204 protein-coding genes, 7 tRNA genes, 6 pseudogenes and 1 riboswitch (1 of these 218 cut by a window edge) are annotated in these 230,686 nt (G+C 39.0%); of the genes and pseudogenes, 96 read left to right on the forward strand and 121 right to left on the reverse strand.

What is annotated here, in order from left to right:
* From ASF86_RS20115 to ASF86_RS14785, 5 genes and pseudogenes are all read right to left on the reverse strand, one after another.
* On the reverse strand, positions 1 to 577 hold a 577-nt coding region (locus ASF86_RS20115), incomplete at both ends, for an Ig-like domain-containing protein (RefSeq protein WP_227508801.1).
* A gap of 1 nt (position 578) precedes the next feature.
* A pseudogene (locus tag ASF86_RS14770) lies at positions 579 to 2,215 on the reverse strand (BapA/Bap/LapF family prefix-like domain-containing protein); the annotation flags it as partial.
* 457 nt (positions 2,216 to 2,672) lie between these two features.
* Positions 2,673 to 4,175 (reverse strand): cation:proton antiporter, encoded by a 1,503-nt coding sequence (locus ASF86_RS14775; protein WP_004639176.1) that lies wholly within the window; start codon positions 4,173 to 4,175, stop codon positions 2,673 to 2,675.
* Between the two features lie 242 nt (positions 4,176 to 4,417).
* Positions 4,418 to 5,317, reverse strand: coding sequence for a neutral zinc metallopeptidase (locus ASF86_RS14780; RefSeq protein WP_056483212.1), 900 nt, complete (start codon positions 5,315 to 5,317; stop codon positions 4,418 to 4,420).
* A gap of 26 nt (positions 5,318 to 5,343) precedes the next feature.
* A complete protein-coding gene (locus ASF86_RS14785; RefSeq protein WP_056483215.1) occupies positions 5,344 to 6,273 on the reverse strand; it encodes a DUF808 domain-containing protein in 930 nt (309 codons plus the stop codon).
* A gap of 207 nt (positions 6,274 to 6,480) precedes the next feature.
* Between ASF86_RS14785 and trpS the strand changes: the two genes are divergently transcribed.
* Positions 6,481 to 7,494: a tryptophan--tRNA ligase gene (gene trpS, locus ASF86_RS14790; protein ID WP_056483218.1), complete on the forward strand. Its 1,014-nt coding sequence runs from the start codon at positions 6,481 to 6,483 to the stop codon at positions 7,492 to 7,494.
* Between the two features lie 410 nt (positions 7,495 to 7,904).
* Here the strand turns inward: trpS and sucD are convergent, their stop codons facing one another.
* The 10 genes from sucD to sdhC all read right to left on the reverse strand — a co-directional run bounded on the left by sucD (position 7,905) and on the right by sdhC (position 19,557).
* Positions 7,905 to 8,795, reverse strand: coding sequence for a succinate--CoA ligase subunit alpha (sucD, locus tag ASF86_RS14795; protein ID WP_003655479.1), 891 nt, complete (start codon positions 8,793 to 8,795; stop codon positions 7,905 to 7,907).
* Positions 8,796 to 8,809: 14 nt separating this feature from the next.
* A complete protein-coding gene (sucC, locus tag ASF86_RS14800; RefSeq protein ID WP_003655470.1) occupies positions 8,810 to 9,976 on the reverse strand; it encodes an ADP-forming succinate--CoA ligase subunit beta in 1,167 nt (388 codons plus the stop codon).
* 147 nt (positions 9,977 to 10,123) lie between these two features.
* The gene (lpdA, locus tag ASF86_RS14805) at positions 10,124 to 11,557 is read right to left on the reverse strand and encodes a dihydrolipoyl dehydrogenase (RefSeq protein WP_005036509.1); all 1,434 of its coding nucleotides are present in this window, start codon (positions 11,555 to 11,557) and stop codon (positions 10,124 to 10,126) included.
* A 61-nt stretch (positions 11,558 to 11,618) separates the two neighbouring features.
* The gene (gene odhB / locus ASF86_RS14810) at positions 11,619 to 12,809 is read right to left on the reverse strand and encodes a 2-oxoglutarate dehydrogenase complex dihydrolipoyllysine-residue succinyltransferase (protein ID WP_003655463.1); all 1,191 of its coding nucleotides are present in this window, start codon (positions 12,807 to 12,809) and stop codon (positions 11,619 to 11,621) included.
* Positions 12,809 to 15,649, reverse strand: a complete 2,841-nt coding sequence (locus ASF86_RS14815) for a 2-oxoglutarate dehydrogenase E1 component (protein WP_005036506.1) — start codon at positions 15,647 to 15,649, stop codon at positions 12,809 to 12,811. The genes odhB and ASF86_RS14815 overlap by 1 nt, the downstream gene beginning before the upstream one ends.
* A gap of 156 nt (positions 15,650 to 15,805) precedes the next feature.
* Entirely contained in the window at positions 15,806 to 15,934 is a 129-nt protein-coding gene (locus ASF86_RS14820; protein ID WP_002116082.1) for a hypothetical protein, read from the reverse strand.
* A gap of 283 nt (positions 15,935 to 16,217) precedes the next feature.
* Positions 16,218 to 16,928 carry a succinate dehydrogenase iron-sulfur subunit gene (locus ASF86_RS14825; protein ID WP_005036504.1) on the reverse strand — a complete coding sequence of 237 codons (711 nt, stop codon included), beginning with the start codon at positions 16,926 to 16,928 and terminating at the stop codon, positions 16,218 to 16,220.
* Positions 16,929 to 16,942: 14 nt separating this feature from the next.
* A complete protein-coding gene (sdhA, locus tag ASF86_RS14830; protein WP_056483221.1) occupies positions 16,943 to 18,778 on the reverse strand; it encodes a succinate dehydrogenase flavoprotein subunit in 1,836 nt (611 codons plus the stop codon).
* A 12-nt stretch (positions 18,779 to 18,790) separates the two neighbouring features.
* Positions 18,791 to 19,156: a succinate dehydrogenase, hydrophobic membrane anchor protein gene (sdhD, locus tag ASF86_RS14835; RefSeq protein WP_005036501.1), complete on the reverse strand. Its 366-nt coding sequence runs from the start codon at positions 19,154 to 19,156 to the stop codon at positions 18,791 to 18,793.
* Positions 19,156 to 19,557 (reverse strand): succinate dehydrogenase, cytochrome b556 subunit, encoded by a 402-nt coding sequence (sdhC, locus tag ASF86_RS14840; protein WP_080027664.1) that lies wholly within the window; start codon positions 19,555 to 19,557, stop codon positions 19,156 to 19,158. Before sdhC ends, sdhD begins: the two co-directional genes overlap by 1 nt.
* A gap of 496 nt (positions 19,558 to 20,053) precedes the next feature.
* Between sdhC and ASF86_RS20285 the strand changes: the two are divergent.
* Positions 20,054 to 20,134, forward strand: a pseudogene (locus tag ASF86_RS20285) (hypothetical protein); the annotation flags it as partial.
* A 364-nt stretch (positions 20,135 to 20,498) separates the two neighbouring features.
* Entirely contained in the window at positions 20,499 to 21,773 is a 1,275-nt protein-coding gene (gene gltA, locus ASF86_RS14845) for a citrate synthase (RefSeq protein WP_004789414.1), read from the forward strand.
* Between the two features lie 80 nt (positions 21,774 to 21,853).
* On the opposite strand, the gene ASF86_RS14850 is transcribed toward gltA, so the two are convergent.
* Positions 21,854 to 22,339, reverse strand: coding sequence for a DUF1289 domain-containing protein (locus tag ASF86_RS14850; protein WP_003655450.1), 486 nt, complete (start codon positions 22,337 to 22,339; stop codon positions 21,854 to 21,856).
* A gap of 111 nt (positions 22,340 to 22,450) precedes the next feature.
* On the opposite strand from ASF86_RS14850, the gene ASF86_RS14855 reads away from it, so the two are divergent.
* Entirely contained in the window at positions 22,451 to 23,383 is a 933-nt protein-coding gene (locus tag ASF86_RS14855) for a rhodanese-related sulfurtransferase (protein WP_005036495.1), read from the forward strand.
* A 37-nt stretch (positions 23,384 to 23,420) separates the two neighbouring features.
* Here ASF86_RS14855 and ASF86_RS14860 read toward each other — a convergent pair whose 3' ends face one another.
* The 3 genes from ASF86_RS14860 to ASF86_RS14870 all read right to left on the reverse strand — a co-directional run bounded on the left by ASF86_RS14860 (position 23,421) and on the right by ASF86_RS14870 (position 25,569).
* Positions 23,421 to 24,542, reverse strand: coding sequence for a hypothetical protein (locus ASF86_RS14860; RefSeq protein ID WP_056483224.1), 1,122 nt, complete (start codon positions 24,540 to 24,542; stop codon positions 23,421 to 23,423).
* Positions 24,543 to 24,763: 221 nt separating this feature from the next.
* On the reverse strand, positions 24,764 to 25,288 hold the full coding sequence (locus tag ASF86_RS14865) for a YecA family protein (RefSeq protein ID WP_003655445.1): 525 nt from the start codon (positions 25,286 to 25,288) through the stop codon (positions 24,764 to 24,766).
* A gap of 74 nt (positions 25,289 to 25,362) precedes the next feature.
* Positions 25,363 to 25,569 carry a PA3496 family putative envelope integrity protein gene (locus ASF86_RS14870; RefSeq protein WP_002116495.1) on the reverse strand — a complete coding sequence of 69 codons (207 nt, stop codon included), beginning with the start codon at positions 25,567 to 25,569 and terminating at the stop codon, positions 25,363 to 25,365.
* Positions 25,570 to 25,927: 358 nt separating this feature from the next.
* On the opposite strand from ASF86_RS14870, the gene rpoD reads away from it, so the two are divergent.
* From rpoD to ASF86_RS14900, 6 genes are all read left to right on the forward strand, one after another.
* The gene (rpoD, locus tag ASF86_RS14875) at positions 25,928 to 27,811 is read left to right on the forward strand and encodes an RNA polymerase sigma factor RpoD (RefSeq protein WP_056483229.1); all 1,884 of its coding nucleotides are present in this window, start codon (positions 25,928 to 25,930) and stop codon (positions 27,809 to 27,811) included.
* 115 nt (positions 27,812 to 27,926) lie between these two features.
* Positions 27,927 to 28,214, forward strand: a complete 288-nt coding sequence (locus ASF86_RS14880) for a YbeD family protein (protein ID WP_017392563.1) — start codon at positions 27,927 to 27,929, stop codon at positions 28,212 to 28,214.
* A 198-nt stretch (positions 28,215 to 28,412) separates the two neighbouring features.
* Positions 28,413 to 29,066: a lipoyl(octanoyl) transferase LipB gene (lipB, locus tag ASF86_RS14885; protein ID WP_017389739.1), complete on the forward strand. Its 654-nt coding sequence runs from the start codon at positions 28,413 to 28,415 to the stop codon at positions 29,064 to 29,066.
* An 81-nt stretch (positions 29,067 to 29,147) separates the two neighbouring features.
* Positions 29,148 to 29,681, forward strand: coding sequence for a hypothetical protein (locus tag ASF86_RS14890; protein ID WP_003655436.1), 534 nt, complete (start codon positions 29,148 to 29,150; stop codon positions 29,679 to 29,681).
* A gap of 1 nt (position 29,682) precedes the next feature.
* Entirely contained in the window at positions 29,683 to 30,867 is a 1,185-nt protein-coding gene (locus ASF86_RS14895; protein WP_003655435.1) for an iron-containing alcohol dehydrogenase, read from the forward strand.
* A 266-nt stretch (positions 30,868 to 31,133) separates the two neighbouring features.
* On the forward strand, positions 31,134 to 32,519 hold the full coding sequence (locus tag ASF86_RS14900) for an APC family permease (RefSeq protein ID WP_017392561.1): 1,386 nt from the start codon (positions 31,134 to 31,136) through the stop codon (positions 32,517 to 32,519).
* A 37-nt stretch (positions 32,520 to 32,556) separates the two neighbouring features.
* Here the strand turns inward: ASF86_RS14900 and ASF86_RS14905 are convergent, their stop codons facing one another.
* Positions 32,557 to 33,117 carry a flavodoxin family protein gene (locus tag ASF86_RS14905; RefSeq protein ID WP_003655431.1) on the reverse strand — a complete coding sequence of 187 codons (561 nt, stop codon included), beginning with the start codon at positions 33,115 to 33,117 and terminating at the stop codon, positions 32,557 to 32,559.
* Between the two features lie 116 nt (positions 33,118 to 33,233).
* Here ASF86_RS14905 and ASF86_RS14910 point away from each other — a divergent pair, with 116 nt between their 5' ends.
* On the forward strand, positions 33,234 to 33,614 hold the full coding sequence (locus ASF86_RS14910; RefSeq protein ID WP_005036475.1) for a winged helix-turn-helix transcriptional regulator: 381 nt from the start codon (positions 33,234 to 33,236) through the stop codon (positions 33,612 to 33,614).
* A 71-nt stretch (positions 33,615 to 33,685) separates the two neighbouring features.
* On the opposite strand, the gene ASF86_RS14915 is transcribed toward ASF86_RS14910, so the two are convergent.
* The 3 genes from ASF86_RS14915 to ASF86_RS14925 all read right to left on the reverse strand — a co-directional run bounded on the left by ASF86_RS14915 (position 33,686) and on the right by ASF86_RS14925 (position 36,420).
* The gene (locus ASF86_RS14915) at positions 33,686 to 34,318 is read right to left on the reverse strand and encodes a hypothetical protein (RefSeq protein ID WP_081407726.1); all 633 of its coding nucleotides are present in this window, start codon (positions 34,316 to 34,318) and stop codon (positions 33,686 to 33,688) included.
* Between the two features lie 16 nt (positions 34,319 to 34,334).
* Positions 34,335 to 35,144, reverse strand: a complete 810-nt coding sequence (locus ASF86_RS14920; RefSeq protein WP_056483235.1) for a DUF6502 family protein — start codon at positions 35,142 to 35,144, stop codon at positions 34,335 to 34,337.
* A gap of 85 nt (positions 35,145 to 35,229) precedes the next feature.
* A complete protein-coding gene (locus ASF86_RS14925) occupies positions 35,230 to 36,420 on the reverse strand; it encodes a cupin-like domain-containing protein (protein WP_056483238.1) in 1,191 nt (396 codons plus the stop codon).
* 101 nt (positions 36,421 to 36,521) lie between these two features.
* Between ASF86_RS14925 and ASF86_RS14930 the strand changes: the two genes are divergently transcribed.
* Complete coding sequence (locus ASF86_RS14930) at positions 36,522 to 38,081, forward strand: PT dipeptide repeat lipoprotein (protein WP_056483241.1); 1,560 nt, start codon at positions 36,522 to 36,524, stop codon at positions 38,079 to 38,081.
* 60 nt (positions 38,082 to 38,141) lie between these two features.
* Here the strand turns inward: ASF86_RS14930 and ASF86_RS14935 are convergent, their stop codons facing one another.
* The 7 genes from ASF86_RS14935 to rplU all read right to left on the reverse strand — a co-directional run bounded on the left by ASF86_RS14935 (position 38,142) and on the right by rplU (position 43,929).
* Complete coding sequence (locus tag ASF86_RS14935) at positions 38,142 to 38,615, reverse strand: tRNA (cytidine(34)-2'-O)-methyltransferase (RefSeq protein ID WP_002116042.1); 474 nt, start codon at positions 38,613 to 38,615, stop codon at positions 38,142 to 38,144.
* A 43-nt stretch (positions 38,616 to 38,658) separates the two neighbouring features.
* Positions 38,659 to 40,032: a siroheme synthase CysG gene (gene cysG / locus ASF86_RS14940; protein WP_056483244.1), complete on the reverse strand. Its 1,374-nt coding sequence runs from the start codon at positions 40,030 to 40,032 to the stop codon at positions 38,659 to 38,661.
* 67 nt (positions 40,033 to 40,099) lie between these two features.
* Positions 40,100 to 41,371, reverse strand: coding sequence for a serine--tRNA ligase (gene serS / locus ASF86_RS14945; RefSeq protein ID WP_017392554.1), 1,272 nt, complete (start codon positions 41,369 to 41,371; stop codon positions 40,100 to 40,102).
* Positions 41,372 to 41,489: 118 nt separating this feature from the next.
* Complete coding sequence (locus ASF86_RS14950; RefSeq protein WP_056483248.1) at positions 41,490 to 42,290, reverse strand: RsiV family protein; 801 nt, start codon at positions 42,288 to 42,290, stop codon at positions 41,490 to 41,492.
* A 114-nt stretch (positions 42,291 to 42,404) separates the two neighbouring features.
* Positions 42,405 to 43,100, reverse strand: coding sequence for an outer membrane lipoprotein chaperone LolA (lolA, locus tag ASF86_RS14955; RefSeq protein ID WP_003655415.1), 696 nt, complete (start codon positions 43,098 to 43,100; stop codon positions 42,405 to 42,407).
* Positions 43,101 to 43,341: 241 nt separating this feature from the next.
* Complete coding sequence (rpmA, locus tag ASF86_RS14960) at positions 43,342 to 43,599, reverse strand: 50S ribosomal protein L27 (RefSeq protein ID WP_002116037.1); 258 nt, start codon at positions 43,597 to 43,599, stop codon at positions 43,342 to 43,344.
* Positions 43,600 to 43,617: 18 nt separating this feature from the next.
* Positions 43,618 to 43,929 (reverse strand): 50S ribosomal protein L21, encoded by a 312-nt coding sequence (rplU, locus tag ASF86_RS14965; protein WP_004639133.1) that lies wholly within the window; start codon positions 43,927 to 43,929, stop codon positions 43,618 to 43,620.
* A gap of 443 nt (positions 43,930 to 44,372) precedes the next feature.
* On the opposite strand from rplU, the gene sdsA reads away from it, so the two are divergent.
* The 8 genes from sdsA (at position 44,373) to ASF86_RS15005 (ending at position 55,051) form a co-directional block, all read left to right on the forward strand.
* Positions 44,373 to 45,350: an All-trans-nonaprenyl-diphosphate synthase gene (sdsA, locus tag ASF86_RS14970; RefSeq protein WP_003655412.1), complete on the forward strand. Its 978-nt coding sequence runs from the start codon at positions 44,373 to 44,375 to the stop codon at positions 45,348 to 45,350.
* Between the two features lie 14 nt (positions 45,351 to 45,364).
* Complete coding sequence (locus ASF86_RS14975) at positions 45,365 to 47,425, forward strand: site-specific recombinase (protein WP_017392552.1); 2,061 nt, start codon at positions 45,365 to 45,367, stop codon at positions 47,423 to 47,425.
* Positions 47,426 to 47,608: 183 nt separating this feature from the next.
* Positions 47,609 to 48,235: a phosphatase PAP2 family protein gene (locus ASF86_RS14980; protein ID WP_017392551.1), complete on the forward strand. Its 627-nt coding sequence runs from the start codon at positions 47,609 to 47,611 to the stop codon at positions 48,233 to 48,235.
* Positions 48,236 to 48,258: 23 nt separating this feature from the next.
* Positions 48,259 to 49,506: a multidrug efflux RND transporter periplasmic adaptor subunit AdeI gene (adeI, locus tag ASF86_RS14985; protein ID WP_056483250.1), complete on the forward strand. Its 1,248-nt coding sequence runs from the start codon at positions 48,259 to 48,261 to the stop codon at positions 49,504 to 49,506.
* Positions 49,507 to 49,518: 12 nt separating this feature from the next.
* Positions 49,519 to 52,695: a multidrug efflux RND transporter permease subunit AdeJ gene (adeJ, locus tag ASF86_RS14990; RefSeq protein WP_056483253.1), complete on the forward strand. Its 3,177-nt coding sequence runs from the start codon at positions 49,519 to 49,521 to the stop codon at positions 52,693 to 52,695.
* Complete coding sequence (gene adeK, locus ASF86_RS14995; RefSeq protein WP_056483256.1) at positions 52,695 to 54,149, forward strand: multidrug efflux RND transporter outer membrane channel subunit AdeK; 1,455 nt, start codon at positions 52,695 to 52,697, stop codon at positions 54,147 to 54,149. The genes adeJ and adeK overlap by 1 nt, the downstream gene beginning before the upstream one ends.
* A 109-nt stretch (positions 54,150 to 54,258) precedes the next feature.
* Positions 54,259 to 54,609: a YbjQ family protein gene (locus ASF86_RS15000; protein ID WP_003655405.1), complete on the forward strand. Its 351-nt coding sequence runs from the start codon at positions 54,259 to 54,261 to the stop codon at positions 54,607 to 54,609.
* Between the two features lie 7 nt (positions 54,610 to 54,616).
* On the forward strand, positions 54,617 to 55,051 hold the full coding sequence (locus ASF86_RS15005) for a YbjQ family protein (RefSeq protein WP_005036451.1): 435 nt from the start codon (positions 54,617 to 54,619) through the stop codon (positions 55,049 to 55,051).
* Positions 55,052 to 55,121: 70 nt separating this feature from the next.
* Here ASF86_RS15005 and ASF86_RS15010 read toward each other — a convergent pair whose 3' ends face one another.
* From ASF86_RS15010 to ASF86_RS15020, 3 genes are all read right to left on the reverse strand, one after another.
* Positions 55,122 to 56,753, reverse strand: coding sequence for an OFA family MFS transporter (locus tag ASF86_RS15010; RefSeq protein ID WP_056483259.1), 1,632 nt, complete (start codon positions 56,751 to 56,753; stop codon positions 55,122 to 55,124).
* Positions 56,754 to 57,036: 283 nt separating this feature from the next.
* Entirely contained in the window at positions 57,037 to 57,843 is an 807-nt protein-coding gene (locus ASF86_RS15015) for an SDR family NAD(P)-dependent oxidoreductase (protein WP_056483262.1), read from the reverse strand.
* A gap of 27 nt (positions 57,844 to 57,870) precedes the next feature.
* Positions 57,871 to 58,542, reverse strand: a complete 672-nt coding sequence (locus tag ASF86_RS15020; RefSeq protein ID WP_005036445.1) for a hypothetical protein — start codon at positions 58,540 to 58,542, stop codon at positions 57,871 to 57,873.
* A 196-nt stretch (positions 58,543 to 58,738) separates the two neighbouring features.
* On the opposite strand from ASF86_RS15020, the gene ASF86_RS15025 reads away from it, so the two are divergent.
* The 3 genes from ASF86_RS15025 (at position 58,739) to ASF86_RS15035 (ending at position 63,840) form a co-directional block, all read left to right on the forward strand.
* The gene (locus tag ASF86_RS15025; protein ID WP_056483264.1) at positions 58,739 to 61,636 is read left to right on the forward strand and encodes a valine--tRNA ligase; all 2,898 of its coding nucleotides are present in this window, start codon (positions 58,739 to 58,741) and stop codon (positions 61,634 to 61,636) included.
* A gap of 67 nt (positions 61,637 to 61,703) precedes the next feature.
* Positions 61,704 to 63,158, forward strand: coding sequence for an AAA family ATPase (locus tag ASF86_RS15030; RefSeq protein ID WP_056483267.1), 1,455 nt, complete (start codon positions 61,704 to 61,706; stop codon positions 63,156 to 63,158).
* Positions 63,151 to 63,840 carry an HNH endonuclease gene (locus ASF86_RS15035; RefSeq protein WP_056483270.1) on the forward strand — a complete coding sequence of 230 codons (690 nt, stop codon included), beginning with the start codon at positions 63,151 to 63,153 and terminating at the stop codon, positions 63,838 to 63,840. The genes ASF86_RS15030 and ASF86_RS15035 overlap by 8 nt, the downstream gene beginning before the upstream one ends.
* Positions 63,841 to 63,872: 32 nt before the next feature.
* On the opposite strand, the gene ASF86_RS15040 is transcribed toward ASF86_RS15035, so the two are convergent.
* Both ASF86_RS15040 and ASF86_RS15045 read right to left on the reverse strand, forming a co-directional pair.
* Positions 63,873 to 64,889: a molecular chaperone DnaJ gene (locus ASF86_RS15040; RefSeq protein ID WP_056483273.1), complete on the reverse strand. Its 1,017-nt coding sequence runs from the start codon at positions 64,887 to 64,889 to the stop codon at positions 63,873 to 63,875.
* Between the two features lie 129 nt (positions 64,890 to 65,018).
* Complete coding sequence (locus tag ASF86_RS15045) at positions 65,019 to 65,924, reverse strand: AEC family transporter (protein WP_056483276.1); 906 nt, start codon at positions 65,922 to 65,924, stop codon at positions 65,019 to 65,021.
* Between the two features lie 116 nt (positions 65,925 to 66,040).
* Between ASF86_RS15045 and ASF86_RS15050 the strand changes: the two genes are divergently transcribed.
* From ASF86_RS15050 to ASF86_RS15060, 3 genes are all read left to right on the forward strand, one after another.
* The gene (locus ASF86_RS15050) at positions 66,041 to 66,925 is read left to right on the forward strand and encodes a LysR family transcriptional regulator (protein WP_056483279.1); all 885 of its coding nucleotides are present in this window, start codon (positions 66,041 to 66,043) and stop codon (positions 66,923 to 66,925) included.
* Positions 66,926 to 67,229: 304 nt separating this feature from the next.
* Complete coding sequence (locus ASF86_RS15055) at positions 67,230 to 68,417, forward strand: ammonium transporter (RefSeq protein WP_016143347.1); 1,188 nt, start codon at positions 67,230 to 67,232, stop codon at positions 68,415 to 68,417.
* A 153-nt stretch (positions 68,418 to 68,570) separates the two neighbouring features.
* Positions 68,571 to 69,266 (forward strand): phosphatase PAP2 family protein, encoded by a 696-nt coding sequence (locus tag ASF86_RS15060; protein ID WP_056483281.1) that lies wholly within the window; start codon positions 68,571 to 68,573, stop codon positions 69,264 to 69,266.
* Position 69,267: 1 nt separating this feature from the next.
* On the opposite strand, the gene ASF86_RS15065 is transcribed toward ASF86_RS15060, so the two are convergent.
* The 6 genes from ASF86_RS15065 to ASF86_RS15085 form a co-directional block, all read right to left on the reverse strand.
* Positions 69,268 to 70,602 carry a two-component system sensor histidine kinase PmrB gene (locus tag ASF86_RS15065; RefSeq protein WP_056483283.1) on the reverse strand — a complete coding sequence of 445 codons (1,335 nt, stop codon included), beginning with the start codon at positions 70,600 to 70,602 and terminating at the stop codon, positions 69,268 to 69,270.
* 24 nt (positions 70,603 to 70,626) lie between these two features.
* Positions 70,627 to 71,301, reverse strand: coding sequence for a DNA-binding response regulator PmrA (locus ASF86_RS15070; protein WP_003655381.1), 675 nt, complete (start codon positions 71,299 to 71,301; stop codon positions 70,627 to 70,629).
* Between the two features lie 14 nt (positions 71,302 to 71,315).
* Positions 71,316 to 72,965, reverse strand: coding sequence for a phosphoethanolamine transferase (locus ASF86_RS15075; protein ID WP_056483286.1), 1,650 nt, complete (start codon positions 72,963 to 72,965; stop codon positions 71,316 to 71,318).
* Between the two features lie 185 nt (positions 72,966 to 73,150).
* Positions 73,151 to 74,440 carry a DcaP family trimeric outer membrane transporter gene (locus tag ASF86_RS15080; protein WP_056483289.1) on the reverse strand — a complete coding sequence of 430 codons (1,290 nt, stop codon included), beginning with the start codon at positions 74,438 to 74,440 and terminating at the stop codon, positions 73,151 to 73,153.
* 271 nt (positions 74,441 to 74,711) lie between these two features.
* Complete coding sequence (locus tag ASF86_RS19395; protein WP_045435295.1) at positions 74,712 to 74,903, reverse strand: hypothetical protein; 192 nt, start codon at positions 74,901 to 74,903, stop codon at positions 74,712 to 74,714.
* 73 nt (positions 74,904 to 74,976) lie between these two features.
* Complete coding sequence (locus ASF86_RS15085) at positions 74,977 to 76,236, reverse strand: MFS transporter (RefSeq protein ID WP_056483292.1); 1,260 nt, start codon at positions 76,234 to 76,236, stop codon at positions 74,977 to 74,979.
* Between the two features lie 127 nt (positions 76,237 to 76,363).
* Here ASF86_RS15085 and ASF86_RS15090 point away from each other — a divergent pair, with 127 nt between their 5' ends.
* The 4 genes from ASF86_RS15090 (at position 76,364) to ASF86_RS15105 (ending at position 79,422) form a co-directional block, all read left to right on the forward strand.
* Positions 76,364 to 76,990: a lysophospholipid acyltransferase family protein gene (locus ASF86_RS15090; protein WP_056483295.1), complete on the forward strand. Its 627-nt coding sequence runs from the start codon at positions 76,364 to 76,366 to the stop codon at positions 76,988 to 76,990.
* Positions 76,991 to 77,055: 65 nt separating this feature from the next.
* Entirely contained in the window at positions 77,056 to 77,973 is a 918-nt protein-coding gene (locus ASF86_RS15095) for a patatin-like phospholipase family protein (protein WP_056483298.1), read from the forward strand.
* A gap of 104 nt (positions 77,974 to 78,077) precedes the next feature.
* A complete protein-coding gene (locus tag ASF86_RS15100) occupies positions 78,078 to 78,539 on the forward strand; it encodes an NfeD family protein (RefSeq protein WP_005036414.1) in 462 nt (153 codons plus the stop codon).
* A 28-nt stretch (positions 78,540 to 78,567) separates the two neighbouring features.
* Positions 78,568 to 79,422 (forward strand): SPFH domain-containing protein, encoded by an 855-nt coding sequence (locus ASF86_RS15105; protein ID WP_005036413.1) that lies wholly within the window; start codon positions 78,568 to 78,570, stop codon positions 79,420 to 79,422.
* A gap of 64 nt (positions 79,423 to 79,486) precedes the next feature.
* Here ASF86_RS15105 and ASF86_RS15110 read toward each other — a convergent pair whose 3' ends face one another.
* The 3 genes from ASF86_RS15110 to prpF form a co-directional block, all read right to left on the reverse strand.
* The gene (locus ASF86_RS15110) at positions 79,487 to 79,855 is read right to left on the reverse strand and encodes an MmcQ/YjbR family DNA-binding protein (RefSeq protein WP_056483301.1); all 369 of its coding nucleotides are present in this window, start codon (positions 79,853 to 79,855) and stop codon (positions 79,487 to 79,489) included.
* A 58-nt stretch (positions 79,856 to 79,913) separates the two neighbouring features.
* Positions 79,914 to 80,825, reverse strand: a complete 912-nt coding sequence (locus ASF86_RS15115; protein ID WP_005036411.1) for a polyprenyl synthetase family protein — start codon at positions 80,823 to 80,825, stop codon at positions 79,914 to 79,916.
* A 159-nt stretch (positions 80,826 to 80,984) separates the two neighbouring features.
* Positions 80,985 to 82,172 carry a 2-methylaconitate cis-trans isomerase PrpF gene (gene prpF, locus ASF86_RS15120; protein WP_056483304.1) on the reverse strand — a complete coding sequence of 396 codons (1,188 nt, stop codon included), beginning with the start codon at positions 82,170 to 82,172 and terminating at the stop codon, positions 80,985 to 80,987.
* 378 nt (positions 82,173 to 82,550) lie between these two features.
* Here prpF and ASF86_RS15125 point away from each other — a divergent pair, with 378 nt between their 5' ends.
* A complete protein-coding gene (locus tag ASF86_RS15125; protein ID WP_081407723.1) occupies positions 82,551 to 83,930 on the forward strand; it encodes an amino acid permease in 1,380 nt (459 codons plus the stop codon).
* A 59-nt stretch (positions 83,931 to 83,989) separates the two neighbouring features.
* Positions 83,990 to 84,062: transfer RNA gene (locus ASF86_RS15130), tRNA-Arg, on the forward strand.
* Positions 84,063 to 84,086: 24 nt separating this feature from the next.
* Here ASF86_RS15130 and hchA read toward each other — a convergent pair.
* The 5 genes and pseudogenes from hchA to ASF86_RS15150 all read right to left on the reverse strand — a co-directional run bounded on the left by hchA (position 84,087) and on the right by ASF86_RS15150 (position 88,086).
* Positions 84,087 to 84,962, reverse strand: a complete 876-nt coding sequence (gene hchA / locus ASF86_RS15135; protein WP_056483310.1) for a glyoxalase III HchA — start codon at positions 84,960 to 84,962, stop codon at positions 84,087 to 84,089.
* 208 nt (positions 84,963 to 85,170) lie between these two features.
* The gene (locus tag ASF86_RS15140) at positions 85,171 to 86,169 is read right to left on the reverse strand and encodes an NAD(P)H-quinone oxidoreductase (protein ID WP_056483317.1); all 999 of its coding nucleotides are present in this window, start codon (positions 86,167 to 86,169) and stop codon (positions 85,171 to 85,173) included.
* Between the two features lie 46 nt (positions 86,170 to 86,215).
* Positions 86,216 to 86,536: a helix-turn-helix transcriptional regulator gene (locus ASF86_RS20120; RefSeq protein ID WP_227508802.1), complete on the reverse strand. Its 321-nt coding sequence runs from the start codon at positions 86,534 to 86,536 to the stop codon at positions 86,216 to 86,218.
* Between the two features lie 81 nt (positions 86,537 to 86,617).
* A pseudogene (locus ASF86_RS20290) lies at positions 86,618 to 87,111 on the reverse strand (AraC family transcriptional regulator); the annotation flags it as partial.
* 156 nt (positions 87,112 to 87,267) lie between these two features.
* Positions 87,268 to 88,086 (reverse strand): undecaprenyl-diphosphate phosphatase, encoded by an 819-nt coding sequence (locus ASF86_RS15150; protein ID WP_005036395.1) that lies wholly within the window; start codon positions 88,084 to 88,086, stop codon positions 87,268 to 87,270.
* Positions 88,087 to 88,440: 354 nt separating this feature from the next.
* Between ASF86_RS15150 and ASF86_RS15155 the strand changes: the two genes are divergently transcribed.
* Together ASF86_RS15155 and ASF86_RS15160 are read left to right on the forward strand one after the other, a co-directional pair.
* On the forward strand, positions 88,441 to 89,241 hold the full coding sequence (locus tag ASF86_RS15155) for a PaaX family transcriptional regulator C-terminal domain-containing protein (RefSeq protein ID WP_056483318.1): 801 nt from the start codon (positions 88,441 to 88,443) through the stop codon (positions 89,239 to 89,241).
* Between the two features lie 105 nt (positions 89,242 to 89,346).
* A complete protein-coding gene (locus ASF86_RS15160; protein WP_005036393.1) occupies positions 89,347 to 90,339 on the forward strand; it encodes a fatty acid desaturase family protein in 993 nt (330 codons plus the stop codon).
* 48 nt (positions 90,340 to 90,387) lie between these two features.
* Here the strand turns inward: ASF86_RS15160 and ASF86_RS15165 are convergent, their stop codons facing one another.
* Positions 90,388 to 91,425: an AraC family transcriptional regulator gene (locus ASF86_RS15165; RefSeq protein WP_056483319.1), complete on the reverse strand. Its 1,038-nt coding sequence runs from the start codon at positions 91,423 to 91,425 to the stop codon at positions 90,388 to 90,390.
* A gap of 153 nt (positions 91,426 to 91,578) precedes the next feature.
* Between ASF86_RS15165 and ASF86_RS15170 the strand changes: the two genes are divergently transcribed.
* Entirely contained in the window at positions 91,579 to 92,277 is a 699-nt protein-coding gene (locus tag ASF86_RS15170; protein ID WP_056483321.1) for an NAD(P)H-dependent oxidoreductase, read from the forward strand.
* 600 nt (positions 92,278 to 92,877) lie between these two features.
* Positions 92,878 to 94,350 (forward strand): outer membrane protein transport protein, encoded by a 1,473-nt coding sequence (locus tag ASF86_RS15175; RefSeq protein ID WP_056483325.1) that lies wholly within the window; start codon positions 92,878 to 92,880, stop codon positions 94,348 to 94,350.
* A gap of 58 nt (positions 94,351 to 94,408) precedes the next feature.
* On the opposite strand, the gene thrH is transcribed toward ASF86_RS15175, so the two are convergent.
* A complete protein-coding gene (gene thrH, locus ASF86_RS15180; RefSeq protein WP_003655338.1) occupies positions 94,409 to 95,026 on the reverse strand; it encodes a bifunctional phosphoserine phosphatase/homoserine phosphotransferase ThrH in 618 nt (205 codons plus the stop codon).
* A 184-nt stretch (positions 95,027 to 95,210) separates the two neighbouring features.
* On the opposite strand from thrH, the gene ASF86_RS15185 reads away from it, so the two are divergent.
* A complete protein-coding gene (locus ASF86_RS15185) occupies positions 95,211 to 95,945 on the forward strand; it encodes a phosphoadenylyl-sulfate reductase (RefSeq protein WP_004639063.1) in 735 nt (244 codons plus the stop codon).
* A 171-nt stretch (positions 95,946 to 96,116) separates the two neighbouring features.
* A complete protein-coding gene (locus tag ASF86_RS15190) occupies positions 96,117 to 97,502 on the forward strand; it encodes a WS/DGAT/MGAT family O-acyltransferase (protein ID WP_056483328.1) in 1,386 nt (461 codons plus the stop codon).
* A 28-nt stretch (positions 97,503 to 97,530) separates the two neighbouring features.
* Here the strand turns inward: ASF86_RS15190 and ASF86_RS19400 are convergent, their stop codons facing one another.
* From ASF86_RS19400 to ASF86_RS15215, 6 genes are all read right to left on the reverse strand, one after another.
* Positions 97,531 to 97,704, reverse strand: coding sequence for a PA1571 family protein (locus tag ASF86_RS19400; protein ID WP_002116397.1), 174 nt, complete (start codon positions 97,702 to 97,704; stop codon positions 97,531 to 97,533).
* A 139-nt stretch (positions 97,705 to 97,843) separates the two neighbouring features.
* Positions 97,844 to 99,298 carry a ribonuclease G gene (rng, locus tag ASF86_RS15195; RefSeq protein ID WP_004639058.1) on the reverse strand — a complete coding sequence of 485 codons (1,455 nt, stop codon included), beginning with the start codon at positions 99,296 to 99,298 and terminating at the stop codon, positions 97,844 to 97,846.
* 113 nt (positions 99,299 to 99,411) lie between these two features.
* The gene (locus ASF86_RS15200; protein WP_005049963.1) at positions 99,412 to 99,972 is read right to left on the reverse strand and encodes a Maf-like protein; all 561 of its coding nucleotides are present in this window, start codon (positions 99,970 to 99,972) and stop codon (positions 99,412 to 99,414) included.
* Entirely contained in the window at positions 99,960 to 100,451 is a 492-nt protein-coding gene (mreD, locus tag ASF86_RS15205) for a rod shape-determining protein MreD (RefSeq protein ID WP_003655328.1), read from the reverse strand. The genes ASF86_RS15200 and mreD overlap by 13 nt, the downstream gene beginning before the upstream one ends.
* On the reverse strand, positions 100,438 to 101,295 hold the full coding sequence (gene mreC / locus ASF86_RS15210; RefSeq protein ID WP_004639055.1) for a rod shape-determining protein MreC: 858 nt from the start codon (positions 101,293 to 101,295) through the stop codon (positions 100,438 to 100,440). Before mreC ends, mreD begins: the two co-directional genes overlap by 14 nt.
* Positions 101,296 to 101,311: 16 nt before the next feature.
* Positions 101,312 to 102,352: a rod shape-determining protein gene (locus tag ASF86_RS15215; RefSeq protein ID WP_004789315.1), complete on the reverse strand. Its 1,041-nt coding sequence runs from the start codon at positions 102,350 to 102,352 to the stop codon at positions 101,312 to 101,314.
* 133 nt (positions 102,353 to 102,485) lie between these two features.
* Between ASF86_RS15215 and gatC the strand changes: the two genes are divergently transcribed.
* The 5 genes from gatC (at position 102,486) to ASF86_RS15240 (ending at position 107,122) form a co-directional block, all read left to right on the forward strand.
* Complete coding sequence (gene gatC, locus ASF86_RS15220) at positions 102,486 to 102,800, forward strand: Asp-tRNA(Asn)/Glu-tRNA(Gln) amidotransferase subunit GatC (protein ID WP_000107699.1); 315 nt, start codon at positions 102,486 to 102,488, stop codon at positions 102,798 to 102,800.
* 53 nt (positions 102,801 to 102,853) lie between these two features.
* Positions 102,854 to 104,332, forward strand: coding sequence for an Asp-tRNA(Asn)/Glu-tRNA(Gln) amidotransferase subunit GatA (gatA, locus tag ASF86_RS15225; RefSeq protein ID WP_017392508.1), 1,479 nt, complete (start codon positions 102,854 to 102,856; stop codon positions 104,330 to 104,332).
* A complete protein-coding gene (gatB, locus tag ASF86_RS15230; protein WP_056483329.1) occupies positions 104,332 to 105,801 on the forward strand; it encodes an Asp-tRNA(Asn)/Glu-tRNA(Gln) amidotransferase subunit GatB in 1,470 nt (489 codons plus the stop codon). The genes gatA and gatB overlap by 1 nt, the downstream gene beginning before the upstream one ends.
* A 108-nt stretch (positions 105,802 to 105,909) precedes the next feature.
* A complete protein-coding gene (locus ASF86_RS15235; RefSeq protein ID WP_056483330.1) occupies positions 105,910 to 106,374 on the forward strand; it encodes a hypothetical protein in 465 nt (154 codons plus the stop codon).
* A 169-nt stretch (positions 106,375 to 106,543) separates the two neighbouring features.
* Complete coding sequence (locus ASF86_RS15240; protein ID WP_056483333.1) at positions 106,544 to 107,122, forward strand: DJ-1/PfpI family protein; 579 nt, start codon at positions 106,544 to 106,546, stop codon at positions 107,120 to 107,122.
* A gap of 84 nt (positions 107,123 to 107,206) precedes the next feature.
* On the opposite strand, the gene ASF86_RS15245 is transcribed toward ASF86_RS15240, so the two are convergent.
* The 4 genes from ASF86_RS15245 to ASF86_RS15265 all read right to left on the reverse strand — a co-directional run bounded on the left by ASF86_RS15245 (position 107,207) and on the right by ASF86_RS15265 (position 110,428).
* On the reverse strand, positions 107,207 to 107,794 hold the full coding sequence (locus ASF86_RS15245; protein ID WP_171252348.1) for a hypothetical protein: 588 nt from the start codon (positions 107,792 to 107,794) through the stop codon (positions 107,207 to 107,209).
* 124 nt (positions 107,795 to 107,918) lie between these two features.
* Positions 107,919 to 108,443: a hypothetical protein gene (locus tag ASF86_RS15255; RefSeq protein ID WP_056483336.1), complete on the reverse strand. Its 525-nt coding sequence runs from the start codon at positions 108,441 to 108,443 to the stop codon at positions 107,919 to 107,921.
* Between the two features lie 110 nt (positions 108,444 to 108,553).
* Positions 108,554 to 109,324 carry a hypothetical protein gene (locus tag ASF86_RS15260; RefSeq protein ID WP_056483341.1) on the reverse strand — a complete coding sequence of 257 codons (771 nt, stop codon included), beginning with the start codon at positions 109,322 to 109,324 and terminating at the stop codon, positions 108,554 to 108,556.
* 39 nt (positions 109,325 to 109,363) lie between these two features.
* Positions 109,364 to 110,428 (reverse strand): DUF1176 domain-containing protein, encoded by a 1,065-nt coding sequence (locus ASF86_RS15265; protein ID WP_056483350.1) that lies wholly within the window; start codon positions 110,426 to 110,428, stop codon positions 109,364 to 109,366.
* Positions 110,429 to 110,552: 124 nt separating this feature from the next.
* On the opposite strand from ASF86_RS15265, the gene ASF86_RS15270 reads away from it, so the two are divergent.
* The gene (locus ASF86_RS15270) at positions 110,553 to 111,302 is read left to right on the forward strand and encodes a DUF4850 domain-containing protein (protein WP_056483353.1); all 750 of its coding nucleotides are present in this window, start codon (positions 110,553 to 110,555) and stop codon (positions 111,300 to 111,302) included.
* 38 nt (positions 111,303 to 111,340) lie between these two features.
* Here the strand turns inward: ASF86_RS15270 and sbmA are convergent, their stop codons facing one another.
* The 6 genes from sbmA to ASF86_RS15295 all read right to left on the reverse strand — a co-directional run bounded on the left by sbmA (position 111,341) and on the right by ASF86_RS15295 (position 117,462).
* Complete coding sequence (gene sbmA, locus ASF86_RS15275; protein ID WP_056483356.1) at positions 111,341 to 112,537, reverse strand: peptide antibiotic transporter SbmA; 1,197 nt, start codon at positions 112,535 to 112,537, stop codon at positions 111,341 to 111,343.
* A gap of 237 nt (positions 112,538 to 112,774) precedes the next feature.
* Positions 112,775 to 114,010 (reverse strand): threonine ammonia-lyase, encoded by a 1,236-nt coding sequence (locus ASF86_RS15280; RefSeq protein WP_045435365.1) that lies wholly within the window; start codon positions 114,008 to 114,010, stop codon positions 112,775 to 112,777.
* Positions 114,011 to 114,214: 204 nt separating this feature from the next.
* Positions 114,215 to 115,189 carry a patatin-like phospholipase family protein gene (locus ASF86_RS15285; protein WP_056483358.1) on the reverse strand — a complete coding sequence of 325 codons (975 nt, stop codon included), beginning with the start codon at positions 115,187 to 115,189 and terminating at the stop codon, positions 114,215 to 114,217.
* 169 nt (positions 115,190 to 115,358) lie between these two features.
* Positions 115,359 to 116,834, reverse strand: coding sequence for an alanine/glycine:cation symporter family protein (locus tag ASF86_RS15290; RefSeq protein WP_005036356.1), 1,476 nt, complete (start codon positions 116,832 to 116,834; stop codon positions 115,359 to 115,361).
* 99 nt (positions 116,835 to 116,933) lie between these two features.
* Positions 116,934 to 117,074 carry a hypothetical protein gene (locus ASF86_RS19685; protein WP_155860176.1) on the reverse strand — a complete coding sequence of 47 codons (141 nt, stop codon included), beginning with the start codon at positions 117,072 to 117,074 and terminating at the stop codon, positions 116,934 to 116,936.
* Positions 117,075 to 117,258: 184 nt separating this feature from the next.
* Positions 117,259 to 117,462, reverse strand: a complete 204-nt coding sequence (locus tag ASF86_RS15295) for a hypothetical protein (protein ID WP_017389799.1) — start codon at positions 117,460 to 117,462, stop codon at positions 117,259 to 117,261.
* Between the two features lie 508 nt (positions 117,463 to 117,970).
* Between ASF86_RS15295 and ASF86_RS15300 the strand changes: the two genes are divergently transcribed.
* On the forward strand, positions 117,971 to 118,678 hold the full coding sequence (locus ASF86_RS15300) for a nitroreductase (RefSeq protein ID WP_045125922.1): 708 nt from the start codon (positions 117,971 to 117,973) through the stop codon (positions 118,676 to 118,678).
* Positions 118,679 to 118,703: 25 nt separating this feature from the next.
* On the opposite strand, the gene ASF86_RS15305 is transcribed toward ASF86_RS15300, so the two are convergent.
* Complete coding sequence (locus tag ASF86_RS15305) at positions 118,704 to 119,918, reverse strand: multidrug effflux MFS transporter (RefSeq protein ID WP_004639023.1); 1,215 nt, start codon at positions 119,916 to 119,918, stop codon at positions 118,704 to 118,706.
* A gap of 126 nt (positions 119,919 to 120,044) precedes the next feature.
* On the opposite strand from ASF86_RS15305, the gene yccS reads away from it, so the two are divergent.
* The 4 genes from yccS to ASF86_RS15325 all read left to right on the forward strand — a co-directional run bounded on the left by yccS (position 120,045) and on the right by ASF86_RS15325 (position 126,533).
* A complete protein-coding gene (yccS, locus tag ASF86_RS15310; RefSeq protein ID WP_081407732.1) occupies positions 120,045 to 122,219 on the forward strand; it encodes a YccS family putative transporter in 2,175 nt (724 codons plus the stop codon).
* Between the two features lie 100 nt (positions 122,220 to 122,319).
* Entirely contained in the window at positions 122,320 to 122,895 is a 576-nt protein-coding gene (locus ASF86_RS15315; protein ID WP_005036343.1) for an SdpI family protein, read from the forward strand.
* A gap of 155 nt (positions 122,896 to 123,050) precedes the next feature.
* Complete coding sequence (locus ASF86_RS15320) at positions 123,051 to 125,633, forward strand: PepSY domain-containing protein (protein WP_056483363.1); 2,583 nt, start codon at positions 123,051 to 123,053, stop codon at positions 125,631 to 125,633.
* Positions 125,634 to 125,747: 114 nt separating this feature from the next.
* Positions 125,748 to 126,533, forward strand: coding sequence for a YdcF family protein (locus tag ASF86_RS15325; RefSeq protein ID WP_056483368.1), 786 nt, complete (start codon positions 125,748 to 125,750; stop codon positions 126,531 to 126,533).
* 481 nt (positions 126,534 to 127,014) lie between these two features.
* On the opposite strand, the gene ASF86_RS15330 is transcribed toward ASF86_RS15325, so the two are convergent.
* The 8 genes from ASF86_RS15330 to ASF86_RS15365 all read right to left on the reverse strand — a co-directional run bounded on the left by ASF86_RS15330 (position 127,015) and on the right by ASF86_RS15365 (position 129,086).
* Positions 127,015 to 127,090: transfer RNA gene (locus ASF86_RS15330), tRNA-Val, on the reverse strand.
* A 66-nt stretch (positions 127,091 to 127,156) separates the two neighbouring features.
* Positions 127,157 to 127,233 (reverse strand) — tRNA-Asp (locus ASF86_RS15335).
* A 36-nt stretch (positions 127,234 to 127,269) separates the two neighbouring features.
* A tRNA-Val gene (locus ASF86_RS15340) sits at positions 127,270 to 127,345 on the reverse strand.
* A gap of 89 nt (positions 127,346 to 127,434) precedes the next feature.
* Positions 127,435 to 127,511, reverse strand: a tRNA-Asp gene (locus ASF86_RS15345).
* Positions 127,512 to 127,559: 48 nt separating this feature from the next.
* A tRNA-Asp gene (locus tag ASF86_RS15350) sits at positions 127,560 to 127,636 on the reverse strand.
* A 24-nt stretch (positions 127,637 to 127,660) separates the two neighbouring features.
* Positions 127,661 to 127,736, reverse strand: a tRNA-Val gene (locus tag ASF86_RS15355).
* Positions 127,737 to 127,943: 207 nt separating this feature from the next.
* Positions 127,944 to 128,447: a cell wall-recycling L,D-carboxypeptidase ElsL gene (elsL, locus tag ASF86_RS15360; protein ID WP_056483369.1), complete on the reverse strand. Its 504-nt coding sequence runs from the start codon at positions 128,445 to 128,447 to the stop codon at positions 127,944 to 127,946.
* A gap of 279 nt (positions 128,448 to 128,726) precedes the next feature.
* On the reverse strand, positions 128,727 to 129,086 hold the full coding sequence (locus ASF86_RS15365; RefSeq protein WP_056483371.1) for a YbaN family protein: 360 nt from the start codon (positions 129,084 to 129,086) through the stop codon (positions 128,727 to 128,729).
* Between the two features lie 103 nt (positions 129,087 to 129,189).
* Between ASF86_RS15365 and ASF86_RS15370 the strand changes: the two genes are divergently transcribed.
* The 3 genes from ASF86_RS15370 (at position 129,190) to dapE (ending at position 131,599) form a co-directional block, all read left to right on the forward strand.
* On the forward strand, positions 129,190 to 130,071 hold the full coding sequence (locus tag ASF86_RS15370; protein ID WP_056483374.1) for a DUF1853 family protein: 882 nt from the start codon (positions 129,190 to 129,192) through the stop codon (positions 130,069 to 130,071).
* A gap of 122 nt (positions 130,072 to 130,193) precedes the next feature.
* The gene (locus tag ASF86_RS15375; RefSeq protein WP_003655297.1) at positions 130,194 to 130,337 is read left to right on the forward strand and encodes an entericidin A/B family lipoprotein; all 144 of its coding nucleotides are present in this window, start codon (positions 130,194 to 130,196) and stop codon (positions 130,335 to 130,337) included.
* A gap of 125 nt (positions 130,338 to 130,462) precedes the next feature.
* Entirely contained in the window at positions 130,463 to 131,599 is a 1,137-nt protein-coding gene (gene dapE, locus ASF86_RS15380) for a succinyl-diaminopimelate desuccinylase (RefSeq protein WP_056483376.1), read from the forward strand.
* Positions 131,600 to 131,636: 37 nt separating this feature from the next.
* Here dapE and ASF86_RS15385 read toward each other — a convergent pair whose 3' ends face one another.
* The 6 genes from ASF86_RS15385 to pilG form a co-directional block, all read right to left on the reverse strand.
* Positions 131,637 to 132,104, reverse strand: coding sequence for a hypothetical protein (locus tag ASF86_RS15385; protein WP_056483379.1), 468 nt, complete (start codon positions 132,102 to 132,104; stop codon positions 131,637 to 131,639).
* Positions 132,104 to 136,609, reverse strand: coding sequence for a hybrid sensor histidine kinase/response regulator (locus ASF86_RS15390; protein ID WP_056483381.1), 4,506 nt, complete (start codon positions 136,607 to 136,609; stop codon positions 132,104 to 132,106). Before ASF86_RS15390 ends, ASF86_RS15385 begins: the two co-directional genes overlap by 1 nt.
* A gap of 148 nt (positions 136,610 to 136,757) precedes the next feature.
* Positions 136,758 to 138,839, reverse strand: a complete 2,082-nt coding sequence (locus ASF86_RS15395) for a methyl-accepting chemotaxis protein (RefSeq protein WP_017392491.1) — start codon at positions 138,837 to 138,839, stop codon at positions 136,758 to 136,760.
* Between the two features lie 42 nt (positions 138,840 to 138,881).
* A complete protein-coding gene (locus ASF86_RS15400; protein WP_005309806.1) occupies positions 138,882 to 139,418 on the reverse strand; it encodes a chemotaxis protein CheW in 537 nt (178 codons plus the stop codon).
* 59 nt (positions 139,419 to 139,477) lie between these two features.
* Positions 139,478 to 139,840, reverse strand: coding sequence for a response regulator (locus tag ASF86_RS15405; protein WP_005036319.1), 363 nt, complete (start codon positions 139,838 to 139,840; stop codon positions 139,478 to 139,480).
* A gap of 23 nt (positions 139,841 to 139,863) precedes the next feature.
* Positions 139,864 to 140,247, reverse strand: coding sequence for a twitching motility response regulator PilG (gene pilG, locus ASF86_RS15410; protein ID WP_000389061.1), 384 nt, complete (start codon positions 140,245 to 140,247; stop codon positions 139,864 to 139,866).
* Between the two features lie 285 nt (positions 140,248 to 140,532).
* Between pilG and ASF86_RS15415 the strand changes: the two genes are divergently transcribed.
* The 4 genes from ASF86_RS15415 (at position 140,533) to ASF86_RS15430 (ending at position 147,237) form a co-directional block, all read left to right on the forward strand.
* On the forward strand, positions 140,533 to 141,171 hold the full coding sequence (locus ASF86_RS15415; RefSeq protein WP_056483384.1) for a hypothetical protein: 639 nt from the start codon (positions 140,533 to 140,535) through the stop codon (positions 141,169 to 141,171).
* A gap of 68 nt (positions 141,172 to 141,239) precedes the next feature.
* Positions 141,240 to 142,349 carry an efflux RND transporter periplasmic adaptor subunit gene (locus tag ASF86_RS15420; RefSeq protein WP_081407735.1) on the forward strand — a complete coding sequence of 370 codons (1,110 nt, stop codon included), beginning with the start codon at positions 141,240 to 141,242 and terminating at the stop codon, positions 142,347 to 142,349.
* Positions 142,350 to 142,364: 15 nt separating this feature from the next.
* Positions 142,365 to 145,463: an efflux RND transporter permease subunit gene (locus tag ASF86_RS15425; protein WP_056483389.1), complete on the forward strand. Its 3,099-nt coding sequence runs from the start codon at positions 142,365 to 142,367 to the stop codon at positions 145,461 to 145,463.
* Between the two features lie 58 nt (positions 145,464 to 145,521).
* Entirely contained in the window at positions 145,522 to 147,237 is a 1,716-nt protein-coding gene (locus tag ASF86_RS15430; protein WP_056483392.1) for a proline--tRNA ligase, read from the forward strand.
* A gap of 54 nt (positions 147,238 to 147,291) precedes the next feature.
* Here ASF86_RS15430 and ASF86_RS15435 read toward each other — a convergent pair whose 3' ends face one another.
* The 4 genes and pseudogenes from ASF86_RS15435 to ASF86_RS15450 all read right to left on the reverse strand — a co-directional run bounded on the left by ASF86_RS15435 (position 147,292) and on the right by ASF86_RS15450 (position 149,232).
* Positions 147,292 to 147,633: a YegP family protein gene (locus ASF86_RS15435; protein ID WP_004638995.1), complete on the reverse strand. Its 342-nt coding sequence runs from the start codon at positions 147,631 to 147,633 to the stop codon at positions 147,292 to 147,294.
* Between the two features lie 211 nt (positions 147,634 to 147,844).
* Complete coding sequence (locus tag ASF86_RS15440; RefSeq protein ID WP_005036305.1) at positions 147,845 to 148,189, reverse strand: zinc ribbon domain-containing protein YjdM; 345 nt, start codon at positions 148,187 to 148,189, stop codon at positions 147,845 to 147,847.
* A gap of 91 nt (positions 148,190 to 148,280) precedes the next feature.
* Positions 148,281 to 148,637 (reverse strand): annotated as a pseudogene (locus tag ASF86_RS15445) (DUF488 domain-containing protein).
* 142 nt (positions 148,638 to 148,779) lie between these two features.
* Positions 148,780 to 149,232: an SRPBCC family protein gene (locus ASF86_RS15450; RefSeq protein WP_005050025.1), complete on the reverse strand. Its 453-nt coding sequence runs from the start codon at positions 149,230 to 149,232 to the stop codon at positions 148,780 to 148,782.
* 39 nt (positions 149,233 to 149,271) lie between these two features.
* Here ASF86_RS15450 and ASF86_RS20130 point away from each other — a divergent pair.
* The 4 genes and pseudogenes from ASF86_RS20130 to ASF86_RS15465 all read left to right on the forward strand — a co-directional run.
* Positions 149,272 to 149,334: pseudogene (locus ASF86_RS20130) on the forward strand (hypothetical protein); the annotation flags it as partial.
* Between the two features lie 113 nt (positions 149,335 to 149,447).
* Positions 149,448 to 150,170, forward strand: coding sequence for a YgfZ/GcvT domain-containing protein (locus ASF86_RS15455; protein ID WP_056483394.1), 723 nt, complete (start codon positions 149,448 to 149,450; stop codon positions 150,168 to 150,170).
* Positions 150,171 to 150,319: 149 nt separating this feature from the next.
* The gene (locus ASF86_RS15460; RefSeq protein ID WP_056483397.1) at positions 150,320 to 151,030 is read left to right on the forward strand and encodes a DsbC family protein; all 711 of its coding nucleotides are present in this window, start codon (positions 150,320 to 150,322) and stop codon (positions 151,028 to 151,030) included.
* A gap of 185 nt (positions 151,031 to 151,215) precedes the next feature.
* Positions 151,216 to 152,034 carry a tetratricopeptide repeat protein gene (locus ASF86_RS15465; protein WP_056483399.1) on the forward strand — a complete coding sequence of 273 codons (819 nt, stop codon included), beginning with the start codon at positions 151,216 to 151,218 and terminating at the stop codon, positions 152,032 to 152,034.
* A gap of 34 nt (positions 152,035 to 152,068) precedes the next feature.
* Here ASF86_RS15465 and ASF86_RS15470 read toward each other — a convergent pair whose 3' ends face one another.
* The 4 genes from ASF86_RS15470 to ASF86_RS15485 all read right to left on the reverse strand — a co-directional run bounded on the left by ASF86_RS15470 (position 152,069) and on the right by ASF86_RS15485 (position 157,006).
* Positions 152,069 to 152,992, reverse strand: a complete 924-nt coding sequence (locus ASF86_RS15470) for an AEC family transporter (RefSeq protein ID WP_056483401.1) — start codon at positions 152,990 to 152,992, stop codon at positions 152,069 to 152,071.
* A 56-nt stretch (positions 152,993 to 153,048) separates the two neighbouring features.
* Positions 153,049 to 154,158, reverse strand: a complete 1,110-nt coding sequence (locus tag ASF86_RS15475) for an NADH:flavin oxidoreductase/NADH oxidase (protein WP_056483404.1) — start codon at positions 154,156 to 154,158, stop codon at positions 153,049 to 153,051.
* Positions 154,159 to 154,167: 9 nt separating this feature from the next.
* Entirely contained in the window at positions 154,168 to 156,306 is a 2,139-nt protein-coding gene (locus ASF86_RS15480; protein WP_056483407.1) for a TonB-dependent receptor, read from the reverse strand.
* A 133-nt stretch (positions 156,307 to 156,439) separates the two neighbouring features.
* Entirely contained in the window at positions 156,440 to 157,006 is a 567-nt protein-coding gene (locus ASF86_RS15485; RefSeq protein ID WP_056483410.1) for a DNA-3-methyladenine glycosylase, read from the reverse strand.
* Positions 157,007 to 157,082: 76 nt separating this feature from the next.
* Here ASF86_RS15485 and mutM point away from each other — a divergent pair, with 76 nt between their 5' ends.
* On the forward strand, positions 157,083 to 157,907 hold the full coding sequence (gene mutM / locus ASF86_RS15490) for a bifunctional DNA-formamidopyrimidine glycosylase/DNA-(apurinic or apyrimidinic site) lyase (protein WP_056483413.1): 825 nt from the start codon (positions 157,083 to 157,085) through the stop codon (positions 157,905 to 157,907).
* A gap of 18 nt (positions 157,908 to 157,925) precedes the next feature.
* Positions 157,926 to 158,216 carry a peptidylprolyl isomerase gene (locus ASF86_RS15495; RefSeq protein ID WP_003655265.1) on the forward strand — a complete coding sequence of 97 codons (291 nt, stop codon included), beginning with the start codon at positions 157,926 to 157,928 and terminating at the stop codon, positions 158,214 to 158,216.
* A 10-nt stretch (positions 158,217 to 158,226) separates the two neighbouring features.
* On the opposite strand, the gene ASF86_RS15500 is transcribed toward ASF86_RS15495, so the two are convergent.
* The 3 genes from ASF86_RS15500 to typA all read right to left on the reverse strand — a co-directional run bounded on the left by ASF86_RS15500 (position 158,227) and on the right by typA (position 161,244).
* On the reverse strand, positions 158,227 to 158,580 hold the full coding sequence (locus ASF86_RS15500; RefSeq protein ID WP_056483416.1) for a gamma-glutamylcyclotransferase family protein: 354 nt from the start codon (positions 158,578 to 158,580) through the stop codon (positions 158,227 to 158,229).
* A 141-nt stretch (positions 158,581 to 158,721) separates the two neighbouring features.
* On the reverse strand, positions 158,722 to 159,153 hold the full coding sequence (gene mscL / locus ASF86_RS15505) for a large conductance mechanosensitive channel protein MscL (RefSeq protein ID WP_005036267.1): 432 nt from the start codon (positions 159,151 to 159,153) through the stop codon (positions 158,722 to 158,724).
* A gap of 255 nt (positions 159,154 to 159,408) precedes the next feature.
* Positions 159,409 to 161,244 carry a translational GTPase TypA gene (typA, locus tag ASF86_RS15510; RefSeq protein WP_005036264.1) on the reverse strand — a complete coding sequence of 612 codons (1,836 nt, stop codon included), beginning with the start codon at positions 161,242 to 161,244 and terminating at the stop codon, positions 159,409 to 159,411.
* Between the two features lie 178 nt (positions 161,245 to 161,422).
* On the opposite strand from typA, the gene ASF86_RS15515 reads away from it, so the two are divergent.
* The 5 genes from ASF86_RS15515 (at position 161,423) to ASF86_RS19815 (ending at position 167,010) form a co-directional block, all read left to right on the forward strand.
* The gene (locus tag ASF86_RS15515) at positions 161,423 to 162,781 is read left to right on the forward strand and encodes a uracil-xanthine permease family protein (protein ID WP_056483419.1); all 1,359 of its coding nucleotides are present in this window, start codon (positions 161,423 to 161,425) and stop codon (positions 162,779 to 162,781) included.
* A gap of 63 nt (positions 162,782 to 162,844) precedes the next feature.
* The gene (locus tag ASF86_RS15520; protein WP_056483422.1) at positions 162,845 to 163,858 is read left to right on the forward strand and encodes a methyltransferase; all 1,014 of its coding nucleotides are present in this window, start codon (positions 162,845 to 162,847) and stop codon (positions 163,856 to 163,858) included.
* 21 nt (positions 163,859 to 163,879) lie between these two features.
* On the forward strand, positions 163,880 to 165,340 hold the full coding sequence (locus tag ASF86_RS15525) for an amino acid permease (RefSeq protein ID WP_005036258.1): 1,461 nt from the start codon (positions 163,880 to 163,882) through the stop codon (positions 165,338 to 165,340).
* A gap of 302 nt (positions 165,341 to 165,642) precedes the next feature.
* The gene (locus ASF86_RS15530) at positions 165,643 to 166,848 is read left to right on the forward strand and encodes an RtcB family protein (protein WP_056483424.1); all 1,206 of its coding nucleotides are present in this window, start codon (positions 165,643 to 165,645) and stop codon (positions 166,846 to 166,848) included.
* 3 nt (positions 166,849 to 166,851) lie between these two features.
* The gene (locus tag ASF86_RS19815; protein ID WP_005036254.1) at positions 166,852 to 167,010 is read left to right on the forward strand and encodes a hypothetical protein; all 159 of its coding nucleotides are present in this window, start codon (positions 166,852 to 166,854) and stop codon (positions 167,008 to 167,010) included.
* Positions 167,011 to 167,133: 123 nt separating this feature from the next.
* Here ASF86_RS19815 and omp38 read toward each other — a convergent pair whose 3' ends face one another.
* Positions 167,134 to 168,192, reverse strand: a complete 1,059-nt coding sequence (gene omp38 / locus ASF86_RS15535; protein ID WP_056483428.1) for an outer membrane protein Omp38 — start codon at positions 168,190 to 168,192, stop codon at positions 167,134 to 167,136.
* Between the two features lie 379 nt (positions 168,193 to 168,571).
* Between omp38 and ASF86_RS15540 the strand changes: the two genes are divergently transcribed.
* The 3 genes from ASF86_RS15540 to ASF86_RS15550 all read left to right on the forward strand — a co-directional run bounded on the left by ASF86_RS15540 (position 168,572) and on the right by ASF86_RS15550 (position 170,947).
* On the forward strand, positions 168,572 to 169,087 hold the full coding sequence (locus tag ASF86_RS15540) for a GspH/FimT family pseudopilin (RefSeq protein ID WP_056483431.1): 516 nt from the start codon (positions 168,572 to 168,574) through the stop codon (positions 169,085 to 169,087).
* Between the two features lie 108 nt (positions 169,088 to 169,195).
* Positions 169,196 to 170,371 carry a thiolase family protein gene (locus ASF86_RS15545; RefSeq protein ID WP_005036248.1) on the forward strand — a complete coding sequence of 392 codons (1,176 nt, stop codon included), beginning with the start codon at positions 169,196 to 169,198 and terminating at the stop codon, positions 170,369 to 170,371.
* A gap of 132 nt (positions 170,372 to 170,503) precedes the next feature.
* Positions 170,504 to 170,947 carry a VOC family protein gene (locus ASF86_RS15550; protein ID WP_056483434.1) on the forward strand — a complete coding sequence of 148 codons (444 nt, stop codon included), beginning with the start codon at positions 170,504 to 170,506 and terminating at the stop codon, positions 170,945 to 170,947.
* Between the two features lie 50 nt (positions 170,948 to 170,997).
* Here ASF86_RS15550 and ASF86_RS15555 read toward each other — a convergent pair whose 3' ends face one another.
* From ASF86_RS15555 to ASF86_RS15580, 6 genes are all read right to left on the reverse strand, one after another.
* Positions 170,998 to 171,351 (reverse strand): DMT family transporter, encoded by a 354-nt coding sequence (locus tag ASF86_RS15555; RefSeq protein WP_004638961.1) that lies wholly within the window; start codon positions 171,349 to 171,351, stop codon positions 170,998 to 171,000.
* An 81-nt stretch (positions 171,352 to 171,432) separates the two neighbouring features.
* A complete protein-coding gene (locus ASF86_RS15560; RefSeq protein WP_004638960.1) occupies positions 171,433 to 171,918 on the reverse strand; it encodes a DUF934 domain-containing protein in 486 nt (161 codons plus the stop codon).
* Entirely contained in the window at positions 171,911 to 173,554 is a 1,644-nt protein-coding gene (locus tag ASF86_RS15565) for a nitrite/sulfite reductase (RefSeq protein ID WP_003655249.1), read from the reverse strand. The genes ASF86_RS15560 and ASF86_RS15565 overlap by 8 nt, the downstream gene beginning before the upstream one ends.
* Before the next feature lie 166 nt (positions 173,555 to 173,720).
* On the reverse strand, positions 173,721 to 176,126 hold the full coding sequence (locus ASF86_RS15570) for a glucose/quinate/shikimate family membrane-bound PQQ-dependent dehydrogenase (protein ID WP_056483437.1): 2,406 nt from the start codon (positions 176,124 to 176,126) through the stop codon (positions 173,721 to 173,723).
* 175 nt (positions 176,127 to 176,301) lie between these two features.
* Positions 176,302 to 177,534, reverse strand: a complete 1,233-nt coding sequence (locus ASF86_RS15575) for a carbohydrate porin (protein WP_081407737.1) — start codon at positions 177,532 to 177,534, stop codon at positions 176,302 to 176,304.
* A gap of 155 nt (positions 177,535 to 177,689) precedes the next feature.
* Positions 177,690 to 178,808 carry a CaiB/BaiF CoA transferase family protein gene (locus tag ASF86_RS15580; protein ID WP_056483442.1) on the reverse strand — a complete coding sequence of 373 codons (1,119 nt, stop codon included), beginning with the start codon at positions 178,806 to 178,808 and terminating at the stop codon, positions 177,690 to 177,692.
* Positions 178,809 to 179,017: 209 nt separating this feature from the next.
* On the opposite strand from ASF86_RS15580, the gene ASF86_RS15585 reads away from it, so the two are divergent.
* The 5 genes from ASF86_RS15585 to ASF86_RS15605 all read left to right on the forward strand — a co-directional run bounded on the left by ASF86_RS15585 (position 179,018) and on the right by ASF86_RS15605 (position 184,852).
* Positions 179,018 to 180,028 (forward strand): AraC family transcriptional regulator, encoded by a 1,011-nt coding sequence (locus tag ASF86_RS15585; RefSeq protein ID WP_004638954.1) that lies wholly within the window; start codon positions 179,018 to 179,020, stop codon positions 180,026 to 180,028.
* A gap of 170 nt (positions 180,029 to 180,198) precedes the next feature.
* Positions 180,199 to 181,404: an acetyl-CoA C-acetyltransferase gene (locus tag ASF86_RS15590; protein WP_056483444.1), complete on the forward strand. Its 1,206-nt coding sequence runs from the start codon at positions 180,199 to 180,201 to the stop codon at positions 181,402 to 181,404.
* A gap of 18 nt (positions 181,405 to 181,422) precedes the next feature.
* A complete protein-coding gene (locus ASF86_RS15595; RefSeq protein WP_056483447.1) occupies positions 181,423 to 183,558 on the forward strand; it encodes a 3-hydroxyacyl-CoA dehydrogenase NAD-binding domain-containing protein in 2,136 nt (711 codons plus the stop codon).
* Positions 183,559 to 183,722: 164 nt separating this feature from the next.
* A complete protein-coding gene (locus ASF86_RS15600; protein ID WP_004638947.1) occupies positions 183,723 to 183,980 on the forward strand; it encodes a hypothetical protein in 258 nt (85 codons plus the stop codon).
* A gap of 11 nt (positions 183,981 to 183,991) precedes the next feature.
* Complete coding sequence (locus ASF86_RS15605) at positions 183,992 to 184,852, forward strand: patatin family protein (RefSeq protein ID WP_056483450.1); 861 nt, start codon at positions 183,992 to 183,994, stop codon at positions 184,850 to 184,852.
* 29 nt (positions 184,853 to 184,881) lie between these two features.
* Here the strand turns inward: ASF86_RS15605 and ASF86_RS15610 are convergent.
* Positions 184,882 to 185,301: pseudogene (locus ASF86_RS15610) on the reverse strand (GNAT family N-acetyltransferase).
* Positions 185,302 to 185,313: 12 nt separating this feature from the next.
* Positions 185,314 to 186,525 carry a class I SAM-dependent methyltransferase gene (locus ASF86_RS15615; RefSeq protein WP_081407724.1) on the reverse strand — a complete coding sequence of 404 codons (1,212 nt, stop codon included), beginning with the start codon at positions 186,523 to 186,525 and terminating at the stop codon, positions 185,314 to 185,316.
* A 127-nt stretch (positions 186,526 to 186,652) separates the two neighbouring features.
* Between ASF86_RS15615 and trhA the strand changes: the two genes are divergently transcribed.
* On the forward strand, positions 186,653 to 187,294 hold the full coding sequence (gene trhA, locus ASF86_RS15620; protein ID WP_056483456.1) for a PAQR family membrane homeostasis protein TrhA: 642 nt from the start codon (positions 186,653 to 186,655) through the stop codon (positions 187,292 to 187,294).
* Positions 187,295 to 187,427: 133 nt separating this feature from the next.
* On the forward strand, positions 187,428 to 188,738 hold the full coding sequence (locus tag ASF86_RS15625) for an MFS transporter (RefSeq protein ID WP_056483459.1): 1,311 nt from the start codon (positions 187,428 to 187,430) through the stop codon (positions 188,736 to 188,738).
* A 65-nt stretch (positions 188,739 to 188,803) separates the two neighbouring features.
* Here the strand turns inward: ASF86_RS15625 and ASF86_RS15630 are convergent, their stop codons facing one another.
* Both ASF86_RS15630 and secA read right to left on the reverse strand, forming a co-directional pair.
* Complete coding sequence (locus ASF86_RS15630; protein WP_056483463.1) at positions 188,804 to 189,223, reverse strand: hypothetical protein; 420 nt, start codon at positions 189,221 to 189,223, stop codon at positions 188,804 to 188,806.
* 130 nt (positions 189,224 to 189,353) lie between these two features.
* Positions 189,354 to 192,074 (reverse strand): preprotein translocase subunit SecA, encoded by a 2,721-nt coding sequence (gene secA, locus ASF86_RS15635; RefSeq protein ID WP_017392451.1) that lies wholly within the window; start codon positions 192,072 to 192,074, stop codon positions 189,354 to 189,356.
* Positions 192,075 to 192,481: 407 nt separating this feature from the next.
* Between secA and ASF86_RS15640 the strand changes: the two genes are divergently transcribed.
* The 3 genes from ASF86_RS15640 to ASF86_RS15650 all read left to right on the forward strand — a co-directional run bounded on the left by ASF86_RS15640 (position 192,482) and on the right by ASF86_RS15650 (position 194,829).
* Positions 192,482 to 193,132 (forward strand): peroxiredoxin, encoded by a 651-nt coding sequence (locus tag ASF86_RS15640; RefSeq protein ID WP_005036218.1) that lies wholly within the window; start codon positions 192,482 to 192,484, stop codon positions 193,130 to 193,132.
* 306 nt (positions 193,133 to 193,438) lie between these two features.
* Positions 193,439 to 194,251: an MBL fold metallo-hydrolase gene (locus tag ASF86_RS15645; RefSeq protein ID WP_201784120.1), complete on the forward strand. Its 813-nt coding sequence runs from the start codon at positions 193,439 to 193,441 to the stop codon at positions 194,249 to 194,251.
* Complete coding sequence (locus ASF86_RS15650; RefSeq protein ID WP_056483470.1) at positions 194,248 to 194,829, forward strand: dual specificity protein phosphatase family protein; 582 nt, start codon at positions 194,248 to 194,250, stop codon at positions 194,827 to 194,829. The genes ASF86_RS15645 and ASF86_RS15650 overlap by 4 nt, the downstream gene beginning before the upstream one ends.
* Before the next feature lie 145 nt (positions 194,830 to 194,974).
* On the opposite strand, the gene ASF86_RS15655 is transcribed toward ASF86_RS15650, so the two are convergent.
* The 6 genes from ASF86_RS15655 to ASF86_RS15680 form a co-directional block, all read right to left on the reverse strand.
* Positions 194,975 to 195,904, reverse strand: coding sequence for a DUF6929 family protein (locus ASF86_RS15655; RefSeq protein ID WP_056483473.1), 930 nt, complete (start codon positions 195,902 to 195,904; stop codon positions 194,975 to 194,977).
* Between the two features lie 87 nt (positions 195,905 to 195,991).
* Entirely contained in the window at positions 195,992 to 197,053 is a 1,062-nt protein-coding gene (locus ASF86_RS15660) for an SPOR domain-containing protein (RefSeq protein WP_056483476.1), read from the reverse strand.
* Positions 197,044 to 198,330 carry a bifunctional tetrahydrofolate synthase/dihydrofolate synthase gene (gene folC, locus ASF86_RS15665; protein WP_056483479.1) on the reverse strand — a complete coding sequence of 429 codons (1,287 nt, stop codon included), beginning with the start codon at positions 198,328 to 198,330 and terminating at the stop codon, positions 197,044 to 197,046. Before folC ends, ASF86_RS15660 begins: the two co-directional genes overlap by 10 nt.
* A complete protein-coding gene (gene accD / locus ASF86_RS15670) occupies positions 198,327 to 199,223 on the reverse strand; it encodes an acetyl-CoA carboxylase, carboxyltransferase subunit beta (protein WP_017392445.1) in 897 nt (298 codons plus the stop codon). The genes folC and accD overlap by 4 nt, the downstream gene beginning before the upstream one ends.
* Complete coding sequence (trpA, locus tag ASF86_RS15675) at positions 199,220 to 200,023, reverse strand: tryptophan synthase subunit alpha (protein WP_005036203.1); 804 nt, start codon at positions 200,021 to 200,023, stop codon at positions 199,220 to 199,222. The genes accD and trpA overlap by 4 nt, the downstream gene beginning before the upstream one ends.
* Positions 200,024 to 200,269: 246 nt before the next feature.
* On the reverse strand, positions 200,270 to 201,319 hold the full coding sequence (locus ASF86_RS15680) for an AraC family transcriptional regulator (RefSeq protein ID WP_004638919.1): 1,050 nt from the start codon (positions 201,317 to 201,319) through the stop codon (positions 200,270 to 200,272).
* A 121-nt stretch (positions 201,320 to 201,440) separates the two neighbouring features.
* Here ASF86_RS15680 and ASF86_RS15685 point away from each other — a divergent pair, with 121 nt between their 5' ends.
* Positions 201,441 to 202,316: a metal-dependent hydrolase gene (locus ASF86_RS15685; protein ID WP_056483481.1), complete on the forward strand. Its 876-nt coding sequence runs from the start codon at positions 201,441 to 201,443 to the stop codon at positions 202,314 to 202,316.
* An 8-nt stretch (positions 202,317 to 202,324) separates the two neighbouring features.
* Here the strand turns inward: ASF86_RS15685 and ASF86_RS15690 are convergent, their stop codons facing one another.
* Genes ASF86_RS15690 through ASF86_RS15705 form a run of 4 tightly spaced genes read right to left on the reverse strand, consistent with a single transcriptional unit; the run spans position 202,325 to position 205,755 of the window.
* Entirely contained in the window at positions 202,325 to 203,320 is a 996-nt protein-coding gene (locus tag ASF86_RS15690) for a DUF2804 domain-containing protein (RefSeq protein ID WP_056483484.1), read from the reverse strand.
* Positions 203,321 to 203,357: 37 nt separating this feature from the next.
* Positions 203,358 to 203,870, reverse strand: coding sequence for a DUF1543 domain-containing protein (locus ASF86_RS15695; protein ID WP_056483487.1), 513 nt, complete (start codon positions 203,868 to 203,870; stop codon positions 203,358 to 203,360).
* A 12-nt stretch (positions 203,871 to 203,882) separates the two neighbouring features.
* Positions 203,883 to 205,112, reverse strand: coding sequence for a tryptophan synthase subunit beta (trpB, locus tag ASF86_RS15700; RefSeq protein ID WP_003655197.1), 1,230 nt, complete (start codon positions 205,110 to 205,112; stop codon positions 203,883 to 203,885).
* Positions 205,087 to 205,755 carry a phosphoribosylanthranilate isomerase gene (locus ASF86_RS15705; protein ID WP_003655196.1) on the reverse strand — a complete coding sequence of 223 codons (669 nt, stop codon included), beginning with the start codon at positions 205,753 to 205,755 and terminating at the stop codon, positions 205,087 to 205,089. Before ASF86_RS15705 ends, trpB begins: the two co-directional genes overlap by 26 nt.
* Before the next feature lie 126 nt (positions 205,756 to 205,881).
* Positions 205,882 to 206,089, forward strand: a riboswitch (cobalamin riboswitch).
* Positions 206,090 to 206,124: 35 nt separating this feature from the next.
* Here ASF86_RS15705 and ASF86_RS15710 point away from each other — a divergent pair.
* The 3 genes from ASF86_RS15710 (at position 206,125) to ASF86_RS15720 (ending at position 209,403) form a co-directional block, all read left to right on the forward strand.
* Positions 206,125 to 207,942: a TonB-dependent receptor plug domain-containing protein gene (locus ASF86_RS15710; protein ID WP_056483490.1), complete on the forward strand. Its 1,818-nt coding sequence runs from the start codon at positions 206,125 to 206,127 to the stop codon at positions 207,940 to 207,942.
* Between the two features lie 94 nt (positions 207,943 to 208,036).
* The gene (locus ASF86_RS15715) at positions 208,037 to 208,615 is read left to right on the forward strand and encodes a cob(I)yrinic acid a,c-diamide adenosyltransferase (RefSeq protein WP_004638907.1); all 579 of its coding nucleotides are present in this window, start codon (positions 208,037 to 208,039) and stop codon (positions 208,613 to 208,615) included.
* A 74-nt stretch (positions 208,616 to 208,689) separates the two neighbouring features.
* Positions 208,690 to 209,403, forward strand: coding sequence for a glycerophosphodiester phosphodiesterase (locus ASF86_RS15720; RefSeq protein WP_056483492.1), 714 nt, complete (start codon positions 208,690 to 208,692; stop codon positions 209,401 to 209,403).
* Positions 209,404 to 209,430: 27 nt separating this feature from the next.
* On the opposite strand, the gene ASF86_RS15725 is transcribed toward ASF86_RS15720, so the two are convergent.
* The gene (locus ASF86_RS15725) at positions 209,431 to 209,970 is read right to left on the reverse strand and encodes an META domain-containing protein (protein WP_056483495.1); all 540 of its coding nucleotides are present in this window, start codon (positions 209,968 to 209,970) and stop codon (positions 209,431 to 209,433) included.
* 208 nt (positions 209,971 to 210,178) lie between these two features.
* On the opposite strand from ASF86_RS15725, the gene ASF86_RS15730 reads away from it, so the two are divergent.
* The 3 genes from ASF86_RS15730 (at position 210,179) to ASF86_RS15740 (ending at position 213,552) form a co-directional block, all read left to right on the forward strand.
* Positions 210,179 to 211,351, forward strand: a complete 1,173-nt coding sequence (locus ASF86_RS15730; protein WP_017392438.1) for an acyl-CoA desaturase — start codon at positions 210,179 to 210,181, stop codon at positions 211,349 to 211,351.
* 99 nt (positions 211,352 to 211,450) lie between these two features.
* A complete protein-coding gene (locus ASF86_RS15735) occupies positions 211,451 to 212,893 on the forward strand; it encodes a protein adenylyltransferase SelO (protein ID WP_056483498.1) in 1,443 nt (480 codons plus the stop codon).
* 77 nt (positions 212,894 to 212,970) lie between these two features.
* The gene (locus ASF86_RS15740) at positions 212,971 to 213,552 is read left to right on the forward strand and encodes a L,D-transpeptidase family protein (protein ID WP_056483501.1); all 582 of its coding nucleotides are present in this window, start codon (positions 212,971 to 212,973) and stop codon (positions 213,550 to 213,552) included.
* Positions 213,553 to 213,623: 71 nt separating this feature from the next.
* Here ASF86_RS15740 and ASF86_RS15745 read toward each other — a convergent pair whose 3' ends face one another.
* Entirely contained in the window at positions 213,624 to 214,310 is a 687-nt protein-coding gene (locus ASF86_RS15745; RefSeq protein ID WP_003655179.1) for a response regulator, read from the reverse strand.
* A 21-nt stretch (positions 214,311 to 214,331) separates the two neighbouring features.
* The gene (gene baeS, locus ASF86_RS15750; protein ID WP_056483601.1) at positions 214,332 to 215,990 is read right to left on the reverse strand and encodes a sensor histidine kinase efflux regulator BaeS; all 1,659 of its coding nucleotides are present in this window, start codon (positions 215,988 to 215,990) and stop codon (positions 214,332 to 214,334) included.
* Between the two features lie 400 nt (positions 215,991 to 216,390).
* Here baeS and ASF86_RS15755 point away from each other — a divergent pair, with 400 nt between their 5' ends.
* The 4 genes from ASF86_RS15755 to ASF86_RS15770 all read left to right on the forward strand — a co-directional run bounded on the left by ASF86_RS15755 (position 216,391) and on the right by ASF86_RS15770 (position 221,413).
* Positions 216,391 to 216,768 (forward strand): hypothetical protein, encoded by a 378-nt coding sequence (locus tag ASF86_RS15755; RefSeq protein WP_056483503.1) that lies wholly within the window; start codon positions 216,391 to 216,393, stop codon positions 216,766 to 216,768.
* A 289-nt stretch (positions 216,769 to 217,057) separates the two neighbouring features.
* Positions 217,058 to 218,860 (forward strand): acyl-CoA dehydrogenase C-terminal domain-containing protein, encoded by a 1,803-nt coding sequence (locus tag ASF86_RS15760; protein ID WP_004638893.1) that lies wholly within the window; start codon positions 217,058 to 217,060, stop codon positions 218,858 to 218,860.
* Positions 218,861 to 219,027: 167 nt separating this feature from the next.
* A complete protein-coding gene (locus ASF86_RS15765) occupies positions 219,028 to 220,809 on the forward strand; it encodes an acyl-CoA dehydrogenase C-terminal domain-containing protein (protein ID WP_056483506.1) in 1,782 nt (593 codons plus the stop codon).
* Positions 220,810 to 220,930: 121 nt separating this feature from the next.
* Positions 220,931 to 221,413, forward strand: coding sequence for a phosphate-starvation-inducible protein PsiE (locus tag ASF86_RS15770; protein ID WP_003655172.1), 483 nt, complete (start codon positions 220,931 to 220,933; stop codon positions 221,411 to 221,413).
* A gap of 48 nt (positions 221,414 to 221,461) precedes the next feature.
* Here the strand turns inward: ASF86_RS15770 and ASF86_RS15775 are convergent, their stop codons facing one another.
* Positions 221,462 to 221,851 (reverse strand): RcnB family protein, encoded by a 390-nt coding sequence (locus ASF86_RS15775; protein WP_056483510.1) that lies wholly within the window; start codon positions 221,849 to 221,851, stop codon positions 221,462 to 221,464.
* A 165-nt stretch (positions 221,852 to 222,016) separates the two neighbouring features.
* Between ASF86_RS15775 and ASF86_RS15780 the strand changes: the two genes are divergently transcribed.
* A complete protein-coding gene (locus tag ASF86_RS15780; protein WP_004638883.1) occupies positions 222,017 to 222,463 on the forward strand; it encodes a hypothetical protein in 447 nt (148 codons plus the stop codon).
* A 279-nt stretch (positions 222,464 to 222,742) separates the two neighbouring features.
* On the opposite strand, the gene ASF86_RS15785 is transcribed toward ASF86_RS15780, so the two are convergent.
* Together ASF86_RS15785 and znuD are read right to left on the reverse strand one after the other, a co-directional pair.
* Positions 222,743 to 224,206 carry a phospholipase D family protein gene (locus ASF86_RS15785; protein WP_056483513.1) on the reverse strand — a complete coding sequence of 488 codons (1,464 nt, stop codon included), beginning with the start codon at positions 224,204 to 224,206 and terminating at the stop codon, positions 222,743 to 222,745.
* Positions 224,207 to 224,281: 75 nt separating this feature from the next.
* Complete coding sequence (gene znuD, locus ASF86_RS15790; protein WP_056483516.1) at positions 224,282 to 226,357, reverse strand: zinc piracy TonB-dependent receptor ZnuD; 2,076 nt, start codon at positions 226,355 to 226,357, stop codon at positions 224,282 to 224,284.
* A gap of 137 nt (positions 226,358 to 226,494) precedes the next feature.
* Here znuD and ASF86_RS15795 point away from each other — a divergent pair, with 137 nt between their 5' ends.
* The 4 genes from ASF86_RS15795 to ASF86_RS15810 all read left to right on the forward strand — a co-directional run bounded on the left by ASF86_RS15795 (position 226,495) and on the right by ASF86_RS15810 (position 230,416).
* Positions 226,495 to 227,259: a DUF4184 family protein gene (locus tag ASF86_RS15795; protein WP_045125957.1), complete on the forward strand. Its 765-nt coding sequence runs from the start codon at positions 226,495 to 226,497 to the stop codon at positions 227,257 to 227,259.
* 171 nt (positions 227,260 to 227,430) lie between these two features.
* The gene (gene aspS, locus ASF86_RS15800; protein WP_005036159.1) at positions 227,431 to 229,215 is read left to right on the forward strand and encodes an aspartate--tRNA ligase; all 1,785 of its coding nucleotides are present in this window, start codon (positions 227,431 to 227,433) and stop codon (positions 229,213 to 229,215) included.
* Positions 229,216 to 229,361: 146 nt separating this feature from the next.
* Positions 229,362 to 229,577: a hypothetical protein gene (locus ASF86_RS15805; protein WP_056483520.1), complete on the forward strand. Its 216-nt coding sequence runs from the start codon at positions 229,362 to 229,364 to the stop codon at positions 229,575 to 229,577.
* 65 nt (positions 229,578 to 229,642) lie between these two features.
* The gene (locus ASF86_RS15810; RefSeq protein WP_056483523.1) at positions 229,643 to 230,416 is read left to right on the forward strand and encodes a glycosyltransferase family 32 protein; all 774 of its coding nucleotides are present in this window, start codon (positions 229,643 to 229,645) and stop codon (positions 230,414 to 230,416) included.
* A 1-nt stretch (position 230,417) separates the two neighbouring features.
* Here the strand turns inward: ASF86_RS15810 and wecB are convergent, their stop codons facing one another.
* Positions 230,418 to 230,686 carry the 3' end of a non-hydrolyzing UDP-N-acetylglucosamine 2-epimerase gene (gene wecB / locus ASF86_RS15815; protein WP_056483525.1) on the reverse strand. Its footprint extends 859 nt past the window's final position, so 269 of the gene's 1,128 nt are visible here — the last part of the coding sequence; the start codon falls outside the window, past its right edge — the gene reads right to left on this strand; the stop codon is at positions 230,418 to 230,420.

Here is a 230,686-nt window from a genome sequence, read left to right on the forward strand (position 1 = left end):
AATACAGGCAGTGTATTGTCTGCAAGCGTCCAGGTACCGTTGCCATTGTTTACTGCTGGATAGTCAACACCATCAATAGTGACTACAACAGTCGCTGTTGGGTCACTTACAGTACCCGTTAATGCGGGAGTGCTGTCATTAGTCGACAGATCTTCAAGTGCTACTGTCGGTACTGACGTATCCAGTGTATAAGTTTGCGTATCGTTAACAGTGCTGCTATTACCTGCTGCATCAGTAAAGGTTACTTTGGCATCAATTGTTTTATCTGCATCTGCCTCTAAGCCACTGCCAGGCACATTTACTGTCCACGTCCCTGCTGCGCTGTCTACAGTTGCAGTGTAAGTCWSMCCATTCACAACAACTGTTACTACAGTATTGGTYGCATCTGCTGGAACGTTTTTGAGAACACCTGTAACGGTGACATTACCTGCTGCTTCTGAAGCATTAATAACATTATCTGTGGTTACAGAATCGATTGCAAAATTTACTGATCCTGTATTTGGTGCAGTAGTATCAACTGTCACTACAGCTGTATCAGTACCTTTATTACCAGCTGCATCAGTAGCAGTCACAGTAANTCGATTGCAAAATTTACTGATCCTGTATTTGGTGCAGTAGTATCAACTGTCACTACAGCTGTATCAGTACCTTTATTACCAGCTGCATCAGTAGCAGTCACAGTAATGTTATGTGGACCATCGGTTAATACAGGCAGTGTATTGTCTGCAAGCGTCCAGGTACCGTTGCCATTGTTTACTGCTGGATAGTCAACACCATCAATAGTGACTACAACAGTCGCTGTTAATACAGGCAGTGTATTGTCTGCAAGCGTCCAGGTACCGTTGCCATTGTTTACTGCTGGATAGTCAACACCATCAATAGTGACTACAACAGTCGCTGTKGGGTCACTTACAGTACCCGTTAATGCRGGAGTGCTGTCATTAGTCGACAGATCTTCAAGTGCTACTGTCGGTACTGACGTATCAAGTGTATAAGTTTGTGTGTCATTAACGGTGCTGCTATTACCTGCTGCATCTGTAAACGTTACAGTCGCATCAATTGTTTTATCTGCATCTGCCTCTAAGCCACTACCAGGCACATTTACTGTCCACGTCCCTGCTGCACTATCTACAGTTGCAGTATAAGTCACCCCATTCACAACAACTGTTACTACAGTATTGGTTGCATCTGCTGGAATATTTTTCAGAACACCAGTAATCGCGACATCACCAGCTACTTCTGTTGCATTAACCACATTGTCAGCTGTTACCGAATTAACTGCAAAATCAACTTCATCTGCATCAGGAGCAGCAGTATCAATCGTATAAGTTTGTGTGTCGTTGACCGTACTGCTATTACCCGCTGTATCTTTAAAAGTTACAGTCGCATCAATTGTTTTATCTGCATCTGCAGTTAAGCCACTGCCCGGTACACTTACTGTCCATGTACCTGCAACCTTGTCTACAGTTGCGGTATAAGTCACCCCATTAATAACAACTGTAACGGCCGTAGTGGCCGCATCTGTTGGAATATTTTTAAGAACACCTGTAATCGTAACGTTACCAGATGCTTCTGATGAGTTGATTACATTATCTGAAGTAACAGGATTAACTGAGAAAGTTACCCCATCTGTATTTGGTGGTGTTGTATCGGTAGGTGTTGAAGAGTCGTCATTATCGCTATCACTGTTTGATGCTGCGGCAATGATACCACCCGCAACTAACGGGATAGCCCATAACCATGGGTTTATGCCCGCATCGTGATAAAGCAATGGTTCAATTGAAGAAATAGGCTGATAAATAACATCAGACACTAACTCTTGTGGTGCTTCTGCAGGTAAAGCAGCTGGTAAATCTTCAGCTACGAGTGCTTGTGGCTCAACGTCACTGTCGGCATCAGCATCGGCATCAGCATCGGCGTCTGCATCATTCTCAGCATCTTTGAATTTTGCCCAGATTAACTGTCCATTTTCGTCTTGAAAAACAAGGCTGTTATCTTTAGGCTCAGCTGTTCCACTAAAGAAGCCTTCAATAACAATAGTTTCGCCGTTTTTAAGGCGAATGACTGCATTGGTTCCCTCCCTATTCACTACCAATACATCACTGGCAGCCACTTTTACCAATACGACTGACGCTTCTGAAAGTTTCGCAGAAGTTCCCTTGATGGTTGACAAGGTGTCGTGACTATCCTTGGCAATTATTTGTATTTCAGGCATATCTGTATTCCTTTTATATTATTGATTTAAATGATTTTATGTATAATTCTTTTTACTTAATGTTTTCAAGTTTTTGACCTACAACTTAAAAACATTAAGTAATGTGATCATTTTTACATTAAACACTTTAAAATAAAAAAAACAAATACTAAAGTACCTATAGAAAAATTTTTAATTAATACAAATTATATATAAGTCTTTATTAGGTTTTTCTTATGTTAATTTAACTAAAAATTGCATTAAATGTTTTATATATAAAACAAATTTAATATTTTATTATTTACCATTTGTTGAAATGTCATTTAATTAAAATATTCATATAACAATTATTAATATCTTAATAAAATAAAATATATTATTAATGATATATATAGAAAAAAAAGGCTTTAGGTAATATTTTACTATTACACTAAAACCTAATTTTTAAATATCTTATAAAATTTAAAACTGCAAATATTTAGAAATTATCAGGACTCTCAAATCGTTTTACTTCTTGTAACTTATTTGGGTCATGCATTGTTGCAATTCCATCTTCAGTTTTTTGGTCTACCAGAATATCCGGATTAAAAACGGTAATCGTTTCTCTACCCAGTGCATCCTCCCCAACAATATATTGAAAGCCTCTCCGATTCATCTTATGACATAATCTTTGATATAGACCTTTTAAACCTTCGGTTTCTTCATTCGGATTGTAATAGAAAGCATTCATCACAGCAGGCAGACCCAGACCACATACGATGCCTGATAACAATACACTAATAAACGTATAGCCAATCAGAATACTGCTATAGGGACTTAATGCAGGAATATTGGCAACTGCCAAAATTAATGCAAGCGAAATTCCGCCTCGTACCCCACCCCAAGATAGAATCGTTAGACTACCATTATAACTTTTCATTTTCCGCATGTTCGGGAAAAAGGCAAAAGCCATAAAGTTGGCAGCAAAACGAGAGATATGAAGTATAAAGAATGCAACAATACCACCTAAAATTAGGCTAAAGTTTAAATCAAGTATAAATAACTCTAAGCCAATTAAAGTAAACAGGAATGAGTTGATGATTCCTTCTACGGTATGCCAAAAATGATTAACTTCTTGAATCTCTCGCTCTTCGCGTATTTCTTTCCATTTGTTTCCAACAATTAAACCGCCAATTACACAAGCGATTGGTGCTGATGCATGTGCAAACAAAGCAACTAAATATGCTCCACTCGCGAGCAAAGCTGTTGTGAGAATCAGAGACTCCATTTCGTGTTTACCACGTAATAGACGTAACACCCCTACCCCAAATGCCCAACCAATCCCGACCGCAACAACAATTTCATAGAGTAAAGCTTCTAGTGTCGCTATCAATGAGAAATGTTCACCTTGTAAAACATTGAGCAAGGTCATAAACAATGCAATACACATTGCATCATTAAATAGTGACTCGCCTTCTAGTTTAACAATTAGATGATGCGGCGCACGAATCGAACTCAGTACACCTTTAATACCAATAGGGTCTGTTGCTCCTAAAGCTGCACCTAAAAGTAAAAGCACCAGAATTGGCACATGATATCCAACCAGTAGTTGAAACCCATAGAGCAATCCACCAAATAAAACGGCGCAAATGACTAATGCAATGGTGGCCAAAATACTGATTTGCTTCCAGTAACTTCTTAAATCAGAAATTTTAAATTTAAGTGCTGAAGAAGTTAGAATAAAACAGATCACACCATTAATTAAAAAATCGTAGAAGTCGATATTGCGTACTACTTCCTCAATATGGTGGATATTGATGGTAATAAATTCGTTACCATTTAACAGACTAGCCCCCCATTGCAAAATAAAGACAAAAATTGCCGAAACCAGAGGTACACCAATAGCCTGTGGAAAGCCCAAAATACGCTTATTAAAAATCGTGGTGGCTATTGAGAGCGCAAAAACCACTGTAAGTGCTTGTAGTAGAAAAAAATTACCCATGAATACCCTTCTTCTGGGTCAACGACCAAATAAAAGAAACTTTGCTAGATCGACCAAACTGAACAAAAAAGCTGGCATTAACAATGCCATAATCTTAAAAACAAAAATTAGGACACAAGTTTAACGAATTGATTGAACAATCTATCACTCTGTTAAATTTCTTAACATTATTTATAGTTATGATCTAAAGAAAAATGGATGAGCTTCTTAAATATGTTTAACAAGACTCACCCTATAAAATCTTAAACTGGATTATTAAAAGTATCGCATTGGTTAATATCACCAGTTTTTAAACCAACCTGAAACCAGTGCATTCGCTGTTCACTACTACCATGAGTAAAGCTATCTGGAACAACCTGACCAGTAGAGCGCTTCTGCAAATAATCATCGCCAATTTTTTGAGCAGCATCCATCGCTTCTTCAATATCACCTTGCTCTAAAAATTGAGTACGTTGCTGATTATGACTCGCCCAAATACCAGCTAAACAATCGGCTTGCAATTCTTGGCGAACAGATAATTGATTACCTTCTCTTTGGCTTGCTTGTGCACGGGCTTGTTGTACTTGTGAAGAAATACCAAGCAAGGTTTGAACATGATGCCCTACCTCATGTGCGACAACATAAGCTTGAGCAAAATCACCTGCCTGATCTTGTCTGGAAAGTTCAGATTGGTTTTGCTCACCAGAAATTCCCATTTGCTGACGCATATCTTTAAAGAATTCTGTATCGATATAAACCTTCTGGTCTGCCGGACAATAAAATGGCCCCATTGCAGATTGGGCAGTACCACACCCTGACTGAATCATGCCACTAAACAACACCAATCTTGGCGGTGTATATGTTTTACCTAACTGTTTAAATATAGGAGTCCACGTATCCTCTGTATCAGCCAAAACAGTTCCAACAAAATCAGAGGCTTCTTTTTGCTCGGCTGTTAAACTTTCTGGTGCAGTTGCATTTGACTGTTGTGATGCAGTGACCTGCTGAGTTGCCTGATAAGCTTGTTGTGGATCAACCCCAAAAAACTTCCACGCAACAAATGCAACAACCAAACCAATAATGCTGATACCACCTGCTCTAACACCGCCACCACCTCGACGATCTTCAACATTGCTACTAATTCGACGACCTTTCCAGCGCATAATTTCCCTCTTATTTTAGAATGGCATCATGAACCCGATGCTTTTTTTGGCCACATTTTTTGTATTAAGCTCACAATTAATAAAACAATTGCACCAGCAACTAGTCCTATTACAAAGTTAACCAGCGTCGGTGTTAAAGCACCAATGATATTTCCTACCGCTGGGATAGTCTCAACATGGTCCACTGTATTTTCAGTTAAATGATGTAGTAAAGGAATAGTATGATTAATGATCCCTCCCCCTACCAAAAACATTGCAATAGTGCCGACAATAGAAAGTAACTTCATCAAAATAGGTGCAAATGCGAGCAAGCCACGACCTAAAGTCTGCTTAAAAGATGCCGTTTGATCTGTTAGATATAATCCAAGATCATCAATCTTAACAATCATGGCAACCAAGCCATAAACACCAATTGTCATCACAACTGCGATAATACTGAGTACACTTACTTTAGTCATTAAGGTAGCGGTAGCAACGGTACCCAAAGAGATCACAACAATTTCTGCAGATAAAATAAAGTCAGTGCGAACAGCACCTTTGATTTTATCTTTTTCAAATGTTGCTAAATCTAATTCTTCGTTTTCAAGCTCTGCTTTGGCCTCCTCAGGAGTAGAGGACTTTTTATGCATAATGGTATGAAGAACTTTTTCCACTCCCTCATAACATAAAAATAAGCCTCCCAACATTAATAGTGGATTAATGAGCCAAGGCGCAATCACACTAATTAATAGTGCTAAGGGAACTAAAATAAGTTTATTAACAAACGAGCCTTTAGCCACTTTCCAAACAATAGGAAGCTCACGATCTGCACGAACACCTGTGACTTGCTGAGCATTCAAGGCTAAATCATCACCTAAAACTCCAGCAGTTTTCTTTGCTGCCATTTTGCTCATTAAAGCAACGTCATCTAAAATTGTTGCAATATCATCTAGTAATAAAAGTAAGCCACTTGCCATTTCTTATCCAAGTTTGTATTTATTACGCTATTGTAAGATGATTTTTTTGAATTTCTGTAATTTTACTGAATAAATTCACAATATTATTTTAAGAAAAGTTTACCCAATCGCTGACGAATTTTTTTTATTTCCCGTACAATAATGCCAATCTTTTATATTGCAGGGCTTACTACCCCTGATTAAGCCAATAAGACAGTGGAATAAATAATGAGTAATGTTGATCAGCGTCCAATTATTTTGACAGGCGACCGCCCAACCGGACAACTTCATCTTGGGCATTTTGTCGGTTCTTTGCGTTCTCGTGTAGGTTTACAGGATAGCCATCATCAACATCTCTTATTAGCAGATGCTCAAGCATTAACAGACAATGCAGATAATCCAGATAAAGTCCGTCGCAATATTTTGGAAGTTGCTCTAGATTATTTAGCTGTAGGCATTGATCCAACAAAAACCACGATTTGCGTACAATCATGCTTGCCAGCACTGAATGAGCTCACCATGCTCTATCTTAACTTCGTGACGGTTGCACGCTTAGAACGTAACCCGACCATTAAGTCTGAAATTCAAATGCGCGGTTTCGAGCGTGACATTCCGGCTGGTTTCCTCTGCTACCCTGTTGCACAAGCTGCTGACATTACTGCTTTCAAAGCGACTGTGGTTCCAGTGGGTGAAGATCAGATTCCAATGATTGAACAAACCAATGAAATTGTACGTCGAATAAACCGTCAAATCGGCCAAGACCTTTTGCCTGAATGTAAAGCTTTGCTTTCAAATATGGCACGTTTACCTGGTTTTGATGGCAAGGCAAAAATGTCTAAATCATTAGGTAATACCATTGTTTTAAATGCTTCTGATAAAGACATCAAAAAAGCTGTAAATGCCATGTATACCGACCCAAATCATCTTCGTATTGAAGATCCAGGTCAGGTTGAAGGAAACATTGTATTTACTTACTTAGATGCATTTGATCCAAATAAAGAAGAAGTTGAAGAATTAAAGGCGCATTATCGTCGTGGCGGTCTAGGTGATGGAACTGTTAAAAAACGTCTTGAAAGTGTTTTGAAAGAATTGATCACCCCTATCCGTGAACGTCGTGAAGAACTTGCTAAAGATCCTGACTACATTATGGATGTTCTACGTCAAGGTACAGATAAGTGTCGTCTTATTACTCAACAGACCTTAGATGAAGTTAAAGACGGTTTAGGATTATTTAAATTCTAATTCTCTTAAAAACTAAAAGCCTTTCGGGGCTTTTTTTTATGCTTATTTAATCCATAGTATTAATTTTTTAGAATTACTAATGTATCTACTATCATTCACATGCTTTTACCCTATTAACGTGAAGTAACACTTATTAACGCTAATAGCGATGAAGAATTTCTTAACTATCTCTATTATTCGTTATGTAGGTTACATCATATGAACCTCACGACATTTCTCCTTAAACCGAAACTGTTTTTACAGATTCGTTGTTCTACGCAATGATCACCCCAATCATTGCGTATTTTTTTGCTTAAATATTTTGTCTTCTTTAGAAATCTTATTTTTGATTCATTATTTTTAATTTATAGATAAAAAAAACACCGCATCATTTTCAGATGCGGTGTTTTTTAAGATTCAGGGTAAAGCGATTAAGCTAAACCTTTCTCTTTTAAAACTTGCAACATTGTTGAACCAAGCTCAGCTGGGCTACGAGTGTAAGCCATTCCCGCGCGTTCAAATGCAGCGAATTTCTCTTCAGCAGTACCTTGACCACCAGAAATGATCGCACCAGCGTGACCCATACGCTTACCTTTAGGTGCAGTTACACCAGCAATGTAACCTACTACAGGCTTAGTCACGTTAGATTTGATGAATTCAGCAGCTTCTTCTTCCGCTGTACCACCGATCTCACCGATCATGATGATAGCATCAGTATCTGGATCGTCTTGGAACAATTGAAGAGCTTCGATTTGGTTCATACCTGGGATTGGGTCACCACCAATACCGATACAAGTAGACTGACCTAAACCAAGCTTAGTTGTTTGAGCAACAGCTTCATAAGTCAATGTACCTGAACGTGAAATGATACCAATACGACCTGGTTGGTGGATGTGACCAGGCATAATACCGATCTTACATTCACCCGGAGTGATCACGCCTGGGCAGTTAGGACCAACTAAACGAGTACCGTTACCGTTAGTTTCTAAGTAGCGTTTTGCTTTAAGCATGTCGATTGTTGGAACACCTTCAGTGATCACAACGATTAGGCCAACACCTGAATCAACCGCTTCAACGATAGAGTCTAAAACGAATGGAGCTGGTACATAGATTACAGATGCATCTGCATTTGTTTCACGTACAGCTTCTTTCATTGTGTTGAATACTGGCAAGTCAAGGTGAGTTGTACCACCTTTACCTGGAGTAACACCACCAACAACTTTTGTACCGTAGTCTAAAGCTTGTGCAGAGTGGAAAGTACCGTTTTTACCAGTAAAACCTTGTACCAATACTTTAGTGTCTTTATTAATTAATACGCTCATGATTGATACTCCCCTTACGCTTTAACTGCAGCTACAACTTTTTCTGCAGCATCAGACAAGCCGTTCGCAGAAATTAATTTCAAACCAGATTCATCAAGTAATTTAGCACCTAATTCAGCGTTGTTACCTTCTAAACGAACAACAACTGGAACAGTTACATTTACTTCTTGAACCGCTGCAATAATCGCTTCAGCGATCATGTCACAACGTACGATACCACCAAAGATGTTAATTAAAACACCTTGTACAGATGTATCAGCAAGGATGATTTTGAACGCTTCGATTACACGTTCTTTAGTTGCACCGCCACCAACGTCAAGGAAGTTTGCAGGCTGACCACCATAAAGTTTAATGATGTCCATAGTTGCCATTGCAAGACCAGCACCGTTAACCATACAACCGATGTTACCTTCTAAAGCAACATAGTTAAGATCAAATTCAGATGCTTTTAATTCACGCTCATTCTCTTGAGATTTGTCACGTAAAGCAGCAACTTTAGGTAAACGGTAAAGCGCGTTAGAGTCGATACCAACTTTTGCATCTACACATAAAATATCACCATTTTCACGAACTGAAAGTGGGTTAATTTCGAATAGTGCAAAGTCATTTTCTACAAATGCTTGGTAAGCAGCAGCCATAATTTTAACAAACTGGCTGATTTGCTTGTCTTTCAAACCTAAAGCAAACGCAACTTCACGCGCTTGGAATGGTTGTAAGCCAACTAATGGATCAACTTCAACTTTGATAATTTTTTCTGGAGTTTCTTCTGCAACTTTCTCGATTTCTACACCACCTTCTGTAGAAGCCATGAAAGTAATACGACGGCTAGAACGGTCTACAACCGCGCCCAAGTAAAGCTCACGCTCAACTGGGTATACGTCTTCAGCAACAATAATGCTGTTTACTGGTTGACCATTTGCATCAGTTTGATACGTTACAAGACGAGTACCAATAATGTTGTTTGCAAATTCGATAACATCTTCTTTAGATTTTGCAACTTTAACGCCACCAGCCTTACCGCGACCACCAGCATGAACTTGCGCTTTCATTACCGCGAATTTACCACCAAGCTGTTCGAATGCAGCAACTGCTTCGTCTGCATTGGTTGCCAAGATACCTTCTTGTACCGGCATACCATATTCTTTCAATAACGCTTTAGCTTGATACTCATGTAAGTTCATTTAGTTACCTACTTAACTTTGTTTGTTGTCTTCAATTTGCGCAACATTCTCATGTTGTATATGCAAATTGCTGTCTACCTCTATCACCTTGATGTTTTTTTAATCACACCATCAAATGTGAAAAAGAGCGGAGAACCGCTCTTTATTTTATTTACGCTTACGTTGAATCGCGTGAATTGCACGACCATCTACAGCAAGTGCAGCTTCATGAACAACTTCAGAGAATGTTGGATGACCAAATGTCATTAACTGAAGATCTTCAACAGAAGATACAAATTCAAGTGCGATCATACCTTGGTGTACGATATCAGATGCAGCAGGTCCAATGACATGCATACCTAATAAACGGTCAGTTTTTGCATCAGCAACAAACTTAACGAAACCAGCACCTTCACCCGCTGCTAAAGCACGACCATTTACAGCAAAACCGAATTGACCAGTTTTAACTTCATGACCTTTTTCTTTAGCTTGTTCTTCAGTTAAACCAACCCATGCCGCTTCCGGATGTGTATAGATAACAGAAATGATTGTGTCATAGTTCACTTGAGCTGCATGACCGTGGATACGCTCAACAGCCATTACACCTTCTTCCATTGCTTTATGAGCAAGCATTGGACCACGAACCAAGTCACCAATTGCATATACACCTTCTACAGAAGTTGCACAGTAATCGTTTACTTCAACTAAACCACGTTCAGTCAATTTAATGCCTGAATCATCTGCCAATAAACCTTCTGCATAAGCTTTACGACCTACACAAACGATTAATTTGTCAAAAGTTTGAGTTTTTTCTTCGCCACCTTGGGTGTATTTAACAGTCACTTCACGACCATTGATTTCAGTACCAGCAACTTTAGCGCCAATACGAATATCAAGACCTTGCTTAGTTAAAAGTTTTTGGTAGTCTTTTGCCAAAGCTTTATCAGCCATTGGTAAAAATGCATCCATTGCTTCAAATACAACAACTTCAGCACCAAGACGACGCCAAACAGAACCAAGCTCTAAACCGATTACACCAGCACCAATAACACCTAAACGTTTAGGTACTTCTTGGAAGTTTAATGCGCCAGTTGAATCAACAATAATATCTTGATCTACAGGAGCTACTGGAATATTTACAGGTACAGAACCAGACGCAAGAATCACATATTTAGGTTCTAAAACTTGAGTTTCACCTTCGTGCGAAACAAACTCAACTTTTTTACCAGCAAGTAATTTACCAGTACCTTTTAACCACTCAATACCATTGCCTTTAAGCAATTGATCGACACCGCCAGTTAATTGGTCAACAACTTTGTCTTTACGAGCAAGAAGCTTAGCAAGATCAAAATTCACTTCACCTGTAGTAATACCGTGATCAGCTAAATGATGCACTGTATCTTCATAACGATGTGAAGAGTCAAGTAATGCTTTAGAAGGAATACAACCTACGTTTAAGCATGTACCACCTAAAGATGGCTTACCGTTGTGAATACGTTTTTCGATACAAGCGACTTTAAAGCCTAGTTGAGCAGCACGAATTGCAGCTTCATAACCACCAGGACCACCGCCAATAACAACAAGATCAAATTGTTGAGACATTGTTTATCTCCATGGTCCGAGATAGAGGATCGCTCTATCTCGGTAATATTATTCGAAGAAATTAAAGATCAAGGATGAGTTTAGCTGGTTCTTCTAACAATTCTTTGATTGCTACCAAGAAACCTACTGCTTCTTTACCATCGATCATACGGTGGTCATAAGAAAGCGCTAAATACATCATTGGCAAGATTTCAACTTGACCATTTACAGCCATAGGACGCTCTTGGATTTTGTGCATACCCAAGATACCAGTTTGCGGCTGATTCAAAATTGGAGTTGAAAGTAATGAACCGAAAGTACCACCGTTAGTAATAGTGAAAGTACCACCAGTCATTTCTTCGATAGATAATTTACCATCGCGCGCTTTAGCAGCATAAGCACCAATACCTGCTTCAACTTCTGCATAGCTCATACGATCAGTATCACGTAATACTGGAACAACAAGACCACGATCAGAAGATACTGCAACACCGATGTCATAGTAACCGTGATAAACAATATCATCGCCATCAATTGAAGCATTTACCGCAGGATAGCGCTTAAGTGCTTCAGTTACAGCTTTAACAAAGAATGACATGAAGCCTAAACGAGCACCATGGCGTTTTTCAAACGCATCTTTATATTGCTTACGCAATTCCATGATTGGCTTCATGTTAACTTCGTTAAATGTAGTTAACATTGCAGTTTCTTGAGTTGCAGAAAGAAGACGCTCAGCTACACGTTTACGTAAACGAGTCATTGGAACGCGTTTTTCGATACGCTCACCAACAGCTACGCTTAACGGAGTAACGTTAGCAGCTGGTTTAGTTTGATGGTTTGCCACATCTTCTTTAGTGATACGACCACCGCGACCAGTACCTTGTACGTCAGCAGCAGCAATACCAGTTTCAGACAAAGCTTTACGAACTGCAGGAGCTTGACCAGATACAGCTTCAGTGCGCTCAACAACAGGAGCTGCACCAGCTTGAGTTTGAGCAACTGCTTGCTCTACTGCAGGAGCAGCCGCTGCACCAGCACCAGCTTCAAACTGAGCAATCACTTCGTCAGAAAGAACTGTATCGCCTTCACCTTTAATGATTGCAACTAAGCTACCATCTGCAGGAGCAACCACTTCTAAAACAACTTTGTCGGTTTCAATATCACAGATTACTTCATCACGTGATACAGGTTCACCCACCTTTTTGTGCCAAGTTGCGATGGTTCCATCTGCAACAGACTCTGGGAATACCGGTGCTTTAATTTCGGTTGCCATTATTGAGAATCTCCTGATTGTTCAGCTTCGATTGCCAATGCATCATTAATTAGCTGAGCTTGTTGTTTTGCATGCAAGTACGGTGAGCCACAAGCTGGTGCAGCAGAAGCTTCACGACCTGCAAAACTGATACGGATTTGTTTGCCAGATTTTAAGATATCGTCGTATAAACGAGGTGCGATAAATAACCAAGCGCCTTGGTTCTTCGGCTCTTCTTGTGTCCAAACAAGTTCTTTCACGTTTGGATATGCAGCCAAGATTTCCGCAAGACGTTGTTCTGGATATGGATATAACTGTTCAATACGTACGATTGCAACGTTAGTTAAGTTTTGTTCACGACGTTTTTCAAGTAAGTCGTAATAAACTTTACCACCACAAAGTACAAGACGAGTTACATCTGACTTGTTAATTTGATCGATTTCGTCAATTACAGTCTGGAATGAACCATTTGCAAGCTCTTCTAAAGTAGAAGTAGCAAGTTTATGACGAAGTAAAGATTTCGGTGACATTACGATCAATGGCTTACGAATTGGGCGTACAGCTTGACGACGTAATGCATGGAAAATCTGTGCAGGTGTCGTTGGAGTGATCACTTGCATGTTATCTTCAGCACATAACTGTAAGAAACGTTCTAAACGAGCTGATGAGTGCTCTGGACCTTGACCTTCGAAACCGTGTGGTAACAACATTGTTAAACCACAAACACGTTCCCACTTAGTCTCGCCAGAAGCAATAAACTGGTCAATTACAACCTGAGCACAGTTTACGAAGTCACCAAATTGTGCTTCCCAAATAATTAAGCTCTTAGGAATTGTAGTTGCATAACCATATTCAAATGCAAGAACAGCTTCTTCAGATAATAAAGAATCGTAAATTGCAAAACGTGGTTGGTTCTCTTTAACATGACAAAGAGGAATATACGTTGAACCATCAACTTGGTTATGCAATTTTGCATGACGGTGTGAGAATGTACCACGCCCAACGTCTTCACCAGTAATACGAACAAGGTAATCTTCATCGATCAAGGTTGCGTAAGCTAAAGTTTCAGCAGCGCCCCAGTTCAATGCAATTTCACCAGTTTGCATTTTCACACGATCTTCAATTACTTTTTGCACTTGACGCTGCATAACAAATCCTTCCGGAAGTTTGCTCATGCCCTCGCCTAATTCTTTTAAGCGATTTAAGTCAAATGAAGTATCCCAATCGTCTGTATAGTCATGGCCCAAATAAGGTGTCCAATCAACAAACATTTTTGTATTTGGTTCAAGTACTAAAGCGTTTGCCACATGGTTTCCGGCTTCTAAATCTGCACGGTAATCTTCAACCATTTGGTCTGCTTCAGCACGATCAATTACTTTTTGTTGAACAAGCTGATCTGAATAGAGTGTACGAGTTGTTGCTTTTTTAGCAATCACTTGATACATCAATGGTTGTGTACCAGATGGCTCATCTGCTTCGTTATGACCACGACGACGGTAACAGAACAAGTCAAGCACAACATCTTTACGGAATTCGTGACGGAAATCATGTGCTAATTGAGTAGCAAAGATTACTGCTTCAGGATCATCGCCATTCACATGGAAGATTGGCGTCTGAATCATTTTTGCAACGTCAGTACAATATTCAGTAGAACGCGCATCACGTGGATCAGAAGTTGTAAAACCAACTTGGTTGTTTACGATAATGTGTACAGTACCACCAACCGTATAGCCACGAGTTTGTGACATCTGGAAGGTTTCCATGTTCACACCTTGACCTGCAAATGCAGCATCACCATGAACAATTACTGGTAATACATCATCACCGCCGATGTCTCTACGACGCACTTGACGTGCACGCACAGAACCTTCAACTACAGGGCCAACGATTTCCAAGTGAGATGGGTTAAATGCTAATGCTAAGTGAACTTCGCCACCAGGAGTCATTACATTACTTGAGAAACCTTGATGGTATTTAACGTCGCCAGAACCTTTCTTATGAATAGCCTTACCTTCAAACTCGCCAAACAAGTCTGCAGGGTTTTTACCCATAATATTAACAAGAAGGTTTAAACGGCCACGGTGTGGCATACCAATAACAACTTCTTTACAACCAACAGCACCAGCACGTTGAATGATTTCATTCACCATAGGAATAAAAGATTCACCACCTTCTACACCAAAGCGTTTAGCACCAACGTATTTATTACCTAGGAATTTTTCAAGCCCTTCTGCAGCGGTTAAACGCTCCAAGAACCCTTTCTTTTGATCATTTGTAAAATTAAGCTGACCACGAACACTTTCAAGACGTTGTTGAATCCAACGCTTTTCTTTTGTGTCCACGATATGCATATATTCAACACCGATTGAACCACAATAGATTGCTTCCATTGCTTCAATCATTTCAGCAAGCGTTGCTTCGCTTTTGCCAATCTCAAGATTGCCTGTGTTGAATACTGTATCTAAATCTGATTTGGTTAAACCATGTGCTGAAAGATCTAAATCAGGAATATCTTCACGCTTAGCAAGACCTAATGGATCTAATTTAGCTTTTTGATGTCCGCGATTACGATAAGCAGCAATAAGTTGTAAAACGCCAATTTGACGACGTTCATGCTCAGTACTTACAGTACTTTGTACAACAGGTTGAACACGATTAGCATTACGTCCCAGTAATAGGAATTGCTCACGCACAGCGCCGTGTGGTTGGTCACCCTTTGGATATTTATCGAAATATTGGCGCCAGTCCTCAGCTACAGAGGTTGGGGAAGACAGGTACTGCTCGTAAAGTTCTTCAATATACGCTGCACTATCAGCGGAAAGTTCAGTGTCAAGACGCAATGCGTCAGCAACTTCTTGCATTTGTGGACCCATTTCCTATTGCAAAAAATATTACAGGCTGCCTTTTAAGCACACCCATGATGCATAATGCCAAATTGTAAAAAAGGCATTACTTACCCAACAGGTCTTTAAGACCATGGGGCGTCATACTACCTAGAGAGGAAACTCCATAGGTAATTAATGAATCACAACACCCTCAATGGCATCATCACTCACCTTATACTCGATTAAAACCGAGCAATTTTTTGCAAATCTTTTTAGAAAAATTAACTTTAAAATTAACTTTTCTAAAATGACTTTAACCATAAAAATTAAGCACAGATCCAAGATCGTGCTACTTAAATTAATTTCACTAGTATACGCTTTTTTCACCTATAACTTTGTGGCAAATCGTATCATGTTCTTAAAGAACGATTGATTTTTTTGACACATACCACCTATAAATTGGCGAAATACATATGCGATTTTATCTTTTAATATATGGTGCAATATATAAAAATCTCATCTTTTTCGACCAAAGTCTAAAGTTTACATTATAAAGTTAAAAAAAAACGCACATCAAGGATGCGCGTTTTCTATTTGTGCAGAATTAACCCGCTTGATCAAATATCATATTACGGATATGACCAATTGCTTTTGTAGGGTTTAGACCTTTAGGACACACTGACACACAGTTCATAATACCTTTACAGCGGAACAAACTGAACGGATCGTCTAAACGAGCCAAACGATCTGCTGTTGCAGTATCACGAGAGTCGATAATGAAACGGTATGCATTCAACAATGCTGAAGGACCCAAGAACTTGTCAGGGTTCCACCAGAATGATGGGCACGAAGTTGAACAACATGCACAAAGAATACATTCATATAGACCATTCAAGTGTTCGCGCTCTTCCGGAGATTGCAAACGCTCTTTAGGTGGCGCTGGCTGGTTATTGATCAAGAATGGCTGAATTTTGTCATATTGATCATAGAATTGGTTCATATCAACAACCAAATCTTTAATTACCGGCAAACCTGGTAATGGACGAATTACGATTTTCTCTGGTAAATCATTCAGGTTTTCTAAACAAGCCAAACCATTTTTACCATTGATATTCACACCATCCGAACCACAAATACCTTCACGGCAAGAACGACGGAATGTTAACGTTTCGTCTTGAACTTTTAATGCAAGTAATGCATCAAGCAACATACGGTGCTTATCAGTCAATTCAAGCTTAAAAGTTTGCATGTACGGCGCTTTATCCTTATCAGGATCATAGCGGTAGATTTCGAATGTACGAGTACCTCTACTCATCTTTATACTCCCGATTAGAATGTACGTGGTGCTGGTGGAATTGCATCAACAGTCAACGGTTTGAAGCGAACTGGCTTATATTCCAAACGGTTATCTGATGAATACCATAACGTATGTTTCATCCACTCATCATCACGGCGACCGTATGAATAAGTTGGGTGATCAGCTGGCAATTCATAATCAACTACCGTATGCGCACCACGACACTCTTTACGCGCAGCAGCTGAAATCAAAGTTGCTTTTGCAACTTCATACAAGTTTTCAACTTCAAGTGCTTCAACACGCGCAGTATTAAATACTCTAGATTTATCTTTCAAGTAAATATTACGAACACGTGGCTCAAGAGCAAGAATCTCTTTTACACCCTTATCAAGCAATGCTTGAGTACGGAATACACCAGCGTGGTCTTGAACGATATCACGAATCGTATCAGCAACTTCTTGAGCGTTTTCGCCAGAAGTTGAATCATCCAACTTACGTACACGAGCTAATGTTTGCTCTAATACATCTGTTGGAAGTGGCGCATATTCATCACCATGATGCTTAGTTACGTAATCGATAATGTGCTCACCAGCAGCTTTACCAAATACAACCAAGTCAAGAAGTGAGTTAGTACCTAAACGGTTTGCACCATGTACTGATACACAAGAACATTCGCCAATTGCATAGAACCCTTTTACAGGTTTAGTGTAGTTATCCGTACCCACTTCAGGTAAGCACACTTGACCATGCATATTCGTAGGAATACCACCCATTTGATAATGGATTGTTGGTACTACAGGAATCGCTTCTTTTGTGATATCAACGTTTGCGAATTTTTTACCAATCTCAAATACAGATGGTAAACGCTTCATGATCGTGTCAGCACCCAAGTGAGTCATATCAAGTAAGATATAATCACCTTTTGGACCACAACCACGACCTTCTTTAATTTCTTGGTCCATAGAACGTGAAACGAAGTCACGTGGAGCCAAGTCTTTTAAAGTCGGTGCATAACGTTCCATGAACGGTTCGCCGTCTTTATTACGAAGGATTGCACCTTCACCACGACAACCTTCGGTCAACAATACACCAGCGCCCGCAACACCCGTTGGGTGGAATTGCCAGAACTCCATATCTTGCAATGGAATACCAGCACGAGCAGCCATACCAAGACCGTCACCAGTGTTGATATAAGCATTTGTTGATGCACGGTAAACACGACCAGCACCACCAGTAGCAAATAATGTCGCTTTTGCTTGGAATACTGAAATGTTACCAGTTTCTTGGTCAATCGCTGTTACACCAAGAACATCACCAGCTTCGTTACGGATCAAATCAAGAGCAATCCACTCAACGAAGAATTGAGTACCCATTTTCACGTTGCTTTGATAAAGCGTGTGCAATAATGCATGACCTGTACGGTCTGCAGCTGCACAAGCACGTGGAACTGGTTTATCACCATAGTTAGCAGAGTGACCACCGAACGGACGTTGGTAAATTGTACCATCAGCGTTACGGTCAAACGGCATACCCATGTGTTCAAGTTCATACACAACTTTTGGTGCTTCACGACACATAAATTCAATTGCGTCTTGATCACCTAACCAGTCAGAACCTTTTACTGTATCGTAAAAATGGAAATGCCAGTTATCTTCTTGCATGTTACCCAACGACGCACCGATACCGCCTTGAGCAGCTACAGTGTGCGAACGTGTTGGGAAAACCTTAGTCAGTACAGCAACCTTCAAACCTGCTTGAGCAAGTTGGTAAGATGCACGCATACCAGAACCACCACCACCAACGATAACTGCATCGAAAGTGAGGTTTTGAATATTTGAATAATCTTCTTTAGGGGTTATCGCGCCCATGATCTCTTCCTATCAATTTGCCCAGAAAATCTGGAAACCCCAGATTGCGAACACGAATACTGAAATAATAACAGCAGACGTGAGAACAAGGCGTAAACCTAAGGCCGAAGGACCCATTTGACGAGTCGTTACATAGTCAGTAAAGACTTGCCACATCCCAATCCAAGCATGTGCAGCGAGAGACAATACAGCCAATAAAGAAAAAACCTTCATTGGTAAAGTCATCATAAATCCAGCCCATTGTTCATAGCCAAATCCACTATGACAAAGGATCCAACCGAACATCACCACAGTGTAAGCAGCTAACACTACAGCACTGACACGTTGGACATACCAATCACGCGAACCTGAACCTGTTAAACCTGTAGCACTATTCATCAGAACATAATCCATACAAAGGCTGCGAGAATACCGATCGCAGATAGGATCAATGCAACCGTAGATGCAATACGACCACTTTGCAGTTCCTCAGCGAAACCAAGATCAGCAAGTAAATGTTTAATTCCAGCAATAAAGTGGAAAATTAAACCTGCGGCAAATACCCAAACGACAAAACGAACAAGGATATTTCCAAAAACCACATTTTTAACGTAGTCAAATCCTTCTGGTGAAGATAATGATTTATCTAAAATCCATAAGAGAACTGGTACTAATAAGAAAACGATGACACCTGATAAACGGTGTAAAATTGATGCAATAGCCACGGGTGAGCGTAAATTTACCGCTAACACCTGACCCATGGACAAATTGACAGGTCTGTTGCTTTTCACAGCGGGCATCCTGTAGGTAGAAACTCCGACCGGAGTTTGTTGAATTAATTCCAAGGAAAGCTGGCATTGTTAGGCAAGCACAGCTCATGCCTAACCTATAAACGACATCGAATTATAAAACGCGAAGTATCAAAATACAAACAATCCACTTTGCCTTTTCAGCAAAAAACAATTAAATAAGAATCATTCACAATGATATCACCCCATTAACTCTATAAAAAAGGTATACATAGTTTCATCATGTTGTTGTTTAAAATAACTTTTTATTTAATTTCATTTTTTCTGAAATTTCTTTTAAATAAGTAAATTTTAGACTAAAGATAAAGTTATAAATTCATCATATAAATAGAAAAATGTTAGTAACTCCTCATATTTTCAATAAAAGCTACAATTCAAATAAGTGAACGTACTTATATTCAACCCAAATCAGTCAATCTAAATACGTTTGAGAAAGCAATTTTTAATGGGAATAAGAGTTTTTATTATTTTAATGCAGTTCAATTAGCTATTTTTTATACAATTAAACTTAAAAAAACACCAATATTCTTTGTTACAACTAAATAAAAATAGAGTTTTTTTTGATTAGCAATTTGAAATTACACCATGAGTTTTATGATTTTTTTAATTGGATTGGCATTTTCTACCGACTTGTCATTTTTAATCTTAATTTTAAAATTTGCTTACAATTGTACTCATACTTCATTTTTTTTCTGCACGTTCTTGTTGAATTGACTTATTATACCATCCCGATGCAGTGATTTTACTGACTTTTTTGCTCGGGTCTTGATGACTAACTCTCTGTGGGATCGTCATTTTTTATCCATAAGTATAATTGACAAAATTTCAGTACTCACTAATCTTATAGCAAATTTTGACACCGTCTGATTCGCACATGAGAACATTAGGATTTCGGGTCAGATCAACATTCACCAGGACAGGAGATCTATTGAATGTCTGAAGCAAATGGCAAAAAAGCCGTATTACATCTTGATGGCAAAGAAATTGGATTACCAATCTACAGTGGCACTTTAGGTCCAGATGTAATTGATGTCAGCAGCATATTGAAAGAAGGTCATTTTACTTTCGATCCTGGTTTTATGGCGACAGCTGCATGCGAGTCTAAAATTACGTTCATTGATGGTGACAAAGGTATTTTATTACACCGCGGCTACCCAATTGATCAGTTAGCAACTCAAGCAGACTATCTTGAAACTTGTTATTTATTATTAAATGGCGAGCTCCCAACTGCTGAACAAAAAACAGAGTTTGATGCCAAAGTTCGTGCTCATACTATGGTTCACGATCAAGTTAGCCGTTTCTTCAATGGTTTCCGTCGTGATGCTCACCCAATGGCAATCATGGTTGGTGTTGTTGGTGCATTATCTGCGTTCTATCACAACAATCTTGACATTGAAGACATCAATCACCGTGAAATCACTGCGATTCGTCTCATTGCAAAAATTCCAACACTTGCTGCTTGGAGTTACAAATACACAGTAGGTCAACCATTCATCTATCCACGTAATGACTTAAATTACGCGGAAAACTTCTTACACATGATGTTTGCTACCCCTGCTGACCGCGATTACAAAGTAAATCCTGTTCTTGCTCGTGCAATGGATCGTATCTTCACACTTCATGCTGATCACGAACAAAATGCTTCGACATCTACAGTACGTCTTGCTGGCTCTACTGGTGCAAACCCATACGCATGTATCTCTTCAGGTATTTCTGCGCTTTGGGGACCTGCTCACGGTGGTGCAAACGAAGCTGTACTTAAAATGCTTGATGAAATCGGTAGTGTAGAAAACGTTGCCGAGTTCATGGAAAAAGTAAAACGTAAAGAAGTTAAACTCATGGGCTTCGGTCACCGTGTGTACAAAAACTTCGACCCACGTGCAAAAGTCATGAAACAAACTTGTGACGAAGTTCTTGAAGCATTAAATATCAATGATCCTCAATTAGCGCTTGCTATGGAACTTGAGCGTATTGCATTGAACGACCCGTACTTCGTTGAACGTAAACTTTACCCTAACGTAGACTTCTACTCAGGTATCATCCTTAAAGCGATTGGTATCCCAACAGAAATGTTTACGGTAATCTTTGCACTTGCACGTACAGTTGGTTGGATCAGCCACTGGTTAGAAATGCACAGCGCACCATACAAAATCGGTCGTCCTCGTCAGCTTTACACTGGCCCGACTCAGCGCGACATCAAACGTTAATATTCGAAAGAAAATTAATGATAAAAAAGCTGCCTTCTGGCAGCTTTTTTATTTGGGTATTTTTAATTCAATTTAAAAACTTATTCTTCATCAAACACACTTAATAAATGATGACTAATTCCATCAGCTCTTAACCAAGCCAACTCATAACTCGCTTTAGCCAAAGCTAGAACACGTCTTTCAAATTCAACCCATATTGTTTTGACTTGAGGTTCTGAAATACCCAAACCACTTTCTGTTGCCAGATGCTTATTTTTTTCACATATTTTCAAAGCATGATAAAGCTTGCGACCTTTACTCGCCCCTTCCATCAACCGAACACGCTTACTTAAAATAAATCCCTCTACATGCTGCAAGTTCGCATGAGGCAACATAGGTACTAGGATTTGATTCAACTGATCATCTAAACGCCTCCATACAGCCAAACGTTGCTCTGCTGTATAAGTATTCCATTGAATCACTTCATGGTTAAAACGACGACAACCACGGCAAACCTGATCACCAAAAACTGTTGAACAACGCCCTGCACATGGGGTGAGAGAGAGCATTCGATGATCACTACTCAAAACCGACTCCTTAAATAAACCATATACTTTTTATGGTTTTCTCGCTTATTACAACTTTTCGCGCTAAAATATGCGCCTTAAATTTCTATCTTAATACATTTGGAGTTTTCCATGAACGCTACTGTAGAACAGCTTGCACCTGTAGAACAGCAAGCGACCGCGGGTTGGGTTGTTGCAGCACTATATCAATTTAAAGAAGTTCAAGATCCTGCCGATCTTCAACAACGTTTATTAGACTTAGTGAAAACAATCAACCTTTGCGGAACTCTGATTGTAGCAGGTGAAGGAATTAATGGTACTGTTGCCGGCGACCGTGTAGCAATTGATAGTCTCTATCAATTTTTACTCAATGAAGGTTTTGCCTCTATGGAATATAAGGAATCTCATAGCTCTGACAAACCTTTCCGTAAAATGAAAATTAAACTTAAAGAAGAAATTGTGACTTTAGGTGTTGAAGTTAAACCCCGTGACTTAGTGGGCCATTACCTTGATCCAAAAGAATGGAATGATTTAATTGCACGTGATGATGTAATTTTAATCGATACGCGTAATGATTATGAGTATAAGGCGGGTACTTTCAAAGGTGCTATCGACCCTAAAACTGAAACATTCCGCGAGTTCCCAGAATACGTTAAAAAAGAATTAGAACAGCATAAAGATAAAAAAATTGCGATGTTCTGTACAGGTGGTATTCGCTGTGAAAAATCAACCTCTCTACTTCTTCAAGAAGGATTTACAGAGGTTTATCACCTTAAAGGCGGTATTCTTAAATATTTAGAAGAAACCCCTGCCGATGAAAGTTTATGGGAAGGTGAATGTTTTGTTTTTGATGGCCGGACTGCTGTAACTCATGGCGTTGAAGAAGGCGTAAATGTTAAATGTCATGCTTGTGGCTGGCCGTTAACTCCAGAAGAGTCTGCTCTACCAAGCTATGAACATGGTGTTTCTTGCGTATATTGTATCGACAAGACAACTGAAAAACAAAAAGCTGGCTTCCGTATGCGCCAGTCACAAATTGCGGCTGCAAAACGTAAACGTTTATAATTTATAAAAAGGGCATCAAATGATGCCCTTTTTAATTTTATTTATAAAGTTCCATAAGTTTCTTGAACTCCAAGCTCACGCAATTCATTGAAGGCACTGTTGGAGATTTCCCAACAGCACCTCTCAACGTCCCATCATTAGAAAAATCTAATCCAATCTGACTATAGGTATTTATATCCGTATAAGGTCCTGTATTAATCACAAGATCTACAATCTCCAATTCGCCCTCATCAAAAGTAAAGTCCATGCCATCTTCTTTTTCTTTATCCAATAATGCTGATACTGTTTGATTCCCTTTAGTTAAACTCACTTTATTATCTTGTTTTACCAAAACACACTTTTCATCTGAGTCCACAGCTACCAAATTACTTTCAACAAAATTATTTATAACCTTATCTGAACATTTATTGTATTGCTGGATATTCTCTAATGCAGGGAGCATTTGACAGGCATTCGTATTAAAGTTAAAAACCATGGGTATTGAATTATCCAAAACCTCAACATTCTTAGGCAATTGAGATAAGTTTCCATCTTTAATTAAAGTTAATAATACTTCATAGTCTTTAATATTTTCATTATTTTTAATAACCTCCAACAACTCTTGAATAGTTTGATGAATAGCACTATTAGCTTTCACCTCAATACTAAAGAGATCCACATCATTATCAATACCATAGCCCTTTTTAATGAGCTCAGCTACCAAAGCAGAATTTGCTGATTTTAATTTTTCTGTAGTCATAATTCCAGATTGATACCACATTACAGGAATTTGGTTACTTGCATAAGCAATTACCATATCTGTCAGCGGATTAATATTTACATCTCCCTCTTGATCAATATAACTATGGTAGCTTTGCCCATTAGCTTTTACCTGTAAACGACAAGGAAGCTTACTACTGTCTACTTCACCTTGCCATTGCCCTTGTGCATTAACAACTACAGGACTTTTAAAACCAGCTCCGTCTTTACAAATTGCTGTTACATTTGCACCATTCAAAGCGGAATTCGAAAAAGCTGTACCGACAACTACTTTATAGGTAACTTCTGTTTGTTTAGATTCCACAATTTGCATTTCATTTACGCTATTACTATTTTCGCCTCCACAGGCAACTAGTAATATTATTGAGAATAATCCAGTAAGTTTAAAAATTATATTCATATTAAATCGCATTGTTATAGCATTAAAGATTTTCATATCGCTCATGAAATATACACATGAAGAAATAAATTAATTTTTGATTAAGAGAGAGCTTTCAAAATGTTGCGGGTAATTATATACAAATAAAATTAATGTAAAAATATTATATTTAATTATGTATTAAAAGACTAAAAGCATAAAAAACGCCCTAGAAAGGACGTTATTTACTTAATTTTTAAAGTTTAATTTGGCGTATGATACATCAAGTATAATTCATTCAAATTATCTGGGATTTCTTCTGCCAGTTCATCCATTAACTGTCCATTACGACGGAAAGATTCCATCTGTGGATCTTCTTCATCAATTCCACTAAATACCATCATTGGTAAAGTTAAATCAATTAATTGTTCTTCATATTCAGGTGCAAACCATGCATCTTCATTTAAGAACATTGCATCAACAAATCCCACACTCCAGTCACCTAAGCTAGATTCAACATCAGCTTCTTCAACTTCAAATGGAAATGCAATTCCATTTTCATTTGCTAAATCTTGTCGAATTGACTCTAACCACGCCTTGATTTGCTGAATAATTTCAGCAGGAACCTTTTTATGATTATTATCAAACAGCTCATCTAACCAACGGTCAAACTGAGGGCCTACTGCAATTGCACACAGAAAGCCATGAGTTGCAGCGAAATCTAAACCATACTCATTGTGGTCTCCATCTAGATATTCACTTAATTGGTCTAAATCTAACGCACTCATTGTGTTACCTGACTATAAAAAAGAAATCTACGATAGCATAGCATTTAAGCTGACGATGCCCTATTCAGATTTGATTAGTCTTCATCATCAAGATCATCATCGTCTAAATCATAATCAAAATCTTTCAACTCACGCTCTAAACGGCGTTGAGCTAATAGATCATCGATTAATCTACGTTTTTCTAATGATTCTTTCGCAGTGATTTTGCCTGATGACTCATCAAAACCGACATCATCATCATCACCGTAGTTATCATCTAGTTCAAAATCTGTAGAAGACACTAAAACTACCTCTAATGAAAAAATGTGAATGGGTCTAGGCGCTATTTATCTCTCTTACAGAACCATGTCAAGTTTTATTTATATTTTTTTCATTAAACTGCATATTTGTACTTTTTTTCACCCAAAAAATTGTGTATTTATAAAACTGAACTATTTTTTTGATCAAGAAAAAATTCTATGATCTTTTCCATGATTTAAGCTTGAAAAAAATGATTTTAGCCCAATATCCAAAAAACAGACGTGAATTCAAAGATATTTTTTATTTAACGGTTACCGATCAAATCCAAAATATTTCAAGCAAATTGTGCTATCATGCACGGTTTTTCACTGCCACAGATTCAACGAAGAGTAAGCAAAGATGAGCGATATGCATTCCCCTACTTCTCAAGTAGCGGCTCTGATTAGCCGAGGCAAAGAACAAGGTTACTTAACTTACGCTGAGGTTAACGATCATCTGCCGGACTCGATTACTGAAAGCGAACAGATTGAAGACATTATTCAAATGCTTCAAGACGTTGGTATTCCTGTACACGAGCGTGCACCTGAATCTGACGATACCATGTTCGGTGAGTCAACTGACACAGCCGATGAAGTTGCTGAAGAAGAAGCTGCTGCCGTACTTGCATCGGTTGAAAATGAGCCTGGACGTACGACAGACCCTGTACGTATGTACATGCGTGAAATGGGTACAGTTGAACTGTTAACCCGTGAAGGTGAAATCAGCATTGCAAAACGTATTGAAGAAGGGATTCGTGATGTCCTTAATTCAATTGCGTACTGGCCAAATGCTGTTGAAGTTGTATTAAAAGAATATAATGATTTCTTGACTGGCGAACGTCGCCTTGCCGATATTTTATCTGGCTATCTTGATCCAGAAACTGACGAAGATATTCCTGAAGTTCTAGAAGAAGAAACAGAACTTGAGGAAGAAGAAGCGCCAGCTACACCAGCAAAAGAAGTTAAGCTTGACGATGACGAAGAAGATGAAGAGTCAGAAAGCGACGATGATTCTGAAGGTGAGTCTGGCCCAGACCCTGAAGTTGCAAAAGTTCGTTTTAATGAACTTGAGGCTGCATGGACTAAAACAAAAGCTATTATTGAGAAACATGGCCGTAACAGCCCAGAAGCAGATGATGCTTTAGAAGCTTTAGCTACTGTGTTTATGATGTTTAAATTTACACCACGTTTATTTGACATCATCTCTGAAATGATTCGTGGTACACATGAGCAAATTCGCGCTAACGAACGTGAAGTTATGCGTTACGCAGTTCGTCGTGGCCGTATGGATCGCACTCAATTCCGTACATCTTTCCCTAAGCAAGAATCAAATCCAGCTTGGTTAGATGAACAGATTGCTAAAGCTCCTGCTGAGATCAAGGCGCATTTAGAAAAGGTTCGTCCGGATGTTTTAGCATTCCAGCAAAAGATTGCAGATATTGAGAAAGAACTTAATTTAAGCGTTGCTGAAATTAAAGATATTTCTAAGCGTATGGCGATTGGCGAAGCGAAAGCACGCCGTGCTAAGAAAGAAATGGTAGAAGCCAACCTTCGTTTGGTAATTTCGATTGCGAAAAAATATACCAACCGTGGTTTACAGTTCCTTGACTTGATTCAAGAAGGGAACATTGGTTTGATGAAAGCTGTAGACAAGTTTGAATATCGTCGTGGTTATAAATTCTCGACTTATGCAACTTGGTGGATTCGTCAGGCGATTACCCGTTCGATTGCCGATCAGGCTCGTACAATCCGTATTCCTGTGCATATGATTGAAACGATTAACAAGATCAACCGTGTATCTCGTCAATTGTTACAAGAAATGGGCCGTGAACCGACACCTGAAGAATTAGGTGAACGTTTAGAAATGGACGAAGTTAAGGTTCGTAAGGTACTTAAAATTGCCAAAGAACCAATTTCAATGGAAACTCCAATTGGTGATGATGAAGATTCGCATCTTGGTGATTTCATTGAAGACCAAAATATCACTTCTCCAATTGATGCTGCGACTTCAGAAGGCTTAAAAGAAGCAACGCGTGAAGTACTTGAAAACTTAACTGAACGTGAAGCAAAAGTATTGAAGATGCGTTTTGGTATTGATATGCCAACCGATCATACACTAGAAGAAGTGGGTAAGCAGTTTGACGTAACACGTGAACGTATTCGTCAGATTGAAGCGAAAGCGTTGCGTAAATTACGCCACCCTTCTCGTTCTGAACACTTACGTTCTTTCTTAGAAAATGACTAATACGAGAGATAATGAGGAGGACTTGAACTTCTAGAGTTCATCCCCATTTTATCAACAAGATCATAAAACGCCTGCGCTCATGCAGGCGTTTCAAATTAAAACTAAGAGGTTACTTATGACAGATCGTACCCCTTCTCGTGAGTTACAAGAACATCTTTGGGTTTTCCCGATGGATTATCCAATCAAATTGATCGGTAACGCGGGTGATGAACTGCGTGAAGCTGTTGTTGATATTTTGAAAAAGCATTTCCCAGAATTTGATGCTGCATCATTAAAAATCCAGCCATCAAGTAAAGGCACATACGATTCAATTACGGCTCAGTTGCGCTTTGATGAACTAGAGCAAGTACATGCCTTGTATGCAGATCTCGCGGCCTGCCCTCTTATTAAAACGGCACTTTAAAGTTAATGATGCCACGATATAAATTTATATCGTGGCATTTTTTGTTTTAACTCAACATTAAAAAATATTCTTCTTAGAAAATAACTACAAATATTTAAAATCACTCAAGTAAAATACTTTAAACTTATGAAGAGCATGCGTCTATTCCTCTAAAGTTCTGAGCCCCTTCTGTTTAATATTATATGCAGGAAATATTTAATGAGCCTTGATAAACCCAACTTGATCATTCGCCAATGGAACGATTTACAAGATTATCAAAGCAAATTTGAAACCATGAAACTCTTAACAAATGAGCGTGATCAAAATACGCCTGATGAGCTATGGTTACTTCAACATCATAATGTATTAACTCAAGGTCAAGCTGGTAAACCAGAACATATCCTAATTTCATCAGATATTCCTGTAGTACAAACTGACCGTGGTGGGCAAGTGACTTGGCATGGTCCAGGTCAACTCGTCGCTTACTTCATGTTTGATCTTAATCGTCTAAAATGGAACGTACGTACATTGGTCAGTTTTGCTGAACAATTTATGATAGATGTTTTGAAAAAGTATGGAATTGAAGCTTATGCCAAGCCTGATGCCCCTGGGGTATATGTAGATGGCCGCAAGATTGGTTCCTTAGGTTTTAAAATTCGTCGTGGCCGTAGTTATCATGGATTAGCTCTAAATCTGGACTGTGCCTTAACAGGATTCCAGACCATCAATCCTTGCGGCTATGCAGGCTTAGAAATGGTACGGATACAAGATTTAGTGACTCCTTATCCATCATTTGGTCAACTTTGTCAGGACTTTATTGAGTATATTAATAGCACTGGGTACTTTAATGACCCTAAAGTCAAATATGAATAAATCGCTTTGCGATGAAATAAAAATGGATTAGAGTAATTGCTCTAAATTTGCTTTCGCATAATTTTAACAAGGGATACGCGAGTGATTTCGACAAAAGCGGTAAAGCCGACTCTGCAACTTGCCTACGTTAAGCTCATGATGGATGTTATTGGTCGTGGCTTAGTCATGGCGAGTCAAGTGGACAATGAAATACAAGAGGAAGTATCTAAATTTCCTGTTCACTTTGTACTTTCAATGAATGTTTTCCCAAATGGACCAGCATTTTTTGCTCGAGTGACAGAAGACAAACAGTTAGAGCTACTTGAAAGAGCTGAAAAAAAACCAGACTTAACGATTACATTCAAACATGTCACTCATGCCTTTTTAGTGTTTTCTTTTCAAGAAAGTACTGCTCAAGCATTTGCCAATGACCGAATGATTGCCGATGGTGATGTATCTGCTGCTATCCGCTTGGTACGCTGCCTAAATAAAATGGAATCTCTTATTTTACCTAAATTGGTTGCTTCCTTAGCAGTCAAAGAATACCCAACCGAACTTACCCTAAAAGAAAAATTCAACGAGGCTGCAAATATTTACTTAAAAGTAGCCAAGTCCTATTTCAAGCGGAGCGCATAACATGGCCAAACCATATTACGAATTTTTTTGTCCTGTAAAAGTCATTGCTGGTAATGCTGCGCTAGAACATATTCCGTTTGAGCTTGCGACTTTAGGTGCAAAGCGTCCTCTTATCATTACTGATAAGGGTGTTCGAGCAAATGGGCTATTAAATCCGATTGAAGCTGCATTTAGTACGACTGATGCTGTCATTGGCCATGTTTTTGATGATGTACCACCTGACTCTAGTTTAGAAGTTGTTCGTCTTGCAGCAGAAGCTTATCGCACAAACAAATGTGATGCGATTATTGCTGTAGGTGGCGGTTCAGTTATAGACACATCTAAAGCAACCAACATTTTGGTGTCTGAAGGTGGAAATGACTTATTGCAATATGCAGGTGCTCATAACCTACCGAAACCATTAAAACCATTTTTTGTGATTCCAACAACTTCGGGTACTGGCTCAGAAGTAACGATGGTCGCTGTGGTTTCAGATACTCAAAAGAATGTTAAGTTAGCATTCGCTTCTTATTATTTAATGCCACATGCTGCAATTTTAGATCCACGCATGACGCTTACATTGCCTCCTCATTTAACTGCAATGACAGGTATGGATGCTTTAACCCATTGTGTTGAAGCATATACATGTATGGCTGCCAATCCATTGAGCGATGCTTATGCAAGCGCTGGAATTAAAAAGATCAGTGAAAATCTATTTAATGTCTTAGAAAACCCAAATGATGCTCAAGGCCGTTTAGAGCTAGCTCAAGCCTCTACAATGGCTGGTATTGCATTTTCTAATTCAATGGTCGGCCTAGTTCACTCTCTAGGGCATGCTTTAGGTGCTGTTGCTCACCTGCCCCACGGTTTATGCATGAATTTATTCTTACCATATGTGCTTGAATATAATAAACAAGTAAATGGTCAGAAAATTGGCGAGTTACTATTACCACTCGCTGGCGCAGATATTTATGCACAAACTCCAGCAAGCCAGCGTGCAGATAGAGCAATTACGACTATCTTAGCAATGCGTGATCGCCTATTTACTTTAACAAAGTTACCACGCACTTTACGTGAAACAGGTAAAGTAACTGAGGCACAGCTTGATGAAGTTGCAGAAAAAGCACTAAATGATGGCTCAATTATTTACAACCCGAAAGAAGCAAGCTTAAAAGATATCCGAGATATCTTAGAAAAAGCTTGGTAATTCGATAAGTTAAACTCCAAAAAGCACCATAAAGGTCTGATTTATATATTAAATCAGACCTTTTTTATGAATAAGAATTTTTATTCATTATTTTATTTGGAATATATGGCAAAAAATTTGCTAAAAAATAGATGAAAGTACTGACAATTTATATCAATTTAGGATAGATTGGCGCACTTTATCTTTTTCTGTAGGGGGGATCGTTCGTCTCAAACGATCCTTAACACCAAGCTGATCCTTGATCAACGATTATGAGGATAACGCCGTTGACAAATTTATCTGGGACTAAACCAACAGCTAAGCTTCAAAAGAATCTTGTGCTTTGGCATATTGTTATTATTGGTTTAGCTTACATTCAGCCATTAACGTTATTTGATACTTTTGGTCTAGTGTCAGAACGAAGTGGTGGTCATGTACCAACTTCCTACATTTTTGCATTAGTCGCAATCTTATTAACATCGATCAGTTATGGACATATGATTAAGCGCTACCCTTCTTCTGGGTCGGCCTATACATATGCTCAAAAATCAATTCATCCTAATGTTGGCTTTATGGTGGGTTGGTCTTCTTGGTTAGACTATCTACTGTCACCGCTTGTTAATATTATCTTGGCAGATATTTACCTAAGAGCTCTTTTTCCAGAAGTAAATAACTGGTTATGGGTGATTGGTTTAACAACTCTCATGACTGTTATTAACTTATTTGGTGCACGATTTGTCGCACGTTTTAACAGTACGATCGTTGTTATTCAGCTTGGCGTAATTTTTTATTTCGTTTATCAGGTATACATTCTACTTACTCAAGGTGTATATGCAGATGGAACTTTAAATCCAGATAAAGCGGCATTGTGGTCATTAACTCCTTTTTGGAACGACATGACATCTGTCAGTGCTTTAATTGCTGGTGCAACTGTACTCTGCTTCTCTTTCACAGGGTTTGATGCTTTATCTTCTCTTGCTGAAGAAACAAAAGATGCAGAAAAAACGCTCCCAAAAGCTATTTTTTCTACAGCATTACTTGCAGGTATTATTTTCATTGTAAGTACTTACTTCATCCAATTATATTTCCCAAGTAACCCAAACACTTACTTTAATCCTTTAGATGAATCACAACCTGTGATGGTCGCTGCGATTGGTAGTTTGATGTTTAAAACTTTGGTTTTATATTTTGCTGTAGTCGCTGTGATGGCATCAGGTATTTCTGCTCATGCGGGTGTGTCACGTTTAATGTATGTGATGGGGCGCGATGGGGTCATCAACAAGAAATTATTTGGTCATATCAGTCCAAAATTGCATACTCCAACTTACAACATTCTTATTGTTGGTGTAGTTGCGTTATCTGCTGGCTTTTTAGATCTTGAGCATATTGTTAACTTGATTAGTTTTGGTGCTTTAACTGCCTTTAGTTTTGTTAACTTCTCTGTGATTTCTCGTTATGCATTAAGAGATGGCAAGAATAAAACGCTTAAAGACATCATTAATTATATTGTTATACCAACGCTTGGTTTTGCCAGTGTGTTTATGATGTGGTTAGAGATTGATAAGCTTGCCTTACAAATTGGCTTAGCTTGGGCCGTAATTGGTGTAGGTTATCTTGCCTATAAAACCAAAGGCTTCAAATATAATGCTCCGCAACATAACGAGCATGAGTAATAAAAAAGGCGCTTTAAGCGCCTTTTTTATGGTCAAATTAACCGTAAATTTTATTCACAATGCTTTGTACACGTTGAGCATAAACTTTTGCTGTTTCCAGATCACCTGTCGGAATTTCTTCCACACTCGCATCTGAAGGTGATTGAACTAAAAGCCCTACTGAACCGCCTAAGTTGTTTACATCTTCACGTGTTGCGGTTTTTGTATTTGCTGGTAATAAACCAAGACTCACCCAAATCCCACCATGTTGTGCTGCTAAAGTTTGTAATTGGATAAGAGTTACTTGCTTATCCCCATTTAAGCTCGCGCTGTTTGTAAATCCTGCAAATACTTTATCTTGCCAGCCACGTGTAAACCATACTTTTGAAGTTGCATCAGCGAACTTTTTAAACTGCCATGGCGCTGTACCCATATAAGTCGGAGCACCAAAAACAATCCCCTTCGCATCATTTAATGTCTGCCAATCTTGATCAGTAATATTTCCTTCCTGATCAATCTGAATGAGCTGAGCATTAATCTCGTTTGCAAACGTTTCAGCTACAACTTTTGTGTGTCCGTAACCAGAGAAATATACAACCGCGATATTAGAGTTAGACATGGGAGCAAACCTTTGTTTTATTAAATTCCACTTTATGATATATTTTAGAAACTAGGTGTCAATTAGTTACTAGTTGGTAACTAGTGTAATTTTTCAAAAAATTATAGGTAAATGGTATGAATGAATGTCTAAAATATAATATTTTTCAACAACATTGCCCTGCTCGTCTATTTTTTGAAAAAATTGCAGATAAATGGGTTTTATTGATTTTAAACGTTCTTGAAGAAGAAACTCAACACTTCAATTTGCTCAAAAAGAATATTCAAGGCATTTCTCCTAAGGTCTTATCACAGAAGTTAAAAATGCTGGAAAGAGACGGTTTCATCGAGCGTAAAATCCAGAATACATCCCCAATTCGCGTTGATTACTCACTGACTTCTTTAGGGCAAAATGTAGCTTCAATGGCGTTCCAATTAAAGGAATGGGCCGAAACCAATATTGAGCAGGTTTTAGCAGCCCAAATAACTTATGATGAAAAAGTGCTAGAGCAAGCTTAACTCAAACTTTCTTTAAAATTTTATTGAACTTTATCGATTAGGCTTTGTTCTTATCTTAAAGGTGCCTCAACTTAATTGATTTTAATCGGATCAGGTGGCGCACTTATTTTAAATTGAATCGTTAAAGGTTCGCATTGTTTTAACTCCTGATTATTTTTCAAATAGGTACTTTCCAGACCATATTTCCAAGTACCATTCATGACTTCAAATGCGGGATAATTGACAATAAAAGTTTTTGTTTCAGCAGGTTGATACTCATATATTTGAGTCTCTTTACAATCATTTTCCGGATAAGAACGTTTGGTATTTCCAAGTAAATAGAGTTCTAAAGGTACATGACAAGCGGGTTGTCGTTCTTGTATTTTTTCTGGGCCCATATTCGTTTGAGTAATCTGTAAAGCAAGAGTACCGTTCAAAGTTAATTGCTGCGCGTATTTAAAAACCGTTTCTTTTTCAATTGGTTCTCTTGTTACATTATTAAGAAATTCTAATTTACGATGCAAGCCATTACAGTCATCTTCACTTGGTGCAGGTAACCAAATTTCATTATCTTTTGAGTCACCTTTATCTCCATCGGCCGGGGTTTCATAATCACCTGGTTTACCGGGTTTAGTTGGATATCCTGACCCACCCAAACTGGCACCACCTGCGAATAAATCCTCTCCGCAAGCAGTCAAAAGGCTGCCTATCATAATGAAGCTCATGGATATTATTAATTTTTTATAAGTTGTTTTGGTCATATTGATAAGCTCCGAAACGGAAAGTTTTGGTTGCACCCTCTTTTCCTTCATCGAGTGCACAACGTTCAATGGCTAACTTGAGTACTTGTAGTGATAGATCTTCCCATAAGCGTAAACTTGCTTCTTTGAGTAAAGTGATCGATTCATCTGTTAGTTCATCAGCAAAAATTGCTTGTTCTAAATAGGGTTCTTTTTCTGGCTGAAATAAATTATGAACCCCGGCAGCTAAATGTGCCTCTAAGTTATTCGTTAATAATTTTCGAACCTCGAATTGCTCTACATCAGGCATAAAACTTCGCTGCTGTAACGATACAATACCATCTTCTTCTTTCACTATATTTAAACGCTCAAGCTCATTCAAAATAGATCTTGGATGCTTTTCGGTTGAAACTTTCTTTACCAAACTTTCAAAGCTAACCTGATCTTGGCTAATAAAAGGAATTTTTTCTGCTAAGCCCTCTGCAAGCCATAAACCAATCACCCGAGCAGGAACACTCACTGGCTCTGCTACTTTTGCTTCAGTTAAAGGCTGCCCAGCCTGTGTCGCTTTTTTAAAAGCACTAACATCTTTACGATGTAAACCAGAAAGTAGACTAACTGCCGAATCAGTAGTTTTTTGATCTATACGTTCTAGCTCAGCTAAAGACTGCTGATAGAAAACGGGTTTTAAAGCAGTAACAAAGTCGTTATATCCAACTCCCGAACGAATTAACCATTGCGTCAGATATTCCATTAACTGCAATACCTGCTTTTGGTTAAGTTCTGCATTATTCGTTTGGAGTGTCGACATAAGTTAACAATTTTCCTTCATCTTTGAAAAACAGTATGAGCTGAGCAATTGTCACACTGAACGGTTTAAGATGCAATTTTCATTCTTAGGCCTCCTTTGGAAACCGATGAACAAAATGATTTGGCGCATTAAAATTGGTAAAAGAAATACTCATTGAAACATCCAGACTTTCTACACTATGCCACCAACCAATAGGGATAAACAAAGCTTCCCCTGCATTCAAAATACATTCCACTGGGGTAATCGATTTTGCTAAAGGATATTTTTTAAAATCAATTTCATTTGCATTACTCAGCTCACTAAACACCCAATGATCGTTATATAGATGAGGTACTTGCAAAGCCGGAATCAAAGTTACTTTTTTGCGCCCATAAATTTGAACTAACATATTATTCGTTAAATCGTGATGTAATGGCGTAAAGGTGCCCTTCGGCCCGAACCATAAAAAACTACGCTCATCTTTTAAAGCCAAGTTGCTGTAGCCGTCTGCAAAATCGCCTATATCTAAAAATAACTCCTGAAGCATCTGATGACTATTGGTCGCATTATTTGCAGTCATATAGAAATCGTTGCTTGCTTCGACAGACATAACTTTTGATACGAATTCCGACATTTTCATGGTCTGCTTTAACAAAGGAGAATGCCTTTCAAATTGCTCATCTTTATTTCTATTCATTTGAACTTCAACTAAATGCTGGCCAAATCGAGTTGCAAAATATTCAGGTGTCCACTTATGTAAAGCAGGCCAGTGCTCTACCCCTTTTTTCAAAATCACAGGACGATGTTGACTGTAATAATCTTTAATAAAATCTGAGAAGATTGGCGCAGGGATTGAAGGTATTTCTTTACAGTAATTAGAATCTAGCTGGGCCAGTTGGTCTAAAGTTTCTATTAGCCACTCACGTTTCTTAAATTGGTGGTGCTTTTTCTTAAGAATTTTATATAACTGATTATTTTCTAAATTACCTAAATATTCTTCTACTTGTTGCCGATGAAGCCCCTGCTCTACTAATCTTTTCACTATTTCCGCAGATGTTACCCCATTCAAAATTTGTTCGATGATCCATTCCTGATCTTGGTCAGATAAGCTTAGGAAATTCGGCTCACTCGTTTGAAAAGTTAATCCAAATCCATTTTCTTTTAAAACATCGACTAATTGCTCGATTGAACATCCTTTTTCTAAATTTTCTTCAAGCCATTTTTTCCATTCAAATGGCAACTGATCAAACCATTTCTGGCTTTGTTGGAATATTTCAATTTGATTATAAGCTGCCATGTTGAACCTTTTTTTCAAATTTGATCTTTACAACTGCATTATAATTGATCTATTTTAAAAATGTTAAATTTTCACATTTTTATAAAAAAAGGGCTTATGTGATGAATAACATAGTAAAAGGAAGCAGCATTGCTTTGATTTTTATAGCATTAAGTGGGTGTGGGTCTGACGATAATGATTCGACACCAACACCAACACCAACACCAACACCAACACCGACACCGACACCAACACCAACACCAACACCAACACCAACACCAACACCAACACCAACACCAACACCAACACCAACAACGGTAGCAGATCGCTTCGTTGGAAGTTGGTTAGCAGGAAAAGGAGCTTGTATTAATGGCTCTGCTCTAAAAATGAATGTTATTAAAGTTTCTGATAATAGTGTTCGATTTACGAGTGAAACTGTACGTTATGAGAATGAAGCGAACTGTACAGGTAACATTGTGGCAAGTTATCGCCAAGCTGAAGATTTTAGTCTGGTTTCAAATATTGGAGCACCGCAAACTGTACAAACTTCAAGTTATAACAAGGTAGATTGGCAACTTGTAGTAGCAGGAAAACTAACTCAGAAACAACCAGCCATTCTGGGCTTTAAAAACGCAAATCAATTCTGTTTAGTACCTACAGATCAGCCAAATGCAATACATAATTATCTACAGCAAGCAAACTTTGATCTCATAAATACATGCTTTACAAAAACAACTCCACCAGCAAGTATGCAAAAGCCGACCCAAGTATTGGCAACAGCAAGTTATAGATTAGGAGATAATAAAGAATCTTGGGCAGATGTATTAAATCAACTTAATGACCAAGGACGCCAAGGCTATGCCCTTCTTACTCCATCAGTCAGTTTAGATAACCCTGACGGTAGCTTTGCGCTGTATAAAAATTTATATGTAAAAAACAATAAATCCACGGACACATATACCTATAAAACGGTTGATGTAAAAACCACTTCAGTAGCCAACCGCTATTTACTATGGGTCAATGAATTAAACAAACAAGGTAGCTTAGGCTATATATATAAACTTTCATTTGGAGAAGTGGCATCAAACACAGACAAATATTTATTTGTGAAAAATGATAAAAAACCAGCAACTTATACTTACTCTAACCGATTCTTAACAAATACTTCTCGGACTAGCATCTTAAATGCTTTCAATGAATTGGGTGCTCAAGGGTGCAAATTACTCTACGCAAACTCGACATTTACCAATAACGGTACAACAAATGGCACATTCTACGTACCAACATGTGTAAATAGTAGTACGCATAACGGTACTTACGCTTATCGTTATTTTGAAGTTCCACAACATATTCCATTTAACAAAGATGATGCAATAAAACTTGAAAAACTCCTTAAAGAGCAAGCTGCAGAAGGTTATAGACTTGTTGATGCAAATAACAATCTTGGCTTCTTTAATGTTGATGGTTATCTATTTGAACGTGACAGTGAAAATACAGGACCTGTTGAATATAAAGTATTTATTGAAGATGCAGTATCTGAATTAGATGAGCCATATCTCGTTGAAAACCGTATTCAAGATCAAGGTAAATTAGGATGGTTCTTTGCTGTTCGACTTGGATCGGTCTATACCAACTCACCAACTAACTATGATTTAGCAAGTGGTGTCGTTTTCCCTAAATAAACCATCTAATAACAAATAAGGCCACAATAGTGGCCTTATTTTTATTTAAAACTTAGTTATTTATCCTAAGTTTTTAAAACCTTGCTGACGCCATGCTTCATAAACAATGACGGCTGTGGCATTAGACAAATTTAAGCTTCTTGAATTTTCAGCCATCGGCAATCGAATCCATTGTTCTTGCGGAAACATTAAGCGAACATGCTCGGGCAAACCACGCGTTTCCGGCCCCATCAATAAAGCCACAGGTCGATTTAAATCAACTGTATGCGGGGTTGCAGAACCTTTAGTAGTGAGGGGGAAAACATGCTCAACACCTTTAGCTTTTAAGTCTGCAAGACATAGTTCAATATTGTCCCAAATCTGCATACGCGCCCATTCATGATAGTCCAATCCTGCACGCTTGAGCTTTTTATCATCTAGCTCGAAACCCAAGGGTTTGACTAAATGCAACTGTGCGCCCGTATTAGCACATAAACGAATGATATTGCCTGTATTGGCAGGAATTTCAGGCTCGTATAGGACAACATGAATCACAAATTTTCTCGACTTTAATAACAAACAATAAATTCAGATGAACTTATTGCCATTTTAACTGTTCACGTAAACTCACTACTTCACCAATAATGGTTAAAGTCGGCGCTACGATATGATGTTCAGACACTTTAGTCGCAATATCGGCTAATGTGCCAACGATAACTTTCTGTTCTGGTGTAGTTCCTTTAGAGATTAAAGCCACTGGCATATCAGCACGTTGACCATGAGCAATAAGTTGCTCACAAATGCGCTCTAATCCAACCAATCCCATATATAAAACCAAAGTTTGATTTTCATAAACCAGTTCATTCCAAGGGAGTTCAGGTGAACCTTCCTTTAAATGCCCAGTTAAGAAACGGACACTTTGTGCATAGTCACGATGTGTTAGTGGAATACCCGCATAAGCGGAACAGCCTGAGGCTGCCGTAATACCTGGTACTACTTGGAAAGTGACATTTGCTTCAACCAGCTCTTGAATCTCTTCACCACCACGCCCAAAGATAAACGGATCACCACCTTTCAAACGACAAACACGTTTTCCCTGTTGAGCATATTCAACCAGTAAAGCATTAATACCGTCTTGTGGAACCGAGTGATTTGAACGGGCTTTACCGACATAAATCTTAGTCGCATCACGGCGACAAAGTTCTAAGATGGGTTCAGAGACCAAACGATCATAAATCACAACATCTGCTTGTTGCATAAGACGTAATGCTTTTAATGTCAGTAGCTCAGGGTCACCCGGCCCAGCACCTACCAAGTAAACCTCACCTTTGGGTGCAGTCCATTCTGTTAAGGCTTGCTGAATTAAATCATTTGCCACGTCCAGATTGTCATTAAAAACTTGTTCTTTTAATGGACTGGCATATAAGTTTTCCCAAAAGATTCGACGTTCATCGGGGTTTGTAATCTTTTCTTTTACCTGCTTACGCCATTGACCTGAAAACTCAGCGAGTTTCCCCATACCATGAGGAACTATTGTTTCTATTTGAGTACGAAGTTGTCTAGATAAGACTGGGGATGCGCCATTTGAGGCAACAGAAATGATCAACGGAGAACGGTCAATAATCGCTGGAACCATAAAACGGCAGTGTGGAATATCATCTACACTATTAACCAGCAAATTACGCGCTTCACATTGTTCAAAAACGGCTTTATTCACTTGCGCATCATTAGTCGCAGCAATCACTAAGCGATAAGGCGTATTTAATATTTTTTCGACAAAGGACTCGGCAAAATACTGTCCGTCTGTCGTTTTGACTAACTGTAAAAGCTGCTCTTCAATCGCAGGAGCAATAATATCAATTACTGCTCCTGCTTTTGCTAATAAGTTTGCTTTGCGCAACGCAATATGCCCACCACCCACAATCAGACAACGTTGCTCTTGCAACTTTAAAGAGATTGGAAAAATATCCACCTTAAACCTCTACATTAATCATCTGATTATGTTTAAGCAAAAACCGTGCACAATTTAGATGCAAAGCTTAATCAATAAATGTTAAACCACCCATATATGGGCGTAATACTTCTGGAACCTCGATAGAACCGTCTTCACGTTGGTAATTTTCCATTACAGCAAGCAAAGTACGTCCAACCGCAAGACCAGAACCATTTAAAGTATGCACCAATTCGATCTTCTTTTGATCCATTCTGTAGCGTGCTTTCATGCGGCGTGCCTGAAAATCACCCATATTAGAGCAGCTTGAGATTTCACGGTAAGTATTTTGACTTGGAACCCAAACTTCTAAGTCGTAAGTTTTAGTCGCACCGAAACCCATATCACCACCACAGAGCAAAATTTTGCGGTATGGCAAACCAAGTGCCTGTAAAATGCCCTCAGCATGTGCAGTGAGTTCTTCAAGTGCTTGCATAGAGGTTTCAGGTTTAACGATTTGCACCATTTCAACCTTGTCAAACTGGTGCTGACGAATCAAGCCACGCGTATCACGACCATAAGAACCTGCTTCACTACGGAAACAAGGCGTATGTGCAGCGTATTTTAGTGGCAAGCGCTCGGTATCAATAATCTCATCACGAACGAAGTTAGTAACAGGAACTTCTGCCGTAGGGATGAGGTAATATTCTTTTTCGCCTTGAAGTTTAAATAAATCTTCTTCAAATTTTGGTAACTGACCCGTACCACGTAGTGAATCAGCATTTACCAAATAAGGCACATAAGCTTCTGTATAACCATTTTTTAACGTATGGGTATCAAGCATGAATTGCGTTAACGCACGTTGTAAGCGCGCTAAAGAACCTTTCAATACGCTAAAACGTGAACCAGTCAATTTAGTAGCTGTTTCGAACTCTAAACCGCCCATCCACTCACCTAAATCAGTATGATCTTTGATTTCAAAATCAAACTGACGAGGCGTGCCCCATTTTGAGATTTCAACGTTATCATCTTCATTTTTACCAGCAGGAACAGATTCATCTGGTAAGTTAGGGATGCTAAGCGCTTTTTGCTCAATCTCGTTTTGTAGTTCTGACAAAGCAACTTCAGCAGCTTTGATTTCATCACCAATGGCTTGCATACGCGCCATGATTTCAGAAGCATCGCCACCGGATTTTTTAATCTGACCCACTTGTTTTGCACCGGCATTACGTTCTGCCTGCAATTTTTCAGTTTTTGATTGCAAGTCTTTACGGCGAGTTTCTAAAGAAGCCCATTCTTGAACATCTAATTGAACACCACGTTTTGCCAAAGCCGCATTAACGGCTTCAATATTATTTCTGAGTAACTTAGGGTCGATCATAATCAATCATAATATGGGTAAAAAACTGGCTATAGTGTAAGGCCTTCACACTAAAAAATATAGTGATCATCTTCATAACGAATAGCTTTCACACAATTGTTAGAATAGATCACTTATTTTACAAGTTATAGTTTGGCACACTTGGCAAATACTCAGGTTTAATGAACTTAGCTGCTTCAGAATATGGCAATGCTAATTCAGCCATCCCTTCTGCATAAGAAGCTAATTCATAGACTGGATAGACAAAAACAATACCATTAGCGCCATAGTAGAAATTATCACTTAATTGCAGTTTTTCACGGCTGATATTGTGCTCTTGAAGCCAATTGGTATTCGCATCAAAAAGCGCATCAACTAACTGTTTTTCAACATCTGGCTGAATGAGTTCGGCAACAGTAATGTGCTTTTTATTTAATAAATCAAAATTCACGAATTCTTGATGAGACATGCCATGTGCTGCACCAGCAGAATATGAATAGGTCTGGAATGCAAAAGTTGCAAGGTTATAATTTTGCCCTAAATAACGGACATAAATTGCACTTTGACTCGAACGAGGCTCACCTTCAGGTACATCGACTGGCTGATCAGCTAAATTTGCAAAAGCATTCGGATCTGCTTTCTTTATACGATTAGTAAAGTAATCATTAATCCACTTTTGATTGGTTTGTACTGTCTGAAAGTCATACTCAGTACAACCATCTTCTAAACAAACTTTTGATTTCGGCAATTTTACTGGGATTACTTTTGCCTGAATTACAGGAATTTCGGCCTCTTTTGTTTCTTTAACTTTTGCAGTCGAAGCGGCTTGCTCCTCTTTAGCTGCCGACTTGGGTTGGCAACCACTCACAATTGCCATTGCAGCCATTAATGGAAGAATACAAATAATTTTTTTATCGTAAAGTTGCATATTAATCCCCATGAATTTACCTCTATCACTATACAAAGCGTAAGAATAAGACGGGGTTAAAAAATGTATCTATCTCTCTAATATAAAAAAAGCTACCGTAAAAGGTAGCTTTTTGAGAAGGATTAATTATTGGTCAATAACATCTGTGCCTTTTGGTGGCGTAAAGTTAAAGACAGATGCTGGAATTGAAGCATTTACTTTCACATTTTTGAAACGAACATAGGTAGTTTGACCTAGTGAATCTTGTAACACCATAAGCGTAGGCGCTTTATTTGCTCCAAAACTAATCGTTAAGCTTTGGAAAGCACCATCTTCTTTTTTCGGAAATAACGTGAAATATAATTTAGATTTATCCGGCTGTGTTACACGATAAGACTTCATGATTTGATTGGTATTACCAGATAACAATAATGCTGGCGTATCTGCAACCTGATCATCTAAGCTTTGACGTACGGCTTGTTGTAAATCGGGGTCATAAATCCAAACTGTTTTCCCACTCGTTACAATCGTTTGTTTAGACGGACTCACCGTTTCCCAATAAAATTTCCCAGGGCGTTCAACTTTCATTGAGCCTTTGAATGTCTGGTTCATATGCTGTGCACTTAAACTCTTTTTCTGTGCCACAGTTTTTGTATTGGCTTTCGTTGTTTGTTCAAAATCGGCAGTTAAACGCTGTAATCCTGATAACTGATTAACCAGGTTCCCAATTGCCTGTTGCTCCGGTGCTGCTACAGGCGCAGCAAACACTGTAGTACTCATTACAGGAGCAAGCACTGACGCGCTGAGTGTAATAGCACACATAGTTTTACGAAGCATATTCATGTCATCACCTTTTTAGTTGCTGTAAGACAACTTGCCATCTTTCAAAGTTATAAAAAATTAGCAAGCTCTTAATTCAAGACTCATATTAACCGACAAACTCTGTGCTAATCATTGAGAAAATAAGATATTTTGTTATGTTATTCATGTTGTTTGTAGAATTTCATTCATCATGATGAAGATAAACCAGATTAGATTCCATAAAAAAAGCCCACAAAATGTGGGCTTTTTTTGAAGCTAAAACTTAAACAGTTTCAACTTTTACGTAGCGACGGCCAAATTGACCTTTCACTTCGAATTTTACTACGCCGTCAGCAGTAGCAAATAAAGTATGGTCACGGCCCATACCAACATTTGCACCAGCGTGGAACTCAGTACCACGTTGACGAACGATGATGTTACCAGCAGTTACAGCTTGACCGCCGTAAACTTTAACACCTAACATTTTTGGGTTTGAATCACGACCGTTCTTCGTCGATCCACCGGCTTTTTTAGTTGCCATGTCTCTTACTCCTCGTGATTAGCCTGAAATACCAGTAATTTTCAACTCAGTGAACCATTGACGGTGACCTTGTTGTTTACGGTAGTGTTTACGACGACGCATTTTGATAATGCGGATTTTGTCGTGACGACCATGACCAACCACTTCTGCAGTTACTTTAGCGCCAGCTACAACTGGAGCACCGATTTGAATGCTGTCACCGTTTACAACCATTAATACATCATCAAATGTAATAGTCGCACCAGATTCAGCTTTCAATAATTCAACTTTAAGGGTTTCACCCTCAACTACACGGTGCTGTTTACCACCGCTTTGGATTACTGCGTACATAATGTACTCCAATTAGCCCGTGTCGACGTGCCGATAAGGGATATATCGATCTTAAAACGCTCGCCACTGGGGTTATATAAGGCGACAGATTTTAAGTGAAATTTGATCAAACGACAAGTATTTTCTATTTATCAGTAAAGTCTATTGCCCTATTTTTACAAAATCAACAAACAGCTTAGATTGGAATTTAGCAGTTTTCATTGATTCTGAATGAAAATTAAAATACAGTTCCAGACACAAATTGCGACAAGAACAAGTTGTATTAATGCTGATGTCATTAAATTTATTGTTTTGCCGGAAATATCATGTTTTGCTCAAATAAAGAACAAAGAACGCATAAAGACAATAGAAATGATTAATATCAGCCACTTGTTAACCTGTGCAACACACCTTTACTTGATACACTAACGCCACTTATCTACCAATACGGGGTTTTTCTTCATATGGTCATCGATTTCAAGCAAGACATTCTTGCGCCTGTTGCCTCAGACTTTGCTGCGATGGATCACTTGATTAATGAAGGAATTAGCTCAAAAGTCGGTTTAGTCATGTCTGTCAGCAAACATGTTGTTGAAGCTGGCGGAAAACGTATGCGCCCAATCATGTGCTTACTCGCTGCTCGCGCATGTGGCCTAGATAACATGGCAAACGCACAGCGTCTGGCTGCAATCATTGAAATGTTGCATACCGCGACATTAGTCCATGATGATGTGGTAGATGAATCTGGGCTTCGTCGTGGTCGACCTACAGCAAATGCGACATGGAACAATCAGACAGCAGTATTAGTCGGTGACTTCCTCATTGCACGTGCTTTCGATTTACTGGTCGATTTAAACAACATGACTTTATTGAAAGACTTTTCAACAGGTACATGTGAAATTGCGGAAGGTGAAGTATTACAACTTCAATCGCAACATCAACCAGATACAACAGAAGAAACTTATTTAAAAATTATTCACGGTAAAACTTCTCGTCTGTTTGAACTGGCTACAGAAGGTGCTGCTATTTTGGCAGGACAAGAAGCGTATCGTGAACCTTTGAGATTATTTGCTGGCCATTTTGGTAATGCATTCCAAATTATTGATGATATTTTAGACTACACTTCAGATGCTGAAACATTAGGTAAAAATATTGGTGATGATTTAATGGAAGGTAAGCCAACTTTACCGTTAATTTCTGCATTAGCACACTCAACAGGTGATGAGCATGCGATTATTCGTCGCAGTATCGCAACTGGTGGAGTGGACCAATTATCTCAAGTTATAGAAATTGTACAGAAGTCTGGTGCTTTAGATTATTGTCACCAACGTGCCCAAGAAGAAACAGAAGCAGCACTGCAAGCTTTATCAAACCTACCCGATACACCATATCGTCAGGCTTTGATTAACTTAACTCAGCTTGCGTTACATCGAATACAATAGATATTATTTTGCCTATGCATATAAATTTTTCAGATCATTTTTTAAAAATACAGAAACAGCTTGAGGATACTCAAGCTGTCATTGACGAAAATCCAATCATTGAATTAGTCAATGCCATTCGTCCATCCGATCCTCATGATACGGATGAGATAAAGCAAAAAATACAGGCTTTAATTGAGAGCCTATTACGCACACCTACAGCCCCCTTCCTACTACAAACTTTTTTATTACGTCTAATTAATCGCTATAAACAAGTCAGCTTATATGCCGATAGCGGAATTTTATCTTTAGATGGTTTCTGGAACCAACTCGGGCAAAGACTCGGAGCACATTTTTTACCGTTAATCGAAGATGCAAGCCAACTCAAAATATTAATTGGTCGAATTTTTTATTTAGAAAGTGACAAAATCTGGCTCAATAATATTGATGATGAAGATTGGGCAAATTTATTCAGTCTTATTGGACAAAGCCAAAGTAATGTAGATGAAAAGCTTGTCATTCAAAGTGAAATGATTAAAGCAATTACCGTCTTAACCTATCGAATTAGTGGAATTGGCCTTTACCCTGAATTTATTAATGCTCAACCGGAATTAACTGAATATGAGTCACCATTTTTAGTTCAGAACCGTGAAATTATTGAGTTTATTGAAAAGTACAAAAAACAAGAACTTTCTGAACATGAAATTGCAGTTATTTCTCCTCCGGATGCATCACAAGCATTTGTTATGCTGGAACAATGTCGGGATGTGGTTTTAAAGATTCGCCGTGCCACCAAAAGAATTGGTGTCAGCTTAAGTTTGACTTATTTATTGTCGTTACTTGAGCAGTGCCTCGACCGAATTGAATTACTGCTTTATTTGGTTGTAGATAACAGTAAAGGGAAATATGTCTCTTTAGGACATCTTATTTCCGATTTAACCAAGGCGCACTACAGTGAAAAAAGTGTTCGCTCTTTATTAAGTACGACAAGTGAACTCATTGCCTTTCAAGTAACTGAAAATGCTAGCCGAACAGGCGAACATTATGTAAGTACCGATACAAAAGGTTTCTGGGGCATGTATAAAGCTGCCGCTGGAGCAGGTGTCATTATTGCCTGTATGGCATCTTTAAAAATTCTTGCAGCAAGAATGACCATGGCCCCGCTCATGCAAGCCTTTACTTTCAGTATGAATTATTCTCTAGGGTTCATTCTGATTCATGTTCTGCATTTCACAGTTGCAACCAAACAACCCGCAATGACGGCGGCGGCTCTTGCTGCAACGGTACAACAGCGCAAAGGCTCTAAAACAGCTCAAATTGCAGAGTTAGCAGCGCTTATTATTAATATTATTCGAACACAATTTATTGCTATTTTAGGCAATATTTCAATTGCGATTCCTACTGCCGCGCTCATTACTTTTGCTTGGCAGTTCTATCTTGATGAGCCTTTATTAACTCATACTAAAGCAACTTATTTGTTGCACAGCCTAAATCCCTTCACCTCTTTGGCAGTTCCACATGCAGCCATAGCTGGAGTTTGCTTATTTTTGTCAGGCCTTATTGCAGGATACTTCGACAATATGGCTGTTTACCGAAAAGTCGGTCCACGCCTTAGAGCACATCGCCGTTTAGCAAACTGGTTAGGGCAAGATCGCCTCAACCGTTTTGCTGAATATATTGAGCGCAACTTAGGAGCTTTAGCCGGTAACTTCTTATTCGGGATTATGTTAGGAAGTATGGGCACCATAGGTTTTATTCTAGGTTTACCTTTGGATATTCGCCATATTGCCTTTGCCTCGGCTAACTTTATTCAAGGTTTAATGACAATTAACGGCAGCCCAGATATCGGACTGATTATCGTATCCTTTTTAGGCGTGTTATGTATTGGTCTCACTAACTTATTCGTTAGTTTCACCTTAACCATTATTGTGGCACTACGGGCACGTCGAGTTCGCTTCGAACAATGGAAACCTTTAGCTAAACTGGTAATGACCCATTTTCTGACTCGCCCCAGCGATTTTTTCTGGCCACCAAAACAACCTCTAGAAGTTGAAGAAAATACGACAACAAATAGTGGAAAAAAGGCAGAGCACTAAGAATTTTGCTTTGTACACAAAATGTGAATTCCGTCAATTTTGTTGTTATTGTTTTTCCAAATGTTAAAAATTTTTCAAAATGAATTTACGATGATCTATCAGGCTTGAAAAAAAGTGTACTGGCAAGTACACTTTTAACGGCTTTCAGTAGTGGACACTGCTTGAATAAGCAAAGGTATATACATGCCCTATATGTTGCTTTTTATTGGTTGTATTTTTTTCGGATTAGGTGTGCTTGGTCTTTTTGTACCAAGACTTCAATCTATGGATCTCCTGAGCGTTCAAATATTGAGTGAACACCGATTAGATTATCTTAACTCTATTACGATCTTTCTAGCGCGAATAGGTGGTATGCCTTTTGTATGTTTTTTATCCTTTCTGGTATGTATATATCAGGCATGGTATAAAAAATATATTACTGTTATTTTCATTAGCGTGGGAGTTATTGGCAGTATCACCATGGGTTGGCTGCTCAAGTGGTGTGTTGACCGCCCAAGACCCCCACAGGTATATCATATTGTCGAAAGTTACGGTGCATCGTTCCCAAGTGCACACAGTGTTTATGCATCAACACTGGCCTGTCTGGCAATGATAATGTTATGCCATAAGCCCAACACTAACTCTCCTTATATCATTTTGATCTCCTGTCTTTGGTTTATCTGTATGGGGCTTTCAAGAATATATGCTGGAGTTCATTTTCCAACAGATGTACTCGCCGGTTGGGGCATAGGTTTTATTTGGATTGCACTGCTTTGGCTCTGGTTATTACAAACACAAAGTAGGTTAAGTAAAAAACAAATATATTTTTAGATTTTATCTAACGAGGTGGAACAATGATGTCGGCTAAGCTTTGGGCTCCTGCCCTTACTGCTTGCGCATTAGCAACAAGTATCGCACTTGTTGGTTGTGGCAAAGGCTCCGATGAGAAACAGCAAGCTGCTGCTGCTCAGAAAATGCCGCCTGCTGAAGTAGGTGTTATTGTTGCTCAACCACAAAGTGTTGAACAAAGCGTTGAACTTTCTGGTCGTACTTCAGCATATCAAATTTCTGAAGTCCGCCCTCAAACAAGTGGCGTAATTTTAAAACGCTTGTTTGCTGAAGGAAGTTATGTTCGTGAAGGTCAGGCTCTTTATCAACTTGACTCTCGAACTAACCATGCAACGCTCGAAAATGCAAAAGCAGCACTTTTACAACAACAGGCAAATCTAGCTTCCCTACGTACTAAGTTAAACCGTTATAAGCAACTTGTTTCGAGTAACGCTGTATCTAGACAAGAGTATGACGACTTACTTGGTCAAGTTAACGTTGCAGAAGCACAAGTTGCTGCAGCGAAAGCTCAAGTAACAAATGCAAACGTAGATCTAGGTTACTCTACAATTCGCTCACCAATTTCTGGTCAGTCTGGACGTTCTTCTGTAACAGCTGGTGCTTTAGTCACTGCAAACCAAACTGATCCTTTAGTGACGATTCAACAGTTAGATCCAATCTATGTTGACATTAACCAGTCTAGCGCCGAGTTATTACGTTTACGTCAACAATTGAGTAAAGGTAGTTTAGACAATAGTAACAACACGAAAGTAAAATTGAAGCTCGAAGATGGTTCAACCTATCCAATCGAAGGACAACTTGCTTTCTCTGATGCTTCTGTAAATCAGGATACAGGAACGATTACTTTACGTGCCGTATTCTCGAACCCGAATCATCTGTTACTTCCAGGCATGTACACAACTGCACAGATTGTTCAGGGTGTAGTTCCAAATGCTTATCTGATTCCTCAAGCTGCAATTACCCGTTTACCGACAGGTCAAGCCATGGCGATGACTGTTAATGCAAAAGGTGCTGTTGAGAGTCGTCCTGTTGAAACTTCTGGTGTTCAAGGACAAAACTGGATTGTGACCAATGGTCTCAAAGCTGGTGATAAAGTGATTGTTGATGGTGTTGCCAAAGTTAAAGAAGGGCAAGAAGTGTCAGCAAAACCTTACCAAGCTCAACCAGCAACCCCTCAAGGTGCAGCTCCAAATGCGACAAAACCGGCTCAATCAGGTAAACCTCAAGCAGAACAGAAAGCATCTAATGCATAAGGGGTAGATTGAATGGCACAATTTTTTATTCATCGCCCCATTTTTGCGTGGGTGATTGCACTAGTCATTATGTTAGCGGGTATTCTCACGCTCACAAAAATGCCTATTGCACAGTATCCGACGATTGCACCACCGACAGTTACAATTGCTGCAACTTACCCTGGTGCATCGGCTGAAACTGTTGAAAACACCGTAACCCAGATCATTGAACAACAAATGAATGGTCTAGATGGTTTACGTTATATTTCATCTAACAGTGCGGGTAACGGTCAGGCCTCTATTCAATTAAACTTTGAACAAGGTATTGATCCAGATATTGCACAGGTTCAGGTTCAAAACAAACTGCAATCTGCAACTGCTCTTTTACCTGAAGATGTTCAACGTCAAGGTGTGACAGTTACCAAATCTGGTGCAAGCTTCTTGCAAGTTATTGCATTCTATTCACCAGATAACAGCCTTTCAGACTCAGACATTAAAGACTACGTAAACTCGTCAATTAAAGAACCGCTTAGCCGTGTTGCTGGTGTTGGTGAGGTACAAGTTTTTGGTGGTTCATACGCTATGCGTATCTGGCTCGACCCTGCAAAATTGACTAATTACCAGTTAACACCAAGTGATATTGCGACTGCTTTACAAGCGCAAAACTCACAAGTTGCTGTAGGTCAGTTAGGCGGAGCGCCAGCGGTACAAGGTCAAGTGCTTAACGCGACAGTGAATGCACAAAGCTTGTTGCAAACACCTGAGCAATTTAAAAATATCTTCTTAAAGAACACAGCATCAGGTGCTGAGGTTCGTTTAAAAGATGTTGCTCGTGTTGAGTTAGGTTCTGATAACTATCAATTCGATTCGAAGTTTAATGGTAAACCTGCTGGTGGTCTTGCAATTAAAATTGCAACTGGTGCCAACGCACTTGATACCGCTGATGCTGTTGAACATCGTTTAACCGAATTACGTAAGAACTATCCAGCAGGCCTTGCAGATAAACTGGCTTATGACACTACTCCATTTATTCGTCTTTCAATTGAAAGTGTTGTACACACATTAATTGAAGCGGTAATTTTAGTATTCATTGTCATGTTCTTGTTCTTGCAGAACTGGCGTGCAACGATTATTCCAACACTTGCTGTACCTGTTGTTGTATTAGGTACATTTGCTGTCATCAATATCTTTGGTTTCTCAATTAACACCTTAACCATGTTCGCTATGGTATTGGCAATTGGTCTTCTGGTCGATGACGCCATTGTTGTAGTGGAAAACGTTGAACGTGTGATGAGTGAAGAACATACCGATCCGGTCACGGCGACTTCACGATCAATGGAACAGATTTCTGGTGCATTAATTGGTATTACAAGCGTATTGACAGCGGTATTCGTACCAATGGCATTCTTTGGTGGTACGACTGGTGTAATTTACCGCCAATTCTCGATTACCCTTGTAACAGCAATGGTCTTATCGTTAATTGTGGCGTTAACCTTCACGCCAGCACTTTGTGCAACAATTTTAAAACAGCATGATCCTAACAAAGAACCAAGCAATAATATTTTTGCTCGTTTCTTCAGAGGATTTAACAACGGTTTTGACCGCATGTCGCATAGCTACCAAAATGGTGTTAGCCGCATGCTTAAAGGCAAAATCTTCTCTGGCGTACTTTACGCTTTAGTGATTGGCCTATTGGTGTTCTTGTTCCAAAAACTCCCATCTTCATTCTTACCAGAAGAGGATCAGGGCGTGGTCATGACACTTGTACAATTACCACCGAATGCAACGCTTGATCGTACGAATAAAGTTGTTGATACCATGACAAACTTCTTCATGAATGAAAAAGATACAGTGGAATCTATTTTCACCGTTTCAGGTTTCTCATTCACGGGTGTTGGTCAAAATGCTGGTATTGGCTTCGTTAAATTGAAAGACTGGAGTGAACGTACTTCACCAGAATCTCAAATTGGTGCGTTAATTCAGCGCGGTATGGCATTAAACATGATCGTCAAAGACGCATCTTACATCATGCCATTACAGCTTCCAGCAATGCCTGAACTAGGTGTAACTGCTGGTTTTAACTTGCAGCTTAAAGATTCAAGTGGTCAAGGCCATGAGAAACTGATTGCCGCACGTAACACAATTTTAGGTTTGGCTTCACAAGATAAGCGTCTTGTAGGGGTACGTCCTAATGGTCAAGAAGATACACCTCAGTATCAAATTAATGTAGATCAGGCTCAAGCTGGTGCTATGGGCGTTAGCATTGCTGACATTAACAACACTATGCGTATTGCATGGGGTGGCTCATACATTAACGACTTCGTTGACCGCGGTCGTGTGAAAAAAGTTTATGTTCAAGGTGATTCGGGTAGCCGTATGATGCCTGAAGACTTAAACAAGTGGTATGTACGTAATAGTAAAGGCGAAATGGTACCGTTCTCTGCATTTGCTACAGGCGAATGGACATATGGTTCTCCTCGTCTTGAACGTTATAACGGCGTGTCATCGGTTAACATTCAAGGTACACCTGCACCTGGCGTAAGTTCTGGTGATTCCATGAAAGCCATGGAAGAAATTATTGCTAAGTTACCATCTATGGGCTTACAAGGTTTCGACTATGAATGGACAGGTTTATCACTTGAAGAACGTGAGTCTGGTGCTCAAGCTCCATTCCTTTATGCTCTTTCGTTATTAATCGTTTTCCTTTGCTTAGCTGCATTATATGAAAGCTGGTCTATTCCGTTCTCGGTTTTACTTGTAGTACCACTCGGTATTATTGGTGCAATCGTATTGACTTACTTAGGTATGATTATTAAAGGAGATCCAAATCTCTCAAATAACATTTACTTCCAGGTAGCGATGATCGCGGTAATTGGTCTTTCTGCAAAAAATGCGATCTTGATTGTTGAGTTCGCAAAAGAGTTGCAGGAAAAAGGCGAAGACCTACTTGATGCAACTTTACATGCTTCAAAAATGCGTTTACGTCCAATTATTATGACCACCCTTGCCTTCGGTTTTGGTGTACTTCCACTTGCCCTTTCAACAGGTGCTGGTGCAGGAAGTCAGCACTCAGTCGGCTTCGGTGTACTCGGTGGCGTACTCAGTGCAACGTTCTTAGGTATCTTCTTTATCCCTGTATTCTATGTGTGGATTCGTAGTATCTTTAAGTACAAACCAAAAACCATAAACACTCAGGAGCATAAATCGTGATGCAAAAAGTATGGTCTATTTCAGGTCGTAGCATTGCGGTATCTGCACTTGCGCTTGCTTTGGCAGCTTGTCAAAGCATGCGCGGCCCAGAACCAGTCGTGAAAACCGATATACCACAAAGCTATGGATATAACAGTGCTTCTGGTACGTCTATTGCAGAACAGGGTTATAAACAGTTCTTTTCTGACCCTCGTTTGCTCGAAGTGATTGATTTGGCTCTTGCCAACAACCGTGACTTACGTACAGCAACGCTCAATATTGAACGTGCTCAACAGCAATATCGAATTACTCAAAACAACCAGCTTCCAACCATCGGAGCAAGTGGCAGTGCAATTCGTCAGGTTTCTCAAAGCCGTGATCCGAATAACCCCTACTCTACCTATCAGGTGGGTTTGGGTGTAACTGCCTATGAGCTTGATTTTTGGGGCCGCGTTCGTAGCTTGAAAGATGCTGCATTAGATAGTTATCTTTCAACGCAAAGTGCACGTGATTCGACACAAATCAGTCTGATTAGTCAGGTTGCTCAAGCATGGTTGAACTATTCTTTTGCATCGGCGAATCTAAAGCTTGCAGAGCAAACGCTTAAAGCACAGCAAGACTCTTACAACCTCAACAAAAAACGTTTTGATGTGGGTATCGACAGTGAAGTTCCACTACGTCAGGCACAGATTTCTGTAGAAACTGCGCGTAACGATGTAGCGAACTACAAAACTCAGATGGCTCAAGCACAAAACTTGTTGAACTTGTTAGCAGGTCAATCAATTCCGCAAAATTTGTTGCCAAACCAACCTGTTAAACGCATTACTCAACAGAATGTATATACAGCTGGTTTACCAAGCGACTTGCTTAACAATCGTCCAGATATAAAAGCTGCCGAATATAACTTAAGCGCTGCTGGTGCGAATATTGGTGCTGCAAAAGCACGTTTATTCCCAACAATTAGCTTAACGGGTTCTGCAGGTTACGCATCGACTGACTTAAGTGATTTATTTAAGTCTGGTGGTTTTGCATGGTCAATTGGGCCAAGCCTAGACTTACCAATCTTTGACTGGGGCACACGTCGTGCGAATGTAAAAATTTCTGAAACCGATCAGAAAATCGCATTGTCTGATTATGAAAAATCAGTTCAGTCTGCATTCCGCGAAGTTAATGATGCGCTTGCCACTCGTGCCAATATTGGTGAACGTTTAACAGCTCAACAACGTCTAGTAGAAGCAACTAACCGCAACTACACATTATCAAATGCCCGCTTCCGTGCTGGTATTGATAGTTACTTAACTGTTCTTGATGCACAGCGTTCATCTTATTCAGCAGAACAAGGTTTATTGTTGCTTCAACAAGCTAACTTAAACAACCAAATCGAGTTATATAAAACTCTAGGTGGCGGTTTAAAAGCAAACTCTTCAGATACAGTGGTTAATCAACCATCAAGTGCTGAACTTAAAAAGCAATAAGTTTTAAATAACTTATCTATAAAAGCTCACTTCGGTGGGCTTTTTTATTGCATCTCATGTGAATATTTCTTATCTTGAAACCTTAAGAGATTTAGATTGATAAAAAATAATGTTACTGAGTAATTTAGAAAGTGTTCCGGGCCACCAGATTTTAAAACAGCTTGATGTTGTTTATGGAAGTACAGTCCGTAGTAAGCATGTTGGCCGTGACTTGATGGCGAGTTTAAAAAATATTGTGGGTGGTGAACTTACAGGTTATACCGAATTATTAGAAGAATCCCGCCAAGAAGCCATGAATCGTATGATTGCCAAAGCCCAGCAACTTGGTGCGAATGCAATTGTCGGCATTCGTTTTTCAACTTCAAATATTGCTCAAGGTGCTTCCGAACTATTTGTCTATGGCACCGCTGTGGTTGTGCAACCTCAAGCACCCCATCTACCAGATCCATTTAGTGCATAGGTAGAAAATGGAAAATCTTATTTTTCAGCTTGTTATTTTTCTAATTCTTTTCAGTATTGGTTGGGGTTTTGGGCGCCATATTGAACGAAAACATTTGAAAGAACTTCTAGAAAAAGAGCAACGACTGGCCCATATCAGAATTGATACCAACCGCTTTGCGACGAGTGATCAGCTTGGCCATTTCATTAGTAGTAATGTCGTGATTTCTCATGACTACTTTAAATATGTATTGGCATCCATTAAGAATGTTTTGGGTGGTCGCCTCACCAGTTATGAAAGTGTGGTTGAGCGTGCTCGCCGTGAAGCGATTGTCCGTTTAAAACAACAAGCACATACTGCAGGAGCTAACCATATTATGGGAGTTCGGCTGAGTACAACCGAACTTGGCATGCAAGGTGGAATGGTCGAAGTTTTTGCTTATGGTACAGCGGTCAAAAAATAAATAGCAGATGATTAATAAAAAGGCTGTCTCATGTGTTCGTGAGACAGCCTTTTCATAATGTAAGGCTTATTTAATGAAACAAGACAACAGCCTTTTGTAAAGTAAACCAGATGCCCGTCAACAAAGGAATACCAACTACCGCCCATGCCAGTATAACCATGACCATGCTAGATGGTGCATAGGCTGTATCATTCGCCATGCCTACACTTTGTGGTAGTTTTTCATGCGCCAACGCTTTTTCTGCGGCTAGTTCAGCATCAGTCATATATTTATCATCATCTACGGGTTTAATCAGCAAATTGAGCACAAAGCCAATTGCCAACATGCCTGCCAGAATGTACATGGTAATGTCATAAGATTGCGCCTGAGCTACCCCATGGGCCAACTGATAATCACGAATATTGGTGATCAACAACGTTCCCAACACACCTGCGACAGACCATGCTGTGAGCAAGCGCCCATGAATTGCGCCAACCATTTGCGTACCGAAAATGTCTGCCAGATAAGCAGGTACAGTAGAAAAACCACCGCCATACATGGACAGAATGACACAGAAGGCTAAAACAAATAACGGTAAATTTTCTGCATGAGCCAATTGCGGAACGGAAACATATAATAAAAAGCCCAATGCCAGAAAAATAAAATAAGTATTCTTACGACCAATGAAATCCGATGCTGATGCCCAAAAGAAACGTCCACCAATATTAAATAGCGACAGTAACCCTGTGAAACCGGCTGCAAAGGTTGCAATCTGCATTTTCTGGTCTGCTGTTAGTTCATTGATCCCCACTTCTAAACCAATTAAACGTCCACCAAACACTTCCTGCAACAGAGGTGATGCCATAGCCAGAATGCCAATACCTGCAGAAACGTTTAAACACAACACGCCCCAAATCAGCCAGAATTGCTTAGTTTTCCAAGCCTTATTCAAATGTACATGACGATTAGTAACTAACCCCTTAGATTTAGCAGTCGTAGGTTCCCAACCATTTGGTTTCCAGTTTGATGGTGGAATGCGATAGCCAAAAGCGCCACCAATCATGAAAATAAAATAAACACCGGCCAATACCAAAAAGGTTTGCCACACGCCCACCGAATCGGCAGTTGCAAAGAACTTCATCAATTTATCTGCGAGTGGTGCACCAATCATGGCACCGCCACCAAACCCCATAATCGCAAGGCCTGTTGCCAAACCGCGGCGATCTGGAAACCACTTGATGAGAGTCGAGACGGGCGAAATATAACCCAGCCCAAGCCCAATACCACCAACGCCACCACCCAACCACATCAACCATAACTGATGTGTATAAACACCCAGCGCAGATAATATAAGTCCTCCTGCCCAACAAAATGCAGCCACTACCCCTGCCTTACGCGGTCCTGCATGCTCAAGCCAACCACCAAACAAGAATGCGGAAGAACCTAAAAACACAAAAAACAGGGTGTACATGATACTTAATGTAGACACACTCCAGTCACAGGTCGTAGTGAATAGTTGTGCAAGCAGGCTCATATCTTTTGCACATTCTATTGGAGCATCAATTCCCAATGCTTTAGATAGCGGTAGCCAGAATACGGAAAATCCATATGCCATACCGATACTGAGATGAATCGCTAACGCAGCAGGAGGTAGTAGCCAGCGGTTATAACCTGAGTGGGCAATGGTTCGTTCCTTTGCCAACAGTGAAAATTGTTGTTTCATGTAGAATGCTCCGTGCCTTTATTGGTAAAGTGAAACTTCCATTTCATCTATTTTTTTGATTTGTAAATAAGTTTCTAGGCGATGACTGTGGCTTACGCCAGATCTTTGTATTAGGACGTTATAGTGACAGGTCAACTGAATGATTGTGCAAATAATGAATAGTTTTATCAAGTCACTTTTTAATGAATTGATTTTAATAATTTGAAAAAACTAAACCAATAACTACTTATTTGTGAATCATTGGCTTAGTTTTTTTATATAGGTGACGACAAATAAATAGGCCTTATTTTACTTTTGTTTTCCGAATCATTTTATAAAGAAGTTTTGGTGACATCCGAGAAACCATAACCCCTAGTTTTTCTTTTGCTCCACCAACAACAATATATTCTTGGCCTTGCATTAATGCTTTTACAGATTGCTCTGCAAATACATCTGCCTCTAAACCATTTTCAATTGCTTCATCTTGATGACCTTGAGGTTGCCCAGCACCATTTAACGCATTAAAAGAGACGTTAGTTTTTACAAATCCTGGGAAAATAACTGAAACTTCAACGCCTTGATCTGAGACCTCGGCACGTAAACTATTTGCCCACATATGAATTGCAGCTTTAGCAGCCGAGTAGCTTGCACGGTACTGCGTTCCTAATAAACCTGCCACACTCGACACAAATACAACTCGACCAGACTTTTGTTTTAGCATGGTCGGAAGCACAGTTTTGGTTAATGCCACTTGTGAGAAATAGTCGACTTCCATAATGGCCCGTTCAGTTGCCATCGTCGTATCTTCAATTAAAGCACGTTGGCTTAAACCTGCATTATTAATAAGCCAGTCAATTCGCCCTTTCGCTTTTAAAATCTGCTTATAAGCCTCGTCAACTTGTTTTTCATCAGTAATATCTGCAACCACAGACAAATGATGGTCTGGGTTTAACAAACCAACCCGAACTGCTTCTAATTCTTCAAAACGACGCGAGGTCAAAATCACCTCTGCACCTTGCAAGGCCAACTCTCCTGCCAAGGCCTTACCTAAACCAGAAGATGCTCCCGTAATCCATACCACTTTATTTTGCAAAGTATCAAGTTTGGCCATGCTTTATGTTCCTATTATCTTTTTAAATTATGCTGCTTGATGCATGAAGGCCAAAAAGTGGTTGATATAATGAGTTGCTGTGGTCTGATCGACCTGTGTACCTAACTTTTCCAAACGTTTATAGCCTAAATGCGTCGTCATGTTGATCACCCCATTCAGGGTTTTATCGACAACTAAATTAAATTTTAAACGCTTTTTAGGTTCACGTACTAGGCTTGTTACGCCTAAATCTACAATTTGAATGAGGGTATCAAAAGCAGCTGCAACACTCTGCATATTCCCATCACGAATTTGCTGCGTAAGAGTTTCAGCTTGTTGCACGAGTTGGAGGGTAACTGGATAGGTAATATAAACTTGCTGCCCCTGTTCTTTCATCAGAGATGTCATGTAGTCAACTAAAGGTAAAAGACGTTCATTTCCAAAGAATGAAACTGACCAAGGCATGTATTTTCGAAAAGTCTCTAAAACTTGCTGAACCACTTTTTCAGACTCAGCTTGCTGTTTTGGGGACATGGTTGTATTCCCTGACTGTAAAAGTACAGAAAAAACCTGCTCAATAATTTCACAAGAAAGGTCAGACAATACATCCCCTAAAGGTTTTGCCTGACTTTGGCTTACCCCATCATGCAGTTTCTGCCGAATGGTCTCGAATTGGGTATAAGTTGAATCGGAAATTTTCAAAAAAACTTCATAACTCATGAGCAACATCCTTTTTCAATTCTTTTGTAATTTTTGTGCCGTGTGTCTACACGATTAAATTGTGATCCATCTTTCATAAATCTACCGTTTTTTGAAAAAAATACAAAACCGTTTATCTGTTTTCAGCACATTAATTTCGAGGCATTTTTTTGCTACAATAGGTGCAATTTTTTATGCATATTCGATCTAAGCTACTATGACTGACGCTCAAACCGCTCAAAATATTGCGACCACATACGATCCAACCGAGATCGAAAAGAAGTGGTACCAAACGTGGGAAGAACAAGGTTACTTCAAACCTTCTGGTCACGGTGAATCATTCTGTATCATGATTCCGCCACCAAACGTCACTGGTAGTTTGCACATGGGCCATGGCTTTAACAATGCCATTATGGATGCCCTCACCCGTTATAACCGTATGATGGGTAAAAACACCTTGTGGCAACCAGGTACTGACCATGCGGGTATTGCAACTCAAATGGTTGTTGAGCGTCAACTTGGCTTACAAGGTGTGACTCGTCATGACTTGGGCCGTGATAAGTTCATCGAAAAAGTTTGGGAATGGAAAGAACAATCTGGCGGCACGATTACTAAACAAATTCGTCGCTTAGGTTCATCTGTAGACTGGTCACGTGAACGCTTCACGATGGACGAAGGTTTATCAAACGCAGTTAAAGAAGTATTCGTTCGTTTGCACGAAGATGGTTTAATTTACCGCGGTAAGCGCCTTGTAAACTGGGACCCTAAACTTCAAACTGCTCTTTCTGACCTTGAAGTTGAAAGCAAAGAAGAAAAAGGCTCGCTTTGGCACTTTAAATATTTCTTTGAAGACAAATCAGTTAAAACTCAAGATGGCAAAGACTATTTAGTCGTTGCAACGACTCGTCCTGAAACTTTACTGGGTGATACTGCTGTTGCTGTTCATCCTGAAGATGAGCGTTATGCACACCTTGTTGGTAAAAACATTGTATTGCCAATTACTGGTCGTTTAATTCCAATCGTTGCAGACGACTACGTTGAAAAAGACTTTGGTACTGGCTGTGTAAAAATCACGCCTGCTCATGACTTTAACGACTATGACCTAGGTAAACGCAATAGCTTACCAATCATTAATATCTTCAACAAAAATGCCGAAGTTTTAGGTGAGTTTGAATATATTGCCAAAGCTGGTGAACAAATTTCTAAAACCATTACTGCACCTGCGGAATATGCTGGTTTAGAACGTTTCGCAGCACGTAAAAAATTAGTTGCTGAAGCTGAAGCTGAAGGCTGGTTAGATCAAATCCAACCGTATGACTTAAAAGCGCCACGTGGCGACCGTTCAGGCGTGATCATTGAGCCATTATTGACTGACCAATGGTACGTAAAAATTGCTCCACTTGCTGAGCCTGCAATTGAAGCAGTTCAAGATGGCCGTATTAAGTTTGTTCCAGAGCAGTACAGCAACATGTACATGGCGTGGATGCGTGACATTCAAGACTGGTGTATTTCACGTCAGCTTTGGTGGGGTCACCGTATTCCAGCTTGGTACGATGCGAATGGCAACATCTATGTTGGTCGTAATGAACAAGAAGTTCGTGAGAAAAACAACATCGCTGCTGACGTTGAACTTAAACAAGACGAAGACGTTCTTGATACATGGTTCTCTTCTGCGCTTTGGACATTCTCAACGTTAGGTTGGACTGGCGATGCGAAGCAAGATGAAGTAAATGATTTCTTAAAAACTTTCCACCCAACAGATGTATTGGTGACTGGTTTTGACATCATTTTCTTCTGGGTTGCCCGTATGATCATGATGACCCTACACTTCATGAAAAATGAAGATGGTTCATCTCAGGTTCCATTTAAGACTGTTTACGTTCACGGCTTAGTACGTGATGGTGAAGGTCAAAAAATGTCGAAGTCTAAAGGTAACGTACTTGACCCATTAGACTTGATTGACGGTATTGATTTAGAAAGCTTAGTTGCAAAACGTACTACTGGCCTAATGAACCCGAAAGATGCAGCGAAGATTGAAAAATCAACGCGCAAAGAGTTCCCAGAAGGTATTAATGCGTATGGTACTGACGCAGTTCGTTTCACGTTCTGTGCACTTGCAAACACTGGTCGTGACATCAAGTTCGACTTAAAACGTGTTGAAGGCTATCGTAACTTCTGTAACAAAATCTGGAACGCGACTCGTTTCGTTCTGATGAATGTTGAAGGTCAAACTGTTGGTCAAGAAGCGCGCCCTGATCTTTGGGAACTTCCAGAACAATGGATTATGAGCCGTCTGCAAAAAGCAGAAGCTGCTGTACACCAAGCGTTTGCAACTTACCGTTTAGACCTTGCTGCTCAAGCGATTTATGACTTTATCTGGAATGAATACTGTGACTGGTATGTTGAGTTAACAAAACCAGTTCTGAACGATGCAGAAGTTGCAGAAGAGCGTAAAGCTGAAGTACGCCGTGTATTGCTTGCAGTGATGGAAGCTTCATTGCGTTTGGCTCATCCGTTAATGCCATATTTGACAGAAGAAATCTGGCAAACACTTGCACCAATGCTTGGTCAAGGTGGCCCAACGATTATGACTGCTCAATACCCTATTCCTGAGCAAGCAAAAATCAATGAACAAGCTGAAGCAGACATGCAATGGCTTCAAGGTTTAATTGGTGCGGTACGTAACATTCGTGGTGAGTTGGGCTTAGGTAATGCGCGCTTATTGCCAGTGCTACTTCAAAACACTTCTGACGCTGAACGTGAACAAATTATTCGTATTGAAGCATTGTTCAAAGCATTGGCTAAAGTTGAAAGCATTGAATTCTTGAATAAAGACCAAGAACCACCTTTGTCTTGCTCTAGCGTTGTAAGCCATGCATCGGTATTTGTACCAATGAAAGGCTTAATTGACCCTAAAGCTGAGCTTGCTCGTTTGCAAAAAGACTTGGATAAAATCCAAAAGCAACACGACCAAATTGCAGGCAAACTTGCAAATGAAGGCTTTGTATCTAAAGCACCAGCAGCAGTTGTTGAAGGTGAAAAAGCCAAGCTTGCTGAATTTGCTGCTCAGTTAGAGAAAGTTAAAGCGAATATGGAGCAGATTGCTGCGCTTTAATCTTTAAAGTTCACAATTTAATCTATAATATAAAGGGCTGATCATTCAGCCTTTTATACTTTTTAAAATGAAATATATCCAAGAAATTAGCGCAGAGCTAGAATTTATACAACATCCTATCAACATTAATTTAAATGGGCGGAATTTAATATTAACTGGAAAAAATGGAGTAGGTAAAACTAGATTCTTAAATCAATTAAACAATACAATATTAAATAAACTTATTCATGAAATCCCCCATATCTCCGAACATCATTACACGCAAAAAGTTAATATTATAAATATTTTAAAATTAGAATTATCTCATTTAATTAATGATATTGAATATACAAACTATACGAATAATAAATTAGATCACTTAAATCTCCTAATCTCACTAGAGCAATTATTAGGACAAACAGATTGTTATAATCCTCATGAAACAACAATATTTATAAAGAAAGCGACAGAATTAAAGGATATAATTTTAAAATATAAAGATTTCTCACAAAAGAAAGATCCTAATCTTTTATATACACATTCAGAAATATATCATATTGATCATCTTTTTAATGAAATAAGCTCTAATTATAATCAAGGAAATATTAATTTAGTTGTGACTGGTATAGGGAACTTAAACCAGAGTATTCAAGCCTCAAAGGTTACATTTAACTTCTTTCAGGCACACAGACAATCTCAAATTACATCTACTACAAATACTGCTGACTTAAATCAATATATTAATACAGCAAGACATGAATACTCATCAAAATTAGGTCAGCATTTAGAACAATATTTATTAAATATTAGAATTGAGAAATCTTTAGCACTTTCAGAAGAAAATGACCAAAAACATGCTGAACAAATTGATGCTTGGTTTAAAAAATTTGATGAAGATCTAAAATTTTTATTTGAAGATGAATCTACAGAGTTAAAATTTGAATACAAAGAAAGGAAGTTTAGTCTTAAACAATATCATCGTGAGTTTACTTTCCAATCATTATCATCTGGATTCACAGCAATATTTGATATTTACAGTGATTTATTAATGAGGTCTAGACTTTTAAATATTTTGCCTAATGAACTAAATGGTGTAGTTCTAATTGATGAAATAGATGCCCACTTACATATCTCTCTTCAAAAGAAGATTCTCCCATTTTTAACAAAATCCTTTCCTGAAGTTCAATTTATTGTAAGTACACACTCTCCTTTTGTAATTACCTCTACAAATAATGATACTGTTGTTTATGACATATCAACTGGTGAGTTTTTTGAAGAAGATTTAAGTCGTTATTCTTATGAATCTGTAATCAAAGGTTTGTTCCATGTAAACCCGATGAGTTCTGAAACAAAAGAATCTATTGACACCCTAAAACATCTTTTAAATGAAAAACCAACTAAGTATGACAATATAAGATCTACTGTAAAAGACCTAATTGAATTAGAAAGAAATGATCTATTAGATAAAAAGTTAAAAAATCTTTATTTACAAGCCATCAATCTACTTGCTGATCATAATCAGTTGGAGGATTTAGATGTTTAAAGTATCCAAATCTCCTAGGCCGATGGACTGGACTACTAAAGACTACAAAGATCCTGCTGTTGTTAGACTATTAAAAAAAGATTTTTATGCGAAATGTTATATCTGTGAACAAAAGCATTTTCCAAACCTGAATGTCGAACACTTTATTCCACATTTAGATGATGAAACACTTAAGCTTGATTGGAGTAACCTCTATTACGCTTGTTCTCGTTGTAATTCGATTAAAAACAAGTATTACGACAACATGCTTGATTGTTGCAATCAAGATCATTTAGTTGAAGAATGGATTAAAGTCTATTACAGAATGCCTGATGAAGACATTGAGGTAGTTAATACTTGTCCTAGTAATCATACATATCATGAGAAAGCTGAGACTTCTAAAGACCTTATTACTAGATGTTTTAATAACGCTAATAGCGGTATCCAAGAAGTAAGTAAAGAAGACCTCAGAGAAAAAATAATCGAAGTTCACAGTGAATTTTTAGACTTAAGACGAGAATTTTTTAAAAATTTAGATAATTGGCTTGAAGAAGAAAAAATTATTGAAGCTAAAAAAATAAGACACCGTTTGAAGTCGCATTATCCATTTTCTGCAATCTTACGTGGACATATGGAAAAAGATTCAAAATGGAGACGTGTACTAGAAGAAATTGAAAAACTCGAACTTCAGCAATCCACTTAATCTAAATATAATCCTCTCCCTTAAGGAGAGGGTTATAAAACCCCATGCCCCAATAACATCTCCACCCCACTCACCTTTTTCATATGCTTTAAACGCTCCTTTTCCCACTTCACCTGCTGCTTTAACTCAGTACAGTCCGCATCTACAGCTTTATAAACATCACTGATGTGCACATGCTCAGCTTTCACATTCTTGGCTAACTGAAAAGAGTCCAAAATCTCAGTAATTTGGCTTTCAAGCTGCTGACTTTGTGCATCTAAAGCGAGCTTATAAAACCTCAACTGCTCGGCAGATAATTCTTTAGCCCCTACTTCTTTATGCTGTTCAAGCTGTAACTGGAGTTTGAGTAAATAAAACAAATCCTGCTTTTCATAGGCCTGACTTGCTTGTTGGAACAACTCAGTTTTTTCTTCTTTTTTTGTTTCATCTTGCTCACGGTCTGGGTGAATCATCGCGGCAATTTTTAAATAAACCGTTTTAAGTGACTGGGCTGCCATTTGCTCAGCTTGTTCACGTTTCTGTTGCTGTCGTTGCTGTTTGGCTTGTTCACGCGCTTGTTGCTGCTCAGCAGCATACTGCTCAAAGTCTTCTTCAAGTTCTGCACTTTGATCAGCACTTTCTTCATATTCAAATTTTATTGACTGAGCTTTTTTATTCTTTTTTGCCGATTCCCCCGCATGTTGCTGATAAAAGGTATCAATCTGCTTCACTAACTCCAACTGCTCTTCAGATAGCTGTTTGGAGCGCTTCAACATGTGTGCAAGCTGGGCAATTTTTTCATCGAGTTGTTGCATATCCGCTTTGGAAAACTCGTGGCTATGCAACATATTCCAAAGTTGCTCTAACTGCTGAAATAGCACTTCATGCAAATCACTATACACAGGTATCAATTTTTGTCGTATGTGCTGTTGAATCTCAGCTTGTGCATTTTGCCATGTGCTAAGGCTAACTTTTTGCTGTTCTATTTTATCAATCAGGCGATTCAGTTTTTTCTGCTGTGCAGACGGCTCAGACCTTTGCTGCAAGCTCACTTTGAGATCAAAGGACATACTCATCCACCTGAAAAAGAAAAAAGTGTAGCAATAATCAGATGAGGAAGGTAGCAAAGCATTTTTTAAATAAGAATCAGCCTATTAATTTTTAGAAAATAGAACGTGTCTTACCTAAATGTTTATATCTTAAGAGATCCACCAAATCACCACTGGTAAAGTCACGGCAGCACATAAGGTTTGAAAGCTGATTACTGCTGCCATGAGTTGGCTGTCGCCACCCAAAACTTTGGTTAAAATGTATGATGCAGAAGCTGTCGGTAGCGCAAAGAAAATGACTAAAATTTGTGTTTGTAGACTTGGTAAACCAAACCACATGCAGACCACATAGGCTAAAGCAGGCACTGCTAAAAGTCGTGCAAAAGTGTCTGCTGCCAACACGACAATGTCTTTTTTAATTTGCATAAACTGTAAAGCAGCACCTACGCATAACAACCCCAGTGGCAAACTTGATGCTGAAAAAAGCTTAATAAAGCTAGAAAAGCCTTCCCAAATCGGGATGTGAAGTGCATTGACTGCCGCTCCCACCACACACGATGCAATTAACGGGTTTTTAAGGAGTGCAATCAAAACAGGTTTAATTGCCATGTGTTCTTTAGAGGTTAGAGCAAGCACCGAAATAACGTTCACAAGTGGAATGCAAAGCGCCAATAAAATTGCCAGTATTGCCATTCCTTCACTTTTAAAAAGCGAAGTCACTAACGCCAGACCAATATAAGTATTAAAGCGAACCATACTTTGTACGTGCACACCAAAACGTGCAGGTGGTATGTGCCAAAACACGCGAAGTATGTACAAGAAAATGGTGACTGCCAAAACTACAATCAACATCGCAATAATGGCTGTACTCAAACTTTGTAAGTCAATTTTCGCGGTCGATAGCGTACTAAAAAGCAAAGCGGGAAATAAAATATAGTAATTTAGCTTCTCTGCCCCAGCCCAAAACTCATCGCTAAAAAAACGATATTTTTTAAACAGGTATCCCGATGCAATTAATGCAACTAAAGGAAATAGAGATAAAACAATGCTATTCATTTCTTTACTCGAGTTTTGTTGAGGCTTGCTGGTTTGGCAATTCCCTTGGCTTACTCATATATTAAAGATAATGAAAACTCATGATAAAATGAGTTTTTACTCATAATAAGTACAACATGACATTTACCCAGCTTGAAATTTTCGCACTTATTGCTGAACTAAAAAGCTTTACTGCTACAGCAGAAAAGCTGGGAATTTCACAATCGGCAGTTTCTCATGCGCTTAAATCATTAGAACAACAATGGGGTATTAACCTCATTTCAAGAACTCAAAGTGATATTGAGCTGACTACAACAGGCCAGCAGTTACTCACTCATGTAAAAGAGCTATTGAGTATTTCCAATACATTAGAAAAAGAAGTGGCTGCGATCCATGGGTTAAATGAAGGCACATTACATATCGGATCTTTTGGGGCTTCATCATCCATTTATCTATTGCCTGAAATTTTAGAAAGCTTTCGGCAGCGCTATCCTAAAATCGAAATTTATATCGATGAAGGTGAGGATAAAGAAGTGGCTCAATGGTTATTGGAACGGCGTATAGAGGTCGGTTTTTTGATTATGCCAGATGAGCGGTTCGATACATTCCCCTTAATTGAAGACCGTTTTGTTGCCCTAATTCCGAATGGTTACCCACTGGCGCAACAACTCTATATTGATCCAGCACAACTAGAAAACTGCCCTTTTATTATGACAATGGCAGGCAGTAGACATCAGGTCGAATTAATTTTAAAAAACTTTAATGTGAAACCAGATATCAAATCTTATGTGTCACAAATTCTCAGTATCGTCAGCATGGTTCATAACCAGTTAGGGGTTTCCATTGTGTCTGATATGGTAATTACTAAAGAGTTACTCTCACTCTATCCAAATGTAGTTAAACGCCCTTTTAAACCGAACCTTAAACGTTCTATTGGACTCGCAGTGAAAAATAAAAAGCATATGAGTCCAGCTGTGAAAGCATTCATTGAAGTTGCTCAGGAAGTTTGGTCGGATCATTAGTTCAAATACAAACAACTCTTTTAAATTTTAATAACGAACTTTTTTAGGTCAATTTATAAGCGTATTAGATGATTTTTAACATAAAAGCATGAGTATCGCCCTTATCTCGAGCAATTCAACGCACCATTTGTCGTCAAAACCCCATTATCCAATCTAAATTGGTGCGCTTATTGCATATTCATTTTCATGCAATTGAGTTTGTTTCGACAAACTTAGGTTTTTAGATTCCTTAAATCTATTTTGGTGCAATTTACAGACCCAGATTTGTTCCAAAATGGAATTTAGCACTTTTTTCGAGCATGCTATGCAAAATGTAGATCTATTTTTCTTATTACTTGGTGCTGTTTTGGTTCTTGCCATGCACGCAGGTTTTGCATTCTTGGAACTTGGTACTGTTCGCCATAAAAATCAGGTGAACGCACTAAGTAAAATTCTGACTGACTTTGCCCTTTCAGCAATCGCATATTTCTTTGTTGGCTACTACATTTCTTATGGCCAGCATTTCTTCCATGATGGTACTGTTTTATCAAGTGATCATGGCTACAACCTTATGCGTTGTTTCTTTTTACTCACTTTTGCTGCGGCAATTCCTGCCATTATTTCGGGTGGTATTGCTGAACGTGCAAAAATGCGTTCACAAGCAATTGCGACACTCGCTTTAGTTGCGCTGGTTTATCCATTTTTCGAAGGCATGGTTTGGAACGGTAACTATGGTCTGCAAAAGTGGTTAGAAACTACCTTTGGTGCAGCTTTTCATGACTTTGCCGGTTCAGTTGTAGTGCATGCTATGGGTGGTTGGATTGCGCTTGCTGCGGTCATTTTATTGGGAGCACGTTCTGGTCGTTATAAGAAAGATGGTCGTGTAAGTGCTCACCCGCCGTCTTCTATTCCATTTTTGGCGCTTGGTTCATGGATTTTAATTGTCGGCTGGTTTGGCTTTAACGTGATGAGTGCTCAGCGTGTAGATGCTATTTCTGGTCTAGTTGCCATTAACTCACTCATGGCAATGGTTGGCGGAACAATTACAGCAAATGCGATTGGTAAAAATGACCCAGGTTTCTTACACAACGGTCCACTTGCAGGTTTAGTGGCAATCTGTGCAGGGTCTGACATTGTTCATCCAATTAGTGCGCTTGTCATTGGTGGTGCAGCTGGTGCGATGTTTGTATACCTATTTACCTACACACAAAACAAACTCAAAGTTGATGATGTGTTGGGTGTATGGCCGTTACATGGTGTATGTGGTGCATTTGGTGGTATTGCAGTAGGTCTATTTGGTCAACAATGGCTTGGTGGTTTAGGCGGTGTGTCTTTCATCTCGCAACTCATTGGTACAGCACTTGCGATTGCCATTGCGCTCGCTGGTGGCTTTATTGTCTATGGCTTACTCAAAGCAACCATTGGCATTCGTTTATCGCAAGAAGATGAGTTCCGTGGTGCAGATTTATCCATTCATAAGATTTCTGCAAACTCTGAAGAAGGTATGTTTTAATCCTTTCTAAAGTGCTCAAAGCGACGATACTTCTCGTCGCTTTTTTTATTTTTTAAGGGAAGTTGGGCCCCTTTCTTCTGTAGAGTTTAAGAGCAATTTAAGCTTAATTTTATGTAATTAGTCGCATCCATTGTCGATTGATATTTCATCAGAATGACTAAGCAAAACCGTTTTTTCCAAATTAATCTTATCTTGCTTTTTTTAAGCTTTTTTCTGCTTTTAATCGTTTTTCCAGTCGGCGGAAAAATTGATATGTACCTTATCCAGCCTTGGATGGATTCAACAGGTCATTTTTTCAATCGGGACAATTGGTATCTTGTACGGCTTAACCATGAAATCGTAAAACAAATCATCACCACCGTTTATGTCATCTTTTTAGGTCTATGGATTGCGTCATTCAAAGTAGAAAAATTGAAGCTTTATCGCTGGCAATATGGCTATATGTTTTTTGTGAGCATGATTGGTAGTGGTATTGTCGGCATATTAAAGTCACAATCTGCGCATGCTTGCCCTTGGAATATGGTTCATCCGACTTCTGTAAGTTATGTGTGGGATTTTACCGCCAAACACGGACACTGTTTTCCGGGCGGCCATGCAAGTGCTGGTTTCATCTTAATGACAGGTTATTTTGTTTATCGCCTTGAGCTGCCTAAGCGTGCCTATTTTTACTTAGCGGCGGGTCTTATCTTAGGCTTTATGATGGGTTGGGGGCAAATGATGCGTGGCGCGCATTTCCTGAGCCACAATTTATGGACAGGTTGGGTAGTTTGGGCAGTAAATATCTTATTTTATGCAGTGTGTATTCACCGCTTCGAATTTGAAAAACGAATCAAACAAGAACTTGTATAAATCAAGTTCTTGTTTCATGGATATGTAAAACTTTAGGCAGTTTAACCAGAACAGAAAGTCCACCAAGCTCTAAGCTTTTATCAAGTGTTAAAGTTCCACCTAAACGTTGAGTTGCACGGTCAACAATCGATAGACCTAAGCCACTGCCCACTTCAAGGTGGTGGTGTACCCGATAAAAACGTTTTAAAACTTTATCATAATGTTCAGGTTCAATCCCCGCACCACTATCTTCAATTTGAATACACGCGTAGCCATCTGTATCTGTAAAAACTGAAATATTAATCACGCCTTGGTGAGGTGTATATTTGATTGCATTATCAATTAAATTAAAAATAATAGAATGTACTGTCGGCTCAACACTATGCATTTCAATAGGTTCATTACGAAGCAGCCCTAAATCAATCTCTTTTTGCATGGCTAAATTAACAAGCTGTTCAACACAGTTTAAAGCGACATCATTAAGCTGAAAATATTTGGTGGGTTCAATCACACTCAAAGACACATCCTGCTTTGCCAAAGCTAAAAGCTGGGTGACCAGATGCTGAATACGCGCCAATCCTTTACTCAAGTTTTGCAATGACTCATGCTCAGGCAGTTGACTGATTAAAATTTTAGTTTGTAGATTCAAAGCTGTGACAGGAGTTCGGAGTTCATGTGCAGCATCGGCAATAAACTGTTTTTGTTCCATTTGAGCCTTCGATATACGTTCAAACAGACGGTTCATTTCATGAATAGTTGGCAATAATTCTTGAGGATAGTCTAAAGCTTCAATTGGCGTTAATTCTTCCGAATCACGATGAGTCAGTTCATTTTTAAAATCATCTATCGGCTTTAAACCTCGACGAATAATCGCTGCTAAAGCAAAAATGGCAAATGGCAAAATAATTAGATAAGGAATGAACATACTTCCTGCAAGTTCCCAAGCAAAAGCCTCACGGACCTTTTCTTGTTGGCTAATCTGGATCTGATAATCTTTTAAAGGCAGAACATAGGTACGGATTAAACCTTGGCTGGTTTTATGCGAATAAAAGCCAGCTTGTGCAACAGGTGGAACCAACAGGTGTAAATGATGAGATAAATGGGCCTGATCTTTATAGGCCCAAATGTCTACGAATAGATCTTCTTCATGATAAGTTTTGTGAAAATCGAACTCACTACTTACTGTTTTCAATGGATATTCAGCTGTTCGTTCTGCTAAATAACGCATTTGAGTATCTAAAATTTCGTCAACTTCTTGAAGTGCAACCTTATAGGCACTAAAAATTAATATACAACCTAAAATGACACTGAAAATTGAGGTGCCCCAAATCAGTCGTTTTTTTAATGAATAATGCACGTTTATAAAGTTCCACAACTAAAACTACGATTGTCCTAAACGGTAACCCAGACCTCGAATAGTTCGAATAAAGTCTTTCCCGAGTTTAGCCCTCAAGTGATGCACATATACTTCTATTGTATTACTGGTCACATCACTATCGAAATCATATAACTTATCTTCAAGATTTGCCTTAGAAAAGATTTTATTTGGATGGCTCATCAAAGGAATAAGAATCGCCCATTCACGATTCGATAAGTCGATCCGTTGACCTTTAAAGGTTGCGATATGTTGTTCAACGTTTAAAACCAGATCGCCACTTTGTAATAGCTGCTCATGGTTCGCAAGCTGAGCTTCTACCCCACTACGACGCAATAGCGCATGTATACGAGCAAGTAACTCATCAAATTCGTATGGTTTGATTAAGTAATCATCTGCCCCGTTGTTTAATCCATCCACGCGGTTTTGTAACTGATCTCGTGCCGAAATGATTAATACAGGAGTTGCTGCCCTTTGGCGAATTTGCTTTAAGACCTGCATGCCATCCATCATAGGCAGCCCTAAGTCCAAAAGAATTAAATCGAATTTATTTTTAGCCAACTGAGCCAGACCATCTAAGCCATTATTGACCCACTCCACCTCAAATTGATGATATTGCAGCAACGTTATTGTTGACTCTGCAATCATAAAATCATCTTCAATCATCAAGATTTTTGTCATGTTCTAGGCTCGCTTTAATTCACATGGGCACAAGAGTGCAGCATATCCAGTTGAGGGTTGATGACCTGAGTTTTTACATCTAACAAACTTAATAAGCTTGGGAATAAGTTATCCTGACTTAACTTTTCTTTAGTTTGTTGGCCTAAACAACTCACTTGTGCAAGGTTGTGTTGTTTCCAGCTATCGGAAAACCACATAATCATTGGTACATGTGTCTGTTGGCTCGGTGCGATTGCATACGGTGAACCATGTAAATATAAACCATGTTCACCAGTTGATTCACCATGATCAGATAAATACCATAAACCTGTTTGATATTTCGATAATTCTTTTAGTTTATTAATCATCTGACTTAACACATGATCTGTATACACAATCGTGTCATCATAACTATTTAATAACTCTGTTCGAGAGCAGCCCTGTATCGCATTAGTATCACAAGTCGGTTTGAAGGGTTGATATGCCGCAGGTGCACGCTTGTAATAAGCAGGGCCATGACTTCCGACTTGATGTAAAACAATTAAACGTGGACGCGTGTCTTCTTTAGGAATAGTGGCTAAATACTCATTTAAGCTATCAATTAAAATATCATCATAGCATTCGCCATCTTTACACCATTTTTGCTTTAACTTTTCTGATATTTGATATTGCTCAACACGATCACAAGCACCTTTACAACCAGAATTATTATCAATCCAAGTCACTTGGTAACCCGCACGCTTTGCAATGTCCAATAAACCTTCACGATGACTTGCTAATTGCTCATCATAGTCAACACGTGGCATACCCGAGAACATGCATGGAACTGAAACAGCGGTTGCTGTACCACATGAGCTGACTTGAGAAAAATTCAAAATATCTTGTTTAGAAAGCTCTTGGTTTGTATTTTTGGCATAACCATTGAGTGAAAAACTTTCCGCACGAGCTGTCTCACCAACAACCAGTACCATCAATTTAGGCAAGTTCTTTTGTACTGCCTGAACTTGATGAGCATCTTCACCATAATGTATTAATGGTAAGTTCTTCTTAGGTGCCATCTTGTGATAGTAAGACATTAAAGATGAAATACTATTTTGTGGTGAGACCATCCCTTTTAAATCACGATGTTCACGAAAGATAGATGCAAAATCAACATAGTATGTAAACAACAAAGTCCCTACAATTACAAAAGAAGCGACAATTGAACTGACTTTTTTCAACAATAAATGAGATGTTTTTTCTTTTTTAAGCTTTATTTGAAAAATCAAAATGATAGGTAAAACTACTAAAAAAACGGTCCAAAGTCCAAAACGCAATGAGATTAAATCAGAAATCTCTGCTGCATCGGTCTGTACCATATTTTGAATTTGATCTGGTGAAATTACTATTCCGAGTGTATTTACAAAATATGCGCTAAATCCCCCAACAATCACCAGAATAATGGCAACAACTTTAGCAGTCCATTTCCAATTTAAAATCTGTAAAATTGCATAATAAGCAGCAACAACAATAACTACTGTAGCAGCCAAGAACAAAATAGCCTTTACTCCAAAATATGGAGTTAAAAGATTAATGCTATGGAAGAAACCAATATTGAGAATGGCTCCTAACCAAATAGCTAAAATTAAATTAAACATAAACAGTGAAACCTGTTTATTCCTTAATTTAGAAAAAAAATTAAGCATCTTGGACAACTACAATCTTTTTATGATGCTTCACTGTAGAAATTAAAACTTAAAAATCACTTAAATAAAAAAGCAGCCCTAAATGGCTACTTTTCGAAATACTCATTGTTAAATTCTATATAAAAAGAAAAAAGTCGAGATTCACATGAACCTCGACTCTTCAAAACATAATGTTTTTGCTAGGTTTAGAAGCTGTATTTAGCCATTAAACCAACACGGTTATCTTTGTAGTCATCACCAGCAAAGGTTTCACGTTTACCATTGACATATTCAATACCTAAGTCAATTGGTTTAACTGGTGTGTAAATTACGTTAAGCCATGCTTGTTGAACTTTTTCATTACCAGCTGTATATGCTTTTGCATAATCAGTACCGTCATCAGCGAATTGTGCACCATACGCTAAAGTAGCGCGTAAGTTAGGTAAAATCTTATAAGTTCCACCTACTTGTACTGCTACAAATTCATTTTGTTCAATATTATCATTAACTAAAGTATAAGCAGAATTACTACCATATAAGTAGTTGCTGTTACCTACAACATAAGAAGCATCAGCAAATAATTTTAAAGGATCTGATACTTTAAAGTCGGTACCTGCAGCAACACCCCAACCAGTTTGATCATCTCCAGCTCCAGATTTGTAACTTTCAACGAAAGCACGAGCAGAAGCATTACCATTACCTGCAGCATAGCCTTGAGTGATTTTAGCAGTTAATACAGGTAATCTGTATTTAACTGAGTCACCTGTTGCTGAGCTATTACCTTCTTCTGCTGAAACAAATAGCTGAGTTGCAGGAGCTAATTTATAGTTATAACGTACTTGTGGAATACGTGTCGTACCACCACCAATGTTTGTCGAGAAGTCGATCATTTCTGGCGCATGGTTAGACAAGAAGTTAGACGTTGTTTGACCAAACAACCAGTTGTTATAAGTTAAGTAAGCATGACGAATACGTACGTTTTCAGATTTGCTATTGTCACTACTTGCAAAGTCTAATTCAATTTTACCACCAACTTTGGCATTGCTTACTGGAGCAGTAAAATCTAAACCAAGACGTGTCGTTTTAGCTGTTGCACGCAATTTATCTTTTGCTTCGCCAGTTGACTTACTTACATCACCAAAGTCGTTATCCGCACCTTCAATAATATAGTTAGCATCCCCACGAACATAACCATATAGGTTCACATCAGCGCCAGCTTTAGATTTTAATGATGCTAAAGGTGAAACTGGTGCAGCAACAGGTTGTGCCTTAACTTCAGCTAACTGTACTTGCTGTTGTTGCTGTACTTGCTGCTGTTGTTGCTGCACTTGGCTTTGTTGTTGAATTAAAGCTTTTAAAGCTTCAACTTCTTTACGAAGCTGTTGAATTTCCGCTTTGTCGGAAGTCGCAGCATGTGCCCCACTCATCATTAAAGCTGTAACTGTAAGAGCTAAACTTTTAACAACGAAAGATTTACGATTAAGGAATAGATCCATCAAAAACTCCAAAAATATATTTTATGTTGCCTATCCATGCCAAGTTGATTTACGCCATTAAATTAGGGGCTAAAAAATCAACTCTCCTCCACTTTGGTTACATTAATTTTATTACCGCAACCAAAACCAATTTCAACGTTATGCAAGACCAAAACCAATAACCAAAGACATAAAAAACATACTTTGACTTACAGATTTTTACCTTAACTTCATGTTGTAACGAATCCTACACAACTCTCTTATCTTATAGAATGATTAAATCGTTATTTCATTATTCTTTTTTAGACTTTAGGCTAATATCCAATCTACTTGAACATTTTTCTACCCATTTTGATTGATTCACATGATTTTTCTTGTTAACGAAATCCATTTTTACTCCAGTTAGCTTCCATTTGCTACCCAAACAAGATGGCACAATTAATAGAGCATTTAAATAGCTAAAAACATACATTTTTAAAAACATAGACAAAGGTATTAGATCAAGCTTAGATCACCGCTTAAGCAGTATTAAATTTCTTTATTTCATTTAGTTAACATTATTTTTCTTGTATTTTTGCGTGTTTCCAGAGGGAAATAGGGAGCAAAGTAACAGTGCTAATAATGACAATAGCTATCAAATAATGGAAATAACCGAAGGCATCTCCAAACACACCACTCAAACTATAAAGCCCCCCACTCACAGTCGCCATGACTGAAACCTGAAAGGTAAAATCTGTACCCGCATATTCTTTTCGACTGTAGTGCATGACTAAGGTCAACATAACAACCAACAACATTGCAGAGAATGCATCCTCTAAAGCATTGACTGTATAGATAGCCCAGACATTGAGTTGAATTTTCTGCTCATACACATATGCTAAATAGGTATAAGCCGCTAAGCTCATAATTTTAAATACTGAAAAAATAATTAAAGTGGTAGGTCTAGAGAAGTATTTAAGCATCCAACCTGCAATTGCCGCCCCTGCCAGTGCCGCTACAGCACCGAGCATCGTGATATAAACGCCAATTTGAGTAAAACTTAGTCCCATATCAACCATTAAAGGTTTAAGTAATGGTCCAGCTAAACCATCTGCTACTTTAAAAGTAATGAGTACAACCAACCAAGAGCGGAGCTCTTTATTTTGAGAGAAATAACTCAAGTAGGCCTTAATCTTTATGACTAAGTTTTGTTGGTTAAGTTGAGGTTCATTATTTGAATGAGAAGTGTGTCGAGGTTCTTTAAATAATAAAACGGGTAAAGTGTTTAAAAACACCAAAGCCGCTAATAGCAAAAAAGTGGGTTGCCACGTCAACCAGTCTAAGCACCAGAGTACGGCGCCTCCCCCGACAATAAAACCTAGTCGTGAACCAATCACCTGAAATGTATTTCCCCAATGTTGCTGGTCATGTTTCAACAAATTAACCGCCAAAGCATCGGTAGCAATATCTTGTGTTGCTCCTGTTAGGTTCATTAAAAGAAGTGAAATAAAAAAGGCAAATAGATAAATGGGCTGGTCTAAAGCTTGAATGGGGAAAAAAGACAAAATGCAAAGTACGACCACAGTCAAAAACTGAGTAGGTAAAATCCAGCTGCTGTAGTGCCCTAAATGTGAAAGCGCATGTCGATCAACCCACGGCGCCCAAAAAATCTTGATTGACCAAGGCAACATGAGTAAGCCAAAGCCACCAATATGGGCGAGTGACACATCTTGCGCCCTTAAAATAACGGGTAAGGCATGGGTCATAAACCCGACAGGCAACCCTTGTGCCCAATATAAGGAAAATAGCAGAAGATACAGATTTTGCTGCCGAAACATATATACCTACTTTTTATTTCTTTAATGAGGAATAACATCAAATGTCATGTTGTTCTTACATTTTGCCAATGAAGCATATATTTCAAAAGATTAAGATTAAACAAGGACAAGTTAAAATTTAAAAAATATGGATCAACATTTCCCTAATTTACCTCATTTGGTACCTCAACGCGGCACTGCATTAAGCCGTGCACTATTTAAAAAACTTTTTTTAGCGCAAGGTTGGACAATTGAAGGTGAAGTTCCTAATTTTCCAAAAGCAGTAGCAATTATTTCACCTCATACTTCCAATATTGATGGATGGTATGGCTTTCTTGCGATTTTCGGATTAGGTATCCAAATTACAGTATTAGGTAAAGATGCCCTTTTTAAACCACCTTTTAAACGGGTGTTAGATTGGGCTGGTGTTATTCCAGTTAAACGTGACACAGCCAATGGACTAACTGAACAAGTCATCGCCACGATTCAAAAATATGACAAGATCTGGATTGGGATGGCACCTGAAGGCACACGTAAAAAAGCAAAAAAAATGAAAAGTGGTTTTTACCATATTGCCGCAAAAGCCAATATTCCAATTGTGATGTTTTCTTTTGATTATGACCATAAAACGATTCACTGCTTAGGTCACTTAGACCCAAGTGGAAACTATGATGAAGATCTACAAAAGATTTTTGACCACTATGAAGGAAAAATTTCACCCAAAAATCGCAATTGGCTTGCCGAACCTTTACAAAATCTAGTGAAAAAAACCTAGCAAAAATTGAGCGAATCTGGTCTTATGGCCCTTCTTAATTTATCTCGACATAGATTGTTTTAAAGATGAAAATTGCTCAATTTGCCAGTATTGGATTTATCTCTCTAGCACTATTTGGCTGTGATAAATTTAGCAAAACACCAACGCCGACTACCTCAATTAAAGCCCGTGAACCTGTCATTGCGCTTGCTTTAGGTGGCGGTGGAGCAAAAGGATTTTCACATATTGGTGTGATCAAGGTTTTAGAGTCTCATGGAATTAAACCTAAAATTGTAACGGGTACCAGCGCTGGTAGCTTTGTTGGAAGTATCTACGCGAGTGGGCAAACACCTTATCAATTGCAAAGTCTGGCTCTGAAATTACAAGAGTCTGATATCCGTGATTTAACCCTTAATCGTCAGGGCATTATTCTCGGACAAAAGTTACAAGACTACGTGAACCGTAATGTTGGCAATAAACAGATTGAGAAGTTCCCAATCCGTTTTGCGGCTGTGGCAACTCGTCTTGATAATGGTCAAAAGGCAGACTTTATTAAAGGTAATGCTGGTCAAGCTGTACGTGCCTCTTGCAGTATTCCTAATGTGTTCGTGCCTGCTACAATCGGCAATCAAAAATACGTAGATGGCGGCCTAGTCAGCCCAATTCCTGTAAAAACAGCTCGTGATATGGGTGCAGATATTGTGATTGCAGTTGATATCTCCGCGCGTCCAGTAGGTAATCGCCCAGCCAATATGTGGGGATTGCTTGATCAGACGATTAATATCATGGGCCAACAAAGTATTAATGAAGAACTCAAGCAAGCGAATGTAGTAATTAAACCTAAAGTTGGTCATTTAGGTACACTAGACTTGAAATCCAGTAATGAAGCAATTTTAGAAGGTGAAAAAGCTGCTCAAGCTCAAATGCGTCAAATTGAAGGTGCAATTGCAAACTTCAAAAAATCTCCAGCAGCATTTAAGCCCGCGCCACGCTCTAAATTCTAATTGAAGTGGTTTTTTTCTATCCACATTTCCTATCATCTGCTACAGTGGTAAAAGTGATATTAGTCACTTTTACCCATCATAAAGATATATAAAAGAGCAGATTTATGGAATTTGTTGTACAACCTTGGCACTGGTTTGTATTGGGTATCTTACTTATTCTTTCTGAACTGATTCTACCTGCCTTTGCCGCACTCTGGTTTGGTATTGCCGCCATTATGGTGTGCATTCTCTATTGGTTATTTCCAGATATTAGCCTCACAACGCAAATTGTGTTGTGGATTGTATTATCAGTGCTATGCACCATTCTTTGGTTCAAGTTTATTAAACCCTTATCAATTGATAAAACGAAAGCGGGCTTACCCCGTGAAGCAACAATTGGTCAAATTGGAATGGTTATTCAAACTGGTCTAGACCATGATCAAATTATTGTTCGCTTTCCAATGCCTATTTTAGGGGCCGATGAGTGGAATTGTCGGAGCACCACTCCTGTTAAAGTGGGCGATCGTGTCAGAGTTATTGACATTTCGGGTAACGACTTAATTGTTCAAACCCATGGTACTTCATAAACATTAAAGATAAAGAGAGGGTATTTTCATGCCAGTCGGTACTATTATTGTTTTAGCCTTTTTGGCTTTTGTAGGTGTTACCATTTTTAAAGGGGTTCGTATTGTTCCTCAGGGCTACAAATGGATTGTCCAACGTTTAGGTAAATATCACACGACCCTTAATCCGGGACTTAATTTTGTGATTCCCTATATCGATGAAGTGGCTTATAAAATTACCACGAAAGATATTGTGCTAGATATTCCGTCGCAAGAAGTGATTACACGTGACAATGCTGTATTGCTCATGAATGCGGTAGCCTATATTAATTTAACCACACCAGAAAAAGCAGTTTACGGTATTGAAAACTATACATGGGCGATTCAGAACCTTGTACAAACATCATTACGTTCTATTGTCGGTGAAATGGATCTAGATGATGCATTGTCTTCACGAGATCACATTAAGGCTAAGTTAAAAGCTGCTATTTCTGACGATATTTCAGATTGGGGCATTACCTTAAAAACTGTTGAGATTCAAGACATTCAACCGTCTCATACCATGCAAGCTGCCATGGAAGAGCAAGCTGCCGCAGAACGTCAACGTCGTGCGGCTGTTACTAAAGCCGATGGTGAAAAACAGGCTGCTATTTTAAGTGCAGAAGGTCGTTTAGAAGCTTCTCGCCGTGATGCTGAAGCTCAAGTTGTTTTAGCTGAAGCCTCTCAACGTGCAATTGAAATGGTGACTAGTGCAGTTGGCGATAAAGAGATTCCTGTGGCATATCTGTTGGGTGAACAATATGTAAAAGCAATGCAGGATATGGCGAAATCTAATAATGCTAAAACTGTGGTTTTACCTGCCGATGTTTTAAATACCATTCGCGGTATTATGGGAAAACATAACTAATTCAATTACTTCAAATAAGTAATTAAAATTAAGACGGTGACTATCATGTCGCCGTTTTTTTATATTATTGGTTTTTTAATCTTTTCTGATCTTTCAAAGGTAATTTCTTTACGACTAAATCATAAGAATCATGAATTAAATCTTGCAGTAAATCGCTTGTTAAGTTCTTATGCGGTGTAATCGAAATCCAGTGTTTTTTATTCATGTGATAACCCGGAATAATAAATGAATAAAGCTCCTGATATTCCTGACTCTTATACGGATCACACTTCACATTAATCATTTTGACGCCTGCGACTTCCGCCGTCAGCATGAACATTTTCTCTAAAATTTTAAAAACTTCATAGTCTGGACCAAAAGGATGAGTCTGTTGACTAAAGGGAAGATTACGCGCAATTTCAATTGCTTTTTGATGGAGTTGTTCACCATTCATTTTTTTCTCCTTTATTCATTTCGCATGAATAGAAGTTATGAATATTGATTTAATATTATTAGTTCGTACGCGCTAAAAGAAATTGTGAGATATCAACTAATTCTTTTGCATTATCACCAAAATGAGCTAAGGCTTCGAAAGCTTGATCGTGCAATTCTTTTGCATAGATCTGTGCTTGTTCGAGACCCATTAAGGCTGGGTATGTCGATTTTTGCACTTGCTCATCCTTACCAGCGGTTTTACCCAAAGCTTCAGTACTCGACGTAATATCGAGAATATCGTCTAATACTTGAAAAGCCAGTCCAATCGTCTGCCCATATTGGCGCAATTTTGGAATTGCTTGATCCGTTCCAGAAAATATCGTGACTGCCCCCATCATAATTGCGGCCTGAATGAGCGCACCAGTTTTATTACGGTGGATATTTTCTAGTTCGTCTTGGGCAATTTGCTTGCCTTCAGCTTGTAAATCTAAAACCTGTCCAGAGACCATTTTAGAGCTGGCAGTTGCTAAAATCTGCATTTGTTTTAATACAATCGCGGCATCAGTACCCTGCCCTTGTTCATCAAACAAACGACTACCTAAAACCTCAAAAGCCATCGATTGTAAAATGTCACCTGCAAGCAAAGCAGTATCTTCACCAAACGCAACATGACAAGTCGGCTGACCACGACGCAGTAAATCATTGTCCATACAAGGCAAATCATCGTGCGCTAGTGAATAACAATGAATTAACTCTACAGCAACCGCCGCACGACGAGCCGCAGCAAAATTTGGATTTGGCTGTAAAGAAGCAGTGGCATAACATAAAGCCGGACGCACACGTTTTCCACCAAGCATAACTGCATGGTGTACTGCACTTTTTAAAGGCTCTGGAATTGAGAACGCGGCCAATGTCGTCAATAAATCTTGTTGAATACGTTGTTGAGCTTGTTTTAAAACATCCGCATTAACTTGAGAGAGTGATGACACAGTCGCCTCGATAAAATCAGTAGAGAAATTTTATTGAATGTAATGAAGCATTCATGCGCTACATCATACACGATTCACTGTGAAAAGTGGGTGCTGAGTTTTTAAAGGCAGCCGTAAAAAAGCCTCTACACATTGAGAGGCTTTTTATTTAGAGGAAGTTTAGAAACTGTCACCCGGAACACGCACCCAACCTTCCATTAACACACGTGCACTACGACTCATAATGGCTTTTTTAACCGCCCATTGGTCATTAACAAGTTCAGCTTGAGCGCCAACACGTAATGTTCCAGATGGATGCCCAAAACGTACCGCTTCACGTTCGCCACCACCAGCTGCTAAATTCACCAATGTACCCGGAATGGCAGCAGCAGTGCCAATCGCAACTGCTGCTGTTCCCATCATGGCATGGTGCAATTTACCCATCGACAAAGCACGTACCAGTAAATCAACATCACTCTCTGAAACAGGCTTGCCACTCGATGCTGTATAGTTTTTCGGTTTAGAAACAAAAGCAATTTTTGGTGTGTGCTGACGTGCAGCTGCTTCTGAAATATCTTTAATTAAACCCATCTGTACTGCGCCATATGCGCGAATTTTTTCAAAACGTGCCAGTGCTGCCGCATCACTATTGATATGATCTTGTAATTCAGTGCCTTGGTAACCCAAATCTTCTGCATTTAAGAAAATGGTTGGAATACCAGCGTTAATAAATGTCGCTTGGAAACGACCAATATCAGGAACGTCTAATTCGTCAACGACATTGCCTGTAGGAAACATATCGCCGCCTTCTTCGCCATCATCGGCTGGGTCTAAAAACTCAATTTGAACTTCAGCGGCAGGAAACGTCACCCCATCCAGCTCAAAATCACCAGTTTCTTGAACTTGACCATTGGTGATAGGCACGTGAGCAATAATGGTTTTTTGAATATTTTTTTGCCAGATTCGAACAGTACAAAGGCCATTTTCAGGAATACGTTCTGCATCAACCAACCCATTTGAAATAGCAAAAGAGCCAACCGCAGCAGTTAAGTTTCCGCAGTTACCACTCCAATCTACAAAAGGTTGATCTATTGAAACCTGACCAAATAAATAATCTACATCATGCTCTGGCTGAGTACTTTTCGCGAGAATAACAGTTTTGCTGGTACTAGAAGTGGCTCCCCCCATCCCATCAATTTGTTTTCCATAAGGGTCCGGGCTACCAATGACACGTAGTAAGAGTTGATCTCGTGCTTGTCCTGCAACTTGGGCTTTTTCTGGCAAATCATCAAGCTTAAAAAAGACACCTTTACTGGTTCCACCACGCATATAAGTTGCTGGAATTTTAATTTGCGGTACTGAGCTCATATCAACTGTTATCCTTACTATTATGTTCTTCTATATCAAAACAAGCATTCTTGTTTACCCTTCTCTTCATCTTAAATTGTTTTAAGGCCAAGAGATAGCACTCTGCTTTATACATCAATCGTATTGACGCGAGCATATTTTGAGAATTTAGCAATATGCTTGCAATGACTTAATCTAAGCAAAATCTAAGAAAAAAAGTCTATATGAAATTATATTTTTTAGAGCACTTTTCACTCTATATTGAAATATTAAAAGTAAACCAATGATTTTAAATATATTTTAACATTACTTTTCAGTCACAGCTTATTAATTTGTAGTCTAGGCTAAAATAACTCCATCTATTAGAATAATTTACTTATTCATTGTGAGTGAAGACCTTTGACCAACGAATCTTCTACACTGCAACGAGGACTAAAAAATCGACATATCCAATTAATTGCTATGGGTGGAGCAATTGGTACCGGATTATTTTTAGGCTCGGCGCAAGTGATTCAATCTGCGGGACCATCCATTATTTTAGGATATGCCATTGGCGGCTTAATCGCGTTTTTGATTATGCGTCACTTGGGAGAAATGATTGTTGAAGAACCTGTTGCAGGATCGTTCAGCCATTTTGCGTATAAATATTGGGGGAAATTTCCCGGATTTTTAACTGGATGGAACTATTGGATACTCTATGTTCTGGTTGCGATGAGTGAACTCACCGCGGTAGCCAAATATATTAATTATTGGTGGCCTCATATTCCAGCGTGGACTTCTGTCTTATTTTTCTTTGTAGTCATTACTGCAATTAACTTAACCAACGTCAAATTTTATGGGGAGTCCGAATTCTGGCTCGCTATTATTAAAGTTGCTGCGGTCATCTCAATGATTGTTTTTGGACTTTATTTGCTATTTACAGCAGATGTAGGTTCAAGCATTTCATTTAGTAACCTTTGGTCTCATGGTGGATTTTTTCCAAATGGCTTTAGCGGCCTCTTCTATATGTTGGCTTTCTTGATGTTCGCCTTTGGTGGTATTGAACTGATTGGTATGGCAGCAGCGGAAGCAAAAGATCCGAAAAAAACTATTCCAAAAGCAATTAACCAAGTCGTTTTCCGTATCTTGATTTTCTATATCGGTTCACTGGCAATCTTACTTTCATTAGTGCCATGGAACCAATTAGATCTTGGCGGTCTCGACAAAAGTCCATTTGTTATGATTTTTAGCCAAATGGGAATTGGTTGGGCTGCACATCTTCTTAACTTTATTATTTTAACTGCTGCCCTATCTGTTTATAACAGCGGGATGTTTGCAAATAGTCGTATGCTTTACAGTCTCGCTCAACAAGGGAATGCGCCAAAAGTTTTTGCGAAAACCAATAAACAAGGGGTTCCTATTCCCGCTGTTCTGCTTTCTGCTTTATTAATCTTTGGTTGTGTTCTTTTAAATTACTTTGTACCTGAAGATGCTCTTGGACATCTCATGTACGTTGTTGTTGGTGCACTTGTTCTAAACTGGGCAATGATATCAATTACACATTTGAAGTATAGACGCTTTGTTAAGCACGCGAACATTAAGACATCTTTTCCAGCGTTATGGTCGCCTTTTAGTAATTACTTAGTTTTAGCATTTATTGCTGTGGTTCTCTATATTATGTGGACTCAAGGCTTCAAAGAGTCAGTAATGATGATCCCTATTTGGATTACGGCAATGCTCGTACTTTTTGACTATTTAAATCCTAAAAACCTAGATTCTGTTCAGAAGTCTGAAGAATAAATAAATATAAAAAGCCATTGTCTAGACAGTGGCTTTTTTGTTTATAATCATAAAATTATGCGCCCTTAGCTTAACTGGATAGAGCAGTTGCCTCCTAAGCGACCGACGTGGGTTCGAGTCCCGCAGGGCGCACATATTTTCAATAAAGCAGTGTACTTAACCCTTCACTTCAGCCAACAATGTTTCAGCTGCAAGTTTGCCTAATTTATTAGAAGCAAGTGGACTATCGCCTGTTAACAATTTACGGTCTCTATGACATTGTCCTGTAATACCCTTATTTAAAATTTCCACACCAAGTTTTTCAAGCTTTTCACCGACTAACCAAGGTAAAGCACCCGGCATATAGCCAATATCGATATTCGCCCCTGCATCTAAAGCATCAGGGAATACACAAATTTGATACCCTTTGAAAATATAGTTTTCAGGCGCTTCGTCTACAGCCGCAGCCAATAACGCAGCAGGCCCATGACATAAGGTAATAATAAATTTATCTTGTTCAACTGCCCATTTAAGGACTTTTTTTACTTCAAGGCTATGTGGAATCTTAGCTAATACACCATGCCCACCCGGAATAAAGACAGCTGCATAAGGTGAGTTTTCCCCCACTACATTTTCTAAAATATCTGTGAGTTTCAGAGGATTCTTTAACTTGTCTGCATATTTTTGAAAAGTGTCTAATACAACTTGTTCTTGCTTTGGCATCGCCCACATTTCAAGCTTGACAGGATTACCTGAAAGTGTCGCAACATCAATTTCAAAGCCAGCATTATCTAAATGAAACATCGGTAAAAGCATTTCAACAGGATGATTCCCTGTAGAAAAAAACTTGCCGTTTTGCATTTGAATATAACGTTCATCGGTTGCAATCACTAAGATTTTTTTACTGCCCGTATACGGCGTTGAGTATGTAGTTCCATCGTAATCTGTTTTTGGAGCAGTATATTGACTCAGTGAATAAGGTGATGGGAAAAAGGCATTATCTTCAGCCAAATCTGGAGTAGGATTTTTATCATCAATATTTGCGGTATTCATTGTTACTATCCTTTTTCATCAGTATGGAAAGAAATAATAAGTTAAGAGCCAATTCTTATTTCTTACTCAATGTATAGGTGAAGTCATAGAACTAGTGCAATCTGCCAATAGAATTTGGCAATTTTTATAGAGAAATAGGCAGAGTTTAAAATTATAAAATTCAGTTTAGGCGAACCTGTCGTTCACCTAAGCTTTAGTGATTACAGCTTTATGCGTTCATTTCTAAAACGATCTTTCCGATGTGATCACCCTGCTCCATACACGCATGAGCACTTTGTACATCTGAAAAAGCATACGTTTTATAGATTTGAGGTAAACACTTACCTTGTGCCAGTAATGGCCATACATGCTCATGCAAAGATTGGGCAATTTGTGCTTTTTCTTCGCTAGTACGCGCTCGCATCGTTGAACCCGTAATCGTGGCACGCTTTAAAATCAATTTTTGTAAATCAAATTCTTTTGCGATTCGCCCCCCCATAAAACCAATAATGACAAGTCGACCATCACGTTTTAATAGATTTAAATTTTTCTGGAAATAAGAGCCACCCACAATATCCAAAATAACATCAACACCTTGATCTTGTGTTTGTTTTAAAATTTCCTGCTCAAAATCTTGGGTTTTATAGTTAATTGCTATGGTCAAATCAGAGAGTGCCTCAACTTTATCTTCGCTTCCAACCGTAGCAAAAGTTTTAATCCCTAAAGCATTGCAAATGGCTAAAGCAGTGGTGCCAATGCCACTAGCCCCTCCGTGAATCAATGCTGTTTCATTTGCCTTTAAACGACCAATATCAAACAGATTGGCCCAAACTGTGAAGAACGTTTCTGGAATAGCAGCGGCTTGAGTAAACGATAAATTTTCAGGTATTGGTAATACTTGTGTCGCAGCAACTGCACAGTACTCTGCATAGCCACCACCGTTTGTTAAAGCACAAACTTTATCTCCGACTTTGAACTGTTGCACTTGGTCACCTACCGCAACCACCACTCCAGCAACTTCTAGTCCCGGTATTTGAGTAACACCTTTAGGCATCGGATATAGCCCCATACGCTGTAACACGTCAGGGCGGTTAATTCCCGCAGCCTTTACCTCAATTAAGACTTCATCTGCTTGAGGGACTGGAATATTAGCCTCTTGAACTTTTAGAACCTCAGGTCCACCTGGAGCGGTAATTTCAATAATTTTCATAGTGGTTGGAAGGGTCATTTATATGCTCCATGTTTGATTTATATTTTAAAAACACTGATCTAAGTTAAATAATCGAAGACTTAGGTGGAATTCCAAACAGTCGTTTAAATTCTCGACTAAATTGTGAGGCACTGACATAACCAACTTCATAGGCTGCTTCTGCTACCCCCATTTTGTTGTTCATGATCAACTCACGTGCTTTATGCAGTCGAGTAATTTTGATGTACTGTAAAGGAGAATAATTTGTCACTTTTTTAAAAGTTTGGTGAAAAAGTGATATGCTCATTCCCGCTTGTTTCGCCAGCTCTTGAACCGTTAAATTACGATAATAATCACGCTGAATAATTTCACAGATTGTATAAATCACGCCGTTTCGACTTACCATAGCAGATAAATTTTTTATGAACTCTCCTTCAGAAGCCTGCAATACACGATAAACCAATTCTCTTTTTACTTGATCACCCAAGATAAAAGTATCTTGTTTAGAGCGAAGTAAATTAAGCAATCGTAGAGCAACTTCCGAAATAGTTGGGTTCATATCAATGACTCTAAGCCCACAGCTCAATTTTAAATCACCTGACTGAGAGTCTTCGATAACTACTTGTTGTTCTTTATCCAGTTTAGTTACTAAATCAACCATCATTTGAGATTCAAATTTTATTGCAATAGCCAACATTGGTTCATTATTTTCAACTACTGTATCGCAATCAAAGGGAATGGCAATTGAAATGAATAAGCACTGCCCTGACGAAATTGAAAAATATCTTTGCCGATATACCCTCGTTTTACTCCCTGTATGACTAAAACAATTGAAGGTTCTTGCAACACTGCAACAGGGGATGTGGAGTGATCAACACGCATCAAGGTGATGTTGGAGATAAAAGTAGGATAAAGACCTTCTGCTGGAGCCAAATGTAAAAATGCGTCGACCAAATTTTCCGAGAGATGATTTTGCGGCATAGTTTTATTGCGAGAGGTAATCTAATAATCAATATAACAATGAACCTAAAATGAAAACATGTGTCTTACGTTTACTTTGTATAAATAGGCAATTCAAATCAATTTTTAGGCATAAAAAAGCCTAGAATATTCTAGGCTTTTTCACTTCATCAGATTTTAAGCCGATAAATTAAAGAACATTGCTGCAATCAGAATAATTACACCCAATACAATTCGATACCATGCAAATACACGTAACGTATGGCGCTCTACAAATAGCACTAATGCTTTTACAACAAATAAAGCGGCAATAAAGGCTGCAACGAAACCAACTCCAATATTAATCATATTATCAGCGGTAAGTACGTCTGCATTTTTGATCAAGTCAAAAGTTGCTGCGCCCAACATGGTTGGCATTGCTAGGAAGAAAGAAAATTCTGTAGCAGCCTTACGCGATAAGCCCGCAAACATTCCGCCTACAATCGTTGCACCTGAACGTGAAGTCCCCGGAATCATGGCAACACATTGAGCAAGCCCGACTAAAAGTGCTTGTTTAAAAGTAATTTTGGTCGCATCGTCTGTCTTATGTTCAAACTGCTTAGATTCAACCCAGAAAATAATGAGAGCACCAACAATCAATGCAATAGCAACGACAATTGGGCTGAACAAAACACTTTTAATAAAGTCGACGGCCAAAACACCAATAATGACTGCAGGGAAAAATGCAATAAGTACACTGATGGCGAAATGACGAGACTCGACATCTCCACTAAAAAAACCTTTAATCAAATTAATAATTTTTTGTCGGTATAACCAGCACACTGCCAAAATAGCACCTAACTGGATTACGACCTCAAATACACGTCCACCGTCTGAATGGAAATCGATAATATGACCAAATAAAATCAGATGGCCTGTACTCGAGATGGGTAAAAACTCAGTTAAGCCTTCAACAAAGCCTAGAAACAGTGCTTTTATAACTTCAAAATTTTCCATAACTTGCTCAAAGAAAGTTAATCACTAGAACGATCTAAAATTTGTTTTATCGCAATTGGTAAGCCTCAAATTTGACTTAACACATGTTCAATATCAGATCATTTCTAACGTTTGTGGTTATTGCCCCTAGTTAAAGGCAGTTTATTTAAAGTGCGATAATGTATCACATCATGATGACAAACTTGGGTTAACTATCGTAAAAAGATAAAACTTGGTAAAGAACTGCCAAAATTTCTCTTGTTATAGATAAAACTTTTTTGCCGCCTCTTACTCTACAAAATCATCTTAAAAAGCTCTTAAAAAAACATGATATTATTGTGATTAAATGCAGCTCATATCAAAAATTCTATCTGAATGAAAAATACTAAAATTAATGCACGCCATCTTATTATCGATTTGTTTCTTTCCTCAGCCTATCCTCAACTCACCATCAAACAGATATTAATTGCCGCCAAACTCTTTAATATGAGTGAAAATGGAATTCGAGTTGCGACGACTCGGCTATTAAATGAAGGCATGATAGAAAGTGTCGAGCGCGGTATTTATCAACTTTCGCCATCAACCAAAGAATGGGCAAAAATCATTTTGAACCGCAAAAATGGCATTAAACAAACCAAAGAATGGCAACAGCATTATCTTGCAGTATTTACAGGCACATTAGGTCGCATAGATCGCACCGCTTTAAAAAAGAGAGAACGAGCATTACGTCAATTTGGCTTTAAAGAACTCGAAACTGGTATTTATATTCGACCTGACAATTTGGCCTATAGTTTCGAAAAAACATGTGAAGAACTTGTTTTAGCAGGCCTTGAAAGTGAAACAAAAATTTGTGTTATTCAACAGTTTGATTCAAAAAGCCTTCAGTTGATTGCTTCTTTATGGGATACCCAACAGCTCGAATTAAACTACAAAAACTATAGCCAAGATATTCAGCAATGGCTTTTAAAATATGAAAAATTATCGCTCAATGACGCTGCAGCTCAAGCATTGTTACTAGGGCGAGAAACCATTACTTTATTAATGAATGATCCTTTACTACCCTCTCCCTTTGTTAACGAACATGCCCGCAATCAGTTTGCTCAAAATGTACAACAGCTAGACTCGATTGGACAAAAGCTGTGGCAAAAACTTTATGAAAATGAATTAACACATTAAAGAACGATTTATTTTTTTACAAACAAATATTACAACTTTTAAAATTTTATGATTATATTGGTAATATAAAATATGAATACCAAAATCTGATTTGGGAGAATAAAAATGAATACACAGGTGAGTGTTACCGATCTATTTAGCAGAGAAGAAATACAAGAACTCACAGAGCCTTCAGATGCATACGGCGCTTGGGCTGTTGCAAGTACGTGGGCTGTTATTGGAGGAACATTTGCTAGCTTAATCATGATGTGGGATTACTTACCTAGCTGGGGCAAATTACTTGCTTGTATGCTTGCCTTGGCTATATTGGCGGGTCGCCAGTTATGCCTAGCAATTCTGATGCATGATGCATCCCATAAAAGCTTATTTAAAAATAAAAAAATAAATGACTTTGTAGGCGAATGGCTATGCGCCCGCCCAATCTGGAATGATCTACACAAGTACCGTCAACATCACGTTCGCCATCATGCAAAAACCTCTACCCCAGATGATCCTGATCTTTCGTTAGTGTCGGATTTTCCCGTAAGCAAAAAATCTCTTGCCCGTAAATTCTTACGGGACTTAACAGGTATGACTGGATTAAAGTTTAGCTTTGGTCGAGTGTTAATGGATCTCGATTTAATGAAATGGACTGTTGCAAATGATCAGATCTGGTTAGACCGCAGCAATAAACATCTTGTTGATTATGCAAAAAGTATTATAAAAAACAGTAGTGGAGCCATTGCAACCAATGTAGCACTCTATGCGGTTTTAAAAGCTTTTGGTCAACAACGGTTTTATTGGTTATGGCCTTTAGCTTATTTAACTCCATTTCCATTATTTTTAAGAATTCGCTCAATGGCCGAACATGCAGGAATGCAAACGAGCAATACCGCTTTAACCAATACCCGTACAACACGTGCAGGTTGGATTGCTAGAAGCTTTGTGGCCCCTATTCATGTCAATTACCACATGGAACACCATTTAATGGCTTCGGTGCCCTACTTCAAACTACCACGTATGCATCGTCTATTGAGAGACCGCGGACATGTCCCAGCACCACCTAGCTATTTTGAAGTGATTGAATCACTCTCATCTAAGCCAGAACGAACGGCTTAAAGCTCTCGAATCAGATTTAGAGGCCATGCAATTAAATCAGTGGCCTCTCTAACCCAAATGTGAACTCAGTTCATCCATTTTGCTGTGGGTCTGAAAAAACTTGGGTGTGACTCCCATCCAACGCTTAAACGCACGGGTAAAATGAGAAGTCTCGGCATAACCTAAAGTTAAAGCTACTTTTTCAATCGACATGTTATTTTGAGCTAAAAGTTTCTGGGCATGTTGCTTTTTAAGTGAGTCAACCAAGATGGTAAAACTTGTATTTTCAATGGCTAAATATCGTTGCAAAGTTCGTTCTGAAATATTCATGACTTGAGCCAGTTGCCCTATCTTTAATGTCTCAATCTCGCCATTTACAAGTAATTTTTCAGCAACTTGTTTGACTTGCCCTTTCCAACCACTGTGTAACTTTAATTTTTCTATATCTCGCTTGCATTGTGCGTTTAGCAAAGGCGCCAACATCGAGTCTGCCGTTAATACAGGCTGCGCTAAATAGTCTTTTGAAAATATCCAACTGTTGCGTTTTTGATTAAATAAACAAGTGACTGCCAGTTGACTACTTATTTTGGCAAAACCTGTCGGTTCTGGCATTTGTAATTCAACTTTCCCTAAATTGGATAAGCCTGTTAAATTTTTTGCAATTTGAACAAAGCCTACCAATAAAAAAATATTGGCATTTGGACTCAACTGAAATTCCTTTACAGGCTGATGAATGAACCAATATGCATAATTATTTTCTTGTTTTACTTCTGGTTTAAAAACCTCGCAACGTGACCCAATGAACTGTTCAAGTATTTTCAAGGCTTCCCCTAAATTTGGAGAAACTATGGCAGCCATTCCGACTGAACCATAACATGAAGCAGTCATTTCTAAAGCCAAATACCCCGCTAATGCAGGCTCTTTGCACAACTCGATGGCCCGCTCAATGAGCTGATTTAAGGTATTAAACTCAACATACCAATATGGTTTTTTTAATTGATCTACTGTTATGCCGCTTCCATCTAAAAGCTGCTCATAAGAGACACCCCACCGCTTAACAGTCTCGACGATTAAGTTAATATAAGTTCCGGGTAATTCTGGATTCATGAGTAACCCATTGAGCAAAATAAATGGCGCGAAATGGTAAAAACTGTCAGTTCATGAACTATGCCATGCTTTTAAATTCAGGCATAGTCATTCAAAGCAAAATCCGCTTAATTGCACTAAACAGTACAATTTCTGAAAAACACAGGTGCCCCTATGAATATCCTGATTGTCCATGCCCATCCAGAACCACAATCTTTTACCACCGCTCTAAAAAGTATAGCAAAGCAAACCTTAGAAAAATTGGGACATCGCGTAGAGGTTTCAGACTTATATGCCATGCAATTTAACCCCATTGCATCCAAAGAGGATTTTTTAGAGCTCAATCAGCCTGACTATTTTAACTATGCTCTAGAACAAAGGAATGCCAGTAAAAATCAACTTCTAGCTCCGGATATTCAGGTAGAAATTGAAAAGGTAAAAAAAGCTGATTTAGTCATTTTAAATTTCCCACTTTACTGGACCTCTGTACCAGCAATTTTAAAAGGCTGGATTGATCGTGTATTTGTTTCAGGGCTCTTTTACGGTGGAAAACGCTTTTATAACCACGGCGGAATGACTGGTAAAAAAGCTATGTTGTGTTTAACACTCGGTGGTAGAACACACATGTTTGGGGAAAACGCTATTCACGGTCCAATCGAACATTATCTATCCCCAATCCAACGCGGTACTTTGGCATATGCTGGTTTTGAAGTTCTACCGCCATTCACTGCCTACCATGTACCTTATATTAGCCAAGAAGCCAGAGAAACTCTCCTCGAAGACTATGTAACTTATCTCACTCACCTGGACCAACTAGAACCATTAAAGTTTACAAAACTTGAAGAGTTTGATGACAGACTGTATCCCCTCTAGTGGTATGTTTTAAATCTAAAAAATAGGACAACCGAAAGTTAGTTTTTATTTTCGGTTATTCTTTAAATTACAGACGCTCAAATGTAAAATTAAATCGCCTAAAAAATAGATCAAATGGTAAAAAAATAAAGGGAGATTTTTTCCTAAAAATTTAGAATATAAAACTGAATCAATAATATACAGATGTAGAGAAACTAGACTTATCAAGTAAAAATGACAACTAATACTCATTCCATAATCACTTAACTCATATTTTTACAAAAAAATCTTTGACCATTTTTCTTAGATTTGCGATAAAAATGTCACTAAAACAAACCACTTTACTAATAGATTAAAAATATAAATATCAATTAATTAAAATAATTTACCAATGAAAATATTCCTTCATATTTCATCCATTATTGACCTTATTTGTATAAAAAATGAGTACTGTTCAGTTCATATAACAGATTTACTCTTATTGTAATTATGCTATTTTTGTTACATGGAGTTATCAAAGCTTTTATAAGTTGTAATTAAAGGCTTTGAAGGCAACACAGTTTAAACGGTTTAACTCTGTTACTTTTAAAAAAATGTCTTGAAGTTCAAGGAAAGATTAAAATGAAATTAAAACATCTGAGCACTGCAATGATTTTAGCAACGCTGCCTGCAACTGGGGTTTTTGCAGCAGCATTGGATCGCTCTGGACAATCAATGTCTGCATTTTTGCAGCCAGGAAACTACTTTGAAGCTGGTATCACTGCTCTAGACCCAGATGTATCGGGTAAAGAAGCAGGATCAAGCGCAACTCGCCGTGATATTGCTGATATGGGTGAGGATTATTATTTCCCTAATGCAGCATTAAAACTACAAATCAACGATAAATTCTCATTTGGTTTACTTTATGATCAACCATTTGGTGCAGATGCAGAATATAAGGGTCAAAATGTATTCGTTTCAGACTCTTCTAATACAATTCTAGCTCCGGCTGCTTTAGCAGTTATTCGCCAGCAAACTATTACAAACGGAATTAACACTCAAGTTACAGATGCAGCACAAAAGCTGCTAGATTCTGGCGCTCTACCTGGGGCTAATATTGATCAAGCAAAAGCAGCTATTCAAGCGAATACTGCAGCGATGCAAAAAATCACAGAAGGTGTCACAAAAACAGTAGATGCTGGAATAAATAACATTAATGGTTTGCTTGGCAAGGGTGGCACAAAAGTTGAAGTTGATACCCAGAACCTAGCAATGGTATTTGGTTTCCAACCAAATAAAAACTGGAATCTTTATGCTGGTGGTGTATACCAGACAATTAAGGGGAACATCAGTCTTCGTGGACAAGCTTATAGTATTTATAATGGCTATGATGCAGATATTAAAGAAACTGGGGGTGTGGGTTGGTTAGCAGGTTTTGCTTATCAAATTCCAGAAATTGCATTAAAAGCCTCTTTAACGTATCGTTCTGAAGTTGACCATGATGTAAATATCCGTGAAAACTTGCCTACTCTTCCCGCTCTTTCATTATTAGGGCAAGGTGCAGCTGCCGATGCAATTAAAAATAGCTCAGCAGATACCACAATTACCACACCTCAATCAGTTAACTTTGATTTTCAAACAGGAATCATGGCTGACACTGTTGCCTTTGCTAACATACGTTGGGTGAACTGGAAAGATTTCTCTGTTCAACCATACAAATTTGGGCAACTATCAAAAGTTGTAGGGCAACTACCTATTGTTAACCGTCCAAATGGTTTCGATTTAGTTAGCTATGCAGATGACCAATGGACAGTGACTACAGGTGTTGGTCGAAAACTTAACGACAAATGGGCGGGTAACGTTTCTGTAGGTTGGGACTCTGGTGCTGGTGACCCAATCACAACTCTAGGCCCAACTGAAGGTTACTGGAACGTAGGTTTAGGTCTTCAATATAGCCCTACTCCACAAACCTTTATTGCTGGTGGCGTAAAATACTTCTGGTTAGGCGATGCTAAGGCTCAAACTGGTGCACAAGCTGGTAGTGACCAATATCTTGCAGAGTTCTCTGACAACAATGCAATCGCTTACGGTTTAAAACTTGGTTATAAATTCTAAGTTTCAAAACTATTCATATAAAAAAGGCGCTTTAAGCGCCTTTTTTATTATTTATTTCTTACGCTGGAATGCTACGCTTTGAAACTGAACGGATTGCTTCTTTTAAGGCATCATATCCGTGGATAGCTGGAAACTGTGGAAATTCAGCAATTACGTTTGCAGGTGCATCAAACAAGAAACCATGGTCAGCTTCGCCTAGCATCGTTGTATCGTTATATGAATCACCAGCAGCGATTACACGAAAATTTAAGCCATGTAGTGCCTTAACAGACTCACGTTTTTGATCTGGTTGACGTAGCTTATAAGCTGTAATCATTCCTTCTTCATCTGTCTCTAGCTTATGACAGAAAATTGTTGGCCAACCCAATTGCTTCATTAAAGGATGCGCAAACTCATAAAAAGTATCTGACAGAATCACTAGCTGAAAATGAGTACTCACCCATTCAACAAATTCTTTTGCACCTGGTAAAGGCCCCATCTCAGCAATGACTTCTTGAATATCATTTAAGCCTAGACCGTGTTGTTTTAAAATATTAAGACGCTGAGTCATTAAAACATCATAATCCGGAATATCACGAGTTGTAGCCTCGAGTTCTTTAATCCCTGTTTTTTTAGCGAAATTGATCCAGATTTCAGGAACTAAAACCCCTTCAAGATCTAGGCATACGATTTCCATGAATGCTTCCAACGTTGGTTAAAAATTGCTGTATCATACCATTAAGATTTTCAGTTTTGCGTTGTTATTGATCAAATCAATTTTATTCATAAGGATCGAAATTAAAGTGCTAAGCAGTTTATCAACTATCCTTTAGAATATTTTTCATAACTCAATGCGCCCAAGCCTTTTGCCAGGAACACACATGACCGTTATTCCGACTATTGATATCGTAGATGCTCTTGCTGCTGAATATGCAACCAAAAGCCCTCGGGAAATTTTAGAACTTGCCTTAAGCCAACAAGGTGAAATTGCGATTTCTTTTTCGGGAGCAGAAGACGTTGTCTTAATTGATATTGCTTCACGTTTGGGTAAGCCTTTTCGTGTCTTTAGTCTCGACACGGGCCGACTACATGCTGAAACGTATCAATTTATTGAAACTGTCCGTAAACACTACAATATTAATATCGAAATCTGCTTTCCTGAATCTGAAGCTGTTCAAAACATGGTAAATGAAAAAGGGTTATTCAGCTTTTTTACGGATGGCCATCAGGAATGTTGTGGTATCCGAAAAGTTCAGCCTTTACGTAAAAAACTTGCAACTTTAGATGGCTGGATTACTGGCCAACGTAAAGACCAAAGTCCTGGTACACGTACAGAAATTCCAGTAGTACAAGCTGATGCTGGCTTCTCTGGTCCAGATAAGCAACTTATTAAATATAATCCTCTAGCGAATTGGACAAGTGCCGAAGTATGGAGTTACATCCGTATGATGGAAATTCCATATAACCCTCTACACGAACGTGGTTTTGTTTCTATTGGCTGTGAACCATGTACACGAGCTGTATTACCAAATCAACATGAGCGTGAAGGACGCTGGTGGTGGGAAGAAGCGACTCAAAAAGAGTGCGGATTACATGCAGGCAACATGAAAAAGTAATTTGATATCAAAAAACCACTGGCAAATCAGTGGTTTTTTTTATGTCATGTTCCGTACACAAAGTCATATTTTCTCTACTCTAAACGCTATATACTTAATTTTACGGTTCTATAATTCTAATAAGAGCTCAGATAAGGGCTTCTTAGAAAAATGCATGAGGCACAATGATTTATGCGTCCATTACACCCAATTGATTTCATTTTTCTGTCACTTGAAAAAAGACAGCAACCCATGCATGTCGGTGGATTATTTTTATTTGAAATTCCTGAAAATGCACCTGAAACCTTTGTACATGATTTAGTAGTAGATATTAAACGCTCAAAAAGCATTCCTATTCCTCCCTTCAATAACCGTTTAAATGGTCTATTTTGGGATGAGGATGAAGAGTTCGATATCGATCATCACTTTCGCCACATTGCTTTGCCTCATCCTGGGCGCATCCGTGAACTTCTGGTTTATATCTCACAACAACACAGCTCATTAATTGACCGTGCCAAGCCGCTTTGGACCTGTGACATTATTGAAGGAATCGAAGGCAACCGTTTTGCCATGTATTTTAAAATCCATCATGCAATGGTTGATGGCGTTGCGGGTATGCGTTTGATCGAGAAATCACTTTCAAAGACACCAGAAGAGAAACACGTAGTTCCTTTATGGTGTGTTGAGAGCAAAAGAACTAAACGCCTAAAAGTGCCTACTCCAAGTACAAGTAAAATTAAGAGTATTTTAGGAGGCATTAAATCTCAACTTGATATAGCTCCTAAAGTCATGCAAGAGTTATCTCAGACTATATTTAAAGAAATGGGCAAAAATCCTGATTATGTTTCTACCTTTCAGGCGCCAGTTTCGATTTTGAACCAAAGAGTAAGTGCTTCACGTCGTTTTGCTGCCCAATCCTTTGAATTGAGCCGCCTTAGAAAAATTTCAAAAGCATTAGGTGTAACGATTAACGATGTTGTACTAGCAGTATGTTCTGGTGCTTTACGTGAATATTTGATTAGTCAAAATAGCTTACCTAAAAAGCCACTCATTGCCATGGTTCCAGCTTCATTGCGCACAGATGATTCTGATATGAGTAACCGGATTACTATGATTCTGGCAAATTTAGGGACTCATAAAGACCAACCGTTAGAACGTCTAGAAATTATTCGTCGCAGCATGCAAAACTCAAAGCAACGCTTTAGCCGTATGACTGCTAATGAAATTTTAAACTATAGCGCGGTTGTTTATGGTCCAGCAGGATTAAACATCATGTCAGGAATGCTTCCTAAGCGTCAGGCGTTCAATTTAGTGATTTCCAATGTACCAGGGCCACGTGAACCACTTTATTGGAATGGCGCGAAATTAGATGCTCTCTACCCTGCTTCAATTGTCATGGATGGACAAGCTTTAAATATTACCATGACCAGTTATTTAGATAAGCTTGAAGTGGGATTAACAGCTTGTCGAAATGCTTTACCAAAAATGCAAAACCTTTTGACTCATTTAGAAGATGAGATTCAACGTTTTGAAGAAATTATTGCAGAGAAACAACTGAAACATCATTCAGCAAGTTAGAAAAGTTAAGGGGCTTTGAATTGGCCCCTTATTTTTTGATTGTGCGGCACTGGTTAAGCAACTGATGACATACTGAACGAATCATTGCAGTTGTGATCGGTACTTCTTTACCTTGGTCATTCAACATATAGCAGCTATTTACTGGCGTGCTTTCTAAAACATGTTTAAGACCGTTGCTAATTAAGTTTTCACTTACATTCATGGGTTATACCTCTTATTGTTTGCTAAGACGTTAAATAGGGAGAACGTCTAGGGCTACTGTATGTAAGTAGTATTTAAAATTCATGAATGAAAGTAAAATTTCAGTTGTAACAAGGATTAAGCGATATCTTGTTACAACTTTAACTTAAAATGATATCGTATTGCTCTTGCGTATATAAATTTTCGACCTGAAATTTAATGACACGGTTAATAAAATGCTCTAAATCAGCCACTGCGGGTGCTTCTGCTGTTAATAATCGGTCAATCACAGAAGGGTGAGCAACAACAGTAAAGCCACTCGTTGACTCAAATGCGCGGGTATATCGTAATATCTCACGAAATATTTCGTAACACACTGTCTCTGCTGTTTTGACAAAACCACGTCCTTGGCACGTTGGACACGACTCACACAACAAATGTTCTAACGATTCCCGTGTTCGTTTACGCGTCATTTCGACCAGACCAAGTTCTGATACCTGAGTGATTTTGGTCTTGGCGTGATCACGCTCAAGCATTTTTTCAAACTGACGCATCACCTCTTCACGGTGAGTTGCCTCTTGCATGTCAATAAAATCAATAATGAGAATACCACCCAAATTACGCAGTCTAAGTTGACGTGCAATGACTTGAGTCGCTTCCATATTGGTTTTAAAAACGGTGTCTTCAAGACTACGACCGCCAACATATGAGCCAGTATTAACGTCAATTGTCGTCATGGCTTCAGTCTGGTCAATCATCAGATAACCACCCGATTTCAAAGCAACGCGTGTTTGAAGGGCTTTCTGGATATCTTCTTCAACGTTATAGAGATCAAATAGCGGTCGCTCACCCGGATAATGAATGAGTCGACTTTGCATATTCGGAACAAATTCTTCAACAAACTCAAGAAGCTTGGCATGAATTTCTCTCGAATCGACATAAATCTTTGCAGTCTCTTCGCTTGCTAAATCTCGAATAATACGCTGAGGTAATGGAAGCTCTTCAAAAATTAAGGAAGGAACTGCAACATCAATCTGCTTACGTTGGATGTATTCCCATAATTTACTCAGATAGCACATATCCCGTGCAATTTCTGCCTCATCCACACCTTCGGCAGCTGTACGTACAATCACGCTACCCGGCAGATTATGTTCAGATTGAATACTTTCGATAATATTACGTAGTCGATCTCGCTCTTCTTCGGACTCAATACGCTGCGATACACCAATATGGTTACCATATGGCATGAGAACCAGATAACGAGAAGGAATTGAAAGATCTGTACTCAGACGTGCCCCTTTCGTTCCTAACATATCTTTCATGACTTGAACGGTCAGGGTTTGACCGGGATGTAAGAGTTCAAAAACGTTTGGGGTGGGCTGTGAACGAGGCCAAACCATATCATTGATATGTAAAAAGGCTGTTCGGGATAAACCGATATCAACAAAAGCTGCTTGCATGCCCGGAAGCACTCGCACGACTTTACCCTTGTAAATATTGCCGACTAGACCGCGCTTGACTGTACGCTCGACATACAGCTCATTAACAGTTCCATTTTCGATTAATGCCACCCGACACTCCATAGGCGTGACATTAATAAGTAATTCTTCTGACATACATAAACTCAAAGCATTATAAAATTTTTATTAAAGAGTCAGAGAAGCTGTTAACTTTAACTTTGTCTAGTGTTCATCGACAATGCTATTCAATTAAGAATGATAACAACCCCTTATGTCTTTACTCTTTTTAATAACTGTGCAAATTCGTATAAAGGAAGTCCTACCACATTACTATAACTTCCTTGAATTTGGGGAATATATTGAGAAGCAATCCCTTGAATTGCATATCCACCGGCCTTCCCAACAGGCTCTCCTGTGGTCCAATAATCTTCCATATCTTGCGTAGTCAGATGTTGGAACTCAACTTGTGTCTGTACAACCTGACTCAACATTTGTTGTTGAGTAGCAACACATATTCCAGAAAACACGTCATGCCAACGCCCAGATAATTGTTTCCATATTTCAAAAGCATGGCTTTTCGATTCAGGCTTACCAATTATTTGGCCATCCAGCCCTAGACTTGTATCGGCAGCAATAACAATTGCTTCTGGAAAAAGTTTTAATACAGCTTGCGCTTTTTCTCTAGCTAAACGTTCAACATACTGATGAACGAGTTCATTCTCATGAACAGATTCGTCAATATCAGGGCTATAGATTTCAAAATCCAAACCCAGTTGTTGTAACAACTCCTTCCGACGAGGAGAGCTAGATGCTAAAACTATATTCGCCATTTTGCCAAACAATAATAGACGATTGGCCAAGTGATGATACTTGTCATTAATGGTTGCCAGTGCCTAGCAATCGAAAAATGAATTCCCCCCATGGTCTGGGTTACCCACATAAACGCTAAATGAGCAATAATGACCAGAGTTGCAATCGTCCATAAATTACCAAAGGTTAAGATACGGCGTTCACGAATTAAAAAACGGGTAAGAAAAGTCATAATTACAAAACTTAGGGCATTGAGGCCCAAAGGCGCATCAAGCAATAAGTCTGTAAAAATCCCCATTCCAAATGCAAACCAGACCCCACACCACGTTGGCTGACATACCACCCAAAACAGCATAATCATCAACATGAATAATGGGCGCCAACCTGAAATATCGTAGGACAGCGGGTAAACCATGAGCACAGAACCCACGATAACGGAGATAATAATCCCCCATAATGGATCTTTGCGCTTTTCTCGTTTCAGTTTAGCGATTGGCATATGGCTGCTCCTTTGCTAATGAATCCGAAAAAAGTACAACTACATGGTGTCCTGTTGCTAATTGCGCTGCTGGTGTTACATCAATTTCCGCAAACTCACCTGAGTTATGACGTTTGATTTTGGCAACCGTACCTACTGCGTACCCTGCTGGGAAATGTTCACCCAAACCTGAGCTAAACACTTTATCGCCCACTTGAATATTCGCACTAGTCGGCACATATTCCATTTTCAAACGACCCAAATCACCTGTACCAGAAACAATTGCCCGCATTCCAGTGCGTTCAAGACGTACCGAAAGTGAATGTTCTTTATCTGATAACAACATTACACGTGAGCTATGAGGATATACATTAATGATCTGCCCCATAATCCCCTTATCATCCAGAACAGTTTGACCGACCTTTAAATGGTCCATAGAGCCACGGTTAACAATGATGATATGACGCAATGGATCTGCATCTGTCCCGATCACTTCTGCAATCTCCATACGTCCATCAATAATTAATGGAGTATCAAGGAGACCTCGCAAACGGGTATTTTCAGCAGATAGTTCAGAAAGCTTCTGTAAACGGACTTGAGCTTGTAAAAGTTCAGCCTGCATCGCAGTATTTTCACGACGCAGTTGTGCTTCAGATTTTGTTTGCTGATTCAGCCATTCTCTCGACAGTACTGGATAACTGGCCAATGCATAAATTGGGTTATATGCAGCGTACAAGACATCCCTTGCTGGCTGAATCACATACGGCATGCGCCAATCAAAAAATAGCACAACCAAGCATGTAATGACCGCAATAATAAACGAGCGGAAAGATGGCGGCTGTCTTGAAAAAATATTCGGTTGCACCGCCTAATCCTTAAACTTAACCAACAAAAAGCATGTCATGGTTCGGATTGTCAAAGAACTCCAATACTTTACCACCACCACGGGTAACACAAGTAAGAGGATCTTCAGCAACCACAACTGGTAAACCAGTTTCTTGAGCTAACAATTTATCGAGGTTACGAAGTAACGCACCACCACCTGTCAACACAATACCACGCTCGGCGATATCAGAAGAAAGCTCTGGAGGAGTTTGCTCAAGTGCTGATTTTACTGCGCTTACAATGTTTTGTAACGGATCAGAGATTGCTTGAGTAATTTCGTCAGAAGTTACAGTAATCGCACGAGGTACACCTTCTGCAAGGTTACGGCCACGTACTTCGATTTCTAATGTTGTGCCATCAGAAACAGCCATACCTACTTCTTTTTTAATAATTTCTGCTGTGGTTTCACCAATCACGCAACCATGAGCTTTACGAACATAATTGATGATTTGCTCATCAAAAACATCACCACCGATGCGTAAAGAGTCAGCATAGACACAACCTTGCAATGAAATAATTGCAATTTCTGTTGTACCACCACCAACATCCACAACCATAGAACCACACGCTTGTTCAACTGGCATACCTGCGCCAATTGCAGCAGCCATAGGCTCTTCAATCAAACGAACATCACGTGCACCAGCATTAAATACTGCTTCACGAATCGCACGACGCTCGACCAAAGTTGATTTACATGGTACACATACAACCACACGAGGTGCAGGTGGGAACAAACGTTTTTCGTGAACTTTACCAATAAACTGATTTAACATGGTTTCAGTCACTTCAAAATCCGCAATTACACCGTCTTTCATTGGACGAATTGCAGAAATATTCGCAGGTGTACGGCCTAACATTTGTTTCGCGTCCAGCCCTACTGCAGCAACAATTTTTTGTGAACCACTGTGACGAATTGCCACAACTGTTGGTTCATTTAATATAATGCCGCGGCCTGGTGCATAAATAAGTGTATTTGCTGTACCTAAATCAATGGCTAGATCCGGCGAAAACAAGCCAATTAGTCGTTTTAGAATCACGGTTCGTTCTCAGTTAAACTTTCATGTGGATGCAAGGTGGCAACTTTAAACTAAATGTGATGATTTGAACAAGTCAATCGCTTATTATAACGCACGATATTTTGAAAATTTTTAATACTGATTAGGTGATGTTATGTCTACATCGGATGCACAGCATTCAGCAGATTTAAATGCACAAACAGTTTCAGCAATCGCCAATCTTGCTCGATTGTCGCTCAATGATACGCAATCTGCTGAATATGCTCAAAGTCTAAATAAAATTTTAGGCATGATGGAAACCTTAAAAGGCATTGATACTGAAGGCGTAGAACCTTTAAAAAGTCCTTTTGATAATCCTCAACCTTTACGTGCTGATGTGGTAACTGAAAGCAATCATCGAGATGAGTACCAAGCAGTTGCACCAGCAACTCAAGATGGTTTGTATCTTGTTCCTCGCGTGATTGAATAACTTTCACTCAATTAACCCATCTTCCCTATTTTGAATGTAAAGAAATTTTAATCATGACTGATTTACATCGCTTATCAATTCGTGAACTTGCTGAGGGCTTAAGCCAAGCGAAGTTTTCATCTCGCGAACTGACTGAACATTATTTGCAACGTATTGCGAAACTCGATTCACAAGTTAAAAGCTATGTGACGGTTACACCTGAACAGGCGCTCGCTGAAGCAGACGCTGCTGATGCCGCATTAAAAGCAGGCAATGCAACTGCTTTAACGGGTATTCCTCTTGCTCATAAAGATATTTTTTGTACCAAAGGCATTAAAACGACTGCTGGTTCAAAAATTCTTGATAACTTCATCTCTCCTTACGATGCAACTGTTGTGGAAAAAACTAAAGCAGCTGGTCTGGTCACTTTAGGTAAAGTGAACATGGACGAGTTTGCCATGGGTTCAACTTCAGAAAGCTCATATGTTGGTGCAACCAGCAACCCATGGGCGCTTGACCACGTTCCTGGTGGTTCATCAGGTGGTTCTGCTGCGGCTGTAGCGGCTGATCTTGCGCCATTTGCTACAGGTACGGACACTGGTGGTTCAATTCGCCAACCTGCCTCTTTCTGTGGCTTAACAGGCTTAAAACCAACATATGGTCGTGTGTCTCGTTTCGGTATTATTGCCTATGCATCATCACTTGACCAAGCAGGTCCAATGGCACGTTCTGCTGAAGACTGTGCTTACCTGATGAATGTAATTGCAGGTCATGATGCGAAAGACTCAACTTCGGTTAAAAAAGAAGTTGATGACTACGTTGCAAATTTAAATGGCACATCTGTAAAAGGCTTACGTATTGGTATTCCTAAACAGTACTTTAACGTTGCAGGCTTAGATGCAGACGTAAAAGCACGCGTTGAAGAGTCTTTGAAAAAGCTTGAAGAAATGGGCGCAACTCTTGTTGAGATTGATCTCAATATGACTGAAGCTTATGTACCAACGTATTACCTCATCGCACCAGCAGAAGCGTCTTCTAACTTGTCTCGTTACGATGGTGTTCGCTATGGCTACCGTTGTGAAAACCCAGCCGACCTGATGGATCTTTACAAGCGTTCACGTTCAGAAGGTTTTGGTCCAGAAGTACAACGTCGTATCTTAATTGGTACCTATGCGCTTTCTGCGGGTTATTACGATGCTTACTATGTAAAAGCTCAAAAAGTACGTCGTTTAATTCAACAAGACTTCTTAAAAGCATTTGAAAATGTAGACGTGATTGCTGCTCCTTCTGCACCAACAACTGCTTATAAAATTGGTGCAAATTTAAGTCCAACTGAAATGTATTTAGGCGATATCTATACACTTGCAGTGAACTTAGCAGGCTTACCAGCGATTAATGCTCCAGTTGGTTTTGATAAAGACAGCTTGCCTGTCGGCTTACAATTGATTGGCAACTACTGGTCAGAATCACAACTGTTGTCGATTGTTCATCAATACCAACAAAACACTGACTGGCATACCAAACGTGCGGCAATTGCTGAGGAGAATGCATAATGGCTGAAGCTCAAAAGTTGAAATTGATTGACGGTTGGGAAGTCGTTATTGGTATCGAGATTCACACTCAGCTTGCAACCAATTCTAAAATTTTCTCTGGTTCATCGACTGAATTTGGTCAAGACCCAAACACGCAAGCGAGCCTTGTAGACTTGGCAATGCCGGGTGTTTTACCTGTTCTCAATGAAAAAGTGGTTGATCTTGCAATTCGCTTTGGTTTAGGTATCGATGCATACATCGACCAAGCTTCTGTATTTGCACGTAAAAACTACTTCTACCCAGACTCGCCAAAAGGCTACCAAATTAGCCAGATGGACAATCCGATTGTTGGCTTAGGCCACATCGACATTCAACTTGAAGATGGCACGACTAAACGTATTGGTGTAACTCGTGCTCACCTTGAAGAAGATGCGGGTAAATCTGTACACGACCAATTTGAAGGCATGTCTGGCATTGACTTAAACCGTGCTGGTACACCCTTGCTTGAAATCGTGTCTGAACCAGATATGCGTTCAGTTGAAGAAGCTGTAGCATATATCAAATCAATTCACACACTTGTGCGTTGGTTAGGTATTTCCGACGGTAACATGGCTGAAGGTTCATTCCGTGCAGACTGTAACGTGTCTTTACGTCGTCCGGGACAGCCATTTGGTACACGCTGTGAGTTGAAAAACCTCAACTCATTCCGTTTCATCGAGCAAGCGATCAATGTTGAAATTGAACGCCAAATGGAAATTTTGGAATACGGCGGAAGCATCGACCAAGAAACACGTTTGTTCGATCCAAACAAAATGGAAACGCGTTCAATGCGTTCTAAAGAAGAAGCGAATGACTACCGTTACTTCCCAGATCCAGACTTGTTACCAGTAATTATTGCAGATGAGCAAATTGAAGCTGCTCGTGCTGCGCTTCCAGAGCTACCTGCTGCACGCCGCGCACGCTTTATGGCAGACTTTGGTGTAACTGAGTACGATGCACATGTACTTACGCTCTCACGCGAAATGGCGGACTTCTATGAGGCTGTTGTGGCTGCTGCGGGCGGTGCTGCACAAGGTAAAGTATCTGCAAACTGGGTAATGGGCGAATTCTCAGGCGCGTTAAACAAAGCAAATCTAGATTTGGCAGACTCTCCTGTTTCTGCTGAACAGCTTGGTGGCATGATTGCACGTATTATTGACAACACCATTAGCGGTAAGATTGCAAAACAAGTCTTTGGCTTTATGTGGGAATCGGAAGGTAAATCTGCCGATGACATTATTGCGGAAAAAGGCTTAAAGCAAGAAACTGACACTGGTGCAATTGAAGCAATCATTAAAGAAGTACTTGCAGCCAATGAAAAAATGGTTGAAGAATACAAGTCTGGTAAGGAAAAAGCCTTTAACGGTCTTGTAGGTCAAGTCATGAAAGCATCTAAGGGTAAAGCCAACCCTGCTCAAGTCAATGAATTAATGAAAAAATTGATTGGTTAAGCTAATTCAATTTTTAGAAAAACCCGCTTTAGAGCGGGTTTTTATCTATTTAAAAATGCAATCAATCCAAAATAATTTTTAAGCTAAAACCATGCTGATAGGTTCCCCATGATAAATAAATTACTTATTACGACTTCTTTATTATTAATAAACTCGACACTTTTTGCTCAAACTGTTCCAGTTCCAAAGAATGAAGTAGCATCTATTTTTAAAGCTGCAAATTTCAAAAAAACAAAAAATGGCTGGGCAGGAAATTGCAATCAGGGTGAAATTATCATTTATAACGATTTAAATGGTGATGGCCGTAATGATGCCGTTATTCAAGATAGTAGCAGTATGTGCTATGGGAATACTGGCGTTGGCTACCATATTATTTCACAACAAAAAAATGGTAAATGGAAACAACTATTTAGTAACTCTGGCATACCCACCTTTTTGAAAACTAAAGGCAAAGATGGTTGGCTTGATATTGAAAATGGGGGGCCAGGCTTCTGTTTTGCTATTTATCGATGGAATGGTAAAGAGTACATCGTCAACCGTTATGAATATGAAGGTAAAGCTTGCGAGTTATAAAAAACAGACCTGATAAAATTAAAAAGTCTCGATTTATCGGGGCTTTTTTACATCACTTATGAAATATCCTTCGACTAAAGAATGCACTTTTTCTAAAAAATGACACAGGGACTGTGCTAATTTAAATTAAGAATTTAGATAACTTATATTTTAAAAAGAGAGATAAATCATGTCTAAAAAGATTTTAATGTTGGTCGGTGACTACGCTGAAGACTATGAAACTATGGTTCCTTTTCAGTTTTTAACTGGTTTAGGTTATACCGTGCATGCTGTTTGCCCAAATAAAAAAAACGGCGACCATATTGCTACTGCTATTCATGACTTTGAAGGTGACCAAACCTATAGCGAAAAACGCGGTCACAATTTTGCCATTAACTATGATTTTAATGCAGTTAATACTGAAGACTATGTAGGCTTAGTCATTCCGGGTGGTCGTGCACCAGAATATTTACGCATGAATGAACGTGTTATCGAAATTGTGCGTGAGTTCGATAGAGTGAAAAAACCAATTGCAGCGGTATGTCATGGCGCTCAGTTACTTGCTGCGGCAGACGTACTAAAAGACCGCTTGTGTTCTGCTTACCCTGCATGTGCTGCCGAAGTAAAATTAGCAGGTGGGCAATACGCAGATATTGCCGTGACCGAAGCTGTTACAGATGGACATTTGGTGACTGCACCAGCTTGGCCTGCACATCCTGCCTGGTTAGCTCAGTTTGTGAAAGTTTTAGGTGCGACGATTAGTATTTAGAGAAGTAAAGCATCAAATGAAATCTGTACAAGATAGCTTGATCTTGTACAGACAAATTTTATTCTATATTCAGTGAACATATTCCTAGTTGAGCCCTTCAAGCTGCGCATCGCACCCAGCCCACTCATTTATATTACGTAAATACTTTAATGGTTTAAGCTCAATTCTTTCACCATTAGACAAAATTTCTTGAACCTCCAAGGAACATTGAGCACCACCTTTATGATCAAGTAGTTCATAGTTCTTGTTTGAAGCAAACTTATAAATGGCATCTACACTACAACCACGTAATTCTGCACCTGTGTGATAACTTTTATATGCACTTAAAGCAATAAAACGTTCTGCTGGTATTTTAAATTCAGCAAATTGTTCGTTTTTAGGTGGATAAGGCATATTTAACGTTTTAGGTTTGTAGCGAATGTCACCACCTAATGCGCCAATACTTTCAACTTCTGGTGACATCAAAAACTTGGGTTGCATCGAGGTCATACATCCATTTGGATATAATCTCACACTGAAATTTTGACCTTGTTGTATACGAATATTACTTGCTAAATTCGCTGTTGAATCTTGATATAATTTATGGCCTATTAGTTTTTTTGATTGGTTCACAACACCAGCAGTGCACCCTGCAAGCAGCGTAGCTAAAAGAATAATCAGTATTTTTTTCATAGGTTTATAAGAATGAACTAAAATTTGATGCAAATTTTAACAAACAGCATTACTTATACAAGGTATACGCACTGCTATTTTTTAATTTTCTCTATTTAAAGGACTCATAGAGGACAACTTCAAATTACTTCCCTCTTAACATCCCCAACTTATTCCAAATCTCTGGTGTTAAAAACGTTGTCACTAATTTATTTAAATCGATATAGCGTAATGTACCCTGCAACTGCTGTTTAACTGCGGGGTCTTTAACAATATCTTCGCCAGCACTTTGACCTAACTGCTGAAAAGCCTCTCCAACAGCCTTAACACCTTCTGCTTGAATCACAGCTTTGGTTTGGGCAGAACACTGCTCTACAATCACCCGCTGTAAAACCTGTGCCAGTTTTTGATCTAACTGATCTTTTTGCTCGGGTGTTACATTACTAAATGCTTTTAAGTCTGGATGGGCAGCTAAAGCCGTAAATGTCCATTGAAGTACAGTGGTCTTATCTGAAGTGGTTGTGGCCTTAACTAAACAGTCACTGAGCTGATCGACCGTTGGGCCAGCCATCGCAATTTGTGTTGTACCCAGTACAGCAACAGCCATACAAACTGAACGGCTCAAATGTGAAAACTTACGGCGGGCAATCGCATAAACATGACGTGACATAGGTCTAGCTCCAATAAACAATCTGTTCTTTGTATCACAGAGCGAGTGGAGTTACCTGTTATGACTCTGTAAATCGTCTACTTCTTCAAATTTATCAACTGATTTAATCCTTAACCCATTCCAGCATAATTCCATGTTTCAGGAATGCTCGGTTGTTCTGGTGCTTTATTTAAGTCAATATTTAAGTTTCTACTGCCCTTATATGATTTCTCACCTGAATCTGAGGCTGGTGATACATCTAAACTATAACGATAGCGGAATTGCCACAATAACGGTTTGATTGGACGAATATCCAGACTTAAAGAATCCTCATCATGACAGTTTCCTTTGGAACTTTCATAATCTTGCTCAGAAAAACAGGCTCTGATCATCCGACTAAAACTAAATGGATAATTTTTAATAAAGGGACGTTCATTGCCTGATTCCTGTAACTCATAAAAGCTAGCCCGTTCAATATTTGCACCACCTCCTGAATACATCTCAGAAAACTGATCAATTATTGCAATTGCATAACGCTGTTGAGTGAGTGGAAAAAGCTTGGGAAATATATATTGTTTATGAAGATCATCTTCGCTTGCTATTGTCACAATATTCCATTTCCTGACCAATTTAAAACCCGTAGATGTAGGTTTAAACTGTGCGATATCATTACGACTCGATAATATCCATAAATTCTGGTCTGGAGTTTTTAGGCTACGCCATTGCACGCCTTGCAGACATAAATCTCTTATTTGCTCACATAGTTGTTTCTGTTCAGTTTGGGGCAATTGATCTTTTTTAAACTCTAAAATATCTAAAGTTGCAGCAAAAGTAGGATTAGTAAAACAAGTAAACATTGCAGCTACGACTAAGAAAGCTATCTCTATTTTCCTTTTAATCATTTATTCTTTTCCTAAAAATATTTTTAGTCGACCACTCAGCTATTTGATAATAGACTCAATTTTATCAAGCTCCCACACGCCCCCTGCTGCCAAGCCTTTGCACATGCCTGTCCACATATCTTTCGTATGTACAAACTTTTGACCATCCCACACCCATTCCTCACTCGCCCAGCAATCTCCAACACCTCTTCCCTTTTGAGCACTGCTAATAATGCCACTATCAAAATCCGATGCTGTCTCAGTTACAAATGTTGCTTTACCAGTCAAAGACTCATCAAGTACCCAAGCACCATGCCCTTCGTTATAGGCACCTCTCCAACATAGAGTGGTCGCCAGAACTTTCTTATTGGTCAGTTTATACAACTCGATTTTTTGTAATTCAGCTCCATCACTACTACCATAGATTCCTTCACAAAATCCTTCTTCTTTTGGGTTCGTTTGAGCTGACATTAAACTATGATAAACAGATTGATACGACTTACTTTTTGGTTGCAACGTCAAATATGGCTTAGCCGCTGTTTTGACATGCTTTACAATTAATTTGGGTTGGGCTGCCAATACTTTTGATTCATTAGCAGGCCCTTTTTTGACCAAAGCACCAACAGTTCCGATACGCTTCTGAAAATCATCCATTTTTAGCAATACAGCAGTCATTCCTGCATCGGAAATCGTCCATTCATGCTGCGCATTTCTAAATATAATTTCAGTTTTCTGCTTTGACTGCTGGAGTAAAGCGTTGACCTGTGAGTTATTCAGTTTCCCCATTAATGGCAGCTCGACACCATCCACAATGACAGTGCCTAAATCTTTGCCATTCACATAAAAGTGGATATTTTTAAGCTGACTTGCAGGCAAGCTTTGCTCATAGTCTGATAAAGCAAATTCAGCCTGTACAGGTTGCTTTGGACCCGCTTTACGCACTAATAGCAGCGACGCTGGATTATCACCATTTTCTTCATTTTGATACCCTGCGGCCTTACATGCTCCCGTATTACTGCAAGAGATTTCCCACTCTTGATGTGAAAATGAAATGCCTTTTATGTCTTGAGCAAAACTATAAGAACTCATTACTGCTAAACAGCAGATTGAAAGCATTTTTTTCATTTTTTCATGTCTCTATAGATCTGTTTTTATTATTAAGTTAAAAACAGTATAAAATTTTGGGTTACCGTCTAGTTTAAAAGAATATGCTAGGTTGATAGAAAATTTAAATGATTACTTTTTAAAAATGAAAAAACTATATTTTTTACTATGTGTCGCGTTAGTGAGTACAGCTTCAATTACACATGCCGAAGTAAAAAGCTTTACTCCCTATTTCCCAAAGTTTTATAGCTCTGCTGCAACCCGCAAAGCAGATAATCAGTTCTACGCTCTCGGAGAAGCAAAATTTTTAAATGGTATTACCGTGCCATTTTATGGTGTTACTGCGCTGAGCCCAACAGATGATGGTTTGCTTAAAGATTTTGAAAAATGCACACTAAAAAATTGCCGCTTTAATTTTAAGCTTGATGCTCAACATGCCAAGCAGCTTAAGCTTCTTGCACTACCTGAAACAGGGTTAGTGCTTGTACCTAGAAATTGGCAAGATGTGCAAGCAAATGCAGGTGCCAACGGTAGTGGTTTTGCTCTAATAATGAGTCCAGATCAAAAACAAGCAATAGAACTTTATGACTCTTCATTTTGTGTTGGATGTGGATTGCCAAATGCAACGCTCTACTTTCCTGAACTGTTAAAAGAAAGTATTGAAAATGAGTTTGGTGGATATAAAGACCCTAAAAAACTGATCAATATTGTTCATCCCTCTAAAAAAATAGCTTTTTTTAGTTATCAAATTCCCCAACTCAATAATAAAACACATGGCATTGCGAAATATTACGACGAAGACACGTTTAACTATAAAGAGATTCAAGTGACCTTAGATAAATCTCAACAGTCTTTGGTTGGCCCTATTCTCAACTTTTATAACGCAACTCATTAAACCCAAGCTCATAAAAAACCCGCTTTCGCGGGCTTTTTTTACTTATGTAATATCGATTCAAAGGCTTTTAAACGCTTATAAATTGAAAGTAGTTCAATAATTGTTTTCCATGAACTAATTAAATATTGGAAAGATTCACGTACACGTCCAAATACATTTGCAATTTGTTGAATTAAACCTAATGTGAGCTTACCAGCAGCAATTGATGGGAAAAGGACAACCAAGTTATACAAAATATCAAGTTGCCCATACCAAATCGCCGTCATATTAAAATATGCATAGTGAAAATAAAGTCGGAAATAGTTTTTACGTACATTACTGAATAACTCACGTAAGGTAGCGGGTTTTGCCCGATCTTCATGGTCTTCACCGTAAACCAATTCCTTACGATATGCCGCCTCTACTTTCTGATTATTAAATTGAAGCCCTGGTAACTTTACACCTACTACCATTAATAGGACGGTCCCGAAAATTGACCAGACTATTGCCGCCCATACTAAAGAATGATCTAACTCTCCAATAATGGGTAATGTAGGAACGTATTTAGACAGTTGGAATAAAATAGGTAAAAACGCAATAAGTGTAATAATTGCCTTTACCAGCTCAACACCCAAATCTTCCAAAATAGTTGCAAAGCGCATCGTGTCTTCTTGTACACGCTGTGAGGCACCTTCAACATGGCGCAGTTGCTCCCAGTGCTCAGTGTAATATTCATTCATTGCCGTACGCCAACGAAATACATAATGGCTGGTAAAAAAAGCATTAATCACGGCCAGAGTTACAGCCACCATTGCAATATAAAGAAACACTAAGGTCTCGCTATAAAGTGCCGAAAGATTTCCCCCACCATTTGAAAGCATTTTTTGAATTAAATCCCAAAATGGCACATACCATGCATTAATCGCAACACTGACCTGAACAGCAAACCAGATATTAAACAAAATAAATGCCGAGCCCCATATAGACCAACGCTGCCATGGATTATTGGAAATAATTTTCCAAAAGCCAGCAAAGAGAGCGGTAGAGACTAAAAACCAAAGATAAAACCATAAAAAAGCAGGTGACCAAAAACGGTTTACACCAACTGGCAATTCAGCTTCAGCATAACCATGAGGAAAGCCTAGATACTCACCCCAGTGATCTCCGCCTGTGTACCAGAGCACCATATTTAACGCGAGCCAAATGACCGCAGATATAAAGAAATATCGTGGTGATGGAAAAAATGATTTGAACATTGAGCGCGGATATCCTTATATTTCTTCAAATTTACAATGAGAAGAATACTAAAACCTAAACCTTAAAATTGTGAAGGATAAAGTTTAGAGAATTGTCAGTTTTTCTCGTTTCATTGAAGGATTTAATCGTTTTTTTGTAAATTCATCCCTTTTGAGCAATTTAATCCATTTAAATTGCCTTGTATATGACCCTCGATAGAGCCATATACGGCTTTTATAACACAGCAATATCAGAGATTAAATCTCTTCTTTACGAACAATATAGCCTTCCAACTGCATTGCCTGAATGAGCAAATCTAGGTCTGAGGCACTTTTAAGCTCAACGTCGACACTTACTGCACTTTCTTTTGCACGGCTTGTTGCAGCAAAGCGCTCATGGCGAAGTTCATAAATATTACCGCCTTGCTCAGCAATAATTGCGGTTAAACGAGCTAAAGCACCAGGGTTATCCGGCAATTCAACACGAATACGCACCATACGACCTGTACGCGTTAAATGACGTTGTAATACAGATACCATAACGCGTGTATCAATATTGCCACCAGACAGCACCACACCCAATTTATGGCCTAAAAATAGATCAGGACGAGACATAATCGCAGCAATACCTGTCGCACCTGCCCCTTCACATACCGTTTTTTCAATATTGAGTAATAGCGCAATTGCCTCTTCAATCATGTCTTCAGTGACAACAACAATGTCATCAACATATTCTTTAGCAACTTGAGTCGTAAGCTCACCCGGAGTTTTTACCGCGATACCTTCAGCAACTGTAGAACCCATTGAAACTGCATGCTGATAATTGCACAGTAGTTTTGCCATACTTGGGTAAACGACTGACTGCACCCCAATAATTTTAATCTTTGGATTTATAGCTTTTGCAGCAATCGCAATACCTGAAATTAGGCCACCACCACCAATAGGTACAACTAAAATATCTAGATCAGGTACAGCTGCAAGCATTTCAAGCGCAATGGTTCCTTGACCTGCAATAATTTCTGCATCATCGAATGGGTGAATAATCGTTAAAGATTCTTCTTGTGCAACACGGTGCATTTCAGCAGCAGCTTCTGAGAAGTCTTGTCCATGTAAAATCACTCGTGCCCCATATTCACGCACTCGCTGTACTTTTACATTAGGTGTAGATTTCGGCATCACGATGGTCGCTGTTACACCTGTGCGCTGAGCATGATACGCTACCCCTTGTGCATGATTGCCTGCCGAAGCTGCAATAACACCATGTTGTTTTTCTTGGTCAGATAAACACAGCAGTTTATTCAGTGCACCCCGTTCTTTAAAAGAAGCTGTAAATTGTAAGTTTTCAAATTTCAGCCACATTTCAGCCCCTAAGGTTTTAGAAATGGTTTCTGAGAAAACAAAAGGAGTTTTTACGACTAAACCTTCCAAACGCTCTGCGGCAGCATGAACATCATCTAATGTTGGAAACCCATTTTTAACCTGTTGCTGTATCATTTATCTAGTCAGCCTCAATACATTACAAATCAATTATTTTTTAAAAATGACATCAATATTTTATATTGGTCATCAGAGTTTTCAGCATATCCAACATGTACCTAATATACAAAAATTTTTATTCCAAAAATTAAGGATTTAAACTCGCATAAAAAAAAGCCCTGCTCAGACTTTTTATTTAATTTTCAAAAGATTAACGTTAAATCATTGGGTTTGTGCGCTCAAGCCATCCGTAGATAGATTTTGTTCAGCTATTTTTTCATCAATTGCAAATTGAATATCAGAAAGTTTGGCATTAGCTGCATCGATGCCAGATTTCATGGTAGCTTCACGGCCTTTCACATCAAAAATATGCGCTTTTTCTCTTAAATCTGGCTGAATAACAACATCCGCATATTGCAATTCTTCTGCCGCTAGACGACCTTGCATAATATTAATATTCTGGTTGAACAGCCCCCAGACATTCGAGGTTTCTGTATAAATAGGCTGAGCTAAAATATCAACAGCAATAATGACATCAGCACCTAAATCACGAGCGACTTCAACAGGTACAGGGCTCACTAAACCGCCATCGACATATTCAGATTTACCGATTTTAGTCGGTACAAACATGCTTGGAATTGAAGCCGAGGCTCTTACGGCTTGACCAGTATTACCATAGTTAAACACAGTTTTAGTGCCATGTTTTAATTCGGTTGCAACCACATACATTGGGATTTTCATTTTTTCGAGTGGCATGTTGTTTACTTGCTCATTAACGTAGTTTTCTACTTTTTTGCCATCAAAAAAACCTTTTAGCCCGATACTAATATCACGCACATCGCCAGCTTTCATTTTTAATGCAGTATCACGTAATTCAGAAGGACTTTTACCACTTGCATAAAGTGCTCCAACAATACTACCAGCACTGGTACCTACAATAAAATCTGGTCGAATACCATGTTGTTCCAAAACCTCAATGACACCTATATGAGCATAACCTCGTGCTCCACCGCTACCCAGTACGAGCGCCACAACTGGACGTTTTTGCTGCTTTTTAATTCGTGCAAATGGCTGATCGACAGAGCGAGCATAAGCCTCCGCTGTTTGCGGTTTTAGAGAAGCAGACAAGTGTGTAGTGGTCTGGCATCCTGCCAACACCATAGAGAGTCCGAGAACCCACAATTTAAGCTGTTTCATGGCCTATCTTCGCACTATGAGGTTTAAGTTCGGATTGCAATTTTAGTTGCTAGTCTTGTGAAAAGCTGTATCGAATTTATTTAATTTGTCATGTTTAAAATTTAGACTCAAGTATTTTATCTATCCCCCTATGAAAAAGGCCCCTTATTTATAAGAGGCCTTTTTTAACTTACCAGATATCTGAATCAACTTTCTTTTTCAATTCCGGATACTTATCAATTTTAAACTCAGGCTCTTTAATGCCTTTTTTCAATTGTTCACGGTAATCTTTCAATAATGTGCGTGCCATCGGCGTTAACAGTAAGATTGCAATCAAGTTAATAGTTGCCATGATACCCATAAACAAGTCAGCCATAGACCAAACGAGTGGAACACTACCAATTGCACCGAAGTACACCATCACCAATACAAAAATACGGAAGATGAACATTACTTTCGGATTGTTATTAATAAACTGTACATTACCTTCTGCATAGGCATAGTTACCTAGTACAGCTGAATAACAGAATAAGAATAATAAAACTGCAAGGAAGTCTGAGCCCCAATGTCCAACTTGAGTTTCTAAGGCACGCTGTGTTAATTCAACACCGACAAAACCTGCATCTTGGTAAACGCCAGAAACCAAAATAATGATTGCAGTACTTGTACATACAATGAAAGTATCTACAAATACACCGAGCATTTGTACCAAACCTTGGTTTACAGGATGTTTTACATCAGACGCAGCCGCTGCGTTTGGTGCAGAACCCATACCGGCTTCGTTAGAGAATAAACCACGCTTAATCCCTTGCATCATTGCCATTGACACTGCCGCACCAAAGAAACCACCTGCTGCAGAATTAAAATTGAAAGCTTCAGTCACAATCAGCTTTAAAATATCAGGCAAAATTGCATAGTTACTGATTGCAATATATAGAGCAACAGCTAGGTAAAGACCTGCTTTTAAAGGTACAAACATCTCTGCAAATTTAGCGATACGCTTAATACCACCAAAAATTGCTAATGCCACTAAAACTACAAGAGCAAGGCCAACCCATGAAATTTCTAGATCAACGCCACCTAAATGAGCAATAAGATTAGCTTTGTCCCAACCCCAAGCATGTGAAGATGCATTAGCAATCGCATTGATTTGAACTGAGTTGAATACGAAACCGTAGGTAAAGATCAATGCAAGTGCGAAGACCACACCAAAGGTTTTACTGCGTAAACCTTGAGTAATATAGTAGGCTGGTCCACCGCGGAACTGTTTAGTCTTACTATCTCTAACTTTAAATAGCTGAGCAAGCGTAGACTCAATAAAAGCAGAGCTCATACCAAGAACAGCTGTTACCCACATCCAGAACACTGCACCAGGACCACCAATTGCGATGGCAATTGCTACACCAGCAATATTACCTACCCCAACACGGCTCGCAAGGCCTGTTACAAACGCCTGAAAAGGTGTAAGACCATGCTCATCTTCGCCTTCTGTACGACTGCTTTTCATCACTCGGATACTTTGCAAGAACATGCGAATTTGCACTGCTCCTGTTAAGACCGTATAAAAAACACCTACAGCCAGCAAGAAAATAACCAAAAAGTCCCATAAAGGATCATTAAAAAATTTTACCCACGACATCAGTGTGGCATTGAGTTGTTCATTCATACTCGGTCCGCTTACGTTCCTTGCTAATGTGCTAAAAGCACATGCCAAAATACTGCAATAAACAAAAAAGCCCCTAGAAACCGGGACTTTTCAGTAAATTCAAGAAAAAACTTTTAATGTCAATTGAATAGCAATTATCGTCACAAGTTTAAGCACCATCATGCCCAACACTAAGCCTTTGAAGGTTGCATGAGAGAAAGCGACCTTCAGACAAAATAATATCATTGCACTACTGAAAATTTCCGCTTTTGGAAAAACAGTATGCATCGACTCAGCTACAAACTTGGAAACTAACAAATGACCACCGCTAAATAAACTCGTCTAATGATTCCCATCAATTAAGCGAGTTATACAAAATCTGGATTTAAGCCAATAAGCATATTTACATATACTTTTGAGCAAATGTCTAAACTGGATATAAATTTCAAAGACTGTAACAAGCGATCGCCATAACGCGACTATCTGCGCCCTTTTCTCCATAATCAAAGAAGAGTGCGTTTAGATCTGTACTAAGCTGTTGTATTTTTTGTGGCTCAGTAGCTGCGTGAGTTACGTTCATTTTCATGGTTGCAATGGTAATCGCCAATCCTTGTTTCATGAACTGCTTGTTGATGAGTGGTAGACTCATGTAAAGCTCCTATACCTCGTGTATTTCTCCATTTCTGCACCTAAATCCTTTTTGTAAAGGGATTTTGTTTGCAGCCACTATTCCTAACGTGAGTATGGAGAAATCATACCTGCGTAAAAAAGTCGGTATTATGCAGAAATTTAAAGTTTTGTGTATATTTTTCATTAAAATTTTATATAAAAAATGGTCATATTTTATATAAAACTATCCGTTTTGTACTGTTTTTAAACATATTATACCTTTTTTTCAATTGAATATTTTTCACCCACTCACTGTTATGCTTTTATTTTTATAACCGACAAAATCATACTATTTTGTCTATTTAAATCTAAAGTGGCATATTCGAATTATGATTAATCAGACAATATGTCTAAACTAATTAAATTATCATACCTGTAAGAATATCTCTTTTCTAATATTTTTTGCTTATAAATGAAGTACTTTCAAAACATGAAATTAAGCTTCAAAAAGTATGAAAATATTTAAGACAAAGATATAGGAGTATCTCATGAATCTGGAACAAGTTCGTCTCGTTGATGAAGCTATCACTTCTCGACATTCTGTCCGCGCTTTTTTAAATACTCCAATTGAGTCAGGAGTTATTAAAGATATATTACAAGTCGCAAGTCGAGCACCTTCTGGAACAAATACTCAACCGTGGAAAGTCTATGTAATAACAGGCAACAAGCGTAATGAAATGGTTGAACGTGTTTGTGCAGCACAAATCGAAGTTTCAAAAAACCCGGAACTTGCAGAACAATATAAAGAAACTTTTGCCTATTATCCTGAAAAATGGATATCCCCTTTTATTGACCGCCGCCGCGAAAATGGTTGGGGGCTCTATGGTCTACTCGAAATTAAAAAGGGCGAAAAAGAAAAAATGGCTGAACAACAGTTACGTAACTTTAAACTGTTTGATGCACCAGCCGGCCTTTTCTTTACAGTAAATAAAACCATGGGAATCGGGTCTAAAATGGATATCGCAATGATGATCCAAAACGTGATGGTTGCTGCCAAGGCACGAGGTTTAGATACATGCCCACAAGCAGCTTGGAACCATTTTCACCCTATTGTTTTAGATATCTTGGGTGCATCAGATGATGAAGAGCTAGTTTGTGCAATTGCGTTAGGTCATGCTGACCCTAATCACATTGTAAATACCTTCATTACACCTAGAGAACCTGTCGAAAATTTCACAGTTTTTCTAGACGAATAAGATCTAAGTCGCCATTCTTTTAAAACTATGAGAATGGCTTGGTTTCTACTTGTTGCGCCGCTTTTAAAACGACAACGAACCCACTCAGCGTAAATAACACCATCATCACGCCCATGTTGAGCGATGCAGACCAAATGAGGAAGTTAAGCAGCACGCCACCCAAGAGGCCACAAGCGAATTGCATACTTCCCATAATTGCACTGGCTGTTCCTGCACGGGCACCTTGTTTGGACATTGCTAGTGCCATTGCATTTGGTCCTGTTAAACCAATGCCTGAAATAGCTAAAAATAACCCTAACATAACAAGCCATAAAGGCGCAGCAGGAATTAAACCCGCAATAAATACGATAATGGCTCCAGTCACTTGTACAAGTGAACCTGCCTTTAACCGTTTAGTGATTTCAACACGTGATGTTAAATGCTTATTTAAAGATGACATCAACATAATGCCAAAAGCATTTAGTCCAAAGGCATAAGCAAACTCTTGCTGATTCAGTCCGTATTGATCCATAAAAACTGCTGGTGCTGAGCTGATATAACAAAATAGCGCCGCCCCTGTTAAACAGCCTGCAAACATAGGTAAGCGGAAACTCGCATCTTTGAAAATAGCCCCATATAGAGTAACGACTTGATATGGTGACAGCTTGAGTCTTTTATCGATTGCCAAAGTTTCTTTAAAAAAGAAATGTACGCATAGCCAGCATATTGCTCCCACGATTGAAAGCGCAATAAAAATCGCTTGCCACGGAAACCAAATTAAAATCCATGCTCCAATCATCGGCGCCAAAATAGGTGCTAACCCCATGACAATCATCATGCTTGAAAAAGCTTGTGCCGAGCCTTGAACATCTAATCTATCGCGTATGGCTGCACGGGCCATCACCACACCAACACAGCCACCTAAAGCTTGCAAAATACGAGCAGCAATCAAGCCCCATTCATTTGTAGCCAATACACAAAATAAGCTTGCGACTGCATAAAGTGCGAGACCAAAATAAAGTGGTTTTTTTCTACCAATCCGGTCGCTTAGAGGACCATAAACCAACTGCCCAACAGCTAGACCAAAAAAGTAAGCTGGTAGTGTATTGGCCACCATTTGTGTACTTACCCCAAAATCATGCGCCATTTGTGGCAAAGCAGGTAAGTACATATCGATGGATAATGGCCCTAAAGCCGTAAGTAAAGCGAGCAACATAATCCAGCCAATAGAATATTGACGCTGGGCTGTTTGTTCAGACATAACGATATTTCATTTTTCAATCATTTGCATACAGACAAGCTTACACTGTCTATCGTATGATTTGTGCAACATTGGTGTAGAAATACACAAATCCTTTATCCTCAGGTTGATCAGCAAGGACTTCCTTTGAAATCTTGGTTTAAACGCCTAAAAAGAGCGACTTATAACACAACATTTATGTATAACGTGCGAATGCTGATAGCCTTTTCAGGAACTGCTTTCGTGCCTTATTTTCTGGGCTATCAATTAGCAACAATTCCACTTACTTTAGGTGTGGTTGCAGCCGGTTTAAGCGATATTGATGATCGCTTTTCAGTACGAATCATGAACCTGATTTATACTTATATTGGGTTCTTCATTACCGCAGCTTCCGTACAATTACTTTTCCCCTACCCAATAGCTTTTGCTTTGGGATTGATTGCTTCATGTATTGGCTGGATTTTACTAGGATCATTAGGACGTCGTTACGCAACCATCTCTTATGGTTGTTTAGTTGTTTCAGTCTATACCATGCTAGGTGTTCATCTCTTCGACCACTGGTATATCCAACCTGCCCTTTTAGTTGCAGGTGCTGCATGGTATGGCTTAATTGCAACTATTAGTTTTTTACTATTCCCAGTTCGACAACTACAAGACAAACTGGCCGCGTCTTATGCATCCCTAGGCGATTTTCTCTTTGCAAAATCAAATTTATTTGATGTAGATATGACTGCTGCCAGCTATCAGCAAAGTATGATCGAACTGTCATTAGAAAACGGTAAGTTAATTACGATTTTTAATGACTTAAAAACAGCTTTATTGACTCGTTTAAAAGGCGACCGTGGGCAAAAAGATACACGCCGTAGCTTACATTATTATTTTGTCGCTCAAGACATTCATGAGCGTGCTGACTCTGCTCATATCGACTATCAAAAGTTAGCCAAAATTTTTCAGCACAGTGATATTTTATTTAGATTCCAGCGAATTTTGGCGATTCAAGGCAAAGCTTGCCAAGAGTTAAATGAATGCATTTTACAACGCAAACCTTATAACCATAATAAAAGGTTTAAACAAAGCTTTGAAAACCTACGCCTCTCATTAGAAAAGTTACGTCGTGATCAGCATTATGACCTTTTATGGGTAAATGCGCTTTTCGCTTTATACCAAAACTTAAAATCTATCGATTCCCAGTTACTCAATCTGGAAACAGAACAACACATTCAATCTGATAAAGTGAAACAAGCCGAAAACCAGCTTAAAGATGATGATTTACAAGGCTGGAATGATATTGTTGTTCGAATAAAACAAAATTTAACTCCCGAATCTGTGCTGTTCCGCCACGCGATTCGTGTATCGATTGTTTTATTTATTGGATATGTGCTCATCCAAATGACCAATATTGAATATGGTTATTGGATTATGCTTACAGCTCTATTTGTAAGCCAACCTAATTTTAACGCGACCAAACGCCGCTTACGTCTACGAATTGTTGGAACGTTAGTTGGGATTATTGTAGGTCTTGCGATTATCTTCTTAATTCCTTCAACTGAAGGGCAACTATTTATGTTGATATTAAGTGGGGTCCTGTTTTTTGAATTACGCAGTAAGCAATATGCGCAAGCAACTGCCTTTATTACAATTTTGGCATTAATTAACTTTAATCTGGACGGTTCAGCAATGGCTGCGGCCATTCCAAGATTCTTAGATACCTTAATTGGTTGTGCTTTAGCGTGGTTTGGCGTGACATTTATTTGGCCCGACTGGAAGTTCCGTCGTTTACCTCGCAACATCAGACGTTCATTACAAGCTCAATGTAATTATTTAGCTGAAGTCGTCAAACAATATCATGAAGGCCGTAATCATGCGCTCAATTACCGAATTGTACGTCGAGCTGCACACAATACAGATGCTGAAGTAGCTTCACTTATTTCCACTTTAGCGACTGAGCCAGACTTTGACCCAACTCGTAAATCCGATATTTTTGAATTTTTATGTTTAAACCATACATTTTTAAGCTATATCGCGGCACTTGGGGCACATCGAGAAAGCCTTCAGGATCAAGCTGTTCTTAAATTATTAGACCAAGCGCTAGATGATATTCAAGGAGCTCTCTTAAGAGATGAGATGCCTGATCTTACAGCACAAAATATGCTCCAAACGATACGTCAGCGTCTAAGCCAAAATGATGAAAATGACCAAAAATCACTCATTATTTTACAGCAGCTCTCACTCATGCTTGGTGTGTTGAACCGATTTAGTATGTTAAAACAACGTCTAAGTCATGATCTTGATAATGATGCCAGTGAGCTTGCATCATTATAAATTTGCCTCGGAATTTAGTATTAAATTGGCATAATATCCTTTCCTGACTTATGCCAATTAGTGCTAAACTTAAAACAGTTTACAATTTGTTATTTGCACTATGACCGCGAAAACTTTATACGCTTATACGCTTCAGCCTGTTCCCTATGACGTGTCAGAAGCTGAACAACGTAATGCACAGCTTCTTATCTGGCGCAGCACCAATAAAATCAGCACAAAAATTTGGGCAATTATGGGTGTAGTTTTAGCCCTAGCTATATTAGGTCTTATTTTTATTAAGAACTACTCTACTGTTTTTTGCTGGGTTGCTATTGTCGCTGTAGTACTTTACTACCTAGGTCGTAAATACGGATTAGAATGGTACGTTAAACGCAAAATGAATGAATTTCCGGTACAGGAAATCAAAGGTATTCGTTTAGGCGTGCAGCCTCATGGCATCGTGATGCGCCAAAAAATGGGCCAACAAGAAGGCGTTGGTACAATTGGATGGAAAAATATCTACGAATGGTACAATGGACCTGATTTCATCTTGGTAAATTTCAAAGTAAAAGATCCAAAAGGCCAAGAACAACAAGGTGCTTATATTTTACCTAAACGTATGGATTCTAAAAACTTCTCGTTCAATACGATTCGCACGCATTTAAAAGAAGCAGTAGGCGAACCGAAAACTCTGTAAGTTTTGATTTCATAAAAAGCCTCCTTATGGAGGTTTTTTATTGCAGTAAAAACAAATGATAATGAAAATTAATATTATCTCCAAAATCCATATTATCTACTCAATCTTCGGCTATACTTCTTTACAAGATCTCCATCATATTCACATTTTCGACCATGTTTAAAAAAATTTTATTTCAAATTCATTGGTTTCTGGGTATTACTGCTGGCCTAATCTTATCCATTATGGGTGTAACAGGTGCAATTTATTCTTATGACCAACAAATTTTAAAATGGGTAAATTCTGATAGTTATGTTGTTCAAGCTGAAAGCACTCCAAAATTAACCCCTGCTCAGCTATATCAACATTTCAATACGACTCTGCCTGAAATTAAAATTAATAGCATTACGATTGCCAAGGATCCGACCGCCTCTTCTACTGTCAATATTGAAAAAGAAGGTGAACGCCGTGGCTATAATATGATGGTGAATCCTTATAACGCTCAGGTTCTGCCCGATGTTAAAGGCCGAAAACTGTTGTTATTAATACAACAAATTCATCGTAATTTAACCGCAGGCGAAGTTGGCAAGCAAATTACTGGTGCTTGTGCCTTAATGTTAATTTACTTTGTACTCAGTGGATTATATTTACGCTGGCCTAAAAAGCATTCTGCCCGTCAATGGCTCGCGGTTAAACCAAAATTGAAAGGCCGAAATTTTATCTGGGATCTACATGCTGTTGTCGGCACATGGGTCATTGTTTTTTATCTACTATTCGCATGTACAGGTCTATATTGGTCTTATGACTGGTGGCGTAGTGGCATGTTCAAAGTGATGGGTGTTGAACAACCCAAATCACAAGGTCATGGCCCTACCCCTCAAAATCGAGGAATGCAACAAAATAAACGATCTGAGCATAATACTGATAAAAAATCAGAGCCTCAATTAGATAATACTCAGCTCATTACAGCACTTAATCAAACATGGAGTGGATTCAATAGTCAGATCGGACGTGATTATTCGACACTAACATTAAGCCTACCTAAAAAAGATGATGGAAAAATTGAGTTAAGCTTTGTCGATGCTACCCCCCAACACGAACGTGCACGCAACCAAGCCATCTATAATTATCAAATTGGCACTATCGAAAAGATGGAGCTTTACGAAGATAAAAAGCTTAATCAAAAAATCATGAGCAGTATGTTACCCGTACACCGTGGTAGCTTCTTTGGACCAATTTATCAATTCGTAGCGATGCTTGCTTCATTGGCAATGCCTTTATTCTTTGTTACAGGGTTGATGCTTTATCTTAAACGCCGCAAACAAAAAAAGTTAACACAGGCAGCTCGTCAGTCTTTAGCTGGGCAATACATTGATCCAAATGCAAAGCCTTGGCTTATTACCTACGCAACTCAAACTGGTGTAGCCGAACAACTTGCTTGGAGTACGGCAACAAGTTTACAAGAAGCTCATCAACCAGTTCTGGTTAAACCTGTACAGCAGCTAACACAATCTGATTTAGAGCAGCATGAGCAGGTTTTATTTGTAATCAGTACATACGGTACTGGTGATGCTCCCGATCTCGCTACAAGCTTTGCTAAAAAGCTTTTAAAAGTGAATCTGGACCTTAAGCACATGAACTATGCTGTTTTAGCGCTAGGTTCTAAAGAATATCCTGATACGTATTGTAGTTTTGGTCATGCAGTAGATGCTTGGCTTAAAACTAATGGTGCTCATGCCCTCTTTAATACAATTGAAGTTGATAATGTAAACCTATCGGATATTCAAAATTGGAATCAATCACTTGCGAAAGCAACTAAATTAGATTTGCACGCTGTAAATTTAGAAAAAGTTTTTGATACATGGACATTACAACAACGTGACTTACTCAATCCAAATAGCTTAGGACAACCTGCTTATAATATTGAGCTTAACGCAAAGCACGAAGCAATATGGCAAGCGGGTGATATTGCTGAAATTCAGCCTGGTAATAGCCCTGAACGTATTCATGCATTCTTGCAGAAGCATCATATTCTTAAAAATGCAAAAGTTGACTCATTAGAGATTTCAATTGAGAAAGCGCTTTGGAATAAAGACTTAACTGGTGAAATTGAACCATTTGCTAATCTAGATCACTTATTGGAACAGCTCCCTACTCTACCAACGCGAGAGTACTCAATTGCGAGTATTCCTTCTCAGCAAGTACTTCGTTTAGTTGTTCGTCAACAGCATGATGAGTCTGGTAACTTAGGTTTAGGTTCTGGATGGCTGACTCAACATACTCAAGTCAATGATGACGTTGCTTTACGTATTCGTACCAATGAATCATTCCATCTTATTGATGACAACCGCCCTATTATTTGTATTGGTAACGGAACCGGTATTGCAGGCTTAATGAGCCTGTTACATACACGTACTCGTCATGACTACACTGAAAACTGGTTAATCTTTGGTGAACGTCAAAGAGGATGTGATTTCTTCTATGCATCAACAATTGAAGCATGGCAAACAACAGGAATGTTAAAACGCCTAGATTTAGCATTTTCCAGAGATCAAGAACAACGCGTGTATGTTCAAGATGTAATCCGTCAAAATGCAGAAGAACTAGTAAGCTGGATAGAGCGCGGCGCTGTTCTCTATGTCTGCGGTAGCATTGATGGTATGGCAAGTGGAGTCGACCAAGCACTGGTTGAAATTCTAGGTGATGAACAGGTAGATGAATTAAGACAACAAGGCCGTTATCGCCGTGATGTTTATTAAAGGCCAATAAATCAGAAAACCGAGTAATGACACAGATGCTTTACTCGGTTTTTTATTGCATTCAGAATGATTTTGCATAAACTGTCTGCAATTTAAATTGCAACTGTAAACACAATGCAAGTCAGTAAGTGGATCCGTATTTTCTTAGCAATCCTTGGTTCGATTTTATTTCTAGATGGATTAGTTCTAATTTGTCTCAATAAAATTAATGTTGGCACAATTATCCCTTTAATTTTAGGCGCCTTCTTCTGTCTCTATTCTTTATTCTATTATCATTTAGAGCGTTTCTTCTTCTATCATTACCGCTTACACACACTTTGGCGTTTTGGATGGTTATGCCTCTGGATATGGCTAATTAGCTTAGGCTATTTCTTTGATTTTATTAAAGAGAATAAAGAGACAAGTCAAAATTTGCCTCCAGTAAATACAATCATTGTATTAGGTAGTGGCGTTGAAAATGACCAGCCCTCTAAAACTCTTGCAAAACGTTTAGATACGGCCGCCCCTATTGCTCTAAAACAGCTCCAAGCAAAAGTTGTTGTAACGGGAGGTCTTGATTTTTCAGAAAAGGAAAGCGAAGCATTAGTGATGTCGCGTTATCTAGAACAACATTATCATTTAGCAAAAGAACGAATGATACTTGAAGATAAAAGTACAAGTACTGAACTCAATCTAATGAATAGTAAACCACTATTAGCACAGCACCACATTACCCTCGACCAACCGATTGCTATTGTGACAAGCGATTTTCACACTCCACGAGCAGCAGCTATTGCTAAAAAACAAGGTTATACGCAAGTTTATACAGTGGCGGCTGAAACACCATTAGCTACTCGCTACAATTCTTGGTTACGAGAATATTTCGCTTTTGCAAGTGGATGGTTTTTTAACGAATATTAAGAATGACTTATTTCAAAACTGCTATTAAAAAATAGCAGTTTTTTTACGCAAGAAAGTATCGTCACTGGTTAGAAATAGATTTATTAAGATTCAAAAATAGAGGGCAGAAATATATAAAACTCTATTTGAGTCATTACATGGCAAATTTAATATAAGAAAAGTCTATTCAGTAAAAATATAAAATAAATTTTTTAAGAAAATTTTAGGTGAAATAATTTTAGTCTATAACTCAAGCAATCACTTTTAAACACAGTTAGGTTTTAAACCTATAGCCCCAAATTAAATAACATAAAAGTCATTTATCCAAATAAGAAATAACTTAACTAATGATTTTCAGTCAATTGGAGATATAAACTTTGAGCTTTAGAATAGAACAACTAAATTTAGAGTGACTTAGATAAAGAATTCAAATAAAGATTAAGAATTACAAATAAATAAGCAATTTAAATATTGGAAAATTTTAACTTTCGGAATGAAATAATGGTGGGCGCTGACGGGATCGAACCGCCGACATTCTGCTTGTAAGGCAGACGCTCTACCAACTGAGCTAAGCGCCCTTAATGAGAAAAGATAACGAATGTATCTTTATACTCTACATTCTCTAGACAAGGGAATCAAGAGAATGGCGCAGCGGACGGGGCTCGAACCCGCGACCCCCGGCGTGACAGGCCGGTATTCTAACCAACTGAACTACCGCTGCACTACAATACTTTAAAATAAAGTATGGTCACATATATGGTGGGCGCTGACGGGATCGAACCGCCGACATTCTGCTTGTAAGGCAGACGCTCTACCAACTGAGCTAAGCGCCCCAAGAAGAAAAAATTAATTATTCATTAATTTTTTGATATAAGATTTTTACATCTCAAATCATCTTCCAAACACAACCCGAACTGAAAAGTGGCGCAGCGGACGGGGCTCGAACCCGCGACCCCCGGCGTGACAGGCCGGTATTCTAACCAACTGAACTACCGCTGCACTTTCACAATATCGAAATTGTGGGGTAAAACGATGTTAAGTCTTAAGTGGCGCAGCGGACGGGGCTCGAACCCGCGACCCCCGGCGTGACAGGCCGGTATTCTAACCAACTGAACTACCGCTGCACTTGAGAGCTTAACGTAAAGGCTTGGTGGGCGCTGACGGGATCGAACCGCCGACATTCTGCTTGTAAGGCAGACGCTCTACCAACTGAGCTAAGCGCCCTTTAACGTCTTCATCGTTTGTGAGGTGCATTATAGAGAATCTTTAACAGGTGTCAAACGCTTTTCGACTTCTTTTTAAAAAAATGCGAATGAATGATTAAAAATAAGTCATTATTAAGTAAAAAACAATTTTTTGTATTTTATTTAAACACTTATTTCAATATTTTCTGCATTTACACCGCTAATCAAGAATAGATAAAACTCGTACTCAGGTTAAAGGTTGTTCAGACAAATAAACTAATGCATCTTCGGCAACTAAATCAAATAGCTCAATGATTTCTTCATTACGCATTCGAACACACCCATGTGACATTGGCACCCCCATTGGTTGCGTGTCTGGAGTTCCATGAATGTAGATATAACGTTGCATAGTGTCGTGGCCTTCCCCTTTATTAAACCCAGTCTCTAGACCATCTAACCAGAGAATACGAGAAAGTATCCAGTCTCGCTCAGGATATCGCGCAGCTAACTCAGTGCTATAAACCTCCCCTGTTGGCTTACGTGCGATAAAAACTGCATTTTTGGGAGACTCTGCACCAATTTTCTTCGCCACTCTATGCCATCCACGTGGTGTTCTACCCGTGTTTTCCTGCTCACCAATTCCATTCTTTCCTGTAGAAATGACATAAAACTTATTATGTTTAGGCAAAGTTAATGTTTGGTTTGCTAAATCGATGAGAACATCAGCATCTTCGAACTTAAATTGAGACATTGAACTTATTCTCTTATATCAACTCAAATATTTTGAGTTTAGCTAAAAAATTATTGTAAGGGCTTCTGTTGCACTGAAAATAAAAGATTATCAATCTTGTTATATCTACGTGCAGTTTCACTGCTTGTCTTGCGCCAAAATAAAAGATTATCAATCTTCTTTTATCTACGCGCGGTTTGACCGCTTGTCTTGCGCCAAAATTAAAAGATTATCAATCTTCTTTTATCTACGCGCAGTTTCACTGCTTGTTTTGAGCCAAAATAAAAGATTATCAATCTTTTATTTTGGCTCAGGGCGTAGCCATAACCAAACTGCAACGATGAACATAGTAATATCAGTAAAAGCCTTGACCAAAAGTGGCGCTGAAGTAAATAGCATTATAATTCCGCTAATTGCCATCATTATGCTTGCAATCCACTTCGCTTTACGAGGTACTGTGCCATTGGCTCGCCAATTACGTAATGTTGGTCCATATTTAGGGTGATTTAACAACCAATCATCCATTTGTGGCCAGCCTTTTGAAGCAGCCCAAGCAGCCAGAATCAAAAACACTGTTGTCGGCATACCTGGTAAAATTGCTCCAATAATGCCTAGCGTGATAAAAAACACGACTAAAGAGCGCCAGAACAATGTTCGCATATATAAACCTTAACCTGCTGTTGGCGTTAGTATAAAGTGTTTTTCTAATGTTTTTTGTTGATCCGTTATGAAATTAGGATGAATTACTTCGAGTATTAAATGTATGAATATTGCCTCAGTTAAAACGTCCTATTTCGAACCATGGCTACAATTTCAACATCCTATAGTTCGACAGCTGGCATTTTGTATTGCTAGTCCAAATTTACTTTCCCAACTACCAAAAAGTCTATATATACAACATCATTTTAAGCTACATCCAACCGAAGTATGGGAAAGTCATTTTCAAAATTATTTGCCACGTTTAAAAAAACTCGATCAGTCCCCAGAACCTTTAATTCAGTTTTTATCTCAGCTTAAAAGTACACGTTTAGGTTTGCGCTTTGAGCATCTACTCTGGTTTTGGCTACAAGAGGATCAGTACCATCCCTACCAATTATTGGGACATAGTATTCAAAAAATTGAGGGGGCAAAAACATTAGGCGAGCTGGATTTTTTAATTTTAAATAAAGACACTCAAAAAATTGAACATTGGGAGGTCGCCTTAAAATATTATCTCGGTGAGTCAGATTTACATTTAGAACAATGGATTGGCCTGAACCGTCAGGATACTTTAAGCAAAAAGCTTTACCACTTTACCAACAAACAATTTCAATTTCTTGAAGCATTAAACTTTGAAATTCATCAACGCTTTGCAGTTTTAAAGGGACAACTTTATCTGCCTTTAGAGTTAAATTTACAGCAGCCTCTACCTGACTGGATCAATTTAAAGCGTCGTTTGGGCTATTGGGGCACCACAATTCCTCATTCTTCTTTTTATCGATTAGAAAGGCACGAATGGCTGTGTCCAAATAAAAAGCCTAGTTCCGCCCCAGCACACTGGTGGACAGACGGCTTATATTGTAAAAATGGTCAGGAAGTTCTGTTTTATATGTTTAGACACCCTTCACACTTAAAATTGAAGTCCAACATGCAGAAATTTAAATAATTAACAATAAATTTAAGATTCTAGACACATTTTATAACGTTTTTACTATTAAACAGTCATGTTTCTTTTTCCGTTTGTTTTTTAATCTAAATTTACTTCATTATTAAATTTAAACGGAGAAAATGATGAAAAAAGTTTTAGCTGCTTCTGTAATGATTGCTGTTGTTTTAACAGGCTGTAATACGTTTAAGGGTTTTGGTAAAGATGTTTCTAAAGCAGGTGATGCTGTAACGAATACTGCTGAAAAAACACAAGATAAAATGTAAGTTAGAGTTGTCACTACAAAACCTTATCATTCCGATAAGGTTTTTTTATTTTTACGTACCCATCACGTAGAGATTCGCCTATTATATCGGACTATATTTCACCTGATCAGCACGCAATTTCCGGTATGAACCATTCAGATACTCTCTCGCTTAGCCTAGAACTTTTACAACAACCTTCTGTTACTCCAATTGATCATACTTGCCAGACCATCATGGCAGACCGTTTAAGCCAAGTTGGTTTTCATATTGAACCAATGCGTTTTGGTGAGGTAGATAATCTCTGGGCACGTCGTGGAACTGAAGAACCTGTATTTTGTTTTGCAGGTCATACTGACGTAGTCCCGACAGGTAAATTAGAAGCATGGAATTCAGACCCATTTGCACCTGAAATCCGCGATGGAAAATTATATGGTCGCGGTTCGGCAGATATGAAGACAGCTTTGGCAGCCATGGTTGTCGCATCTGAGCGTTTTGTAGCAAAACATCCAGACCATAAAGGATCTATCGCATTTCTGATTACTTCTGATGAAGAAGGTCCTGCGGTTAACGGTACGGTCAAGGTTATTGAGACTCTTGAAGAACGTAATGAAAAAATTAAATGGTGTTTGGTAGGTGAACCCTCAAGTACTCATAAATTAGGTGATATTGTTAAAAATGGGCGTCGTGGCTCACTCAATGCAGTATTAAAGGTCCAAGGTAAACAAGGTCATGTGGCTTATCCACATTTAGCACTAAACCCAATTCATGAAGCATCACCTGCTTTAACAGAGCTATGCCAAAGCGTTTGGGATAATGGAAATGAATATTTCCCAGCAACATCATTTCAGATTTCAAATATTCATGCTGGAACTGGTGCAACCAACGTAATTCCAGGTACTTTAGAAGTTACTTTTAACTTCCGTTATTCAACAGAAGTGACTGCTGAACAACTTAAACAACGCGTTCATGAGATTTTAGATAAACACGGTTTACAATATGAAATCGTTTGGAATCTCTCTGGTTTGCCTTTCCTGACTCCAGTTGGTGAACTCGTTAATGCGGCTCAAACTGCTATTTTAAATGTAACTGGCACTGAAACTGAGCTTTCAACAAGTGGTGGTACTTCTGACGGACGTTTTATTGCTCCAACTGGCGCACAGGTATTGGAGTTAGGCGTTCTTAACGCAACAATTCATCAAATTAATGAACATGTTGACGTACATGACCTCGATCCATTGACTGATATTTATGAGCAAATTTTAGAAAATTTATTAGCTAAATAAAAATTAAAAAAGGAACTCAAAATGAGTTCCTTTTTTTTTATAGATGAAGCGAATTTTGAATATATTGCAAATTAGGAACGTGGTAGCGCTGATTCTCCATACGCACATATTTAAATACAGTTGGGTGCTGCAAAGAGTCCTGTATATCTTCGTTTTCATCTACGACTTCAGAAATACGCAGACGAACTGAAAGTGGCATCGATTTACATATGAGTGCAAAACGTTGGCTGATATCTTCACTTTCAATAACTAATGCCACCGCTCGCGAATCAATTTCATTATGCACTGTATAGACTGGAAGTTTTACATCATGCCATTCAATATGCTTAATACCATTTTTAACATCCATAGCTGATAACACTATGTTTTGAGGCAATAGCATCGGCACTTGCTGATCGCATTCAATAATATATGCATCAATAAAACCAGTTGAAACAGTAATTAAATGTTGAAGTTCTTGCTGATCCATTTCATTAATTAAAGATGTACTGATATGACTCTTCATTAGGCAAGTTCCTCTTCACGTGTCGTGAAAAAAGCATCAATATTGTGAAGTAAGTCTTCTTCTTGGAAAGGTTTACCCATGTATTGGTTAACCCCTAAAGTAAATGCTCGTTCACGGTGTTTTTCGCCAGTTCTAGATGTAATCATAATGACTGGCATATCTTGATGTAGATCATGATGTCGTACGAGGTTAAGTACCTCAAAGCCATCCATTCGCGGCATTTCGATATCAAGCAGCATCAGATCTGGTTTAATATTTTCCAACTGCTCAATTGCATCGATACCATCTTTAGCAGTGACTACGTCATAGCCCTGACGTTCGAGTAAACGAGTCGTTACCTTACGGACTGTGACAGAGTCATCTACAATCATAATGAGACGGCGTTCATCAGACTCACGTTGTCTATAGATAGCTTCATTAAGCTGCTTATGTCGGCGGGTAGACTGAATTTGGCGAGCAATATTTTGTCCATCTAAAATTAGACAAACTTGACCATCACCTAAAATAGTTGCACCTGCAATCGCACCAATACTAGAGAACTGCTGCCCGATTGGCTTGACCACAATCTGCGCACGTGAACCAATAAGCTGATCAACCAATAATGCAATTGTTTGTCCATTATTGGTTTTAATCATTAATACTGGTAGTGAATACATCATCCCGCTTAAACGTGGAATTGGTTGATTACCAACAAACTCAGATAAATAACGTAATGGATAGCGTTTATTTTCAAATTCAAAGAATTCTTGTGCACTTCCAAAATACTGTTCTAATGATGTTGGTGAAACTCGAACAATTCGATCAATTTGAGCCAAAGGAATTGCAAATTGTTGATCAGCCACTTTAACCATTAAGGCATCACTAACAGCTACTGTGGTTGGAACACGTATGGTAAAGATTGTTCCTTGCCCATACACAGAGTCCACACTCACATGTCCGCCCAAAGCTTTAATATCACTTTGTACAACATCTAGTCCTACACCACGACCTGAAATCTGAGTGACTTGATCGGCTGTACTTAACCCTGGATGGAAAATCAACTGTAAAATATCTTGATGTTCTAATACTTGTTCAGAATTGATTAAACCAGACAATAGGGCCTTTTGACGGACCTTCTCGATATCAATACCTCGGCCATCATCCTTAAATGTAACAACAACATCCGTACCTTGACGATGAATATTCAGTTCAATACGTCCAGTTTCTGGTTTTCGCACTTGTTCACGTTGCACACGATCTTCTAGACCATGGTCAATTGCATTTCGAAGCATGTGCTCAAGTGGCGTAACCAAACGTTCTAGCATTGTCCGGTCTAATTCACCTTCGGTATTATTAACAAAAAGCTCTGCTGGTCGATCCAACGCAGTAGAAGTCTGCCTCACAATTCTTTGTAAACGAGGTAGCAATCGAGAAAATGGTACTAATCGTGTTCGCATTAGCCCTTCTTGAATTTCGGCCTGAATACGTGACTGCTGTACCAGCAAACTTTCAGTGTCTCTGATTTTTTCAGATAATGTATTTTTAAAATCCACTAAATCCGATGCAGATTCGGCAAGTGATTTCGATAATTGATTCAATGAAGAATATTGGTCCATCTCTAGAGGATCAAATTCTGTATAACGAGAGTGCTCAATACCGTGTTTTGCAATAATCTGACTTTCTAATTCGCCTTCCATTCGACGTAACTGGTCTGCTAGTCGTTGAATGGCTAACTCCATTTCCACTAACGTATGACCAAATTGACTGAGATCCATTTCAATTCGTGAACGGTTAATCGAATTTTCACCAGACAAATCAATCATTTTCTCAATTAAATCTGCCGAAACCCGAATCATCTCATTATTTTGTTCAAGATGCCGCGTTTGTTCCCATGCCCCCATCATTGGCGGTGGTTCTGCCCCATCACCTTGCACAAAGCTCATTACAGGTTCAATGCTAAATAGATCAGTTCTGGTCAACTTACTTGGAATTTGTATTGCAGTTTCAATAAACTGAATATTTTCTAAACTTTGTTGTAAACCATCGAAATGTTGATAATTTTGCTTGAAAATTGCCTCTTTTAACCAAACAATCGCACTCTCTAGCAAGTTGTCATAAATATTTGAGCTAAAATGATAAAGCGCAAATTTTTCAAAAGCGTTTTCAAGTTGATAAGCAATCGCTTGTACGGTTTCAAGTCCCACCATACGGGAACCACCTTTCAAGCTGTGCACTGCCCTTTGTAGCTGAAGCAAGATACTACGATTGGTACGCTGCTCAAACCACTGCTTTAATAGGTGATCGGCCATCTCTAACAACTCGGCCGCTTCCTCCATAAAGGTCTGCTCGACAACAGAGTCAATATCCTGATCTTGGATACTGTCTGTATAGCCTTCTGCATCAAAAACTTGTAATTCTTTGTACTCAACAAGTCTATTATTAGGCTCAACAATCTGCTCAAAATTAGAAGTTAACTCATCGAGATTTAACGCAGTATTGTGTATAGCTTCTTGTTGTAATACTTCAAAACTTGATTCCGGTATAACATCTGTTTCAGACTCTGCTTGCATCTCTTTAGCAGCAGACCCGAGGGAATTATATACCTTACCTGCATTCTTAAGCGCTTGAATAGTATGAGAAGCAGCATAATCTAGGTGCTGTTCACGTACTATTTGTAGGCGATCAGCTAAATCATCTTGGACCAGACGGATAAAATCGATGAGAGCAGATGAAGTAATTAACTGTCTTTGAATTAAGCGCTCATAAATACTTTCTAATTCATGTGCAATTAAACCAATATAATTTGCCTGAATCATATTTGCCCCACCTTTTAAGGTATGCAAATAGCGCATCAGATTATTAAGAGCAGCAAAGTTCTCTTGATCATTAACCCAAATATTAAGATCTGTATCCATTCCTTCAAGCAACTCATCGGCTTCTTCAAGAAAAATATCTAACAGTTCTGGATCAAAATAACGGTTTACGTGCTCAGTAGACATGAACTGGCGATCTAAATGCACACTCTGACTCATGACTACATGATCAGTTAATACACTTTCGATAGATACTGAAGATTCATTTGCTGTTTGTTCTATATCAGCACTAAATAGTGACTCAACGACTTCCTGATGATTGTCTAATGGTTCAGAATTAAGGCTTGGAATATATTGAGTATATAGTTTTAGCTCTTCCAAAATATTTTGGTGTTGCTCAATAATACTAACTCTTTGACCTGCAGCTAATGCATCAAATAACTGAATTAATTGTTGATGTGCTTTCTGATAAATTTCAAAAACATAATCTGATTGTAATAAATCAGGTCGATCAAGCAATACGTCATAGCTATCTTTCAGCTGGTTCGTATATTCATATAAACCAACCATGGCCTGCGACTGAGTATGTTGCAATAACAAATCAGCTTGTTCACTTAAACGTTCAAGATAATGAGGAAACTCAGAACGAATTCCTTTCTCAAAATCTAACTCTGCATCAAGTAATTCTGAAACATCGAGCTGTAACAGCTGAGATACTAAACCATGTGGAGGCGTGAGCGGGCTCGCATGCTCCCCATGTTGTTCCATATAAGCATCCCAAACCTGATTGAACTGTTTCAGGTTAGAGTCTAATTGCTCATTAGAGCAATGTGCAGCCAACAGATCTAAACAATTTCGAATAAACTGACGGTAATCACGGAGTAGTAAAATTTCTTCTGAATGAGAAGAAAGCTCTTCTTGTAATAGAATTTTGAATAAATGCTCAACCTTGGTACTGGCATCAAAAATTGCTTCTACCTGAGCCATTGCCGAGCTGCCGCGCAACGTATGTAATGCACGGATTAGCGCATTGTAACTCTCGTGCTGATGTATTTCTTGTTCTAAGAACTGATCGATGGTCGCTAAGTGCTCCTCCGCTTCTTCCATAAATAAAACTAAGGTTTCAGCAAGGTTATGTTCACTTTCTACGGCGGTTTTTAGAGTTAAATTATCTGATTCCTGTTCTAAATCCCCCACCTCTAAACCAGTCTTAGTTTCAGCAGTGAGAGTATCCGACAATAATAAAAGTTTTTCTAAAGCAGGCTCTAAACTTTGCTGTTGTTGTAATTGTTGTCCCAATAAAATAAGAGGTCTAAAATCTACTGCATGTTCCTTTTTAGATTTAAAGTCATCTACTAATTTAAAGAAATAGAACTTAAATACCAACTGAACATATTGTTGGATGTTAGGAGTTAATGTGAGACTCTCATTGATTACCCGATTAAGCGTATCTTCTACAGTCCAAGCAAGCTCAGCAGAGGATTTCGCTGCAATCATTCGCCCTGAACCTTTCAAGGTATGAAAATGGCGACGGATCTCAGTCAGCGTAGCAACATTTTTAGATTGCATCCATTCATGAATCAAAGATTGCAATTCAACAAAAATTTCTTCAATTTCTTCAACGAAGATATCAAGAAATTCAGCATCTTGTTGAGAATAGCTATCTTCCGGTAGCATCATTGCTTCAGTTAAAGTTTTTAATATTTCTTTCATAGCAAAGGCTTCTTTTGCTTGTCCCCTAAATGGAGAAAAACGACAGAGTCAACACCAGATAAATAGCTGTGTCCCCAATACTTATCTGGTGTTGTTAATACTTTTTAGAAGAATAGCTAGTATAGAAACAGCTATCCTCGTCCCCAATTTAATCAGGTAATTTAAAGTCCGTTACCGATTCACGTAATGACTCTGCCATATTTGCTAATTCAGAAACAGAACGCGCTGTATCGAATGTCGCAGTTGTCGTTTGCGAAGTAATTTCTTGTACGACGGTCATGGTTGTAGCAATGTGACTCGCAGATGCAGACTGAAGTTTTGCTGCATCAGAAATGTTGGCCATCAAGTTTGCCAAGTCACCAGATACTTTTTGAATCTCGTCCAAGGCAATACCTGCATCTTTTGCCAAGTTCGCTCCGCGCACAACCTCGGTGGTTGTTTGTTCCATTGAAATAACAGCTTCATTCGTATCGGTCTGAATTGTTTTAACCAGAGTTTCGATCTGTTTAGTTGCCGATGCAGAACGTTCTGCAAGACGCTGTACTTCGTCTGCAACCACGGCAAAACCACGCCCTGCTTCACCTGCCATAGATGCTTGAATTGCTGCATTTAATGCAAGAATGTTTGTTTGGTCTGCAATGTCATTAATTAGCGATACGATGTTACCAATTTCTTGTGAAGACTCACCCAAACGTTTAATACGTTTAGAGGTTTCCTGAATCTGTTCACGAATCGTGTCCATACCTTCAATTGAACGGTTTACTACTTGTGCTCCATTAGAAGCAATTTGTACCGAACGTTCTGCTACTTCGGTAGATTCAGATGCATTTGAAGATACTTGGTCAATTGATTGCGCCATTTCATTCATTGCGGTTGAAGCGCCAGCAATTTCTTGTGCCTGATGCTCTGATGCTTCTGCCAACTGGTTAGTAATATTTTGTGTATCCTGCGTATAGCGGGCAACTTCCTGTGAAGTTTCATGAATTCGGGATACAAGATCACGTAATTGGTCAATCGCGAAGTTAATCGAGTCGGCAATCGCTCCAGTAAAGTCCTCAGATACCGTTGCATATGAACGCAAGTCACCATCTGCCAAGTCGGCAATTTCATCTAGTAAACGTAAAATCGCGTTTTGGTTACGGTCATATTCTTCTTGCAAGGTAGCTACACGTTGTTTATCTGCTTTACTACGAAGTGATAAAAGCTTTAAGACCGAGCTAATTAAGCCAAGAAGTGACAATGTAAGAAGTGCAACTAAAGTAAAGGCTTTCCAACCATAGTGTGTTTGCTCAGAAAGATTACCCAATGCAGATAACATCTCATCAGATTCTGAGAAGATCTCACCTGATGACTGACGTACGTTTACAATCTGATCCGTATGTTTAAGAACTGATGCCGCTGCAGATTTTAAAACTTGATCATACTCAGATTTAATCCCTTCCAAAGACTCACGCACTTCTGGGGACTCAACTCTAGCAACACCCAATTCAGCATTTCCATTTAACTGCGCATTTAAATACACACCAAAGGTCTCAATATCGACACCAAAATCATGTGCTGAGGTCTGAGAGTTTTCTGTACCAACCAAAACGGAGTTAATAGAGCGTAAAATACGTTCTGCAATAAATACCTGGTTTTTAGCAATAATCACCTGATTGCTCGCTACTTTTTCGCGAACCATCTTATCGACCATCAAGTTATATTCAGCCTGAATCTCAGGAATAGAGTCACTAATCGAGATATTCATGTTGTATAACTGATTAATTACGTCCTGATGTGACGAGATCAAGTTAATGTCATAAGACAAAGCTTTCCACAGAACCGCAACCTTTTTGTATTCTTTTGAAGATGTACCATAAATATTTTCAACATCTTTCATATTTTCTGCAAAAAGTTTATTTGATTCAGCCAAGTCTTTCATGGCTTTAGGTGATCCAGAAGCCGTTGCTTCTGTAGCCTGTCTAGAAATAGTTTGTGACAATAAGCGCAACTCACCCAAACTACGTGTTAATTGGTTATGTCGAGGTACGCTATAAAATAAATAAACGAGCGAAGTTAAAGCAAATACTAAACATAACAACGCTACATAAAGGATAGGCTTGGACTTTTTACTTTCCCCAAATAAACTGGCGTATTGATCAATTTCCGACTGGATTTTTGCAATAAAATTGAGACCCGATTTTTCGGACGCAACACGATTGCCGCCTTTCTTTTTAAGCTTAAAGCCCATAGCTTCTCCCCAGAAAATACTCTGTTTTTCACAGCGTAAAAATTAGTTTATAAATTTTGTCGATGCATTCATGTAATGTGGGTTTTGCAATAAACGACTAAATAAAAAGACATGCCAATGCTGGTTATGTTGGTGAAAATAACCTTGGCAATAATCTTTTAGATTTTCCTCCAAGTCTAAGCTTTGAGAAAAAAAACTTTTTTTATTAAAGTGCTGAATCCCCAAGACCTGATCCACAACCAACCCCACATACTGGTCGTGATGGCTAATACATAAAACTTTTTGGGCAGACGAAAATGTACTTCGTTGCCCTGAAATAAAATGAGCCAAATCAGAAACCGAAAGTAACCGTCCCCGAATGTTCGCCAAACCCTTCACCCAACTTTGAGCATTTGGAACTGGCGTATATTTCGGTGGATAGATAACTTCTGACACTTCCCCAAGTGGTGCGACGAAGTATTGCCCTCTCATTTCAAAAGCAATCCCTGACCATCGCTGTGCTTCATTTTGAACTGAAGCGTAATTCTTATTACCCCGTTTAGACAAACGAAGTAACTCGATAAATCCATTCGCTGCCATACTCGATCCTATAAAACGGGCATATCACCCCGTTATTTATGTTTTTATGGATGGATGAGTTACTTTAGAAATTGTTTAATTACATCAATCAATTGCTTTTCTTCGATAGGTTTAATCAGATAGTCGATTGCACCTTGACGCTTGCCCCATACTCGGTCAGTTGCCTGATCTTTAGTACTCACGATTACCACAGGAATATGCTTAGTGTCTTCATCACGGGTAATCTGACGGGTTGCCTGAAAGCCATTTACACCTGGCATGACAACATCCATTAACACTAAGTCAGGTTGTTCTGCTTTTGCCAAAGTTACACCATCTGCACCATTAGATGCTTCAAGTACGTCATAACCATGCTTGGTTAGAATTTCTTTAAAACGAAAAGTTTCTGTTGGTGAATCATCAACAATGAGAATACGTGTCATTTCTTTGCCCTTAAATTACTTAATTATGAACTTACGTGATTACGAATCGCGTTTAACAATTCATCTTTGCTAAAAGGTTTCGTCAAGTATTCATCTGAACCTACCACACGCCCTTTTGCCTGATCAAATAAACCATCTTTACTAGAGAGCATGATAACGGGAATGTTCTGATAATTTTGAGAGTTTTTAATCAAAGCGCAAGTTTGATAACCATCTAAACGAGGCATCATGATATCGACAAAAACAATATCTGGATTTGCTTCTGCAATTTTGGACAAAGCTTCAAATCCATCCACCGCAGTAATCACTTCACAGCCTTCTCGCTGTAATAAAGTTTCGGCTGTACGGCGAATGGTTTTTGAGTCATCAATTACCATTACTTTCAGATTTTGGAATGCATCTTCCATTTAATCTTCCATCCCCAATAAATATAAAATATAAATGCAATTTAACTTAAATTTGTTTTTACGCATTTATAAGCATTTTTAACATATCTCACGGTCTATTTTCAATGAGGCATTTTTGTCTACTTTCTCATTTATAAACAATAACTTTTAACCTCATCACACTTTAATTGAAATTATCATTTTTTTTATAATGACTATATTTTTATTCAGCTAAATAATAACTAATATAATAAAGATTAATTATTTAAAAATAAGCGATTTAGCTTTCTTTTCTGGGGATTTTCAATGAATGATTGGATGAAATATGCCTTTTATAGGAACTGCTTGTCTGTATCTATAGGCATTATTTCCTTCGGTTCACTCTTTTTCTGGGCTTCCACCCTTGCTATAGCCGATACTTCTAAAGTGGTCTGGTATCGTTATTATGATCAAAAGGGTACGGCCAATATCAGTACATCAGTCACACCTGCTCATATTCGTTATGGTTATGAAGTTCTAGATCAAAATATGCAAGTGATTAAAAGAAACCATTCTTATAATGCGCAGGCTGATTTAAATCAATCAAGTCAAAGAGCATTATCAGCACGACATAGAGAACTAGATATCAAATTAAAAAAAGCCTATAGCAATAGTAAGACAGCCACGATTAAAAGAGATCAAGCATTACTTGCTATAAAGAAGCAAATTAACTATCAACAGGAACAACTCGACCAGTTACAAGAAGACAAAATTTTATTTAAACGTCAAGAAATGGAATATTTCAGAAAGAGAGAAGTTATTCCTGAGCACCATAAGACGTTGATTGAGAACAATCTAAATAATATTTACAGGGTTAAACAAACACTTGAAACACTTTCCAAGACCTACAACCGTACCAACAGCGAGTATGAAAATATTATCGAACGTTTAAAAAAGCTTGAATAACTGTAAAGGTTTATCAAGAATAGGGGCAAAATAAAATTTGAATTATAGGATGATGCTGTATGCACAAAATGCATCTCACCCCTTCCACTATTTTTAAACTGAGTATTATTAGTTTATGTTTGATTTTAGCTGCATGTAATCAGCAAGAAACAACTAAAACAACAGCACCAGCTCCAGCAAAAATTGAACTCATTCCTCAAGACTTGATTGCAGTTAAAGAGGGAGCACTAGACTCTCAAACTGCTTTTACAGGAACGATTCGTGCGGTTCAGCAAAGTTCAATTCAGGCTCAAGTGAGCGCCACGGCGACAACTGTAACTACAAATGTTGGTCAACAGGTACAAAAAGGCCAAGTTTTAGTGAGATTGAATAATCAGGACAATGTTGCACGATTAGCCCAAGCGCGCGCCAACCTTGCATCAGCTCAATCACAAGCGGAACTTGCACGCAATTTAATGAACCGAAAGCAAAGACTGTTTAATCAAGGGTTTATTGCTCGTGTCGAGTTTGAACAGAGTCAGGTTGACTACAAAGGCCAACTTGAAAGTGTAAAAGCTCAACAAGCGAATGTTGATATTGCTCGAAAGGCTGATCAAGACGGAATTATTACCAGTCCAATTTCAGGTGTGATTACTAAACGGCAAGTAGAACCTGGTCAGACTGTATCGGTTGGACAAACGCTATTTGAAATCGTAAATCCAGACCAACTTGAAATACAGGCCAAGTTACCAATTGAACAGCAGTCTGCGCTTAAAATAGGTAACAGTATTCTATATCAGATTCAGGGAAATTCTAAACAATTAAACGCAACGCTTACTCGTATTTCACCTGTTGCAGATCAAGACAGTCGACAAATCGAATTTTTTGCAGTTCCTAAAGAAAAAATTGATTCGTTAAGCATAGGGGCTTTCATTAATGGAAATATTCTTCGTAGTGATACCAATCAAGGCCAAACGATTCCTTTAGACAGCATTCAAAATATGCAACATGATCCTTTTGTATGGGTGGTACGTAATCACACCATCCAAAAAGTTAAAATTCGAGTGATTGAACAGCGCTATAACGACAATATTGCTTTGATTGATAGTTTGCAAAGCACAGATCTGGTGAGCCGTATTCAATTTGAAGATTCCGACATTAATAAAAAAGTGACGGTTACAAACGACAAAAATAAATAAGGTAGCAAATAGCGTATGTGGTTTACTCGAATCAGTGTGAAATACCCCGTTTTTACTATTATGATGATGATCAGCTTAATGGTACTCGGGTTAGCTTCTTGGAAACGGATGACTGTTGAAGAGTTTCCAAATATAGATTTCCCATTCGTAGTAGTCACTACAGAATATGCTGGTGCTTCGCCTGAAGCTGTCGAATCAGATATTACTAAAAAACTCGAAGATCAAATCAATACGATTTCAGGCATTAAGCAAATTACCTCACGTTCAAGTGAAGGTTTTTCGATGGTCGTTGCAGAGTTTAACCTTGATACATCCTCAGCCATTGCAGCACAAGATGTTCGAGACAAAATTGCTCCCGTCGCAGCACAGTTCCGTGATGAAATTGATACACCAATTGTACAGCGCTACGACCCTTCCTCTAGTCCAATTATGTCAGTCGTATTTGAATCTACTAGCATGAATTTGGCTCAATTGAGTTCATATGTCGATAAACGGATCGTGCCTCAACTCAAAACCGTTTCAGGTGTCGGTAATGTGAATTTATTGGGGGATGCCAAACGACAAATACGAATAAAAATTCTTCCTGAGCAGTTGCAAAGTTACGGTATTGGCATCGATCAGGTCATTAATACGTTAAAAAATGAAAACATTGAAGTTCCTGCTGGAACCTTACAACAAAAGAACTCTGAACTGGTTGTACAGATTCAATCAAAGGTTATTCATCCCCTTGCATTTGGCGATTTGGTGATTGCCAATAAAAATGGTTCACCGATTTTTTTAAAGCAAGTCGCAACTGTTGAAGACACTCAAGCAGAACTACAATCAAGCGCTTTTTATAATGGTAAAACGGCTGTCTCTATTGATATTTTAAAAAGTTCCGATGCCAATGTAATTCAAGTCGTCGACAAAACTTATCAAACTTTAGAGAAGTTAAAAACTCAGATGCCTGCGGGTTTAAATTATAAAGTCGTAGCTGATAGCTCTAAAGGCATTCGTGCTTCAATTAAAGATGTTGCCCGCACTATTATTGAAGGTGCCGCCTTAGCAGTTTTAATTGTTTTATTATTTTTAGGCTCTTTCCGCTCTACCGTCATCACAGGTTTAACTTTACCCATTACCCTTCTTGGAACCCTAACTTTTATCTGGGCTTTTGGGTTTAGCATTAACATGATGACGCTGTTAGCCCTATCACTCAGTATTGGTCTATTAATTGATGATGCAATTGTAGTTCGGGAAAATATTGTAAGACATACAGAACTTGGCAAAGATCATGTCACAGCTGCCCTTGAAGGGACAAAAGAAATTGGTTTGGCTGTACTCGCAACTACGCTGACTATTGTGGCCGTCTTTTTACCGGTTGCCTTTATGGGCGGATTGATTGGACGTTTCTTTTATCAGTTTGGTGTAACAGTGAGTACCGCTGTTCTAATTTCAATGTTTATTAGCTTTACGCTCGATCCAATGCTTTCTGCTCACTGGAAAGATCCGGTCAAGAAAAAAGATAATTGGCTACAACGGTTTTTTGACCATATTTCTAATTTGCTAGATCGACTTAGTCATGTGTATGAAAAGCTATTAAAACTAGCTCTACGCTTCCGTTTCATTACGGTCATTATTGCAATCGCTTCATTATTTGCTGCATTAGGACTTTCTAAACTCATTGGAACCGAATTTGTACCTACCCCAGATAAAGGTGAAATTCGGATTCAGTTCGAAACTCCTGTAGACGCTTCTTTGGAATATACCCAAGCAAAACTCCATCAAGTTGACCAAATTATCAGACAATTTCCAGATGTCGTTTCAACTTATGGTGTTGTCAATAGTGGGGTTGATTCTGGTAAAAACCGCGCCGGTTTGGGGGTTACCTTAAAGCCGAAACAACAGCGAAAAAAGGATCTTAATACGCTCAATAATGAATTCCGCAATCGTTTGCAAACTGTAGCGGGCATTCGAGTTACATCTGTTGCAGCGGCACAAGATTCTGTCTCGGGCGGGCAAAAGCCAATCATGATTTCTATTAAAGGAACAGACTTAAATGAACTACAAAAAATTTCAGATCGTTTTATCGCTGAAATGGAAAAAATTAAAGGTGTAGTTGATTTAGAAAGCTCTTTGAAAGAACCAAAACCAACTTTGGGTGTTCATATTAATCGTGTACTGGCAAGTGATTTAGGCCTATCTGTTTCACAAATTGCCAATGCGATTCGTCCATTAATTGCTGGTGATAATGTAACAACATGGGAAGATCGGGATGGTGAAAACTATGACGTGAATGTCCGTTTAAACGAAAATAAACGTATGCTTCCGCAAGATGTTCAGAACCTATATCTCAACTCAAATAAAACCAATGCCAATGGGCAAAACATTTTAGTTCCACTTAGCGCAGTGGCAACAACTGAAGAGAAACTCGGTGCTTCACAAATTAATCGACGTGATCTTGAGCGTGAAGTGCTCATTGAGGCAAATACCTCGGGACGTCCTAGTGGCGATATTGGCCAAGACATCGATAAAATGCAAAAGGCGTTTAAGCTACCTGCGGGCTATACATTTGACACTCAAGGTGCCAATGCCGATATGGCAGAATCTGCCGGATATGCATTAACAGCAATTACCCTATCGATTGTATTTATCTATATTGTTTTAGGTTCTCAATTTAATAGCTTTATTCATCCAGCTGCGATTATGGCCTCTTTACCATTATCACTAATTGGCGTATTCCTTGCCCTCTTCTTGTTCCAAAGCACACTGAACCTGTTTTCGATTATTGGTATTATCATGCTTATGGGGCTTGTCACTAAAAACGCTATTTTGCTTATCGATTTTATTAAGAAAGCGATGGATCATGGTGTCAGCCGTTATGATGCTATTTTACAAGCTGGCAAAACCCGTTTACGCCCAATTTTAATGACCACAAGCGCCATGGTGATGGGTATGGTTCCATTAGCTTTAGGTCTTGGCGAAGGCGGTGAGCAAAGTGCACCAATGGCTCACGCTGTGATTGGGGGAGTGATTACCTCTACCCTATTGACTCTTGTGGTTGTACCCGTCATTTTCACTTATCTAGATGACTTGAAAAACTTTATGCTGCGTCAAACTCGACGATTCATGTCATAATGCAGCGATTATCGTATAATCTGCGTTTTTATAACGCTTAACTTTTAGGACTTTTTCCATGCGCGCAAGCCGCTTTTTATTTGCAACGTTGAGAGAAACCCCAAATGATGCTGAAGTGATTTCACACCAGCTCATGTTACGTGCGGGGATGATTCGTAAATTGGCATCTGGTTTATATACATGGCTGCCGATGGGAACACGTGTGCTTAAAAAAGTAGATGCAATTGTTCGTGAAGAAATGAACCGTTCAGGCGCGATGGAAGTATTCATGCCCGTGACTCAACCCGCAAGTCTTTGGGAAGAATCAGGTCGCTACGAACAATACGGTCCTGAGTTATTACGTTTTAAAGATCGCCATGCGAACCCATTTGTACTTGGACCAACGCATGAAGAAGTTATTACAGATATGGCGCGTAACGAATTAAAAAGTTATAAGCAGCTTCCTGTAAATTTCTATCAAATTCAAACCAAATTCCGTGATGAAATTCGTCCACGTTTTGGTGTAATGCGTTCACGTGAGTTCATCATGAAAGATGCTTATTCTTTCCATGCAACTCAAGAATCATTACAAGAAACTTATGACGTGATGTACGACACATACAGCCGTATTTTCACTCGCTTAGGCTTAGACTTCCGCCCAGTACAAGCAGATACAGGTTCAATTGGTGGTTCAGCTTCACATGAGTTTCACGTTTTGGCTTCAAGTGGTGAAGATGACATCGCATTTTCAACTGAATCTGATTATGCAGCAAACGTTGAAATGGCTGAGGCTGTTTTAGTGGGCGAACGTGCAGCCCCTACTCAAGAATTAAAATTGGTTGAAACACCAAACCAAAAAACAATTGACGATGTATGTCAGTTCTTAAATGCTGATCCAAAGCAATCTGTTAAAGCTTTATTGGTTCAAGGCGTTGCTGACGAAAAAGGTCAGGTTCCTGTCGTTGCTCTATTTGTACGTGGTGACCACGAACTTAATGAGATTAAAGCTGAGAAGCATCCTTTAGTGGCTACGCCTCTTACTTTTGCAACTGAAGAACAACTTCAAGCATTTGGTTTAACTGCTGGCTTTACAGGTCCACAAGGTTTAGTCGAAAAGGGCTTAACCGTGATTGTTGACCGTGCTGCATCTGTTCTTTCAGACTTCGTTGCTGGTGCAAATGAAGCTGACAAACATGCTGTAGGCGTAAACTGGGAGCGTGATGCACAAATTACCGAAGTTTTCGATTTGCGTAATGTGGTTGAAGGCGATCCATCTCCAGATGGTAAAGGCACACTACAAATTAAACGTGGTATTGAAGTAGGCCATATTTTCCAACTTGGGACTAAATACTCTGAAGCTTTAGGTTGTAAAGTTTTAGGTGAAGATGGCAAACCATTTACTGTAACCATGGGATGCTATGGTATAGGGGTAACACGTGTGGTTGCAGCTGCAATTGAACAAAATTACGATGACAAAGGCATTATGTGGCCACAAACCATTGCACCTTTTGAGATTGCAATTGTTCCAATGAATGCGCACAAATCTCCACGTACTCTTGAAGCAGCAGAATCTCTTTATGCAGAACTTCAGGCACAAGGTTTTGATGTATTACTTGATGATCGTAACGAACGTCCGGGCGTTAAATTCTCTGACCTTGAATTGATGGGTATTCCACACCGTATCGTGATCGGTGAAAAAGGTCTTGATGCAGGCACTTTTGAATATAAAGGCCGCCGAGATGCTGAAGCGAGCAATTTAACTAAAGAAGAACTTTTAGCTAAGTTAGCGCGTTAATAAATACATAAATAAAAAAGCAGCTTTTAGAAGCTGCTTTTTTTAACTGAGTTTTTATGCCTGAACTGTTAAATCCTTAATGGTTGTTGATGAACCATTGGTTTTAACAGACTCAATTCCTTTATCTCGTGAAGCTTCACTCGCATAGAACTGACTCGTTCCAATAATCTGATGATTTGCAGCTTTTAAATTGAAATAAGGCTTTCCATTTTTTGCAGTTAAACGCTCATATCGGGCGTCATCACCACTGTTTTTCTGAATTGATTCAATACCATTTACAGCAGAAGCTTTTGCCTTATATAGCTCACTATTTAAAATAGGTTCACCATTTCCTGCCTTCAAGATAAAGCGGTATTGTCCATCACTCGCTTGTGAAATTTCGTACCATCCTGCCATAAAAACCTCATTTTTTTGTTGGTGTGGGTATGACTTTCGTTATTATTCTGGACGAAAGTTATTTGTTATTTATGACAATATAAAGGGGCGATCATTCCTTGAATAGCCCATTTTTTATACTTTTTCGTAATAAAATTATAATGATGTTAGAAATTTAAAAGGTAGAGATATAAGTATATATCTCTACTGAAATGTAATGAAAATTAACAGTTTAAGCTTTTTTTACAAATTCAGACTTAAGCTTCATCTGCCCAATACCATCAATTTTACAATCAATATTGTGGCCATCACTTGCATCTGGAACTAAGCGAATCGTTTTTACTTTCGTGCCTACTTTCACCACTGAAGATGAGCCTTTAATTTTTAAGTCTTTAACTACAGTCACACTGTCGCCATCGGCTAAAATATTTCCATTAGCATCTTTAATAATTTCTTGTTCTTCAGTTGCTAAAGCATCTCCTTCTTTCCACTCATTTGAGCATTCAGGACAAATCAATAAGTCGCCATCTTGGTAAGTATATTCTGATTGGCATTTTGGGCAATTTGGCAAAGACATGAAAAAAATCTCAAAAATTATATTATGCGAGATATGACTCATTTTTTAAAGTTTTAAATAAAACACTTTTACCAAAAAAAAATTTATACATTTACTTTAATTTTTTCTTTAATAAATATTCTTTTAAAATAATTGCATGGTTATTTTCAACATCTTTTGCTGAATATAAGAGCGTGACTTTATGCTTCGATGCGATCTCGTGTAATTCTTTAACTGCTAAGTTGATCTCAAGTTCTTTTAAATAACGCTGTTTAAATTCTTCCCAATGATCCGGCGTTGCTGTATGAAACCATTTCCGAAGTTCAGTTGAAGGAGCCACTTCTTTTAGCCATAAATCTAAATGAGCATTTTCTTTGCTAATTCCCCTACTCCATAGACGGTCAACTAAAATACGCTTTCCATCACTAGGGTCAGCATTTTAATAAATTCTTTTAATGTGTATATCCATCGTCTTTCTCTATGTATGGTTTATATTTTAGCCTTATAAAATCATTCAATATTTTTTTAATTTTGGATAGATCTTATAAAAGAAAAGTGAGTAGATTTAGCTCCACTCACTTTTTAAATATTTCATTAAAATTTTAGAAGGTTTATTGATCTGGGATTTCAGCTTCAACTAATAAGGTAAGTAAAGATAAGGATTCTTGCCATCCCAAATAGCACGCTTCCACAGGAATAACTTCCGGTATTCCTTCTTGCGTAATATGCACTTCTGTACCCACCAATACCGTTTTTAATGTAATGGTGACCTGCATCGTACCGGGTAAATTAGGGTCATCAAATTGGTCGTTATAGCGAATTAGCTCATTTGGAACTAATTCAACATAGGTTCCACCAAAAGCATGTGTTGAACCTGTCGAAAAATTGGTAAAACTCATTTTGTATGAGCCACCCACACTTGAATCAAAACTATGAACCTTTGCGGTAAAACCATGAGGGGGTAACCACTTTACTAAAGCATCCGGATCTAAAAATGCACGATAAACTCGCTCGGCTGGTGCTTTAAACACTCGATGAAATTTCACTGTACCTGTTGCCATCATTATTCTCCTTATTCTAATTTCCTTTGAATTATCGAAATTATGTTTATTAGCTTAAACCTTCGGATTCATCCGAACGTATATTTTTGGTGTTTTTTTAAACAATAAAGCTATCTTTTATACAAAATCAAAATACGAAAACTATGGCTGATTTTTTAGTAAAAATGGAGCAAAATAGTCGGCAATCATAAAGAAACATATTGAATTTGAGATTAATCATGAGTCTGCTCGCTTTCTCCTCATATGCTTTAAACGGTGTAGATGCACAAAAGTTTTTACAAGGCCAAGTTACTGTAGATACTGAACGTTTAGCTGAAAATGAAACACGCTATACAGCCATCTGTGATCTTAAAGGTCGTATCCACTTTGGCTTGTGGTTAAAAAAGATTAATGCTGAAAGTTTTGAAATTGTAGTTGTTCAAGATCAAGCAGAAGAGTTTGCCAAACATATTAAAAAATTTGGTGCTTTTTCGAAAATGACCTTGAGTGAACAAGGTCCTGCTTTTCCAAAAATCTCTGGTCATCAAACTGAGTTTTCTGCACTAGAAACTGATATTTCTGAATGGCAGAAACAAGCAATTCTTTCTGGACAAGCTTGGATTACACAGGCAACTGAACATGAATTCCAACCACAAGAATTGCGTTTACATCAACGTGAAGGTGTCAATTACGATAAGGGCTGTTACCTAGGTCAAGAAATTGTGGCGCGCCTTTGGTTTAAAGCAAAACCAAAACACTGGTTACATCTAGTGCAAGGTACAGGTGAAGCACCTGCGGCGAAAGCTCAACTCCATAACGATATTGAAGTCGTCAATAGTGTTGCAAATGAGGAAGGTTATCTTGCTTTAGTTGTGGCTAAACCTGCTGCTCTAGAAGAGCTGGGCCTTCAAGTTCTTGATTTACCTGAAGCCTTAAGCGGTGATGTTGCCAGACCACAATAACTCATTATTTGCTTAATTTGGAAAGCCCACCTATAAACTTGTGGGCTTTTTTATAGATACAAAATACTAATGAATTCATTAAATTAGAACGTCAATTTTTTAAGTTTTATATGCCATCATTAACCCTGTTGAAATTAAAGAGAAAAAAGATGAAGACTAAACTTGCTACACTCATGTTGAGTTTGGCTATTTTCGGTTCTGCTCATGCTGATGTTAAAACACTTGAACAAAATCTTAAGACAAATTATCCCGATTTGCCTGTAAAGGGTGTTTATCAATCTCCTGTACAAGGCATTTATGAAGTGTATACAAGCGGTCGTATTGTCTATACCAATCAAGAAGCCAAGTATTTTTTTGTAGGTAATTTAGTCGATATTAAACAACAAAAAAATATGACTGAGGAACGCATTGCTGAATTGGGTAAGATTGATGTTAAAAGCTTACCGCTCAATCAAGCGATTAAATATGTAAAAGGAAAAGGCGAACGTACGATCTATATCTTTAGCGATCCTGACTGCCCATATTGCCAACACTTAGAACAAAATATGGTTGGAGTAGACAACGTAACGGTATATGTCTTCCTTTACCCTCTTACCAGTTTGCATCCGAACGCCGAAAAAGTTTCAAATCAAATCTGGTGTTCAAAGAATCCGGCAGAGGCATGGACCAACTATATGCTTAACCGCAAGCTACCTACGACCAGCAAAAACTGTTCGACACCAATCCAGAAAAACATAGCTTTAGGTAATAAATTAAATATTGATGGAACGCCTACCCTATTCTTACAAGATGGTCAAAGAATCGCGGGTGTACCGAGTGATGCTAAACAAATTGAAGCGTTACTCAAGTCAGCAAAATAACACAAACAGCCATTCTGAACTTTTGCTCAGAGTGGCTATTATTTTCTCCATAATTTGCCCAAAGTGCAGTGCTTTATATACAAATCGGCTGTTTACTTTCAGCGTTCAAGATTTATGATGAGAACTTGAAACTATTTAATGCATCAACGGAATGATGTAGCTACGAAGTAAAAGGTTAAAAAGAAATGAAGAAATTACTAATCGCAAGCCTAATCGCTCTTTCAAGTGCATCAATTTTTGCGGCAGATAACACTACGACTGCTGCTAAAACAGATGCTTTTAAACAAGCTGAACAACTCTATGCAGCAAAAAATTACCCAGCTGCATTTCAGGAAATGCAACGCCTAGCTCAAACGGGTAATACTCAAGCCATCTATAACTTAGGTTACATGACCCAAACAGGGCAAGGCACAGCAAAAGATTCTTCTAAAGCCCTTAAGTATTATGAAGATGCATCTAATAAAGGCTACGCCCAAGCCAGTTATACACTCGCTCAAATCTATGAGACAGGCGAACTAGGCGTTGCCAAAGATAGTAATAAATTCAGTCAATATATTCAAAAAGCATCGGCTCAAGGTTCTGATGATGCGACTGTAAAAATTGCTACGATTTTATTTGCTCAGAAAAAACCACAATCTCATCAAATTGCCCTGCAAAAGTTAGCACCTTTAATTAGAAAGGGTAACTACCCTGCGATTCAGGTAAAAGCGCTTTATGATATTAGCCAAGGTGTGGAAAATAAAAACCCACTCATGAAACGTCAAGGTATTGAGTCCTTACAATCAATTGCACAAAAAGGTTATGCACCGGCTTCTATGGCTTTAGCGACCATGATGGCCAATGGCAATATCATTCCGCAAAATTTGCCACAGGCTAAAAAGATTTTTACTGAGTTAGCTAACCAAAATGTTCCCAATGCTAGAGAATCTTTAGCTTCGGTTGATAAAATTATTGCAGAAAAAAGTAAACAACCTACTCCTGCACAGCCAGCCCCAAAAAAATAGTGAATGACTTAAGCCCCGCAAGGGGCTTTTTAATTTACCACCACAAAGCGATAAGTCCGCTCACCCCAATAAAACCAACAACTGTACTAATCATTAAAGGTGTTAAGGCCTTTTCATTTAAACCATATGCTTGTCCAAAAATTCCAAAAGCAATTGGCATCGGTAAAGCAGCAATTAATGTTCCTGCGTAAAGCATTTCACGGCTTACATCTGGAGTGATTAAAAAGAGTGCAAAAATAATAGATGGCATCAGGATAACTTTAAATGTCGCCAACAAAACACTTTGCATGTTTACTGTTGTAATTCCAATCCCAACTAAGCTTCCCCCAATTGCAAACAAAGCCAAAGGTGATGCCGTGCGTCCAAGTAACTCCAAAGACTGATCAAGAGTCGTAGGAAGGTTAACATCTAAAAGAATGCATCCCATCCCAACCAAAATAGCGATAATCACTGGATTCTTGAGTAAATTCAAAAAGGTTTGTTTTAAAAGCGGTAAAAGATTTTGTTGTTGATGTAAACCAGCTTCAGCCAAAATCAGCATGAGTGCCACAATCAATAAATTTTCAATGATTAAGGTTAAAGAAATATAGATTGCTGCATGGTTGCCAATCAACATAGTCAAAATAGCAGTTCCCATGAACCCAGTATTGGACATCGAAGCGCCCATCGCGATTACGGCGCTATGGGTTAAACTATTTTTAAAATATTTTCGATAGAGAATAAAAGCCAAGAAAAATAAAATTAAAGAGCCACCGCCATAAGCAACAAAATAAGCAGGGTGCCAAATGTCTTGTAAGTTTTTATTTGCCAAGGAATGAATTAAAAAAGCTGGCAAAGAAATTTTAATCACAAATGCGCTAAGTGCCCGGATCTGTTCAGGCGTTACCAATTTGATGAGAACACAAACATAGCCCATCAATAGCAATATCAAGATAGGCAAAATAACCTGAAAAACCACCGAACGACCTCACTCATCTAAAGAAAAACGGGCAAAGATGACTTTGCCCGATACAGTTAAAAAGAATTAAAAAGCTGTTTTACCCCGTGAGGTTGGCAACGTAAATACTGAGGCGCAATTTTAACTTCTGCACCTAAAGCCGCTGCTGCATGCCAAGGCCATCTTGGGTCATATAACATGGCACGAGCAAGACCAATTGCATCGGCCTGATGCGAAGTAAGGATACTTTCTGCTTGTTCAGGTTCGGTAATTAGCCCTACAGCAATGACTGGAATAGACACATGTTTTTTCACTTGTTCAGCAAATGGAACCTGATAACCAGCGCCAATCTTAATAGATTGATGTTCGTGTAAACCACCACTAGACACATGCACATAGGCTGCGCCCAACTGCTCTAAAGCTTTTGATAAACCAACTGTAGATTCGATATCCCAGTGTTCTACACCGTCCAACCAGTCGGTCGCAGACAATCTAACTCCAACTGGATAACCAGCAGGAACAGCGAGTTTAATCGCCTGAAGAACCTCAAGTGTCATGCGCATACGGTTTTCTAAAGAACCGCCATATTCATCTGTACGCTGGTTCGCAATTGGCGATAAAAATTGATGTAACAAGTAACCATGTGCAGCATGAACTTCAATTAACTCAAAGCCAGCTTCTACGGCACGTTTTGCAGCGGCAGCAAAATCTTGTTGAACTTGTTTAATTTCATCAATGGTTAAAGCATGAGGTGCTGCATCATGAACCGAAAAAGTACTTTCACTTGGAGCAACCGTTTGCCAACCATGTGGCTGATCTTTTGCAATTTGCCCTTTCCCTAACCATGGTTTTTCAGTAGAAGCTTTACGACCTGCATGCGCTAACTGAATTCCAAATGGCATGGGTGAAAGTGTTCTAACCTTACCCAATAACGTTTTGATTTGGTCACGTTGCTGATCATTCCATAGCCCAAGATCCGCATAACTAATACGTCCCTCAGCTTGAACAGCAGTCGCCTCTACAATACAAAGCCCTGCACCAGATAATGCATAATTTGCCCATTGCTGTTCATGCCAATAGGTCACTTCACCTTCATCTGTTGCCGAATATTGGCACATTGGGGCAATTACAATTCTATTGACCAGTTGTAGTGAACCAAAGTTAACCGTTTCAAATAATTTTGCCATTTTTAATTCCTAGAATTGCTTAATTACACGTAAACCTGCACTCCAGTTACGTCCATCCGCTGGTTCAAAATAGCGACCAGCTGGTTTAGTTGAATCATTTACGATCACTGAACCTGCATAGTTTTTATCAAATAGGTTATCAACACGGGCAAAGCTATTCACTTTCCAGTCACCCATTACCCATGCGTAACCAATATTAGCTGAGGTTACACTGTAGCTTGGCGCTGCATCACTGTTGGTATCATTCACGTATACTTTATCCATATACTGTACATCTATACCACCATATAGACCGTGCGATGGCTGCCAAGCCAAAGAAGCATAAGCTTGGTTTTTAGCAATTCCAGGAATGGCATTGCCCGATGGAATTTGAGCAATACTTCCTAAAGCTGGAATATCAGCATCAAAAGTTGCATCCAAATATGTATAGCTCGCAGTCGCTGTTAAATCTCGCCACAACTTTTTATTCCAAGCAAACTCAACACCTTCACGTAAGGTTTCATCTGCATTGCGGAAGGTTGATCGGCCACCCAAGCTTTCTGCTGAAACAATATCATTCTTAGTTTTTGTTTGAAAAACTGCCAACGTAAAATCACCTAATTGATTTTGTGACTTTAAACCAGTTTCATAAGTATCACTTGTCGATGGTTTTAAATCTAAAGTACTTGCACCACCTTGTACAGGATAGGCCATTTCAGTAAATGTTGGCGTTTCCAAACCTTTTGCGTAGCTTGCATAAACCAAAACTTCTGGAGTGATTTGCCAGCTTAAAGCAACTGAAGGTAACACCTCTTCATAAGATGTCTTACCGCTATTATCTCCATTCAAACCGACAATATAGTGGTCTTTCGTTTTGTAATGGACATTGCTATAACGTACACCCGTGTCGAGACGCCATGCGGGTAAAAACTGCCATGAAGCTTGTAAATAGGGATCAATGTTCCACAAAGTATTGTCTTCATCCCGGCGTAGAGTACCTTTTACACCTTTATCACCAGCATCATTAAAGTTTTGATAACCTTGTCTGTCTTCTTTCATTGCATCAAGTGCAACACCAACACTTAGAGTAGTATTTGGAAGTAACTCTTTGCCCGTCCAACGGAAATCAGCACCATAATAATCACGTTTAAAATCAATTACACCACCTGCCTGATATGGCGTATTTGGATTTTTCTGTACAGTATCAGGAATAGATTGGTATTGAGTGACTTGGCGATTACCTAAATATGCCATGGCATAGAGTTCATTTTTATCATTAACTGGTTTAGACCAAGTCACGCCCGTTTGAGTTTGTTCAATTTTTTTTCGGGCATTATAATCCAGAACATTTTGAGCAACGTGTTTCGGATTATTTTGCCAATCAGCACGAGTTAAACCGCCTGGATCATCTGCATGAATTTTGACATAGTTAGTCACCCAGTTGATTTTGCTTCCATCATCAAGATTCCAACTGAGCTTTGCATTGTTTAATACTTTCTCTGCACCGCTATGTTCTCGGTAACCATCGGTATCGAAATATGATGAACTAATAACATAACTTGGTTCATTCGTACCCTTCGCCCCACCTTGTAGCACGAGCCCAGCTCTGCTTTTATCATGGCTACCACCCGAATAACTCAGCTCAATCGAGTCTTTCCCCTGCCCTTCTTTTGTGGAAGTTAAAATCGTCCCGCCAGATGAGTTTCCGTAAAGCGAAGAAAAAGGTCCTGTTAGAACTTCAACATGGTCCAGACTACTTAAATCGATATTAGAGGTTTGACCTTGTCCATCTGGCATCGTTGCAGGAATACCATCCACATACAGGCGAATACCTCGAACACCAAAAGTTGAACGTGCACCAAAACCACGCATGGAGAGCTGTAAATCTTGTGCATAATTTTCGCGATTACGAATCTGTAAACTCGGTATTCCTTTCACAACTTCAGTTAAATTTACTTGTGAGGAATTATCAACTTGAGGCGCATCTATTCGAAAAACCGAAGCAGGTGTTTGCAAATAGGTTGTATCGGTACGCGTTGCTTCAACATGTAAAGTTGGCAATACCGTAATGTCTTGAGCTAAATCATCTGCCCAAACAAGTGGGCTAGAAATACAACCCATACTCATCAAAATACAGTAATGAAGTCGGTCTAAGCGTAATAAGGACATGCTTATTTCCTTTATTTATATTGTAGTTATGATAACAAAAAGCAGTGTCTTGTCTGGATATAGAATTTGCTCTGCATTGTTTTAAATCTGGAACACACTTAATCACTATCTAAGAACTTACTACCTACTTTAATTAACGACTTAAAGAGGGATGGTCTTTCCAGCAATATCGTTCAGGCCAATCTTTTGCTTCTTCGGCATAATCAATTCCGATACGCGGTGTCATCACCACTTCTGGCTGAGTGGGTGCCGATTCAACCCACAGTCCAGATTCTTCACCTAAAGTCTGACCTTTTAAACTTCGATCAATGCCTAAATATCGTGTGAGTTTGCCGGGTCCAGCTAAAAGCTTATATTCTTTTTTGGTTGAAGCACCATTCAAAAATGCAGAACGAATCATTACCCCTTCAGGGATGCCTTCTGTTTGAGTAATGAGGTTGAGCATTTCATACATGCCATAAATTAAATAGACATAAATCGTGCCACCTGAACCATACATCACCTCTGTTCGAGCTGTACGTTTATCATTGTAGCTATGGCAAGCTTTATCTCTAATTCCTAAATAAGCTTCTGTTTCGGTAATCGTACATCGAATGACATGTCCATCAGCTTGTCGCTTACATAGTACACATCCGACTAAATCATGAGCAACCTGTGAAGTTTCACGTTGAAACCAGCTTAATGGTAAAATATCTGACATAGTAATCTCTGAAATATTACATACCACACGATATACTTGATTATTCCAGTATATCTGTTAATTCTGCGAGTTGGCGATGCCTGAGTTACCCGAAGTCGAAACAACTAAAACCAGTTTATTTCCCTTATTGAATCAAAAAGTTCAAAGTGTAGAAGTACGCAATCCTAGCTTACGCTGGGCAATTCCCGATGATGTTCAAAAACTCGTTGGACAACGTCTTATAGGATTAAATCGACGCTCAAAATATATTTTGGCAGAGTTTGAGCAAGATCAAATGCTCTGGCATTTAGGAATGTCTGGCAGCTTCCGCTTGTGTCAGCCAAATGATGAGCTGAGAAAACACGATCACTTCATCATTCGCTTTGAAGAACATGAGTTACGTTATCATGACCCACGTCGCTTTGGCTGCATTCTCTGGCTAAACTCTGAAACACAAGGGAAATTAATTGATACTTTAGGGCCCGAGCCTTTAAGTACCGACTTTAATGCAGAATATTTAGCTTCAAAACTTAAAAACAAATCTGTCGGCACAAAAATTGCACTTATGGATAATCATGTTGTGGTTGGTGTTGGCAATATTTATGCAACTGAAAGTTTATTTAATGTCGGGATCCATCCCGCACAACCAGCTGCAGACCTAAGCCTTGAACAAATCGAGAAACTGGTGATCGAAATCAAACGGATTTTAAAATCTGCTATTGATTTAGGCGGTTCGACCTTACGTGATTACAGTAATGCCATGGGAGAAAATGGCTATTTCCAACAGACCCTTTTGGCGTATGGACGTGCCGGACAGATGTGTGTTAACTGTGAAACCACATTAGAAAACTTGAAACTTGGGCAACGTGCAAGTGTATTTTGCCCAGAGTGCCAACCCCTCAAAAAGTCCAATAAGCTCTAATTTTCAGAGGAAGTCATAATGCAAACAGCAATCGTCCGACATATTCTGGTCAAAGATAAAGACTTAGCTGAACAGTTAAAAAAGAAGCTACAAAGTGGTGCTGACTTTGCCAAACTTGCTAAGCAATATTCAACTTGTAATTCAGCAAAACGCGGTGGTGAATTAGGCGAAGTCAAAAAAGGACAGCTGGTGCCAGTGATTGATAAAGTAGTGTTTACAGCCGCCGAACGTGTACTACAAGGTCCAATAAAAAGCCAATTTGGTTATCATCTTTTAGAAGTTAAATTCAGAATGAGTAGCTTACGTTGACTCCATTATTTTAATTGTGGTTTTCAGAAGCTTGAGCCTGCGCATTCAGTTGATATGTCCAAGCTTTGATCTGCTCACCTGACTCAAGCTTCACATCAGCTATGACACGTTGATATTGAAAACCTTCAAAATCATCAAGCATCTGCCAGTTTTCTGCCAGTTTTTCTGTGCTAAACAGATAGCCCTCTACCCAATCAGCTTTTGAGTCTAAAACAATTGCTTTTAAGCCTTTGTCGGGTCCCCAATCTAAAATATGAATCACACCACGCACACTGGCTTTTATCCAGTTACCGCCAATCTGCTCTAAAATATGAGCATTTGCTTTATTTGGGCATAAGGTTCCATACACAAAAAGCTGATTCATTTATTTATACCCCTTTTACAATATGTGTAATTGAACTTATCGATAGCCTTTCAATTTTATCAATATCTTTAGCCCAACATAAAATACTTAATAATAAAAAACGGCACCTTAAGTACCGTTTTTTATTAATTCAAAATATTGTTAAGCTTGCTTTTTCAACTCATCACGAATTTCACGCAATAATTGAATATCTTCAGGAGTTGCAGCTGGAGCTTCTGGCTCGTTCTTATCACGGCGAAGTCTGTTTAATAATTTCACCATTAAGAACACAACCCAAGCCAAAATAATAAAGTTGATTAAAATGGTGAGGAAATTACCATAGGTTAAAACATTGATACCTGCTTTTTGCAAAGCATCTAAAGATTGCAGATTGGCAGGGTTTGCTCCTAGAACAATGAATTTCTGCGAAAAATCAACACCACCACCCGTAATTACAGTGATAAGCGGCATGATAATATCTTTTACTAAAGAGTCTACGATTTTGCCAAAAGCACCACCAATAATCACACCAATGGCTAAATCCATCATATTGCCTTTCACGGCAAATTCTTTAAATTCTTGAATAATACTCATCTAAACATCTCCAGATGTCGGGGGTTAAAACACGTTATATTTTTCTTTTTCATTGGCATCTTATCCATTTAGATAGTACTCGCCATGATATTGATAATTTAATATTTTTATCAAAAAAAGAAAGTTATTTCACACTTTAACAACATATTAACTGAGAAGAAAAATATGATTTTAAGCTTAGTTTAATTGCAAATATAACGATTAAAAAAACCGCTAAATTAATTTAGCGGTTTTTTCTTTTTCACTTAAGAAAAATTATTTATCACGGTTACGTTTACGTTCGTTTTCAGTTAAGTAACGCTTACGGATACGAATTGACTTTGGAGTAACTTCAACTAATTCATCATCTTCAATGAATTCAAGCGCTTGTTCAAGCGTGTATTCCATTGCAGGTGTTAAAGTTAATGCTTCATCAGTACCAGATGCACGAACGTTAGTTAACTGTTTCGCTTTAGTTGGGTTAACAACCATATCATCTGAACGAGAGTTAATACCGATGATCATGCCTTCATATACTTCTAACTGTGGCTTCGCGAATAAACGACCACGGTCTTGAAGTGTAAATAATGCATAGCCCAAGCAAGTACCTTGAACCATTGAAATCAATACACCATTTTGACGTTTCGCAACAGTACCTGCTTTTGCTGGACCATAATGCGAGAAGCTTGATGTCATGATCCCTGTACCAGAAGTCATGGTCAAGAATTCAGAACGGAAACCGATCAAACCACGTGAAGGCACAGTTGCTTCAATACGGATACGGCCTTTACCGTCAACTTCCATATTCGTCATTTCACCTTTACGGAAGCCCATTTGTTCCATAACAGAACCTTGGTGCTGTTCTTCAACGTCAAAAGTTACGTTTTCGTAAGGCTCTTGTTTTTCACCGTCGATTTCTTTCATGATTACTTGTGGACGTGACACGCCCATTTCGAAACCTTCACGACGCATGTTTTCAATTAAAACTGAAAGATGAAGTTCACCACGACCAGATACTTTGAAACGGTCTGGACTGTCAGTATCTTCAACACGTAAAGCTACGTTATGGATTAATTCGCGATCTAGACGTTCACGAATATTACGTGAAGTTACGAACTTACCTTCTTTACCAGCAAACGGAGAGTTGTTTACTTGGAATGTCATAGATACTGTAGGTTCATCTACAGATAAAGCTGGTAATGCTTCAACATTTTTCGGATCACAAATCGTGTCAGAAATGTTAAGCGCATCAATACCAGTAATACATACGATATCACCAGCAGATGCTGAATCAACATCAATACGCTCTAAACCATGGTAACCCATGATTTTTAAGATACGGCCGTTACGTGTATTGCCTTCTTTGTCAATTACAGTAACAGGAGTATTTAATTTTACTGAACCACGTTGAATACGACCAACACCGATAACACCTACGAAGCTGTTATAGTCAAGTGAAGAAATCTGCATTTGGAATGGACCGTCAGCATCAACTGCCGGTGGTTCAACGATGTCTACAATCGTTTCAAACAACGGTGTCATGTCTTCCGCAAGTTCTTCAGGTGCAGGACCTGCAACACCACGTAAACCTGATGCATAAACGATTGGGAAATCCAATTGTTCATCAGTTGCACCAAGGTTATCAAATAAATCAAATACTTGATCGATAACCCAGTCTGGACGCGCACTTGGCTTGTCAACTTTGTTAATAATAACGATTGGTTTTAAACCACGAGCAAACGCTTTTTGAGTTACAAAGCGAGTTTGTGGCATTGGACCTTCTTGAGCATCAACGAGTAGTAATACGCAGTCAACCATCGACAATACACGTTCTACTTCACCACCGAAGTCGGCGTGTCCCGGGGTGTCGACGATGTTGATACGGTAAGTTGTATCAGTACGTTTATCTAACCAAGTAATAGAAGTGTTCTTTGCAAGAATGGTAATACCACGTTCACTTTCAAGCGCGTTCGAGTCCATGACACGCTCAATCTCGCCTGCTCGGTCACCGAGAGCACCTGATTGCTGAAGAAGTTTATCGACAAGTGTGGTTTTCCCGTGGTCGACGTGCGCAATAATTGCGATATTACGGAGATTTTTGATATCTGACATGAAAATTCGAAACGCCTGAAATTTGAGGGCAAATTATACAGAAAAACACTACTCTTGAGTAGTGACAGTTTATTGACATTGACAAAAAAAATTTCTAATAGCCTGTATTTCGTTTTGTAAAGATAGTTATCTCGATTAGAATAGCGCCAATTTGCGAAATTGCGGCGTACCTACACCCATGTCCAGTCAACATTCCCAAGACCATTTAGACCTTGTTTATGGCTTAAATGATCGGCCAAAACCGTTGATAGCTTTTTTAGCAGCTTTTCAACATTTGCTTGCGATTATTGTACCAATTGTTACGCCCGGCCTTTTAATTTGTTTAGCTTTAGGTGTTTCACGCACTGAAACTAACATGATTTTATCGATGTCTTTGGTGATTTCAGGCATTGCTACATTCTTACAATGTAAAAAAGTTGGTCCATTTGGTGCTGGTCTTCTTATTGTTCAAGGCACAAGCTTTAACTTTATTGGTCCTATTATTGGGATTGGTAGTGCAATGGTTGCCGCAGGAACACCTGTAAACCAAGTCATGGCTGCAATATTTGGTGTGGTCATTGCAGGTTCCTTCATTGAAATGGGTGTTTCGCAAATTCTTCCATGGGTAAAAAGACTAATTACTCCTTTGGTGACCGGTATTGTTGTTCTATTAATTGGCTTAACACTTATTAAAGAAGGCTTGATTAGTATGGGTGGTGGCTACCAAGCCATGCAAGATCATACTTTTGCAAGTGCAGACAACCTTATTATGTCATGTACCGTACTTGCCATTATTGTTGTTCTAAATCGTATTCGAGTGGTTTGGATTAAAAGTTCAGCTATTTTAATCGCTTTAGTGAGTGGTTACATTCTTGCTGGATTTATGGGACATCTAGATTTCTCTGGTATTAAAGATGCACCACTCGTACAAATTCCAACACCAATGCACTTTGGTTTGAGCTTCTCTTGGGGTTTGTTCATTCCAATGGCATTCATTTATTTGGTGACCTCTTTAGAAGCAATTGGTGATGTGACAGCAACTAGTAAACTTTCCAACCAACCTGTTAATGGTCCAGTATGGATGCAACGTATTAAAGGTGGTGTGTTAGTTAATGGTGCAAACTCTTTATTGGCAGGATTATTTAACACTTTCCCTAGTTCTGTTTTCGCTCAAAACAATGGTGTAATTCAATTAACTGGGGTTGCTAGCCGCTATGTAGGTATCTGGATTGCCATTTTACTAATTTTATTAGGTCTATTTCCTGCGGTAGCTGGTGTGATACAAGCAGTTCCTCAAGCGGTTTTAGGTGGCGCTGTTATGGTAATGTTCGGTGCAGTGGCTGCATCAGGTATTAATATTCTGTCTTCAGTTCATCTTGATCGCCGAGCATTATTAATTATTGCCATCTCACTTGCATTAGGTTTAGGTGTTGCTCAAGTTCCTCAAATTTTAGAGCACCTTCCAGAATTATTTAAAAATATTTTTAGCTCTGGCGTGGCAACAGGTGGTATAGCAGCATTAATTTTAAATGTTGTGCTTCCTGAAACTCATAAATAACTAACTTTTAATTTTGATTACTGCCCAGCTCCCACTGGGCATTCTTCTTCATGAGAGATGTACATGGATCCTAGAAGTGAAGTGGTATTAAGACAGCAAGACTATTTAAAAGGTAGAATCCTGTTAATTAATGCACCGAATGATGCCTTAGTCAGTCAATTACCCGCTGGGACTGATGCGTCAGTCTGGACATGGAACCATGCCGACTATCAGGGATTTATAAATAGTGGAACAAAAGCGCACTTCTCAGTTGAGTTTCCATCACAAGAATTCGACCAAGCAATCATTTTTGTTCCAAAATCTAAAGAGCTCTTGAATTACATATTGCATGTAGTGATGAGTCATCTTAAAACCAATCAAGCTGTTTTTTTAGTGGGCGAAAAAAAGGGTGGCGTAGAAAGAGCCGCCAAACAATTACAAAACTTCGGCAAAGTACTAAAACTTGATAGTGCCCGCCACTGTCAACTGTGGCATTTAAAGATTGAGAAAACTGAAAAGATCAAACCTCTGGAAAGCTGGCTCAAAACCTATAGTGTTCAAATCAACGAACAAGAGCTTACGATTTGTGCCCTACCCGGTGTTTTTAGTCAAAATCACCTAGATGTCGGAACTGCTGTTTTACTCCCTTATCTTAATCAGGTGAAATCAGGTAGAATTGCCGACTTCGGGTGTGGTGCTGGAATTATCAGTTGCTATTTGGCAAAAATAAATTCAAGTAATATTATTCACGCCCTAGATATTGATGCTTTCGCTTTACGGTCAACGGAAATGACTTTTAGTCGAAATGGAATAGGTTCAGACCAGTTGAGATTGCAGCCTGTTATAGGTATTGCAGACGCTCCAACAGAACTCGATGCCATTGTCAGTAATCCTCCTTTTCATCAAGGTATTCATACCAACTATGATGCAAGTGAAGGACTCTGCCAGAACGCTAAAAAACATTTAAAGGCATCAGGTGAGCTATGGATTGTAGCAAACCGTTTTTTAAATTATCCGATCTTAATTGAGAAGCACTTTGGTCAGTGCCAGATTAAAACTGATCTTCAAGGCTTTAAGGTGTTATATGCCTGTGCATAACAAACTATGTAAGGAATCTCCATGAGCGAAACACATGCTCCTGAAAAACTCCAGCGTAAGCTTGGGGCTCGTCATCTGAATATGATCGCCATTGGTGGTTCCATTGGTACAGGCCTCTTCCTTGCTTCTGGATCAACCATTGCAAATGCTGGTCCGGGTGGAGCGCTACTCGCCTACTCTCTCATTGGCATTATGATTTACTTCTTAATGACCAGCTTAGGTGAGCTTGCAACCCACACCCCAACTTCTGGTGCTTTTTTTACATATGGCAGTCGCTATGTCGAAGAGGGCTTTGGTTTCGCTCTAGGCTGGAACTACTGGTACAACTGGGCAATTACGGTTGCATTCGAACTTGTTGCAGTTCAGTTTATTATGAAATTCTGGTTCCCTGATATACCTGGATTCTATTGGAGTGCCCTGTTCCTTGTCGTTATCTTTATGATTAATGCAATGACAGTAAAGGGGTTCGGCGAAAGCGAATTCTGGTTCTCAATGGTAAAAGTGATCGCCATCGTTGCCTTTATTATCATTGGTTTAGCCATGATCATTAAGATTATGCTAACTCCAGGTGTCGCAGCTTTTGGAAACTGGACCTATAAAGAAGCACCTTTTGTAGGTGGTTTACAGGCCATGATTGGTGTTGCAATGATTGCCGGATTCTCTTTCCAAGGAACTGAGATGGTTGGCGTTGCCGCTGGCGAATCAAAAGATCCAAAGAAAACGATTCCACTTGCAATCAAACAGATTTTCTGGCGAATCTTACTGTTTTATATCTTATGTATTTTCATTATCGGCACTCTCATTGCCTATGATGACCCAAATTTGTTGCAAGCTGCTACCACTGAAAATATTGCGCTTTCTCCGTTTACCTTACTCTATGAAAGAGTTGGCTTTGCTTTCGCGGCTGGTTTGATGAATGCTGTCATTCTTACCGCTATTTTGTCAGCAGGTAACTCGGGCATGTATTCTTCAACTCGCATGTTGTTTAAAATGGCTCAGGAAGGCCGTGCGCCAAGGTGGTTTGCAAAGCTTGATGGTCGTGGCGTTCCGATGAATGCACTATATGCCACAACATTTATCGCCGCATTTTGTTTCTTGACAACTTTTATTGGTGAAAAGCAAGTATTTAACTGGCTACTCAATATGTCAGGTATGTGTGGCTTTATTGTTTGGCTAGGAATTGCTATTTCGCACTATCGTTTCCGCAAAGGTTATATTGCTCAAGGCTATAAATTAGAAGATTTAGCATACCGTGCCAAATTTTTCCCATTTGCCCCTTGGTTTGCATTTATCCTATGTTCAATTATTATTTTGGGACAAAACTATCAGGCCATTTTAGGTGGAAAAATTGACTGGTTAGGCCTACTTTCAACCTATATTAGCTTGCCATTGTTCTTAATTATCTGGTTAGGCTATAAGTGGAAAAATAAAACCAAACTGATCCCTTATGATCAAATGAACGTCAAACCTGAACAAGATTAAAAATCGATTTCAATAGACAATTAAAAGTAAATCTTTCAATAGACAATTTAAAGTTAATCAAAGATCAAAAACTTGATCTTTGATTAAAAAGAGGTAAAATGCCGTTCAGATTTTCAACGGCACTTTTAAATAAGGAGGACATCATGCCAGCAGTACAAGGTAAAACAGACTAAATAATTTGGCACGATGTCAGCTCACGGACAAGTGTACAAATTCACTTCACTTGTCCGAATGCTCAAATTTAAGACCTAGCATTCGCTAGGTTTTTTTATGCCTGCTCGGACAAAAATAAGAGAAAAATTATGGGCATACAAAAAATATTAAACGAGGAAGCACTTTACGGTGTTCCCGTTAAAATTTTCACTCAAGATATAGATAGTGAAAGTATTGAACAACTCAAGAAAATGGCTCAACTGCAATTTATATACTCACATATTGCTGTTATGCCAGATGTTCACGTAGGAAAAGGTGCGACTGTAGGCAGTGTTATTCCGACGAAACATGCCATTATTCCTGCTGCTGTAGGCGTAGATATTGGCTGTGGAATGAATGCAATTCGTTTAAGTCTAAAGGCTTCTCAATTGCCAGATAGTTTAAGTCGTTTACGCGATGCAATCGAACGTAAAGTACCCGTCGGATTTGCTTTACACAAACAGGTTAAGGCAAAAGCTTCAAGCATTATTCCACTTGAGAAAAGCTTAGAGCCGATTATCAAAAAGCATCCTGGTCTTGTCCGGATGCTTCGACAATTTGATGCGACATGGCAAAAACAGCTAGGTACGTTAGGTGGCGGCAACCACTTTATCGAGCTCTGTATTGATGAAAATCAAGACGTATGGATCATGCTGCATTCGGGTAGTAGAGGGCTTGGTAACGTTATTGGCACTTATTTTATTGAGTTAGCCAAGAAAGAGGCTCAGCATCGTTTTGGTCATGTACCTGATAAAGATTTGAGTTATTTTGCCGAAGGCTCAAAAAGTTTTGATGACTATGTGCAAGCGGTAGAATGGGCTCAAGGATATGCTTTTGAAAATCGCAAAGAAATGATGCGATTAATATTAGAAGCAATTCGCCCTCTTCTACCTTCTTTTCAAATGACAAAAGAGGCTATTAATTGTCATCATAATTATGTAAGCCGTGAAACACATTTCGGTGAAAATCTATTGATTACCAGAAAAGGCGCAATTCGTGCTGGTTTAGATGAATTAGGCATTATCCCAGGTTCAATGGGAGCAAGATCTTATATCGTTAGAGGTAAAGCAAACCCTGAGTCATTTTGTTCTTGTTCTCATGGGGCCGGTCGTAAGATGAGTCGAAGCAGGGCAAAAAATCTTTTTAACCAGCAAGATCTTATTGAACAAACCCAAGGTATTGAATGCCGTAAAGACAGTGGGGTTGTCGATGAAATCCCAAGTGCTTATAAAGATATTGATGAAGTCATGGCAAATCAGGCCGACCTCATTGAAGTTGTCCACACACTTAAACAAGTTTTATGTATTAAGGGTTAAAATATGAAAATTAAAGAAATGTCAAAGATCAAAGTCCGTAATCAAGTAGCTCTTTCTCCTTTACTTCACAAAGGCGGGATGCATGAAACGGAAAAGCCGCGTGCCCAACATCGTAGAGATAGACAAGATACTAAACAACAATTGAGAAAAGGTGATTGGTAAATATTTTAGAAAGTAAACAAAAGAAATTATTATGAAGGAGACATCGAAATGATTAAATATTTTAAAAATCGCAATAAAAAAGCGACTCTAACGAGTCGCTTTTTTACTGTTCAAGAACTCAAATTATTGAGCTGCTGCAGGAGCTGCCGCTTCTTGACCAGGTTGAACAACTACAGTACGGCTACCAGTGATTGTCGCGAATACACGACGGTTCATAGCACGGCCTTCTTTAGTTTTGTTGTCAGCAATCGGTTGATCCCAAGCGAAACCTTGAGTAGACAAACGAGATGCATCAACGTTGTATTCGTTTACAAGAGCTGATTTAACAGAGTTAGCACGAGCTAAAGATAAACGTTCGTTTAACTTACGTGGACCAGTGTTATCTGTGTGACCTTCGATACGTGCAGTAGCGTTAGGGTATTCAGTTAACTTCTCAGCAACTTTAGCGATTTCTGGCTTGTATTGGTCTTTGATGTTTGATTTGTTAGTATCAAAGAACACACGAAGTTCCATGTTAAGGTCTTCAGTTAACTCTTGTGGTTGTGGAGCAACTGGAGTTGGTTCAACTGGAGCAACTTCTACTACAGGAGCAGCAGGCTTCAAGTGACCACCAAGAACTACGTTTAAACCAGCAAGAGCTGTATAGTTCCAGAATTTTTCGTCAAAGTTATAAGTACCACGAGCTTCTGTACGAAGAGATAAAGCATCGTTTAAGCGCCAGAAAGCACCAAAACCAGCATTACCTAAAGTACCTTCTTCATCATTATGGTACGCAAGATCAGGAATCTCGTATTTGTAGTGACCAGCACCTAACAATACGTATGGCTTGATTTTGCTGTCATAGTTTTTAGTGATCAAATCAGAAGTAACATAGAAGTTACCGTTGATTTGTTTTTGTTTGTATTCAGCGCCAGCTGCAAGGCCGTCTACATCACCTTTAACTTGGTTATATTCAGCTTCGAAACCTAACCATGGTGTTAACTCAATACCAAGAGCAGCACCAACGAATAAATCGTCTTGTAGTTCAGGTCCGTTAGTTAACTCGCCATCTTTACCGCCATTGTTGTGTTGAGTGTCTTGGAAAGTGTAACCAAGCAATAATGGTGTAACAGTTACGCCAGCATTAGCAGCAGCTAATGGAGCAGCGACAAGCATAGCAAGTGCAATACGACTCAATTTCATGGATATCCTCCAGAGATAACAATTGTTGTTCAAGCTCAGCCTAAATTTATTGGCCCCTGAGATATTTTTACCCCAGTATTATTTTTAAGCTATTCACATTTGAATCATACAAACACTTGATAGACTTTCCAAGTGCTTGATAATTTTAATCAAGTAAATTATTGACAAAATTACTTACAATTTCCGTTGTAATTCGGTAATTTTTTACTCAACTAGCAAATATGAACAACTTCTTTCTTTCGCTTAGGGTGATTTTACCAGTATTCTAGCGTCCTGATAACCTTTATTTAATTTTGTGTTTCCTCATTATAAAAAGCCATATAAATCATTGATAGAACGCACAATATCAAAATATTTCTTTATATATTAAGGAATTTTAATGTTTAAATCTCCTGGTTTCACACTGATGGAACTCATCATAACGCTCGCAATTCTTATGATTATGTTCACTATAGCTCTTCCGTTATACCATCAATTTATGGCTTCGGTAGAATTAAAAAACACTCCTCGACTACTGACAATTCATATACAAAAAGCCAAATATGACGCAATTCTACGACATAAGAGTGTCGTACTTTGCCCAAGTGTTGATTTAACGCTGTGTAATAGTAATTGGGATACAAGCCTTATAAGCTTTGTAGACACAAATCATAATCTACAGAGAGAAAGCGACGAAGAGATATTGACCAATGTTGAACTTAATCACCGTTATGGTTCTTTAAAATTTCAAAAATTTGGAAAAAAACTAAATAGTATTGTATTTCAGGGAGACACTGGACTGCCACGTGAGTCTAACGGCAGTTTTACATATTGTTCTTATGATCAGCTTAAAAACTTTAAATTGGTTCTCAGCAAAATGGGACATATTCGTTTAGAAGATTTAAAAAATTGTTAGAACTCTACAGTCTAATGCAGAAGATATTTCTCTCTGATTTTTGCAATATACTGCCTAGGTTTTAAACATTTCTTATTTTGAGATTAAGAACAACTGGAGATTAGAACAATGACTGACATCGTAATTGTTAATGGTGCTCGTACTGCCATGGGTGGTTTTCAAGGATCGTTATCGGGACTTACTGCGCCTGAACTAGGTGCTGTAACCATTAAAGAAGCAATCGCAAGAGCAGGTTTACAACCTACTGATGTCGAAGAAGTCATTATGGGTTGTGTTCTTCCTGCTGGTTTAAAACAAGGCCCTGCTCGTCAAGCAATGCGTAAAGCTGGCTTGCCGGATTCCACAGGTGCTGTAACGATTAATAAGCTTTGTGGCTCTGGCATGAAAGCAGTAATGCAAGCAACCGATATGATTAAAGCAGGCAGTGCTGAAATTGTTGTTGCTGGCGGTATGGAGTCCATGACAAATGCGCCTTATGTTTTACCAAAAGCACGCGCTGGCTATCGTATGGGTCACGGCGAAATTAAGGATCATATGTTTCTTGATGGACTTGAGGATGCTGAAACTGGTCGTTTAATGGGTTCTTTTGCTCAAGATATGGCAAACACACGTGGCTATACACGTGAGCAAATGGATGACTTTGCAATTCGTTCTTTGAAACGTGCTCAAACAGCGATTACTGAAGGCTATTTCAAAGATGAAATTGTTTCGGTTACCGTACCTAGTCGCAAAGGCGATGTTGTTGTTGATCAAGATGAACAACCTCTAAATGCAAAGATCGACAAAATTCCTTCACTTAAACCAGCTTTTGCAAAAGACGGAACAATCACCGCAGCAAACGCGAGTTCTATTTCGGATGGTGCATCTGCATTAGTACTGACATCAAGTGAAGTTGCTGCTCAACGTGGTTTACAGCCGCTTGCGAAAATTATCGCAACAGCATCAAACTCTCAGCATCCTTCAGAATTTACAATCGCTCCTGTTGGTGCTATCGAGAAAGTTCTGAAAAAAGCTGGCTGGAATGCTCAAGACGTTGACCTTTGGGAAATTAACGAAGCTTTTGCCATGGTCACCATGTGCCCAATTGATGATTTCAAACTTGATGCTGAAAAAGTAAATATCAATGGTGGTGCTTGCGCATTAGGTCACCCTGTTGGTTCTACAGGTTCTCGTATCATTCTTACGTTGATCCATGCTCTTAAACGCACTGGCGGTAAAAAAGGTATTGCTGCACTTTGTATTGGTGGTGGTGAGGCTACAGCCGTTGCAATTGAACTCATTTAATTAAAAAAACAATATTTCAAAATCCCGCTTCAGCGGGATTTTTTTTATGAAAAAACTACAAAAAATGACCCACAAAATCACTTTTACGTTTTAACTTATTCTTCTAAATGAAAACAACAATGGACTATAACAATGCAACTCAATCACTATCTCAACTTTCAAGGTCAGGCAGAGCAAGCATTTAATTTCTATAAGTCAGTTTTTGGCGGTGAGTTTGGCATGTTGAGCCGCTATGGCGATATGCCACCTACTGAAGGCGTGACTTTATCGGAAGCCGATAAGAATCTGGTTCTTCATGTTTCACTGCCAATTAATGAATACACCGTACTTATGGCATCAGATACAAATGATCAGTTCTGTGCCCCTAACAGCGTTTTTACCCAAGGTAATAATCACTACATTTCGATTAATCTTGAAAAAGATGAGCAAGAAAAAGCAAAACAACTTTTTGATGCTTTATCTGCAAATGGTCAAATTGAAATGCCTCTAGAAAAAACGTTCTGGGGTGCATTGTACGGCGCTTTTACCGATCAATTTGGTGTGAAATGGATGGTCAACTGCCAGCTTGATACTTAATATTTTCAACACTTAACCTCATAGAAGTACTCTGATATTTCTATGAGGTTCTAAATATCAATATTGGAATATTGAGCAATAATCATCAGCCCCACCGTAATGAATCCAATTCCAACCCACCCTGCCACATCAATATTTTGCCCAAGAAAAATCTTTGCTAGAAAAGCTGTCGCTAATACGCCAATCCCAGACCAAAGTACATACAAAATTCCAGCCTGCATATATTTCAAAGCAATGGCAGCACAAGCGAAAGAGATCATATATAAAATCAGAGCGATACCTTGAGCTGTCTTATTAACTAAGCCATTACCTCTAGCAGAATAAAATGTTGAGAGTACATCCGTCGCGATGGCAAATAATAACCACCAAGCACCGGGATTTATTTTTGAAATTAAGCCTAGCATTCTTGTTCTTCAGTTAAGTCATTTAAAAATTATTTATAAAAAAAGCTGAACCTAAGTTCAGCTTTCGTATTTGAAATCTATTTAAGCACCAGTTTGATAACTTGCTTGCGGTACAGCGGTTGAAGCTTGATATGGATTGGTAAAGTCTTGTAAACCTGCCGCCGCTTCTTGTACGTCTTTGCCTTCTTTTACGACAAAACTATCAAAGCCAGAACGTTTTAAGTAGTTTAAGACATCCTTAAATACATCACCCGTTGCCCGCAACTCACCTTGGAAACCTTGGCGACGTAATAGTGCAGCAAATGAGTAACCACGACCATCACCAAAACCTGCAAACTCAATGAAAATTGCATTAAGCTCGTTTAATGGGAATGTATGATCTTCAGGTGAATCATTCACAGTCACATACAAAGCTTTTTTGCCTTGAATGTTTGCTAATTGGTCTAGTTGAGCTGTTGTTACAACAACGTCACCCTGAGGAATAACACCATCTTCAGCAATGATTTGATAAGTATTGTCAGCGATCGTGCCATCTTTATAAAGCACTGGTAGAGCTGTATTAAGCATATGCACGCTCCTTAAATGGTTGAATTCCTACACGGCGATATGTGTCAACAAAACGCTCACCTTCAGTACGTAAATCAAGATAAGTATTTAATATTTCTTCAATTACGTCAGGCACAGCATCTGCTGCAAATGATGGCCCTAAGATATCACCGATTGATGCATCATGGTCCGAATTACCACCTAATGTAATTTGGTAGAATTCAGCACCTTTTTTATCTACACCTAAAATACCAATGTTACCTACGTGGTGGTGACCACAAGCATTCATACAACCAGAAATATTTAAGTCTAAATGACCAAGATCATAAACTTTGTCTAAGTCATCAAAACGACGCGTGATTGCTTCAGCAATTGGAATTGATTTCGCATTTGCAAGTGAACAGAAATCACCGCCAGGGCAACTAATAATATCGGTAATAAAACCAATATGTGCACGTGCCATATTTTGTTGTTCAAGCGCTTGCCATACATCGAACAAATCTTTTTGAGGTACATCTGCCAAAGCAATGTTTTGTTCGTGAGTTGTACGAAGTTCACCGAAAGTATATTTATCAGCAAGATCTGCAATAAAGTTCATTTCTTCGGTGGTCATATCACCCGGTGCGATACCTGCACGTTTCAAAGAAATCGTAACAATACGATAGCCCTTCACTTTATGTGCATGTGTGTTGATATTGAACCATTGCTTGAATTTTGGATGCTCAGCAAATAAAGCAGTGAAGTCTTCATCTGCCAAATCTTGATAGTCAAATGGGATGAACTCTTCATCCAATTTTTTCAAGATTTCTGGCTGAATTTTTAATGATTCACGTGTGTGTTCAAATTCAGCTTCAACTTTCTGAGCAAAAACTTCAGGAGTTAATGCTTTCACTAGAATTTTGATACGTGCTTTATATTTGTTATCACGACGGCCATGCAAGTTATAAACACGCAGAACGGCTTCTAAGTAAGAAATTAAATCTTCACGTGGTAAAAACTCACGAATGACGCTACCAATGATTGGGGTACGGCCTAAACCACCACCAGCCATAATTTTGTAGCCGATTTCACCCGCTTCATTACGCACGATATATACACCAATATCGTGGAATGCTGTTGCTGCACGGTCTTTTTCTTCAAGTGCAGAAACGGCAATTTTGAACTTACGTGGCAAGAATGCAAATTCAGGGTGGAACGTACTCCACTGACGGATCAATTCACATGTTGGACGTGGGTCTGCAATTTCACCTGCAACCACACCTGCATATTGGTCAGTCGTTGTATTACGAATACAGTTACCACTGGTTTGAATGGCATGCATTTGTACAGTTGCAAGTTCAGCTAAAATTTCTGGTACATCTTCAAGAGCTGGCCAGTTTAACTGAATATTCTGACGTGTAGATACGTGTGCATAACCACGATCATATTCAGTTGAAACTTCAGCAATTTTACGTAATTGTTTTGAACTCATTAAGCCATACGGCACAGCAATACGCAGCATAGGCGCATAGCGTTGCACATATAAACCATTTTGCAAACGTAATGGACGGTATTCATCTTCAGAAAGTTTGCCCGCTAAATAGCGCTCTGTCTGATCGCGGAACTGAGCAACTCGTTGATTAATCAGCTGCTGATCGAAATCGGTATATAAATACATGGCGTATGGCTAGTAGATTCATTATTAAGGCAGATAGCATAGCGAGCTTTTATTCATCAATAAAATGCTTTTTTTGCATATTTAATAACGGTTTTATTGATAAGCTTTAATATAAATAGATATAAAAAAAGCCTGGATAAATCCAGGCCCTTTTTATAGAAGCATTTTATTTGTTATCTGGTAAGGCATAAGCCACTAAATAGTCGCCCATTTTCGTACCAAATGAACCATGACCACCGGCCATAATCACAACATATTGCTTACCATTGATTTCATAAGTCATTGGTGTTGCTTGTCCACCCGCTGGTAAACGCGCTTCCCAAAGTTTCTTACCATTAGTAACGTTAAACGCACGTAAGTAGTTATCTTGAGTTGCACCAACAAACATGACATTACCCGCAGTAGAGATTGAACCACCTAAACCAGGAACACCAATTTTTACAGCTGGTAATTGGAACAAGTTCGGCAAGCTGTCACGAATTGTACCAATACGTTTTTTCCATACCACTTCATGGGTTTTCAAATCTACGCCTGCAACATATCCCCAAGCTGGTTGTTTACAAGGTAAACCAAGTGGAGATAAGAATGCGCTGATTTCTACGCCATAAGGTACGCCGTACATTGGTTGTACGCCCTGCTCAGTTCCCGCACCTTTTGCAGTTTGCGCACGGTTTGGATCAGCAGGAATCAAACGGCTCACAAATGGCAATCCGATTGGGTTCATTACAGCAACCTGACGGTCAGGGTTAACTGACATACCGCCCCACTCAAATACACCTAAGTTACCAGGGAAAACTAAAGTACCGTTTTCAGATGGTGGAGTATAAATACCATCGTAATTTAGACGTTTGAAAGATACACGACACATGAGCTGATCAAGCATTGTGGCACCCCACATGTCTTTATCTGTCAATTTGTCTTGTGGTGCCAAGTTCAAGTCAGAGAATGGCTGAGTTTTTGAATAATGCTCGCCTTTCGTTTGTGGTCCGCGTTTAACTGTTTGTGGAACTGGTTTCTCAGTCACAGGAACAATTGGTTGACCATTACGACGATCAAGAACAAAGGCATTACCTGTTTTCGTCAATACATAGATTGCAGGAACAGTTTGGCCAGCTTTGTTTTTAATATCAGCTAAAGATGGCTGAGATGGTACATCCATATCCCATAAATCGTGATGGGTTGTCTGGAAGTTCCATACTAATTTACCAGTAGAGGCATTAATCGCTAACATTGAGTTCGCATAACGCTCTTTAAGTTCAGTACGGTCACCACCCCAAATGTCTGGAGTACCTACACCTGTTGGCACATAAACGATATCAAGTTTTGAGTCGTATGCTAAAGGTGCCCATGCATTTGGTGAGTTATGAACGAAATTCGTACCTTCACCCGGCATTGCATTTGGATCTGCTGCGCCAGTATCAAATACCCAAAGAAGTTTACCAGTGTTAACGTCGTAACCACGAATTACACCTGATGGCTCTTTGTTTGAGTAGTTATCTGTTACCGAACCAGCAATAACGACAGTTGAACCAGTCACAACACCAGGAGATGTTGGGTTGTAACCACCTGGGTAAGCGTATGGCATAAACTCTTGCAAGTTCACTTCACCATTTTTACCAAAGTCAGTACATGCTTTACCAGTGTCAGCATTCACCGCAACTAAACGGCCGTCATTCACAGGAACAAAGACTTTACGCGGACATTGTGTAGAGTCAGATTTCTTGCTTTGAAGACTCGTTGCAAACTCAGTTGTGTTGTTTGCATCGTAATACATCACACCACGACAAGTTAAATGCTGGAATGATTTATCCGTTTTAAGCTTCGGATCAAAACGCCATTTTTCTTTACCTGTAGCAGGATCAATCGAGATTAATTGCTGGTGAGCTGTACAGATAAACATGTTATTACCGATTTTAATCGGAGTAACCTGATTGGTTGTTTCGCCAGAGTCATTACCCGTTTTAAGATCGCCAGTACGTAAAGTCCAAGCAACTTTCAAATCTTTTACGTTTTGGTCATTGATCTGTTTTAACGGAGAATAACGTACACCTGCCTGAGTACGACCATAAGCAGGCCAATCACTCTCGGCAACACCAGGTACTGCTTGAGCAGTTTCTGGTTGAGGTGTTTTGATTTCACCATTAATTTCTTGCGGATCATTGAAAATAGAGTAAACCATCAACAAGATAGCGATTGCTAACGTTGAAGATAACGCAACTTTACTTGATCCAAGGTTGTTGATTCCACGAGTCACAGCTGGAACCAATAACCATAAACCAAGAATACCTAAAATATCTAAACGAGGTGCAAGAGCCCAGAAGTCAGTTCCAACTTCCCAGACTCCCCAAATAATGGTACCTAGCATTAAAGCGGCATACACCCACAATGCTGTGGAAGCGCGCTTATAAAGTTGCCATGCAACAATCAGGAGTAATACACCAGCTATAATGTAGTAAATTGAACCGCCTAATGTAGCGAGCCAAATACCTCCAATTAACAGGAATAACGCTAATAACCCAATAATAATTACGGTAAAAGTCGTTAATCCTGATCTTGAAGTAGGTTGATTCATAAATCACCTCTTATCAATCATCATTTTTATCGGAAAGATACGCCGAGCTTTTGTTCAAAAACTGGCCTATCAATACATCTAAAATAAAACTCAGGCACAAAGAAAAAAACGGAAGGTCAAGTTATGTCAATCAATGATTTAACCCTCGACAATCCGCTTTTCGGAGTAATTACGCTTAGAATGCAGTTGAGAATTTAATACCGCCTACCCAAGTATTATCACCATTTTTTAATGCCCCAACATGACGAACATATTGCACATTTGGACGGATAGTCAGCCAATTCGTCGCATGAATACCGTAGTAAAGCTCGGTATTGTATTCAGTGTCGTATTCTTTATTTTGGACATCGTTCCAATCATCGTTGATATGGATACGTGCAACACCTAATGCCAACTCATCTTGAGGACGTTGATTCAGCAAACCTTTATAGACTAAGCCTACATTTTGCATGTTATCAATTTTGTTGGTGTCGGAATCGTGGAAGGTCAGGTTTACAAAACCAGTCAAACCGCGGTCTGTTTGATCAGCAGGCTGAAATAATTTTTGTTTTGCAGTTACCCAAACACCTTGCTTATGAGAATTTTTTGTTTCATCTGCAATTTCTTTAGCATCAGCAGTACTGTAGTAATAACCTAAACGATATTCACCAGCCATGCTTTGAGCACCTAATTTAGGTGACCACACCACTTCGGCAGGAATAATTGCACCGTGAGAACCATCCGTACTCAGGTTAAAACCTTTGCCTCGGTCCAGATTTTCTGGGTTATATTCATATACACCAACTTGCGTATATAAGTCAGGTTGCAAGTTATATTTAACACGCAGTGCCCATTGGCTCACTGGCCAGTTATACCACTGATCACCAACCCAGTTCCCTACTTGAGAACCGCAAAGCGCCAAGTTCTGGAAATCACAGTCAAAACTATTAAAGTCTTCACCTTCACCAAAACGACCCACTTTAACGTCTAACTTTTGATCCATGAATTTTTTCTTAATCCACAAATCTGTTAAACGCCAAGTTTGCTCACGCCCCCACACTTCTTGTGCCGAGCTTAAGTGCCCAGCTAAAGCTGGTGAATGTTCAGAAAGTGATTGACCATCACGATAAGTTAACGTGATTTGAGCTTCTGTATCTTGCCAACCTAAAATTTTATTTAGGTCAAAATGAGTTCCTAAAGCAAGTTGCCCCGTATAAGCACTACCATGGGTAGATGTCTGCTTTGAGTCTAAAATACCGGCATATTCACCGGTATATCCAAACGAAAAATCATAACCTTGTGCTTGTAACGCTGTGCGTTGACCGTTCCAATCACCCAACATCCACGGACTATTTGGGTCAAATGCAGCCGCAGCTTGTGCATGCTGAATAAAAAGGGTAATTGATAAAACGGATAAACAAGAAGCCATCAAGGATTTATGTGCTTTCATGTTTACATACCTTTTATGTCTTTGTTTATTAAGGGTACGCTAATTTTATGTAAAGAAATTATTCAAAATGTTAATTAATTGATTAATCAGATAATAATTTTCACCCGCCCTGACTAAAAAATAACATTAAGCCCTTACCATCGCCCTTCGCCAAGCTTTTGACCTATAAAGGAATATCTCATTTTAGATCGTGAAAACTTAATTGGACAAGCCAATTGTGGTTCTGTATCTGCTGTATTATTTTGCAAAGGTACATCCACAATCCATCCACGTTCTTGTGCTATGGGAGAATTTAAAGCCTCAGTTAGGTTTAAAACAGGTTCTACACATACATCAAGATTTGCGAATATTTCATGCCATTCTTTAAAAGTTTTAGTTTTAATTTTTTCTTGAATAGCTTGTTTAACTTCCTGTCGGTCCTCTACATCCAAGGAAGCGCCTTTTTGTAATAATAAAGGTAAATCAAGCGCGATTGATAAACCTGACATAAATTGTGGTTCAAGACTACCAATTGATAGATAGCGCCCATCTTGCGTTATATAATAATCATAGAAAATGCCACCATTGAGCATGCCATGTTCTGGAGCCTGCTCAACTTGTGCAGCAAGTGTGGCTGATGCAGCCATACTATTTAAGCTTGCCACACAATCGGTCATGGAAATATCAATATATTGCCCCATGCCACTACGCGCGCGCTCGACCACTGCGGCTAAAATAGCAATGACTGCATGAAGTGAACCACCTGCAATATCTGCAACTTGAATACCAAGCGGTGGCGGACCACTGTCTTGTCGGCCGCTATACCCAGCAATACCCGCTAAAGCTAAATAGTTAATGTCATGCCCTGCTCGGTCTTTATAGTTTCCAGTCTGTCCATATCCGGTAATTGAACAATAAATTAAACGGGGATTAATTTCTGCAAGCGTTGAATAGTCTAACCCTAGACGTTGCATCACCTCAGGTCGAAACTGCTCGATGACAATATCAAATTCGGAAATCTTGGTTTTAATCAGCTCAATACTCGCCGGATCTTTTAAATCAAGAACAATCGACTGTTTATTTCGATTTAAATAACTATGTGCCGTTGCTTGTCCATTTGCATAAGGCGGCATGATGCGAATTAAATCTGGACGTGATGGAGATTCAATATGGATGACTTCTGCGCCCATATCGGCTAAATACATTGTGGCAAAAGGTCCAGGTAAGAGTGTCGAGAAATCGAGAACTTTAAGTCCATTTAATGCTGTCGTCATCGTTTTTTAACCACTATTATTCATATTTTCTTTTATATTAGTTAAGCAAATATTCTAAAACAATGTCATGTTCAGCCATTTACCTTGATCATTTCGGCAATTTAACATGTAAAAAGTGCTTTTACTCTGTTGTAAATCGCCAATTTATTTTTTTAGACGGTCATTTAGGTCAATTTAAAGTGAACATCAAAGAGACTGAAGGATTCAATATGAGTCGCGATACGATTAGCATCCACTTCGTGAATGCGGCTTTGACAGGCGTAAAACGCCTTGGCATGGATGTCGAGACGTTACTTTCACATGTGGGTATCGAAGCGGAACTATTACGTCAACCTAAAGCTCGAATCTCGCCAGAACAATACACTCGTTTTATAAAAATGTTGTGGATGGTCACACAAGATGAACACGTCGGTTTTGATGTACAGCCACGTCGTTTGGGCACTTTTGCCATTATGTGTCAGTTGATTATTCATGCAAAAACCTTGGGCCAAGCCCTTGAACTATCATCTCAATTTTACAAATTATTTGGTGACGAATGGTCTGTAAGCCTAGAGCGTGACAAACATGAAGCACGTTTAGTTCCACTCATTCCAAAAACATTAGATCCGGACCATTTCATTACTGAAAGTATGTTAATGATTTGGCATGGTTTGGCATCGTGGCTAATTGAACGTCGCTTACCTTTAGAACGTGTTCATTTTAGCTATCCACGTCCTGCTCATGCAGATGAATATGATGCATTATTTTTTGCACCAGTCATGCAGTTTGATGCACCGCGTACTGAAATTACCTTTGCAGCTGATTATCTTGATTTGCCAATCCGTCAAGATGAAAAAACGCTAGAAGAGTTCTTAAAAGCAGCTCCTGCTCAGCTTTTAGTAAAATTCAAAAACACCAACTCGCTGACTTCTCGTATTCGTGACGTGCTCAAAAGCCAGATTGGTGAAGAAATGCCAACGCTTAATGACGTTGCATCAATGTTGTACTTGTCTCCTCAAACCTTACGCCGCCGCTTGGCTGCTGAAGGTAAAAGCTACCAAGGCGTGAAAGATGCCCTACGTCGAGATGCTGCTATTCACTTGTTACTCAACCCAGAATTAACACTTGAAGATGTTGCACAGCAAGTTGGCTTTAGTGAAACCAGTACTTTCCACCGCGCATTTAAAAAATGGACAGGGGTGACCCCTGGTTTATACCGTCAGCTACACGGTTACCACTAATTCTTAAATCTCTTTAGTTTCACATTTAGCCCAAGTTCAACTTGGGCTTTTTTGTATCTCTATTGGCAAAAATCATCACCTGACTGGTGCGCTTATCGTCATTGCACTCGCTATTAAAACCAGTACACTCAAAACACAAATAAATTTTAAGCAATAAAAAAGGAACTGTTATGAGCGAGGCTTATATTATTGATGCCATTCGCACACCACGCGGAAAAGGAAAAAAAGACGGCTCTCTTTACGAAGTAAAACCAATTACCTTACTCACCACTTTATTAAATGAATTACAGCAGCGTCATCAACTCGATACGTCTAAAGTCGACGATATTGTTCTGGGCTGTGTAACTCCTATTGGTGATCAAGGTGGTGATATTGCTAAAACAGCAGCGATTGCAGCGGGTTGGAATGATGATGTTGCTGGGGTGCAAATCAATCGTTTTTGTGCTTCAGGTTTAGAAGCAGTCAACATGGCAGCAATGAAAGTTCGCTCAGGCTGGGAAGATTTAGTGGTTGCTGGTGGCGTCGAGTCAATGTCACGTATTCCAATGGGCTCCGATGGCGGGCCGTGGGCGTTAGACCCTGAAACCAATCTAAAATCATCATTTGTTCCACAAGGTGTGGGGGCTGACCTCATTGCAACCTTAGATGGTTATACTCGCGAAGATGTAGACACATTTGCAGTAAACTCTCAGCAAAAAGCTGCAGCAGCTCAGGCAAATGGCTATTTCGATCAATCAGTGGTTCCAGTAAAAGATCATTCTGGTGTGGTTATTTTAGAAAAAGATGAATTTATTAAAGGAAATACGACAGTTGAAGGACTGACTAAACTCAACCCAAGTTTTGAAATGATGGGACAAATGGGTTTTGATGCCATCGCCTTACAAAAATATCCTGAAGCACAAAAAATCAATCATGTTCATCATGCAGGTAACTCATCTGGCATTGTCGATGGAGCTGCTGTAGTTTTATTGGCTTCTGAAAAAGCGGTGAAAGAACAAAACTTAAAACCACGCGCTAAAGTTTTGGCGACTGCACTAGTCGGGACAGACCCTACGATCATGCTGACTGGCCCTGCTCCAGCTGCACGTAAAGCCTTAGAAAAAGCTGGTCTTACCATTGATGATATTGACCTGTTTGAAGTCAATGAAGCCTTTGCAGCAGTTGTAATGCGTTTTATCAATGAACTCAATGTGCCTGCTGAAAAAGTTAACGTAAATGGCGGTGCAATTGCTTTAGGCCATCCATTAGGTGCAACGGGTGCCATGATTTTAGGCACGCTACTTGATGAGCTTGAACGTCAAAATAAAAAGCGCGGTTTAGCTACGCTCTGTGTCGGTGGTGGTATGGGTATTGCCACCATTATTGAACGCGTATAAAGATTAGGGATATAAAAGATGAGTGCAATCCAATACGAAAAAAATGCAGATAACATTGTCATTTTAACGCTTGATTCAACTGGCCAATCTGCAAACACCATGAATGCCGAGTTTCGTGACTCGCTTGATGAGGCAACGCAGAAACTTAAAGCAGAAACAGCACTTGCGGGCGTTATTTTCCGCTCAGCCAAAAAAACTTTCTTTGCTGGGGGCGATTTAGATGAGCTTATTCAAGTTCAGCCTGAACATGCCACTGATTTTTTCAACATGGTTGAAAAGTTAAAAGGCCATTTACGTACGATTGAAACTCTAGGTATTCCAGTCGTTGCAGCCTTGAATGGCACAGCCCTTGGTGGTGGTTGGGAAATTGCTTTAAGCTGCCATCATCGTATCGCAATCAATGACCAAAAAAGTAAGTTCGGCCTACCTGAAGTCACTTTAGGCCTGTTACCGGGTGGCGGTGGTATTGTCCGCATGGTACGCCTACTTGGCTTACAAAACGCGTTCCCATTTTTAATGGAAGGTAAGCAGTTCGGTGTCGATAAAGCAAAATCTTTAGGTTTAATCCATGACACTGCCGAAAACGAACAAGAGCTTTTAGATAAAGCGATCGCATGGATAAAAGCCAATCCGAAATCTCAACAACCTTTTGATGTGAAAGGCTATAAAATTCCGGGTGGCGATCCAAAGACTCCAGCTGTTGCTCAAGTTCTTGCTATTGCCCCAGCTATGTTAAGAGACAAAACCAAAGGTTGTTACCCTGCTCCTGAAGCAATTATGGCGGCAGCAGTCGAAGGCGCTCAGGTCGATGTCGATACAGCGTTACGCATCGAATCTCGTTACTTCACCGAACTCACCACAGGTCAAATCTCTAAAAATATGATCGGTACTTTCTGGCACGGTCTAAATGCAATTAAGTCTGGCGCTAGCCGCCCTGCTGATATTGCAAAATGGCAAGCCACTAAAGTTGGTGTGTTAGGTGCAGGCATGATGGGTGCTGGTATTGCATATTCAACCGCAATTAAAGGCATTCCTGTTGTACTAAAAGATGTATCTATTGAAAATGCTGAAAAAGGCAAAGCCTATTCACAGAAACTCCTTGATAAACGCGTTTCTCAAGGCCGTATGACCGCAGAAAAACGTGACCAAGTATTATCCCTCATTACAGCAACTGCCTCAGCACAAGACTTACAAGGCTGTGATCTGATTATTGAAGCTGTATTTGAAAACCAAGAGCTCAAAGCCAAAGTTACTCAAGAAGCTGAACAATATTTAGCTGAAAGTGGAATCTTTGCATCGAATACTTCCACCCTACCAATCACAGGTTTAGCAACGGCGAGTAAAGATGCCCAGAAGTTTATTGGACTACATTTCTTTAGCCCAGTCGACAAAATGCAGTTGGTTGAGATTATTAAAGGTAAAAACACTTCAAGCGACACACTTGCTAAAGCCTACGACTTTGTACAACAAATTGGAAAAACACCAATTGTTGTAAATGATAGCCGTGGCTTCTTTACCAGTCGTGTATTTGGTACTTTTATTCAAGAAGGTATGCGCTTACTTGCCGAAGGCGTTCATCCAGCCCGTATTGAAATGGCAGCGCTTAAAGCAGGCATGCCTGTAGGTCCCCTCGCTATTCAAGATGAAGTGTCTTTAACACTAACCGAACATGTTGCCAGTGAAGCACGTAAAGCTTTGCAAGCTGAAGGGAAAGATTTGCCTAAGACCTCTGTCGATGAGGTCGTTCATACCATGATTCATGAGTTAAACCGTAAAGGTAAGGCGGCTGGAGCAGGTTTCTATGAATATCCAGAAAATGGTAAAAAGCATCTATGGGAAGGTTTAAACCGCTGGCAAAAAGATCATGGTATTTCTGAACAAGATATGATCGATCGCATTCTGTTTGTACAGGCCTTAGATACATTACGCTGCTATGAAGAAGGCGTATTGGAGTCGGTTATTGATGCCAATGTTGGCTCTATCTTTGGTATTGGTTACGCTCCTTGGACGGGAGGTGCGATCCAGTTCCTCAACCAATATGGTACTGATAAAGCACAAAAACGAGCTGAAGAATTAGCTGCCAAATATGGTGAACGTTTTACACCTCCAACTTTGCTAAAAACCAAAGCTGAGCAGAAACAAAATATTCAATAACTTAGACTTATTGGATATTTAAAAACTGCATAAACCTTGCCCATATAAATATATTTTATTTATATGGGTTTTTCTTTATGACCTTTAAGATTTCAGCCTCCTGCCTAAATATGCTATAAATAGACTTCATTTTTGTGCTTCTAAAGCACATTCGAGAAATCCTTATGTCCGATAAAAATTCTTCCGAGTCAGCAATTTTAGGTTGGAAATTTGTTCTGATCGTTGGTGTTTTGAGTGCGATTTTCCTTGGCTTTTTCTATTTAGCGATGAGTAATGAACCTGACTATATGCCAGGGGCTCAGCGCAAAGCACAACAAGAGCAAATGCAGCAAAAAGCTGAAAATTCCACAGAGCAACACGCTCAACATAGTGACAACATGTCTGAAATGGATATGAAAGAACATCAGAACTCAACTCAGTAATTAGATATCAAATGACAGATTTTTCCCGTAATGCACTTGTTGTAGAGGGTGGAGGCATGCGTGGTGCCTTTACCAGTGGCGTACTTGATGCTTTTTTACAGCAGCAGTTCAACCCTTTCGATCTATACGTTGGCGTATCATCTGGTTCAACCAACGTTGCAAATTATTTAGCTGGTCAACAAGGCCGCACGTTAACGTTTTATATTGATCACTCACTCCGTCCTGAATTTATAGATTACAAACGCTTCTTTAAAGGCGGTGATTTACTTGATTTAAAATGGATGTGGGAGATTGGCGAGCAAGAGCATCCGCTTGATCAGCAAAGTCTGTTTGCTAAAAATCCTGATTTTTATATGGTATTGACGCATGCCAAAACAGGACAGGCAGAATATCTTCGTGCGGGTAAAGATAACTTGCTGAATGCACTTCGTGCTTCTAGCTCAATTCCAGTTTTAACGCGTCATCCCGTCGATATTATGGGTGAACCATACTTTGATGGTGGCGTTGCAGATGCCCTACCTGTACGCTGGACAGCTCAGCAAAGTGATGTCAAAAAACTGTTAGTTTTACGCACTCGCCCAAAAAATTACTTTAAAGCCAGCAGCAGAGGGGATCAATTCCTCGCGAAATATGCGTTTAAACATCATTATGGTTTTGCAAACAGCTTACGTAGCCGTTGTGCTCGATATAATGCTTCAGTAGATTTTGTCCGCGGTTCTAACCCAGACCAGCAAATTTTAGAAGTTTGCCCGCCGCCGCTTAAGAATATGGCAGGTCGTTTAAGTACTAATCCGAAAAAGCTTCGCTACAGCTATGAAGTCGGCTTAGAAACAGGTTTACAAGCCATTGAAAGCTGGAATGCAATGAAATAATGCCAAATTGAGATTTCTAAAAAGAAGTCTCAATTTAACTCTAAAGTCATATCAATATGTGGGATACTACAATCTAGATATTCCTCGCCTTGAACTACAAAGCCCAATGCTTCATAAAACGCGGTCACATACGTTTGTGCTGAAAGCTTTAGATAAGGTAAGTTCTGCTGGCGCGCATAATCAATAATGTGCTCCATTAAAATTTTGCCGATCCCTCGCTTGCGATAAGCTACTAAAACAGCTACCCGCCCTACACTATGCTGTGGTAACAATCGCGCTGTAGCAATTGGTTACTCACGGTCATACACAATAAAATGCAAAACTGTGGCATCCAAATCATCCCATTCATCTTCAGGGGCAATTCCCTGCTCTTGAATAAAAACTTGCTCACGAATGAGCTTGGCATCTTTCTCAAGCTGCTCCCACCCGCCCGTTATAATTTTATACATGGGTTAACCTGCTTAACACTTACAACCAATATTCTCGATAGGCAACTGGTCTTGTAATAACAGCTCAAGACTTTGTTTTTTAATACCATACATTTCTTTCAAGGCTTGAATTTGAGCCATGATCTTGGCATCAGGCTGAGTAACATCCTTACGCTTTGTTGCCAAAATCATTTTGTTTTTACTGGTATGTTCAAGCGATACAAACTCAAAAACTTTGGTTTCATAGCCATAAGCTTTTAAAAGTAAGGCACGTAATGTATCGGTTAACATTTCAGCTTGCTGACCAGCATGAATTCCAAATTGCAGCATTGGCTGTAAAACTTCGGGACTATGTAATTGTGGGCGCAACTCTTTGTGGCAACATGGGGCACACATAATCATTGATGCATTTAAACGAATGCCGGTATGAATCGCAAAATCGGTAGCAATGTCACAAGCATGCAAGGCAATCATGACGTCCAGCTTTTCCGGTTGATAACTACGTACATCACCTTCAAAAAAGTCTAAATGATTGAAATCAACTTTATCTGCAACTTTTTGGCAGAATTCAACCAGATTTGGGCGTAATTCAACGCCGGTAATTAGAGGTGTTTTTTGTTGTTCTTGCAAATAATCATATAAAGCAAAAGTTAAATAGCCTTTACCTGAACCGAAATCGACAATCCGTAACTCTTGCTGAGATGCGTCAATCTGTTCATAGGCACTCGCAAAAATTTCAATAAATTTATTTATCTGTTTCCATTTACGGGCCATGCTTGGAATGATTTGGCCTTTTTCATCGGTAATACCAAGCTCTTTTAGAAATGCATTGCCCTGCTGTACATAGCGTTGCTTTTCACGATCATGTGTCTGAATTGTCTGTACTGAATTTACGGCCTGCTTTTTACCTATATTTAATAGGGCTTTTTTCTTATTTTTTTTAAGTTGGATTTCTTGAGTAGTTGAAAATAAGTTCGCTTGCTTACACTGCACTAAAAGCGCTGCAATCTGTTCTAAGCCTTCTTCAAATGAATAATTTTTGGTCACATCTTGGGTCGTATAGTGATATAAAGCCGAAAGCTGTTTTTGTCCATGTAACTCTACAACACGGAAAGTGATTTTTTCCAGTTGTTCCAACTCTCCTTTATATTGGCTCAAAATCAAACGCTCAAAAGTCTGCTCATCAAGCATTTGTTTGATTTCATAAAAGAATTGCTGTTCTTGCTCAAAGGAGAAAACCGACACGGATATACCTAAAAAATGAAGACTCATATAAAATAGAAGTTTAAAGGGTCTAGGATTAAAAATAAAATAACTTTACGACTGTTTTGTATTTCTATACATTTGTATTTTTAATCAAAAAATTAAACTCATGAGTAAATTTGTGCTGGAAACTTACGATCCAAAAGAAGAACTACTTAACGCCTACAGCCATGGAGCTGGTGTCGTTATGGCAGTTATTGCTTCTATCTTTTTAATTATGAAGGGATCTTATCTTCCAACTGCTCAGTGGGTGGGTTTATGGGTATACTCATTTAGTCTGATTCTGGTTTTCACGAGTTCAACACTCTATCACTTTGCTCAAACACAAAATCTACGTTACTGGTATAAAAAACTAGACCACACTGCTATTTATTATTTAATTGCTGGGACATATACCCCTTTCTTAAGCATCGCGATTCCTACACAAAAAGCCCATATTCTGCTGATTGCACTCTGGAGCATTGCTGCAATTGGTACACTTTTCAAGTTAGTTTTTATCCATCGTTTTCAAAAAATTTCTTTGCTGGCCTATATTGTAATGGGATGGCTTGCCGTTTTTGTAATGGATGATATGCGTACTTATTTGAGTAAAGACGCATTGATTTTCTTGATTATTGGCGGGTTAGCTTATACGGTTGGAGCATTGTTTTACGCGTTAAAAAAGGTAAGATATACCCATGCGATCTGGCACATTTTTGTGCTTTTAGGTGCAGGAGCACACTTTCTTGCGATCTATTGGTACATTGTTTAGTTCATTTTTCACTCTTATTCAGTGATCCTGAAAGAGTCATGGATGATGTTCTTTCACGCTATTCTTTTAGAAAAATATGTCTTTAAAAAGAATAGTAAATTAAAAATAAATTTTAACTGATATAAGGTCTTATATGGAGTCAACCTCTGCGACTGCTGCTCCGGCAGTAGCCACTAATTCAAAAGCGCGGGTTTTGTTTGCAAGCTTAGTCGGTACAACCATTGAGTTCTTCGACTTTTATATCTATGCAACAGCTGCCGTTATTATTTTTCCTCACCTGTTTTTCCCTGCTAGTAGTGGCAGTGCCGCAGTCTTACAATCTTTAGCAACCTTCGCCATTGCCTTTATTGCTCGCCCTATCGGTGCAGCGTTATTCGGTCATTTAGGAGACCGTATCGGTCGTAAAGCCACTCTAGTTGCAGCTTTGCTCACCATGGGTATTTCAACAGTCTGTATTGGTTTACTTCCAACCTATGCACAAATTGGTCTTGCCGCGCCTTTACTATTGGCTCTATGCCGTCTAGGGCAAGGCTTAGGTTTAGGTGGTGAATGGAGTGGTGCTGTATTACTTGCGACAGAGAATGCACCTGAAGGTAAGCGTGCATGGTATGGCATGTTCCCACAACTAGGGGCTCCAATTGGCTTTATTTTAGCAACAGGTTCATTTTTATTATTGGGTGCAGCCATTCCTGAGCAGGCATTCATGCAATGGGGCTGGCGTATTCCCTTTATTGCAAGTGCTGTATTAGTGATTGTTGGCTTATATATCCGTTTAAAACTCCATGAGACTCCAGCATTTCAAAAGGTCTTGGATAAGCAAAAAGAAGTAAATATTCCATTTAAAGAAGTCTTAACCAAACATACAGGTAAACTTGTACTTGGTACGATTGCAGCAATCTGTACTTTTGTGGTGTTCTATCTTACGACAGTATTTGCCTTAAACTGGGCAACCACTAAATTAGGCTATGCACGCGGTGAGTTCTTGGAACTTCAACTCTTTGCCACATTGTGCTTTGCTGCGTTTATTCCCTTATCGGCTATTTTTGCAGAAAAATTTGGACGTAAAGCCACTTCGATTGGTGTTTGTATTGCTGCTGCGATTTTCGGTTTGTTCTTCTCTAGCATGTTAGAGTCTGGAAATACGTTAATCGTCTTTCTCTTCTTATGTACAGGCTTATCGATTATGGGCTTGACCTATGGTCCGATTGGTACCGTTCTTTCTGAACTTTTCCCAACTTCAGTTCGTTATACAGGTTCAGCATTAACGTTTAACTTGGCAGGTATTTTTGGTGCATCTTTTGCTCCACTCATTGCCACTAAACTTGCTGAAACCTATGGTTTATATGCAGTTGGTTATTATCTTACTGCAGCATCCCTTCTATCACTCATCGCTTTCTTATTCATTCGTGAAACAAAAAATGATGATGTGAATAATCAGATCTAAAAACTAGAAATTCTTATATAAAAAAGCCGGTTCATCATTGACCGGCTTTTTTTTACAGATACAGCTTAATTTATTGTTGTCGGATTTGCAGGAGCACTCATATTGCTTGCTGCAACTGCTGCTGGGCCTGCTACCGCCGCTTCTCCAATTAAAGCCACTTTTGCTTTTTCTTGGCTCTTCGTAGATAAAGCTGGGTTAGTCGCCACAATACGATTAATGTTTGCTGAGTTTGCCGGAGCAATCGCAGTGGTTTGTAAAATAATTGGGCGATTAGCTGTGTTACCCAACGTATAGCGAATACCTGTGCGAGGGCTAATCACTGTTGTATTTTCTTGCTTCACTACAGCTTGAGCCGAAGTTGGGCCTTTTGCTGCAAGTACTTTGTCAACCGTTGTCGTTTGAGGGGCTGAAGCTGCTTCTGCTGCGAAAACAAAACTAGGCACAGCAAGAACAGTTAAAAATAAAGGTTGTAATACTTTTTTCATTGTCTTTCCAACATACACTCTGGATGAGAAGTAAATAGCATTTAATGCTTAAAACTGCAAACATTATTCACAGGCTTACTACAAACGTAAAAAAAGCAGAACAATTGTTCTGCTTTTTTGTGAAGGCAGATTAGATCTTACCGTGACACTGCTTATATTTTAATCCAGAGCCACATGGGCATGGCGCATTGCGGCTTTCTGGAACAGGGAAAGTTTGCTGATCGGCAGACTCGTTCATGGTTTCTTGAGAAAGTGTAACTTCACCCGTTAAACCATCTACATCATCATGTTCAAAAGAAAGCTTCATCGATTCAGCTTGCTGCTGCTGTTGAGCTTCCATTTCTGCAAGTTCTTCTGGTGTTGGGATATGTACACGAGATAAATCAGTCACAACATCAGTTTTAATAATACCGAGCATATTTACAAACAGGTTGAAAGCTTCTTTCTTGTATTCCTGTTCAGGATTTTTTTGCGCATAGCCACGTAAGTGAATACCTTGACGCAAGTAATCCATTGCAGCTAAGTGATCTTTCCAATGACGATCAAGAGAGTTTAAAACGAAGTGACGTTCAAGCATTGCTGCTGATTCATCACCCATTTGAGCACGACGTTGGCGATAACGTTCAATCACTTCATCACTGATTCGCTCAACTAAACCTTCTTCATCCAAACGGCGATCTTGATCTAACCATTCCTGAATTGGTAGCTCAATGCCCAAATCAATACGTAAAGCATTTTCTAAACCTTCAACATCCCACTGGTCATGGATTGACTCAGGTGGAATAAAGTTCGCAATCACGCCTTTCATCACTTCGTGATGCATTTCTTCAACATATTCTTTTAAGGTATTTTCAGCTAACACTTCATCACGTTGTGAATAAATGATCTTACGTTGTTCATTATTCACATCATCGTATTTCAATAAGTTTTTACGAATATCAAAGTTACGAGCTTCAACTTTACGCTGAGCGTTCTCAATTGAACGACTCACCATTTTGTGTTCAATCGCTTCATTTTCTTGTAGACCCATCGCGCGCATCATTCCGACTACGCGGTCACCTGCGAAAATACGCATAAGGTCATCTTCAAGAGACAAATAGAAACGAGAAACCCCAGGGTCACCCTGACGGCCCGCACGACCACGTAACTGGTTATCAATACGACGTGATTCATGGCGTTCAGAACCAATGATATGCAAACCACCTGATTGCAATACATCTTCATGGTCTTGTTCCCATTGTGCTTTCAGACGTGCTTCATCTTCAGCAGTAGGGTTTTCAAGTTTGGCAAGTTTCGCTTTCCAGTTACCACCCAAGATAATGTCAGTACCACGACCCGCCATGTTCGTTGCAATCGTTACTGCATTCGGGCTACCCGCTTGAGCAATAATGTCAGCTTCACGCTCATGTTGTTTTGCATTCAACACTTCATGGTGAATGCCAGCTTGCATTAACTTAGAAGACAAAATTTCACTGGCTTCAATGGTTGCTGTACCAATAAGAATCGGTGCCACACCTTGCTCACGAATATTCGTAATTTCTTGAATAATCGCGTCATATTTACCATTACGGTTTAAATAAATTAAATCGTTTTGGTCATTACGTACCATTGGGCGGTGAGTTGGAATAATCACAACATCAAGGCCATAAATTTCTTTCATTTCCGCAGCTTCAGTATCAGCAGTACCTGTCATACCTGAAAGCTTTTTATATAAACGGAAATAGTTCTGGAATGTTGTGGTCGCTAAAGTCTGGTTTTCAGGCTGAATTTCCAAACCTTCTTTCGCTTCAACTGCTTGATGCAAACCTTCTGACCAACGACGGCCCGGCATTGTACGGCCAGTATGTTCATCAACAATCACGACTTCGCCATCGTGAATAATATAGTGAACATCGCGCTGGAATAAGAAATGTGCACGAATAGCGGCAGACACATGGTGAACAAGGCTTAGATTCGTTGCTGAATATAAGCTTTCACCTTCAGCCAACAAGCCCATCTGAATAAGTTCTTGCTCAACAGTTTCATAACCAATTTCAGTCATTTCAACTGAACGCTGCTTTTCATCAATCCAGAAATGCCCGCCATCTGCAACTTTTTCTTCTTTTTGCGGACGTAATCTAGGGGGAATCGTATTGATTGCAGCATAAAGATGTGAAGAGTCTTCACTTTGACCAGAAATAATTAATGGTGTACGTGCTTCATCAATCAAGATTGAGTCAACTTCATCGATAATGGCATAGTGCAAGCCACGTTGTTTCTTTTCTGCTAAAGAAAACACCATGTTGTCACGTAAGTAGTCAAAACCGAATTCGTTATTGGTACCATAAGTAATATCAGCAAGATAAGCTTCCGCTTTTTCAGACGGACCTTGCATTGAATAGATAGTACCAATAGATAAACCCAAAAATTCAAATAATGGGCGGTTCAACTCAGCATCACGCTGTGCCAAATAATCGTTTACAGTAATGACATGAACGCCTTCGCCACTTAATGCGTTTAAATAACACGCCAAAGTACCCATAAGGGTTTTACCTTCACCGGTACGCATTTCGGCAATCTTACCTTCATGTAAGGTAATACCACCAATAAGCTGAACGTCATAGTGACGCATGCCCATTACACGTTTGGCAGCTTCACGACACACTGCAAACGCTTCTGGAAGTAATTTATCTAAACTTTCGCCATTATTATAACGTTGTTTGAATTCTGGAGTTTTTGCAGATAAGTCTGCATCGCTTAAAGCTGATATCGTCGGCTCGAGCGCATTGATTTGCTCAACAATTTTGCGCATGCGTTTGAGTTCGCGCTCATTTTTTGTACCGAAGATACCTCCGATCAGACTTGCCAACATGGATAAACTCTCTAAATCTTGCTTGGTCAAATGAATAAACTTTTTCTCAGTCGTTTATTATGGTGCCAGAAATTTGAAGTACAAGGGTTTTGCACAAAACCCCTAAAAAAAATCTGATAGTTAGACGAATGGTTTTATCATTCGCCTAGTCCCCCGTAATGTGCCTTGCACCTAAAAACGTAACATTAACGCTCATCTATTAAGCATAACTTCCGAGAAATCTAATTTAGCAAATTTACCTTAAAGTTACATTGATTAAGCACATAAAATAGTGAGTTTTAGTCATATATATTTACACTTATATAAAAAACTCATAATAAAATACAAAAACAATAATTTTAATCATAAAGATAATGCTGCATATTCATTGGATCGAATAACAAATTATGAGCAATTGAGGAACGATCATGACACTACGATTAGGAGATACAGCCCCCGATTTTCAACAAGAATCGAGTGAAGGCACAATTAATTTTTATGATTTTCTAGGGGATAGTTGGGGAATTTTATTTTCACATCCAGCCGACTATACGCCCGTATGTACAACAGAGTTAGGTTATACAGCAAAATTAAAAGATGAATTTACGAAGCGTAATGTTAAAGCGATTGCTTTGTCAGTAGATGATGTAGAGTCTCATAAGGGATGGATCAATGACATTAACGAAACCCAAAACACGACTGTAAACTTTCCAATCATTGCTGATAAAGACCGTAAAGTATCGGAACTCTATGGTTTCATTCATCCAAATGCCAGTGAAACACTCACAGTACGTTCTTTAGTGATTATTGATCCGAATAAAAAAGTTCGCTTAATCATTACCTACCCTGCTTCAACAGGCCGAAATTTTAATGAAGTCTTACGTGTTGTTGACTCATTACAATTAACTGACAAGCATAAAGTAGCGACACCAGCGAACTGGCAGCAAGGTGAAGATGTCGTTATTGTGCCATCACTTAAAGATGAAGAAGAAATTAAACAGCGCTTCCCTAAGGGCTATACAGCGGTTAAACCTTATTTACGCTTAACACCACAGCCTGAAAGTAATAAAGCCGACTAAAGGCTTTATTACTTGCAAGACAAACGAAGTGCGTAGGCAAGCATTTGAAAAGTTCGCTACGAGACACGTAGGCAAACATTCGAAACTTTTCGAATAAAAACTGACAGCGGCACATATACAACCAGTTAAAAAATTGATAACAGAGCATCGGAAATAAGTACCAAATTTTTAGAAAGTCTTAAGTAAATATCACACCCTAAAAAGTCATCCAACGTGATGGCTTTTTATTTATGTATTGAATACACATGGTTTTTACTGCCCAGATCAGTTATAACTCGAAGCGATTCGGTATAAAAAATAAAAATCATGATCTATAAAATTCATCATTTAAAGTGCGGCAGCATGTGCCCTGTTTGTGCCCCACTCTTTGGACAAAAAGGCTTCCGGGCTGAAGTTGTCTGCCATTGCCTGTTGGTTGAAACCGATCGAGGTCTAGCGCTTATTGATACAGGCTTCGGGCTACAAGATTATTTACATATGAAGCAGCGACTAGGTTCATTAGTCCAACGTTTAGGCAAAATTGAGACTAACCTTGAGTTTAGTGCCATCCAGCAAATCCAAAAGCTCGGGTTTAATCCTAAGGATATTCAGCATATCTTTGTCACTCATCTTGATTTTGATCATGCGGGTGGAATTTCAGATTTTCCCCATGCCACAGTTCATGTTTTAGCAGCAGAATATAACGCGGCCCAACTTCCAAATCTTAAGGGCAAACTTCGCTATAGAACTAATCAATATAAAGACCATCGTTACTGGAACTTTGTTGAATATCAGCAAGGTGAAGCATGGTTTAACCTTGAAAAGGTAAAAGGTTTTCCTCTTTTTCAAGATGAAATTTTAATGGTGCCTTTATTGGGTCACTCAGCTGGTCATTGTGGCATTGCCATAAAGCAACAAAATCAATGGTTATTATTTTGTGGAGATGCGTACTACTCACACCTAGAGTTAAACCCTAAAAATAAATTAAGATCTCTTAGTTTGCTGGAAAAAACATTTGCAGAAGATAATGAGAAACGTCTTATTAATCTCAAACGCTTGCAGCATTTAGCTCAACATGAGCCAACGATTGAAATAATTTGTGCTCATGATCCTTATGAGCTTAACCGGTATCAAACATGAAAAAATTATCACTCATCACACTTGCCATCTGTATAAATTTACAGGGATGTATGCAGCATGAAAGTATTGCCCATGAGCATCGACCACAAGACTGGGGGACCTTAGTCTCTGAGACCCATAACTTTTATCAGATTAGTGATACTGTTTTTCGCAGTGAACAACCCGATGCAACGATGGTTCCCGAGCTAAAACGTCATCAAATAAGTACCATTATTAATTTAAGAGCTAGAGCTTCAGATGATTTAGTTTTTAAAAATGAAAATTTTAACCTTGCACATATTCCTATCAACACTTGGGCAATTGACCGACAAGATCTATTAGAAGTCATGCAACAAATTAAGATTGCCAAGCAGAATAATCAACGTGTTTTATTGCACTGCTACCATGGCTCAGACCGTACAGGTGCTAGTGTTGCCATGTATCGCATTATTTTTGAAAATTGGGCAATTGATGATGCGGTTAAAGAAATGAAGGAAGGCGGTTATGGCTATCATATTATCTGGAAGAACATTGACGGCCTATTTACACCTGAAAATGTAAAATGGACTCAACAGCAACTGTCGAATTCCAGCAGTTAAAGACTGGATTACTTTTGTATTCAAACACGATTATTAGACAAATAAGTTGGCTCAATCACCAACTTATTGATTGTTTTCATTATTATCAATTACATCGAAAAATATACATTTAAAGATAGATGATCATCAAAAATATGATTTAACTTTATGATTTTCCCAAAGCGGCGTTGCTAAGTAATACCTTCAAAATTTCAGAATCACCACCATCACTGTCTGTCACTAATAAAAAGACTTCGCCATCGGATCTCGACTCGAACCAAGTAATCCCTTCAACCTTGATTGGCAGCGTCTGTCCTTTCGCATCTCGAATCAAATGAGCTGCTAAACCTTTACCCTCAGGCGAAAACACCAAGATAAAACTTCCCAAGACAGCACCGTCATCATAGGTATTGAGTGTTTGTTCGACCGTAGCTGTAGCAACAATCAAATTTTTATCCGCTAAAAAACAAGCATCTGAAATGCCACTTGCTGAACCATCAAGCTCAGCTAAGCTCAGTTTGAGCGAATGTATAAGTGCATTTTCTAAGGATTTTCCTGCTTGAATTTTGATTAAATCAAAGACTAAAACCCCATGATGGAGATTTATGTTACCACGTTGAAAGATATAGAGATAACGATGGTCTGAACATATGGCTTCTATATTGAGATCAGCCCCACCTGTTAATTCAACCTGATGCTGCAAAAAATCATAATCAACCGCATCTAAGAAAGTTCTGACCTGATGATTGGCAGGGTTATAGAGTAATGCTCGTTTTCGATTTTCTGTAGAACCCGAGCCCATCACCAAAAGCTGTGATTGTCCGTTCCAACTTATGGAGGTTAAAGCTTCAAAATCAGGCTTCTGTTCTTTGCTTAATGCACTTAGCGGTATTTGCTCTGGAGGATCAAATAACGGAATTTTTTCAAAGGCCGTTGCATCAGCCATGTTCTGGGTTCGATTGATTCTTAATAAATAAGGGAGATTATCACCAACAAAATAAACATCATCCCCCACACAAGCGACTCCAGACAGTGCGCTAATCACGGACTCTTGTGCAAAAACAAATTGTTCTAGTATTTTGATCGTTGTATTCATCTTCAAGATCCCCTATTGAATGGAACACTCCTCACAAGAATAAAGCCTTTGAAGTGTTCCTGATTTGATTTAGGGGATGATCAGCCGTTATCGCTGATCAAGCGGTACCCAGTCAATTACCCAAGCCGATTTCATATTTAAACTTGAATCAGAAGTAATTTTCTTACGGGCTGCATCTGCTGTATCACGGTCTTTCGCTGGTCCAACCATAATACGGATTCCCTTGCTGGTTTGGCTCGTAGTTACCTTATAGCCTTTAGCTCGTAATTTAGAAACAACTGCATCTGCATTTGCTTGGTTAGCAGCCAATGCAACTTGCACCATCCACTTTTTATCACCATTTTCCAGCAGTTCACGCGCTTTTTCAGCATCAGCTTTTTTATCGGCTTCAGCTTTGCGTTTAGCATCTGATGCTTTCTTATCAGCTTCTGCCTGACGTTTTGCTTCAGCTGCTTTCTTATCTGCTTCTGCTTGACGTTTTGCTTCAGTTGCTTTCTTATCTGCTTCTGCTTGACGTTTTGCTTCAGCTGCTTTCTTATCAGCTTCTGCCTGACGTTTTGCTTCAGTTGCTTTTTTATCTGCTTCTGCTTGACGTTTTGCTTCAGCTACTTTCTTGTCAGCTTCTGCTTGGCGCTTGGCATCAGCCGCTTTTTTATCTGCTTCTGCTTTTGCACTATCTACAGATTTTTTCTTCACATCAGTTTGTGGACTTTTTACTTTACCATCGCTGCCGACAACTTCCGGCGGAATATTGTCTGAACTTTCTTGAGCAGCTGTACGACGTGCATTAATCGCAGCATATTCGGCAGCCGCTTTACGAGCAGCATCGGCTTCAGCTTGCTGTTGCATTGCTAAAAACTCAGCTGCACGTGCTTCTTGCTCTGCAACAGCCTTTTCACGTGAACGGCGCTGTTCTTCTAGCAACCGCTTTTCTGTTGCAACATCAACCGCTAGAGGTTGGAGTTGTACCATTTGTCCTTCAGTTGCTTGTTTTGGCTTAGTTTGAGTTTTTGGCGCTGTGGATGCATCTGGCTGAACTTCAACCTGCTTTATTTCTTCATTTCCTTTTAGAAGTAATGCTGCCAATAAAACACCACCACCCAGTAAAACAACACCACCCATCCAGCGTTGTTTGTTATTCATTGACATTCTTCCAAATACTCCCAAATCGCTTCTAAAGTATGAAACGAACCACAGGCCAAAATCAGCTGATTGTTATTTGTTTGCTCAAGCGCTGATTTAAATGCCTCTTTGATATTGCCATATTGTTGTACTGTCTGACCTTGCAAGGCATCATTGAGTTGCTGAATCGATGCAGCACGCGGCACATTCAACTCAGCAATTTTCCAATGTAAAACAGTAGGTTTCAATAATTCGACTACTGATTTTATATCTTTATCTGCCAGCATTGAAAATACTGCGACAACTTCTGTGTACTGTTTATTGTATTCTAAGAAATTTCGCAATTGCTTTAACAAAAATTCAACACCATGGGGATTGTGTCCAGCATCAAAAATTACCGTTTTCCCTTCCACTTGACGCTGTTCAAAACGCCCGGCTAAGCGTGCAGCTTGAATACCTTTTTCTAAAGCAGACTGAGAAATTTCAAGTCCGCTATTTAAAATGGCTGCAACCGCCCCCGCAATATTTTCGATGGCTAAATGGCCTAAAGGAAGCTTTAAAGTGGTTCCTTCTGAAGCAAAGTACCAGTTTTGCCCATCATCGGCGAGTTTATAAAAATAATCACGATTAACGGTATATAAAATTGCTTGTGTACTTTCTGTTTTATCTTGAATTGCTTGAGGTAGAAGTTGTTCGCCAGCAAAGACAACCGGAATTTGTGGACGAATAATACCTGCTTTTTCAAAAGCAATTTTTTCAATGGTATCGCCTAACCAATCGGTATGATCTAGGCCAATATTAGTAATAATCGCAACATTGGGATCAATTACATTAACCACATCTAAGCGCCCGCCCAAACCGACTTCGAGCACCCATACATCGCATTGCTGTTGTTTAAAAATGACAAAAGCAGCCAAAGTGGTTGCTTCAAAAAAAGATAAGCTTAAATCACAATCGCGACGAGCCTGATCGACTTGAACAAAAGTATTAATCAGACTTTGATCATCGACTTCGACTCCACCTAATTTGACTCGTTCATTAAAGCGATAGATATGGGGTGACTGATATAACCCAACTTTGTACCCCTGCTCATTTAATATAGCAGCTAGTGTAGTTGTAGTTGAGCCTTTACCATTCGTTCCGGCTACTGTAAAAACTTTAGCAGTAGGCTGAGTTACACCCAGCTTTTCTGCCACAGGAATTACACGTTCCAGACCAAGATCTATCCCTGTAACGTGAACATGGCTCCAATAATTGAGCCATGTATCTAAAGAGTCTATTGAAAGTGGAGCTTGTTGATTCAAGGTAAGTTCATCAATTTCGATACAAGTCGAGATACAGTATCACGTAAAGCATGACGATGAACAATCTGATCGATTACGCCATGATCAAGCAAATATTCAGCACGTTGGAATGGCTCTTCCAATGTTTCACGTACAGTTTGTTCAATTACACGTTTACCTGCAAAGCCGATCATCGCTTTCGGTTCAGCAATATGAATATCACCTAACATTGCTAAAGAAGCTGTTACACCGCCATATACCGGATGTGTTAACACCACAATATAAGGTAAACCTGCATCTTTTAATTTTTGGATCGCCGCTGAAGTACGTGCCATTTGCATAAGTGACAACATGCCTTCTTGCATACGTGCGCCACCAGAAGCTGCGAAACAGATTAATGGTTGACGTTTTGCAATAGCAAGTTCAGCAGCTTGAACAAAACGGTCACCCACTACAGTACCCATAGAGCCGCCCATAAAGTCGAACTCAAAAGCACATGCAATCATATCCACGCCATTTAAATTGCCTTGCATTGCAATTAAAGCTTCTGTTTCACCAGTTTTGCTTTGCGCTTCACGCATACGGTCTGGATATGGTTTAGTGTCGACAAACTTTAATGGATCTTTCGCGCTAAACTCTTGACCCAATTCAGTCACTACATTATCGAAGAACCAATTCAAACGATCACGAGCTTTCATTCGTAAGTGTTCATCACACTGCGGACAAACATACGCATTGAAAGAGATTGCTGTACGTGTCACTAGAGCATGACATTCAGGGCATTCAATCGTTGGCTCAGTAAATGTTGCTTTGAGAATTTGTTGCTCATTTGCGACTTCAATACCTGGAACCGGACGTTTTGTCCATGGTGTCGAAGGGCTAAGAACTTTCCCTGATTTCACTTCTTGATTCATACTAACTCATCGAGCGCTGCTCGAAGCTCCTTGACTTTATTCACCGTCTGTTCAACAGCGTCATCCGCTGCCAACGTTGCAAAATTTTTAACGAAAGCACTACCTACAATCACAGCATCAGCAACGCTACCCATTGCTTTTGCTGAAGCGGCATCACTAATACCAAAACCAACACCAACTGGAATATCAGTGGCATTTTTGATTTTCTGAATACGTGCAGCAGCTTCTGCCGTATCTAGTGTTGCTGCTCCTGTTACACCCTTGAGTGAAACATAGTAGATAAATCCACTTGCCTGATTTGCCACATGTTGAATGCGTTGGTCTGTAGAAGTTGGCGCGAGCAAGAAGATTTGATCCATGTCATGTTGCTTCAACAAAGCACCAAACTCTTTTGACTCTTCTGGCGGTAAATCCACCAGCAATAAGCCATCTACACCACACTGTTTCGCATGAGAAATAAACTTCTCGTAACCAATCACTTCAACCGGATTCAAATAACCCATTAAAACAACAGGTGTATCCTGATCCTGTTCACGGAACTCCTTTACCATATTAAGAGCATCTAATGTGTTAGTCCCTGCTGCAAGCGCACGTTCAGCTGCAAGCGCAATTACCGGACCATCAGCCATTGGATCTGAAAATGGTAAACCAAGCTCAATGACATCTACTCCTGCCGCAACCATTTTATGCAGTAACGGAACTGTTACTTGCGGTTGTGGATCACCCGCCATAACATAAGATACAAGCGCTTTACGTTGTTGGGACTTAAGCTTTTCAAAACGGGTGGCAAGACGTGACATAGGGTTGTGCTTTCCTTGAATTATTTAAAATTGAGGAGTTGTTTGTAGAAATACAAGAACATCGCATTTTAACGCTATTTTTTGTCCATTGAACAGGTCTAACGTTATGGCGATATTCGATTGTATGATTCATACAACCCATGGCGTACATTTATCAATATTTTGAAACTTTTCTCAATGATCAAAGCTTCCTATTTTCGAGCCATTATTAGATCCTCATCTGAATAGAAAACCATCCCAAAATGCCTATTTCACTGCATTTTTATTGGTTAGCTGTAATTGTCTTTTTCTTGTCAGCAAGGTTTGTCCTGTCAAATTTTTATGGGCCCGTGCAAGTGCTGACTGGTCCGAATATCCCAACTGTTCAGCAATTAAAGTGAGGCTTGCATTTTGGTTGAGTAATATCTCACAACGTCTCATGCGCTCTGCATCTAAAATTAATTTAAATGAAGTGTTTAATGACTGTAGCTGGCGCTGTAAGCTTCGTACTGAAATATTCAACTCGATGGCAATATCTTCTATTTTAGGCGCTTGCTGTCTTTGCTTAAAATATTCATGCACGATCCAATGTATTTGCTGAGCTAAATCTGTTTGTATTTTACGCTGAGCTAACGCCTCTTCTGCCTGTTTCACCAAAAGTTGCATTAAGGTCGGGTCTGCATGTTGAGGGCGAATACTTAGTCCCTCACTTGCAAAAGTTAATGCATAGTAAGGTTTTCCAAATGATAATTTGCATTGAAAGAAACGCTGATAGTGCACTAATGGACCACGTGCGCTGTGCACAAACTCAACTTGTTGCAAGAGAAAATCATGCAGTGGGGCTATTTGTTTAGCAAGTTGTACCATAGCTGCCAAGGTCAATTCACAAAGTATGATATTACTGTCATCAACCAACGGCCAATACAAACGAATTTTAGAAGCATCTTGCTCGATTTGCATAGGCACGACTTGCTCACCGTCGATCACCAGACGGTGAAACTTCATGATATATTCAAGAACCTCTGCAAAGCTACCACTTCGGGATGCCATATATCCCAATACACCAAAATTGGCAGGTGTAATACAAGTTGCCATTTCCAAAGCTAAATTGGAAACTTGTAGTCGAGATTCGGTCAGCTCTAAAAGCTCAAGAAAAAAAGTTAAAGGTGATTGAGCATCGATAGATGCAGATAAAATGTTTTGAACTTGGCGAACTTGAACATCTGTTAGATTTAATGCCTGCCAGTCCATCCCCTTTTCTTTTAAGTAAGTATTCCAAAGGTAAAAATAACCATTTGAAATCGTAAATTCCTGCATGGCGCATCCTTTTTTTACTGCCACCTTGTCGTAAACTGTATAAAAATTGGCAATAACTGTCAAAACAAAGCCGACCAGTCGCGACATACTAGTGAACAAGTTAGATGCGAGAAATAAAAATATGAACGCACATGTTTCTTATCAGGTCGATCCAGTGGTTCGTAAAAATCTAGATTTTCATTTAAACGAAGCACCTCGCTTTTGGTTTAATAATGATCCTTTTTTGACTCGTATGTTCGATGCACTCAGCTTAACCTTTCCAGATGGAGAGCGTTATTTTATTGAATGTGTTCGTATGTTCCGTGACAAAATTGATGATCCTGAACTACAAAGACGAGTTGTGGACTTTATTAAACAAGAAGCTCAACACGGTATTGCTCATGACAAAATGAATCAGATCATGAAAGAGCAAGGCATGCCTGTTGACCAGTTCACGACCACGCTAAAAAGGATTTTCCGTTTTGAACTGACAAAACGCTCACCTCAATACAACATTGCCATGACTGCTGCTGCTGAACATTTAACAGCTTTAATGGCAGAGACGTTTTATAGCCACAAAAAAACATTGGAAAATGCACATCCGTATGTTCGAGCACTGTTTGCATGGCATGCCATTGAAGAGATGGAGCATCGAGATGTTGCATTTGACGTAATGAAGCAGGTAGGTGAAGTGCCTGAGTCAACACGTCGCTTTGTATTAGTTGCTACAACAGTATTAATGTTTGGTTTTACGCTTTATCGCACCAATGTCATGTTGAAATGTGATGGTTTTAGTTCTAGAGAAAGACTCTCGATGAGCCTTAAGGGTCTACCTTGGTTCTTTGGCAAAAATGGCACATTAACAGCCATGAAAAGCCAATATTTGGACTGGTTTAAAAAAGACTTCCACCCAAGTCAGCATCCGGTAATTCGTCAATATCCTGTTTGGATTGAAACACTCGAAAAGACAAATGACCCAATTGCAGCTGGCGAAGCATTCTGGCAAGCAGGTTTATAACCTGCTTGTTACCATTTTGCGTAATGTTGTTCTAGTAAACCGTATTGCTCATTGCAAGTGATGACATCATTCGTCTCATGTTCAATCGTGCCACTAATTTTAGCTTGCCACTGATTGAACTGACTTCCAATCATTCTTAAATTAATATTTTCGTATCTACACCAACCAATATGGATTTGTAGATTAAGCTTTTGATCTAGAGAACTAATTTGCCAGAGTTCATCATTTACTTTTTCAAATAGAACATCTGTCAGGGGAAATAAAACCCCATTAATCCATAAACAGTTTTCATTACCAAAACTTTCATTAACACCAGAAGCTAAATTTAGGCCAATACGTCGGCCTTGTTCATCCCAAAAATTACATGAAAGCCAAAACCAAGCTGTTTCAGGTCGCAAAAAACCACAAGTATCGTCTAAAGATGCAAAAGTCTTTTCATCAAATTGTACAACTTGGTTTTGTTTATTAATAAACATCCCTTCTACACCCAGCGTCGTCTGCTTTTGAGTATAGGTCCAACCATTAATTCCTGTCGGTGTACACAAACTTAATATATCGGTGCCAGCACAAAAAATCCGAGCACTGAGTTTAATCTCACCATATTTAGTAACTCGAATGTACCGCACACCATTCGCATGCTGAATATCAAATTGATAAGGCGATTTAGAAAAATAGCTTTGATTAAACAACGGCTGTTCATCAAGATAGGTTTTATGCCCTAAAGGCTGAATCGCATTCCATTCAATTACCTGCTGGGTTTCATGATCATAAATATAGAAAAAACCATGACCGACCCAGCCGATATCTGCAATTGCTAGACCAATACTATAGTGTTTATGTTGAATACCACAGAATTTAAATTTCTTGTATTTTAATTGCTTACGCCAGCCTTTTAAGGCCTTACCATAAGGGGTTTTATAAATATAATGTTGTACATGAATGGTTGACGGTACAGATTCAAAACGCCCATAACGAGGCTGTCCATTTTCTTGAATTAAATCCATTTACCCACTTCCATATGAATATTAGATTTCAAATGACCTATACCACGGTCAAATACGTATTTTCCCAAATTGTTGCAGCAAAATCGCCTTTTATTAAATGAATATAGCGCCCTGCTACACAATCTATCGCTAAGCAGTCATCAATATCAATGACTCGATCTGTATGCGCTTTTTGCCACTGTTGATCTATAAATTGTTTACCCAATTGTTTTGCAATAACAGCATTGGGTGCAACAACAAACTCATAACGATGGAGCTCACCGAACTCATGAGCATTATATCCGCCCAGATTAATTAAATATAACTTTAAGTCATCTGGTTTTGGTGCTGCATCAGTGAAGTGAATTTGATAATTTTGCTCTTGAGATTTTACTCCCGAAAGCTTAGCCCAAGCATCAATGTGTAATCCTTGAGCATCACCAAACCAAGCCTGTTTAAGTTGAGGATAAACTTCTTCCAAAGTGTCTCCTACAGCCATGACAACATCATGAACTTCTGTATTTGCGCGTGCATGACGCCCACCCAACATTACCATAAACAGACTTGGCATTTTTATTCCCGCTTACATCTCAACCATTTCTACGCCATCAATGCGTGCAACAGTCATTAAATCTTTATCACCACGACCTGAAACGGTCGCAATAATAATCTGATCTTTAGACATCGTTGGTGCAAGCTTAGAGACATACGCCATGGCATGTGAGCTTTCAAGAGCAGGAATAATTCCTTCGATTTTGGTTAAATCACGGAAGCCTTGTAGAGCTTCTGTATCATTAATCGGCACATACTCAACACGCTTCATATCTTTCAAGAAGCTATGTTCAGGACCAACACCCGGATAATCTAACCCAGCAGAGATACTGTGTGTTTCGATAATCTGACCTTGTTCATCACTCATCAAGTAAGTACGGTTACCATGTAACACACCAACGTGACCCGCATTTAACGGCGCAGAGTGTTTCCCAGTCTCAATACCAAAACCAGCAGCTTCAACACCATACATTTTTACATTGGCATCATTTAAGAATGGGTAGAACAAGCCCATTGCATTTGAACCACCGCCCACACAAGCAACCAATGCATCTGGTAAGCGACCCGCTTGTTCCAAAATCTGTTTACGTGCTTCACGCCCAATAATTGACTGGAAATCACGTACAAGTTGTGGGTATGGGTGAGGACCTGCCACCGTACCAATCACATAGTAAGTACTATCAACATTGGTCACCCAGTCACGCATCGCTTCGTTCATGGCATCTTTAAGTGTTTTAGAGCCACTCTGTACAGGCACAACTGTTGCACCCAATAAACGCATACGATAAACGTTCATCGCTTGACGCTTAACGTCTTCAGCACCCATATAAACGACACATTCAAGGCCTAAACGCGCTGCTATCGTTGCTGTTGCCACACCATGTTGCCCAGCACCAGTTTCAGCAATAATACGTTTTTTACCAGAAAGCTTTGCCAATAACGCCTGACCAATCGTGTTATTTACCTTATGTGAGCCTGTATGGTTCAAGTCTTCACGTTTCAGGTAAATTTGCGCACCACCTAACTCTTTTGACCATCGCTCAGCATAATAAAGTGGACTAGGACGACCTACATAGTAGGCGAGATCGCGGTCGAATTCTGCCAGAAACTGTTCATCATTTTTCATGCGGGAATATAGATTTTCTAAATCTTCTAATGCCGCCATTAGAGTTTCTGACACAAAACGTCCGCCATGGATACCGAAATGCCCTGCAGCATCTGGGTACTGTGTATAGTCAATCACATTGTTTTGCTGATCCACGTTGGACTCCTTGCATAAATCGTTCAATGAGTTGTTGGTCTTTTATACCTTTTGCGGACTCTACGCCTCCGCTCACATCTACTGCAAAAGCACCGGTAGTATGAATAGCGTCAATGACATTGTCAGGGGTTAAACCACCTGCCAAGATTAATGGAATATCAAGTTTTGGGAATTTAGACCAGTCAAACTGATGTCCTGTGCCCCCTTTAAGCTCAGGATGCCACGCATCGAGCAAGACGGCACTGGCTCCAGCCGCCTGATATTTTTGAATTTCAGCAATAACATCAAGATCAGGCTTAACCTGAATCGCTTTATACCAGCGACGCTTACAATGGCGAGCTATCTCCTGACATTGTTCTGGAGTTTCGTCGCCATGTAGTTGTAATACATCTAGGGGAACACAATCAAGTACTGACTGAATCTCAGTAGCACTTGCATTCACAAACAAACCAACAAGTTGTACATAAGGAGGAATAAGTTTAACTAGTTCTTGTGCCTGCTCGAGTGTGACATGTCTTGGACTTGGTGGAAAAAATACAAAACCAATTGCATCAGCTCCAGCCGCAACTACTGACTGAACATCTTGAGGGCGAGTAATTCCACAGATTTTTGCTCGTGTACGTTTTTGGTTTGATGGGCTCATGATCTGCCTAAACTACAACCATTTCTTAAAATAAGCGCCATTGTAATGCAATTTTTGTCCCTTGCGTAAAAGTTCTCTGGGAATTGGGCTAAATGACATTGTATGAAATAAATCGCCACTTTATACTGCGTAAAATTGGAAGCAAGTGTAAGCAATTAATGCTTTAGGGAAGCTGGTGAAAGTCCGGCACTGCCCCCGCAACGGTAACAATGTAAAGCATATTTTTTAAGTCGTTCTCGACTTACACCACTGCAATGATGTGGGAAGGTGAATATGTCCATAACTTAAATATGGCGCTGAAGTCCGGAGACCTACTTGTTTCATCTATCTACCCGATCATTCACGTGGGGTGAATGTATGGAGCATGTTATGTCTAAGACTTTTCAACCTACTCGTCTGGTAGGGGCTATCGCTATTGCGATGGGGTTTTCACCTGTTATTTTTGCTGAAGATACAACCAACGCAACTCAGCTTGATCCAATTGTAGTGACTGCTTCAAAAAGTGCTGAAAAAGCGAGTGAAGTTCCGGCTCGAATCAATATTATTGAGCCAAAAGTTCTCGAACAATCACCTATCGCATCTTTACCACAATTATTACAAACAGATGCATCCATTAATATGGTGCAAAGTGGTGGTTATGGACAAATAGCTTCAATTTTCTTGCGTGGCGGCAAATCGGAACAAGCTCTTATATTAAGAGATGGTGTCCGTCTAAATTCAGCAACGTCCGGCACAGCATCACTCGCATTTATTGATACAACTGATATTAAGCAAATTGAAATACTTAAGGGTCCTGCATCTGTTTTGTACGGCACTGATGCAATTTCTGGTGTTGTACAGCTAATTTCAAAAACACCTGAAAAAACCTCAGCTTTTGTTACAGGTGAGATTGGTGAAGATAAAACTTATAAATCTGTTATCGGTGCTGATTTAGCAGAGGATGGTTTTTATGCACAAATTCGTGGCCAACGCCTAGAAACCGATGGGACACCTGTAAAAGATATAAAAAATGCTCCCAATGCCTCATTTGATCAAAAAGGTTATAGTGCAAAGGTAGGCGTTGATAAAGAGAATTATGCCGCTTCTGTTGATTATAGTGAAAATGAAGGCTATAGCGATTATGACAATAATGGCAACCTCATTTCTCAAGATTTTAAAAATGAAATCATTAACGTCAAAGGACGTGTAAATATTCTTGAGAATTTAGCGTTACACGCACGCGTCTCTCAATTTAAAGATGATATCGATCAAAATAATTCGCCAGATTATGTACATAGCAAAACCCAAGAAGCTGAAATTTATGGCCAATGGGGCTTTACACCAAATCAAAAATTATTATTAGGTGTAACACATCGAAATATTGATGGTGACGTTATCTCATACGGTACGCCATATCAGGAAGATATTGATTCAACAGGCTATTATATTCAACATAAATATGATCAGGCAGGATTAAATACACAGGTTGGTCTTCGTGTGGAAGACAATGAAAAATTCGGCACACACACCGTTGCTCAAGGCTCTGTCCGTTATCAAGTTCTACCATTAACTAGTATTTATGCAAATATTGGTTCAGCCTTTAAAGCACCGACACTTAATGACATGTATGCTTATGGTGGCAATCCGGACTTAAAACCAGAAGAAAGCTTTTCATATGAAATTGGTCTAGACCAGAAACTAGCCTATAATATTTCAACTGGTCTATCGCTATATACAACTGAAGTCGATAATCTCATTGATTTTGATGGTGTTCTTAATCAAATGAGAAATCTTGATAAAGCTAAAATGGAAGGCAGTGAACTTTATATAAAATGGCAAGGTGAAAACCTATTTACAAATTTAAGCTATAACTATGTCCGTGCTAAAAATAAGACTAATAATGATGATTTAAGCCGTCGTCCACGTCAAAATATTGCTCTAACAGCAGGTTGGACAGATGAACGTTATACCTTCTCAACTACGATGCTTGCAAATGGCGATTACGACAATAGTGCCTTTGACGATGTCCAAATTCCAGGACATTTCCGTGTAGATATGCATGGTCAATATAAGATCAATAAGAATATAAATGTTTTTGCTAATATTCAAAACATAAGTGACTCTAAATATCGCACCGCATATGGTAGTGGAAGCTATTATATTAACGGCGGCCGCCTTGCATCAGCTGGTGTGACCTTAAGCTACTAAGCAAAACTTTATTATAAAAATATTTTCTTAACTCCAGTTTCGGGGTAATGTTCTGACCGACATTATCCCCTTTTTTATGTTCAGGATATCCATCATGGGACACCGTTTAAGCAAAATCTATACACGCACAGGCGACTCAGGTACAACAGGTTTAGGCGATGGCTCTCGTGTTGCCAAAGATGATTTAAGGGTTGCAGCGCTTGGTGATGTCGATGAACTAAATGCCATCATTGGCGTTCTTCGAGCTCAAATCACAGCAAGTCAAGTAATAGACAAAGCAAATTGGGATAAGAGTTTGAGCTTAGTTCAACACTGGCTTTTTGACTTAGGCGGCGAGGTTTGTATTCCAAACTACAATTTACTTCAGCCTGTTTGCATTGAATTTCTTGAAAAAGAAATTGACCGTATGAATGAAGACTTACCCATGCTTAAAGAGTTTATTCTACCATCTGGCTCTTTAACTTGCAGTTATGCCCATCAGGCACGCGCTGTTTGCCGTCGTGCAGAAAGATCGCTAATGTCAGTACAAACACGCGACCAGAATATTCAAACCACGGCACTCCAACTTTTAAACCGTCTGTCTGACTGGTTGTTTGTTGCTTCTCGTGCTTTACAACGTGCTGAAGGTGGACAAGAAGTGCTTTGGCAAAAAAATATTAATGAGATTATTTAAAAGTAGATTAGATTAAACATGGTCTCTGCTCTTTTGAAGAGACCATCATTGAAAATAGTTGATAGAAGAAAATTATGCGCATTATTGGTCATCGTGGTGCACGCAAAGAAGCTCCTGAAAACACGCTAGGTGGTTTTCAGCACTTAAAAAATCTAGGTATTCGTGGTGTCGAATTTGATATTCGTCAGCTTCAAGATCAAGAATTAGTTGTTATCCATGATGACAACTTTTTACGTACTGCGGGAATAGATCAAATTGTTGAGCAATCTAATTTGTCTCAAGCATTATCATTTGATCATCGTCAAAACTGGCCCAATTGGCCAAACTCTGAACCAACACCTACACTTACAGGCGTTTTAAACTTACTTGATAACTTCGATCATATTGAAGTTGAAGTGAAAGCTGTAAGAGACATGGCTTTAGCAGAAAGACTCGTTCAAAAGCTTGAGACTGAATTGCAGGGTTATGAGAAAGTCGTGACCATCACAAGTTTTGACCTTCAGATCCTAACAGCTTTACGTGAGATGAATTCTCAATTTAAACGTGGGTTGTTAGTTGAACTTCCAGTGGGTGCAATCGCAATTGAACTCGCTCATCAATATGGTTGCTGTCATATTGGCTGGCATGATCAACTCGCAACAGATAAAATGATTCAGCTTTCACAACAAGCAAACCTAAATATTAGTGTTTGGACAGTGAATGATGTAGAAAGAGCAAAAAAGCTACGGGATTTAGATGTACAAGGGCTAATTACAGATATTCCAACTGCGATGTTACAAGCTCTGTAAATATAAAAAAGGTGGTAAAACCACCTTTTATTTCTTTTGTGCCTGAATCAATCGCTGACCACTTTGGTCAAGCAAATAGAGTGTATTCCCTACCAATTGAAATTTCTGAATACGCTGTAAAGAATCAATCAACTCTGCCTCTTGAGCCAACGCACCATCACAACTTGAATGTCCTGCATTAACCTGCATATCAAGTTTCTGTTGACTGAAATCAAAAGTATATCGACCAAAAATGCCATTACAGCCCGTATGACCTGAGACTGTTTTGACAGCAGAATTTAAAGAAAGAACTGGCCATTGATTAAAAAACTTGGCTTTATGACCATTAATCTGGGTAATTTGCCAATCAATATCTTGAATGCCATCAGGACTTACTCTCTTTTTTACTACAGGAGGTTGTACGCGATGGACTGGTTTTACTTGAGCTTTCTGGCCTTTCTGAATATTTTGTTGTGGGGTACTTTGACATGCGGCTAATACAAGACTGATTGTGACCAAGACACACTTCAATGATAATTTTCTTGCAATATCAATGCTGTTCTTTTTTTTCAATCGTTGTACGTTCATTAAACAACTTCTCCTACTTGAAAAACTCTGTGACATGGTTTAAATCTGTTACCGTTCTTTCAATACATCTGTACAATAATGTTAGTGATTCTCACTAAGCACGTGCTAATATGAAGGATAGAATAGCAATATATCTTGATGATTGGTTTTGCTATGTCGTTTTGTCTTTGTACCTTGTCTGACAAGGTTTCTAGGAGCGCTGCCGGATATGACTTCCGCCCCACTCAAAGCCCCAATTAACTGGACCGCTAGCATTACCTTAATTGGTTTACCAATTCTTGCTGCAATCATAATCCCGATTTATGCGTATTATTATGATTTTAGTGTAAGTGCATGGGTAAGCTTATTTTTTCTTTTAGCTCTAAGTAGTATGGGGATTACTGCTGGTTACCACCGCCTTTGGGCTCACCGAGCTTATGAAGCGTCATTACCACTTAAAATTCTTTTAATGATTGGTGGTACATTTGCCGTACAAAATAGTATTTTGTTCTGGGCATCTGGTCACCGTACACACCATCGACACGTTGATCATGTTGATGAAGATCCATATTCAATTAATCGTGGTTTTTGGTATGCCCATATGGGTTGGATGATCCGCGATCATTCACCATCTGAGCCAGATTTTAAAAATGCACCAGACTTATTGAACGATAAACTGGTCATGTTCCAGCATAAATACTATGGTTTACTCGTAGTTGCAGTTCATGTTGGAATTTTAGGCTTAATTGGTTGGGCAACTGGCGATTTGTGGGGTGTAGTCCTCATAGGTGGTCTATTGCGTTTAATCATTAGCCATCAAGTGACTTTCTTTATTAACTCGCTTTGCCACATGTGGGGTAAACGTCCTTATACAGACGAAAACACTGCACGTGATAATTTCTGGTTAGCCATTGCTACCTGGGGCGAGGGTTACCATAACTACCATCACATCTTCCAATACGATTATCGTAACGGTGTGAAATGGTGGCAATATGATCCAACAAAATGGTTGATCTGGTCATGTTCTAAACTTGGTTTAGCTAAAAATTTACGTCGTATTCCAAGCTTTAATATTAAAAAAGCAGAATTAGCGATGAAATTTAAATACGCTGAACAAGACCTTGCTATTTATGGTCACAATGTAAATGCTGATATGACTCAGATGAAACAACGTATTGCTCAGGAATACGAAGCTTTTACCCATACATTAAATGACTGGGCAAAGCTAAAAGAGCAAGAACTACAAGCGAAAAAAGCAGCAATGGCTGAAAAGATTCATAGAATGGATCACAAGCTTAAAGTTGATTTTCAATTGCTTGAACACCGCTTAAGTCATCATCGTGAGTGTTTAGAAACTTTAATGCGTAACATTAAAAAGAACACTAACGTAGTATCAGACTAGAATAAGTTCTTATCAAAAATAGCTCTTTCGGGAGCTATTTTTATGCTCGCTTTTTAACTATGGTATAGTGAAATCTGCTTTCTCTATTTTGCCAAGCCCATGCAATTTAATCCGCTTTACCCTTCACTTCCGTCTAAATTATTCCATGTTCAGCAACCATCACCTTTACGTGGTGCAAAAGCAGGCCATTTCAATACTGCTTTGGCAGATGAGCTGCAATGGTCAGAAGACGAAAAAAATGCATGGGTTGAAATCTGTAGCGGACAGCGTACTTTCTCTGAATTTCCTTCTCTTGCTATGGTCTATGCTGGTCACCAATTCGGACAATGGGCGGGACAACTCGGTGATGGTCGTGGCTTATTGATTGCGCAAATACTTAATACAAAGGGTCAAACCATAGATCTACATTTAAAAGGTGCAGGCCCGACACCCTACTCAAGAATGGGAGACGGACGCGCAGTGTTGCGTTCTGTGGTTCGTGAATATTTAGCTGGGCATGCTTTAAATGCTTTAGGAGTCGCTTCTAGTCACGCGGTAGGTTTTACAACCTCCACTCAAGGGGTACAGCGCGAAAAACTAGAATTGGGAGCAATGTTACTAAGAACATCTGAATGTCATATCCGTTTAGGGCATTTTGAATGGATTAATCAATACGCTCCTGAGTTGCTTTCAGAATTCACTCAAAAATGTATTGAGTGGCATTATCCTGAGTGTCTAGAAACCGAGAACCCTATTTTATCTTTTGCCAAAAAGGTCGTTGAGCGTACTGCAATCATGATTGCTAAATGGCAGTTGGTTGGATTTGCTCATGGTGTGATGAATACAGACAATCTTAACATTACTGGTTCTACACTTGATTTTGGTCCATATGGCTTCATGGAACGCTTCCGTCCGAACTGGATCAATAACCACTCGGATTATCAAGGCCGTTATACTTACCAAAATCAACCAAGTATAGGTCATTGGAATTTATGGACGTGGTTAAACAACTTAATCCCTCTCGCTGAGCCTGAACAAAAGGATCAGTTCAAAGAAGAGTTAGCGCGTTGCTTAGAACAATTTGAACCAACCTTCATGGAACATTACACAACTGGTTTATGTAAAAAAATGGGATTACCTCATTTTCATAAAGACAGCCTTGATTGTAGTTTTAGTTTTTTAAAAATCTTACAGACTGAACAACTCGACTACACTCAGAGCTTTATCCGACTTCAAAATAAAGAATATAAAACTCTACGAGATGATTGCCTTGATATTCGACAGTTTGATGAGTTTCTTAGCCAATATCAAAGCATTCGTGAACATCAAGATACAGATGAGCTTGATGCGAATATGCAAAAAGCTAATCCAGTTTATATATTACGGAATCACATGGCTCAACGTGCTATTGAAGCAGCTGAACGAGATGATTTTAGCGAAGTAGACCGTTTGTTTAAGCTGCTTGATCAGCCGTATACAAGACAACCAGAACTTGAACAGCCACAAGATTTAGGTCCTTTACCCAGTGACGTACCAGATGTAGCAGTAAGCTGTTCTTCTTAATATTTTAAAAGACTAAAACTCTCTTAAGCCGCTTTAGTGGTAGCTTAGAGAGTTTCTTAAACATTAAAGAATAATATATGAAAATTAGACCTATCATTATTTGTACACTTCTCATGATTCCATTGGGAATCGCTTTTTATAATTATGAAAAATATTTACCGACTTTTACATCATCCCATAAAGCTCTTTCAACCGAAGAGATCTTAGAACTAATTAAGACCAAGCCCATCACCTCAATTGAAGTATTTAAAAATCAACGCGTACTTCTACTCAAAAATAATAATGAGGTGATTCGTCGTTATCCTATTCGTCTAGGCTTTAATCCTAAAGGGCATAAACACTTTGAAAATGACGGTAAAACACCTGAAGGTGTTTATTCTATAGATTGGCGAAACTCACAAAGTGCGTACTATAAATCTTTGCATATCTCCTATCCCGATGCGAAAGATATTGCTTATGCCAAGCAACATAATCAACCAACTGGTGGAGATATCATGATTCATGGATCTGTTCCGAAATCCTTTTTATCTATACCTTTTAGCTCGACTTATATGCCCCATAAAGATTGGACTTTAGGATGTATCGCCGTTAGAAATGTAGATATAGACGAGATTTGGCAATTCGTGCCGAATCATACAAAGATTATAATTTATCCATAAAATCTTTAAAATTATCCACATTTTCTGTGGATAACATTGTGGTTATCCACAGAATAACTTTCGCTAGTGTTTTACTCTTCAGGATATTCGAAGCGGTAACCTACACCGTAAACTGCTTGAATCCACTCATGGCGGTTACCAGTTTCAGCCGCTTCACTAATTTTTCGACGCAAGTTTTTGATATGACTGTCAATCACACGATCGGCAACGTCAAAACTATCTGGATTAATATGATCCAATAATTGTGCTCGTGAATAGACTTGTCCAACATGCTCTAAAAATAGCTCAAGTAAACGAAATTCGGTTGGCGTTAAGCTCAACGATTTTTGTTGATACCAAATTCTTTGCTGTGCTTTATCAATTCGGAAAGAATCATTCTGTTCGGGCTCTGCCTTACGTTCTAAACGGCGTAAAACTGCCTGTACACGAGCAACCAACTCTTTTGGGCTAAACGGTTTACATACATAATCATCAGCGCCCATATTCAGACCCAAGACGCGGTCGATTTCTTCGGTACGAGCAGTCACCATAATAATCGGCAAATCTGACTGTTCACGAACCTTACGACAAATGGTCAAACCATCCATTCTTGGAACCATTAAGTCCAGAACCATCAAATTAGGTTTACGTTGCTGGAAACTCGCATAAGCGTCTTGACCATCATGAAACATACTTACTTCAAAACCGGCAGCTTCAAGATAATCACGCACCAAATGCGCCAATTCGACTTCATCTTCAACCAACATCACATGTTTCATGAGATATTTTTCCTTTTATATTTAACTCTGCTTTTTAAAAGTGAGTACACAACGTAAACCACCTAATGGTGAATGTTCAAAACTGAGTGTACCACCGAGCGCCTGCGCAATTTTACAAGACAAAGCCAAGCCTAGCCCTGTTCCACCTGTACTACGCGTACGCGAATCATCTACGCGATAGAAACGTTCACCTAAACGAGATAACTGCTCATCATTTAAACCAAATGGACTGTCATCAACATACAAAGTCCACTCCTGTGGAGTTTGGGCTGTATGAATATGAATTTTGCCACCTGTTTCTGTGTAACGAATACTATTACTAATTAAATTAACAATAATCTGTTTAAACCGATCACGATCTAATAATAGCGGAGAGCTTGTTCCTTCAACTTGAATTTCGAGACCAGCTTGCTCAAGTTTCGGTTTAAAGTTCTCAACTTCTTGTAATACCACTTCCCACGGATTTACAGAACTCAAATAACACTTGAGTTGTTGTGCATCTGCCTGCGCCAAGTCTGCAAGATCTTGTGTTAATTTTTTCAGGCTTGAAACCTGACGCATCATCGCATCAAGATGTTCAGGCGTTGCCTTTCGAATTCCATCTTGCATCGCTTCAATTTGTGCTTGCAATACAGCCAATGGCGTTTTTAATTCATGGGAAGTATCCGCTACCCATTGACGACGTGATTCTTCATGCCGATGTAAAATCTCTGCCAAATGGTTCAATTGGGTGGATAAATCACCTAATTCGTCATTTCGCTTAATAACAACTTGATGCTGATAATTTCCTTTAGTTAACTCATTTGTCGCATTTAATAAACGCTGAATCGGTTTCTTAAAATAAGTCGCCATCAATAGCGCCGCAACTAAACTTGAGAGCAAGGTTAAAGCATAAATTAAGAGTAAATAACGCTTTTGATTACTAAAGAAATTAATACTTAAAGCATCTTCTTTATCTAAAACGGGTTTTAAGCCCAAATATCCCACGACTTGATTGTTTAAGATAATTGGGCGAAATGACATCTGATCTGAAGAAGGCGGTTCACCAACCACAAACTGGTGATTTGCATCATATAAAGATAAACGAGAACTTAAACCCAAACGGTCAGGCAAAGCAATAAAACGCTTCTTACCATTTTGAGTTTCAATATCTTTTAAGCTCCCCTTCTTTGACTTATTTTTATCATCACTTGGGCGAAACTGGTTTGCACTTAAAGGGAAACGTAGCCCTTCAAACGGTTGATATTGAGAAGGTAAATTTTGCTCAAGCGTTTTTAACTCTTCATCGCTAAAAATAGTATTTTTATTTGTTGGCGTAACTTCGGGTGAAATATTGATGAGGGCATGTTCATCGAAAGAGTGCTGTTGTATGGCAATATCATATTGACGACGAAGCCACCACTGCGAGAGGCGATCATAATCATCGGGAGCCGCAGTCCCTTCTATTTGTAAAATTTGTGCCTGAATCGCATTTCCCCAATCATGGTACACCGTATAGACATTGCCAAGATTGGTAATGAGACGGTCGAGCTTTTGCATTTCAACGTCGGCCACATATTTGGCAAAGTTCTTTTGCATTGTCCAGTGCAAAACACTCAAGCTTGCAGTCGCAATAAGCAATGTGGTGAGCAAGACTGTCAAAAACAACCGTAATGCAATGGGAACACGTAGAACGTTCAAAAGCACTCTCTCATTTTTACGCTAAAGGGGGGTCTGCTGGTACTTCATTTGATAATTGTGACGAAGGCTATTTTTCTTGTATTTCTAGGCAAGAGATACGCAGCTTAGTGATCTAAGCAAGTAACTCTTAACGACGAAATGCTGAAAAATAGTCCCGTCCTGAAAGGTTATGGCTAAAACTGCCATAATCTTCGTTATGAAGCTTGCCAAGGACATATCATTGCCTGTGCTTCATGCCTCGTTTATGTGGTTTTAGCCTATAACACAATTCATAAAATGAACTACCAACAGACCCTAACATTGTAACCAACAACGAAAAGAAAAACTCTCCATTGTTTCTACATCTTTATTATCTAATCTTTAAGCCATCTTAAAACACAACATTAAAAGGCTTTTAAACATGAAAATGACGGCAAAAATTGCATTATTCAGTGCGGCAATTGTAACTATGGGAAGTTTAGCGGCTTGTCAATCAACGACTCAGCCACAAAAACCAGAACATCGCATGATGCAAGATGGCCCACGTGAAGGCCACCACCGTATGAAACATCGTGAGTTCACACCAGAACAAAAAGCAGCATGGGAACAGCACCGTGCAGAACGTCAAGCTCGCTTTGAACAAATCCAAAAAGCATGTGATGGCAAGGCCAACGGACAAGCAGTAAATATTCAAGTTGGAGATAAGACACTTGAAGGTACTTGTAACCTGCGTTTTGAACCCAAACGCCCTCAACCTCCTGTTAATGCTCCTGCTCCTGCATCAGCTCAAGCAAAATAATTCTAAAAATCATGAAACAAAAGGCGCCTATAGGCGCCTTTTGTTTATACATAACTATTTACGATTTTGACTATTTGTATCATATAAACATAACCAAAAGTGTTTACACTCAAAGCACTTAGCTAGTTTAAGCATTTTTTTCTTGACTTTGCAGTCACAAAGTAAAGGTCCTGAGGTGCTTGTGCAGTTATGCAAGTTGTTGCACGATGTAATAGTCCAAGGTGCCTCATGGCACATTCTCATAGATTAAGATTATAACTCTGGTTTCACCAGTATTGAGGAACCCGATATGCCACAATACAAAGCGCCCTTACGTGATATGCAATTCGTTTTGCATGAATTATTAAATGCTGAAGAACACTATGCAAAATTACCTGATTTCCAAGGTAACGTAAGCCGTGAATTGGTTGATCAATATTTAGAAGCTGCGGCAGACTTTTGTGAAAATGAACTTTCTCCTTTAAACCAAGTTGGCGACCGCGAAGGTTGTACTTGGAATGATGGCGTAGTTACCACTCCAACAGGCTTTAAAGAAGCTTATCAAAAATATATTGAACTTGGCTTCCCGTCTTTATCAGCAGAAGAGCAATACGGTGGTCAGGCTTTACCTAACTCTCTAGGTATTGCAATTTCTGAAATGGTTGGTACAGCAAACTGGTCTTGGGGTATGTACCCTGGCTTGTCTCACGGAGCTGTACGTACATTAGAACATCATGGTTCTGATGAACAGAAAGATACTTATTTACCAAACCTTGTTTCAGGTGTTTGGACAGGTACGATGTGCTTAACTGAATCTCATGCAGGTTCGGACTTAGGTATTATCCGCTCTAAAGCAGAACCAAATGCTGATGGTAGCTATGCAATCTCTGGCGAGAAAATCTTTATCTCTGCTGGTGAACACGACATGGCTGAAAACATCATCCATATCGTTCTTGCACGTTTACCAGGTGCACCGAAAGGTACTAAAGGTATCTCATTATTCATCGTTCCTAAATTCCATGTAAATGCAGATGGAACTATTGGCGAGCGTAATGCGGTACGTTGTGGTTCTATCGAACACAAAATGGGTATCCATGGTAACGCGACTTGTGTCATTAACTTTGACCAAGCTAAAGGTTACTTGATTGGACCTGAAAACCGTGGTTTGAACTGTATGTTCACCTTCATGAACACAGCACGTATTGGTACTGCTGTTCAAGGTTTAGCAGCTTCTGAATCATCTTTCCAAGGTGCGTTAACTTACGCGAAAGAACGTTTAGCAATGCGTTCACTTTCTGGTCCTAAAGCTCCAGAAAAAGATGCAGATCCGATTATCGTTCACCCTGCTGTACGTAATATGCTTTTAACTCAAAAAGCGTTTGCTGAAGGCGGCCGTGCACTTGTTTACTTACTTGCTCAATACGCTGACATCGTTGAAAAAGGCGAAACAGAAGAAGAGCGTAAGTTTGCTGACAACATCTTGTCTTTATTGACTCCAATTGCAAAAGCATTCTTAACTGAAACTGGTTCTGAGTCTGCGAAGCACGGTGTTCAAGTCTTCGGTGGTCATGGTTTCATTTCTGAGCATGGCATGGAACAAATCGTACGTGATACACGTATTTCATGTTTGTATGAAGGTACAACTGAAATTCAGGCACTTGATTTGTTAGGTCGTAAAGTATTGCAAACTCAAGGTGCAATGCTGAAAGACTTTACCAAAATGGTTCACAAATTTGTTGAAGCAAACAAAGACAACGCTGCCATGAAAGAATTTGTTGAGCCGCTTGCAGCGCTTAACAAAGAATGGGGCGATCTCACCATGCAAATCGGTATGCGCGCAATGCAAAACCCAGATGAAGTAGGTGCTGCTGCTGTAGACTACCTCTACTTCTCAGGTTATATCACTTTAGCGTACCTATGGGCTCGTATGGCACTTGTTGCACAAGAGAAATTAGCAGAAGGTACTAGCGAAGTTGACTTCTACAATGCAAAAGTAACAACTGCTCGATTCTACTTCAAAAAAATCTTGCCACGTGTTCGCTCACATGTAGATGTTATTGCTGGTGGCCTAGATCCATTAATGTCATTAGATGCTGAACATTTCGCTTTCTAACCATAGTTAGTTGCGATATGCAATGTTAAAAAACGAAAAAGGACTGCTCAGTTTTGACGGTCCTTTTTTTATAAAATCAATGATAAATTTACACTTTAAATTCCATATCCATTTCGTTTAACAGGATATCTAGCACAGGCCAATGTGCACAAAAAAGGTGAACGATTATGCCAATTTACAATGCTCCTTTAGCTGATATGAAATTCATCTTAAATGATGTATTCAAAGCAGAACAATTTTGGCAGTCTAATGAGAAACTCGCTCATGTAGATGCTGCAACTGCTGAAGCAATTTTAGAAGAAATGGCTAAATTTGCTCAGAACGTGACTCATCCATTAAACCGTACCGGTGATGAAGAAGGCGCTCGCTATGAAAACGGCGAGGTGTTCACTCCAGCAGGTTTTAAAGATGCATTCCGTCAATATGCAGAAGGCGGTTGGATTGGCTTAGGTGCCGACGAAGAATGGGGCGGTCAAGGCATGCCAAAAATGCTCACCGTTCTTTCTGATGAAATGTTATTTGCAACTAACCCATCATTTATGCTCTACCCGCTTCTTTCTGTGGGTGCAGGTATGGCTTTAAGCAGCTATGCATCTCAAGAACAAAAAGAAACTTACTTACCTAAGATTTATTCAGGCGAATGGTCGGGCACGATGTGTTTGACAGAACCACATGCAGGTACTGACTTAGGTATTATTAAAACTAAAGCTGAACCTAATAAAGATGGTACTTATAACATTACAGGTACTAAAATCTTCATCACTGGTGGTGACAACGACTTAGCAGAAAACATCATTCACTTGGTACTTGCTAAAACTCCAGATGCCCCTGCTGGTTCACGTGGTATCTCGCTCTTTATCGTACCTAAGTACTTTGTGAATGAAGATGGTTCATTAGGTGAACGCAACCTAGTTGGTCCAGGTTCTATCGAACATAAAATGGGGATTAAAGCATCTGCAACTTGTGTGATGAACTTTGATGGAGCAAAAGGTTACCTCGTTGGTAAAGAAAACGAAGGTCTTGCTGCCATGTTCGTTATGATGAACTACGAACGTTTATCTATGGGTATTCAAGGTTTAGGTGCATCTGAGTTTGCATATCAAAATGCAGCACAATATGCGACTGACCGCTTACAAGGTCGTAGTGCATTAGGTGTTCAATCACCAAACAAACCAGCAGATAGCATTTTGGTACATGGTGATGTGCGTCGTATGTTGTTAAACGTACGCGCAAACAATGAAGCATCGCGTGCATTTGCAGTGTATGTAGGTCAACAGCTCGATATCACTAAATTCTCAACTGATGCCGAAGCTGTGAAAAAAGCCAATAATCGCGTTGCGCTTTTAACGCCGATTGCTAAAGCTTACCTGACCGATACAGCATTCCAAGCAACTTTAGATGCTCAAATGGTATTCGGTGGTCACGGTTATATTCGTGAATGGGGTATGGAACAATGTATCCGTGACCTTCGTATTGCTCAAATTTACGAAGGAACAAACGGCGTTCAATCTCAAGATTTAATTGGTCGTAAAACTATTAAGTGCGGCGGTGCGTTCATTGCTGAATACATTACTGAAATCCGTGACTTTGCAAATGACTTAGACACAGACTTGAACTTTATTAAAGATGCAACTTTAGATGCTGCAACTGAAATTGAAGCAATCACTCAGTTTATTATTGAACAAGCTGCTGAAAATGTAGACTTCCCGAACTCTGCTGCTGTTGATTACTTACATGCAGTTGGTTTACTCAGCTTCGCTTATATGTTTGCGAAGATTGCAGCTGCTGCTAAAGATAAATCTGGTGATTTCTACCAAAACAAACTTGCTTTAGCTCAATACTTTGCTGAACGTATCTTGCCAGATATTGATGCGCGTATTGCTAAAATCAAAGCAGGTTCTGACTTAATTATGGGCTTTAGTGAAGATTACTTTACGAACCAAGCTTAATTAAGTTCTTTATAAAAAACGCCTGATCTTTCAGGCGTTTTTTTATTTTGTATTTACTATTTCCATTGGCATGGAATTTGTTTTAATTTCTAAACATTCTGAAGCAAATAAAGATCCCACTATGCCTGATCCAAAAAAATACGAGCGACTACTTGACCGTTTCGGTCATTACGCCGTAGAAGCATTCCATTATTTAGCCTTATTCATTATTGGCTGTATGGTGGCTTGGTCTGCAGCCAATACTGTTTTTGAAATCCTAACAATCAAAAAATATGCTTCAATCGATGATATTTTATTATTATTTATATACTTAGAACTTGGAGCAATGGTTGGGATTTACTTTAAAACCAATCATATGCCTGTACGCTTTCTTATTTATGTTGCGATTACGGCATTAACCCGCCTACTTATTTCAGATATCCAACATGACCATAAAGCGGATATGGATCAAGTCATTATTACAGGCTCAATTCTTATTTTAGCCCTTTCTATCTTAGTCGTTCGTTTTGCGTCTTGGAATTATCCTTCAGTGATGAAAGAAAAGCATGCAAAAACACCTACAACCTTAAAGCCTCCTCAGCCTCAAGATGATGAATTAGCATAGAAAAATGGCCTCAACATTGAGGCCATTTATATATTCTATATTTCAAAATTAACGAACACGATAAATTTGATGTTTTGAGTCTACAAGTAAATATTGGTTAGGTGTTTTAACCCAACGGTATCCACGTGGCGGCTCATACAAACGATGCGATCTCCAGTCTGAAACATAATAGCGACTATTACGGTATTCCGCAGGCATACGATCACCGCGTTTAAATGCTACATATCGACCATAGTGCTTTCCACGATCGGCATTTGACCAACTTGGCGCCCGATGATCATTACGATAATCGTGGCGATGGTCATCACGATCACGATGTTCATATCGGTCATGGTCTCTACCATGATTATTATCCCAACGATGATTTGTATCGGCCATCGCGGTAGCTGATATACCTAACATTAACGTCGAAAGTACAAGAACGATTGGCTTTTTCATGCCCTATTTCCTTTTAATCTTGATATGAAGCTAGATTAGAAGACAGTCAAGGAGAAACCATGAATAAAACAGATAACATTGCTAAGGTTTGTAATGACTATAAAGAAAATATGAAGAATCTGTATCTATGCTAACATTAGCTTTTTTCTAGCTAGGTCAATTGCTGTGTCTGAAATCAGTTTTGAACGTCTTCATCAGTTTTTCTGCAAAGTTCCAAGTGTGCAAGAAGCACGTATCATGGCGAATGGAGCAGATGGCGAACACGCTTGGTGGTTTAAGTTCAGTATTGATGTAGAACACCCACTTGCATGGCAAACAGTTCAAGAGTTAGGGCATGTTTTAAACTACCTATCAACAAACGAACGCCTACCGACCTTATTCTTTCCTGTTTCTCCACCTCCGTATATGAACGGTGAAGCAAAAGATTTTTTATCATGGATTATTCAGTGTAATCATCCGGAGTTTTCTCCAGATGTAGTCTGTGATTGGCTTGAAGCGCGTTTGCCAAATCCTGTTGATGATGAGTCACAGTGGAAAATTAAGACTGATTTGAGTGAATTAGAAAAGTTAGATGATAAGACTTTGGATCAGTTGATTCCTCCAGCGCCTTAAATTATTTCAATGATGAGATAGGCTAAGTGATATAGAAATTAAATATTTTCCAATATTCGCTGGTGCTAAATGTCATCCACAACCTGCCCGAAATTTATGAATATATTGTTTTTGCAATAAAATCGGTTAAATGGAGATATTGAACAGGTTTTGTGGATGACAAATGCCTTTGGTTACTTTGGGCAAAACCAAAGTAACGAATGAGCTGTAGGTCTAGGGTGAGACTAGGTAAGACTCCGTCGTGAACATATAGCCTCAATGTTTATATAAAAAATAGAATTAGAAAGTCGATAAACCTGACCATTCCATAAAACGATAAATCCAATACTTCACTTTAGACTCATCTGCATATTTCGCATAGTCCACGCTCATCTGTCTGCCTTGCAGGTTTGACCACGATGTATTGAAGTAATTTTGAGCATCTTTAAAGACTTGATCTTGAACTTTACCCACAACCAACATGTCAGTTTCAAGGTTATAATTTTTTAAATTACGGGCTGTAAAATTGGCCGATCCTACAATCAACTCAGCTTGCTGAGCGTTATATTTTAATATCATTTTGCTATGGTTCTGCTCGCCATGCGTATCACACCAACGGATTGGAATGCCTGCCGCATGTAATTCTGAGGCAACCTGACGGTTTGGAATACCATTCTTTTGTCGGCCAAAAGCATCTTTATTTGGATCAAGCAAAACCCGGACAATAACACCTCTTTCTTGAGCACTTTTTAGAGCCTGAATAATCTTACGTTCAGATAAATAGAACATACTTAAATCAAGGTACTCTTTAGGCTTAGCTGAGTTAATCAATTTTAATACAGATTGATAAATCGCCCCTTCAGTTAAGACTTGGACTTGAGGTTTGGTTACGTCTTTTTCAAAATCACCTAAAATGAGCGAGGGTGCACTACTTCCCGACATTCGTGCAACCGCTGCTTCAGTTTGTAGAACATCAGCTGCTGTGGCTCCCGTTACAACCAATGCAACATTTGAGTGTCTAGAACTACCATCATGTGGGTTTGCAGAAGTTACAAGTGATTTCCAGCCAGCATCGGTATCGACGACTACAGTTTTACGATGATTTGCCTTAAAGTTAAATAAGTTTAAATAGCTACGCAGTGTAATTTTTTCATCACCGAACGGATTTGGTAACCAGCCTTTTTCAGAATTATTTCCAACATTCTGGCAGCAGATGTACCATAAGCCGGACCAGAATGGGTTAGACGCACGTAATGGGCCTAAATTGGTTTCAATCACATCAACACCTGCTTGACGTAACTGACGGTAATTTTCAGGTTTTAAGCCCCCATAGACCGAGTTAATCGGGTCAGTAATCATCACAATCTGAATTTGGCGATTTTGTCTTTTTTTACTTACCAATGCATCAGTTAACTCTTGCATGAGTGGTCTTTGCTTTATTTTTGAATCGCCAACTTCTGAATTAAACAAGAACATATCCACCACAATCGTGGTTTTGGCCTCATCAATCATTTTCAAGATTTCATCAAAGATGTGCTGATCAACCTGTTGTTGTCCTTTTGCATCAAGGTAGGTTTTATCTGCTAAAAATTTGACATCGGCATGTCTAAGCTTGCCACTAAAGTTAATCCCTTGTGGTAATGGTTTTACTGTGTGGTAAATTGCCGATGCAAGATATGCAATAGCAACAACGCAAAGTAATACCGCCATATAACGACGCCCTGACCAATTTATTTTTTGATGAATTCGTTGAAAAATACGCATAAAAAAGACCTAACTTGATAGTTTCAAGTTAGGTCTTTTAGTTTGATTTTTCAAGTTTAGTTTCGTGTTAAACCCTTAAAATTTAAAATCAACACCTACTGTAAAATTGCGTCCAACTTGTGGAATATTGGATAAGAACGAAGCATGTTGATAAACGGTGTCATCTAACAAGTTATTCGCTTTCATATAGACGCGATAATCTGTTTTTGCACCATATTGCCCAGAATATGCCACACCAAGATTTAGCATGTTATAGCCTTCGGTTTCGGTCTCGTAGGCAGCAATTTTGTCTTGGTTAAAGACATGATAATACTCGGCAGAACCACTAAAACCATCACCGAAGTCTGCATCGACTTTAGTCCCTAAACGTCCAGCTGGAATACGCGGAGCATTACCTTCTGCATCAATTTTACCGCGTACATAGTCACCAAAAGCACTGATCTTGTACATTGGGGTAATTTGATAACCAATTTCACCCTCTGCACCATAGAAACGTGCTTTATCTTGGGTGTATTGAACTAAACGGAAGTCTTTATAACGGTCAAGGGTCTGCGCATAGATGTAGTCATCAAACCAGTTATGGTAAACATGAAGATGGTAATCAAGTTTGTCATTATCAAAATGCAAACCTAACTCAACGTTATTCGATTTTTCCTTACTGAGCTGATCGTTCCCTAACTCATAAGTATTCGTCGCAAAATGCCCACCATTTGCATATAACTCTTGAGCTAAAGGTAAACGTTCTTGATGTGAAGCTACAAAAGAAAGTTTATAGTTTGGCGCAAACTCCCAGTTCGCAGCACCAGCATAAGAAAAGGCAGAACCATCAAAATCTTGTTTTGAGTTATCGTCTACATCAATTTCTTGCTGATCTGCACGTGCAGAAAGCTCAAAATGTACGTCTTTCCATTGTTTATGTTCTAAGGCAAATACGCTCCACTTTTTGGTAGTGGTCGGAGCCATAAAAGCTTCTTCGCCAGTTAAATCTAATTTTTGCTGGCCTAACTGCGCGCCAATGACCCCTTCCCAATCAGCAATAGGGTTATGTACTAACTCGATACGGCCGTCATAGCCTTTGTTTTGGAATCGGGTAGCAATTGCTCCTTCTTCAATTTCATCATGCTGATAGTCGGTATAGCTTGCTTGTGCGCGTAACTTTTGAAAGCCTGCAAATGGATCATTTAACTCGGTTTTAAGATCATAACGCTCAGATTTTAAATCAATCCATGGACCACCATGTTCGTGCTCGTGTTCTTCATTTCCATGATCATGAGCTTCTTCACCATCTTCATGCTCATGATCGCCACAATGTAAATGCGGTATTCCCGTTAGATGAGCACTACAACTTTCATATTCATGGCTATGCCCAGGCAAACCATATTGGTCTCGACGGTTGCTATAAGAAATGCCGGTATAACCACGGTCATAAATCCAAGACAACCCGACGTTAACTGAATCACCCTGAGCAAAAGTATTATCTACACGACGCTCTTTTTCACCTTCATGAATATAATTTGGGGCAATGTAGTTATTCGCATCACGTGTTAAGCCCTCAACACGTAAAGCCACTTGACTGCCCAAGCCAACAGTTACTCCAGCACTCGCCAGTTTTTCATCACTTCCAGTGTTATAACGTAAGCCAACTTGTCCTTCATAACCGTTTTCAGGCATTTGCGTAGGGATCTTGTTATCAATAACGTTGACTAAACCACCGACAGTTCCCGCACCAAATAGTAATGTAGAAGGGCCTCGAATCACTTCGACTTGTTTTGCAAGAACAGGATCTACAGTTACCGCATGATCAGGAGATAAGGTTGAGACATCAATATTCTCTGATGAATTTTGAAGCACTTTAACGCGTGGACCATCTTGTCCACGGATGACTGGTCGACTCGAACCAGCCCCAAACTGATTCGCGTAAATTCCGACTTCACTACTAAGTGCATCCCCAATGGTCGCAGCGCCTTGCGACAGATGCTTTTGGTCAACGACAGTATCTGCAACAGCAAAATCTTGTGAGGTTTGCTCAAGTGGATGAGCCTTAATTCGAATGGTTTCTAACTTTTCAACATTTTCACTTTCTGCTGCAAACGAAGGAACGGATATGACAGCTAAAATGGATAAGGTCAAAATATTTTTATAAAACTGCATTGGATGTGTCCCGAATCACGATATGTTTTATTTTTGTTATACTATAACATTTCATTTGTTTTGCAATAAAAAACATTTTTAATTAGACGATTCGTTAGACTGGTCAACTAAATGATGTGAGTAATTTTTGATTTCTAATGCCTTTTACCATCTCTCATGCCGTTATAGCTCCTCCCTTATCTAAGCTTAGCCAAAATACTTTACCGATTGCTGCTTTAGCCATTGGGAGTATGACACCCGATCTTTACCGCTTATTTACAGTTCATTCCAACATGCTGACGCACCAATGGAAAGGCCTGATCTATCCCAATCTTGCATTAGGCTTGCTGTTTTGTGCTGTTTGGTATTTTCTTTACCGCCCAGTGATTTACCGTTTTTTTGGTGTGCAACATGATCTTGCGCTCAATTCTTTAAAACGTATTTCTATATTTTTTATTGGAATCATATTTGCACTCATCATCGGCATAGCGACTCATCTGATTTGGGATGGTTTAACGCATGCAGACTTTCGGACCTTTGTATTTAAAGATGTATTAGCGACAACAGTTCATCTTTTTGGACGTCCATATCCATTACATCGTCTTTTGCAACTAGGCTCTTCTGCTCTTGCTTTACCTTTTCTCGCTTGGATGTGCCTTCACTATTACCAGCGCTATAAACAGCATTGGAAAGTAAGTAGAAAAATTAAAATTTTTGCATGGTCTTTATTTATTCTATCTACGCTCTTGGGCTTATTTTCTTTTTGGGATTATGCTCGCTACATTCCTCATGAGGTTTGGCATGCTGATACCTATTATTTTACAGGCCGTTCGATTAATGAGTTTATGCAGGGCTGGTTAAGCACCTTTAGCTTAGGATGCTTATTATTCTTGTTTTTAGATCGGCAACAAAGAATGGGATGAATCAGGAAACTTGCTGCCAAATTGCTCATTTTCAGGTTAATTTCTGCGGTTTTTTGATCTACTTCTTGTGACAAACCATGCAACAAGGCATAATCGAAAACTTATTTTTTTTGACGGTGCGCGGTTTACGCATCCGTCTTTTCAGCCAATATAGTTTGGATAATCTTCATTATGATGCGAACTCATTACTGTGGCTCTTTAACTGAAGCCCAAATCGACCAAACCGTTACACTATGCGGTTGGGTACATCGTCGCCGTGACCATGGCGGTGTTATTTTCCTTGATATGCGTGACCGTGATGGTCTCGTTCAAGTAGTTATTGACCCAGATACTCCAGAAGCATTTGCAACTGCAGATAAAGCACGTTCTGAATATGTATTAAAAATTACAGGTCGTGTTCGTCGCCGTTATGAAGGTACTGAAAATGCCAATATGGTGAGTGGTCAAATTGAAGTTTTAGGTAAAGACATCGAAGTTCTTGCCGCTTCAGAAACACCTCCATTCCCGTTAAATGATGAAAATACCAATATTTCTGAAGAAATTCGTTTGAAATATCGTTTCTTAGATATTCGTCGTCCTGAAATGTTGGATCGTTTACGCTTCCGTTCTAAATTAACCAATCTTATTCGTAATTATTTCGAAGATAATGGTTTCTTGGACGTTGAAACACCTATTTTGACACGTGCAACACCTGAAGGTGCGCGTGACTACTTAGTACCAAGTCGTGTACAAAATGGCAGTTTCTATGCACTTCCACAATCACCACAATTATTCAAACAATTGTTGATGGTGGGTGGTATTGATCGTTACTACCAAATCGCGAAATGTTTCCGTGACGAAGACTTACGTGCTGATCGTCAACCAGAATTTACTCAAATCGACGTTGAAACATCGTTCATGAGTGACGATGACATTATGGACTTAATGGAAGTCCTTACTGTGAAGATGTTCGATGAACTTCTTGGCGTTAAATTCGATAAATTCCAACGTATGACGTATGCAGATGCAATGCGTGACTATGCATCAGACAAACCTGACATGCGTATTCCGTTGAAACTCGTCGATGTTGCAGACTTAATGCAAGAAGTAGAGTTCAAAGTATTTGCGGGTCCTGCAAAAGATCCTAAAGGTCGTATTGTTGCTTTACGTGTTCCAGGTGCAGCGTCATTGCCACGTAGTGCAATCGATGAATACACCAAATTCGTTGGCATCTATGGTGCAAAAGGTTTGGCTTACATTAAAGTTAATGAACTCGCTAAAGGAATTGAAGGTCTTCAATCTCCAATCGTGAAATTCATTGAACCGATCGTACTTGAATTGTTGGCACGTGTTGGTGCGCAAGATGGCGATATCGTATTCTTCGGTGCAGATAAAGCTAAAGTTGTAAATGATGCAATGGGTGCTCTTCGTGTGAAGATTGGCCATGATTTGAATCTTTCAACTTGTGAGTGGGCTCCACTTTGGGTTGTTGACTTCCCAATGTTTGAAGAAACTGACGATGGCAAATGGACTTCTGTTCACCATCCATTCACGCTACCAAAATCAAGCGTAGAAGAAGTGAAGAGCAATCCAGGTGAAGCACTTTCTGTTGCTTACGACATGGTATTGAACGGTACTGAAGTTGGTGGTGGTTCACTTCGTATTTATACATTAGAAATGCAAAAAGCGATTTTTGAAGCGCTTGGTATTTCTGATGAAGAAGCAGAAGAGAAATTCAGCTTCTTATTAAATGCGCTTCGTTACGGTGCTCCTCCTCACGGTGGTTTGGCATTTGGTCTTGACCGTTTAGTGATGTTAATGACTGGCGCGACTTCAATTCGTGACGTTATTGCATTCCCTAAAACTAAGACTGCTGAATGTCCACTTACTCAAGCACCTGCTCCTGTTGAAGCAAATCAGCTTCGTGACTTGGGCATCCGCTTACGTGAAAAGCCAAAAGCTGAAGAAACTAAATAATTTTTAGATTTTCAAATTAAAAACCCTGCTTATGCAGGGTTTTTAATTGATTAATATCAATTATATACTTTACTTAAATAAGCTATGCTTTGAGAATAAGCAGGTCAGTGGCATAATAGGCTGCTTTTAATTTAAAGGTCCACTTTATGGCTATGCGCCCTAATGTACGTCGACATGCTTTAGTCGTGATTGTATTCTCTCTCGCACAATGGTTTTTCATGCGCTATATCCTTGCAAATGAATTATTTAATATCACTACCAATCAACGTATTCTTTATTTCTGCGTAAGTAGCTTGGCAGGTGCATTGCTTATTTTTGTTGCACTGATTTATATGGTTTTAAAAGGAAATGCAGATAAATAAAAATTGTATAAATAGATACAGTTTTTATTTATAAACATTAATTTGAAATACGAAAAAGATTATATATGATTCCGCGCATAATACATTATTGCTGGTTTGGTCCTAATAAAATTCCTGAGCAGCTTCTTAAATACATGGAGTCATGGAAATTATTTTGCCCTGATTACGAAATAAAATTATGGAATGAGGAATCTTTTGATATAAAAAGTCATCCTTTTACCTTATCTGCCTATAATGAAAAAAAATATGCTTATGTTTCTGACTATGTTAGAGCGTATGCTTTACACAATTTTGGCGGAATATATTTAGATACAGATGTAGAACTAAAAGAAAATCTAGATATTTTTCTAGAGCACGAGGCTTTTACAGGTTTTGAAGGTAAAGGTTCACCTTTTACTGCTGTTTGGGGAGCAATACCAAATCATAGCCTAACAAAAACCATCTTAGAATATTATGAACATCGGATTTATACAATTAAAGAAAATACTAATACATTTTCAGTATCAGAAATGTTAAGAGAAAAGTTTTTTATTGATCCAATGAACAATACCCTGCAAGTCGGGAATGACTCTATAAATACAATTCATGTATATCCATCAACGCACTTTTGCCTAGACTTACCTAAAAACTTTGCTACCCATCATTTTTATGGATCTTGGCTACCTGATAAAATTAAAAGCTATAAAGAAAATGCTTCAGAGATATATTTCAATGAACAGTTAGAATCTTTAGAAAATATTACTCATAGTAAAGATTTTCTAAAAACTCTCGCTACTCATATCAAAATTAAAGATTTATTTAAACTTATTCGCTATTTTATACAATATAAATTGAAGTAATTTATATTGTATAACTATATTTATCTAACAGAATTTGTTTTATTTTAACACTAGCTGTACCATCTCCATAAGGATTACTAGCGGTAGCCATTTGATGATACAGCTCACTATTTTCCAATAATTTTTCCACCCAGAATATTATTGAATTAGTTTCAGTTCCCACCAACTTGACTGTTCCTGCCTGAATCGCCTCTTGTCTTTCGGTAGTATCACGCATTACCAGAATTGGCACGCCCAGACTTGGAGCCTCTTCTTGAATCCCTCCAGAGT

It is taken from the genome of Acinetobacter sp. Leaf130, assembly GCF_001423205.1.
GTDB lineage: Bacteria > Pseudomonadota > Gammaproteobacteria > Pseudomonadales > Moraxellaceae > Acinetobacter > Acinetobacter calcoaceticus.

What these genes read in the sequence shown, in the direction of transcription:
- ASF86_RS14775 (WP_004639176.1), bottom strand. Translation starts at nt 4,175, where the DNA reads ATGGGTAATTTTTTTCTACTACAAGCACTTACAGTGGTTTTTGCGCTC.
- ASF86_RS14780 (WP_056483212.1), bottom strand. Translation starts at nt 5,317, where the DNA reads ATGCGCTGGAAAGGTCGTCGAATTAGTAGCAATGTTGAAGATCGTCGA.
- ASF86_RS14785 (WP_056483215.1), bottom strand. Translation starts at nt 6,273, where the DNA reads ATGGCAAGTGGCTTACTTTTATTACTAGATGATATTGCAACAATTTTA.
- trpS (WP_056483218.1), top strand. Translation starts at nt 6,481, where the DNA reads ATGAGTAATGTTGATCAGCGTCCAATTATTTTGACAGGCGACCGCCCA.
- sucD (WP_003655479.1), bottom strand. Translation starts at nt 8,795, where the DNA reads ATGAGCGTATTAATTAATAAAGACACTAAAGTATTGGTACAAGGTTTT.
- sucC (WP_003655470.1), bottom strand. Translation starts at nt 9,976, where the DNA reads ATGAACTTACATGAGTATCAAGCTAAAGCGTTATTGAAAGAATATGGT.
- lpdA (WP_005036509.1), bottom strand. Translation starts at nt 11,557, where the DNA reads ATGTCTCAACAATTTGATCTTGTTGTTATTGGCGGTGGTCCTGGTGGT.
- odhB (WP_003655463.1), bottom strand. Translation starts at nt 12,809, where the DNA reads ATGGCAACCGAAATTAAAGCACCGGTATTCCCAGAGTCTGTTGCAGAT.
- ASF86_RS14815 (WP_005036506.1), bottom strand. Translation starts at nt 15,649, where the DNA reads ATGCAAGAAGTTGCTGACGCATTGCGTCTTGACACTGAACTTTCCGCT.
- ASF86_RS14820 (WP_002116082.1), bottom strand. Translation starts at nt 15,934, where the DNA reads ATGGTTAAAGTCATTTTAGAAAAGTTAATTTTAAAGTTAATTTTTCTA.
- ASF86_RS14825 (WP_005036504.1), bottom strand. Translation starts at nt 16,928, where the DNA reads ATGAGTAGAGGTACTCGTACATTCGAAATCTACCGCTATGATCCTGAT.
- sdhA (WP_056483221.1), bottom strand. Translation starts at nt 18,778, where the DNA reads ATGGGCGCGATAACCCCTAAAGAAGATTATTCAAATATTCAAAACCTC.
- sdhD (WP_005036501.1), bottom strand. Translation starts at nt 19,156, where the DNA reads ATGAATAGTGCTACAGGTTTAACAGGTTCAGGTTCGCGTGATTGGTAT.
- sdhC (WP_080027664.1), bottom strand. Translation starts at nt 19,557, where the DNA reads ATGCCCGCTGTGAAAAGCAACAGACCTGTCAATTTGTCCATGGGTCAG.
- gltA (WP_004789414.1), top strand. Translation starts at nt 20,499, where the DNA reads ATGTCTGAAGCAAATGGCAAAAAAGCCGTATTACATCTTGATGGCAAA.
- ASF86_RS14855 (WP_005036495.1), top strand. Translation starts at nt 22,451, where the DNA reads ATGAACGCTACTGTAGAACAGCTTGCACCTGTAGAACAGCAAGCGACC.
- ASF86_RS14860 (WP_056483224.1), bottom strand. Translation starts at nt 24,542, where the DNA reads ATGAATATAATTTTTAAACTTACTGGATTATTCTCAATAATATTACTA.
- ASF86_RS14865 (WP_003655445.1), bottom strand. Translation starts at nt 25,288, where the DNA reads ATGAGTGCGTTAGATTTAGACCAATTAAGTGAATATCTAGATGGAGAC.
- rpoD (WP_056483229.1), top strand. Translation starts at nt 25,928, where the DNA reads ATGAGCGATATGCATTCCCCTACTTCTCAAGTAGCGGCTCTGATTAGC.
- ASF86_RS14880 (WP_017392563.1), top strand. Translation starts at nt 27,927, where the DNA reads ATGACAGATCGTACCCCTTCTCGTGAGTTACAAGAACATCTTTGGGTT.
- lipB (WP_017389739.1), top strand. Translation starts at nt 28,413, where the DNA reads ATGAGCCTTGATAAACCCAACTTGATCATTCGCCAATGGAACGATTTA.
- ASF86_RS14895 (WP_003655435.1), top strand. Translation starts at nt 29,683, where the DNA reads ATGGCCAAACCATATTACGAATTTTTTTGTCCTGTAAAAGTCATTGCT.
- ASF86_RS14905 (WP_003655431.1), bottom strand. Translation starts at nt 33,117, where the DNA reads ATGTCTAACTCTAATATCGCGGTTGTATATTTCTCTGGTTACGGACAC.
- ASF86_RS14910 (WP_005036475.1), top strand. Translation starts at nt 33,234, where the DNA reads ATGAATGAATGTCTAAAATATAATATTTTTCAACAACATTGCCCTGCT.
- ASF86_RS14915 (WP_081407726.1), bottom strand. Translation starts at nt 34,318, where the DNA reads ATGAGCTTCATTATGATAGGCAGCCTTTTGACTGCTTGCGGAGAGGAT.
- ASF86_RS14920 (WP_056483235.1), bottom strand. Translation starts at nt 35,144, where the DNA reads ATGTCGACACTCCAAACGAATAATGCAGAACTTAACCAAAAGCAGGTA.
- ASF86_RS14925 (WP_056483238.1), bottom strand. Translation starts at nt 36,420, where the DNA reads ATGGCAGCTTATAATCAAATTGAAATATTCCAACAAAGCCAGAAATGG.
- ASF86_RS14930 (WP_056483241.1), top strand. Translation starts at nt 36,522, where the DNA reads ATGAATAACATAGTAAAAGGAAGCAGCATTGCTTTGATTTTTATAGCA.
- serS (WP_017392554.1), bottom strand. Translation starts at nt 41,371, where the DNA reads ATGATCGACCCTAAGTTACTCAGAAATAATATTGAAGCCGTTAATGCG.
- ASF86_RS14950 (WP_056483248.1), bottom strand. Translation starts at nt 42,290, where the DNA reads ATGGGGATTAATATGCAACTTTACGATAAAAAAATTATTTGTATTCTT.
- lolA (WP_003655415.1), bottom strand. Translation starts at nt 43,100, where the DNA reads ATGAATATGCTTCGTAAAACTATGTGTGCTATTACACTCAGCGCGTCA.
- rpmA (WP_002116037.1), bottom strand. Translation starts at nt 43,599, where the DNA reads ATGGCAACTAAAAAAGCCGGTGGATCGACGAAGAACGGTCGTGATTCA.
- rplU (WP_004639133.1), bottom strand. Translation starts at nt 43,929, where the DNA reads ATGTACGCAGTAATCCAAAGCGGTGGTAAACAGCACCGTGTAGTTGAG.
- sdsA (WP_003655412.1), top strand. Translation starts at nt 44,373, where the DNA reads ATGGTCATCGATTTCAAGCAAGACATTCTTGCGCCTGTTGCCTCAGAC.
- ASF86_RS14975 (WP_017392552.1), top strand. Translation starts at nt 45,365, where the DNA reads ATGCATATAAATTTTTCAGATCATTTTTTAAAAATACAGAAACAGCTT.
- ASF86_RS14980 (WP_017392551.1), top strand. Translation starts at nt 47,609, where the DNA reads ATGCCCTATATGTTGCTTTTTATTGGTTGTATTTTTTTCGGATTAGGT.
- adeI (WP_056483250.1), top strand. Translation starts at nt 48,259, where the DNA reads ATGATGTCGGCTAAGCTTTGGGCTCCTGCCCTTACTGCTTGCGCATTA.
- adeJ (WP_056483253.1), top strand. Translation starts at nt 49,519, where the DNA reads ATGGCACAATTTTTTATTCATCGCCCCATTTTTGCGTGGGTGATTGCA.
- adeK (WP_056483256.1), top strand. Translation starts at nt 52,695, where the DNA reads ATGCAAAAAGTATGGTCTATTTCAGGTCGTAGCATTGCGGTATCTGCA.
- ASF86_RS15000 (WP_003655405.1), top strand. Translation starts at nt 54,259, where the DNA reads ATGTTACTGAGTAATTTAGAAAGTGTTCCGGGCCACCAGATTTTAAAA.
- ASF86_RS15005 (WP_005036451.1), top strand. Translation starts at nt 54,617, where the DNA reads ATGGAAAATCTTATTTTTCAGCTTGTTATTTTTCTAATTCTTTTCAGT.
- ASF86_RS15010 (WP_056483259.1), bottom strand. Translation starts at nt 56,753, where the DNA reads ATGAAACAACAATTTTCACTGTTGGCAAAGGAACGAACCATTGCCCAC.
- ASF86_RS15015 (WP_056483262.1), bottom strand. Translation starts at nt 57,843, where the DNA reads ATGGCCAAACTTGATACTTTGCAAAATAAAGTGGTATGGATTACGGGA.
- ASF86_RS15020 (WP_005036445.1), bottom strand. Translation starts at nt 58,542, where the DNA reads ATGAGTTATGAAGTTTTTTTGAAAATTTCCGATTCAACTTATACCCAA.
- ASF86_RS15025 (WP_056483264.1), top strand. Translation starts at nt 58,739, where the DNA reads ATGACTGACGCTCAAACCGCTCAAAATATTGCGACCACATACGATCCA.
- ASF86_RS15030 (WP_056483267.1), top strand. Translation starts at nt 61,704, where the DNA reads ATGAAATATATCCAAGAAATTAGCGCAGAGCTAGAATTTATACAACAT.
- ASF86_RS15035 (WP_056483270.1), top strand. Translation starts at nt 63,151, where the DNA reads ATGTTTAAAGTATCCAAATCTCCTAGGCCGATGGACTGGACTACTAAA.
- ASF86_RS15040 (WP_056483273.1), bottom strand. Translation starts at nt 64,889, where the DNA reads ATGTCCTTTGATCTCAAAGTGAGCTTGCAGCAAAGGTCTGAGCCGTCT.
- ASF86_RS15045 (WP_056483276.1), bottom strand. Translation starts at nt 65,924, where the DNA reads ATGAATAGCATTGTTTTATCTCTATTTCCTTTAGTTGCATTAATTGCA.
- ASF86_RS15050 (WP_056483279.1), top strand. Translation starts at nt 66,041, where the DNA reads ATGACATTTACCCAGCTTGAAATTTTCGCACTTATTGCTGAACTAAAA.
- ASF86_RS15055 (WP_016143347.1), top strand. Translation starts at nt 67,230, where the DNA reads ATGCAAAATGTAGATCTATTTTTCTTATTACTTGGTGCTGTTTTGGTT.
- ASF86_RS15060 (WP_056483281.1), top strand. Translation starts at nt 68,571, where the DNA reads ATGACTAAGCAAAACCGTTTTTTCCAAATTAATCTTATCTTGCTTTTT.
- ASF86_RS15070 (WP_003655381.1), bottom strand. Translation starts at nt 71,301, where the DNA reads ATGACAAAAATCTTGATGATTGAAGATGATTTTATGATTGCAGAGTCA.
- ASF86_RS15075 (WP_056483286.1), bottom strand. Translation starts at nt 72,965, where the DNA reads ATGCTTAATTTTTTTTCTAAATTAAGGAATAAACAGGTTTCACTGTTT.
- ASF86_RS15080 (WP_056483289.1), bottom strand. Translation starts at nt 74,440, where the DNA reads ATGGATCTATTCCTTAATCGTAAATCTTTCGTTGTTAAAAGTTTAGCT.
- ASF86_RS19395 (WP_045435295.1), bottom strand. Translation starts at nt 74,903, where the DNA reads ATGTTTTTAAAAATGTATGTTTTTAGCTATTTAAATGCTCTATTAATT.
- ASF86_RS15085 (WP_056483292.1), bottom strand. Translation starts at nt 76,236, where the DNA reads ATGTTTCGGCAGCAAAATCTGTATCTTCTGCTATTTTCCTTATATTGG.
- ASF86_RS15090 (WP_056483295.1), top strand. Translation starts at nt 76,364, where the DNA reads ATGGATCAACATTTCCCTAATTTACCTCATTTGGTACCTCAACGCGGC.
- ASF86_RS15095 (WP_056483298.1), top strand. Translation starts at nt 77,056, where the DNA reads ATGAAAATTGCTCAATTTGCCAGTATTGGATTTATCTCTCTAGCACTA.
- ASF86_RS15100 (WP_005036414.1), top strand. Translation starts at nt 78,078, where the DNA reads ATGGAATTTGTTGTACAACCTTGGCACTGGTTTGTATTGGGTATCTTA.
- ASF86_RS15105 (WP_005036413.1), top strand. Translation starts at nt 78,568, where the DNA reads ATGCCAGTCGGTACTATTATTGTTTTAGCCTTTTTGGCTTTTGTAGGT.
- ASF86_RS15110 (WP_056483301.1), bottom strand. Translation starts at nt 79,855, where the DNA reads ATGAATGGTGAACAACTCCATCAAAAAGCAATTGAAATTGCGCGTAAT.
- prpF (WP_056483304.1), bottom strand. Translation starts at nt 82,172, where the DNA reads ATGAGCTCAGTACCGCAAATTAAAATTCCAGCAACTTATATGCGTGGT.
- hchA (WP_056483310.1), bottom strand. Translation starts at nt 84,962, where the DNA reads ATGAATACCGCAAATATTGATGATAAAAATCCTACTCCAGATTTGGCT.
- ASF86_RS15140 (WP_056483317.1), bottom strand. Translation starts at nt 86,169, where the DNA reads ATGACCCTTCCAACCACTATGAAAATTATTGAAATTACCGCTCCAGGT.
- ASF86_RS20120 (WP_227508802.1), bottom strand. Translation starts at nt 86,536, where the DNA reads ATGGTAAGTCGAAACGGCGTGATTTATACAATCTGTGAAATTATTCAG.
- ASF86_RS15150 (WP_005036395.1), bottom strand. Translation starts at nt 88,086, where the DNA reads ATGGAAAATTTTGAAGTTATAAAAGCACTGTTTCTAGGCTTTGTTGAA.
- ASF86_RS15155 (WP_056483318.1), top strand. Translation starts at nt 88,441, where the DNA reads ATGAAAAATACTAAAATTAATGCACGCCATCTTATTATCGATTTGTTT.
- ASF86_RS15160 (WP_005036393.1), top strand. Translation starts at nt 89,347, where the DNA reads ATGAATACACAGGTGAGTGTTACCGATCTATTTAGCAGAGAAGAAATA.
- ASF86_RS15165 (WP_056483319.1), bottom strand. Translation starts at nt 91,425, where the DNA reads ATGAATCCAGAATTACCCGGAACTTATATTAACTTAATCGTCGAGACT.
- ASF86_RS15170 (WP_056483321.1), top strand. Translation starts at nt 91,579, where the DNA reads ATGAATATCCTGATTGTCCATGCCCATCCAGAACCACAATCTTTTACC.
- ASF86_RS15175 (WP_056483325.1), top strand. Translation starts at nt 92,878, where the DNA reads ATGAAATTAAAACATCTGAGCACTGCAATGATTTTAGCAACGCTGCCT.
- thrH (WP_003655338.1), bottom strand. Translation starts at nt 95,026, where the DNA reads ATGGAAATCGTATGCCTAGATCTTGAAGGGGTTTTAGTTCCTGAAATC.
- ASF86_RS15185 (WP_004639063.1), top strand. Translation starts at nt 95,211, where the DNA reads ATGACCGTTATTCCGACTATTGATATCGTAGATGCTCTTGCTGCTGAA.
- ASF86_RS15190 (WP_056483328.1), top strand. Translation starts at nt 96,117, where the DNA reads ATGCGTCCATTACACCCAATTGATTTCATTTTTCTGTCACTTGAAAAA.
- ASF86_RS19400 (WP_002116397.1), bottom strand. Translation starts at nt 97,704, where the DNA reads ATGAATGTAAGTGAAAACTTAATTAGCAACGGTCTTAAACATGTTTTA.
- rng (WP_004639058.1), bottom strand. Translation starts at nt 99,298, where the DNA reads ATGTCAGAAGAATTACTTATTAATGTCACGCCTATGGAGTGTCGGGTG.
- ASF86_RS15200 (WP_005049963.1), bottom strand. Translation starts at nt 99,972, where the DNA reads ATGGCGAATATAGTTTTAGCATCTAGCTCTCCTCGTCGGAAGGAGTTG.
- mreD (WP_003655328.1), bottom strand. Translation starts at nt 100,451, where the DNA reads ATGCCAATCGCTAAACTGAAACGAGAAAAGCGCAAAGATCCATTATGG.
- gatC (WP_000107699.1), top strand. Translation starts at nt 102,486, where the DNA reads ATGTCTACATCGGATGCACAGCATTCAGCAGATTTAAATGCACAAACA.
- gatA (WP_017392508.1), top strand. Translation starts at nt 102,854, where the DNA reads ATGACTGATTTACATCGCTTATCAATTCGTGAACTTGCTGAGGGCTTA.
- gatB (WP_056483329.1), top strand. Translation starts at nt 104,332, where the DNA reads ATGGCTGAAGCTCAAAAGTTGAAATTGATTGACGGTTGGGAAGTCGTT.
- ASF86_RS15235 (WP_056483330.1), top strand. Translation starts at nt 105,910, where the DNA reads ATGATAAATAAATTACTTATTACGACTTCTTTATTATTAATAAACTCG.
- ASF86_RS15240 (WP_056483333.1), top strand. Translation starts at nt 106,544, where the DNA reads ATGTCTAAAAAGATTTTAATGTTGGTCGGTGACTACGCTGAAGACTAT.
- ASF86_RS15245 (WP_171252348.1), bottom strand. Translation starts at nt 107,794, where the DNA reads ATGAAAAAAATACTGATTATTCTTTTAGCTACGCTGCTTGCAGGGTGC.
- ASF86_RS15255 (WP_056483336.1), bottom strand. Translation starts at nt 108,443, where the DNA reads ATGTCACGTCATGTTTATGCGATTGCCCGCCGTAAGTTTTCACATTTG.
- ASF86_RS15260 (WP_056483341.1), bottom strand. Translation starts at nt 109,324, where the DNA reads ATGATTAAAAGGAAAATAGAGATAGCTTTCTTAGTCGTAGCTGCAATG.
- ASF86_RS15265 (WP_056483350.1), bottom strand. Translation starts at nt 110,428, where the DNA reads ATGAAAAAAATGCTTTCAATCTGCTGTTTAGCAGTAATGAGTTCTTAT.
- ASF86_RS15270 (WP_056483353.1), top strand. Translation starts at nt 110,553, where the DNA reads ATGAAAAAACTATATTTTTTACTATGTGTCGCGTTAGTGAGTACAGCT.
- sbmA (WP_056483356.1), bottom strand. Translation starts at nt 112,537, where the DNA reads ATGTTCAAATCATTTTTTCCATCACCACGATATTTCTTTATATCTGCG.
- ASF86_RS15280 (WP_045435365.1), bottom strand. Translation starts at nt 114,010, where the DNA reads ATGATACAGCAACAGGTTAAAAATGGGTTTCCAACATTAGATGATGTT.
- ASF86_RS15285 (WP_056483358.1), bottom strand. Translation starts at nt 115,189, where the DNA reads ATGAAACAGCTTAAATTGTGGGTTCTCGGACTCTCTATGGTGTTGGCA.
- ASF86_RS15290 (WP_005036356.1), bottom strand. Translation starts at nt 116,834, where the DNA reads ATGAATGAACAACTCAATGCCACACTGATGTCGTGGGTAAAATTTTTT.
- ASF86_RS15295 (WP_017389799.1), bottom strand. Translation starts at nt 117,462, where the DNA reads ATGAGTCTACCACTCATCAACAAGCAGTTCATGAAACAAGGATTGGCG.
- ASF86_RS15300 (WP_045125922.1), top strand. Translation starts at nt 117,971, where the DNA reads ATGAATCTGGAACAAGTTCGTCTCGTTGATGAAGCTATCACTTCTCGA.
- ASF86_RS15305 (WP_004639023.1), bottom strand. Translation starts at nt 119,918, where the DNA reads ATGTCTGAACAAACAGCCCAGCGTCAATATTCTATTGGCTGGATTATG.
- ASF86_RS15315 (WP_005036343.1), top strand. Translation starts at nt 122,320, where the DNA reads ATGACCGCGAAAACTTTATACGCTTATACGCTTCAGCCTGTTCCCTAT.
- ASF86_RS15320 (WP_056483363.1), top strand. Translation starts at nt 123,051, where the DNA reads ATGTTTAAAAAAATTTTATTTCAAATTCATTGGTTTCTGGGTATTACT.
- ASF86_RS15325 (WP_056483368.1), top strand. Translation starts at nt 125,748, where the DNA reads ATGCAAGTCAGTAAGTGGATCCGTATTTTCTTAGCAATCCTTGGTTCG.
- elsL (WP_056483369.1), bottom strand. Translation starts at nt 128,447, where the DNA reads ATGTCTCAATTTAAGTTCGAAGATGCTGATGTTCTCATCGATTTAGCA.
- ASF86_RS15365 (WP_056483371.1), bottom strand. Translation starts at nt 129,086, where the DNA reads ATGCGAACATTGTTCTGGCGCTCTTTAGTCGTGTTTTTTATCACGCTA.
- ASF86_RS15370 (WP_056483374.1), top strand. Translation starts at nt 129,190, where the DNA reads ATGAATATTGCCTCAGTTAAAACGTCCTATTTCGAACCATGGCTACAA.
- ASF86_RS15375 (WP_003655297.1), top strand. Translation starts at nt 130,194, where the DNA reads ATGATGAAAAAAGTTTTAGCTGCTTCTGTAATGATTGCTGTTGTTTTA.
- dapE (WP_056483376.1), top strand. Translation starts at nt 130,463, where the DNA reads ATGAACCATTCAGATACTCTCTCGCTTAGCCTAGAACTTTTACAACAA.
- ASF86_RS15385 (WP_056483379.1), bottom strand. Translation starts at nt 132,104, where the DNA reads ATGAAGAGTCATATCAGTACATCTTTAATTAATGAAATGGATCAGCAA.
- ASF86_RS15390 (WP_056483381.1), bottom strand. Translation starts at nt 136,609, where the DNA reads ATGAAAGAAATATTAAAAACTTTAACTGAAGCAATGATGCTACCGGAA.
- ASF86_RS15395 (WP_017392491.1), bottom strand. Translation starts at nt 138,839, where the DNA reads ATGGGCTTTAAGCTTAAAAAGAAAGGCGGCAATCGTGTTGCGTCCGAA.
- ASF86_RS15400 (WP_005309806.1), bottom strand. Translation starts at nt 139,418, where the DNA reads ATGGCAGCGAATGGATTTATCGAGTTACTTCGTTTGTCTAAACGGGGT.
- ASF86_RS15405 (WP_005036319.1), bottom strand. Translation starts at nt 139,840, where the DNA reads ATGACACGTATTCTCATTGTTGATGATTCACCAACAGAAACTTTTCGT.
- pilG (WP_000389061.1), bottom strand. Translation starts at nt 140,247, where the DNA reads ATGGAAGATGCATTCCAAAATCTGAAAGTAATGGTAATTGATGACTCA.
- ASF86_RS15415 (WP_056483384.1), top strand. Translation starts at nt 140,533, where the DNA reads ATGAATGATTGGATGAAATATGCCTTTTATAGGAACTGCTTGTCTGTA.
- ASF86_RS15420 (WP_081407735.1), top strand. Translation starts at nt 141,240, where the DNA reads ATGCATCTCACCCCTTCCACTATTTTTAAACTGAGTATTATTAGTTTA.
- ASF86_RS15425 (WP_056483389.1), top strand. Translation starts at nt 142,365, where the DNA reads ATGTGGTTTACTCGAATCAGTGTGAAATACCCCGTTTTTACTATTATG.
- ASF86_RS15430 (WP_056483392.1), top strand. Translation starts at nt 145,522, where the DNA reads ATGCGCGCAAGCCGCTTTTTATTTGCAACGTTGAGAGAAACCCCAAAT.
- ASF86_RS15435 (WP_004638995.1), bottom strand. Translation starts at nt 147,633, where the DNA reads ATGGCAGGATGGTACGAAATTTCACAAGCGAGTGATGGACAATACCGC.
- ASF86_RS15440 (WP_005036305.1), bottom strand. Translation starts at nt 148,189, where the DNA reads ATGTCTTTGCCAAATTGCCCAAAATGCCAATCAGAATATACTTACCAA.
- ASF86_RS15450 (WP_005050025.1), bottom strand. Translation starts at nt 149,232, where the DNA reads ATGATGGCAACAGGTACAGTGAAATTTCATCGAGTGTTTAAAGCACCA.
- ASF86_RS15455 (WP_056483394.1), top strand. Translation starts at nt 149,448, where the DNA reads ATGAGTCTGCTCGCTTTCTCCTCATATGCTTTAAACGGTGTAGATGCA.
- ASF86_RS15460 (WP_056483397.1), top strand. Translation starts at nt 150,320, where the DNA reads ATGAAGACTAAACTTGCTACACTCATGTTGAGTTTGGCTATTTTCGGT.
- ASF86_RS15465 (WP_056483399.1), top strand. Translation starts at nt 151,216, where the DNA reads ATGAAGAAATTACTAATCGCAAGCCTAATCGCTCTTTCAAGTGCATCA.
- ASF86_RS15475 (WP_056483404.1), bottom strand. Translation starts at nt 154,158, where the DNA reads ATGGCAAAATTATTTGAAACGGTTAACTTTGGTTCACTACAACTGGTC.
- ASF86_RS15480 (WP_056483407.1), bottom strand. Translation starts at nt 156,306, where the DNA reads ATGTCCTTATTACGCTTAGACCGACTTCATTACTGTATTTTGATGAGT.
- ASF86_RS15485 (WP_056483410.1), bottom strand. Translation starts at nt 157,006, where the DNA reads ATGTCAGATATTTTACCATTAAGCTGGTTTCAACGTGAAACTTCACAG.
- mutM (WP_056483413.1), top strand. Translation starts at nt 157,083, where the DNA reads ATGCCTGAGTTACCCGAAGTCGAAACAACTAAAACCAGTTTATTTCCC.
- ASF86_RS15495 (WP_003655265.1), top strand. Translation starts at nt 157,926, where the DNA reads ATGCAAACAGCAATCGTCCGACATATTCTGGTCAAAGATAAAGACTTA.
- ASF86_RS15500 (WP_056483416.1), bottom strand. Translation starts at nt 158,580, where the DNA reads ATGAATCAGCTTTTTGTGTATGGAACCTTATGCCCAAATAAAGCAAAT.
- mscL (WP_005036267.1), bottom strand. Translation starts at nt 159,153, where the DNA reads ATGAGTATTATTCAAGAATTTAAAGAATTTGCCGTGAAAGGCAATATG.
- typA (WP_005036264.1), bottom strand. Translation starts at nt 161,244, where the DNA reads ATGTCAGATATCAAAAATCTCCGTAATATCGCAATTATTGCGCACGTC.
- ASF86_RS15515 (WP_056483419.1), top strand. Translation starts at nt 161,423, where the DNA reads ATGTCCAGTCAACATTCCCAAGACCATTTAGACCTTGTTTATGGCTTA.
- ASF86_RS15520 (WP_056483422.1), top strand. Translation starts at nt 162,845, where the DNA reads ATGGATCCTAGAAGTGAAGTGGTATTAAGACAGCAAGACTATTTAAAA.
- ASF86_RS15525 (WP_005036258.1), top strand. Translation starts at nt 163,880, where the DNA reads ATGAGCGAAACACATGCTCCTGAAAAACTCCAGCGTAAGCTTGGGGCT.
- ASF86_RS15530 (WP_056483424.1), top strand. Translation starts at nt 165,643, where the DNA reads ATGGGCATACAAAAAATATTAAACGAGGAAGCACTTTACGGTGTTCCC.
- ASF86_RS19815 (WP_005036254.1), top strand. Translation starts at nt 166,852, where the DNA reads ATGAAAATTAAAGAAATGTCAAAGATCAAAGTCCGTAATCAAGTAGCT.
- omp38 (WP_056483428.1), bottom strand. Translation starts at nt 168,192, where the DNA reads ATGAAATTGAGTCGTATTGCACTTGCTATGCTTGTCGCTGCTCCATTA.
- ASF86_RS15540 (WP_056483431.1), top strand. Translation starts at nt 168,572, where the DNA reads ATGTTTAAATCTCCTGGTTTCACACTGATGGAACTCATCATAACGCTC.
- ASF86_RS15545 (WP_005036248.1), top strand. Translation starts at nt 169,196, where the DNA reads ATGACTGACATCGTAATTGTTAATGGTGCTCGTACTGCCATGGGTGGT.
- ASF86_RS15550 (WP_056483434.1), top strand. Translation starts at nt 170,504, where the DNA reads ATGCAACTCAATCACTATCTCAACTTTCAAGGTCAGGCAGAGCAAGCA.
- ASF86_RS15555 (WP_004638961.1), bottom strand. Translation starts at nt 171,351, where the DNA reads ATGCTAGGCTTAATTTCAAAAATAAATCCCGGTGCTTGGTGGTTATTA.
- ASF86_RS15560 (WP_004638960.1), bottom strand. Translation starts at nt 171,918, where the DNA reads ATGCTTAATACAGCTCTACCAGTGCTTTATAAAGATGGCACGATCGCT.
- ASF86_RS15565 (WP_003655249.1), bottom strand. Translation starts at nt 173,554, where the DNA reads ATGTATTTATATACCGATTTCGATCAGCAGCTGATTAATCAACGAGTT.
- ASF86_RS15570 (WP_056483437.1), bottom strand. Translation starts at nt 176,126, where the DNA reads ATGAATCAACCTACTTCAAGATCAGGATTAACGACTTTTACCGTAATT.
- ASF86_RS15575 (WP_081407737.1), bottom strand. Translation starts at nt 177,534, where the DNA reads ATGGCTTCTTGTTTATCCGTTTTATCAATTACCCTTTTTATTCAGCAT.
- ASF86_RS15580 (WP_056483442.1), bottom strand. Translation starts at nt 178,808, where the DNA reads ATGACGACAGCATTAAATGGACTTAAAGTTCTCGATTTCTCGACACTC.
- ASF86_RS15585 (WP_004638954.1), top strand. Translation starts at nt 179,018, where the DNA reads ATGAGTCGCGATACGATTAGCATCCACTTCGTGAATGCGGCTTTGACA.
- ASF86_RS15590 (WP_056483444.1), top strand. Translation starts at nt 180,199, where the DNA reads ATGAGCGAGGCTTATATTATTGATGCCATTCGCACACCACGCGGAAAA.
- ASF86_RS15595 (WP_056483447.1), top strand. Translation starts at nt 181,423, where the DNA reads ATGAGTGCAATCCAATACGAAAAAAATGCAGATAACATTGTCATTTTA.
- ASF86_RS15600 (WP_004638947.1), top strand. Translation starts at nt 183,723, where the DNA reads ATGTCCGATAAAAATTCTTCCGAGTCAGCAATTTTAGGTTGGAAATTT.
- ASF86_RS15605 (WP_056483450.1), top strand. Translation starts at nt 183,992, where the DNA reads ATGACAGATTTTTCCCGTAATGCACTTGTTGTAGAGGGTGGAGGCATG.
- trhA (WP_056483456.1), top strand. Translation starts at nt 186,653, where the DNA reads ATGAGTAAATTTGTGCTGGAAACTTACGATCCAAAAGAAGAACTACTT.
- ASF86_RS15625 (WP_056483459.1), top strand. Translation starts at nt 187,428, where the DNA reads ATGGAGTCAACCTCTGCGACTGCTGCTCCGGCAGTAGCCACTAATTCA.
- ASF86_RS15630 (WP_056483463.1), bottom strand. Translation starts at nt 189,223, where the DNA reads ATGAAAAAAGTATTACAACCTTTATTTTTAACTGTTCTTGCTGTGCCT.
- secA (WP_017392451.1), bottom strand. Translation starts at nt 192,074, where the DNA reads ATGTTGGCAAGTCTGATCGGAGGTATCTTCGGTACAAAAAATGAGCGC.
- ASF86_RS15640 (WP_005036218.1), top strand. Translation starts at nt 192,482, where the DNA reads ATGACACTACGATTAGGAGATACAGCCCCCGATTTTCAACAAGAATCG.
- ASF86_RS15645 (WP_201784120.1), top strand. Translation starts at nt 193,439, where the DNA reads ATGATCTATAAAATTCATCATTTAAAGTGCGGCAGCATGTGCCCTGTT.
- ASF86_RS15650 (WP_056483470.1), top strand. Translation starts at nt 194,248, where the DNA reads ATGAAAAAATTATCACTCATCACACTTGCCATCTGTATAAATTTACAG.
- ASF86_RS15655 (WP_056483473.1), bottom strand. Translation starts at nt 195,904, where the DNA reads ATGAATACAACGATCAAAATACTAGAACAATTTGTTTTTGCACAAGAG.
- ASF86_RS15660 (WP_056483476.1), bottom strand. Translation starts at nt 197,053, where the DNA reads ATGTCAATGAATAACAAACAACGCTGGATGGGTGGTGTTGTTTTACTG.
- accD (WP_017392445.1), bottom strand. Translation starts at nt 199,223, where the DNA reads ATGAATCAAGAAGTGAAATCAGGGAAAGTTCTTAGCCCTTCGACACCA.
- trpA (WP_005036203.1), bottom strand. Translation starts at nt 200,023, where the DNA reads ATGTCACGTCTTGCCACCCGTTTTGAAAAGCTTAAGTCCCAACAACGT.
- ASF86_RS15680 (WP_004638919.1), bottom strand. Translation starts at nt 201,319, where the DNA reads ATGCAGGAATTTACGATTTCAAATGGTTATTTTTACCTTTGGAATACT.
- ASF86_RS15685 (WP_056483481.1), top strand. Translation starts at nt 201,441, where the DNA reads ATGAACGCACATGTTTCTTATCAGGTCGATCCAGTGGTTCGTAAAAAT.
- ASF86_RS15690 (WP_056483484.1), bottom strand. Translation starts at nt 203,320, where the DNA reads ATGGATTTAATTCAAGAAAATGGACAGCCTCGTTATGGGCGTTTTGAA.
- ASF86_RS15695 (WP_056483487.1), bottom strand. Translation starts at nt 203,870, where the DNA reads ATGCCAAGTCTGTTTATGGTAATGTTGGGTGGGCGTCATGCACGCGCA.
- ASF86_RS15705 (WP_003655196.1), bottom strand. Translation starts at nt 205,755, where the DNA reads ATGAGCCCATCAAACCAAAAACGTACACGAGCAAAAATCTGTGGAATT.
- ASF86_RS15710 (WP_056483490.1), top strand. Translation starts at nt 206,125, where the DNA reads ATGTCTAAGACTTTTCAACCTACTCGTCTGGTAGGGGCTATCGCTATT.
- ASF86_RS15715 (WP_004638907.1), top strand. Translation starts at nt 208,037, where the DNA reads ATGGGACACCGTTTAAGCAAAATCTATACACGCACAGGCGACTCAGGT.
- ASF86_RS15720 (WP_056483492.1), top strand. Translation starts at nt 208,690, where the DNA reads ATGCGCATTATTGGTCATCGTGGTGCACGCAAAGAAGCTCCTGAAAAC.
- ASF86_RS15725 (WP_056483495.1), bottom strand. Translation starts at nt 209,970, where the DNA reads ATGAACGTACAACGATTGAAAAAAAAGAACAGCATTGATATTGCAAGA.
- ASF86_RS15730 (WP_017392438.1), top strand. Translation starts at nt 210,179, where the DNA reads ATGACTTCCGCCCCACTCAAAGCCCCAATTAACTGGACCGCTAGCATT.
- ASF86_RS15735 (WP_056483498.1), top strand. Translation starts at nt 211,451, where the DNA reads ATGCAATTTAATCCGCTTTACCCTTCACTTCCGTCTAAATTATTCCAT.
- ASF86_RS15740 (WP_056483501.1), top strand. Translation starts at nt 212,971, where the DNA reads ATGAAAATTAGACCTATCATTATTTGTACACTTCTCATGATTCCATTG.
- ASF86_RS15745 (WP_003655179.1), bottom strand. Translation starts at nt 214,310, where the DNA reads ATGAAACATGTGATGTTGGTTGAAGATGAAGTCGAATTGGCGCATTTG.
- ASF86_RS15755 (WP_056483503.1), top strand. Translation starts at nt 216,391, where the DNA reads ATGAAAATGACGGCAAAAATTGCATTATTCAGTGCGGCAATTGTAACT.
- ASF86_RS15760 (WP_004638893.1), top strand. Translation starts at nt 217,058, where the DNA reads ATGCCACAATACAAAGCGCCCTTACGTGATATGCAATTCGTTTTGCAT.
- ASF86_RS15765 (WP_056483506.1), top strand. Translation starts at nt 219,028, where the DNA reads ATGCCAATTTACAATGCTCCTTTAGCTGATATGAAATTCATCTTAAAT.
- ASF86_RS15770 (WP_003655172.1), top strand. Translation starts at nt 220,931, where the DNA reads ATGCCTGATCCAAAAAAATACGAGCGACTACTTGACCGTTTCGGTCAT.
- ASF86_RS15775 (WP_056483510.1), bottom strand. Translation starts at nt 221,851, where the DNA reads ATGAAAAAGCCAATCGTTCTTGTACTTTCGACGTTAATGTTAGGTATA.
- ASF86_RS15785 (WP_056483513.1), bottom strand. Translation starts at nt 224,206, where the DNA reads ATGCGTATTTTTCAACGAATTCATCAAAAAATAAATTGGTCAGGGCGT.
- znuD (WP_056483516.1), bottom strand. Translation starts at nt 226,357, where the DNA reads ATGCAGTTTTATAAAAATATTTTGACCTTATCCATTTTAGCTGTCATA.
- ASF86_RS15795 (WP_045125957.1), top strand. Translation starts at nt 226,495, where the DNA reads ATGCCTTTTACCATCTCTCATGCCGTTATAGCTCCTCCCTTATCTAAG.
- aspS (WP_005036159.1), top strand. Translation starts at nt 227,431, where the DNA reads ATGATGCGAACTCATTACTGTGGCTCTTTAACTGAAGCCCAAATCGAC.
- ASF86_RS15805 (WP_056483520.1), top strand. Translation starts at nt 229,362, where the DNA reads ATGGCTATGCGCCCTAATGTACGTCGACATGCTTTAGTCGTGATTGTA.
- ASF86_RS15810 (WP_056483523.1), top strand. Translation starts at nt 229,643, where the DNA reads ATGATTCCGCGCATAATACATTATTGCTGGTTTGGTCCTAATAAAATT.